We start from the raw sequence: 230,686 nt of genomic DNA, 5'->3' as shown, positions 1-230,686 counted from the left end.
TTGCCTGCGATGTTACCAACCCGCTTTGTGGGCCGACCGGCGCTTCTGCGGTCTATGGTCCGCAAAAAGGAGCAACCCCTGAGATGGTCACCCAACTCGACGCAGCCCTTGCCAATTATGCCCGCGTTATCGAGCGCGATCTTCATTGTGCGGTCGCTGATATCCCCGGCGCAGGCGCAGCAGGAGGACTAGGAGCCGGTCTTTTTGCATTTCTTCATGCAACCAGCCGCCCCGGCGCTGCGATTGTTCTTGAAGCCGTACAACTGGAACAGCAGGTCAGCACAGCTCATCTCCTGATTACCGCTGAAGGCCGTCTTGATGGACAAACAGCATATGGGAAAAGCGTCAGCGCCGTTGCCCGAGCAGCAAAAAAGTACCATATCCCTGTTTTTGTTGTAGCGGGAGGACTGGGGGAGGATTATCATACCCTCTACGCTCATGGCCTCGATGGGATCACCGTCTTGCCGACGGGACCCATGACACTGGAACAATCAATGCGAAATGCGGCCACGCTCGCAGCAGATGCCACAGCGCGAATGCTTCGTATTTTCGCAGCCGGACAACAACAGAGCAATCCATAACATTACATAGAACGCTTTCAATCCCACTACAGACGGGCTGATAGGTTGCTAGCGGCCCGTCCCCATATTTCCTGCTTTCATTTGAATTTCTCCCCGGCACTATCGTCATAACATATAGAAATATGATATACTCTGACACAAGAAAAAATTCGTTTGAAGCAACGAAATTTTTCTTCCCCCGATCGAAGTTATAGCAAATAGAACACAATGCTTCTTCCCTCATTCCTTCAGCTTGTATCGTCCGGGGGTTCTTATACGTAATACGTACAAGTGAAGCATCAAACTGGTACAGTCCCTGTAGGCCGTCTTCATTCACAAAGGGAGTCATCTTATGCCAGAGCGTCCTTTCATCGAAGAAAAAGATTACCAGCATCTTCTTTCGCTTGGTTTCACTGAAGTTGAGGCTTCACGGCTCATTCACATGAAGAACCATGTTGGAGAGCAAATAGAATATCGCGAAATGGTGCAGGAAAGCCGCCGTCTGAATTTCATTCGCTGGCTTATCGAGCACAATCGTTTAAGTCGCTAACCAAGGATACTCTCAGCACAGAAGCAATGTGTGCTGTTTCCCATAAAAAAGGCTGAAGAGACAGGCGAGATGCCTGCACCTCTTCAGCTTTTTCCTTTTGGCCGGAGTTGAGAGAAGCCATAAGCCGAATTCTGTGCCCGCACCGCCTCTCGACGACACGGGTGGCAATCATCTATCTGGGACGCCAGTTACCTGACGCCTCAAGCGACCAACCCAGGGGTTTACGAGCGAGCAACTCGCTAGCCGTAAACCGGCTATCCCCTTGCTCGGTCTTGCTCCGGGTGGGGTTTGCACGGCCAACCAGTCACCTGGTTGCCGGTGAGCTCTTACCTCACCATTTCACCCTTACCTGCACAGGCAGGCGGTATGTTTCTGTTGCACTTTCCTTAGGGTCACCCCCACTGGCCGTTAGCCAGCACCCTGCTCTATGGAGTTCGGACTTTCCTCGCGCCTCTTCGGCACGCGATTGCCTGGCTTCCTCAAATCCTCTTGCGTTAGAGTATCATATCTTCCGACACCCGTCCAGGGTTCATAGCTCATCAAGAGGAGGATAACAGAAACCTAAAAGGAAGTCTTCACTCCTCAAAACGATCCCAGAGAAGCATCTATTCCCGGGGTCTCCACTGGCTCTATAGACGGAAACATCCGAAGCTCATGTGCACTAATAGCATAACGCTCAAACTGCTCCTGAAATTGATGGCATATCTGTGCGTGCAGTTCCTCAACCGTCAAGGGTAGCAACCCTGCCGGAATCGCAACCGGAGCACCAAACCCGGTGAGGCAAAGTGACATCAGCGGCAAATTCAGCCAGTGCACGCCCTCAAGGAAAGCATCAACATCGCGCGGGAGCACGCAAAGCATATGCTCATCTCCCTGTCCGGCTCGCTCCACGTAGAGGGCCGCAATCTGCTCCCAGGGAAGCGCAAGGGTTGAGATGAAGGGGCTGAAAAAAGGCGGCATCCGGTAGGATATTCCCTGCTCATTCACCTGTACTATTGGTTTACGCACAATGAGAAAGATGACCCAGGGCAGTATCAACACCCCCCAGATTCCCAGAATCAGCCAGACAACCAACACCCCTATATTCCCGATTTTACTCCCGACACGGCTCCCGCGCTTCCATATCCCGAGAGCGCTTAATACCAGCGGCGGCACCACTGTACTCAACAAAAGGCGGCCCTGTCTCCCGAGCATGATTTTTCTGGCCTCTGGATAGACAGCGATACAGCGTCCCACATCCTGCATAGAATCCATCCTTTCCGCAACAAGAAACGACCTATGGTAGTAATACGCTTCCTGCCAGAAAAACGTTTTCTTTCACCCAAATTATACAAAAGATTCTATTTTTCTTCAGCATTAAAAAAAAGTACATTGCGATCCGCTCCAAAAAGAGTTACAATGTCAACTATACATCAGTACAGAGGAAAATTTTTTCAAGGGTATTCACATGAATACAGGTAAGCAAGTTCGCCTGACATCTCTGGCCAGTTGTGCTGGTTGAGCTTCTAAAATGGGCCCAGGGGCCCTGGCGCAAGTTTTGCGTCCACTCACACACATGTCAGCGCCGCCAGAGTTGCTAGTCGGACTTCATTCCATCGATGATGCAGCTGTCTATCGCGTAAATGAGCACCAGGCAGTCATCAGCACAGCCGACTTCTTTCCGCCGGTCGTTGATGATCCTTACGCGTTCGGCGCTATCGCTGCCGCCAATGCACTGAGCGATATCTATGCAATGGGCGGCCAGGTTCTTATGGCCTTAAACCTGGTGGCCTGGCCCGACAATCTTGATGCCGCGATATTGACCGAGATCCTGCGGGGTGGCTCTGATATCGTTGCACAGGCAGGAGCAGTCATCGCTGGTGGGCATACTGTTACTGATCGAGAGCCTAAATACGGCCTTTCCGTTACCGGCACGGTTCATCCAGATCACATCCTCACGAAAGGGGGAGCGCGATCGGGTGATCTGTTGATCCTGAGCAAACCGCTAGGAACAGGGCTGATCACAACCGCACATAAACGTGATCAAGTACAGGAAGCCGATTTGCATGCCGCGATCCAGTCAATGATGCAACTAAACCGACGAGCAAGCGAAGCGCTGGTTGCTGCTGGCAACGCGGTTCATGCCGTCACCGATATCACCGGTTTCGGCCTGCTTGGTCATGCCTGGGAAATGGCAGTCCAGAGCAAAGTAACGATGCGCTTTTCAGTTGACGCCCTGCCTCTGCTTCCCGGAGCGCTCCACTATGTGGAACTGGGATGTATTCCCGGCGGCGCTGGTCGCAATGAAGAGTATCTTGCACAGCGCGTTCGTTTCGCCGCAAACGTGTCTGAGGATCAGCGTATCCTGTTCTGGGATCCGCAAACGTCGGGGGGTCTTTTCGCCGCAATTGATCCCGAGGTATGGCCGAAACTCGCCGCAATCGCTCCGGATGTTACCTTCTGGCGAATCGGCGAAGTAGGAGAGCAGGTAGACAACGAGGCTCAAGTGTTGCTAGAGGTTAAATAATGCACGAGGAATTAGAAGCAATTTTAGGAGTCCATTTTCGTGATCCCTCCCTTTTAACAATGGCCCTGACACATCGATCCTATATCTACGAGGCCGCCGGGGCGGGAAAGTGTTCAAATGAGCGCCTGGAATTTCTGGGAGATTCCATTCTGGCCTTAATCAGTGCGGACTTTCTGTATCGCACCTTCCCTCAACTTGCCGAGGGAGAACTGACCGACGTTCGCGCCATTCTTGTTCGCACCGAGACCCTCGCCAAATTTGCCCGCGAAATCCAGCTCAACAACTATATGTTGATGGGCAAAGGCGAACAGAATAGTGGCGGTGGACAGCGCGTTATGGCCTCTGCGTTTGAAGCGATCCTCGGTGCGCTCTATCTTGATCAAGGCCTGGAAGCAACACAGCGCTTTTTACTACCACGCCTGGAACCGATCGCCCATGAGATCGTCAAGAAACGCGCCTTTAAGGACAACAAGTCGCTCTTTCAGGAACTGGCACAGGCTCGAGAGGGCATCACCCCTTCCTATCGACTCGTCAGTCAGGAGGGGCCATCGCATAATCGTGAGTTCACGGTTGAAGTCCTGCTAGGAGAGCGCGTCGCCGGGCGTGGTCAGGGCCGGAACAAGCAAACAGCCGAACAAGAGGCCGCTCATTCGGCATTAGTAAACTTTGGTTGGATTTAAGGGAAGTTGATAAGTGGGGAGTAGGGGGAGAGTATGCGCCTGGAACCAACGCCCAGACCAGAACAGGTAGTTCGCGTCAGTGCCAGATTAATTACGTCCAGCACGATTCTGCATCTGTCGTCTGACGAGCTGGAAAGAGCTGTTCATCAGGAACAAACAGATAATCCTGCTCTCGATGTCGTCGAGCAGAAGATCTGTTTATTTTGTGGCTCATCCCTCTACGGGCAGATATGCTCGAACTGTGGACATTTTGCTGCCTCTTCCCGCCTCACCGCCGAGCAGCTTGCCTCGCTCAGAAATCCAGCCGAACCATACTGGCTTGCTGAGCAGCAAACCCTGAGCGATATCGACAACTACGGCTTTATCACAACCGATAGTGACGACGAGTATGACCCGCTGGCTCATATCCCGACGATCGATTCGTTACAGGAAACACTTTACCGACAGCTTGAGGCGCTGGTCCCCCCGGCTGATACCCCCATCGCCGAACAACTGGTAGGAAACCTCAACGAACGTGGCTATCTTGAATGCAGCGTTGAGGAAATCGCGACGCTGCTGAATGTGCCTACAGAGCGCGTGATGTACGTGCTGAGCCAGCTTCAAAGCCTTGAGCCAATCGGCATTGGAGCCCGCGACCTCCGAGAATGCTTGATGCTTCAACTGAAAGTCCTCAGCGAGCTTCAGACCCCCCACCCCCTGGCCCATACGTTGATTGATCGCTTTCTGCCCCAAATTGGCAAAAACCAGTTTCAGGACATTGCCCGCAAGCTCAAAGTCAGTGAACAGGAGGTACGCGATGCTTGCGCCTTTATTCGCGGCTCGCTCTATCCCTATCCTGCCTATACCTATATGCCCGAGAGCGGCATCAATAGCGGCACCACCTATATCCGCCCTGATGTGATTATCCGCAAAGGCGAAAATGGCTTTGAGATTGAGCTAATCGAAGAGAAACGGTACCGCTTCTCGGTCAGCGCCTACTATACTGATCCCGAGCTGAAAGCCTACGATCAGGGAGAGTATCAGCGCTATATTCACCAGCACAGCGACCGTGCCCGCTTCTTTGTCGATTGTGTCCACCGCCGCTGGCGCACCCTGCGCCGGGTTATGGAGCTGGTTGTCAACTATCAACGCGATTTCTTTGAGAAAGGCATTCGCTATCTGCGCCCGCTGACCCGAGCCGAGGTTGCCACCCGGCTGAGTCTGGACGAGGGCACCGTGAGCCGGGCGACAGCGAACAAGTACGCGCTCCTCCCCAACGGGAAATTGATGCCGCTCTCAGACTTCTTTGACGTATCACTTGGCATTAAAGACGTGCTCCGCGAATTGATCGAGGCCGAAGACCCCCGTAAGCGCTTCAGCGATGAAGAGCTTGCCCGCCTGATGACAGCACGCGGGATTCCAATGGCCCGCCGTACCGTCACCAAGTATCGCGAAGAAATGGGCATTGGCTCTTCACGAGAACGCAGCTAACGATTGAGAAGCGCGGTGGCCTCCTCTGGAGATGCATAGAGCGTCCGTTCACGCTCGTAAATGACCATACCCGGGCCCCCCCCTTTCATATGGCGCACGTGACGCTGCAACGTATAGTCAACCGGCACGGTGGTACTACCACGAGCCTGACTGTAATACGCGGCCAGACTCGCCGCCTGATCGATAGCCCGGCGCGAGACCTCACGCCCCGCCGTCTTGATAATGACATGCGCCCCCGGCACACCACGCGCATGCAGCCAGATATCATTTCCGGTTGCCTGATGGAACGTAACCTCCTCGTTCTGGCGGCTATTCTTTCCAATCAGAATGATAAAGCCATCATCGCTCTGGACATGCATCGGCACACCACCACCGGGAAGCGTTCCCTTCTTTGTCTGCTTGCCACCTTTCCCTTTTTTCTGGGCTTTCTTCTCAGGCAATCGCTTGCCTTTCATGTACCCGGCCGCCTGAATCTCGGCTTTCACCAGTTCAATTTCTGCTGGCGTCTCCGCAAGCGCCAGGTCGGTTAGCAACTGCTCAATTGTCGCCAGTTCAGCGTTATTTTGCTCAATCTGCTCTGGCAACAATTCAAGCGCACGCTGCAACTTATGGTATTTGGTGAAGTAGCGATTCGCGTTGCCCACCGCGTCGAAGCGCGGATCAAGCGGGATCGTGACCACCGGAATGGTATCGCCGCTGCCCTCAAAGTAATTCTCAAGCTCTACTTGTTGCTGCCCCTGTTGGATTTCATGTTGATAGGCCAGCAACAATTGACCATACAGCCGATCGCGTTCCGCCTCTTCTGAGACCGACATCTCCCGTTGAAGCAGATCCGCCTTACGGATACAGCGATCACGCTGCGTTTGCAGGACCTTACGCATTGGCGCACGCAGGGCATCAATCGCATCACGCCATTCCGCCCGGGCGAAGTAATCATCCAGAATTCCATTGATCGAGGGCGACTCATGCACCTCAACATCCTGGCTCAGCGCATATTGTTCCAGGGCATAAGGCGCGAAGGCGAGCGGCTGTTCCTCCTCACCTGGCTTTGCTTTCCGAACGACAAGCTGTGGCTGCCAGCGCTTTGTTTCGGGCAAAGCGGCCAGGTCGCGCACATTCCAGGCCAATTCCTCCCAGATATTCTCGTCGGCCGCCTCTACTGGTGTATCCACCTGCTCCGTAGCCCGAAACACCGTCTCACGGGCTAACAGCGGACTCCATCCCTGCACATGGCGAGTCAGCAATTGTGCCAGTGTCGGCTTGCCCTGATCTTTCTTTCCCTTCTTCCCCTTTTTCCCACTCTCCTGCACGGGATCGGGTTCCTCCGAGGCACAGATTGCCAGTTGAGCCGCTGTCACGCTGGCAGGATCAAGCTTCGGCAGCGTTTGTCCGGCAAGCGTGCGCTGCTGTGGAGGCGGCGGCATATAGGCAACATTAGGAGCAATCACTCGATAGCGGTTGATCTCGGCGCCAACACGCTTGAGAGAGCCAAGAATCATCTCATTTTCATCACAAAGGATAATGTTGCTGACCCGGCCCATGACCTCAACGATCAGGCGAAAACGAGTTCTTGCCTCACCTTCCCCCTTATAGCCAGCGATAATCTCAATCGTGCGCTCCCAACGGGGCTGCTCAATGGACTCAATACGAGCCCCTTCCAGATGCTTGCGCAGCAGCATCACAAATGGTGGCGGCTCGCTGGTGATACGGGGCGGCTTCAATGCTGTAATATGCACACGAGAAAGCTGCGGATGGGCAGAGAGATAGATCCAGCGGTTCTTACCACCCCCTTCCTGGTATGCAGGAACATAGCATTGCATGGCTATCGCGTGCTCTGTCGGTTGAATAATAGTATCTATTCGGGCATTCTGAAGCAGCTTCTGCCATTCATTGGCGACTGCTGCCAGAGTTATCGCATCTACCTGCATAAAACCTTTCCAATCTAGACCGGGTCCGGTCAACTCAACACCGATCATCACCAGAGTGAACACGAATAAGCAGAACAATAACCTTTCCCGGAATGCCATTCGTGTTGTACAATGTACAATAATGATGCAGGTTGGCCCCGCATGGTTCACCATGCCGGGACCTCTTTTGTACTCCCGCGAACATAGCGGTGACGCACAACAGTATAACAAAGTGGCATCTATTCGTACATCATCCTTTGAACGGCTGGCCGTCCATGCTATGGGATGAAACAGCGAATCCTCATATTTAATGAACACCAGGAAGAATATATGCGACTCGAAACAGGCGATACACTGCTTCAGCCACGGGAGCATAGCTCCCTTGTGCCACCATTAAAACAGGGACTCCTTTTCGTCCTCTCCGCTCCCTCAGGAACAGGGAAAGACACTGTGATTAAGGCCCTGAAAGATCAGGGGATGGGCTTTCATGTTGTTGCCTCGGTAACGACACGGGCTCCACGCGTTGGCGAGAGCGAGGGTAATCCATACTACTTTGTCTCGAACGAAACATTTGAACGTATGGTGGAAAATGACGAATTGCTCGAATATGCCAACGTACACGGGAACTGGTATGGGCAGCCCATTCAGCCGATTAAAGAGAACTTACGCAATGGGCGCGATGTGCTCTTAAAGATTGATGTACAGGGTGCTGCCACGGTGCGTCGCAAAGTCCCTGGCGCTATCTTTATTTTCCTCGTTCCCGGTTCGCTCGAAGAGCTTGTGTACCGATTGACCAACCGACAAACAGAAACTGAGGAACAGGTACAAAGACGCCTGACGGACGCCAGGAAAGAACTGGCACAACAAATACACTATGATTATATTGTAGAGAATCGACAGGGGCACCTTGACAAAGCCGTCGAGAGGGTGCGTTCAATCATTATTGCAGAGCATTGTCGCACAAACCCCCATTATGTCGAGTTATAAATAAGGAGGAATAACCTTGGAAGAACGTTTTGCACCATCAGGAACGCGAGAGCGTAATCTAGCAATGGAGCTAGTACGGGTAACGGAGGCTGCCGCCCTGAGCGCCGGGCGCTGGATGGGTAAGGGAAATAAAGAGATGGTCGATCAGGCTGCCGTCGATGCCATGCGCAACGCTCTCGATGGCGTTGATATGAATGGTGTTGTTGTTATTGGTGAGGGAGAGAAAGACGAAGCCCCCATGCTCTATATCGGGGAGCAGGTAGGCAACGGAAACGGTCCCGAGGTTGACGTAGCCGTTGACCCCGTTGATGGCACACGCCTGCTCTCACTCGGTCTCCCGGGCTCACTGGCCGTTGTTGCTACCTCTGAGCGAGGCACCATGTATTCTGCGCCTCCGGGAGTCTACTACATGGAAAAAATTGCTGTCGGCCCGGCAGGGCGCAACGTCATTGACATCAATGCTCCGATCGCGGTCAACCTCGACCGTATCGCTCGTGCTCGCGATGCCCGCATTGACGATTTGACCGTTGTCATTCTGGATCGCCCACGCCACCAGGAAATCATTCGCCAGGTGCGTGAAGTGGGGGCACGTATCCGCCTGATCGGCGATGGAGACGTTGCCGCAGCCATTCAGGCCGCTATGGAAGATTATCGCGGTGTTGATATGCTGCTCGGTATCGGTGGTGCTCCTGAAGCAGTTCTGGCAGCCGCAGCCCTGAAATGTCTTGGCGGAGAGATCCAGTGTAAGATCTGGCCGCGCAACGAACAGGAGCGCGAGAAGCTCAAGGCTGATGGTGTTGATCTTGATCAGGTTTTCCGCACAGATGATCTGGTCAGCGGTGATGAAGTCTGTTTTGCAGCAACCGGTATTTCCAGCGGTGAGCTGCTTGATGGCGTACAGTATCATGGCTGGGGCGCTCGTACATCTTCGATCATGATGCGTTCCCGCTCTGGCACGGTCCGCTATATTCAGGCCCGTCACAGATGGCGCAAGCCCGGCTTCGACCAGCGTTAATAGAAAGACGACACAGATCTATGTCCAGGCATCACAAGAGGGGACGGCTCATCGAAGTCGTTCCCTCTTTCGATATTCCCTCTTCTTTTGTGTCGGGCAGAGAGAAACAACGGCAGTGCGTGCAAGCTAGAGCCGCCGAAGCCGCTCTATGACAGCATCCGCGACTTGCGAGGTGCCGACAGCGGTTGGATCATCAGGACGTGGCTTCAGATCATACGTCACATATTTACCCTCACCGATTACCTGCATCATGGCTTTTTCCAGCCGAAGCGCCGCCTCCTTTTCGCCCAGATGGCGCAACATCATCACACCCGAAAACATCATCGCCATTGGATTAACCTTGTTCTGACCCGCATACTTCGGTGCGCTGCCATGTACCGGTTCAAAAACGGCGTATTGACTGCCAATATTCGCACCAGGGGCCACACCGAGTCCGCCTATCAGACCTGCCGAGAGATCGGAAATAATATCGCCATAGAGGTTCGGTAATACCAGAACATCATATTGTTCCGGCTTCTGCACCAGTTGCATGCACATATTATCAACAATCCGATCCTCATGCTGGATATCAGGGTACTCCTTCGCGACCTCATGGGCAAGCGAGAGAAACAGGCCATCAGACATGCGCATGATATTGGCCTTATGCACAATCGTTACCTTGCGACGATCATGGGTGCGGGCATAATCGAAAGCGAACCGGACGATACGACGGGTGGCGGCAGCTGAGATATACTTGATGCTTAAAGCGGAGTCCTGGTCTAACTGGTGACCCGTGGTACGGGCAATCGTTTCAAGCAGGGCTTCATGTTCGTGGGTGCCTCTTTGAAATTCGATACCGGCATACAGATCCTCGGTGTTTTCTCGCACGATTACCAGATCGATATTTTCATAACGAGAACGCAAGCCGGGATAGGTCTTAGCGGGCCGGAGATTCGCATACAAATCAAGTCGTTTTCTCAAGGTCACATTGGCACTGCGTTGGCCTCGTCCCATCGGGGTCGTGATCGGTCCTTTCAAACCTACTTTCGTTCTTTTGATCGACTCAATAACCTCATCTGGCAGGACTGTACCTTGCTTCTCCAGCGTTACCGCTCCCGCCTGACACACTTCCCACCTGAACTGAACCCCGGTGGCTTCCAGCACGCGCCGCGTGGCCTCTGTGATCTCTGGACCCGTCCCATCACCGGGGATGAGCGTCACTGCGTGCGGTATGGACATGCATTATCCTCCAAAAAAACTGCCTCCTGATACTCATAGCCTTCCGTTGGTAAAGAGGAGGCTTCACCTTATCCGTGATTATATCACATAAGATGAGGCAACGGCATAACACGTTCTTCTCGTTGTCCATTGCCTGGGATCGCTCTGCTTCCTTCCTTGTGAAAGTGGGGACACTCCTGTTGTCCCTGTTCCCGTATTGTAGCAGCCAGAAGCAACAAAAATGGAGAGTATCCACTTAGCGAGCGGAATACTCTCCATTCACGAAAGTTTGTACAGCAACTATGATTTACTTTTTGCAGTCGTTGTTTTCTTACGAGTTGCCGTTCCGCTTTTCGCGGCACTCGCTTTTGTCCTCTTGGCCGTGCTGCTGGCCTTTGTAGTCGCTTTCTTGCGCGTCTTGCTGGCCTTTGATGCATCGCCATTTTCTTTCGCCGTCGCCTTCCTGCTGGTCGAGCGCCGCTTTTTGGTCGATGTTTCGCCTTCCTGCACGGGTGCTTCTTGCTCACCCTGCTGCGGGACAATCACTTCCTGATAGCAGACCGGTTTCTGCGCTCCCTTTGGCAGGACCATCAGGCCACCACAGTTCGGGCAGAGCTCTGGAACTGGCTTCTCCCAGATAGCGAAATCGCAGGCAGGATAGTTGTTACACCCATAGAAGATACGTTTCTTGGTACGCGTCTTCCGTTCGACCAGATCACCGCCACAGCGTGGGCAATGCGCACCAGTCTTATTTACAAACGAGCGGCCATACCGGCACTCCGGGAAGCCAGAGCAGGAGATAAAGCGACCAAAGCGTCCGGTTCTGATAACCAGATTGCGCCCGCACTCCGGGCACTTTTCGTCCAGTTCCTCGACCGGTTTCTGCACGCGATCCATCTCGGCTTCTGCTTTCTCCATTGTCACCTTAAAGCCTTCATAGAAATCACGCAGAAACTCGGTCCAGGCGCGGCGGCCCTCTTCGACCTCGTCAAGCTTGTGCTCCATCTCAGCCGTAAAGCCGGTATCAACGATATCCGGAAAGTGCTTATTCATCACCTCATTGACGGTAATACCGAGCCAGGTTGGCATAAAGCGTCGCTGTTCCTGCTCGACATAGCCGCGATCCTGAATGGTGGAGATGATCGGCACATAGGTACTTGGCCGACCAATACCACGCTCCTCCAGCTCTTTAATCAGGCTCGCCTCAGTATAGCGTGGAGGCGGCTGTGTAAAGTGCTGTTCGGGCTTCAGCTTATGCATATCCAGCGTCTCATTGACCGCCATTTTCGGCAGCAATTTTTCGTCCTCTTCACGAGGCCAGACCCGATAGAAACCCGGGAATTTCAGGTTTGAGCCATTGGCCCGGAAGACATATTGCTGCGCCTGAATATCAACCCGCACCGTATCAAAGACGGCGGGAGCCATAAAGCTTGCAACGAAGCGTTTCCAGATCAGATCATAGAGCTTGAACTGATCGTTTGTTAGATATGCTTTCACACTCTGGGGCGTCAGGGACACGTCCGTTGGGCGGATCGCTTCGTGCGCATCCTGTGTGGTCGCTTTTGCCTTACCAGTGCGCCCGGGTCCAACATACTCCTGACCAAACTCGTCGTGAATAAAGTCTTTGACCATCTTCTGAGCTTCTTCTGAGATGCGCGTTGAATCGGTACGCATATAGGTAATCAAGCCCTGATGGCCGCGTTCGCCGAGCTCAATACCCTCATAGAGCTGCTGCGCAACGCTCATAGTTTTCTTTGGTTTAAAGTAGAGCCGGACCGAGGCATCCTGCTGCATCGTACTGGTTGTATATGGCAGGTACGGCTGTCGGCGCTGCTCCCGCTCTTCATACTTGAGAACGGTATAGGTTGCGCCCTGCAACTCGGCAAGGACAGCATCCGCCTCCTCTTTTGAAGAGATCTTGATCCTGCCTTTCCGGGTTCCCTTTCCGGGAGTGGCATCACCCTCACCATCTTCCCCACTTTCATCGCCGGGGGTTCCCATGTCTTTAACACGCGAGATCAGGACAGCATCAAAGCGTTCCGCTTGCTGCTGTTTGCTCAGCGTCGCCGTGATGCTCCAGTATTCCTCAGGAACAAATGCCTGAATTTCAGCCTCACGATCACAGATCAGCCGGAGTGCCACAGATTGCACACGGCCCGCACTTGTCCCTGATTGGATCCGCCGCCACAACAACGGACTGATCTTATATCCGACCAGCCGATCCAGCACCCGCCGGGCCTGCTGAGCATTAAAGAGGTCTTCGTTAATCAGCCGGGGATGAGCAATCGCATCCTGCACAGCACGCTTCGTTATCTCGTGGAAGACTGCACGGTGGGGGTTATTCAAACCCAGAACGTTCTTCAAAGACCATGCGATAAATTCACCCTCACGGTCAGGGTCAGGAGCAAGATAGACTTCATCTGCCTTGCTAGAGGCCGCCTTCAATTCATTGATGAGTTTATCCTTATTCTCGATTACCTCGTACTTGGGCGCGAAATCTTTTCGAGTGTTAACACCTAAACCTTTCTTCGGCAAATCGACGATATGGCCCATAGAGGCTCGTACCTCAAAGCCTCGACCGAGAAATTTTTCGATTGTCTTCGCTTTCGCTGGCGATTCTACGATCACAAGTTTCTTTGCCATCGACCTAATTCCTGACCTTCGTTATTTACAAGTTCCGATACCATAGACCGTTCACACTATCTTCCTTCTTGCGAAACTCGCTTTTACATGGTGAATATTCCCAAAGCATAGAATAGCATAGTTTGACAAGTAGCTACTGTCCAGTACCGTGAGTTAAGGATAGAGTAGCACATATGACAAGTAGCTATTTTCTCCTATCCTGAAGCCGCGATTGCTGCTGTATTACCGCGAAGCACAGCTATTCTCTCTCCCTCTCTTGACCCCCATCGAGCTTGCATGCTATGCTGCATTCGATTGTACGTAATAGTAGAAAGTGCGCAGGCTCGGAGAAGCAACATGCGGAAATATCGTTCGTCTCGACGACATATAGAGCAGGAGCAAAAGCATCCTGAAGCTAGCACTGCTCCTTCCATTCGTCCAGTGAAGGAGAAAGTGAGACACTCACGACAGAAGCGAAAGCATAATCCCTTGAGGGCAGCTCTGGCTGTGACCGCGGGTCGTGCCTTTGGGGCAATCAGTCGACGCCTGCATCTGGGTGGGGGTACCAGCGTCCCCGGTGTGGTCGCACAACGTATGTATCCCGGGGTGGTCAGTTATCTGGCTGCGCAACTCGCATATGGCAGTCTGATGATCACCGGTACAAATGGGAAGACGACCACCAGCAATTTTGTTTCCTCTATCCTACGCGATGCGGGCCTGCGTGTCTGGAGAAACCGCGAGGGTTCAAATCTGATGCGCGGCATTGCCAGCTCTCTGGTCATCCGAGCACGCCCGACCGGCCGCTTACGCCGCTCAGGTCAGGCAATCTCCGTCTTTGAAGTTGATGAGGCCACCATTCCTCAAGCGCTCAATGAAATTTCGCCACGCATCATTGTGTTCAACAATCTCTTCCGGGATCAGCTCGACCGCTATGGTGAGGTTGATACAGTGCTCACCAACTGGCAGAAAGCGCTTGAACACCTCTCTCCCGAGACCATCCTTGTGCTCAATGCCGATGATCCCACTATTGCGCAGTTAGGCAACTCATTCAAGGGACAGATTGTTTATTTCGGTATCAATGATACGGCTCTCAATCTCCAATCTGAGCAGACAGGTGAACAGAATCATCAGGTAATCGATACGCGAACCTGCTCTCAATGCGGCCACGAGTATGAGTATGCAGTGCGCATTTACAGCCACCTCGGACACTATCGCTGTCCAAACTGCGGGCAGGAACGCGCGCAGCCACAGATCAGCGCAGTAGAGGTTCAAACAGAGGGCTTTGACCGCTATCGCATTCGTGTGCAGGCCCACGGTGAAGAACATACCCTGATCGTGCCGCTTCCCGGCCTCTATAACATTTATAATGCGCTGGCTGCTATCGCTGTCGCACGCACACTTGGTATTGACTGGGAGCCAATCGAAAATGGTATCGGGCAATCCAAGCCTGTCTTCGGGCGCGGCGAGCGTATTCAGGCTGATGGTAAAACCATTCGCCTCCTGCTTGCAAAAAACCCGACCGGCTTTAACGAGGTCCTTCGGACACTCTTCGCCGATCAAGAGAAACGCCATGTCCTCTTTGTGCTGAACGACAAAATCGCTGATGGGCAGGATGTCTCATGGATCTGGGATGTTGATTTTGAACGGGTGGTAGAGCATACCTCATCGCTGGTCCTGTCCGGCACCAGAGCACGCGATCTCGGGCTACGACTCAAGTACGCGGGCGTTCCAGAAGCCGAGATGGCGATTATCCCTTCGACGCCACTACGCCTGCAACGCGAAGAGAGAGGCAACAGCGCACGCCGCAAGAAGAAGACCGCCACGCCGATCACCATTGAGACCGCGACTCATCTCTATGGCCTGAAGCAGGCACTCGACCTGGCCCTTGAACAAACACCCACTGGTGAAACGCTGTTTATTGTTCCAACGTACACAGGTTTGCTAGAATTACATCATGAGTTAGAAGAGCGAGGCCTGACCTCTCGCTACTGGGAAGGAAGAGACGGATGACGCACGATTTCGTCAGACCTCTCACGTTAACATTGGGTCATCTCTACCCCGATCAGCTCAATCTCTATGGCGATCGCGGCAATATTATGACGCTTCAATATCGCTGCCAGATGCGCGGCATCCAGTTTCGTGCCGTTGGTCTGGGCATCGGTGACGCTCTCGCTCCTGATGAGTACGACATGCTCTTCATTGGTGGCGGGCAGGATAAGGAGCAGGCGCCGGTCGCTCAGGATCTCTATGAGCTTAAAGCCATTGGTCTATGGGCAGCCATTGAAGATGATATGCCCGTCCTGGCAGTCTGTGGGGGCTATCAGCTTCTTGCCCACTATTATCGTCCGGCGGAGGGTCCGGATATGCGAGGCCTGGGTGTCTTTGATGCCTGGACCATTCACAAGGGACCGCGTTCTCCACGCTGTATCGGCAATATCGCCCTGAGCTGGAATGGCTCAACGCTTGTAGGCTTTGAAAACCACGGCGGACGCACCTATCTGGGAACGGCCAAGCCTTTGGGAAAGGTACTCAAAGGCTCGGGCAACAATGCGGAAGATCGAACCGAGGGCGCGATCTATCGCAATGCCTATGGTACCTATCTGCACGGTTCCCTGCTACCAAAGAACCCTCACTTTGCCGATCATCTCATCTATCTGGCGCTCAAACGCAAATATGGGGAAGAGTACCTTTTAGCTATGGCAGGGCAAACAGAGCCGTCTGAAACCGCGGATCACGCAGCTCAAGGGCTACATCAGAATGGAACAGTCGCTCTGGCAGCCGAAAAGAAAACAGAAAATTCGCTAAAACCATCTGACATTCTTACACCTCTAGATGATAAACTAGAGTGGGAGGCACATGCGTATATACTTGAGCGTCTCGGATTACATAGTGCAGCCCTAACAGCTCTGAGTGCGTATAAAAAATAGCAAATGGGTTTCCCTGTAAGGATGGCGCTATGAGCACTGATCGGACTCAAGCCCGCTGCTCGTTCTGTGGCCGCCACACATCAGAGGTTCGTCGTATGGTGGCAGGCCCAGGAGCAGCTTACATCTGTGATGAATGCATCCATCTATGCACTGATATTCTGAATGATCCAACACCTTTTTCAACAAAGGCGCTGGAGCTGGCTTCACGTCCGCCAATTGTGGTAGCCGCTCCACGCCCACCAGATGAGGCACAAGCAGCGCATCCAACAATTGAAACTCCTCAACGCACACTTCTTCTGGAACAGGAACAGAAGCAACAGGGGATGACGCTGATCCTCCATCGCTTGCAGTTGTATCAGACATACTTTGAGCTCCACTTTCTCTGGATCAGGCCGCCCTTTAGCGCTGGCTTTTCCTTTGTTCCGCGTATTATCTTCTTCCTGCGCGATAATACCGGAGCGCAATGGCATGGCGACCGCGGCGGTATGATCCTTGCTCGGCCCGATCTTGCCAGCAGCCCTAGCAACGCGGTGTATCAGGGAAGTGCCCGCTTTCGTCCGCTGCCGAATCAGAATACCAGTACACTGACCATTCGTGCCGCTGAGCCACTGGGGCAGTTTGAGGACCCTCCTACCCGCCCGTGGCATTTTGAGATCACGCTGTAACCGTTAGATGAAAAACGGCACGAAAAAACTCCCCCGCGTGCCTGCGGGGGAGCTAAAAACGGATGATGTCCTCTTATACTTCTTCTAGCGCCGGGACAAGCAACCCGTATCCTTCATCATCGAGACGATACATAACATTCACACTATCGGTTTCCTGGTTATAAAACGGGAAGTAGGTGGCCCCTGTCCGTTCCATCTCAGCAATTACTTCCTGATCGTTCATCGGCCTTGTCGGCAAGCGGCGAATCTCTTTGATTCGCGACCAGATCTGTTCATTCTCCTGCTCGCCGACGCTTGTTTCCTCCCTTTCATTGCCCGCTTCAATCGCTGAAAGCTGTCCACTTCGTGAGAGTGCCAGCCGTTTCATTGGCGCACCTTTATGGCGCTTCGCCGTCTGACGCCCCTTCTGCTTCCCCAATTGCGCCTCAATTTTATCCAGCACAAGATCAAGCGCAGCACTGGTATTGAGAGCGCTGACCTTGCTACGAATGGCGTGGGAGCTGCCCGGCAGGCTAATCTGTACGGTATAGCGGTCCTTGCTGCTGCGAGTCTGTTCCTCACCTACAATCACTTCTACCCGGGCGTTATCGCCCACCAAACGGGCAAGGCGTCGGACCTTGCGTTCCACCTGTTGTCGGAGTTGCGGAGTTACAGGTAACTGTCGGCCTTCGATATTAATTTCCATATGCACTTCTCTTTCCATTCTTTTCATTCCTCAGTAGCCCTTCGTCGAGCCACTGCAACTGGCCGAAAAGGAAGTATGTTCTTTTATTATACCCTCTCAGGCGCGTGGATGTCTAACACAAGGAGGAACCCTACCCGTCCATGTTCCCGCGTCGTTCCCCTTTCGTCCAGACAATGCCCCTCATTATTTCCGCCCTTGTCTGTAACAAGCAGTAACAATGTTTCACATAGTTTGTGCATTGCAAAACAAAGCCGACACACTTTTTTCCATCGAAACCGCTCTCTTTCTCTTTTTCCTCCTATCTTCTCCATCATTTCTCAGATCTGAAAAAAGTGTAACCAATAGCTTTTCTAAGCTCTTCCAGATCTCACTTATTTCTAGAAGCCATTCTTCCAAAACCGCTCTTCTGGGCAAATGAATATTGATTCATATTAACATAGCACAACTTCATACAATATTCATTCATTAATGTTATGATACTAACAGTATCTCTAACATGCACTATCTTCTCAAGTTAGTGGAAGGGTTCAGTGGTTTATGCGTGAAATTCCAAGTGATCAGCATATTACATACCAGCTCCAATACAGAAAATGTGGTAAGTCATCTTGTAGTACCTGTAAGAATGGTCAGGGGCATGGACCGTACTGGTACGCATACTGGCGCGAGGGCTCTCGCCTGCGCTCAGGGTATATAGGAAAAGTGCATCCCGGTTTCCAGCAGACAGGCCTACAACAAACAGTCAGCAGAAGCCGATCCACCAAACTGGACCGCTTAAAACTCTCTTCTTCCGTAACCGTGTGATCCTATATCCTTCTCTCCTGTGCCTCCACTGCACCTGAGTGTGATAGAATATCCCTGTTAGTTCAGAAAACAGCATTGGAGGACATAGGGATGAAATGTCCTTACTGTGGAGGCACAGAGTCACGCGTCAAAGACTCACGTGACATTGGGGATGCAATTCATCGCAGACGTGAATGTGAACAGTGTAAGGGACGCTTCAGCACCTATGAGCGTGTGGAGAAGGTCCCGCTGATGGTGATCAAGCGCGATCAACGTCGGGAAACGTTTGACCGCCAGAAACTCGCAGCTGGTGTTCGCAAAGCCTGTGAGAAACGCCCCCTCCCCGCGGGGGATATTGAAAAAGCGATCGAAGAGATCGAACAGAAACTTGACCGCCTGGGCAAACAGGAGATCCCAAGCAGCGTTATTGGAGAGCTGGTCATGGAGCGCTTACGAGGTCTGGACAAAATCGCCTATATTCGTTTCGCCAGTGTCTATCGCTCTTTCGCCGATGTAGAAACGATGTTTGAGGAGATTCAAAAACTGCTACACCGAGATAAAGCGGAAAGCGAGCTTCAGACCCAGAAAGAAGAATAGAGCACCCTCCGGGCCGGGGGTGCTCTACCCGGTTCGACGCTTCTTACTTGTATAGTCAACAAAGGAATACAAGAGAAACGCTCTCTTTATGTGCTATGCACTCCAGACACAACATCCATAAAGAGGAGCGTACCAGGCTTCTAGTCGTGGCTACGAGACTCGGCCTTCCGCAGACGGCGGCTCAATACCGCGAGCATCTTCAGGGCAATATCGGGATGCGAGCGCAGAAAGTTGCGGAACTCCCAGACAGGTAGCAGGAATGCGGTCACATCCTCTTCCGCAGTCACAGAAGCAGAGCGAGGCAAATCATCAAGTAGAGCCATCTCGCCAAGCACGTCGCCAGGACCAGCAGTACCTAACGTTTCTTCCGCCCGATCTGGGTGAATTGCCTGCTCAATGCGCACTTTCCCGCTTTTAATGATATATAACCCCGAGCCTGCGTCCCCCTGCTTAAACAGGACTGAGCCCGCAGGGTATGTACGCTCCTGGCCGCTCTTCGCCAGATCCTTTAACTCTTTGGGACTGAGAGTGGAGAAGAGTTCTACGCGTGCAAGAATATCTTCATTCATGCCTCATGCTCCTTCATAACAAAGCTAGTGGTAAAATAAGAGGGAACGGGCCTACGCACTGTTCCTGATTTTGCACCGTATTTTACCACAAGAAAGCTACGGAAGATACCTGATTAGCAGGAGCTTTTTTGACTTTCTCCTATCGACGCACTACAATGAATTCAGTACTTCCGTGCTACAAAACAAATACCGACGCTCACCGTCTAGAGGATAGATTCTATGGCTATAGAAGACCAGGAAAAGCTCAAGAAAGATCGGCAACAGGCCGATAAGCGTATGCAAGATGGCTTCACAGCCTATAATGAAGGAAAAATAGACAAAGCAATTGAGGCTTTTGGGGACGCGGAAATCCGTTACCGCCTTGTCGGTGACTTCAAACGGGCCGGTGACAGCCGCTCGATGATTGCTGAAGCGCAGCGTGAAAACCACGCCCTGGAACAGGCTATCAATAGCTATCAGCGCGCGATCAAACACTATAAGCAGGCCAACCGCCCGCTAAATGAGGCCGCCTGTACCCTCTCTATCGGACATATCGAACGTCAACTCGCCCACCTGGATAAAGCCCAGGATGCATACATGTCCGCGCAGCACATGTATCGCACCCATCACAATGCTCAAGGACTCGGCAATACCTATCTCGCACTGGGGCATATCGAGTTTCAGCGCGGCAATCGCACCTACGCTACCGAGCACTATCAGGACGCGATCCGCTATTTTCATGAAGCCAATGACACAACCCACGAAGCAGATGCCAATCGCAGTCTTGCAGATATCCAGCGGCTTGAAGGTAACTACGATGCAGCATTGCACACCTATCAACAGGCTCTGGAAATCTATCAGCAGACAAAAGATCTGTTCGGCACCATTGACGCACAGCTCGGGCTGGCCCGCATCCATCTGGAACGCGAAGAACTCGACCAGGCCGCCGATCTCTATGCTGAAGCACTGAAAAATGCCTCTTCTCTGGAATACGAGCTCGGCACAGCAGATGCCAATCTGGGCCTTGCGGAAATTATGCTGAATCAGAATAATATTGATCAGGCGTTGATTGGCGCTCAATCCGCCCTGCAAGTCTACTCCGATCAGCAGAACGGCCTGGGCGCAGCGGAGGCCAGTAGCCTGCTTGGAGCAATCAACCTGCGTCGCGGTCAGCTTGGCTATGCGAACTCGCTGGTTGAGCGAGCGCTGCGGACCTTTAAGGCTGTAGCTTACCGCTTCGGGCTCGCGGATGCAACCGTGACGCTTGGCGAGATTCAACTCCGGCGAGGCTTCGCTGACCGCGCGCTGCAAACTTTCACCGACGGCGCAAATCAGGCGCACCAGCTCGGCAACACTCGCGCCGAGGTTCGAGCCTTGATCGGCGTCGCCTCAGTCTATCAGCATACAGGAAGAACGCCATCAGCCCGCAATGCCTATGCCGACGCTACCGAGCGCTGCGATACCATTTCCACTTCGGCAAATGCACACCTGAGGTCTCTGATCGAGATCGGTATGGCCCGACTTTCGATTTTTAGCGGTGATCTGCGCAGTGCCGAGAACCATTTACGCGGTGCCTTAGAGGCAGTGGGAGACAATGCACTCTCTGCTCATCTCAAACCTGCTATCGAGGTGCTGTATGGGCAGCTCTATCATACAGTTGGTGACTTTGCTCAGGCCTATCAGCATTTTACCACCGGCAAACAGCTTGCCGAACAATACCATGAGCCTCTTCAGGCTGCCCAGGCTGTGCTTGGCATCGGGCAAACATTGCTTGCACAGGATGAGCTGGACAAAGCCCTTGAAACACTGATGGATGCTGGTCGGCGCTTCCAACTGCTGGAAAGTGTTGACGGTGATGGCTATACTATGTTGGGTATTGCTCAGGTGAACATCGGCCAGAAGAACTGGGATGACGGCCTTGAGAATAGCGAAGCCGCGATCACGCGCTTTAAGCAAACAGCCGAGGCTCTCGGACTCGCGGACGCCTATCTGACTCGTGGCCTGGTGCGACGCGGTCAGAACGAGCTGGACGCCGCCTTGCAAGATTTCGAGCAGGCGCTTCATCTCTATCATCAGGCCCGACGCCCGCTCGGTGTGGTAGACACGCGCACCGCTCGCGCAGGTATCTACTTCTTGCGTGGTGATCTGGACAGAGCGCGCGACGAGCAGACGAAATCTATCACACAGGTAGAGAACGTCATGAACACCATCAGCAATCCTCAGCACTGGACACTGTTCCTTCGCCAGTATGCTGATCTCTATGCCCAGACCGCCATTACAGATATTCGACGCGGACAGGATGAACAGGCCAAAACCCTGCTTCAAAACTTCGCGCGCATCGCTGGCCCTCAGGAAATCATCCAGCGGATCCAACTCTACGAAGATGATATCCCGACCAGCGGCGAAGAGTTCACCGAAGAAGAGCTACAAGCGAATCAGGAACTCCTCAGGCGTATCGAAGCAATGAAGGCCGCGCTTCAGGGTTAGGAGAGTGCAGGGGATTGTAAACACCGGGTTGATCTGAGAGAATGTAGAGGCGCATTCTTGAGAAACTATTCCAGGATACACCTGTTCAAGGGAATGCAACAGGAGGTTTCAGCAGCGACACCACGCGCTTTCATGGAACGTGCAGTTCGGGGTCGCTCACACCCCTGTAGAGAGAGGAATGAGCCAGTACACCTCTCGCTCTCCTCTTGAGGATGAGTCTTGCAGTGGCCTCCGAGGCTGCTGAGGGCTAAAAAAAGAAAGACCGAACCAGGAAATAAAGACACAAACCAGGATTGGGATATACCAGGCACGCATCTTGTTCAAGATTGGCGTTGGCCTTGCAGCGGAGGAAATACAGCATTATGGCTATCCAGTTTTTGCGCGGAAATCCGCAAACACCAAAGGGGCATGCGATCCTTGTTGCTCGCAGCATGGGATTTGCCGGTGCAACCTATTGCACCTATTGTGTCGTACCGCCTATCCCTATGTCATCGATTGCGAAGTTCATTCCGCCTTTTCTGGCTGCACAGCTTCCAGCAGAGCAGCTTCAGGACACCGAGGTTTCGGCGGAAGGAATGCCCATTCCTCCTATTCTGGAGGAAGTCGATAATTTCGAGTATATTAAGGCGCTGGCAGAACATCGCGACGATGACCTGTGTGATATTGGCTCTATCAGTTCCAGGGATGACATGACCCGAATGCAGATGGCAATAGCGGGTAGCCAGGAATATACCAGCCTGTATATGGACTTTATTGCCCGAGTACAGCCTGAAAAAGCAGAGCCTGTCTCTGAACCGCTGACCCTCAATGAGATCGACCCGGAAGAGCTGTTCTTCCAGACTATGCCTGATCGTCAGAAGCTTGCCGAGCTTGGTAAACTCATAGGGACTGCCAGATATGCGATCGAGGGACACGATAGCGCCTTGCTTCAGGATACCAGGCGCAAAATGCAGCGCATAGTACACCTGCTTGCAGACAAATATCGCGGTTCAGATCTGGTTGCAGCCGCAATTGATCCCGACGAACGCGGGGCAAAACTGGCCGAACTCTATCTCAAACGAGCCTATAAGCTACTCGATGAGGAATATGCAGATATACCCGCTATCGAACGCTCTATTCGTGAGCTAAAAGAACAAGCCTGATCCTCAATTATCACGTATTTCTTAGGAGCTTATTTTATGGCACAAGTAGAAATGAGAGTGGACCTCTCACGACTTGTCAATGCACTTATTGCGAACAATCCTGATGAGATTATTGCTGCTTCACGGGAGCAGCTCCAAAATACGGATAACCCGGATACTCTACTCGGTCGTATTGGCATGATTGCCGTCCGGGGCGACCACGAAGGCCATCCATCGATTACCCTGGCCGCTGCCGCAATGCTGAGCCGTTGGGCCCGCTTTATGCCCGCACCGGTGGATTCAAATGTTCCGGCACGCGAACGGGTACTGCCTCTCTTCGTTCAGGCAGTCCGTCAAGCGGCAGCGGCTGTCCGTGCGGGTAACGATGTCCAGCCGCAGTATCCCGAGCCGTTCTTCCCGAGTGAGCTGCCCGAGGGTGAAACGGTCAATACAATGATGCACAAAGCCGTCCACAGTGACGATACTCAGCTTGCCGAGCGCTTGCTTTTCGGCCTCTATGGCTCCGGTGCTGACTATCGCACGATGGAGGTACGTGCCTATGAGGGTATCGCCGACACCTTCCAGAACAACGGCCATCAACAGCAGTTTGCTCTACGTGGCTTCCAGCTTCTCGATGCAGTTGAGTGGGGAGACCGTGCGCCAAACGTACTCCACTGGCTTGCTCCGCATTTGCCACTCAAGCCCCAGAACGACGAGCCAGAGTGGGCAAAGCAGGTTCGTGATTTCGCCAATAAACCAGAAAATAGCCTGGCAGCCGTCCGCACTCGGCTCGCACCCCCCAAAGAGGAGAGCGCCCTTGCCCTTCGCCAGACGCTCCGCAGCGACGTCGATACTATTCAAGTGTGCCGCGCCGTCAATGAGGCGATCATAAAGGGTGGCGCCAGTCCCCGTGCAACCGCTTCGGTGATCGCACTGGCCGCCGCGGATCTGCTGAACACAATTGGCGACGAGGACCGCGCTCTCTTCATCCGAGCCGCGCACGGTCTGCTCCTTGCCGCTGCCGTCCGCCAGATCTTTACCCGCGTCCAGGACGTTGAGGCGATGAAGCTGGTCTATCTCTCCGCGGCCTACATCAATGCACTGCACAAAGAGCTGGCACCGCAGGCACAACCCGCAGCACCCAAAGAGGCAGCCGCGAAAATCGTCGGTGGCGGCTTCATCGCGGGCTCACAGCTTGAAACTCTGCAAAAGCAGCTCGTCGAGGGAGATTACAGCGGAGCGCTGACTACCGCCCGCCGCTATCTTAAGATCGGGCATGATCCTCGCGCTCTCTTCGCCGCAGTTGGTATCGCCGCAGGCTACACCGATGCAAATGCCGATCAGGGCCATACTCTGCAAATCGTTCAGGCCGCCGCAGAAGAGTTCGTTGGCTGGCCGCGACAGCTTCAGGAAACTGACCGCGACAGCTTCATTCAGGCTGCGCTACGTGCCGCCGCATTTGGTCCTCGCGATTCCAGCCTCGCGGGCCTGTAAAGGCACATCTGCACACCTGTGATACCCGTCTGGCAAAGACAAGATGGAGAGGCACAAAATGCTAGTTGTGTCTCTCCTTTTGTTTTATAATGGTTGACCGGGAGGGCGTTTTCTCGCTCTCCTGAAGAGACCCTCTGGCTGTAAAGGAGATTGCCCTGATGCATGGAAAGAGGAAAACCTATCATACAGGCCCTCTTGTAGCGCTTTTTTGCCTGATCGGTCCTTTGCTTATGCTAAGCGCGTGCAGTCCCTGGGAGAGACTGGTCAAAGCGCCCGCCGATAAGCAGGTGCTGACACTTCCACAAACCGGGATTACAGATTTTGATACCCTTGATCCCGCACTGGCCCATGATGATGCCTCTATACGGGCCGTACAAATGCTCTACACCGGTTTAGTTCAATATAATGATAAAATGGAAATCGTGCCGCAACTCGCGCAATCCTGGAAGCAGGAAAGCGATGGCGTCACCTGGACCTTTCAATTGAAAAAAAATCTCACTTTTAGCAATGGGAAGCCTCTAACCTCCAAAGATGTCGCCTATAGTCTTGAACGCGCTTTAAAACCTGAAACCCAATCAACTGTTGCGCCACTCTACCTTGATCTTTTAAAAGACTCAGACAAACTTCTTGCCGGAACGATTGATACGCTTCTCGATGATAGTATTAAGACACCTGACGATGGAACCATTGTACTCATCGCAAAAGAGCCCGCAGCTTATTTCCTGGATCGCCTGACACTCCCCAGCGCCTCCGTTGTCAACAAAGAGTTGATTGACAAGTATGGCGCAAAATTTGTCGACCATCTGGCAGAGGGAGCGGGCGCAGGACCCTTCGTCGTCTCAAAATATGTTCGCGGTCAATCTATCACCTTTGTGCCTAACCAGCACTATTACAATACAAAACCACAACTGCAAAAAGTCGTCTTTTCCATCTATCACAGTCCAGAAGAAGCCTATAACGCGTACCTCAAAAAGTCCGTTGATATAGCACCTCTTCCCTTTTCGCGCTACACACAGGATAAGGGACGGGAAGACTTCCATCAGGTCAAGCAACTGTGGACGAACTATTATACGATGAACTATCTGGCCAAGCCCTTTCAAAACATCAGGATTCGGCAGGCCTTCGCTCTGGCGCTTGATAAAAAGGCCATTGCCGATCAGATCTGGCAGGGCAGCGTGATCCCAACAAACCATATTATCCCTGAAGGGATGCCCGGCTATAATCCAGACCTGCTTGGCCCGGATGGCACCCAGAATCTCAGCGGCAACGCCCAAAAAGCCAAAGAGCTCTTGCAGCAGGGCTTGAAGGAAGAACAGCTTTCCAGGCTGGAGCCGGTAACCCTCTCATATGCCACCGGGAACAAGCAGCTAGAGCAGGAAGCGCAGGAGATAGTCAAGCAATGGCAAAGCGTGCTTAATGTTACCGTGAAGGCTGAGGGACTCGACTATAACACGCTGCTGGATAGAATTACAGCCACGACTCACAATAGCCAGGGACTCCAGATCTGGGGCCTTTCATGGGTGGGAGAATATGCCTCCCCACAGAACTGGCTTACCTACCAGTTCGGAACAAAAGCGTTCAACAATAACATGAATTACGGCGTTACTCCGCAACAGAAAGAGCTACAACAGAAGCTGGCTCAGGCGGACAAAGAGAGCAACCCGGAGTCCCGCATGCAGACATATAAGCAGGCCGAACAACAACTGGTAAACGACGTTGCCTGGATTCCAATGGAACAATTCACCTCAACGTTCCTGCGCACACCTTATATCGTTGGCATGCCCGATACGCCCTCCGGGATCATTCCCCCTGATAGCTGGTCCAACATCTATCGCGTCGAGCCCGCCTAGACAGCACAGGGAGAGAGGCCTTTCAGTCCTTTCTCCCTTTTTCTTCTTTATCCTGATACTATTGCTTCTTTTACTTATATATCAATACGTTTATACTTTAGATTAACCTTCTATTTTTGCTATGTACCTGAATACTGAGAGATTCTATAAAGAGGAAACGTATATATATAAACATATTGAACATCTCTCTCACATCCCCGGACTCATGGAAGAGCATTGAGAGCGAGCTATCAGCTAGATCTGCTTCGGACGGAAGCGAAACAGAAAAGGGAGAGTATCGCATGCGAGAGAAGCACTATTCGGTTCGTTATACGCTACCCCTGCTATTGAGCGTTTGTGTGCTCTTGCTGGCTGCCTGCGGAGGCACAAATACCAACCAATCCACCGGCAATGAAAAAGCCCCTGATGACAAACAGATCTTCGTCTACCCCATCAATAATAAGGACATCTCGACGTTCGATCCTGCGGTTGCAGAAGATGCAGCAGCGACTTCAGCAGTAGCTATGGTTTTTACTGGACTGGTGCAGATTGACGAAGAGCAGAAGCTAAGCAAACAGCTTGCTGAGTCGTACAACGTCGATCCCGACGGGGTCACCTGGACATTCAAGCTGAAACCCAACCTGAAATTCAACAACGGCGATCCACTCACAGCAGAGGATGTCGCCTACAGTATTGATCGAGCGCTGGCCCCCGCCACAAAATCCGTTACCGCTCCTATTTATTTGGATCTGATTAAAGGAGCGAAGGAGCGCAACAGCGGGAAGCGCAACACCCTGCTCAACTACAGCCTTATCCCGGAGAAACCAGATACCCTGAAGATTGTCCTCGGGAAAAAGGCAGCCTACTTCCTCTATACGCTTTCCTACGTCTCTTCCTTTGTCGTCAACAAGAAGGTGATCGAAAAATATGGAGATCACTGGATGGACCATCTGGACGAGGGAGCCGGGGCAGGCCCATTCATCGTGACCAAATATATCAAGGGCCAATACATTGAGTTCGTGCCTAACCCCCACTTCTACGGTGAAAAGCCCAAAGTGAAAAAGGTAATATTTCCTTTCTATCAGAACATCGACACCATTTATAGAGCATATGAGACCAATCAGGTCAGTTGGGCGCGGGTGCCATCGATCAAAGTCAGTCAGGCAAAGCAGCTTCCAAATGGCCAGTTCCGGGCGGTGCCTCAGTCGACCGTCTGGTACTACACCATGAACTATCTGAGCAAGCCATTTGACAACCTCAAAATCAGGCAAGCGTTCGCTCTGGCGCTCGACAAAAAGAAATACGCCTCGGCAATCTGGAAAGATACCGTGCTCCCAGCTAACTATATTGTGCCAACCAAGATCCCTGGACACAATCCAGACCTGACCGGCCCAACCGGCGTGCAGAGCACGAGCGGAGATCCGGCAAAAGCCAAAACGCTGCTTGAGGAAGGCATGAAGGAGAGTGGCTATACTCGCGCCACCTTCCCTCAAATCACGCTGACCTACGCCTCCAATGTGCCTAAAGATGCACATGATATGATCATTGCCTCTCAGGAAGCCTGGAAAAGCGTGCTTGGTATTGATGTCAAACTGGAAACCGTTGAGCGCGTTAAGCTAGGCGATCTGGTAGACCAGACTTACAAGAACCCCAAAGGGCTACAGATGTGGTTCTACGGCTGGGGCTCTGATTATCCAGATCCGCAGAACTGGATCTCGTTGCTCTTCCATAAGGACTCAACCTACAACTCCTATAATTACGCCCAGAATGACAAGATGCCAAACTATCAAGACCAGCTTGAGACCGTCAAGCTCATGGAGAAAGCCGACGAAGACACCAATCAGCAGGAGCGCCTGAAACTCTATCAGCAGGCAGAACAACGTCTGGTCAATGACGTTGCCTGGATTCCCATGTATCAGACAACAGATCCGACCGTCGTCAAACCCTGCGTAAAAGGCTACTCCCCGACGGCTCAGGGCCTACCAGCCCCGGATCACTGGAGCAGAATCTACATCTCCAACGAATCGCCCTGTGTCGATGCAGCAAAATATCGCTAGACAAACATATCCTTCTCCACGGATCTGGGTTAGCCTTTTTGGGCTAACTCAGATCTTTTTTTGCTCCTCTTCCCTCCATTTTGGGAGAAAAAAGCCGATCAATAAAAAGCGTGGGAGCGTCTTCGTCAAAACAAGTGAGATACAGGTTGTAGTAAAAATGCTACAATAGGGTAGCATGAAAGAGAGCAACCAACCTCATAGTATTCACACATAGAGATTCACTATTTGTCACTTTTATTATAATAAATGTACTTATAAATAAAAGAGTGACTCCAGAAAAGAAGACCTGTGAGAGATTCACCAGACAGACCGACGTATAAATATATACCGACCAGGGAAACAGGAAAAAGCAATAGCCCATTTGCATTTCAGCTCATGTGCTACCGGCATAGAGAAAGAGAAAAGGAGAAACAAAGGCCGGATTCGCGAAAGGAGGTACCAGAAACAGGAAGCGAGGCACCCGAAAAGAGCCTGATAGAATGGCGAAAAAGAGGGAAAGATAAGAAAACAAGAAGCCAGAAAGAAACAATACGTTACCTTGACAGTTGCGCTTGCCTCACTTACAATAAACGGAAACTATCTTGAATGGATAGCAAGCGTTAATCGGTGATTGTCTATGGATGGGTGCCGTTATCCAGCGAGCTCACGATGAGCTACGAACAATCGAGCGAATTTCTATCTGACCCCTTGGGTCTTTTTCGTATTAAAAACCTTCAGAGGGAGTTTAAGGGGTACATTGCATGATCGGGTTCCTCGTCAAACACCTGATTCGCTTCAACGAGACACTTCTGGCGGTTACACTTCTCAACGTTCGCGTAGGGGATCGTGCCACCAAAGATGACATCAGGGTTGTGCTCGGGGCTGTGCTCGGACGTAGGTTTGAAATCACGCAAAACCAAAGCCAACACCAGGGACAACGCCTCTCCTATCAACTTCAGCATACCAGCAGGTATTCACACCTCGGGCATGCGCATTTCTGGAACAGGGAACATGCTGACGCCATCCAGAAGCCGCAGTTGAATGGAGTGGAGAACCCACATCTGTCCGCAAGGGACAGATGGAGAGGAATAACGATCATGAACGAGGTATCTCCAGGTATTTTGCTTGCCCTCAAGGCCATATACTGGATCGACAAAACGCGCCCGGGAACTCGATTGCAGGACAACACCTGTTCTGCAAGTGTCGCCGTCGTTCTGGCCGAGTACGTTCACGTCAGGCTTACAACAGGAGCCACAGGCACCCCCCATCCGGTTGCTCCCAGGGAAACACCCTGGCGGTTTACAAGGGAAGATATCCGGCTTACTCCGATCCCTATCGCGTTCGCAGCGAGCTCCTTCGCTATTGGTATACCGCAGCGCACCATCCAGCCAGTCAGCGACAAGCTGGACCGGACGCAACCGACCGATAGTGATCTACATATCACAGGTTTGCGTAAGCTTTATCGACCCGACAAGCACACACAACGCAAAGCCTTCATATTCAGACAGACCTGCTCTGGTCTGGCCCTTGGTATACTTATGATGATCTGCACGGCATTATTCCGGCAGCATCGCACCCTACCAGGGATCGGCAGCGTTGGTATCCAGACATCTCGCAATCCCGGCATCATTGCAGTGCCTTGCGCTATCGACCGTACATCGACTGGCCGCGATTGTCCAGCATGTACACCGAGCTATGTGTTCTCGGATATCTTCGACACTTCCTTTGTCGATCCACGAATTAACGCCGAGTAGGAGACAGACGAATGGATACAAAAGACAAAAACAGCGAGCACGCCTCCCCGGGCCTTGCCGCATCTGATTCGGCTACCATGCCAGTGGAGGGCGCGGGGGTTGCACAGCCCGCAGAGGGTAGCGCTATACCCGCAGATGGCAAGCAGCCAAAGAAATCGGGAACCCCATTTCAGGAATCATTGCGCCGCCTGCGTCGAGATGTCCGCGCAATGGTCAGTATTGGCTTCCTGCTCTTCTTCATTATCTTGCCAATAGTTGGACCACCGATTTACCGCAACATCGGCCCTGAAATGGTGACCAGCATGGGAGACCATGTCACCTCACAGGTATACCGTGATCCATTTCACCAGGAGCTCGATAACCAGGACCAGGGACCATCCGCATACTACTGGCTTGGTACAGATAGTATTGGTCGCGACCTGTTCTCGCGCCTGATGCAGGGTATGCTTATCTCGCTCGTTGTGGCAATCGTCGTAGAAATTGTCACCGTTTTCCTGGGTATTTTCTTCGGTGTTATGGCGGGATACTTTGGAGGCTGGATAGACCAGATATTAGCCAGGTTTACCGACATTATGTTCGCATTCCCTGGCCTGTTGTTCGCCATCCTGCTGACCGGTATCTTTGGTTCGTCCGCTGACACAACCTTCAGCAGTATACCGCTCATCGGTCAAAATGGTAACGCACGTCTGGTCCTTGTCTCTATCGCGCTTGCACTTGTCCAGTGGCCGTTCATTGCCCGTCTGGTTCGAGGTCAGGCCCTCCAGCTCCGTGAACAGCAGTTTGTTGAAGCGGCCCGCTCCACCGGTACAACCAACTTCCAGATCATCAAACGCCACATCATTCCCAACCTGATCGCAATCATTATCGTGCAGGTCTCGCTTGACCTCGGCGGTATCATCATTGGTGAAGCAGGCCTGAGCTTCCTGGGTCTTGGTGTGCAGCCTCCTGGTTCCAGCATCGGTCTGATGATCTCTGACGCACAGAATCTGGTCGATACCCATCCCTGGGAGGTTCTACTTCCCTCCATTGTCCTTACTATTATCGTGCTGGCGTTCTCCTTCCTGGGAGACGGCTTACGCGACGCATTTGACCCACGCTCAAAAGACTAGTTAGCGGAGATATCAAGAATGACAGGCAATCTGCTTGAAGTAAATAATTTAAAAACATACTTTTTCACACGAGGAGGCGTCGTCAAGTCGGTCGACGATGTCACCTTCTCCATGAAACCAAGCCAGACGTTGGGCGTTGTGGGTGAGAGTGGCTGCGGCAAAAGTGTCACAGCGCTCTCAATCATGCGTCTGGTTGCAACCCCTCCCGGTAAAATTGTCAGCGGGGAGATCCTCTTTAACGGTGAAAACATCCTGGATAAAAGCAAGGATGAGCTGACGGACCTGCGTGGTAGTAAGATTTCGATGATCTTCCAGGACCCGATGACATCGCTGAATCCCGTCTTCACCGTTGGCTATCAGATCGCGGAGACCGTGAAGCGCCACCGCAAAGATGTCACCAACGACCAGGCCTGGAAGCGTGCCATTGAAATGCTCGACCTTGTACGCATCCCCGATGCCAAGCGCCGCGCGAAAAACTATCCTCATGAGTTCAGTGGCGGTATGCGCCAGCGCGTGATGATCGCTATCGCGCTTGCCTGTAACCCACAGTTGCTGATCGCTGACGAGCCAACCACCGCGCTTGACGTGACCATTCAGGCGCAGGTGTTGGAGTTGATGAAAGGCCTCTCGCACGAGTTCGGCACCGCTGTGATGCTGATCACCCACGATCTCGGCGTTGTTGCTGGAACCTGCCAGCACGTGAACGTGATGTATGCCGGTAAAATCGTTGAATCGGCACCCGTCAAGCAAATCTTTGACACACCTGCTCACCCTTACACCATTGGTCTGCTTAATTCCGTGCCACGCCTTGACGGCACCCGTGGTGAGCGTCTGACCCCGATCAAAGGTCAGCCACCCGATCTTGTGAATCCTCCTGTTGGCTGCCGCTATGCGGACCGCTGCCCCAAAGTCCAGCCGCGCTGTCGTCAGGAAGAGCCCAAATTGCAACCGGTTGGCCGTGGCGAGCAAGTCGCAGCATGTTTCTATCCAGACTAAGAGGAAGTGTGAGTAATGGTACAACAAGTTGAAACACAGAAACAAAAAGCAGGAACCACCCTGGTCGAGGTCAAGGGGCTCAAGGTCCACTTCCCGATTAAAGGCGGTCTCCTGAATCGTACTGTCGCTTCGGTGAAGGCAGTCGACGGGGTTGATCTCTTTATCCGTCGTGGCGAGACCCTTGGTCTGGTGGGCGAAAGTGGCTGTGGTAAAAGCACCACCGGTCGCGCCATCCTACAGCTTATCAAGCCGAGCGCCGGGAGCGTCAAGCTTGATGGCGTTGAGCTGACCAAGCTGCCCCCCAGCCAGATCCGGCAGAAACGCTCCGAAATGCAGCTTATCTTCCAGGACCCCTTTGGCTCTCTCGACCCGCGCTACACCATCGGTCAGATCGTCTCCGAGCCGTTGGAGAACTTCAGACGAGGCAATAGCCGGGCAATCCGCGAAGAGGTCGCGCACCTGCTGGAAACTGTAGGTATTAACCCGCTCTACGTAAACCGCTATGCCCACGAGTTCAGTGGTGGTCAACGCCAGCGTATCGGTATCGCTCGTGCTCTGGCACTGCGCCCATCCTTTGTGGTGGCAGACGAGCCAGTTTCCGCACTCGACGTCTCGATTCAGGCCCAGGTGCTCAACCTGCTGCAAGATCTACAGGCACAGTTCGGCCTGACCTATCTGTTCGTCGCCCACAACCTCTCTGTGGTGAAACACATCAGCGACCGCGTTGCGGTTATGTACCTGGGACGCGTTGTTGAGCTGGCAAAGAGTGAAGCGCTGTATGAGGCACCACTGCATCCATACACGCAGGCCCTTCTCTCGGCAGTTCCCGTGCCGAATCCAGAGATTGAGAGCCGTCGCAAGCGTATCATTCTTGAAGGTGACGTTCCAAGCCCGGTAAACCCGCCCAGCGGCTGTAACTTCCATCCTCGCTGCTGGAAGGCTCAGGCAATCTGTCGCGAACAAATTCCGCCTCTCGAAGAGAAGCAACCAAACCACTACGCAGCCTGTCACTTCCCTGGCTAGCAAGCAAAAACGCAAAACGGCTATGTTCCTCCTCGGGCATGGCCGTTTTTCTTTTTGTTTTTCTGCCTACTTGCTTTCCCGCTCACAACTCTCTACAGGTCGTTTACTTATCCCTTCTGCTTCCACCTACTATTCTGTGCCTTTTCTGTCATCCCTTTGAAATATCTTCTCTATCCTTCAAGCAGCTTTCTTTTTTCATCACCAGTGATGAGAGATTTCGGGCTAACAGAACGTAATAAGATAGTGTTCCTTACAGTATCTCTTTCTACATTCTGGGGAGATATTTTTGCTGAGGTAAAGGCGAAGCCAGCCACACCTGATAATGTATGTACCCGTTAGAAAGGTGCCTGGTGCCGATTTCCTATCTTCATTACTCTTCGCCTGTTCGTATGTCTTCATTATGAAGGAGAAGAAGTGGTATGAAAGCTGGCAAGAAACTAACTCTGTTTCTGTCATCGCTCCTCTGCCTGGTAGCAATACTCGTGTCCGCCTGTGGGGGAGAGGGTGGAACGACTCCGGGAAATGGGTCAAAAGCCGGAGACGACAAGCAGATCTTGCGCTACTCGGTTGTAGGTGACCCCGATATCCATACCTTTGACCCTGCCTATGTTTCAGATACTGACTCAAACTTCCCGATTCAGGCAGTGTATACCGGATTGGTAACGCTGAACAAGAAACTGGAAGTAGTGCCGCAGCTTGCGAAGGATATCCAGGTCTCTGATGATGGCACGACCTACACCTTCAAGCTCAGAGACGGTCTGAAATTCAGCAACGGTGATCCACTCACCGCCGAGGATGTAGTCTACAGTATCAATCGTGCGATTGACAAGAAGACAGCATCTGATGTTGCTGGTTATCTACAGCTCGTCAAGGGGTTCGCCGATCTCCACGGGGGCAAAACAGATACCCTGATCGGCAAAAGCTTGATCGCGAAAGATCCACAGACAGTCGTTATCCAGATTGAATACCCCGCAGCCTATTTCTTGCAGTCCCTGACCTATCCGACCTCTTATGTCGTCAACAAAAAGCTGATTGAGAAGTATGGCGACAAGTGGACGGATCATGCGGAAGAAGGCGGCGGCGCGGGCCCGTTCAAGGTTGAGAAGTACACACACAACCAGGGCATCGATCTGGTCGTCAACGAGAATTACTACGGCAAAAAGCCGCAGTTGAAGAAGCTTCAGGTCCTCTTCTATAAGGATCAAGAGGCTATGTATCGTGCGTATCAGGCCAACCAGCTTGAGTTCTCACCGGTTCCCACCGCAAGTCTTGAGCAGGAACGCACCTCCCCGGGCTTCAAGGATACGCCAATCCTGACCGTACGTTATATCGCCATGAACTATCTGGTCAAGCCGTTTGATAACCTCAAGATCAGACAGGCCTTCGCGCTGGCAATCGACAAAGATCAGGTAGTGAAGAGCGCAATGAAGAACTCGTTCACGCCCACAAACCACATCGTCCCTAATGGTATGGTCGGTTACAACGAGAAGCTGACAGGACCACAAGGCGCCTCCACCAAAGGCGATCCCGAAAAGGCGAAACAACTGCTTGAGGAAGGAATGAAAGAGGCCGGTTATAACGGTGTCTCGAATCTGCCCCCCATCACGCTGACCTACTACCCACGAAACCAGAACTTCAGAGACGCCATTAACATCATTGTGCAGCGCTGGAAGAATGTGCTTGGTGTCAATGTACAGGTCTCTGTTGTTACGCGCCCGAAACTGCTCGACCTTACAACTGGCACAAAAGGTAACGGCAACCTGCAAATGTGGCAGGCCGGCTGGAACGCTGACTATCCTGACCCACAGGACTGGCTGACCCTCTTCTTCGGCAAAGGGCAGGACTATAACCAGTTCAACTATGGACTGGGGAACATCAAAGAGCTGAAGGAGATGAAGGACGTTCAGGATATGCTTGTCCAGGCTGACAAAGAGCCAGATAAGACCAAGCGTATGGCTCTGTACAACCAGATCGAACAGAAGGTCGTCGAGCATGTTGGCTGGCTCTCACTCTGGCAGGAGAAGGTTCAATACCTGGTCAAACCAAATGTCCACGGTCTTGAACTGAACAGTCAGCAGTTGATCCCGCCCGAAGACTGGAGTGACATCTACATCACGCAATAAAGGCATGTCCTGCACGTCTTCAGCACAAATTGAACACTACGCTCTCAAGGAGAGCCTTCCAGTCTCCGTCCGCAGTAGTCCTTACTGCGGACGGTTGCCCTATCAAATAACACAACCGCGACAAGACGAGCACGCTGAGAGAGCTTGATTGAGGCGCTTATCACTTCTCACACAACAAGAGCAAGGAGCGCAGCATGATTCAGTTTCTGATCAAGAGGATTCTGGGATTACTCTTTGTAATCTTTGGAGTCACCTTTATCACCTTTATTATGGGATACTTTGCCCCGGGCGATCCTATAACCGCCATGCTCGGTGAACGCGCAACCCCAGAGACTGTCGCGCAAATGAAGCACCTGTATGGCCTGGACCTGCCCTGGTATCAACAATATGGAAACTATCTGGTCAATCTGGCACGTTTCAACCTCGGCATGTCCTTCCGTCTGCAAGGACGGCCGGTCTGGGATATTCTGAAAGATGGGCTTCCCGTCTCTCTGGAGTTGGCCTTCTGGGGCTTGCTGCTGCAAATCTTTATCGGTATCCCGCTAGGGATCATCTCGGCGCTAAAAGCCAACACCTGGGTTGACACGCTCAATATGAGTATAGCCCTGGTTCTCTACGCCTTCCCGGTGTTTATTACCGGCGTTCTGCTTCAACTGCTTGTCATCTGGGTCAGCAAACAGACAGGTGTCTCCTGGCCTGTCACTCAATGGGGATATCCCTGGCGATATACCTGGACCGATATCCAATACAAGATACTTCCTATCCTGGTATATGCAACAGCCGGAATCGCCTACTATGCTCGTCTGGCCCGAACGAGTATGCTTGAAGTGCTCAAACAGGACTATGTCCGCACGGCCCGAGCGAAAGGGCTCCGCGAACAGAGCGTAGTCTATCGTCACGCCTTCCGCAACGCTCTGATCCCTCTGGTAACGGTCTTCGGTGTCTCGATTGGTTTTCTGGTAACCGGAGGATTCTTCACCGAGCGTATTTTCAATCTGCCCGGAATCGCGAACCTGACGCTCATCTCGATTGACTCCCTGGATTACCCTGTCCTTCAGGCAACGACGGCACTTCTCGCGCTGTGCATCGTCCTGGGGAACCTGATCTCGGATATTCTGTATTCGCTGGTCGATCCCCGCATCAAAGCTGAATAAGAGGTGCGTATCATGGAAACACGAGATCAAAACCCATCTATAGAACAGCCAGAAGCCCGGCCTCCTGAAGTGACTGAGAACCAGGTCCAAGCGGTGATTGAAGGAAAAGTTCAGAAGTCGCCGACACCATTTCAACAATCCCTCAGGCGCCTGATGCGTGATCGACGGGCACTGGTCAGTATGTGTGTGATCGCGTTTCTGGTGCTGATCTCCCTGATTGGTCCTCCAATCTATCAGCATATCGGGGGCACGATCGAAACAGCGGACGCGCAAAAGATCGGACCGACGCAGTACCATAGCCACAGTTTCCAGAATCTTGATCATCTTGACGAGGGTCCTAACGGGCTGAACTGGCTTGGAACCGATCGGGTTGGACGCGATATGCTGGCCCGTTTGATGCAAGGTATTCTGGTCTCTATTGTGGTCGCGGTGCTGGTGGAGATCATTGACATTCTGCTCGGGGTTGTGATCGGCGTCCTGGCGGGCTATTATGGGGGTTGGGTTGATACCCTGCTGGCACGGTTTACCGACCTGATGTTCGCCTTCCCCGGCCTGCTTTTCGTGATCCTGCTGACCGGCATTTTCGGGCCACAGGTCGATGTCATGTTCGCAAACACGCCACTGCTCAGTGGAGGCAATGCCCGCCTGCTCCTGGTTGTATTAGCCCTCTCTATTACCTCATGGCCGTTGATGGCCCGCTATGTCCGAGGACAAACAATGCAGCTCAAACAGCAACAATTTATTGAGGCGGCAAAAGCGGCGGGAACAACCGATCTAAAGATCATCACAAAGCACATCGTCCCGAACCTGTTCAGCATCGTCATCATTGCGGCAACCCTGAACATTTCCAACACGATTATTAATGAGGCAGGTATTAGTCTCCTGGGTCTGGGGGTTCAGGATCCGGGGTCCAGCATCGGCCTGATGATCTCGGCAGCACAAACGCTGCTCGCCATCCATCCCTGGGAAGCGTTGCTTCCAACTGGTATGCTCGCAGTTATCGTGCTGGCCTTCTCCTTTCTGGGCGATGGTCTACGGGACGCCTTTGATCCTCGCTCCAAAGACTAAGCCAGCACTTGAACACGCTGTATTGCAATACCGGCTTAGACACCGGCATGCTGCTCAAGCCGTTTGATACGAACAAGCAAGCGGATTCGCGCCTGTAAATGTCGAGCATCAAACGGCTTGACGACATAATCATCGGTTCCGGCTTCAAAGCCAGCCACTTTATCCTGAAGGGTAGAAAGGGATGTCAGAAACATAAATGGAAGACATTTAAAAGCAGCTTTGCCGCGCACATAACGGCAAAGCTCTAAGCCACTTTCCTCACCAACCCATACCTCACTGATCAAGACATCAGGCACCTTTATACTCAAGACCCGTTTGGCCTCTGCTATAGATACTACCCCCTGGACAACAAACCCCTCTCCCAGAGCTTGCTGTAACTTTTCATGGGCATTTTTATCACTATCTATAAACAGAATAGTTAACCTACGCAATGCCTTGTGACCCACATATTCTTTTACAGTTTTTCCGGTGGCAAAGAAAAGTGTCTCTTCTTCACCAGCAAGCAGATATTATTCGCGCTCAGACTGAGTGCGCACAAGATACTCGGTTCGGCTCTGGCGTTCATCGGGGGTCAAGCGCAACACACGTTCAATTGCTTCATTCAGCGCGGTTGGTTTAAACGGCTTGGTCAGGTACTCATCCGCACCTGACAGCAGTCCTGCCATCTGATCCTCTTCTCGTGTCATCGCGCTGAGAATAATCAGCGGGGTATCGGCGGTACGAGGATCGCCACGCAGACAACGAACTAACTGATAGCCCCCCATACGCGGCATTTTCACATCAATAATGACACAATCAGGTTGTTCGGCATAGACCCGCTCAAGCCCCTGCACCCCGTCATATGCAACGCTCACCTGATAGCTACCATGAAGACTGACCGCGTATTTTATCAGTTCGACGATGGTCGGGTTATCATCAATAACCAATACTTTTTTCACGGCGTTCCCGCTATCCATAGGGTTTGCCTCTTTCAAAGAGCTATATACTGTACTGGTTACGGGCTTTAGAAGGTGCATCACCCTCTTTTGCATTGTAACACAGTTCAGTTTCACTGCCAACTCATGATTCTCTTCGTACTACGAAATTGCTCAAGCTCTTCCATTCTCTGAACCGTTGTATCTCTTATCTGGAAATCAATTCCTATTCTATAGTAGCGCACCTGGCTGCAAGTTTCTATAGTTTCTTGAGAAGAGGACGAGTTCCTGTATATTCTTTCTTCCATCCAAAATACAGGAAACAACAAACACCTTATCTCATCGTTTCAACAAAAAACCCGTTCTTTCCTTAGTATATACCTGTCCAGATCGATTCTTCTCACACATGTTTTTTCCTGGATCACCAAAACCAAGCAGTCAGCCCCAAAAACAAAAAAGCTGCCCCATAGAGACTGGATCTCTACAAGACAGCTCTGAGTGGCTACCGAGAAGAGGGCCTCAAGATCTTATGGAAGATCGCAAACAGCAGAAAGGCAGGAGGCCATTGTCCTACGAAAATGGCCCAATCCTTCTTATTCATCAGAAACATCATGGCAGAAGCAACAATAGAACTTACCGCCGCCCAGTACCAGACCTGTGCAGGCACCGCATCGGTGACCTGAAAATACTGTTCCTGGGCATCTTCGGTGCGAAAAGGCATTTCGACTTTAGACGACATTCTGTACTCTATCCTTTCTATGAACGAAACAAGCAGTGAGTATCACTGCTTTCCATATCTCCTATTTGCATACTAGCCAGTCAATATAATAGAGAGATAGACATATGCCAATCCAGCGTCAGCAGAAAAGAAGGTAACGCCGTAGCCTTGTTTCAGAAGATATGCTAGAATATCAAAAGGCATGAAGGGAAACTCTCCAGGCAGAATAAAAGGGGAAAAGTATGCTCGATCGCTATTCACGACAGATATTGTTTCAGCCTATCGGTCAAGCCGGGCAGGAGCGTCTACGCGCCGCGACCGTAACCCTGATTGGCTGTGGCGCGCTTGGTACCGTGCTTGCGAACAATCTCTGTCGCGCAGGCATAGGCAAACTGATTATCGCAGATCGTGACTTTGTTGAACTGAACAACCTGCAACGACAGATTCTCTTTGATGAAGAAGACGTAAAGAAGCGCCTGCCAAAGGCCATTGCCGCAACAGAGAAATTGCGCCGCGTGAATAGCGATGTGCAGATTGAAGCCCTGGTCGAGGATATCAACGCTGATGGTATTGAAGATCTTGTACGCACATCTGATTTGCTTCTCGATGCCACAGATAATTTTGAGACGCGCTATCTCCTGAATGATGTCTGTATCAAGCTACAACGCCCCTGGATCTACAGCGGAGTGATTGCATCCTATGGCGTGACCATGAACATTCTGCCGGGTTCTACCCCCTGTCTTCGCTGTGTCTTTCCGGAAATGCCTCTTCCCGGAACCACGCCAACCTGTGACACAGCAGGGGTATTAAACGGTATCGTAGGAACAATCTGCGGCATCGCCTCTACCGAAGCCTTGAAAATCCTGTTAGGAAGCGAGAAGGTCAGTCATGCCCTCACCTGTATTGACCTGTGGGAAAATACATCTGAGCGGCTGGAACTTCCACGCCAGCCGGATTGTCCGGCCTGCGGTCAGCATCACTTTGAGTTCTTAGATACACTCAACAGTGGCAGCGCAACAACCCTCTGTGGGCGTAACGCCGTTCAGGTACGAGGCCATACCGGGCAGCGTGGAGGCGTAACGCTCAACTTCGCAGAGCTCGCGCAGCGGCTTCAACCGCTTGGCACTGTCAATTATAACAGCTACCTGCTCCGCTTTCAGGTGGATGGCTACGACCTGACCATTTTTCCTGATGCACGTGCGATCATCAAAGGAACAGCGGACGAGCATGTAGCCCGCACGCTCTATGCACGTTACATTGGTATGTGAAACTTGTACGGGGCGCTATCACTTGCTATAATACATCTATCAAACCTCGGACCTGTTTCTACTGTTGCTGGAGTATGCGCTAAAAGTCTGGTTCTATCCTGCACCACCTTCCCCACATGCCTCTAAAGCAAAAGATCATTTTAAGGGAGAAAAATCAACGCTCATGAACGAACACATTCTAGTCTGTGTCGCGTGGCCGTATGCCAAAAGTTCTACCCATGTAGGACAAATCGTCGGCGCATACCTCCCGGCTGACACGTTCGCACGCTACCACCGCATGGCTGGGAACCATGTCCTGATGGTCTCTGGCAGCGATGAACATGGCACCCCGATTCTCGTCGAGGCCGAAAAACGCGGTATCACGCCCCTTGAGTTTGTTGCTGATTACCATGCACAGATCTGTGAGGTCTGGGACCGTCTGGGCATGTCCTGGGACATCTTTACGGAGACCACGACGGAAAATCATTACCGCATCGTTCAGGACTTCTTTTTAACCCTGCAAAAAAACGGCTATATCTTCAAGGACACAATGGAGTCCCCCTACTGTCCGACCGATCGCCGCTTTCTGCCCGACCGCTACATTGAGGGCACCTGTCCTCACTGCGGCTATGATTCGGCCCGCGGCGACCAGTGCGATAACTGCGGCAAGACGCTTGATCCTATCGACCTGGTGAACCCGCATTGCCGCCTCTGTGGCAGCAAGACCAGCAAGCTGGAAATGCGCAAGACCGAGCACTTCTTCCTGGACCTCCCCAAGCTACAAGAGCCGCTTCAACAATGGCTTTCTCACGACAAAGAGCACTGGCGTCAGAATACTGTAGCCTTCGTCAATAACTGGTTGAAAGAGGGCCTGCGAGCACGCGCAATTACCCGCGACCTTGATTGGGGCGTTCCCATTCCTCTGGAAGGATACGAAGATAAGCGCATCTATGTCTGGTTTGACGCGGTGATTGGCTACTTCTCGGCGACTGTTGAATGGGCCCAGAAACACGGAACCCCCGATACCTGGGAAACATGGTGGGTGCCCGGCAAAACAGAGCCAGCGGTCAAATCCTACTACTTTATCGGCAAAGATAACATTCCGTTTCACGCTCTGATCTGGCCCGCCATGCTCATCGGCTACGGCAACCGGAACCTCCCCTACGATGTCCCGGCCAACGAGTTTATGACCATGAGCGGCGAAAAAGCCTCAACCAGTCGTGGTAACGTCATCTGGACCCGCGATGTACTGGATCAGTATAGCGCCGATACCCTGCGCTACTATCTCTCTGTCACGGCTCCCGAGAACCGCGATACTGATTTCACCTTCCAGGAAATGATTCGTCGCAACAATGATGAACTGGTCGCGGCCTATGGCAATGTGGCACATCGCACCTTGACCTTCTTGCAAAGCCGCTTTGGCGGCGTGGTTCCCGAACCGCTGCCGCTCCGAGAGGCCGATAAGGCTATTCTGGAAAAAGTTGAGCAGGGCTTCGCTCAGGTTGCCAGCGCGATTGAGCAGTGCCACTTCAAAGACGGTATTAACGCCGCGATGGCGGTTGCTCGCGAAGCTAACCGCTATCTCGACGAGCAGGCCCCCTGGAAACAGATCAAGGTCGATCGTGAGGCCGCTGGCACCACGATCTATGTGATGCTTCAAGTGCTCAGCGGACTGCATACGCTCTTCAGCCCGTACCTTCCGTTCTCTTCTCAGAAGCTTCATGAACTTCTCGGCTTCGAGGGAGAGGCCAGCAAAGAGCGTTGGGAACTGCGTCAGGTTCCCGCAGGGAGTACGCTGCCCAAACCGACACCGCTCTTCCCCAAGCTGGAAGAACCCGCACAATAAAGAATGGCAGAAAAAAGGAGCCTCTTTGCGAGGCTCCGATCTTTTTTGGCCGGTTTATTTGATACTGCCAACAACCACGCCCTTAATAAAGTGACGCTGGAAGAACAGGAAGAAGATAATCACTGGCACAAGCACCATCAGAGAGGCCGCCATCAACAGGTTATACTGGATATCGTGGGCCGACTGGAAGAACTGAAGTCCGATTGCCAGCGGGCGCAGTGAATCATCCTGAATGTAGATCAATGGTCCCATAAAGTCGTTCCAGACCCCGATACCGACCAGAATAGCCACCACCGCCAACGCAGGACGCGCCATCGGGAAAACTACTCTGAAAAGGATCTGGAGCTCGTTCGCTCCATCAATGCGAGCCGCTTCCATCATCTCCCGCGGGATCTGCAACAGGAACTGACGCAGCAGAAACACGTTAAATGAGCTGCCGAAGAAGGCCGGGACCACCAGCGGCAGATAGGTATTGACCCATCCCAATGAAGCAAACATATCAAACAACGGGATCAGGGTAATAGGCGTCGGCAAAAAGATAGTCGCCAGCACAACATAAAACACCTTATCGCGACCTGGCCAGTTGATACAGGCAAAGCCATACGCCACAAGCATACCAGAGATCAGCGCCCCGATAATATTCAGACTGGTGATAAGCACCGAGTTCATGAAATAGGTGCCATAGGGCATAATATCCAGCGCTTTACTGAAGTTTTCCCATGCCCAGACATGGGGTATCAGTGTCGGCGGATAGACCGCCAGTTCCTGATCTTGTTTCAGCGCCGTGACCACGGTCCAGTACAGTGGGATCAGGAACAGAATGGACATAACGATCAGGAGAATACGTACTCCGACGTTGTCCAGCACCTTCTTAAACGTTACACGCCGTTTGCTCGCTCCAACCCGGGGAGCCTCAGATAGCACAGCGCTCATCGTTGAGCCTCCTTCGCTTCCATATCAACTGCCTTCGCAGCAGCATTTCGTCTACTCATCTTTCCGGTTTCTTCCGTTTTCATCTCGCTCATGCTTAACTCACCAGATCATAGGTCACAAAGCGCTTTGAGACGACATACGTAATAAGAGCCATGATCAGACCGATAACAAACAGTACGATCGAGAGCGCGGAGGCATACCCGAACTGCGCATACGAGAAGGCATTTTTATAGAGATAGAGCATATAGAAAAGCGTCTCGTTGTTTGGTCCGCCATTGGTCATGATATACGCCTGTGTGAAGACCTGAAGGCCTGAGCTAATACCGGTGATTAAGTTAAACAGGACAATAGGTGAAATCAGCGGTAATGTAATATTGAAGAAACGACGCACCGGTCCCGCCCCATCAAGTCGGGCAGCCTCATAGAGCGTCTCAGGAATACCTTTCAAGCCAGCCAGGAAGATCAGGGCCGCGTTCCCTGCTCCAAGCTGCGCCATCGCCACAATCACGATTTTCGCACCCCAGGGATCGCTCAAATAGCTGGTCTTAGGCACACCAAAGAGCGAGAGCAACCAGCTTACAAGGCCATACTGCGGACTGATCAGGGCCATCACGATAAACGACATCGCGAAGGCAGGCAGGATCGACGGCAGATAGAAAATCGCGCGATACACCGCTATCTCACGAACGCTGCGATTCATGGCAAGCGCCATCACAATAGCGACAACCGCACCGATAGGCACCGCCAGTAAACAGTAAAAGAAGGTATTTCCAAGTGATTTCCAGAACAGATCATCGACAAGCAAGCGCTGATAGTTCTGTAACCCGAGCCAGACCGGGGCGCCTAGCCCGGAATACCGGGTAAAGCTCAGAATCAGAACATAGATCGAGGGCCAGAGGGTAAAGGCCAGAAAACCGATAACCCACGGGCTGATAAAGAGGATGCCCTTTATCAGATTCTTTCGATCCTGACGGGACAATGCAGGCCGCTTCGTTGCAGCACGTTTTGTACCGGTTACCTCATTCGCATCTTTCGCTGTAACCATTCCTCATCTCTCCTTCACATGCACGCATCTTGGTTTGCAGAATGCGAGCGATCGCCATGCTTACTTCAAGGGACAATACTGTTCGAGCTGCGGCTGTACACGCCGATAGACACTTTGCAGAGCCTCTTCAGGGGTACCGATGTTGTATTGCACCTTTTCCTGAGCCGAGGTCAGCTCATCCCACAGAGTGGCACTAACTGGCAGAGGCACGCGGCTATGAGAGTAATTGAGCAGTTCGCTGAAGAATGCACGCTTCCCACTGAAGAGCGTCTTGTCATTCATCAGAGACTTGAGTGTAGGCATGCTTCCAAAGCCCTGGGCGAAAATCTTCTGACCCTCAGGACCGGTAAAGTAGCGCATAAAACGATACGCGCCATCCGGGTTCTTTGCGTTTTTCGGGATGACCAGTGAGAACCCACCAGACCATGTAGCAGGAGCCTTTGACTTGTCAGGAACCGGCAGATAGGTCACACCATAATCCAGATTGGGCTTGTATTTGGCAATGCTGGCAAGAGCCCAGTCGCCGTCAATCTTGAAGCCAAGCTTCCCGTTCATAAAGGGGTCTTGAGCCGGGGTCATACTCGGGTTCGAGACATAGCTATCCACAAAAGTAGCCACTTTCGAGGGATTAAGTTCCTTCACCCAGTCGTAAACCATATTCATGGCATTCAGCATCGCGGGCTCAGTCGGAGTGATTTTACATGACCGATCATCAAAGAATTTCGCGCCATAGATCATCCCCCAGGTGGTATGGGAGGCCTCACCAATATACGGAACCATGCCCAAACGCTCATAGTTCCCATCCGGTCCCACCTTATTGATCTTCGTTGCCAGCGCCTTCAATTCATCAATCGTAATCGGGCCATTCTTGGGATCCAGAATCTCGGGATCAATGCCAGCATCACGCAACACCGACTTGTTATAGAAGAGAGCACGCGCATCAGCATTCAGCGGCAATGCATACGGATGCCCTTGCATCAGCACTTCATTCCATGCGAAGGGCTGGAACTGATCGGCAAGCTTCTCTTTCTCTTTGGAGACCCAGGGGTTCAGATCTTCCAGCAAACCAATCGACGCATATTGGTTCACAGTAAAGCGATCGAGGAAATACACATCCGGCCCGGTTCCACCACGAACCGCCGTGATCAGTGTGGTCACATTCGAGTTGGATATATTGGGGGGAACAGGAACCATTTTGACATGTAAGTCAGGGTTCTGTTTGTTAAAGCTATCAACTACGGCCTGTACCGCCTTACCTGAAACATCATCATTGAAAATATTCCAATACACGACTTCATGCGGATTAGCACCTCGATTACTACAGGCGGATAGCAGAAGCGGTAGTAACACAACCGCCATCAAAATTACTCTTGATGGCGTGAACAAGCGCCTTTGGCTATTCACGCAAACCTCCTCTTTGTGCAAAGAAAAAAGAATGGCTCATTTGCAGAATTGCTTCCGCAATAAGCCATGTCAGACAATAGAAGTTCTCTCTTCTATTTTTCACAATTAGTCTGACTAAATATAGTGTGAAGCCAACACTGTGAAGAAACCCACCAGGCTTTCACACTCTCTGAGAACCACGATTTTATATTAACATAAATCTATTTTGCATGCAAAACACCTGAGTTTTCTCTGATAGCTACCCTAATTACCTCTATAAAATCTTCATTCTCTTCTTTCAGCGCCACCGAGCGCGCGTTTTCCCCGACATTTTCCATCAAAGCCTTTGATTTTTCCTTTTTTTATAAAAAAATACTTTTTCTTGAATCCCCTCCAATAATATGATTACTCATGCTATTTCCCAGTCAGTAAATACGACTCATTACCCATATATTCTGTTCCCAAAAAAGCAAAGGCGATAACCACTCAGTGGTTATCGCTTTCTCTGATTTCCAGTATTACTCAGAAGGGGCAGAAATACGCATTCCCATAAAAAGAGCAATCTCATGTGCACAGGAGCCAGGTGGATAAAAGTGCTGATGCATCCCCCATATTTCCAGTCCATTCCGTAAATAGAACTGAATCGCTGGAAAATTGGTATTCTGAGTTTCCAGCACAACAGCCCAACAATCACGCTTCCGCGCCCAATCAGCGGCACAGCGGAGCAACAGGGACCCGATGCCATAGCGCCTGTATTGCCGTCCGACAATCAGTTCCACAATGCGAACAATCGAGCGTGTCTCTTCGACGTTCAGCAGCACGCCACCCGCGACTTTTCCATTGGCCAGGGCAACATAGCCACCCTCGATAGAGCGCAACTTCGCCACCGGATCGCCATATAAAAAACTGCGCTGGCTCAAGTCGCGATAAATCGGGGGATCAACCGGCGTTTCCAGCAGCTCAAAGGCAAAAGCAACGCCATTAGTCACACCGTTCTCATCGGCCTCGTGCTCAAGCCTGTTTTTTACCCGCAAGGTATAGACTCGATCCGTTTCATAATCGTAGTCTAGTTGATACAGGGCTGAAGCATCTTCGACACTTATAGACCTCACCTCAATGAGTGGAGTTCCTTCGTCCATAGGACTCGCCCCGCTTTCTTCTTTTCAGATACCGGACGCTTTCAGGGAATGGTATAGCCAGCAGCCTGGGCAGCCAGACAGGCCGCACCAACCACGCCGGAGAAATCTCCGAGCTTGGCCTTATGAATCGGCGTTTTACGTACCGGGCCCGGTAGAGCGGAGATATACGCACGTCGCACAGCCGTGTTATACAGCAGATCGATCGCTTCAATAACACCGCCTCCAAGCACAATGCACTCCGGGTTATAGAAGTTCATCACCCCGCCGAGCGCTATCCCCAGATACTCACCCGCCTCTTTGACAATCTCAATGGTCAGCTCATCCTTCTTCTGAATGGCATCCGCCAGAATACCTGAACGGATAATGGTATCACCCTGCTTGAGTTGTTTTTGAGCATCTTCAGCCAGCACAGAAGAGCGTCCATGATGAATTTCGGCCATGATAGCCCGGGTAATCGCGGTTCGCGAGGCATAGGCTTCCAGGCAGCCCCGAGCACCACAACCACAGATACGCCCGAAGGCATCTACCACCATATGACCAACCTCTCCGGCGGTCCCGGTGGCTCCAGTATACATTTTGCCCTCGCGCACAATGCCCGAGCCAATACCGGTCCCGATAAAGACGCACACAAAGTTGTCATAGCCTTTACCCGCGCCATAGAGATACTCACCAAGAGCCGCCACTTCGACATCATTGCCAACCGAAACCGGGACATTGAACTTCTTTGCCAGCACATTGCCAATCGCCAGATCACGCACACCTAGATTTGGTGCGTTGATGATCTTGCCAGCCTTGCGGTCAATAGTTCCGGCAGCGCCCACGCCGATCGCGACCAGCTTCTGCGAACTACCAATACCTGCCTCTTCCAGAGCCGCACCAGCCAGTTCCCCCACCCTCTGTACCACAAAATCGGCTCCGCGTTCAGCACGTGTACGCTTACGCGCCGAGGCAATCACATTGCCGGTCATCACATCGATGACTGCCGCCAGTGTTTTTGTCCCTCCCAGGTCAATACCCAGAGCAAATGCTTTCTGTTTCGCCATGATTGTTCTCACTTCTCAACAAAAGGTAGACTTAAACCGGGCACCACATCGATATCAAGCTGATGCCGCTCTCCCCGGCAAAGATGAAAATATGCCGCACTTGCAATCATTGCCGCGTTATCTGTACAGAACTCGATCGGCGGATAGCTCAGCGGAAGCTGAAGCGGCGCAAGCTCTTCGCTGAGTCTCTCTCGCAGACGCGTATTCGCGGCAACGCCTCCAGCCAGCACAACCTGCTTGACCTGGTACTCTTCAGCGGCCCAGCGCGTTTTGACCGCCAACACATCAACCACCGCCTCCTGAAAACCTGCTGCCAGGAGTCCCACGTCAGGAGCCCCCTGTTGTGCGGCCTGCGCTCCCATGCGCGCATAGCGGCTGATCTGCTTTGTGGTGACACTGGGTCGCGTCTCGGGCGGCGTATTAGTGACACCTTCCGCAAGATGCAACATGGCCGTTTTTAAGCCGCTAAAGCTGAAATCATAGGTGCCCCGAAGCCAGGCCCGCGGCATGCGATACGCCTTGCGAGCATCACGAATCGGTCTGTTCTGACGACGCATCTCCTCTTCAGCCTGTTCCGCCGCCTTCTGAATGGCGGGACCTCCAGGATATCCCAGGCCGAGGATGCGGGCTACCTTGTCAAAGGCTTCACCGGCAGCATCATCACGAGTCTGTCCAAGAAGCTCATAATGTCCATGCTCACGCACCAATACCAGCTCGCTATGTGCTCCCGAGATAATCAAGCAGAGGAGCGGGAAAACCGGATCACCGGGCTGATAGCGCCAATCCGCAACTGGCTGCGGCTCCTCTCCTTTGCGCAACCAGTTGGCATAAATGTGCGCTTCGAGGTGATTGACACCAAGAAAAGGAAGATCTTGAGCCAGCGCGAGGGTTTTTCCGACCGTCAGGCCAACAAGCAGCGAACCGGCCAGGCCCGGTCCATACGTCGCGGCAACTGCGCTAATATCTTTCCAGTCACACCCGGCCTGCTCCATTGCCGTCTCAATGACAGGAATAATCGACGTCAGTTGCTGACGCGAGGCCACCTCAGGCACGACGCCTCCGTAGCGGTTGTGGATCTCAATTTGAGAGGCAACCACATTGGAGCGTAAATACCGTCCATCCTGAATGATTGCGGCCCCGGTCTCATCACAAGAGCTTTCAATTCCAAGTACCAGCATACGCTTCTTTTCCACTGTCTTTATATCAGGCTTCCTGCTGCGCTCTTTTAGCCCTGAGCCTCCAGCTTTTGCATCAGCGCAGTCCTTAAAGCGGTATATTTCTGTTTATATTCAGGAGAATGAATTTCATCTGTCCACATAATCAGCGCATCTTCCTGATTATCGCTGTAGTAGCGATGCCGAACCCCGGCCTCGCGGAAACCATACTTGCGGTACAGACTCTGGGCAGGATAATTCGAGACCCGAACCTCCAATGTTACCCAGCGTGCGCCAATCTCATACGCAATATCGATCAGGCTCACAAGGAGGAGTTCGCCCAGGCCCCGCCGACGATAATCGGGATGCATGGCAATCGTGGTGACATGAGCCTCATCAACCATCAACCAGAGCCCGGCAAAACCAACAATTGAGGCAAGCTCTGGTGAGAGCTGTGAGACCGAGGGGCGACTTGTCAGGAGCGAAAGGGGAAAGAGACGGTTTTTACGCGGCTTTTCTTGCTCTTGCTGTTCCCCGGCAAGACGCATCTCAGTGAGAATCTGCGTATCACGCAGCACGATATAATGTGCCCATCGATTGTCCTGTAATTCCTTACGGTAGGCACTGGGCGGCCATGTTGACGGATAGGCCAGACGCTCTATCTCGATGACACGAGGTACATCCGGCATCGTCATGCGATCAATGACGTAACGCACCCTCTTCCCTTTCTGTTTGCTGAGTATCTCTCTGTTGCTGTTCGCTCTCTGCCACTTCTAACCCGCCAAGTAACGGGCGTTTGCGGGTACTCTTTGTAATAGACGGACGCCGCATATAAAAAGGTTCGAGCGTCAGAGGATCTTCAATCTTTCCCGCCAGCAATCGAGGCAACGCCAGAGCAGCCAGAGCCGAGGCATGCCGCGTCGTCCGCAGGGCGGGAAGAAAAACGGCTTTTGCCTGCAACTGAGCATACAGGCGCTGACGCGTTGCAGACTTGATCTCTCCACAGAACAACGCAGGAGCAAGCACCTCGTTCTCTGCAAGGAGTTCCTGGACCCGCTGTCCCAGTTCGTCGACAGGCAGAAGGAAATAATCGCTTATCCGCTCAAGCTGTGGAATGAGGTTTCCCTGTTTATCCTGCACCCATGCAGCGCGAAAACAGGCGCTATAGAGCTCGGTACGGCCTGCTTCCAGGACAGCACAAATGACCCCACGCCACTGTTGCTGCTGAAACGCAAGCAGATCAAGCGTGCCCACACCAATCAATGGCTTCTGTAATGAGAAGGCCAGCGCCTTTGCCGTTGCGACGGCAACCCGAGCGCCATTAAAGGAGCCCGGTCCGGTCGCAACCGCGATGCCATCCAGCTCCTGAAATGATCTGCCACATGCGGCAAGCAGCCGCTGCATGTTCTCTAATAACTCTACGCTGTGATTGCCCCCGGTGTTCCAGGTATACTCATAGAAAACAGTATCGTCGGAACAGAGAGCAATGCTGGATTGGCGTGTTGATGTATCAAAAGCGAGTAATAGCATAGATCAAATGCTTTTCTTGAATTGTTGAAGTAATTCGCGATAACGTTCGCCGATAGCAGTGAACGCTAGCTCGCGCTCCGTTTCACCTAATACACTTAGTCGAATATACAAACACTCTGTAGGCCAGTGTCCTTGCGCGTTCCCTGCCCACTCTACGACACAGACACCCGAGCCGTAAAAGTAGTCGTCAAAGCCAAGATCAAATATCTCTTCTGGATCGTCAAGGCGGTAGAGATCAAAGTGATAGAGGGCGGGACCTTTTTTTCCGCCAGAGGCTTCCCGCGGCTGACCGGGATACTCTTTGAGCAAGGTAAAGGTCGGGCTACTGATATTGGTTGTGATCCCTAACCCCCGGGCAATCCCCTGGGTAAACGTCGTCTTACCAGTCCCTAACGTTCCCTCAAACAGGATCAGTTCGCCCCCTTGCAACAACGTCCCCAACCGCTCGCCTGATCGCTGTGTCTCTTCAGCGCTCTTGCTGATGTATGTCAATGTTTCCTTCTGCAACTGTCCGGTCACCATTACAAACAGCCTCTTCGGCTTCCTTTCTTGCCTGTTTCTTCTGCTGCAAAGCGTGTTACTGTAAGCATATTACCACTTGCTGCATACTATCGACAATAAACGGATCGCCAAAAAAGGCCAGGCTCTACCTCCACAAGACGCGACGGTACTGACCATTATACCATTCACCAACAAGAGACGCTCGCACCTGTTTCAAATGAAAGAACGACAGAAACCACTGGCAGTGATTCCGTCGTCTTTCGTTCTCTTTCCGGGTGTCTTGATGTATCCGGTTGATACAACCACCTGGCTTCATCAGGGTTATCCTGTTCTTGAAAATACTGCCCCTCTTCCATCTCCTCTATATCAGGTGTTTTGCTTCTTTCGGCTTATACCTCTGCATTCTATTGGGCTTAAAGCATTTTCGCTGTTCTATTTGGCTGGCTTTAATTTTGCCTCGCGATAGGTAAAGATGTGGTGTATAGAGAAATTATAGAATGTGACAATAACCAGAGCAATCGCCTGTGCAACGATTGGTGTGATGTGTGCAAATGTGCTGAGTGAACTCTGGATGAGAAAGGTCAGGACACTCCCACTCAGAGAGGTTACATGGAAACGGACGCAGCGCTGCCACCACGCTCGTTCATGGCCCGGCAGATTACGGAATGTGACAAGATCGTTCGCGATAAAGTTCGCCATCAAAGAAATCTCGGTTGCCAGCGCCCAGGCCAGAACCATACGGACAAATTCCTGTGCAGGCCAACCGATTACATTAAACACAAGATAGTAGACAGCAAGATTGACCAGGGCTCCCAGACCACCAATGAAAAGAAATGTCGTCAGACGCTGAAGAAGACCTGCCTTCCCCCGAGTAATACCATCCACAATATCAAGAACACGATTGAGAAATTGCCACTTATATGGCTGATAACTGGGTTGACGAACAGGAGCAGCGATTGAGGCTTCTTCCTCTACAGCAAGTGACGCTACAGGGACTTCCTCCAATTGACTCAATGACATACTCTTCTCCAATTTTTTCTATAATTTTTGTTGCACAGGATGTTCTGTTCACGAATGCTAGACGGTCTATTATGGCTCAAGGTAACGCGGTACCTAAATGTCTTATTCTCGGGGTAGGACTATCCACAACTATTCCATCACAGCAAAAAAAAGCGGTGCGGAAAAGCTTCTCTTTTTTCCACACCATTCCATGTCATTGCGTTTCATATTCAGTCACATCGCCAGATTGTTCATAAAGGGAAACAGCCAGACCATAGCGATTCGATCCTGTCACCCAAAAGTCATAGAGAAAAGCCTCGGTTTTATGCTCGCATAACGGGCAATGCCAACAGCAATGGCGGGTCCGTTACCTGTGTTGCACGAAGGAACAATGAAATCCCCTGTACCAGCTCACCCGGCCTCACCGTAATCGGGCCAGCCATACCAACCAGCAACTGTTCACCCGGCAAGACAAAATACGCGGGATTGGCGGTCTCAGGCAAAGAGGCAGCCAGCACATAATAGGTTCCCGGCGGAATATCATCGATCAAAAAGGAGCCATAGGCATCGGCAACAGTACAACGAACCGGCCTTGCCTGGGGAATCGGTTTGGTAAATAAGCCGACGTGAGTGATACGCTTCTGAGTATCAGGAGCCAGAATGGTGCCATGCAGCCCGGGCAGCATGATACGCCTCCCCTCTTCGTCCGGGATCTCAGGCCGCGCAAATTTTTCGGCCTGCATGATCTTGCGTAAGTTCCCGGGTGAGACGCCAACTGCCTGCGTAAAGCGTGTAATAAATGAGCCAAGCCCAACATAACCAACCTCAAAGCAGATATCAGTCACAGAAAGATCTGTTGTCAGTAAGAGGCGTTTTGCCTGCTCCAGTCTCCAGGCTGCCAGGAACTCAATCGGGGGCACGCCGATATGCCGATGAAACAGCCGATTAAAATAGTATGGACTTAGACAGGCCATATCAGCCATTTCATCCAGCGAGAGCGGCTCATGTAAGCGATTCTTCATCGTGAGAATGACCTGTTCAATGGTGCTTCTGTGCAGCTCTTCAGCAATCTGTCTTCCTCGTCTCCTTTGAGGAATCTCTATCATATGTGCCATACAATTACAGCCCTCCACAAACTCCTATGCAGCCAGACCTATACAACGACTCTCACATAATGCCTGAGCCTCCGGCGCGGGCTCAAGCAGAGAAAAGATATTCCCGAACGGATCCACGAACACGGCTTCAACACCATAGAGCAAACGCACAGGCTCATGCAAAAACGCGACTCCCCGCTCGCGCAGGGTATCGTACATCCTGTGACAATCACCTGTTGCGAACACCCAGGGAACGCCTCTTCCTACCTGCTGCATCACCTGACGAACACGCTCTGAGCCATGTAATGTTACTTCCGGTCTTGCCAGCGCGATTTGAGGCCTCACATGCCCGCGTGATACCACCGTTAGCAAGCGCATACCCGGCGCGTACGTCACATCAAGACACTTCTCCAAACCTAACTTCTCGGTATAAAATCTTAGCGCTTCGTCCTGGTCGTTTACCAGGATTGCCACCATCGATAATCGTGTTGCCAGTTTCATAAGCCCATAACCCTGGATAGCTATGCGAACAAACTCCATGTTCTCCTGTCCTTCTATTCCAATTGCCCACCAGTTCTTCTATAGAACATATGTTCTAATTTTAAAAATTGGTGCCGCCGAGGTGTGTTATAATCACAGACGTATCCCCCTTAACAATGCAGAAGGATGCGTCTGCTCCTCACAGGAGAGTACGACATTTTACAATATTTGAGGCATATAGATCTATTTCGGGAGTAGAATGATGAGCATTAAAGGTGTCCTTTTCGACTTCGATGGGACTATTGCCAACACCATTCCGGTCTGTGTGCTGGCATTTCAAGATACATTTCGCGCGATGAACGCGCATGTCCCGACTGATGATGAGGTGGTGGCGATGTTTGGGCCAAGCGAAGAAGGCATTTTTCAGCGTGCTATGCCCGCTCACTGGGAAGAGGCTTTACAGATTTTTCTCAAAGCGTATCGAAAGCATCATGATGCCTGCCCGCAGCCGTTTGCCGGTATTCCTCAGGCGCTACAACTACTTCAGCAGCGCGGCATTCCGATGGCCCTGGTAACGGGCAAGGGCCCACATTCAGCAGCCTATTCACTCGATTATCTCGGGATCACCCACTACTTTGACGTGATTGAGGTTGGAAAGCCTGAGGGTGTCGTTAAAATGCGAGCGATTGAAGAGATCTTACAGAAATGGCAGCTCGCCCCGGAAGACGCTATCTATGTGGGTGATGCGGATTATGATATGCTTGAGGCCCAGGCGGCGGGTGTGCTTCCAGTTGGTGCTTGTTGGGCCACAACACATACAATCAAGCCTGAAAATGCCCAGACCAGCTTTACCAGTACCAGTGCTTTCCTGCGCTGGCTAGAAGCGAATACAGCCACTCAAGAAGGGGCAAAGCGATGAGAAAACGATCCAGCTGATGATGTACAATAATACAAACTCGCTTATTCTACACTCAAAACAAACTCTTCAGGTACTCAGTGGAAAGGTGGTTCTTTCTGCTTATGAAAGCAGCACTCTTTACTCAATACGGAGATCCCGATGTCCTTCACCTTGTGGAGGTACCCGATCCCGTTCCCGGCCCTGATGATGTCCTTGTAGAAGTGAAAGCAAGCACAGTCAACCGACTGGACCTCTTCCAGCGCGCGGGCAGCCGTCCGGTGCCTCAGCTTCCCTTCACTCCCGGTCTGGAAGCGGCGGGCATCGTGCTTCAGGACGCGAACGGCTTCCGTGCGGGCGAACGCGTCCTGACAACCCGCGCATCGCAGGCGAAAGGCGGTGGCGGCTATGCAAGCAAGCTTGCCGTACCGGCCACGGATCTGGTGCGCATTCCTGAGGGAGTCAGCTTTGAGCAGGCTGCAGCAGCCGGGCTGGCAGCCTCAACCGCCTGGGGAGCACTCTTTGATCTGGGTAAATTACAGCAAGGTGAACGTGTGCTGATCTGGGCAGGTTCCAGCGGCGTCGGTACAATCGCCATTCAGCTTGCCAAAAACGCGGGCGCCTGGGTCGCAACGACATCCAGTTCAGCCGAGCGAGCGGAGAAGATACAGCAACTCGGAGCCGATCTGGTAATCAACTATCATGAGCAGGACGTTGCCGCCACGCTGCAAAAAGCAGGGGGCGTCCATCTCGTGATAGAGCTTGTCTCGACAACGCTTCAGACCAGCCTGGACGCCTGTGCACTCGATGGGCGCGTCGTTCTTATCGGCAACCTGGGCGGCCAGCAATGCACCGTTGATACGCAATCCTGGCGACTCAAGCGGGTCACGGTCATCGGTGGCGGTCAGGTTCATACAGCCCCCGCGAATGAAGAACATGTGCTTCAGCTTATCGCCAGGAAAGCGATCAATCCCTGTATTGCCCGCACCTTCCCGATCGAGCAGGCAGCCGAGGCGCACCGTGTCCTGGCCTCGGGCAAGATACAGGGAAAGCTTGTCTTGCTTCACTCCTGAATCGTATTATTTGAGAGGGAAAGAGCACATTGCCTCTTCCCTTTCTCCTTTGTAAGGACATTCAGTTAAGGAGTTTCGATCTCAATGCAACCAACCGTCAGCGACCACATCCTATTTACTCGCGGCGTTCCTGCCACCGAGGCCCTGCCGACAGAACTCCTCAGCGAGTGTATGCAGGCCGTCCTGGAAAGCCCCGCGGGCAAAACTGTGCTGCAATATGGGCACAATGGCGGCTATCTTCCTCTGCGCCAGCTTCTCGGTGAGCAATACGGCGTTTCTCCAGATCAGGTCCTTATCGGTAATGGCTCGTTGCACCTACAGGATTTGATCTCAGCCCTGTTGATCCAACCCGGAGACATTGTTTTTACCGAGCAGCCGAGCTATGATCGCGCCATTAAAACCTTTCGTCGGCGCGGTGCAAAAGTCATCGGCATTCCACTTGAACTTGACGGCATCGACACCACGCAATTAGAGGAGGCCCTGACCCGCTACACACCCCGCTTTCTCTATCTGGTTCCCGATTTTCAGAACCCGGCAGGCGTGACTACTTCGGCGGAAAAACGGCAAAAGTTGGCCGAACTGGCACAGCGCTACGGCTTCTGGTTACTTGAGGATATTCCTTATCGCCAGCTCCGCTATTCGGGCTCGTCAGCGCCACTTCTGCGCGAACTCGTACCTGAACGAACGCTAACCATCAGTTCCTACAGCAAACTGATTAGCCCGGGTCTCCGCGTTGGATATGTAATCGGGCCCCTGGATTTTATCAAGCAGCTTACCGCTCTGGCCGAAGATACCATTCTGGCCCCGGTTTTGCCCTCACAGGCCGCCGTCTACGAGTTCCATAAACGCGGTCACTTTGAGACCAACCTTGAGTATCTCAAGCGGCTCTACGCCCCCCGTCTTGCCGCGATGATTGACGCACTCAAGGCTTCCTTCCCGAATGTGGCGTTCGCGGAACCAGAGGGCGGTTTCTTTGTCAGTGTCACGCTGCCAGAAAACAGCAACTATCACAACCTGCTCATACGTGCGAGAGAGCAAGGTCTGACACTCACCGACGGGAGTGCGTTCTTTGCCAGTCCACTCCACGAGGGCGCTGATTCGGCCAGCGAGCGCTTTGTCCGGCTTCCATTTTGCGCCTTAACACCTGAGCAGATCACAACCGGTATCAAGCGTCTGGCCGAGCTGGTACATTAAGAGCAAGAAACAGCATAGGGGAGGGTGAGCCCTTGCACTCTCCCCTTCATTCTCCTTTTACCACTTCTCCTGCAACAACAATCTGTCACCCCTCATAGAACTTTTAACGAAATTTTTATGTGGAAAGGGAACATTCCATGTTATAGTAATTCCACAGTTCTTTCACCCCTTCAAGAACACCTGCAAGCACATGGGGAAGATATCTGTATTTACACCGGCTGTATTGCCGAAGAAAGGTCTGTACATAACCATGAACGACATCTTTCCAGGACAGACTCAGCACGTTGCAATTCCCCGAATTCAGCGTGCCATCGTCACACAGCTACAACAGGTTGTGGATCATCTCTTCCACATTGATGATCTGCTACAGTGGGTAGCGCAGGCTTGCACACAAAACTTCGCAGAAGTTGCCGCGGTTCAATTCTGGTCAGCATACACATCCTCACCACAGCACCTCCGGCTTCAGCTCCGCGCGCTCTATACTAACATCCCCTCTATCCTTCCCGAGGCCCTGACCAATCAGGAAATACAGAAACAGGTTATGCAGGTCCTACATCAGCGCAAAGGGATTATGCCGCAATCCGCCTCGGACCTTTTTTCACCGTACGCCGCTTCGCTTTTAGAACAATATGGGCTGAGCCACTGGGCCTGTTATTTTCTCAGCAATAGCGCCCTCCTTCCTCCTCCCAGAAACGCAAGCACCCAGGATAAAGCCCCAATGCCGCTGGTCCTTGCTATCTCTCTCTATTTTCAGCAGTCACCACCACCACGCTTGATGCCCGCCATCAGCATTATTCTGGAGCAATCCATCATGATTGCAAAACGCTCCCAGTTAGTGCATACATCCTGAAGCTTCTCTCCTATCACAAACACAAAGGGACAGGAGTCGTTTCCTGTCCCTGCTTTTTCTAACGCGCTTCCCGGCGTTCCGGCTGCACCAGATCATTTCGCAGCAGAATCACCATATCAAATGAGCCATTAGTGCTCCCGATCGCCCGACGATCCCACCACCAGTACCAAATAGTGCAGGCGGCACGTATCAGATCAAACTGCGCCCCCGGCGGTGGATTGTCCCCATAACTCAACCAGAGCAGCGGGCCAACCCCGATATAGGGCTGTTCCTCACATGTCTTTCCCTGTTGCGGCACACAGCGTGGAGGCATATAGCCCTGATCCCATTGCCGGCGCATCGAGTAGCGGAACGCCTGATAGGTCCCCTTCCCCTTCGCCAGCACCCCACCAATACAGTGACCGCCAGCAATCATCACATCAGCATTCTCGCGAGGCAGCACACACATATGGACATCGCTATTCTGAAAGGCCACATTGCTATAGTTTCGCAGATACCAGGCAAACGGCCAGGTTGCATCGCGCGTCACCGCAATCGAGATCTCATGTTTCCCATGATAGTATTCTCGATCCAGCGCCTCAATCCGCTTCATTACAGCGTTGACATCAGTTGTTGTCTGGACATAAATCATCATCTCATGAGGCGCATCTTCAGCATGGACATAGTTCACCTGGAACATATTCTGTAGCGTCACGATGAGCGCCATACAGGCCAGGACAAGCCCCCCAAAAGCGCTAATATGCCGCCCACACGGCTTCTTCCTCTGGTGCAAGAGCCCGACCAGCGCACGCACCAGCGGAGCAATTGCCAGCGCAGCCAGCAACAACAGCGGCAAAACCATATGAATCATCAGCCAGGGCATCTTCTCGCCAGCCCAGGAATAGATACAGACGCTGCCAACAAACCAGTATGCCAGAAAGAGCCGGAAACGCGTTGGACGGCACAAGCAATAGATCAGCCCCACAAGGCCAAACACCACCCCAATCTGCTCATATAACGGGATCAGCAACAAATAGTAGTACCAGGGCTGTCCACCTCGTGCAACCTCCTGTTGCTTTAACCAGTAGTAAAGCCCCTGCCAGACCCCATCTCCGATCCCGGTACGCAGATTAGTAAACAGAACGGTAAATAACACCGCAAAGACAATCCAGGCTGCCAGAACAGCAACCGTCCAGTGACGCCACGGCAGCGTTGTCAGCATCCGTAAGAGGGGCTGTTTGATCGGGTCAAAGCGCGTCACTCGAGCTTGCTGGCTGTCCCCCTGACGCCTTTTAAACAGCATGAAGGCACAGAGCCCAATAAATCCCAGAAGCAGCAACACTGTCGTCCAGTCCTTCACGACAGCCAGAACGGCATCTGCCTGCGCGACATGCTCTACACTACTTAAAGAGCGAGCCAGCCCTTTGAGCCAGCCAAAAAAACAGAGTGCTACGCCGCCAAACACCAGCAAATACAGGAACAACGCCGGGAACGCCAGTGTTTCGGGCAGCCAGGCACCCTTCTTCCGAATCACCCTGCCCGAACCGAGCTCCCAAACAATCACTGCTCCCGCAAAGCTTCCAAGAAGCGCAATGGTAAAAAAGGTTGCCTCTTTTGTCGCATACGAGAGGGTTAGAGCGACCGCAGCCCAGATCAGCCAGCGCCTATCACGCGCCCGGATATAGCGTGCGATCGCCACGATCAAAAGCAGGGTAAAAAAGGCCATGTAGATATCTTCGCGGGTAAAGCGCGAGAAATAAACCATACCTGGTGAAATAGCCAGCAGGAAGCTTGCCAGCCAGGCCCCCCATATGCCCAGACGGTCACGTAAAAAATATGGGAGGCCAACGAGCGCGGTTCCAAGTAGGGCAGCGGGAATACGAGCCGTAACATTATTCGCCCCCTCGATCGGTATCCCGACAAGAGAGCACAGGCGATAGACCAATGCAATCACATGGAATTGAAAAGGCCCGTGTAGTAACGGGTCATAGCGATAACATGCCCCATTACTGCCCTGTGCCAGAAAGCAAAAGGGCCAGCTACCCAGAATATTATGCATAAAAATCCAGGAGAAATAGGCATGCTGCGCCTCATCATGATGCAGCGGCCTCTCACCCAGACCCCAGAAGCGGAGAAGTGCCGCCAGCAAGAGCACAACGCCAAAAGCGACCCGACACATTCCTCGCTGCTTCGATGGCCAGAGAAAACGCAGCCAGCCATACACCTTCCCTGCGCTGCTTCTATTGCGTATCTGAGCCATAATGCATCTCTCACAAAAACATCTACTGGAGACACATGGTACTCCAGTAGATGCACTCTTTTCTTCATGGTAGATCAGGGGGCAACAGAGATATCGTTCCGAATAAACAGACCCATATCATAAGAGCCATTGGTACTGCCTATCGGCTTTCGATACCACCACCATTGCCAGACGTTATTCACTGCCCGCCCCAGATCAAAGGTTGCTCCCGGTGGAGGATTGTCGCCATAACTCAGCCAGAGCAGCGGACCAACTCCACCCCAGGTTGGCTTTCCCTCACACTTCTCGGTCGCACTCGGGATACAGGGAGGTGGTTTATACCCTTCATCCCACCACGTCCGCAGATGATAGCGATGGAATTTATACTTACCCTGATACTGCATCTGCGCCGAATAGAGACAATCACCACCGACAATAATCACTGGCGCATCCGTGTTGATTTGCGGACACCCTTCCGAAGGATAGTATTTCAGGTCGGGGAAATCGCGCAAATACCAGGCGAACGGCCACATGGCATCATAAACCACAGCAACCGGGAGCTTGCGCTTGTTATTTTCCAGTTTGCCGGGATAGAGCTTCTGGTTGATCTGATCGAGCTTCTCCATCACGGTATTGATATCTTTATCGGTCTGGACATAGATCATCATCTCGTGAGGAGCGTCGGCGTAGTGAATATATGTCACCTGATACATGTTTTGTAGCGTCGGGATCAAAGTCAGGATCGCCAGTGCCACCACCCCAATGGAAAGGAGGCGCGGCATCTTACCAGCAGCGGCCAACGGAGGAGTCGCAACAGCAGTCGCCTCCTCCTGACTGCGCAGGAAGCCCCGAATCATGTGCACAACAGCCGAGACAGCAGGCTCCAACCCGATCGCGGCCAGTACCATCAACGGCATTGTCATATGAATCATCAGCCAGGGCATCTTTTCCGCCGCCCACGAGTAGATAAAGAAGCTCCCCAGGAACCAGTACACCAGAAAGAGGCGGAAGCGATTCGGGCGCAGCAGGCAGCGCACCAGGCCAACCAGCCCAAACACCACCCCGATCTGTTCATACAACGGGATCAGCAATATATAGTAGTACCAGGGCTGCTCACCACGCGCCACCTGCTGCTGTTGCAGCCAGTAGTAGAGTCCCTGCCAGATACCATCTCCGATCCCGCCCGCAATATTGGTAAATAATACCGTGAACAGGACCAGAAAGACCAGCCAGCCCGCCAGCAGCGCAAAGAACCAGTGCGTCCACGGGGCCGTCAGGATAGTGTCGAGCACGGGCTGCTTGCGCGGGTCAATACGCCTGGCCAGCCCCCACCGTCCACTGATGGGGATCTTGCCTTTTGTTTCCAGGACCAGGATAGTCAGCACCAGCACCCCAAGCGCAAAGCCAATGATGGGCACTGCCATCACCGTGCCACTCTTCAGATTTCTGACGAACGCGTCCGCTATCGGTTGTGTTTTCTTGTCAGTTGTATAGATTGCCAGCTCATGCAGAACCGAGAAGAAGACCTTTGCCAGCGGCGCGGCAATCACCACCAGCAGCGCGACCGCAAGTGGTCCCCAGGTCCCGGGCAAGAAGCGTGACGCCGAGGAGTCTGCATTCGCACGGACACGCAGGGGGAAACGCACCCCCAGCTCCCAGACTACCAGCAACGCGAAAAAGCTGCCGAAGATTGCGACGGTCAGGAAGGTCGCTTCCTTCGTCGCATAGGAGAGCGCAAACGCGACAGCGGCCAGAATCAGCCATTGCCCCTGACGGTCTCGCACATACCGCGCAAGCGAGACAATCAGCAGGAAGGTAAAGCAGGCCATGTAGATATCTTCACGAGCAAAGCGTGAGAAGTAGACCATGCTTGGAGAGACAGCCAGGAGAAACGACGCCAACAACGCGCCTGTTTTCCCAAGATAGTCACGCAGAAAGTACGGCAGTCCGATAATCACCGAACCGAGGACAGCCGCAGCGATTCTGACCGTAAACGTGTTCACCCCGTTATCCGGGGCCTGAAGCAACTGGCTGATCTTATACACCAGCGCGATCGCATGAAACTGGAACGGGCCATGCAACAACGGGTTATATTGATAACATCCTGCATGCGGATCTAAACAGGCAGCCCAGTTCTCCATATTATGCATGAGCTGCAACGAGTAGTAGGCATGCAGACTTTCATCATGATGGAGAGGCTTGTCACCCAGCCCCCAGAAACGCAGAATTGCGCCAAGCAAAATGAGGCCCCAGAATGGCAGCCAGTTCAGCAATTGTTCCCGCGTAGGGCGAAAGATACTTCCTCCCCGTGCGGGCCGAACAGGGATGTCAGCTTCCGGCACCGCAACCTGTTCTTCATCCTGTATCAGGCTTTCCTCTCCAATATCAGGTTCTCGGTTCTCCTCCACCCGATCTAGAGAGACCTCCTGTTCAGGAGTGTTTTCCTGCACTCCATCCCGGGAATGTGTATCATAACTCTTCAATAGTCCGTTCCTCCTTGCATCAACACGAGCAGCAAACCATCACTGCCGCACGCCTTTACCTGACCTTATAGATAGTGACGCCATTTGCGCTATAGACAACCTGCATAAACGAGGCAAAACGCTGTAAGTTATCTGTCGGGAACTTGCGCAGTTCCAGCGGACCCACATAGATGTATTGAGCCTGATAACGCTTCATGATATTCAGCACCGCCTCCTTGTCGGGATTCCGATAAATCTCGTCCATATCGGCGATGCGCTGGTTAAAATCAGCAGAACGTGCCGCCGTTCCCTGCCACTTGACCCGCCACTGAATCTCATGGCCGGGCCAGTTTATCGGCGTCGCAAGACCTGTGAACACCGAAACCCGCCCATATTCCGTGTACGAGTTGCCCAGGGCCTCGATAATGACGGCATCATCAGAAACATGCTCATTGAGCCAGCGAATCGCCTCATAGTCGCCCTGGTAGGTTGGGTCAACCTTGAGATATGCCATACCATCCAGACTGGATACACCCGCCAACTTTGGATTCGCCCCCAGAGGATCGCCTGTACCAAAACGCGCCGCCGGGGCAAAAACCGGGAAGAGCAGACCGGCAATCAACAGCACCAGCAAAGCCATATACCAGAAACCGTTACCAACTACCTGAAGCGGAAACAGGTCACCACCCCCCAGCCGCACCGGCTTGAATCCCTGAACAATGAAATACAATCCGGCTCCACAGGCAATTGATAGCAGCGCCCACGCCTGAAAGTAGAATTTGAAGACCGTATTCATGCGCGGCAAGCTATCTGCAAACACATCGCGCAAAAAGACGATCTCACAGACAGCGACAAGCGCAAACGCCAGCGCTCCAAGCAGCAGCACATACACATGCGCCCGGTTCCCCAGAACATAGAACGCGACACAGACAGCGGCAATGGCAAAGGTTCCCGCAATCACCAATGTGGCACTATTCCTGGCCAGTAGCAGTACAATCAGTATAGCAACCGCCAGAACTCCCAGCCCAACTATCCCAACCCGCTTCCAGTTCGTGCGCCAGAGGAAAGAGTTCTGACCCTCCGCTTCGGCCTCCCCTCGCATCCGCTGCCAGAACATAATCAAGGGATTCTTCATCAGCGTCGCAATCATCAGCGACACAAAGAGAAACGCAAAGGTGCCATAAATCAGGATTTCCTGACTGATTGCCGAGCGGTTCTGCGGGTCTACCAGGCCGATTCCCTGCGCCGGCGAAACAAAATCCAGGAAAAAGGGCAAATAGCAGAGAAACGAGAGAGCGATCAGTGCTACCGCAGCAACGACAATATCCAGCAACAGCGGCCAGCAAAAACGCAGACGATAGGCCAGCCATTGTTGTACCGCGATACAGACCACAGCCAGACCAACGTAGGTAGGGTAATCCCACCCGTTCATTACAAAGAGACCGCCAAGTACAATCGCCGTCACCACCAGCGTCACCACCATCTGGAAACCCTTGCCATAGACGTTCAGGCCGAGCCCATCTTTTTCCAGGAAGAGATTGAAGATCAAGCCTATTGCCAGAATCGTAAAGGCCAGCGCCAGCACATGCGCGTGGAAATCCGAAAGCAGGAAACTAAAAGCAGGAAACTCATTAATCGTCTTCTCAACCACGCGTGTTGAACCAAACCAGAAGTTGTACGCCGCCTCAAAAGAGGTTCCGATCGCGTTATGATTGGCCCACCAGATCTGAGTTGAAGCCAGATTGCCCAGAATAATGCAGAACAAAACCGTGAGCAGGCCAAATAGCACACCACCCAACAGCGGCGGATAGACAGTTGATGGATCTTCTTCAAGCAGGTCCGCGTCCTCGGCTTTTCTGGCACGTAGATAGCGCGCCCAACTCACAATATTGGATGAAACCCCAAACAGGTTAATCCCGGTCAGACCAAAGAGAATGCTAATACCCGCATTAAACGCAATGGAAGCCGGAACGCCCGCCAATTTCGCCAGCACAGCCACGCAATAGTGCGCGTAATAATAATAGTTAATTGGCTGACCGGCATACCACATATCGTGCGGGGGAAAATGCGAGCTTCGCATAATGGAGGACAGCAATCCCTCATCCATAAAGGTCTCAAACGAGCGAATACGCGGGTCCAGAGAGCGCAGCCAGCCAAGCAGGCAGACCAGAGCAAGGAAGAGAGCTTCTACCAGCACGATATACACAATATTCCGCCGTGCTGTCTTCGCAATCGTCTGGCGCACTCGGACTCGTAATAGTGCCCCCCCGTTTACTACCAGCAATAGCAGCACAATACTGACGGTAAAGACCCGGCTGAAAGGAAGGAAGCGCAGAACCATGAGTGGGAGCCAGACACAGAAGGCAAATAACACAACGCCCAGTGCCTTGCTAAAGGCCAGGCCCCGGTCTGGCAGATTATGAAATACCGTTACTGCTAGTGGCAGACAAATTATCCCCAGCACTTCCACCAGCGCCCACATCTGAAACAGTTCAATCATAGTGACTTCCCTCAAGATCTGGTTATTCGGAGATACATTTTCCTGGCAATCTCTGCCTGTATCAGGAAACATACACGGGCCGCTCTCGGTTCCCGCTTCCCGTATGGCAACCAGAGAAGCAAAAACGAGTTATGAATGCTGAAATGAAACGCCTTCTACAAGCTTCTGGTACAATTGCTCAGCAGTATAGGGGTATGGCTCGTCGCGCACAAAAATGCGCACACGCGGATGGTCGAACACAGAATAGCTTTCATCTGCATGACTATCATCAAGCGTAATTCCCAAAAGCTGAGGGCGCACCTCAAACCGGGCCGCCAGATGAAACCCGAGTTTTCCGCTAAAGAGCAAATCATAGTAGTGAATGGTCATCGGATATCGGTCAGGCAGACGCGGAATAGAGAGATCAAGCCGATCGGTGGCCATCGTCACCACCTGTACTGAGCTCAAAATAGTTGCCAGTTGCCGCGCTTTTTCTGGCGTGTCCTCTCCGTAAAGATCAAGCCCCTGCGCATAGTTGCCATCCTTTGTCTGATAGGTATATTGCACGAACTGAGACGGCGTTTGTCTCCCAAGCGCAACGGGAAGCGGATCATCCCACTGTTCATAGGTCAGCACACTACCCGGCTTGAGATGCTGATACATCCAGCGAGAGGCCTGAATACGCGTATTGGGTTGACTGTAAACACTTAGCAGAGCCAGCCCTTGAAAGACCACCCCCAGAAGCGCCACAACAACCAGCGTCCCATAGCCGATAGTCCCGGTGAGCTGAAGGCGCGAGCGCCACTTGAGCCGCGCTTTACCAAGCCAGTGGCCGATAGCGATCAGGGCAGTTGCTCCCATCAGGGCCAGGAAGGGGTATACCGGCAACATATAGCGCATAAATTTGACGTAGAAGCTGCCAGTTATCAGGCCATATACCAGCACCCAGACCAGCACGATCGTCCAGGTTCCTGTTTTGCGCTGGACCATACGCACACACAGCCAGAGCAGCGCCAGACAGGAAAGCACACCAACTGTCAGGCCCAAACCCCAGAGCACCATATTGGAAAGCTGATAGAGATAGGGGATCGTCCCGGCAAACTGACGCACATAGGGAAAATCAAGCGCTCCCCGAGCCATACTGCCCTGCTCCGATACCTGTGCGATAAAGTTCGCAGAATCGAGAAGCGCGTAGGGCTGTGCCACAATACAGGCAACCCCGGCCAGCGCAAAAATCAGCATGGCAAAGACGAGCGCCTCCGCCCAATCTCGCCTGCGATACCAGCGGAGCGCCAGCGCAACCAGAATGGGCACAGCCAGCGGTGCGGCGCTAAACTTGGTTGCCATCGCCAACCCGTAGCTCACCCCAAGCAGGATAGCCCAACCTTCCAGCCTCCGCGCCTCCACCAGGCCCACACAGGCAATAATGGTCAACAGGACCAGAAAGAGCAGCATTGTGTCTACTGTATAGAAGTGGGACAGTTGAAGCTGCAACGGCGTGAAGGCAACAAAGGCGGCTGCCAGTAATGCCACATCCCAGGCTGCCCCACGCCCTGGCACAATCTCCCGGGTCACGAGCAATGCCAGCCAGCCCGTTAAGATAACAGTCCCACTATCCAGCAACGCAGAAAGCACCCGGCCCACCAGCGCCAGATTTGAAAATGTACCCGCTCCAGGAGACAGATGATCCAGCACAAACCCAACCGAAGCCAGCACATAGAGCGGGAAAGAGCCATAGGCAAAAAAGTGCGGATTGAGCGGTGAACGCTGCACATCTAGAAACTCAGCGAAACTGGACGGCCAATGAAGCTCCATTACTCGAAAGAGAATCTGTCGCTCATCCGGGTGAAAGCCGTTGCCTTGATCCCAGTTGAGACCATAGATCCTTAAAAGAAAGGCAACAATTCCCAGAGTCACAAATACCAGTACACGCCAGTGACGCACTATTTTTGCCGTCATTTTTCTCTTGATCTTCCTCTACTGTTTCTCTTTTCGCCTGAAAAGTAATCCCTAAACAAGCAGGGAAACGTCAAAGCTTAGTATAGAGACTGCACGAAAACAGGTCAAGAGCGAACGGAATAACAAAGACTTTCTCTCTATAGGCTCTCTCTCTGCGCGCACTGCATTTCCAACAATTCCGCCTCAAGTTCCCGCCAGACAATCTGTTCAGCCTCTGTCACATTGACTTTATACTTCACCATTGCCTTTGTGACTCGGGCCCGAAAATCAACCAGATAGTCCTGTTGTATCTGTGGCAGCGGCATCCTCCCCAACTCAATCGCATCCAGTTCGTAGAATTCATCTTCTGCAAACGCGATTGACAGAAGTTCCGCATACCTCTGGACAATCCCCTGTCGAAAGCCCGCCTGAAAGAAGTCAGGCTGAGAACTGGAACAAAGCAAACAGCCCGCAACCCGAGCCGACTGCATGATGGGATAAGCAATAGCGCTCTCCTCACCCTCGACCCAGGTAGCCGGGAAGAAATGAGATGTATTCCTGTTCGGGATTGCCAGCGATCTTCCTGTATGAACCACATAGCCAGCCAGCGATTCAGATCCCAGAAAGGCTGTCCGTCGTCCAAGCCCGCGATCCCAGGGAGGAGTGCCCCGTGCCATGATCTCTCGCAGGCTCCGAACTTCCTTCTGGCCTTCAGGGGGCCGCATACATTGCATTATTGTTATCTCAATCCCCAGGCGGTGAGGATCAAGCTGTTCAACAGCATGACGAAGGATCACATCACATAATGTATTGAAATGAAGCGCTTTCGGCATATTGCAGTGAACATTAAGGATATGTTCATACACATTCGAGGGAATTTCCGCCTCCCCATGCTCCTCATCTACAACATCAGTAAAAAAACGACCGGTTGTTTTCTGCATGACATCTAAAAACTGTTTCCGATACTCAGGTATCGCATGCAGTAAATGCCGTACGTTCTGGCGACGTGGATTCGACTCACCGCTTACCCATCGCCCTAACGTTACAGTACTCACACCCAATGCATTTGCAATGCGTCTTTTCTCCTGCGGATCTTTAATAATACGCCCGAGGAGCTCACGCCAATTTTGCGCATCTTGCACAGCCACTTCTCCAACTACGAGTTGAAAACATCAATCCGGTACCTAGAGTTGTATAGTAGCATCAATATACAAAAAACGTCAACTCACGATTGATGTCTCATTATCCGCACTCAGCGATGCAAGGTTTCAACACCAGCGAAGCTTGCAAGCAGGCATTTAAGAGGCTATACTGTTCTTGTGGCAGAAACGCATATCGAGAATTGGGTGTTCTCAGTGGGAAAGGAGTGGAGTATGCATTTGCCGCGCCTTCGTTTTTCTGCATTCGTTTATGTGGCCCTGCTTCTGCAACTCATCACCACCTCATGCCAGACTGAAGAGGCCGTTACCCTCGACTCTCCTGAGGAGTTTGTGGAGGCATACACGACACTGACAACAGGAGTGAATGGACTGGCCAGTCTCTCCTGGCAACCCGCCACTCGCACTATTCATATCGCCATCTGGATTGGCGGTCTCCAGCGAAACAGCCGCTACACCATCAGCCTGTATCGTCAGCATTGTGCATCTGGTGGGAAACGGCTGTATTCTATCGGACGCCTGCTCAGTGATAGGCGGGGCAGGCTCTCGACTTCTATCGATGTGCCCGGCGGACGAAATGGCATACCGCGTGCCGGATGGTTCCTCGGGGTCTACCGCACAGGCATCAGCCAGCACCTCATCTGTAGTGAGGTCTCGGGGTCGAGCTTCAACGAGCAGCAGGATATCACAGTTCCCCTTCAGGAACAGAGGAACAGGAACGCACCTTCAGGTACTGCGTCGCTGCTCCTGCAACATAGACAACTCAGTGTGACACTCATTGTCGAACGGCTCAAACCAAACACCATCTATCAAGCCGCCCTTGAACGTGGGCACTGTTATGATAATAGAGTTCCACTCTACCCCCTGCGTGCGCTCCGAACCGACGTATACGGGAGGGCAACCGCTCAAACGATTATCCCGGCAGTGGAAGCACTACCATCGAGCGAATGGTCTATTGTGATACCTCTCTACAGTCAGAACGGCACAGCCAACCTATGCGGCACGCTCCTTTCCAACAGCAGCCCCTGAAACGATCAGCGAGCTTTCGGCGTGGGAGTGACATGTAATGCTTTCGATTCCGCACGCCATTTATCCACAGCCAGTTTGACAGTCAGGATATAAGCTGCCTCATCGTTGTTATCTTCCTTTGGGGCATAGACTGGAATAATCTGATCCACAGTGCGGAGTTGCCAGTCCTTCACATAGGTTTCCGCAATCAACTTATACCAGTCCTCAAAGCCTTCTTCCCAGGTCGCATACTTGCGATACCCCTTATATTCCGGCTCATTTGGGCGAGAACGAATATTGCCCAGGGATAGCGTTTCAACAGCCATACCCTGCGTGCCAAAATTGCTCTCATGAAAGAAAAAAGCCAGCGCATATGCGGGATCGACCCCGTACTGCACGCCATAGTCATAGAGCGCTTTCCCCTTCCCTTTCGCAGGCGAGTTATTCCGCTCCAACACCTTATTGATCATCTCGACTGAAATAGTCGGCGGCCCCATTACCTCATAGACCTTGTCTTTCGGTATCCCCTGAACAGTCTCTACATATGGCATATCCTGAACTATTGGCTCCTCCTGACGATGAAGCAGAGGAAGTCCCCAGGATACAAAGGCTATCCCGCCAATACAGGACAGCAACAAGCCAGCAACAAGCGTACCGAGTGCCAGAAACAGGCACGTTTTCCCGCTCGACTTTTTTCGCGGTGAAGGGAGAGGAGTTCCGGGAAGAAATGGATAGATCTTATCCCCGGTGAACTTTGGTGTTTGCATATTCATTCCTTGCATAACGCTCTTCTTCACATTTCAAATTCTTTTTATACGGTATCACACCTCTTACCATCTATAGCGCCACATCGCTCTGTTCTCCAGATTATACGAAAGAAAGGGAGGCAAGTTTAAGATTTCGGGAGAAATAGCCCTTCTCCCCCTATTTTTTCCTAAATACTTCTCTCCCGAAGCCAATTCCTCCCTACCACTCTCCACCAATTGGAGTATATAATAGCTGAAGGGCTACATATGCTCAACGAAGAGCATACTCTTCGATCAGGTTTATTACAAAAGGGGAATAGAGATTTCTATGACACTCATTACGTCTGAACGCCTGGCGCAAGTACCATCAGCCACCGACCTGTATAATATTGACCATATGCTTTCTGACGAGGAGCGTATGGTACGCGATACCGTGCGCAAATTTGTGCGCGAGCGCGTCCTTCCAGGCATCGATCAGCACTTTGAAGCGGGTACCTTTCCCCGTGAGTTGATCCCGGAAGTGGCCGAAATGGGGCTGCTTGGCATGCATCTTGATGGCTACGATTGCGCGGGCCTAAACGCCGTCTGTTACGGACTTGCCTGCCAGGAACTTGAGGCCGGCGATAGTGGCCTACGTTCCTTTGTTTCGGTGCAAGGCTCACTGGCAATGTTCCCCATCTATGCCTTTGGTTCTGAGGAGCAAAAGCAGCGCTGGCTTCCTCGTATGGCCCGGGGTGAAGTGATCGGCTGTTTTGGCCTGACTGAACCTGATTTCGGCAGCGAAGCCGCTGGTATGCGCACAACAGCGCGTCGAGATGGAAACCACTATATTTTAAATGGAACCAAGATGTGGATTACCAACGGCGGCATAGCTGATCTGGCAGTTGTCTGGGCCAGAACTGATGACGGCATTCGTGGGTTCCTGGTTGAACGTGGCACCCCAGGATTTACCACCAGCGACATCCACCAGAAGCTCTCACTCCGCGCCTCCGTGACCTCAGAGCTGCACTTTGAGGATTGCCGCATCCCTGTTGAAAACATGCTTCCCAATGTCAAGGGGATGCGTGGCCCACTCTCCTGTCTGAATGAAGCGCGATATGGAATCGCCTGGGGGGTTCTTGGAGCCGCCCGTACCTGTTTCGAGACAGCACTGGACTATGCAAAAACACGTATCCAGTTTAAGAAGCCTATCGCCAGTTTCCAGCTTGTCCAGCGCAAACTGGCGCTTATTGCGACCGAACTGGTCAAAGCCCAGTTATTGGCCCTTCAGCTTGGTCGCCTGAAAGATGAAGATCTGCTACACCCGGTTCAGATCTCAGTGGCGAAAAGCAACAATTGCCGCGAGGCCCTCAATATTGCCCGCGAGGCCCGCACCATTCTGGGAGCGAACGGCATCACGCTGGAATACCCGATTATCCGGCATATGAATAACCTGGAATCGGTCTTCACATACGAAGGAACCGACGATATTCACACCTTGATTATCGGGCAGGCCATCACGGGGCTTGATGCTTTCGCCTGAGCTACGCTGATGCCAGGCGGGTAAAAGCCACAAGGCGTTGATCGTAGCCATGTTCAGTCCAGGCTCCACTACAGGTAATCAGGTTCAAACGACGCTCTGTAGTGGGGCCAAACACCTGCCTCATTACCTCGGCATCAGTCGTTTCCGCCGGATAGCTTTCCAGCCGTTCTACCACAAAGCGTACAATGCTTGCATCCCCTAATTGCACTTGCAGCTCATCTCCCGGCTGTAACACTTTCAGATTCCAGAAAATTGCCGGATCGCCGCCTGTTTTATCCACATGACCGGCAATCACGGCGTTACCCTGTTGACCGGGAGAGACACCAAGCGTGTACCAGAAGACGCTGGTCCAGTAGGGAGAATTTATCGCCTGCGAGGTGGGCGCATCCATCTTGCCCGACGCAGTAGCGCCAACTCCCAGCACTGGTGCATCGATCTGTAAACGAGGGATCTGTAACCGGGCGGGTTGCCAGGGAGCAGGTTTACTACTATAGGCCTCGGGCGCAGCCTGACCACTCCCTTGCCTGACGTTATATGCCAGAATGCCCCCGACAACCAGCAACAGAAGCAGCCCGAAAAAAAGTGCCTTTTTCATAGCCTTCCCTTATGAAACATGGTACCGCTTTTTCTTGCAGTATAGCCTATATCATCCTTTTTCGACAACCTTCCGGACAAAAGAAAACCTCCCGCGATTGCCGGGAGGTTCTTATTTCGCTACTTTGTCGCGCAGGCTGGAGCGCTCTTCTTATCAGGGCCGAGCGTTCCATAATCAGAAATCTTCCAGTCCCCGGTATCCTGCTCTTGCTGCACCGTTAACACAAGCGTGTAGGGTTTCTCCATATGTTCCCGTTTGATTGTATAGCTATATTTCTGGATGTTCCCATTCTCCTCATAGACAGCAGATCCCTCTTGCTGCGAGTAGTCAATCACCTTCCCATAACAGGCATCGAGCTGTTTTGCCTGATTGGCAAACTGCTCCTGAGACTGCTGTAGAGTAATGCCTGCACCCAGATAGGTATACGCGTTCTGGTAGTCCTGTTTATCGAGAGCAACCAGAAATGAAGAGATAGTCTGAGAAGGCCCGGCACTTGCTTGAATACCTTTTACCAGATTAAATAACCCGTACCCGCCGGCCAGCGAGACAGCAGCGCACAGGACCAGAACCCCGAGTAAAATGAGCGCCCTCTTCCGTGACCTCTGGGGATTATTCTCCCGCTTTGGGCGTTCCACCTTCCGAGTCGCAGGAGGTTTAGAGACCCGAGTCATACCGGGAGGACGCTGCGGTATAGTTGGTTGCCGTCCTGACCCATTGACCGAGGCCGCCTTCCTCCCTAGAGGCGTTTCCCGAGACTCTCCCTCTCGTCCTTGTCGTCCTTGCATACAAAGCCCTCCTCATCAGTGTGCAATTGTGGTGTGTCGAATCAATTCATTGTCCCCTTCAACATTTCTACCCGTCCATCATAATAACACCTGCAATCCTTGCGTGGGCGCGAAGAAGTTGCTCTTGAGCCTGTTTTGCCTGAGCATACGAGGTCCGACCATTCTCAATAAGCAGGAACGTCTGATCGACAACAGCGCTCACAATTGATGCATTGACATTCATCAGAATCGGAGCACAGTTGAAGATAATAAGCCCCGGTTCCGCTGTTTTCCATGAGAGGTACGAGCGTAAACCAGCCACCAGAGAGGCACTATGCTTGAGCAAAAGGCGCTGCACATCCAGTTCCGTTAACTTCGTCATGCCGGCAGTGAGTAATGAGAGGCCGGAGACAAAGGTCTCATTGCACATTGTTGCCACCCTGTTTTCAATCGCTTCCTCCTCAGCCAGGAGATCGTTGAGACCATTCACGCTGTTTATCCCGAAATAAGTGTGCAATTTTGGTTCCTGCACATCTGCATCAACCAGCACTGTCGTGGTTCCATGAAGTGCCGCCGCAATCGCAAGATTCGCACAGGTATACACTCTTCCTTGAGAAGAAACGGGTGTAGCTACGAGAATAACATACTGTTTGAACTGTTCTACATCCCAACTCAAGCGAAGGTTGGTATAGAATGTATGGAAAGCGCGGCTATACGCTGAACTGCTATCAAAATCAGTAAGCAGCGCCAGTTTTTCCTTGTCAGACGTTCCCACGTACTCGCTCCTTACCATCCTGAACCATTTCTCAGTGTCATTGTACCGAATCGTCCAGGAGATATAAAGAAGCGGAGAGAGCTAGTATATCCTTCTCCGCCGTTCCACAAACTTTCTGTACTATAAAAGCCGCCACGTGCTCTGTCAACAAAAGTAAACCTCTGTCGGTTACCCTTTTCCCAAATGGGTGACTAGCGCTTCTCTTTCCCCGGTACCGGTATGCGCGGAAGCTCGGCGATCACTGGAAGCTGAAGCAGGCGCTCAACCTCTTCTTTGCTTCGTACGCGATCATCCAGATACTCCATCAAGAAGGCCAGAGCAACCCCGATGATCAAAGCGACCAGCACAAGTGCAACCAGCAAGAGTGGTTTATTGCCAGCGAAGCCCTCAACCTGCACAGGCTCAGTGGCGTCATTAACAATCTGGGCGGATGGCTGTGCATGCTTGTTCTTCGCATTAGCTGCATTATTGCCCCTGATTTCATAGTCGAGATAATCACCGATATGGTGTTGCATCACTTCTCCGACCGCACGCGCAATCGCCTGGGCTCCCGCGGGAGTGGACCAGTTCACAGTGACCGTGACAACGCTATGAAAGTTTGAGACAGTAATAGAACGCGCAATCGCGCCCACATCTGGCGGCCCTCCCACCGCTTTCTGTTGTCTGTCAGCTTCAAGTTGCTGCTTGATCTGCGAGGCAAAAACTGGTGATGTCATGACCGGACCTTTTGCCAGCTCATCAGCGAACGTTTCAGCCGCCGTGATCAGATCGCCATAGCTTGCCCCATTTTGCTGTGTCGAGGCCTGAATACCGATGCGAACCGTTATCTGGGATTGATAGGCTTTCAGCGCTCCAGGCGTCTGTATCAAGTGATAGAACTGAAAGCCAGCGTACAGGGCAGCCAGTCCAACCACCAGCAGAATAATCCAGAGCCGCCGCATAAGAATGGTTCCATATGCACGTAACTCCACGTCACTCCTCCCTTTCTGGACCTGTTCTGTTAGAGCACATCACTACTGGAGCGAGATGACTCCCCTGATTTCGCCGCCTGCATTTTTGCTTCAATGAATTGCTGCACGCGACGTTGAAAGCGAGGCGTGTCAAACTCAAGCGCATGGTTTCGGATCGCTTCTGGCTGGAATTGCCGCTCATCGAACTGTTCCAGGACTTCAACCAGACTCTCAACCGTCTGCTCACGGAAGAAGAGACCTGTCACGCCCTCAACAATTGAGGCCAGCGCCCCGCCGGCGCCATACGCGATCACCGGACGCCCCGCGGCCTGCGCCTCTAGTGGAGTAATGCCAAAATCCTCCTCACCCGGGAAGAGCAGCGCCCGACAATGCCTGAAGTAATGAATCACCTCGCTATCTGGCAAGCGCCCAAGAAAATGAATGGTGGGACCAGCCAGCCGGCGCAAACGCTCTTCATCACGTCCACCACCAATAATGATCAGGGGGAGGCGCAAGCGGTTACAGGCTTCAATCGCGAGATCGATCCGTTTATAGGGAGCCAGGCGGCTGACTACAAGAAAATACGACTCCGGTTGTGTCTGTGGATCAAAGGGAAAACGACTGGCCTCCACCGGAGGCGGAATCACCACCGACTCGCGCCGATAGTATTTCCGAATACGCTCCGCGATGGTCGGCGAGTTCGCAATAAAATGGTCAACGCGCATGGCACTGGTCTGATCCCACATTCGCAGACCTGTAATCAGGAAGGGCAGCACACCACGCGCCACCTTTCCCAACTGCTCGCGCTCGATATATTCATCATAATTCCAGCACCAGCGCATAGGCGTATGACAATAACAGATGTGCATGGTCTCCGGGCGCGTAATCACCCCCTTGCCGAACGCGCTAGAGCTGCTCAGAACAAGATCATAGCCGCGTAAATCCAGCTTCTCCATCGCGAATGGATACAGCGGCAAATAGGGCTGATGATGCTTCGTTACCCAGGGCAGCTTCTGCATAAACGAGGTACGAATATCCATCTTGCGGAAAGCAGGATCAACCCTATCGGGATCATAGATCGAGGTATAGAGCGGCGCGTCAGGAAAGATCTCATGTAACGCCAGCACCACACGCTCTGCTCCCCCCATCTGATTAAGGTAATCGTGAACCAGTGCTACTTTCATATACTATACGGCATGGCTCTCCTTTACAATTAAGAACTGCCGTGCCTCCTTTCACATATCGCTTTTTCAGACCATTTTGTTGCTACCAGATACCCTTTTTTAGTCGTCATATATGCAATAGCAAAACTTCGCCGTTCGCAGCAGGACTACCACAAACGGCGACCAGTGTTCTCTAGTAGGCTCCACGCCGCAATAAGACAGCCGGGATAGTGCTTAACAGAATCTGGAAGTAGAGCCGCATAGACCAGTTCTCGATGTAGTACAGATCCAGCAGCACTCCCTCATCAAAGCTCAGATTACTCCTGCCGCGCACCTGCCACAGACCCGTCATCCCGGGCTTGATCGCCAGCCGCCCTTTCTGCCATTCCTCATATTGAGCAACCTCACGTGGAAGCGGTGGACGCGGGCCCACCAGGCTCATTTCACCCTTCAATACATTGAATAACTGTGGCACCTCGTCCAGACTGGTCTGACGGAGTAACTTGCCAATCGGAGTGACACGCGGATCATCTTTCATTTTAAAGAGCGGTCCCTGAGCCTCGTTCCGGGCGAGCAACTGCGCCAGACGCTGATCAGCATCCTTATACATAGACCGGAATTTGTACATCTGAAAATGTTCTCCGTTCAGACCAACACGCGTCTGCTTATAGATGACCGGTCCCTCGGAGGTACACTTAATAATCAACGCCAGCGCTAGCCAGATTGGTGAACCTATCAGTAACGCCAGCGCCGCCCCGATAATATCAACCAGGCGCGTCACAATCCGCTGGAAGGTGTTGAGCGAAAGCGGTCGAATACCGATCAGCGGAATGCCCTCAATGGACTCCATGTCAATGCGTGACAGACTCATTCCATAGAGGTCAGGGATTAATTTAAAGGAGGTTCCGAGCCGTTCACACAGCTTGACCGTCTTAATCACATGTTGATGCATATCCGAGGGCAAGGCAATAATGACCTCGTCAATCTGCATCGTCCGAATCACCATTGCCATGTCATCGATCGTGCCAAGCATTTTGAAACGGCCAAAATCTCCGGTAGCATTATCGCTTAAGTCATGCAGGAAACCAACAATAGAGTAGCCAAGATTGGGATTGGCGGCAATATGCTGTAGCACCATTTTCCCAAGCCGTCCCGAGCCAACCACCAGTAACCGCGTCTCGCCCAGGCCCATACGATAGAGCAGGCTCATTCCCCCTGAGACGAGCAGACGCCCGAGACTGAGTACCAGAATTGAGACAATCCACACAAAGAGGAAGAGCAAGCGCGATGTGCCAAGCGGCTGAAAAGCGAAGTAATACGCGATCAGAAAACAGAGCCCTATCGTGGCTGAACTGGCAATAATTTTGACCTGCCGAAACCAGGTGCCTGTCAGACGCAAACTATACAGACCTCTAAACATAAAAATGAGCAGCAGGCCAACAACAATAGAGATCTCCAATAGCAAGAATGACTCAACCGGTGCCAGTCTATAGGAACCGGGGTCATTATCCAGGAGATTATTTCGAACATTTTTCAGAAGAGCACTCAGATAACTATTTTGTGAATCAAGAGCATCTCGCAGGATGTAGGCCATCTGGAAGGCCGTGTAGATGAGCCAGCCATCCAGGATCAGCATTGCAATACATTCAAAAATACGCCACTGCCTGCGATGTGTGCGGCGTCTGGTGACGACTTTTGTGATGGCTCCGGTTGTCCCACTCGGCCCTACACTCCCACCATCCGAACCGCCATACGTCGGGGGTACATTTTCAATATTCATATGTGCCATCTCTTGTGGTGTCTGTGGTGTGAGTTTACTGCTTTTCACGGTCGGTGCCATATTCTTTCTCTATTGTAAAGAAACACTATGCGAGCGTTGCACTGCTTTTTCATATACTGCAAGAGTCCGTTCTACCATTACCTGCGCCGAGAAACGCTGATATATCTGTGATGCCTGCTGGCGACATTTCGTGCGCAACTCCTGATCGGTTAATCCCTGCATAATCGCCCGGGAGAGCGCCTCAGTCTCCTGCGGGTCCACGCAGAGTGCCAGATCAGCCCCGGCCTCGGGTAAGCTGGAAACATTAGATGTTACGACCGGCGTGCCACAGGCCAGCGCCTCGGCGACAGGAATACCAAATCCTTCATATAAAGATGGAAAAACAAATACTGAGGCTGCCTGATACCAGTATACCTGTTGCTCATCCGCCACATAGCCCGGAAACAGGACATCCTCCTCCAGACCTAGTTCTCGTATTTTTGCAAATATAGCATCATACAGCCACCCTTTCCCCCCTGCCAGCACCAGTTTTTCTTTTCTGTGTTCCGTTTCACGCAAGCGTGCATATGCCTCGATCACCCGGGTGATATTCTTGCGTGGTTCCAGTGTTCCAAGATACAAAATATAGCCATCGTTCAGGCCATGTGCACGACGAAATTCCTGTATTTTCTCTTCGTTATACTCAGCAGTAAAGCGCTCATCAATGCATGGATATACCGTGTGACTCTTCTCAAGCGGAATACCGGCTAACTCATGCGCATCACGCCTTGTACTCTCTGAGACACAAATCAGTCTGGTCGCGCGACGCAGGCTCCGAAGCGTAAACGTTTGATGATAGATCCGCTTGGCCCGTGTCAGGACCTCCGGGAAACGCAGAAACGCCAGATCATGTAGTGTGACCACTCCCGCACAGGTCCGAGGCAAGCGCTCGGGTAATACATTAACGGGAGAGTGTAATACATCTATCTGTAACCGCTTCACCAGCGTGGGTAATGTCATCTGTTCCCATAGAATCCGTTGTATCGGTTTCTCTTCCGGCCACGGAGCACTCACAAAGGTTATTTGAGGATGTTGTATATTCAGACTCTTTAAATGATCAATTACCTGTTGTCCATTCACAAAGACTGTGTATGTATGTTCTCCTGGCTTCCTCGCAAGCTCAGTGAGCAGGAAACGGATATAGCGGCTCACGCCCCCATTCCGATACCCTTCCCCGAACGATAACAACTGAGCGTTGATCCCTACATGCATACTGACAGTTTCTCCTATGGCAATATAACGGCTTTATCTTCAGCGAAGTCACAACTCGTTCCATTTCTTGTCAGTATGTATCATCTTCCACATCACTATGTTCACCTGAAACACAGAGGGCACCACTCCCCCTGCACACAACATACTGAGTGCCGCCAGTCTTGTCGTCTGATAGAAAACGCTATGCGCACAGACCGCGGCTCTCTGCATACGAGCAACCTCGCTTTATATCACGGTTATCGGGCACGAATTAGCAGACCCGAGTATCTCTCCTACACTGTTCAGTATACTCTGAAGTCACCCAACTGTATAATCAATGGCCCGATTAGCCTGTTTTGTTGCGGTAAAAATCTCTCGGCGCGCGACAACCTCTTCTTGAAATGCTGGAAGCTATTCTCTCTTCTCTACCGGACTATCACAAGAAAAGAGAAGACAGGGCCCATCCAGCACGTTCACAGGCAACAGCCCGTACTCGCTTACAGGTTTCGTACCTGATTCATCGCTTTATACAAGAGACTCCATAAAATACACCAGTTGCCTCATTGCAGCCTGCATCTCTGCGCTGCTTACTTCACCCTCACCAATGCGTAACGCCGTACAGGCCAGCGGCAGCGTATGGAGAGCACAGAGCGTTGCTATCGGCTTACATTCTAACGCCAGAGGCAGCACGCAGGTTTCACGTGCATAGGCAAGGGTTGTCGCATGTCTCAAACGCTCAATCAGATGATGTGAGGGAGTCGTAAAGCAGGGCTGCACCTGGGCCAGCGGAGAAACTTCGACCTCGGCAAAGCCCTCAGTCTTAAAGTGTTGCTGAAGCGCCTCAAGGACCACCGCTGGCTTCTGTCCGGGCACAAGATGGAAGTCAAGCGTTGCCTCTGCCTGCGCGGGAATCGTCAGCGCCTGCCCATCGCCGCTGGAAATGCGATTAATGGTACAGGTTGGGGTCAACACATGCGCGTAGTTTGCTTGAAAGCCCTGGAGCCCTCCAAGCAGGCTTTCTACACCCCAATGACGCGAAAACCATACCGCGCGATCCGGCAAGCGCGCTACATCATCAACAAAGAGGTCTTCCAGCGTTTCATAGAAGCCATCAAGCTGAATATCCTCTCTTTCGTCTTTGAGCCTGTTCAGTGCCCAGAGCAGACGCCAGGCAGCATTTGGCGCAATCGCCCCATGCATACTTGGCAACGAACGCACACCTGTTTGCACGTGCAGTTCAACACAGAGCAGCCCTTTGAGGCCCGTTGCCAGCAGCGGCGCCTCGCCCGCCAGCCTGCCAATGCCAGCGGTATCGTCGGTCAGACAAATATCGGCCTTTATAAGCTGTGGCAGCTTCTCAAGCGCCTGAAGCAGATGAGTATCATCAGCGATAGTACTGCTATCAAGCAGCCATTTGACATTAACAGGAGACATGCGTCCAAGCTTTGTATAGAGAGAAAACACGCGCAGCCAGAGAAAGAGCGAGAGCAGTTGCCAGCGAGCAGGGGCAAATGCTGGAACATGGTTATAGAACAGCAGGGTACAGGGAGCGTTGGCCTGAAGCTCTGCATACACTATAGAGGATGCTTCAGGGACTAGAGGGAAGGTGAACCCACAACGTTTCAGCTCGGTCGTCAGCAGAGGGAGCCAGGAGTCCTGTGTGCATGCAGAAAAACGCGACCAAGCTTGCAGGTCGTCCTCAAAATGAGCGCTGATCTGTTGTATGAGCCTTGCAGTAAAGGAAGATACCATAAGTTCCATCCGCTCCATAAAACGTTTCTGCTAGTACCGCAAGCTCAATATCTTGCATGGGACGTAACGAAAGAGTATACTCAGGTGCAGTGAGCGGTACAGATTAGTAGGCAGAAGAGAGAAGCGCAATGTGCGCTATACCTTATAAGTTGCGTTTTTCTCTCCATCGGTGTATTATAGCCTAAAGTTCTGAGAACTGCCTAGAGGGCAAGGAATGTATACGCTTCTAAGCATCTGATTACACGGGAGAGATACACGTTGTCCAAACAACTCCGGCTTGATGTCGCGCAGCTAACAGATGTTGGCCGCAAGCGTCCCCATAACGAAGACAATATGGCCTACGTCATTCCCCGCGATCCCCAGATGATGGCGAAGAAAGGGGCACTCTTCATTGTGGCCGATGGCATGGGCGGTCATGCAGCTGGCGAAGTTGCCAGCGAAATTGCTGTCGACACAGTAAGCAAAGTGTACTATCAAGATGATAGGGATGACGTTGTTGAATCACTGATTCACGCAATTAAAAGGGCCAACACGTTAATCCATCAGCGTGCTGCTGAAAACATGCTACGCAGCGGCATGGGTACGACCTGTGTAGCCGCAGTGCTTCGCGGGAGTACCGCCTACATTGCGAATGTGGGCGATAGCCGCGCTTACATGTTCCGTAACGGGCAGGGAAAGCAGGTTTCTCAAGACCACTCCTGGGTAGAAGAGCAGGTACGAGCGGGGCTGCTGACACAGGATCAAGCGCGTTCCCATGCACAACGCAACGTCATCACCCGTTCGCTTGGTACCAGCCCCGACGTCGAGGTAGATGTTTTTACAGAACATCTTGAACCCGGTGACTCGTTTATCCTCTGTTCCGACGGCCTCTCGAACATGGTCGAGGACGAGGAAATCAGCGCCATCATCAGCCAGTTTATGCCACGCGAAGGCGTTTATCGGCTCGTTGAGCGGGCGAATGCCAATGGCGGAACCGACAATATCACGGCCATTGTCATTCGAATACAGGAAGTCGGTTGGGAACCCACAGGATCTCAGGTTGCAACGCTGAGTCCAAATGGAACACGCAATCTGGCAGACGAGAATACCGTTCCTTTTGGCCCTTATTCCGGGTCTACTCTGGTGATGCCCCATCCTAACGAGGGAACGCCTGCAACCAGTGTGAGCGCTCCCCTGCCTATGCCCGGCGCACCACCAAGCGGCCCTCTTGCATCTCCCGATCTTGCAACGATCCCACAGCCCACATTCCCTTCAGGGACACCACAAGCGCCCAAAAAGAACCGGCGCCTCCTTTTCCCTGCGCTTGCGCTCATTATTTTACTTGTTGTAACGCTTGCTGGCAGTGGTGCCTACTATCTATTTTTTATGAATCGGGCAAACCCTGATGTCGATAAGCAACTTACACAAGCCAGGAGCACGATTGACCAGACAAAGGCTCTTGTACAAAGCAATCCAGGGAAAGCGCTTCAGGATCTTGCCAACGTCCAGAAGACGCTGAAGCCGTTGCATTCGGCCTCTCTGAACGACGAGCAGCGCTCAAAACTGAGCGGTCTGGATACTGATCTGACGACCAATGTAAAAACAGCTATCCAGAACTACAATAAGAATAGCTCTATTCTCCCGCTCTGCTCGACAACACCCAATAAAGCTATTACCGGGAACCCGCAAATCACCGCGATTACCGCGGCACAGCAGGGCAACACCCGTTTCTTCTATGCACTTGGAAGTGATAAAGCCGTCTATCTCTTAAATGATAAGATGAGTCCCGCAACCAAGATTACCGCATTTGATGGCGATGTACTGGCAATCGAGGGGAACAACGGCTCACTCGCTGCGCTCTACAGCAAGGCAGGTCAGAACAATGCTCCCGCGACATATTCTATTGCGGTTGGCTTAATCACTGCGTCTGGTTCGCTTGAGCCACCTCAGATTGACGAAGATATTCTGAAAACACTACAGGTCAAGGATTTCAAGCCGACGCAACTGGCAGCAGCAGATGATACCTATTATGTGCTGCTGACATCGACAACCAATGCAAACACCAATCGGTTGCTGCGCTACGAAATGAAAAACAATACTCTGCAAGCGCCTGATAGCACAGAGTTTACGATCTCTTCCGGCGTTAAGGATATTGTAGCATTTCCCAAAAGCGACCAGATCTTCTTCTTGCTAAACAACGGCGAGATCCAGAGTGTCAACTTTACTCAGGATAAGGTATCACCGACAAGCGTCATCACACAGAAGCCTATTTACGCGCCACTGTCGCTGAGCGCAACGGAATTTACCACCTCAGCAACAGTTCCGACACCACCGGAAAGCAGCATGACCCAAACGCCGGCGACGCTCTCTATCCCTGATGCAACCGCACTGGCAACGGGAACGGTCAACAACACGCCGCATCTCTATATCGCGGATAACCATTTCCATCGTGTCCTTGACCTGACCGCAGTCAGCCAGTCCAATGGAACACCACCAACCAACGCAAATGGGGGAGCCGCAACCAATCAGGTAAAGGTGCAACTGGAGCGTCAGTTCGCTGCCGGGAACCAGCTTAGCAATGTGCTCGGAATTACCGCCGATCCCGGCGGAAAAGGCTTCCATCTTCTGGGGCAGAACGCCAGCAATAATGCGACAACGCTCTTCTCTGTCGACACCCAGAAACCGAATACATGTCCGGCCTAAGGCCCTCTCCTCCTCGCACAGCGACTATGAAAATATGATACATTTTCACTATGCGAGGAGTTTGTGAGGGCTCTTTTCTGCCTATTTTTCAGTCATTTCTATCTTCATCATGAGTTAAGGAGCATGTTAACGTGGCATTTGAGGTGCATTACCGCACAGCTACGTGTGGTGAACTAACAAGCAACAATGTTGACCGCCCGGTTACCCTTGCAGGCTGGGTCAACCGCCGCCGCGATCATGGCGGACTGATCTTTCTAGATGTGCGCGACCGCTATGGTATCACTCAGGTCGTCTGTGACCCTGAGCATTCCGCTGCTGCCCATAAAGCCGCCTCCGAAGTACGTTCAGAGTATGTCATTCAGATTCAGGGCACGGTCAAAAAACGTCTTCCCGGGACGGAAAATCCAAATCTCTCAACTGGCGCGATTGAGGTGCTGGCTGATCAAATCACAGTTCTCAATATCTCCCGCACACCGCCTTTTCCTATCAGCAACGAGGCAAGCCAGGTTGATGAGTCACTCCGCCTGAAATATCGCTATCTTGACCTGCGTCGTCCCCGCATGCGCGATAACATGATTCTGCGCCATCGCATCGTTAAAGCCATGCGCGACTATCTGGATGAGCGCGGCTTCCTGGAAATCGAGACACCTATCTTGATGAAGAGCACCCCGGAAGGGGCTCGCGACTATCTCGTCCCGAGCCGCCTCTATCCCGGCGAGTTCTACGCTCTACCGCAGTCACCGCAGCAGCTCAAGCAGTTGTTGATGGTTGCCGGACTTGATCGCTACTTCCAGGTTGCGCGCTGTTTCCGCGACGAGGACCAGCGCGCCGACCGCCAGCCCGAGTTTACACAGCTTGATCTGGAAATGTCCTTCGTCTCTGAGGACGATGTGATGCAGCTTATCGAAGGCCTGCTGATCTTCCTGGTCGAGAAAACCACCGGCAAGCGCATCAAACAGCGCCCGTTCCCGCGCCTCAGCTTTAAAGAGGTCATGGATCGCTACGGTACCGATCACCCTGATATCCGTTTTGACCTGCCGCTGGTCGAGATCTCTGATCTGGCCGGAAAAGGGACGTTCGGTGTCTTCAATAACGCGCTGGCGAAAAAAGGCATAGTGAAAGGCATCCGTGTTCCCGGGGCGGCAGGCTACAGCCGCAAAGAGGTTGATGAGCTGATGGAATTTGCCCGCACCTATGGCGCAAAAGGGCTTGTTTCACTGGCAATTCAGCCAAATGGCGACCTGAAGTCCCCCCTGACTAAGTTTATGGAGCCCGCAGACATACAGGCCATTATCGAGCGTCTTGAGGGCAAACCAGGGGATCTACTGCTCTTTGTTGCCGACAGCGAAAAAATCAGCAACGATGTGCTCTGGCGTCTGCGCGTACTGATGGCCGAACGCCTCAAGCTTATTGACCCCGAGGAACTGGCGTTCTGTTGGGTTGTCGACTTCCCACTGCTCCACTACAACGAGGAAGAGCAGCGCTACGAAGCCGAGCATAACCCCTTCTCTGGCATGGAAGAAAGCCACATTGAGCGGCTGGACAGCGACCCGCTGAACGTTCGCGCCAAACAGTACGATATCATCTGTAACGGCTATGAGATCGGTGGGGGAAGCGTGCGTATCAATGTTGCCGAACTTCAGCGCAAGGTCTTCTCGCTGATGAACATGAACAACGAGCAGATCCAGGAACAGTTCGGCCATATGCTGGAAGCGTTTGAATACGGCGCCCCCCCTCACGGCGGTATCGCTCTGGGTATCGATCGCCTGGTCATGATCTTCGCGGACGAAGACAGCATCCGCGAAGTGATCGCCTTCCCCAAGACGCAGAGCGCACAAGATCTGCTGATGGGAGCACCAGCACCAGTTGAAGAAAAGCAACTGGAAGATCTCCATCTTACAGTTCGCCCAACGGAAACAAAATAATTCGTCTCCCATGATGAGCGTAGCAGGCAGTCCAGGGAGGGCAACCTGCTACGCTCATTACATTTATATGAATAACTATTACAATTCGATGAAGCCTGTTCTGCGATCGAACCAGTCATGCTTGCGAGATAAAATGGCTTGACCAGCCATCACAAGCAAGACACATCTTTTGGGAGGGCGAAAAGGGCCTGCTCACCATCATGAAATTTTCTTCATTGCCAGGATGCTTGTTCTGCAAATCTTTTTCCTCCTCTTTTGCTAAAATACACATAGATAGACATGCATATACAAACACTCAATTATATTTCATGTAAAACGAGAAAGAGAACGAGGGTAAGCCGCTGAGAAAAGATATATAGCGGTACCTTTAGCAGCAATTTGGATAGAGTTCTATAATTATTATAGGTATCTAGTTATTATAGGTATAGGTACCGTATAAAAAAACCCCAGACTGAAACGTAGGTTTGACATCCGGTTGGGAGGATGGAAGGAGAGAAGTTTATGACATCTATGAATCAGGGTAATACCAATCGTTCTACAGCTACCAGCCCGAATAATGCATCCAATGTATTACATCGTAATACTTCACCGTTAAGCAGCACGACTGTTGGTATTGCGCCGAAGTTCGTTCCGACATTGAGTGAGGATGATGCGGTTGTCCAGGCGCGCTTGCTCAAAGCGTTGGCAGATCCAACGCGCTTGCGTATCCTGAGCCTACTCAGTCGCCATGAAGGCGAAGTGTGTGTGTTTGAAATTGTTGAAAGCTTCACCCTTGAGCAGCCTACAATTTCGCACCACCTGCGTATACTGCGAGATGCTGGATTGGTCGACTGCCGAAAGAAGGGTCTGTGGGCCTATTACTATGTTCGCCGCGAAGCACTGGCACGTGCACGCGACGTTATTGAGGCACTCGCTTAGCCCAACCGTCCCGGTACAGGGAGACCGAGCATTCCCTGTGCCGGGATCTCTACAGCGGCCAGAGTAGAACCGGCTCAAGGCGGGCAGTTCGCTCAGGCCGCGGCTCCGACAGAGAGCCCGTAGCGCGGCGAAAAAATTCGTGGGCACCACCCCTTGACAAGTTCAGCGAAACGCTGTATTATACTGTCCGTAGCAACGCAGGAGCGAAGCAAAATACGATCCCGTAGCTCAGTGGATAGAGCGTCAGATTGCGGATCTGAAGGTCGGAGGTTCGACCCCTCTCGGGATCGCCAGTTTCCCTTGTTGTTTCTACAGTACAATTGCATATCATGATCCCGTAGCTCAGTGGATAGAGCGTCAGATTGCGGATCTGAAGGTCGGAGGTTCGACCCCTCTCGGGATCGCTTAGAAGGCCGGTTACTTAGCCGGTCTTCTCTTTTTCTTTCTCCTCTGGTTTTTCCTGTACGCATTTGCTACAATTACAGCAATGAGCCTGGTCGCTCTACTACGCTTTTCAGCGCCAACCACAGGAGAAGGGGAACCATGAAAATTGCACTGACAGCCCTCCTGACCCGAGGTCTGCTTCTACGCTGCCCGATTTGCGGAAAGGGGGCACTCTTTCGACGTCCTTTTGTGATGTACGAACGCTGCCCACACTGTGACTTTCGCTATGATCGTGGCGAAGAAGGGTACTTCAGTAGCTCGATGGCGATTAATCTGATCATCAGCGAATTCATTGTGACCGCAATGACCATTCCGGTAGCCGTCGCCTCATCCGCTGCGGGAGAAGATATGATAGCAGCTCTGTTGCATATGCTGATCTGGTTTGTGCCAACCGCGATATTGCTTCCATTCATCTTTTTCCATCATAGTCGCAGTCTCTGGATAGCAATGGACCATTTCTTCCATCCAGTCACACGCGATGCCCTTGAGAAGCATACACGACTCTTCTAGCGTCATGGTATTCAGGAGTTGAGCCCTGTGACCGAGCAAGCACCACATTTTATTGGCATTGATATCGGCGGGACAAATACCCGTATAGGCAGCTTTCGCAGCCTGGATGTTCCCGCTTTTACGCCACTCGCTCGCTTTCCAACTCAGCAGGACTATAGTACTCAGAAAAAAGAGATCTTTGCGGCGCTACAGAAGAGCGCCCCCCTTGCTGGAATCGGTATCTCTTTTGCGGGACGAATCGCACTGGATGGCCGCTCTGTGATCAACGCGCCGAACCTGCCCGGCTACGTCAATCAGCCCCTGGTTGATGAGTTGGAGGCGCATTTTCGCTGTCCGGTCCGTCTGGCCCATGATCCGGTTTGCGGCTTGCTTGCTGAGAAACAATTTGGTACACTACAAAACAACGATCGCAGTGCTTATCTGACGCTCTCGACCGGAACCGGGGCCGCGTTTCAACTGTGTAAAGATGGTACAACCATGACGATATCAATTGAAATAGGGCACCAGCTACTTGACGGAAACACACTTCCCTGCCTGTGTGGGCAAATTGGTTGTCTGGAAACCTTCACCGGCGGACGCCAGATAGAATCACGAACAGGAGTCTCGCTGGCTCAAACGCACGATCCCGCTTTCTGGGAGACATTCTGTGATAAGCTCTCGCTTGGGCTGGTTAATCTGGCTTTGCTGACAAAAGTTGATGCGGTAGCAATAAGCGGCGCAATCGCGCTTAATCATTCTTTTCTTCTGCCGCGCCTGCAACAATTATTGGAGAAACGTCTAACCTGGTCCTATTTGACCCTGCATCGGGCCACCTTTGGAGAAGATGCACCACTTATCGGGGCAGCCTTACTCCTCACAACACCGGAAAATAGCATACTTCACTGAACCACTTCACCCGGTTCTTTCTCTTTCAGAGAGAGAAAAGAGCTTTCCCACACCATCCCTTGAGTGATCTTCTCTATTTTCTACAGAGCTCTTTTTCTCTCTCTAGAAATAAGAACCATAACCGATAATTACTCTTAGCACGACATCTAGTAACGTTCTCTGAAGGATTGATGAAAATATGGCACGCAATAGATATAAGAATTTCACTGAAGAAGCTCAAAAGGTCATAGCGAATGCCCGTCAGGAAGCCATCCGCTTGCGTCATCGCTCAGTTGGTACGGCACACCTGCTTCTGGGCCTGCTGAAGAAGCAAGATCCCTTGATAGAGGCTCTTTTTGCCTCCATTCATACCAGCTCATACCGGGTGGCACAAACCCTCGAATATGTTCTGGGCGTTGGGAATAAACCGCTTCTGAGCACCCCTGCCATCAATCCTTCTGCGCGAGCGACGCTTCAACGCGCCGAAGAAGAGGCCGCCGCAGATCAGGCGGAACTCGTATCCGTCCAGCATATACTGCTTGCTATTCTGACAGAGACGGATAGTGCAACTCAGGGCGTTCTGGAAAGCCTGGATATTAAAGCAGACGTAATACGACAGATGCTTTCTTCTCTGACAGCAAAAGGATACGATAACTTGCAAACAGCCATTCATTATCAAGGACTTTACGATCAGACGCCAACCATCAATCAATTTAGCCGTGATCTCACGCTGGCCGCTCTCTCAAACGAGCTCGACCCCTTAATTGGCCGTGAAGCCGAGCTAGAGCGTAGCATGCAGATCCTGTCTCGTCGCTCGAAAAACAATCCGGTCTTGATCGGACCTGCTGGCGTTGGCAAGACTGCGATAGCTGAAGGGCTGGCAATGCGCATTATTGAGAATCGCGTTCCTGAGAACCTTCGCGGCCTGCGTGTCGTTGCCCTGGATATTCCAGCACTCACCATTAATACGCATCTACGCGGTGAGTACGAAGAGCGCCTGAAAACCATTCTACAAGAATCAAGCGAGGCAGGGAATATTATCTTTGTTCTCGATGAGCTGCACACGTTGATGCGCTCAGGTTCAAGTCAGGGCTCAACGGATGCCGCGAATCTCTTCAAGCCCATGCTCGCTCGTGGCACATTCCGCTGTATTGGCTCCACAACGCTGGACGAATATCGCACCAGTATTGAAACCGATCCAGCCCTTGAGCGCCGCTTCCAGCCCGTCATGGTTGGTGAAACCAGCCACGAGGATACAGTGGAGATCCTGCGAGGTCTGCGCCCGCATTATGAGACCTTCCATCAGGTGACCATTACGGATGAAGCGATCGACGCGGCTTCGCGCCTTTCCGCTCGCTATATTCATGAACGCTTCCTGCCAGATAAGGCAATCGACCTGCTGGATGAAGCGGCTGCGCGTCTCAGCGTACAGCGGACCTCAGCACCAAACCAGATTCTTCAGTTGCGTGATAAAGCTGAGAGCCTGCGCCGCGAGAAAGAATATGCGATCGTGCATAAGAATTTCCCGCAAGCGCTCTCGCTGCTAAAACAGGAGCGTCAGGCACGCGAACAACTGCAACACGCTGAAGCTGCCTGGCATGAGAATAATCAGCAGGCCCCGGTTATCGGCAAACAGGATATTGCACAGGTTGTTTCGGCCATGACCGGTATCCCTCTCTCTCACATCTCGTCTGAAGAAGGTGAGCGCCTGTTACAGCTCGAAGAGAAGCTGCATCAGCGCGTGATTGGACAGCATGAGGCGGTTGAGACAGTGGCACGTGCGATTCGCCGCGCCCGTACCGATATCCGCAATCGCCGCCGCCCTATCGGGACGTTCCTGTTCGTTGGGCCAACTGGCGTCGGTAAAACAGAACTGGCACGTGCGATCGCCGAGACGCTCTTTGGCGATGAAAGTGCTCTGCTCCAATTTGATATGTCTGAATTTATGGAACATCATAACGTCTCACGCCTGGTTGGGGCACCTCCGGGCTATGTCGGTTACACCGAGGCGGGACAGTTAATCGAAGCAGTGCGCCGCAAGCCATACAGCGTTGTGCTCTTTGACGAGATTGAGAAGGCACACCCGAAAGTCTTCGACCTGCTCTTACAGGTTCTGGAAGACGGCCGCCTGACCAGCGGCGATGGTCAGACGGTCAACTTCGCCAATACAATTATCATTCTGACCTCCAATACCGGAACAGATAGACTGAAGAAGAGCAGTGCGGCTTTCTTTGGACGCAAACAGGAAGGTGCACAGCAGCGAGACATGAGCGCTCAGGTCAATGAGGCCTTAAAAGAGACCTTCCGCCCTGAATTCCTTAACCGCCTGGACGACATTATCGTCTTCCATCCGCTGACACAGGGGCAGATCCGCGAGATCGTAAACAACCAGATTCAGAAGATTGCCACCCGAATCGCGGAACAGGGCATCAAGCTGCAAGTTACCGACGAGGTACGAGAGCGGCTCGCTAAACAGGGCTACTCCGCCGAATATGGCGCACGCCAGTTGCGCCGTGTCGTCGAGAACCAGCTAACCGATATGCTGGCTGAGGCTCTGCTTCAGGGCAAGATCGCGGCAGGTCAAGAAGTGGTGGTTGAGGCAGGAGAGAAAGCACTGACACTGCGTCAGCCCGTTCCTGTCGGCAGCTCAAAGAATCAACACGCCGCCGCTTGATGAGCAATCTACCCCCCATTCTTCAGAGCCAGAGAGAGACGGATGTGCTCCCTCTGGCTCTTTCTTGTCTATTTGACCGATCCAGAGATGACATGCTATCATGAGAAGACGCTGAAACATCTGACTTCCACAATATAAATCTTGCTGGCGGTCTGTACTATAGAAAACCCTTTACCGAGAAGAAGCCGAAGAAGCCTATGAAACTGCAATCTTTCTGGAACACACTTCAACGTCCAATTGTGGCGCTTGCCCCAATGGATGGCGTCACCGATGCCCCATGCCGCACCATGCATGGTCTGTATGGCAAGCCCGATATTGTTCTGACCGAATTTACGAACGTCGAGGGACTCTGGCGCGGCAGTGACCGGATTTTCCGTGACTTCCTGTACACGCCAGCAGAACGCCCTGTCGTGGCTCAGATTTTTGGCTGTCGGCCCGAATACTTCTACAAAGCGGCCCACGTCGTCTGTGAACTGGGCTTCGATGGTGTTGACATCAATATGGGCTGCCCGGCCAAATCTGTCGCCAATAAAGGCGGTGGCGCCGCTCTGATTCGCATGCCAGACACGGCAAAGGCAATCATTCGGGCAACACAGGAAGGGGTTCGCGATTGGGCCAATGGTCAGACGCTCGAAGATCTGGAGATGGACCCGGAACGTATCAAGCGCATTCGTCAGATGAACGAGGAACGCGTGCACATCTGGGGCGATACCGCGCGTATTGAACGTCGCCTGATCCCGGTTTCAGTGAAGACGCGCCTTGGTTATGACTCCATTGTCATCAAAGACTGGATCAAAGAGCTGCTTGAAATGGATCTGGCAAATATCTCGCTGCATGGCCGTACGCTCGTTCAGCACTACAAGGGCTTTGCCAACTGGGACGCTATTGCCGAAGCAGCAGAGATCGTGCATGCCAGCAAGACAGGCACGCTCATTATGGGCAATGGCGATATCCACAACCTCTATGAGGCAGCGCGGCGCATCCGCGAAACCGGAGTCGATGGCGTCCTGATTGGTCGCGCCACCTTTGGCAATCCCTGGCTTTTTCAGACAAAAGAGCAGATGAAAGCCGTGCTCAACTCAGGACTTGAGCCAACACCAGAAAATATCCCGGAGGTCATGCCTACACGTGAGGAGCGCCTGTTGATGGCATTGGAGCATGCACGCGTGCATGCCAAAATCAAGGGCGAATCCCACTTCGTTGAGCTCCGTAAGCATATGGGCTGGTATCTCGGTCACTTTCCTGGAGCCAAGAAGGTACGCAACGAGCTGGTCTGTATCAACTGTCTGGCCGACGTGGAGCGCATTATTCTCCAGGCTCTTGAGCAGCCCGACGCAGCCGAGGAGGAGTCCTTTGTTGCCCCCACCCTTGAGGAAGAGGTGCATGATCCCGAACTGGATATGAGCTGTAGCCTCTAAAGGATAAAGCGAAGAGGATCAGGCCTTTACGGTCCTGATCCTCTTTTTTTTATGTGTTTTCAGCTATAATCCATCCCTGTAAAAAGGCTGGATTGCAGAAAAAAGACAAAAGAAACGATCAAACGTTATTTTTATACTTATAAACACAACCTAAATACTGAAGTCAGACAGACAAAGAAAAATTCCCTTGCGGGAACAAAAGAACCAGGAGAAAGAGTGGCGGTGGAGCACACTCCGCCCGTTTCCCGACTCCCCATATAGTAGAGTACCAGAGGACAGCCCTTTCAATACCACTTGAAAGAGAGACAAACTATCCCTTCAGGGCATCTCAGCGCCTCCCTTTGGCCTGAATAGACACTACAAGGAGAGACAGAGTATGCGGAAATAGAGTGTGCGCCTACACCAGCACTTCGGCTAAATCACCCATCAATTCCTGGATCTCGCGCAGCCGCCGTTCCGCGATTTCCACGTTTTCGAGCGCCTGAGCAAGAATACGAGCCTCTAGCGAGGGGTACGACTCAGCAATTTCCGGATCAATAGAACCGACCAGTTCTAAAGCGCGGCTAAGCTTGTCGTCCAGTGTTGCCGTTGACATAGCTATTACCTCACCTCATCGTAAAATATGCAATGGTACGAATAAAAAGACCATCTATAAAACAATGGTTCATCACCATGAACTAGCAGGCTCACAAGCGATAGTTTTATACTCTACTACGAGTCTAGTACGTAGTCGTAGTAGACTAAGTTTCAGCTTTGAAAGCAAAACCCCTTGTATCTATGTCTATATTACACTAGACGCAATAAACCCCAAAATAAAATAGCCAACATTCCTATTGCAGAGGCCTATTAGCCGCCGTCTGCACGCTTTATCTCTACCGTTTTGCTTCAAGCATACCACCGGGTACCACAAAAACATATAGGGATTTCTCTTGATATTTTCCCGGGAAAACACCTGATTTTCTCGGGCCATCCCCGCTGTTTTCCGCATTCGCTGCGTCAGCACCGCTATTTATCGCTTCTCGGAGTAATACTACAATCCATTCCAGTAGAGAACCGAATAAAAATCTACTCAAGAATACAATAGTTGTGCTCTATTTATTGATCCTCTTCTCTCTATCGTGATAGAATCACTGGATAGACAGAAGAACCATGAAACGATCATTTAACAAGCACACGTGAGATCCTGAGAGTGACTTATCCTCGAAAGGAGGAAGACAGATGGCTACACCATTTACGCAGCATCACGTCTCAGTTGTAGTAAACGCTCCTGTGCATGAGGTTTATTCCCTGTTCGCCCACTTTCGTGAATACCCGGGTTTTTTGAAAGTGATGAGCTTCATCAAAGAAGTCACCTATTACGACGATCAAAGAAGTCACTGGGTTGCAGAACTATTCGGACGTCATGAATGGGATGCCATTCGAGAAAATTGGGTCGAAGGTCAGCAAATCGGTTGGCGCTCCACGAAAGGCCTGGAAAACTTCGGGAAAATCACATTTAAGCCCACAAGTATGCGTCAGACGCTGATCGAGATTACCATCCACTACAAGCCGCCCGCCGGAGCCCTGGGCGACCTGGGCGAGAAACTGGGTGCCGGCTCACGCCTGGAACACGTACTGCACAAAGATCTCACAGATTTCGCCCGTATGGTCGATCAGGCTCCACCAGGTGCACTTGATCCCGCTTCTCCACACTTTCTTTTCCCAAACAAGAGCACCGGGCAAACCAGTTATCGGCGCGATGAGCATGAGGGCAGCTCGAATCGCATCGCGGAACATCTCCATCAGCAGCAGGAGAAGGCGGTATGGCCTTATCAACGCGAGGATACATCGTTCTAGCGCTCCTCATCAGCGCTCATACGCATTTCTTGAACAATGCAATGAAGCTCAAGTATAGCAGAACCATAAATACTCAACTATAATGTTTACGGTTGAACTTTCTATATATGTATGTCATTTTATAAAAACAAACGGAAACACATACTATGAGTCTTGACATTCCATACTGAATATGTTATATTCAAATTGTTCCCCCCAGGGGACCTACCAGAGAAATCACAGAGACTCTGGCATTCGGGCCAATGGCCTAGATCCGAAGGAGGGCTTATGAGAATCATGAAGAAACCAATTCGGATACTGGGGATGGTGTATCAAATTGACTAGGAGTGCCCGTAGAGGCGGGCTTCCAACCATCCTGAGTCTCTAAACCGTCTGATGTTCCAGCATCTCATAGAGAAATGAGTATGCTAAGCCTTGATCGACGACTTTCGTCGAGAAGACGGTAAGAGATATTCAGGATCTGCAATAACCCGGTTGTTGGGTAGTGTAAGTAATTGGCCTACGCGGATTAGGACTGGGTTGAAAGAAAGAAAGAAAAACTGGGTTAAACAGTTTCGCAGAAGAAAAAAGAGTCGGGTTGAGATTTCTGTTCTCCCCGGCTCTTTCTTTGTCTTTCCCCTTCTTCTTTTTCCCTCGCTGGACTCCCTACCACACAGATGGTATACTCCCAGAGAATATTATTCGCCATAAGCAGGGTACTGGAGACGAGGAAAACGTATGCGAACACAACACCCCTTTCTGGAACGATTGCAGCGAGGCCCAATTTTATGTGATGGCGGCATGGGCACACAAATCTATGCTCGCGGCATCTCCTTTGAGCGTTGTTTCGATCAACTCAATCTGACCGATCCAGAACTGATTAAAGCCATTCATCTTGATTATGTCGCCGCCGGTGCCGAGATTATCGAGACCAATACCTTCGGCGCAAACCGCTATCGTCTGCAAGAACATGGCCTGGAACACAAGGTACACGATATCAATCGAGCGGGCGCGAAATTAGCCCGCGAGGTCCGCGACATGAGCGAGCAGCCAATCTTTCTGGCGGGGAACATCGGTCCTCTGGGAGTTCGCCTGACTCCACTGGGAACCGTCAAGCAGCAGGAAGCCCGCGACGCCTTCCGTGAACAGGCTGAAGCGCTGCTTGAATCAGGAGTTGATCTGCTTATCCTTGAAACGATTTCGGATCTCGGCGAAATGCGTGAAGCCTTACAGGCCATTCGTCCCATCACTGACGTTCCCATCGCTGCCCTGATGACTTTTGGCGAAGATAACACTGTCACCAGCGGAGAAGATCCGCATACCGTTGCCCGCGTAATGAGCGAGCTCGGCGCTGATCTTGTTGGCGTGAACTGTGCTCTGGGTCCTGCCGGCACACTGAGCGTTATTGAGCGCATGCAAGACGAACAGCATGCGTTTCATCTGGCCGCACAGCCTAATGCGGGCCTGCCGCGCCGCGTGGGGAATCGCTTCATCTATATCTCTTCCCCCGATTATTTTGCCGAGTATACCCGCCATTTTCTGCAAGCAGGTGTGCAACTTGTCGGCGGGTGTTGTGGCACTACCCCCCAGCATATCGCCGCGATGAGCAAAGTTCTGCGTGAGTTTGCTCCTGAGCTACAGCAGCGTCCCAAACCTGTCAAAGAACAAGCAAAAATCGAGCTGGTCTATGATAAACGGGTGCAGCAACAGCCCCCCCGAGGCACAAAGGCTCCCTCAACCCGTCTTGCCCAGTTGCTTGCCGCGGGCCGCTTCGCCGTGAGTGCTGAAATGCGACCGCCACGCAGCATCAAGTTTACCCGCTTCCTGCAAAATGCTGAATATCTCCGCGATGCCGGAGTCGATGTGATCAATATCCCTGATAATGCGATGGCCCGAGTACGCATGAGCAATGTCGCAGCCGCACGCCTGATTCAGCAGTTTGTTGGCACCGAGACAATCATTCACTTTACACCTCGTGACCGCAACCTGATGGCTATGCAAAGCGACCTGATCGGAGCACATGCAACCGGCATTCGCAATGTTCTGGCAGTGACAGGCGATCCCCCGACACATGGCGATTTTCCCGGAGCTACTGGCATCTGGGACGTGGATAGTATCGGCCTGATCACAATCCTCAATAATCTCAATCGTGCGATCGATGGAACCGGGCGCAAACTCGCCTCGGCAGCATCCTTCTTCATTGGCTGTGCCGCGACTCCTTCAGCCACAGATCTGGATCTGGAAATTGAACGCCTGCAACGCAAGGTCGAGGCTGGAGCAAACTTTATCATGACCCAGCCGGTCTATGATCCTGAAACTTTACTGCACTTCTTCGACCTCTACAAACAGCGCTACGGGGCGTTGCAGATCCCGATTTTGGTCGGGCTTCAGCCACTCCATTCGTATCAACAGGCCGAGAAATTTCATAATGAGGTTCCCGGTATCGTGATCCCTGATACGGTACGCAAACGCCTGAAAGAGGCAGGCGAACGCGGCATTGAAGCAGGATTAGAGATCATAAAAGAGCTTCTGAGCGCGATCTATCCTCATATTCACGGCGTATATATCATGCCCCTTGATCGCTATGACCTTGTCAGAGAGCTCCTGCCATACATTCGCTCCCTCACCGAGCCAACCTCGGATAGCCAGCACTCTTGAACACGATCAGGGCAGGGCGTTCCCCTGCCCTCGCTCTTGACTCGTCTCCTCGATAGTGCTATTTTGTACTTATCTTTTGAAAGCACCTAGCCTTTGATTATGTGCTTCTTATTTTTGTGCTTTCATTGTACATATCCCAAACAAGAGAACTCATTTGGAGGAACACATTGACCATTCACATCGTAGGTTTTACAGGTAGTATTCGCAAAGGTTCATTCAATCGCGCCACTCTTGAGACAGCAAGAGAGCTGTTGCCCTCCGATGTCGAACTTGAGATTATCTCTATAGGTGACCTGCCCCTTTTCAACCAGGATCTTGAGACAAATCTTCCCGAACCGGTTGTTCAGTTCCGCGAAAAGATCCGCAATGCAGACGGCCTTCTCATTTCCTCGCCGGAACACAACCACTCAATGCCCGCCGCTCTGAAGAACGCGCTTGACTGGTCCTCGCGCCCGGTTAATGATCCTATCATGCGCGGCAAACCCACAGCCGTTATGGCCGGTGGCGCCAATACTGGGGCCGTTCGTGCTATGGAGCATGTGCGTCAGGTTCTCCTGCATCTTGAAGTCAATCTGGTTAATAAGCCAGAGGTGCTGTTCTTCAATATCTGGAATCTTGTCAACGAAGAAGGCAAGATTACCGATCCAACCACCCTACAGTTCATGAATACCATGCTTCAGAATCTGGTCGCCCTGATCCGCCAGACAAAGGCTGATCTAGCGCTGGCCCACTAAAGGGAACCTTTCCCGGGACAAAAAACCCCTCGTGTCCAGATTGGGGCACGAGGGGTTCTCTTTGGGGTCTACTTACTGCTGCTCCCATCGCCGAGCGATAGAACTGCCATAAACGCTTCTTGTGGGATCTCCACACTTCCCACCATCTTCATGCGCTTCTTACCTTCTTTCTGCTTTTCCAGCAGCTTGCGTTTACGCGTGATATCACCACCATAACACTTGGCAAGCACGTCTTTTCGCATGGCCTTCACGGTCTCACGGGCAATCACGCGTGAGCCAATCGCCGCCTGAATAGGCACCTCAAACAACTGACGTGGGATCAGCCCGCGTAGCTTCTCAACCAGTGCCCGCCCCTGATAGTAGGCCTTATCACGGTGAACAATCAGGGATAACGCATCGACCGCCACGCCATTGACCAGAATATCCAGCTTGATCAGATCGGACGCCTCGTAGCCAGCGAAGTTATAGTCCAGCGAAGCATAACCCTGTGTGCGTGACTTCAACTGGTCGTAGAAATCAACAATCAGTTCAGCCAGCGGCATCTTATAGGTCAGCAGCACACGCTCGGACTCGATGTATTTGAGATCGACATAGATTCCTCTGCGCGTCGTCACCAGATCCATAATCGTTCCAATATAGCGCGAAGGAGTAAAGATGGAGATATCCATAAAGGGCTCTTCAATCTTCTCGACCTCGCCCGCAGAGGGCATTTCCGAGGGGTTATCGACCTCAATTACCTCACCATCAGTCTTGGTAACCAGATAGGCCACGCTAGGTGCCGTAGCAAGGATATCCAGATTATACTCGCGTTCCAGACGCTCCTGAATGATCTCCATATGCAGCAGACCCAGGAAGCCACAGCGAAAGCCAAAGCCGAGCGCCTGCGACGTTTCAGGCTCATAATAGAGCGCGGCATCATTGAGTTTCAAGCGTTCCAGCGCATCACGAAGTTCCGGGTAATCCTCACTTGCGACCGGATAGAGACCAGCAAACACCATCGACTTGGCAGGCTGATAACCCGGCAATGGTTGCGCCTTGCCGAGCGCACCAGGAACCGTGACTGTATCACCCACACGGCAATCTTTCACATTTTTAAAGCCGGTCGCGATATAGCCCACTTCTCCGGTTGTCAACTCGCCAGAAGAGACCAGCCGAGGATGGAAGAAGCCAGCTTCCAGCACCTCAGTTGCGCTTCCGGTCGCCATCATGACAACCTTCTCTTCAGCATGAAGCACACCGTCGACAACGCGCACATAGGCAATCACGCCCTTATACGCGTCATAGTGCGAATCAAAGACCAGCGCGCGCAACGGTCCTGCTGGATCTCCGGCAGGAGGGGGAATCTGCTTGACAACGGCCTCCAGAATATCAACCGTCCCGATTCCCTCTTTCGCAGAGGCAAGGATACATTCCTCTTTTGGCAAGCCAATGACGTCTTCAACCTCTTGTTTCACCTTCTCAGGATCGGCGCTCGGCAGATCAATCTTGTTAATCACAGGGATGATCGTCAGATCAGCTTCCAGAGCAAGATACAGGTTTGCCAGCGTTTGCGCCTCCACCCCCTGGGTCGCATCGATCACCAGCAGCGCCCCTTCGCAGGCGGCCAGACTTCGCGAGACCTCATAAGCGAAGTCCACATGTCCGGGCGTGTCGATCAGGTTGAGCTCGTATTCCTGCCCATCCTGCGCGGTATATTTCATACGCACGGCCTGCGCTTTAATGGTGATGCCCTTTTCTCGCTCTAGCTCCATCTGGTCAAGCGTCTGTTCCAGCAACTCGCGTTTAGAGACGGTGCCAGTAAATTCCAGCAGGCGATCTGCAAGGGTAGACTTGCCGTGGTCAATATGAGCAATAATACAAAAATTACGAATATGAGCTTGATCTGTCATTCGATGATACCTCCACCCAATACCTCTTCGCCATCCTCACCGCCATAGAGCACAGCGGCCTGCCCCGGAGTGATAGCGCGTTGTGGGTGCCTGAGTTGTACCAGTGCCCGCTGTTCGGGGAGCGGCGTAATCAAAGCGGGTTGCTCAGGGGCTTTGTAGCGCACGCGTACCAGCGCTTCAAAGGGGGCTCCCGGGATATCGCCGCTGACATAGTGCATATTCTTGACAGTAAACTCTGTCTTTTCCAGAGCCGCCGCCGGTCCAACAATCAGCGCATTGCGTTCGGCATCAATGCGCAGAACATGCAAAGGCTCTTTCGCGGTAATACCCAGGCCTTTACGCTGGCCCACAGTGTAATATGCCAGCCCTCGATGACGCCCCATGACATTGCCCTGCACATCATAAATCGGGCCGGGACGCGGTATGGTGATCAGGCTAGTGGAGTTCCCTTCTTCCACTCGGGCGGCAGCATACCGATCAATAAAGCCCCTGTAATCATTTTTCGCGACGAAACAAATTTCCTGACTCTCGGCCTTTGAGGCGACGCGCATTCCTCGCTCCGCCGCCATCGCGCGCACCTGAGGCTTGGTATAGCCACCCAGAGGGAAGCAAGCATGTTCAAGCTGATACTGATTTAAGACATGCAGAACGTAGGACTGGTCCTTCTCTGGATCAAGGCCGCGCCGCAAGCGCCGCTTCCCTGTGACAGGGTGATTATCCACACGCACATAATGGCCGGTCGCCAGATAATCGGCATCCAGAGCCAGCGCCTTATTGAGCATCACCGTAAAACGAATGTGCCGGTTACAGGTCAGACACGGGTTTGGTGTGCGCCCTGCGACATATTCATCATAAAATGAGTCAACGATTTTATCTTTAAATTCCTGCTCAACATTGACAAGATAAAAGGGAATGTCCAGCATGCGGGCAACACGACGAGCATCATCAACCGACTCAAGCGAACAACACTTGTTCTGGACGACGCGCTCAACTCCGTCATCTTCTTCCTCTATCACCCCCGGCTCAGACCAGAGGCGCAGCATAATTCCAATGACTTCATGCCCTTGTTCTTTGAGAAGCGCGGCGGCAACCGAGCTGTCCACGCCGCCGCTCATTGCGACGACAATGCGAGCCATACAGAAATTACCTATCTTTTGCAATGAGCGCCTGCAAAGACGCAGAGACAATATACCAGAATGAATACTTGCTGAAATGGAGGTCCCGGCAAGCTATACAGGAGAGAGCTTTTTACAGATCTATTTTCGGAAGAGACGTAGAAAAAAGGACTAGCCAGGAGCTAGCCTCTTTACTGCTCTTTCTGCATATTCTTGATGCTAATTTGACCTGATTTGCCACACTTAGGTTAGCATAGGAATGCCGACTTGTCAAACACCGAGCTCTCGGGCAACAGGGCGCAAAAAGAACGGGCAAGCCGATCCGCTCACCCGTTCTGTCAGTTCACTACTTACTGTAGGCCGAGGTGTTCGCGCAGGGCGTATCGTTTGAAATGTAGATTTTGCCCCAGTCCTCAGGCATAATCATGGTGAGGGCGTTATCCACCACGCCGACAACACAGGGCTTGCGTACCATATTGGTCACTCCCTGATAGATCGGCAACGCAGCTACGTCATCGATAACCTGTTGCTCGGCCTGATAATACATCGGCAGGCGCTCAGACTCTTTCATAGTCGTATCGGCCTTGCGAATCAGTTCCTGCGTCTTCTTTTGCAGCTCATTGGTTGCCGAGGCGTTGTGGGCATAGTTGATCACATTCGAGTCACCAGAATCGTCAAGGAAGAGGTCAAGCCAGTCCTGCGGATCAGGATAGTCAACCACCCAACTTGTCGCCCAGATCATGGGCCCCTTCGGGTTCTTTCTGGCTGTCTGTATGTAGTCGCGAAGCTGGTTCCCGTCCATATCGTTGATTGTGACTTCAACGCCTAACACATCCTTCCACATTGCCTGGACCGCCTGCGCCTCATTCTTCATATCAGGAGAGCCACCTGTTGATACGGTAAACACAATGCGCGGCAGGCTTTTCCGTGTCAGATTGAGCTCCTTGAGACCCTCTTCAAAGAGTTGACGCGCCTTTGCAGGATCACCCTTTGTACTGGCCACGCCAGCTGGTCCAACCAACTTCTCGTTGTAGCCAAGCTGTCCCTTCGGCACAAAATGATTGGTAGGAACAATCTTATCCTTATACACGTTATGAGCAATCTTATCCTTATCAATTGCCAGCGCGAACGCCTGCCTGACCTTGATATTGTTAAAAGGAACCGCAAGATAATTCATCTGGTAGTAAAAGGTTGTTAGTTGCTCCGCCCGATGCAACTGATTCTTCAGAGAGCGAGCCCGCGCCAGATCGGCTGTCTGCACTTCGGCCTCGCTGACCTGTCCCGCCTCGTAAGCCTTGAAGACAGACTTGCTATCAGGATAGAAAGGAATAACGACCTTTTTCAGCAGCGGCTTCGTGCCATAGTAGTTCGCGTTCGGGACCAGAACAATTTCTTTGCCATGCACATAGCGCTCAACCGTAAAAGGACCGGCACCACCGCCCTCATTGATATGATCGGTCCAGCGCTGATTTCCATATTTCTCGACCAGTTTCTTATTGACAACCCAGGAACAAGCAAACGTCAACGCCTGCAAGAAATAGGGAGCCCGTTCACGAGTCACAATTTTGACGGTGTGATCATCGGGAGCGAAAAGGCTATAGTTTATCAAGCTCTTGAGCGAGCCATCAGCACGCTTTTCCGTTCCTTTGATGATGCCTAAATAGAAGGGAGCCGACGCATTCTTTAACGAAGGATCAAAAGCACGATCAATGCTATAGACCACGTCGGCAGCGGTCAGAGGAGAACCATCACTGAATTTCAGATCGGGTTTCAAAGAGAACGTCCAGGTCAGACCATCGTCAGAAACCTCCCAGGAACGCGCCATTTGCCCATATACCTGCGCGTTATCGTTGAGCCCAACGAGGCCTGTAAAAGTCATTGTAATTGCCTTTGCAGCCGCAGCATCGCCCATAATTGCCGGGTCAAAGGTCGCCATGTCCGAGACCCCACTGACAGGAGTTATAAATACCTGCTTTTCGTCCGGTGCCTTCCCCTGCGCTACCGGAGTAGCCGTATTACTACCCCCTCCGCCACAGGCAGAAAGCAGCACAGCAAAGAAGCACAGCAGTGGTATCAAGACCCTCTGCCTATGCCGTTTGCCAGATTCCATCTTTTTTTCTTCTCCTCAATCATGGAACTCGCCCCCAGAGCGTTTACACACCCTGAGCACCTCTACATAGGTCAGCCAATCACACGCAACCATCAGAATGGATCAGCTTTCCCACTTGCAGATTCTATTTTCACATATATCAATCAATATGCCAAATCGGAAGGGCATATCCCACATTCTCAACGCATTATCGCATGCTGGCGTCACAATTCACCTTTCCACAGGTCAGAGGATGGAAATCGACAACGCTTTGCTCATCTGGTTCCCTTTCTTCAGGAGAGCTCCCTTCTTCCCTGTAAAACAGCCTCAACAAGCCGACTTCTCCTCTTTTCGAGTAAGAAACGTGCCAAACCTGATAGTTTGTAGTATAATAGCGGCAACGTACCAGGGCCATATTTTTTAGCGGCTGGAACGGGGTGTAGCAGTAGTGTAGTTGCATCCGAAACAGTCGATATACAACAGAGAAGAGCAACCCTGCTTGCTTTTCAAAGCCTGTCATTATCAGTTTTCGCTCATTCATCCGCAACCACAATAGGTACACAGAAAGGCAGTGAATCACTATGCCAAAACGGTCGACGACGGCACGCATTGGAGCACAACGAAAAGCGCGCGCGCAACGCAACGTTGAGGTGAGCGCTCCTGAGGTGCTACAACCAGAACAGCCTGTAAAAAAGCCTAAATCCAGCACAGCAACAGTTACTGAGGAGTCTACTCATGGAGAGGCTCCGGCGCAAGAGGCTACCCTGCCGAAGAGCGGCGCTCGCGCCAAGCTGGCTAATCGTCGTGCAGCGACACAGAAAAATCAGCGCGTTGCGTCGTCTATCGTCACGCCAGAGCACTTTGCATACGTCAAAAAAGATTTACTTACAATCGGCATCCTGACTGTCGTGATGCTGGCTGTTATGCTGGCGCTCTACTTTACCATTGGCTCACAGCTCTAAACCCCGAGATTTTGCTAACATCTTAATGTACAAGCTCTACAACAAGGAGAAGAGCGAGGTGGAACATCCTCGCTCTTTTTTTATGCTCAAAGGTCAAGAAAAGAGGCACTGATTTCTGAAGAAGATATCATCAGTGCCTCGAATTGCTTCGTTATAAACTGAAAGTATGCAAAATTAGTGTACAAGCGGCTGTGTGCCCAGACCAGAAGTAATGCCATGTCTGTACGCAGCGGGAATGGTCACTCCAAGAACTCGTTGCATTGCCATCGTATGGCAGCAATCGCCCCAGTCATGGAAGAAACGGCAGGTGCAATGCCACTCTCCATTATCAAAGGAAGTCGTGTGAACATCATTTTCACCCCGGAAGGTGGCTTCAAAACAAGTAAACTGAATGCGCTCCGGCTCTTCCGCGTAGCGTTTCGCTTTCGCAATCTTATTAATCATGCTAGAGTTCATGGTTGCACTCTCCTTAAAAGTCTAATAGCCACTCCGTTTCCACATGCCGTTTTATCTCGAAGCCTACTCCGCACTGGTACATGTTGTACGCAGTTACGGATGTGTAAGCATGCCAGCAATAACGCCTGACGATCTACAAACTCTCGCCAAGATCCTCCTTTCGCCGTCAAAAGGCTTTCACTCAAACAAACGACCTCTCATACGGTTTGCAGAGCTGAAACTTGTATCGTTCATCAGCGAACCAGGAACAAATTCTCGGTATAAATAAAAAACACCAGGGCACGCTTTACCCCAGTGTGTTTTTATCTCTTCTTGGCGACGGCGACGCTCGACGAGACGCGATCATGCAGAGCTACAAACTGCACTTTCTCTGTTGACGCGGTTTCAGCTAAAGCCATGCTCATCGAACGACCCTTCATAAGCAAGAACGCTGTCGAAACCCGACCGCTTGGAATATCGGCCTTGCTTCACAGCATGGACATCGGTTGAAGAATGCATCGCTTTCTGTTTGAATTGATTATACCATAGAGATAGGAGAAAGTCCAGCCTTGCATTCTGTAATATTACAAATATTGACAATTACCAATACAAATGTTAGAGAAACAGTCGTGTTTGCGTCCGCCGATGCGATCCGTCCACGCATCGCATCTCATGCACAAACCGATTTTATGCCTTGTTACCAAACAGCATCTGCAAGGCTCTGAATCCTCTACTGACCTGGCAGACAGAATGAATTTCACATCTCCCTTCCACTATTATAACAACACGAAGCGAGTACAAATCCAGTATAAACCTAACAACTGGATCACAAATAACGGATACACTCCGAGAGGCCTTCCCGACTCCGGGCGCGACCTCTCACCATGCCAGTCGCTATTGCGCAACCAGATATTCTGTGCGGGCAAGCAGGTCCTCATAGAGCATTTGCACCCGCTGCGCGACCCTGTACCAGCTAAACTGCATAACCGAAGGACGGGTTGCGGCTTTCAGCCGAGCAAGGAGCGCCGGATCACGCAGGGTAGCATCCAGCCGTTCCGCAAAGAAGCCAGGACAACGCGGCACCAGAAAGCCCGTCTCGCCATGCTGTACCACCGTTATTAAGCCACCTGCACGCGTAGCAACAACAGGTGTGCCACAGGCCAGCGACTCAACCGCGACCAACCCAAACGTCTCATGATAGGAGGGAACAACCGTGACATCAGCGGCACTATAGAGAAGCGGTAACCGCTGTTGCGGCTGCGCTTCCAGAAAACGGACGCGCTTCTGCACCCCGAGTTGCTGTGCCAGCTCCTGCAATTCCTGTACCTCACGATCATGCTGCGCCTTCCCCCCCACAATCAGGACTAGAGGCTCCTCTTCCATCAACGCTGCCGCCCGCACCACCACGTCGGGTCCCTTAAAAGAATCCAGACGACCGGCAAAAAGCACTACCGGTTGATCGACAGGCAAATGAAGCTGTTTTCTGGCATTGGGTTGCTCGATCGGCGTAAACAGCTCAAGATCAACGCCACAGGGGATCACCGAAACCTGTTGTGGTGCGGCACCACAGTACCGGATCAACAGTGAGCGCTCCTCAGGGGTTGCTGCGATAATATGACTGACCTTATGCACTAAGCGCTGTTCCATGTCCAGTCGCAGGGCAGGCTCCTCTGCCGCCGGATTTGCCATCATCTTCAACCGGGCAAGTGTATGAAACATGATCAGGTGGGGCACATCCCAGAGTTCCGCCAGGGGCATTGCAGCTACACCAGACAGCCAGTAGTGGCTGTGCACGATATCGTACTTTTTTTGTTCTTGCTTTCGGTAACTTTCAATATGCTGCGCGAATTCAGGAAGATAGCGGAAAAGCTCGTTTTTCTGCACGGGAGCCACAGGGCCAGCCTCAATATGAATCACCCGTACATTCGGGCTGAGCTGGACAACAGAGGGGAGTTCTGTACTGGTTCGGCGTGTAAAGATATCGATGTTCAGATCTCGTTGCGACAGTGCCTGGGCCAGAGCGCGAATGTAGACATTCATGCCCCCGGCATCTTTGCTACTGCCAGGCTTATCCAGAGGGGACGTATGAACACTGAGCATGGCTATTGATACAGCAGACATTGCAAAAAAGCTCCTCTTCTTTCTTTCTTCATTTGTCGGTTATACATTGCAGATGCGAGGCCAACGTCCTTCGCCAATGAACAGACGCTCCAGAGCAAACACCTTGCATTCCTCCTTTCGCAGATTCTTCTATTCATTAGAACAATATCGGCTGATTCCCTTATTTCAATTCATGATGATTAACCGTACAAAAATCGTCCCCATGCCTGTTTCAGATCATGGGGAAGAACATGGGTCTGAGGATTCATTCGTTTTCACTGCTCTTGCAATAAGCGGAACTCTTCTACCGCCTCGAACATATCCTGCGGGCCAACATTCAAATCCTGCGCGAGCTCTTCCAACCATGCAGTACGCCGTTCCAGCATGGTCTGAAACTGTTTCGCAGGTACCCCAATCCATTCCGCTACCCGTTCCAGCACCGCCGGTTCAGCATGAATAAAGGTATCATCAACCGTATTCCAGCTCGACAATGACACGGGTACAATCGCCTCCGGATCACTGACATCAGTGATCGGTTGTAAGAAATGCATGGTCAGCCAGCGGCGACGCGGCGGATATCCCCGGCCAACCAGACCAATATTAATCACCAGACCCAATCGACGCACATCTTCAGGCGTCAGGCGCAAAGTCCGATGGTACATCTGTATCACGTCATGAATTGTATCAGCATGGACACTTGTTGCAATATGGAAGCCCTTCGCGGGAAGCGTCAAATACCGCCGGGCTGCGCGTCCCCACATATAGATAGGCAGATGATCGCTCACCTCATTACACAGCGCATAGGTGGTTGCAGGATCAACTTCAGGTAAGCGGGTAAAAGCGAACGTCTCGTACATACCGGCCATATAGGCGAGTGCGGTTCCTTCAGGTAAGAACTGAAGCAATGCATTCAGGGTCGTTGTTTTGCCAACTCCTGGCTGTGGATCCGTTGGTCCAGCAACAGTCAGAGACGAACCATGTTCCAGTAAGACCCAGGCCAGAGCCGCAGTCCATGCATCAACACTGCCCAGAGCAATAATCTGAGCAATTGAAAGTGGTCGTCTGGACTCATAATGCCAGTAGTACCGCTCGTAGGGATCACGTGGATCAAACATTATAGCTTCCCTTCCAGTCTGGGCAAGGAATACCTTACGACTTTTGCTCTCCCACTTCTTCCGCCTCCTCCTGTACCCCTTCCGCCGGACGCGGCGCAGGGGAGGTCAGCCAGCCAGGGTTCGGGCTCCAACTTATCGCCACAACCTGAGGCCGCTTCTCCTTTTCCAGCTCAATCAAACTCACTGAAGCATTATCGATAAAGAGAGATGGGGCCCTTTCGACCGGGATTCCCATATAATAGGCAAGCAGCAGTTTCACCACATCCGCGTGAGCCACAAAAACGGGATACGCTCCAATATCTTCCCGCTGAAGCCAGCGCTCCACCGCCGCTACCGCACGCTGCTGCACTTGCGGAAACGTCTCAACCCCTTCAGGAGCAACGGTCGGATTCTGGACATACGCACGCCATGCGGGGTCCGATTTCGTCAGCTCACTGATCTTCTGTCCGGCCCACGGTCCGACATCGGTATCAGCAAGATCGGGCTCAATATGCACGGGAATGGTACGCCCTTCAGCCAGAAAGGCCGCAGTATCGCGGGCTCGCTCTAACGGGCTTGAGATAATAGCGCTCAGAGGGAGAACGGACAGCGCTTCACCCAGGCGGGCCGCCTGTTGCCGTCCGGTATCGGTCAAGGCGACACCTGGCAACTGCCCGGGAAGTCTATGTTCCACATTCCAGCCTGTCTGTCCGTGGCGAACAAGTAGCAAGGTTCGTTTCATGCTTCCCTGTATACTTTCCAGCATTAACTGTTTATGCCGCCAGATGCGCAACCTCCATTGAAGGAAGCGTATCCGGACGACAAGATACGTCCATCCAATATGCAGCCATGATTTCCGCCACCAGCAAGAGAGTGCGAACGGCAGCATACTACCATCCATTTGAAGAAAATGACGTGACCAGGACGTCTAACGCTACACGTTTGCTTTTGATTATTTCCATTGTACCAGCGAAGAAGAGCCAGTTGCAAACGGGATCGCAGCAAGGCGGCTCAAAAGGGGAGGGAAACAGGCAAGAGGGCGCACAGAAGAAGCGTCCAGGCTATGAGCGCTTCTTCTGCGGTTCAGGCGGATCTATTCCTCGCGCCGGGTCGGGATATTCACAGGAGCAAGCGCCAGTTGAGACTGGTTGGCAGCGTTCGAGGTGCTTGCATAGAGCGACTGCTGAAGCTGCGGCATCGGGTCCTGCTTACACACGTTCTCAGGTTGATTATTGGTTGCCTTACAAATAGCAGCGGTGATGTAGTTTGCCGCTCCGATCACGCTCTTGCTCAACTCGGAGTTTCGGTCGTTGACAATTGTTCGGGCAATATCTATATGGCTCTGCGTACCCAACAAATCAGGAGAATAGAATGAACCGGAGGCAGCAGCGACATTGCCTATCACCATGAATGGAATACTGCCATGCCCATAGGTGTTGACAAGCTGGGTCTGCTCGGCGGTTGGCTGTCTGTTCGACTTTCCGTTCTCGTTATCGATAGCCACAAAATCAATATATTTGCTGGTGTAGGTGCTATTATAGAACGAGAACGTCGAGTGGTTCCCTTCCTGCGAGATAATTGGATCAACATGCTCAAACGTGCCAAAGCGGCTCAACGATGCAAGCAATGACCAGCGCTGAGCGGCACAGAACGGACAATAGTCGGCGCCAACATAAAGCACCTGGGGTTTGCCATCTGCTCCGGTCAATTTGGGCGCATCTGCTTTCAGAGGTTCCATGCGCTTATTGTTCTGATCGATGCTCACACCTTCATAGACTTCAGGCTTCAGTGATGTAATCATCTTCTCGGCTTCCTGAGCATCACCAGATACCTGCTGATTCGATGTCGCATTGAGCCGCAGGAACACAAATAAACCAACAATCACGACAATGAGCGCAACGATACCGATAATCCAGTAGAGGGAACTTCGATCTTTCTTCGCTGTCGCTCTACGCTTCTTTGAACGAGGTCCCTGGCCCATATTGCCACGCTGCTCTCGTTGTCTTTTCGCCTCCTGACGGCGCTGAGCAGCCGATTTCGTATTCTTTCCCATAAGAAAACAAACCTCTCACAAACTGGTTAACCGTAGATCGTTGTGTATTGTAGCATATCGCGCTCCCTCTGTATATCGATACCCGTATCAAGTAAACAAGCTGAATACAACCAGCACTGCAAACACGCTCCCGCCCCTAAACAGACATGTAGAAATGCTTGACAAATCAGGCAGCGTAAGGTACAATCCCCATGTCAGTGATGATGTTAAGCCTCGTTAGTCTAGCGGCCTAGGACGCCACCCTTTCAAGGTGGAGATCACGGGTTCGAATCCCGTACGAGGTGCCACAAAGCTCGCGCGTTCCGCCGGGCTTTTTTCTTTTCCCCTCAAGCTGGCTTCTTGCGGTACAATAAGAGAGAGATTTTCTTCAGTGGAATGCAATGCCTTCCCATTCCCCATTACTGACCTATGAAAGGGAATCCATCATGCTCAGCGTAGAAGAGGCACTCAAGCGAATTCTGGCCGCTATCACCCCTTTGGAGAGCGTCCGCCTTCCCCTACAAGATGCATTCGATCATATCCTTGCTCAGGAGATCATCGCCCACGACGACAATCCGCCCTTCGCGAACTCCGCAATGGATGGCTTTGCCCTGCAAAGTCAGGACACCCAGAACACACCGGTCCGCCTGAAAGTCATTGGTGATATCGCCGCCGGCCATGTGAGCGGACAGACCGTCACTCCTGGGACCGCTATGCGTATCATGACCGGCGCTCCCGTTCCTCCGGGCGCTGATGCCGTGATCCAGATTGAGCTGACAACCCCCTCGGATGAGTGGGTTGAGGTGCTTCAGCCAGTTCTGCCAGGAAATAACATTCGTCCCGCAGGGGAGGATATTCAGAAGGGACAGAAGCTTCTCTCTCCCGGCGATCTGATTGGCCCCTGGGAAACAGGGATACTGGCAACACTTGGTTATGATCATGTAGAGGTAATCCGCAAGCCCCGGGTCGCAATTCTGGGGACCGGTGACGAGGTGGTCGAGATTTCAGCAGAACTGCAACCCGGACAGATTCGCAACAGTAATAGTTATCTGCTTGAAGCCGCTGTCCGTAAAGCTGGAGGCATCCCGACGCGCCTCGGCATCGCTCGCGATACCGTTGAGAGCCTGCGCGAGAAGCTCAACGAGGCAATCACCTATGATCTGATTCTGACCTCGGGTGGGGTATCAGTTGGTGATTTCGATCTCGTCAAGGACATCATGCAGGAACAGGGTGAGATGAACTTCTGGCGCATCAACATGCGCCCCGGAAAGCCGGTTGCCTTCGGCCATATTCACGGGGTACCGCTGCTCGGACTACCCGGAAACCCGGTTTCCAGCGCTGTCACCTTCGAGCTTTTTGGCCGCCCCGTAGTGCGGAAACTACAGGGGCATACCCGGCTCTACAGGCCACAGATCGAAGTCATCGTTGCTGATGGCGTGCAGGAAAAGGCACAGCGCCGTCATTATGTGCGAGCACACGTCAGCCTGGAACAGGGACGCTTTGTCGCTCACACCACAGGGAAACAGGGCTCAAACCTGCTGACCTCGCTTCTCAACGCGAACGCGCTGGTCATCGTCCCTGAGGGTGGTACACAAATTCTTCCCGGCCAGCCAGCCAGAGCCCTGATGCTCGACTGGCCTGAGGTCGAGACACTTGAATAATTCTGCTAACAAAGGAGGAGAGAAGAGATCCGCATACTCTTCCCTCCTCCTTTCACACAGACACAACAACACACCTGCACTTGATAACTATTACTTCTGACTGCAAGGTGACAGCTCTGGCGGCTGTTCGCGCAGTTGCAAGGTCGGATCTTGACAACTATTGATCCCGCTTCCGCGGAGGCAGCCGATACCGCAATTGATCCCGCGAGATCCCGAGCAAAGCAGCCGCCCGCACCTGATTGCCGTTACACGCTTCCAGAGCTTCATGGATAAACTTTTGCTCTATCGAGCTCAGAAAAGCCCGCAAGTCCAGTCCCTCTGGCGGCAGATGCAACTGTTCTTTGAGCTCATCCAGACGCTGACCGACGTTTCGGCCTGCGAGGCGCACACTCTCTGGTAAGTCCTTTGGACGAATGATATTTTCATCACAGAGAATCTGGCCGCGCTGAATCACGCTCCGCAGCTCACGCACATTGCCGGGCCAGTGATACTGTTGCAGCAGTTCCAGAGCATCATCACTGATCTGTAATGGCTCTTCACTTCCGTTACTGTGAAGCTGTAAGAAGTGCTCAACCAGAGGCACAATATCTTCGGGCCGCTCCCGCAAAGGCGGAAGATAGATTGTTATTACCTTCAGACGATAAAACAGGTCGTCGCGAAAAGTCCTATGCGCAACAGCAGATTGAAGATCAACATTAGTGGCAGAGATCACCCGCAAATCAACATGGATCTCTTTCGTACTGCCTACACGACGAAAGCTCCGGGTTTCGAGGAAACGGAGTAACTTGGCTTGAAGAACAAGAGGCATCGAGCCGATCTCATCGAGGAAAAGCGTTCCACCATCAGCCCGTAGCAGGTACCCCTCGCGTGAAACCTTTGCATCGGTGAAAGCGCCCGCTTCAACACCAAAGAGCTCGGTTTCCAGCAAGGTATCAGGAATTGCGGCGCAGTTAATGTCAACAAACTGGTAGGTTGCCCGGCTGCTTAACTCATGAATAGCGCGTGCGACCACATCTTTGCCGGTGCCGCTCTCGCCCTGCAATAGTACCGTTGTCGAAGGATACTGAGCAACCTGCCAGATCAGCTTGACCACATTTTGCATGGCTGGGCTATGCGCCACAAGCATCTCGGCAAGCTTCGCATCCTGCGCTGTATTGTCAGTCGATGTACGGCAAAACGGCATCACACGACCCTTCACACGTACCCCCTTCAACAGAAAGACGACAAAACCACCTTACAAACCACAAACGCTATAACACTACCGACCCACCGCACAAAGATTGCGACTATTGATGGTTAGCATACAACCCTGACTGCAAGGCAATCGGACCGCTCGGCTGTGCCGACTGAGGTCGAGTCACCCAACCACGCCCGGGAACAAAGGTCGCGCCATTGCCACCATTTCCCCATTGTGACTCAGTCTCAAAAGGAAACGCAGAGGAAAACGGAGTTGTGGACGGCTCTGAAACCGGCGCAGGTGTCCAGGGAGAGACCGTGGTTGCAGCAGATCCAGGCGCAACGTAACCACTATTCAACAATGGGTTACGCAAGTCCGCAGCCGGTGACAACTCATTGGTGTTCGCAGCAGAAGCAGGCGCGACATGGATCAAACCCATCGCAACCAGCTCACCGGCGACCAGACAGAGCTGATCGGGAAGCATTGCCAGCTCCTGACAGGCAGTCTGTAAAGTTGTGTTGCCATCAACGCGCGTCAGGACACGCCATTGCTCCGGCGTCAACTGATACTGCGGATTCTGGTCACGCAGTGCCGAAAGATCAGCCGGAATCAATACCATATCAGGACGCATAAACGACGTATCAATACGCTGAGGAACTACAGGATTGTGCACAGGCTCAAAGTAGGGCGAGGTCTTGGGCGCATTGATTCCCGCAAGCGACGGCGTATCAACCGCGTGCATCGAGTTGTTATAGTTATTATTAAATACCGGCGAGATGGACTCGGTTGCCGGAAGCGAGTTGCTCGCTGGAATGGCATCAAATAAGAGCTGCGAGGCACTGACCGTTCCGGGCTGTACTGGCTCTTCTGCCGGGGCAGCGGGTGCCTGAACTGGCTTCTGTTGCTGCACAGGCGACATCTGAGGATACTGTTGTACAGGTGACATCTGTGGCGGCTGCACAGGCGACATCTGCGTCTGCATCGCAGCCATAGGCGACATCTGTTGAGGCTGCAACGGTGACATCTGTGTTGGAGGAATACCCTGTTGTGAAGCGGGGGACGCAGGGTACGACTGAGAAGACGGCTGAGGAGCAGACTGCGCGGAGAACGCAGCGGACAAAAGTGTTGAAATCGTTAAAGCAACCAGCAGGCGTTCAGGTGGAGGAGCAGCATTTTCTTCAAAATAGAGCTCTCCGCTATTCCAGCGCACAAGTACCTGAAGTACTTTCAGGGCATTCTGATACGCCCATGTACGCAGATCATCCTGCCTCACATGTCCCCGATCAATCAGAGCCAGTGCCGTCCGCGTCTCACTCTGGGCATCCGCCCCTAGCGCGAACTGAACATCTTGCGCGGCCTGCATCGAGATCACACCTTCTTGCACAAGGCGCTCGCCAAGCGTGGCGTTGGTGCGCAACGGACCTATACAGATCAAGCGGCCATCGCGACAATAGAACTCAATCCACTGTCCGCCACGTTTCACGACCAACAAGCCGGTCTTAGCATATGCCTCTAAACGTTGCAAAATCTGAGACAAAGGAAACTGTTCTAATGTACCAATAAAAGACACTCTACTTCACCGTCCGTCCAAAATACACTAAGCGTCGTGTGTATAGCACATCCCCCTTACTCTATACACATCACGCCAGGAGAGACTATCACCAATAGTTGCAAGGTGGAGATGTATTCCTGTAGAAAGGATTGCATCCCTGACCTGACAAAGCACGCATGCTTGCATGCTTTCAAGGCGCAGCCTGGGCATGTGTGCCGGACTGACTGTAATAAAAGGCCTTCTTTCATAGCGCGTCTGGGAAATCGACAACAAGAAAGAAGACCTCTAACCCTGAAGCGGAAGGAGAGGGATTCGAACCCCCGGGGCTCATCACCCAGCTGTTTTCAAGACAGCCGCAATAGACCACTCTGCCATCCTTCCGGGATTTACTATACCACATCTTTCTTAAATATGGAAGAGGGTTTCACGGAATTTTTGCCAAAAAGGTTGAAATTGGTGGATTTTCTCTTCCCCCTTGAGGGTCAACGCGCCTCTATAGCCCACCCTTAGCGAGCTGTCAGCACGGCAGTCCCGACATAAGGGCGTAGTACTTTTGGAACAATCACTGTTCCGTCCGCCTGCTGGTAGATTTCCAGAATTGCCGCCATTGTCCGCCCGACTGCCAAGCCAGAGCCATTGAGCGTATGGACATACTCGGCTCGCGCTCCTTTTTCCGGGCGATACTTGATATTCGCTCGCTGTGCCTGAAACGACTCACAATTGCTAATCGATGAAACCTCAACGTACTGTTCCAGGCTGGGCATCCAGACCTCAACATCGTAGGCTTTTGCCGCGTTAAATGGGAGCTTTCCACCACATAACTCGGCCACACGATAAGGAAGCTCCAACAACTGAAGGATACGCTCCACATGAGTCAGCATCTCGCCCAGCACTGTATACGATCTGCCCGGCTCCGTGATCTGAAATAACTCAACCTTGTTAAACTGATGCTGACGCAACAACCCTCGTGTTGCCCGAGCTGCTGAGCCAGCTTCACGCCGAAACGCGGTCGTCCACGCTGCATAGCGAATCGGCAACTCATCACCGGAGAGGATAGAGTCTGCGTGCAGCCCGACCAGCGGCACTTCAGCGGTAGGATTCAAAAAGAGCTCATCAGCTGTACAGGCATATGCCTGCTCTTCAAATTTGGGTAGTTGTCCCGCACCCTGCATGACCGAGCGCTTGACCATAAAAGGCGGCATCACCTCGGTATAGCTATGTTCCCGGGTATGGACATCCAGCATAAACGAAATCAAAGCACGCTCAAGCCGCGCTCCCAGACCCTTTAAAGTGACGAAGCGACTACCAGCGACACGCACTCCGCTTTCCGCATCAATAATTCCCAGGCGCGTTCCCAGTTCCCAGTGGGGCAAAGGCTCAAAATGGAACGACAGAGGCTCACCCCAGAGGTGTACTTCACGATTGTTGATTGAATGTTTTCCCTCAGGAACGCCAGCATGCGGGATATTGGGCAAATACAGTAGCAGCCTCTGCAAGCGGGTCTCGATATCCGAGATACGTAGCTCAAGAAGCTGGATATCATGCATAATAGCCTTCATCTGCTTGTTCAGCGGCGGCCGCTGCTCTGGAAGAGCGGTTCGCAGGCTCTCTTTGACCTCTTTCAGCGTGCTATAGAGCCCATCACGCCGCGTAATCAGGCCGCGTCGCTGCTCTGCATGCCGCAAAATTTCATCTATATTCTGCGCATTATGCCGTTTGCGTAGAGCCTCACGCACGACATCGGGATGCTGGCAAACAAAATCAAGATTCATCATGGCTGCTATAGTATAACATATCTCCACATACAGAAACCGAATATATCCAACGGCTTCACCAAACGCTATCATATGAAGCACACCGTGTAAAACAAGAAGCCATTCTGTAACGTACAATAAAAAGAAACGCAAACTCGCTATCGAAGTAAAAAGGGGTCCACTCCGGGTGGCGTGCCCTTTTGAGCAGCACGGCTCGCCCCACTGCTCTATGAAGGGAGGAATTGTCATTGCAATTCTCGGTCCCCATAGGTTAGACTATCTATGAAGGGCTGCTCTGTTATTTCAAGAGGATATTCTATGTATACCGTCATAAAATGTGATCCCAAAGGGGAGGAGAAGATCCGGTATCAGGGAGAGCTACATGCGCAGCTTTCCAATGGTATCGTCATTCAGGCTTACTGGACCTTTCCGACCAAAGAACTGGGTTACACTCGTTTCGAGCCTGGTGACTCTTTCCTTGAATACTACTATACTGATCGCTGGTTTAATATTTTTGATATTGCAGGTGCAGAGGGAGAGCGGAAGGGATGGTACTGCAATATTGTTGAACCAGCTATGATCAAGGGAAATTGTGTGAGGCAGGCAGATCTCTATCTGGATGTCTGGGTCACACCCGATGGCGAGTATCTCGTGCTTGATGAAGACGAGTTCACCGCTGATACCACACTCAGTGCAACGCAACGCAAGGGAGCCCGGCAGGGATTACAGGAACTTCTGCACCTGATCACCAACAAGCAGGATATATTTACTGCTATCTCGCGCTAAGGCTCCATATCGCATTGTCTCGTATGTTCGTTCAGAAGAGGGTTTTCCCACCTTCATAGATACAGAAACCCGCCCGAGTAAATGGAGGCTGTAGAGGCGCCTTCACTCATTTCCGTGGAACCGGCAGCTCTTCTAGCAACCATCCATGAAAGAGCATGAAGCCCGCGGCGCATTATCTCACCTCCACAGGCTTACAGCAGTTTGCGAAACCTGCTAAGGATCACAACAGACGAACAAACATTAGTATGAATTTGGTGAGGAACTATGATTAAGCTCGAAATTCCAGAAAGAAATAGCCTTGAACTGCATCACGCCGTTTTTGATATTAACGGGACATTGGCCGTCGATGGAGTAGCCATCAGTGGAGTGGCCGAGCGGCTACAAAAGCTCTCCGAGCATCTAACCATTCACCTGCTTTCCGCCGGCACACACGACAATATTTCGGGACTGGAACAAACGCTTGGCTATAAGATCCATATCACCCACCGAGGAGAAGAGAAGCTCCGTTATGTCCGCGAACTGGGCCCCTCGAAAGTGGTCACCATTGGCAATGGGGCAAACGATAGCGGGATGTTGCGCCTGGCAGCACTTGGCATTGCCGTTGTCAATCTGGAAGGAGGATCAATCAAGGCCCTGGTCGCGGCTGATGTCGTGGTAGCCAGCCCTATTCATGCGATTGACCTGCTCTTAAAGCCCAAACGCCTGATCGCAACTCTGCGCGGATAGCAGCAAAAAGTGCCGAAGGAAAGAGATGCCTCTTTCACTTCGGCTCAAAAAGCGCAAACAAAACACGCCACGGGAACAGCTCCCGGGCGACATATCTTCTTCTTTCTACCGACTGCTGGATATCTACACGCCAGAATGGTTCAAAAAATAACTGGATTGCTTCCACAGAGAACAGCTTAGAGCTGCGAAATAATGCTTTTACTGATAGCGCGTAGAGTTGCAAAAACGCCTTTCCCTGCGGAGGCAACAGCCTCGAATGAGGGAACGCGACGCCGATTTAAATAGCGATCCAGCACAGGCACAGGAAGAGCATTCGGTAAGTCGCGCTTATTCCATTGCAAGATAAAAGGGAAATGGCCCAGATCCTTACCGAGACGGCGCATATTCATTTCCAGCTCGGCAATGCTCTGGACATTTTCCTCAAACTTCTCGGCCTGTGAGTCAACAACAAACACGATTCCATCTGCACCATTTAAAACAGCCAGGCGCGTGCGTTCATACAGCACCTGGCCCGGTACAGTATAAAGATGGAAACGCGTGCGAAACCCGTGTACTGTTCCGAGATCCAGGGGAAGGAAATCAAAGAACAGAGTACGCTCGGTCTCAGTCGCAATAGAGAGCATCTCTCCCCGGGCATTGGGATTGATGCTTCTATAGACATGCTGCAAGTTTGTTGTCTTGCCACAATAGCCTATGCCGTAATACACGATCTTGCAATGAATCTCGTGAGTTGCAACATTGATAAGTGCCATAGGTGCCAGGTTCCTCTAATCCCGGAAGAGCAGATCAATGGTATCCTCAACGGACGAGCGAAACTGAAGGTTAATCACGGAAGACTTGGTACGCGATGTATCGTTTCGCACACGCTCTAGAATACGTCCCAGTTCATCAGACGCCTTTTTCGAGAGCACTTTCACCAGGCCAATATGAGTGAGTTTATCAAAGATAATCACCAGCAACCACTGTTCTTCCACCATAGCAGTGTAGATGTTCTCCTGAACACCTTGCTGGAAGATACTGCGGAAGTCCTTCTCATTGAGGAGACGAGCAACCTCACGAGAAGAGGAGAAAACACCCGCCAGCAACGCGCCGAGATTGGTTGCTTTGCTACGGGATTCCGCACCCTGAACAGCTACCACCTGACCACTTTTGTCGAGCAGCATTGTTGAAGTGGCATTGGTATCATTCATTAATTTAGCCAATAATGCTGAAATAGTCATCAACTCGCGGTCAGAGATAACCAGATTTGTTAACTGTTCCATGGACGCGCCGCCCTCCGTATACACGCCAGACATTTCTGTAGTTCCTTCAACATCATTAACTAAACCTTAAACTATACTATATCAAGAGCTTCTAATATCTCGCTTCGACTTGCTTTCACCATATGACGTACGCGACCAATCACCGAGGCATTATCCAGCAAGGTGACGAGCAGGGCGAAATCCCCCAATGGATCAATGCTGACAATGCCATGTTCATACTCCATCAGTACACCAACAACGCTCCCCCTGGCAATCTCCCTTCCTAAAGCTTCAGCCGCGCTCAACCCTGAGGTTGTAATGGCACCTACAGCTTCCATATCCTCTTTTCCCTCCCGCGTCAGCCCCTCGATCAAGAGCCCATCACGCCCCACCAGGATCGCCTGACGCACTCCAGGTACAGAGAGAAAGCGGCTCAGTGTCTGTTTTAGATCAACCATTGCTGTCCTCCGCGCACCGGCACTGGTAGACTTCGTTTATAAGATATAAGTCCGAATAGAGTGACCCTTCGCTCATTCTAGCGTATAGTTCAATAAGGGCGCAATGGCATGGGACCTCTTGGCTAATAGGATATCCGTAATTTACGTACTTCTTTACTCCCGATAGGTTTTACGCTCATGCACTTTCTATACGGTTATCGTCAAAAGGCTTCAACCCGGCCCGGCTTTCTATTCTAGCACACCTTGATCGTCTTTACAGCCCTTTTGAAAGCAAAGAAGCAGGTTACAGAGAGTTTTGCTATGTCGATAGATGCTACTGATGAGCCAGGCGTCCTCTGGATGCCCTCTCCGAACTACTTTTCCGGACGAAACGGACATCGCCCGCGCTGGATTATCGTGCATGGCTGGCTTTGAAAGCGCCGAAGCCGTCGGTCACTTCTTCCAGACCGCCGATGTCGCTACACATTATACCATCGGGCGCGATGGCGTGATTGTGCAATCGGTACGTGAGTGCCACGCCGCCTGGGGCAATGGTGGTGTGACTGAAGGCCATGCTCCCTGGTGGAACAGGGCCCTCAACCCGAACTATGTGACTATCTCGATAGAGCATGTCAAACCCAGCCGCGACAACTCAGACGAATTGACCGAGATCCAAAAGCAGGTCAGCTTTCGCCTGATTCGCAGCATCTGCGCGCGACACGACATCCCGATGCAACTGGCAACAGCCGCGGGAGGCATTACCGGCCACTTCTCGATGGACCCGGTTCATCGCCACTTCTGCCCCGGTCCCTATCCCTGGGATGAGCTGATTGCCTTTCTACAACAAAAAAAGGAAGCAGGCCGTTAAAACCTGCTTCCTGCTCAAACATGTGTCTTTTAGTGGCGCTTGGTGCCGTAGTTTGGCGCTTCTTTGGTAATCATCACATCATGCGGGTGGCTCTCACGCAGTCCAGCGCCGGTGATCCGGGTGAAGCGTGTGCGCTCCTGCATATCTTTGATAGTCGCCGAGCCTGTATATCCCATTGCTTGCCGCAGACCACCAACGAGCTGATAGACCAACGGCCCGAGCATCCCTTTATAAGGGACACGCGCCTCAATACCTTCCGCGATCAACTGGCCTTCGCTCTGGCCTTCCTGGAAGTAGCGATCCTTACTGTAACTGCGCTGCTTCATCGCGGCAATCGAACCCATACCACGATAATCTTTGAAGCGCTCACCATGTGAGATAATCAGTTCACCGGGGCTCTCATCTACGCCAGCAAGTAAGCTACCAAGCATCACAGTATCAGCGCCGGCAGCGATCGCTTTCGCAATGTCACCAGAATACTGAATACCGCCGTCAGCAATAACAGGAACACCATATTGATGCGCGACCTTTGCACAATCGTACACCGCTGTAATCTGAGGCATACCAACACCGGCAATCACACGCGTCGTGCAGATTGAACCCGGGCCAACACCGACCTTGATTGCATCAGCTCCGGCCTGAATCAGTGCCTCGGTTGCTTCCGCCGTAACCAGATTACCGGCAATCACATCAACTTGCTTGCCAAAGCGCTCTTTAATTCGCGCAACAGTATCGATAACCATCCGCGAATGCGCGTGCGAGGTATCGACGACAAGCGCATCAACGCCCTCTTCAACCAGCGCTTCGCAGCGTGCATCCGCATCAGCGACACCTACAGCAGCGGCAACGCGCAGGCGCCCATACTCATCCTTTGCTGCGTTGGGGAAGCGGGTCTTCTTCTGAATATCTTTCATGGTGATCAGACCCTTTAACATGCCATGCTCATCCACAACGGGCAGCTTCTCAACCTTGTAGCGATGCAGGCTCTCGCGAGCCTGTTCCAGTGTGGTTCCTACAGGGACGGTTACGAGGTTCTCACTGGTCATCAATTCAGAAACGCGCCGCTCCAGGTTGGTTTCAAAGCGGATGTCACGGTTCGTCAGGATACCGACCAGCTTTCCATTCTCGGTAATGGGAATACCGGAGATATGGAAACGTGCCATCACAGCCAGGGCTTCACTCAAAGCAGCATCCGGTCCCAGTGTAATCGGATCGGTAATCATACCGAATTCCGAGCGCTTGACCTTATCAACTTCTTGCGCCTGATGCTCAATAGAGAGGTTGCGATGAATCACACCAATGCCGCCCTCTCGGGCCAGAGCAATAGCCAAACGGGCCTCAGTTACCGTATCCATAGCGGCGCTGACAATAGGAATGTTGATCTCGATATTGCGCGAAAACAGCGTCCGGGTAGAGACATCACGAGGCAGAACATCAGAGGCAGCCGGGATCAGCAGAACATCGTCAAAAGTCAGCCCCTCTTTCGCAAATTTCTCCTCGAATCCGCCCACGTAGTGCGAAGACATAGTTAACAGCTTCCTCCTATAAAAAATGCCAGCACACGTGCACACGCATGCTGGACTCCCCCACGGGATACAGGTTCATCTTTCTTCACATACACGCTCCACTGCATGTATGACATTTCCATAACAAAGATCTCAGGGAGTCGATACACAACAAATGAATTACTCTTGATTGAATGCCGGTACGTTTTTGGTGTACCCTTCCCAGAAGGCAAATCGTGCAAAAGAAAACACTACCACCGTTCTATCATTCCTCCGGTATTTTCCCTGCACGTATATTTCCAGATAGTGTAGCACCAGACACTATCAGACGTCAAATTTTTCTCACCATAATTTCGGCATATTACCTCAAGCTTATAGCTCTGGTGGTTCTCTTCGGTATTGTACTTATTACTGTCGGCACAGGTGGAGAAAAATAGAGGGCGTCGAGGCGCTCCCTTTGGCCTATTTCTTTCAATAGAAAGAAACCTTGTCAGTCAGGACGAACTGCTGTAAGGTATACAAAGAACAGATAAACCCGCTACTCTCTCTGTACAAAACAGAGAATCTTATCAGTCACGATACCAGTTTCAGCCTGCTCACGGTATTTCAAGCGAGCGTAACAGCGTATCTGGTATGGCATAGCATTTGGATATGTACGCAGGTATCGTGCAAGGAGTGATATCGTATGTCTGCTTATCCGCAGACAACGGTAATGGACACCTCTTCGAGAGAGAGCTATCAGGATGCCATTACCGTTGAACAGTTCAAAAAAAGCTACGGTCCGCATACGGTCGTTGATGGCCTCAGCTTCCGTGTCCATCGGGGCGAGGTCTTTGCGCTTCTCGGCCCTAATGGCGCGGGAAAAACCACAACAGTGGAGACACTTGAGGGATATCGCAAAGCGGATGCCGGAACTATTCGCGTCCTCGGTCTCGATCCGATTCGAGACGCGCAGACCTTAAAGCCCCTGATCGGTGTCGTTCTGCAACAGGATGGGCTCTATCCAGCCTTAACCGCTCGTGAGGTACTGCATCTCTTCGCTGGCTATTTTGCGCATCCCCAGAACCCGGATGAGCTGCTTGAGCGAGTCGGGCTGACCTCGGCGGCAAAAACACGGTGTCGCAGACTCTCAGGTGGGCAGAAACGCCGTCTGGCACTGGCAGTTGCACTCGTTGGCAATCCACAACTGGTCTTTCTCGACGAGCCCACAGCCGGCATGGACCCGCAAGCCCGCCTGGCAACCTGGGAGATCGTTCAGGAGCTCAAACAAAAAGGGGTCACGGTCCTGCTGACCACCCACCTGATGGATGAAGCTGAACGCCTGGCCGACCGAGTCGCTATTATCGATCATGGTCGCCTGATCGCGCTGGACACACCTGAAAATATGATGGGAACGCGCAACGCCCGTAGCCTTCGTTTTGTGGCAGCTTCTGGCCTGGATTGCAACCGCCTGGCAGCGGCTCTGCCTTCCGCCACAGCCGCCCGCGAGCTCCGCGCAGGCAGCTATATTGTGGAGACGGACGCCCCCGAAAACATCCCGGCGCTGATCGCAGAACTGGCAAGCTGGCTCCGTGACCAGCAGATCACCCTCTCTGAATTACGCGTCGGTCATGGCTCACTGGAAGATTTATTCCTCCGTTTGACTGGCTCGGAGGTACGAGAATAGATGGCAAGCACACTCACAACAACCGACAACAGGGCGGCTTCTTTCCTCCAGCAAGTGCTCATCCAGACAAAATATGAGCTTCTGCTGACCGCAAGACGGGGCGAGAACATTCTTGTAACGCTCATTATCCCCGCGCTTCTCCTGATCTTCGCCACCTCGTTGAATATTGTTCCCGGCCTGAAAGGGAATCCCGTTGATTTCCTCCTGCCGGGCATCATCGCTATTGCTATTATTGCGGCTGGAATGGTGAATCTTGGCATTGCGACCGCCTACGAGCGCTACTATGGCGTCCTTAAGCGTCTGGGTAGTTCGCCCATCTCCCGTGGCGGCTTAATTCTGGCAAAAATTATCTCTATTCTGGTCCTGGAGCTTGTTCAGGTCGCGCTTCTGGTTGGTATTGCAGTCCTGTTCTATCACTGGCAACCTCAGGGATCGCTGCTCCTGACACTGCTTTTTGTTGCGTTGGGGACAACTGCATTCGCCGCGCTTGGCCTTGCGATGGCGGGAGCGCTCCGCGCCGAACTCACACTGGCAGGTGCAAATGCGCTCTTTCTGGTCTTCCTGCTGATCGGCGGCGGTATTGTCCCGCTTGATCGACTTCCGGCGCCGCTGGCAGCCATTTCAGGCATTCTCCCTTCAACCGCACTGACGCAAGCGCTTCAGGCAGCGATGAGCCCGAGCGCCGCCTTTCCGCTCAGTCAGTTGCTGGTACTGATCGTCTGGGTTCTGGTGATCCTCTTTGTCGCAATCAAGACATTCAAATGGGAATAGAAAAAAGGGAAGCGGCATCGCCAAACGCTGATGACCGCTCCCCTTGTCTTGTTTCTGCTTCTATTTATGTGCTGAAGAAAGGGAAGGTGTATCTTCCTCCTCAAGCTCATACTCCTCATCTGCATCGGTTCGCGTAAAGAGGATCACGTTCAGGAGCAGCATTGCCAGAATAATCACATGGACAGCTGTACACCAGGCGCAGATGGCGTTCAACACCACAATTTCCAGATAGACCAGATAGAGGACGGACAAAATACCGCAAATAGCCCATGCTAACTGTGTGATAAGCAGCCCGCGCTTCTGCGGCCAGATCTTCCAGGCCAGAAAAGCGATCACCCCACTGACCACAAACCAGACCACGCCCATATATGCTATAGGAATTCGTGTACCGGGAACAAAGGCTCGTGAGCTCGTCAGTACGCTTTCACAATTTACATATCCTGAGTTTGAACAGACCAGCGCCTTGCTATCAAAGTGCACATACACCAGATAAGCTGAAATGGCGAGCCCCGCAATCGAAAGCACGAAAAGTAATAATTGTCCGATTGAACGCTTCATGTGTATCGGTTCCCTTATCACAAAGAATCTCTGTATCTTACAAGAAAAGCAGTCTGTTTCATCACTGCTCAACTGTGTAAAGTATAGCTAACTTACTAAGGAAAAGCAAGCACACGAAAGGATAGTGATCGCTGCTTGCCCCTTTCTGACCTGCATCGCTTCTCTCTCTCCTACACAGAGGCCAGAGCATTATAGATCCCCAGATAGATCCCCAGGCCTACAGCAAGCGCCAACAACACCCCACCACTCACCAGACAGACAAGATGACGCTGCTGCAGTTCACGCTCGCATAACATCAGTACGGTAAAAAGTCCCATCACAAGCAACTGTTGCATTCCTGTGGCAAAAAGCAGCAGCATCAGCGGCCAGCAGGACGCAACACAGACATAGCCATAGCTCAGACCAGCACGTAGTGAGTGGCCCTGTAATTCTTGAAAGCGACAACAGCCAGAGAGGAAACGCCTTTTCCATGTACTGAGCTGATAGAGCCCCGCAAGCAACAGCAAACTAACCAGTATCAGCCAGGAATGAGTATATAACCACCACCAGCGCTCAACCAGTTGATGCACCCCAAAATCACCCACCAGAGCAATACAGGCAAAGAGCGTCCAGCTCGCGCTATAACCAACAAGAAAGCCTGCCTGCCTCTTCCAGAGCATACGCAAACATAATGTATCTGGGAAGCTATTACCCAGAATCGGCAAAATAACAGGAAACATCATAGCGCCAAGCATTATCAGCCAGGCGACCAGAAAAACAGGCAGTACAAGGTACCAGGACAGCCCGCTCTCTTTGAGCAGATAGTCATGATCCAGCCAGACAAGCTGCCCCGTCAGAGAGGCGCCAAGTAGCAGCCCCCAGGCAAGCACAAGGAGAAGCCACGGTAGGAGAATGGCACGCAGGGGAAATATGCTTCGCCCTGCACTTATAGAAGGATGGGAGTTTGCCAATTTCAAAAATACCCCTCAAAATACTCACACAAAACGCCGTCAGCACATACATCTGTTACAAATAGTACCATAGAGTAGCCTGGTAATCCATTTATATTCACCTATCCATATTGCATATCAACGCTACAGAAGCCGCTTACTTGCCCTTATAAAAAAAGCGGGAACCTGCATCTTGCAGTATTCCCGCATATCTATGTGCGCAGAAAATTTCGGCGCTATTTCACCACAAATTTGAACGAAGCCCGCACGTCGTCAACACCAGGACGCATAATGATCAGCGTCGCCTGCCAGTCACCAGACATGCTGATAACGTTATCGGTTGCCCGATACAGGCCCGGTGTCTCCGCGACAGGTTCCAGCTTCACATCAAGTATACCCATATCCATATCAAGCATGGTAAAGCGGGCAATAACATTTTCTGCCTTCTCTACAGGCTTGCCACTGGCATCCTTCAGATACAGACCAAAGGTATTGCTCCCAACCATGCCAGGAGTAATCACCATCTTATAGCTGATATCGCCAGCCGTCCCTGTACGCTCAATTGAGCCGCTACCACTTCCTCCCTGCGGCGGAGGGCTCAGGCTGGTCAGGATGCCAACCACACCAAGCAAGGCCACAGCAAACAGCAGTTCACCCCGCAAAGAGCGACGGAATGCCCGCTGTATCCTCCCTGCAACCAGGGAGGACGCTCCCTGCTCCTCATCATTACTCTGTGCAAAGCGCTTCATCAGCGGACTGATGCGCAAGAGATGGAACGCTGCCAGCACCAGAATGCCAACAAACACAGCCAGCTTGATTGTCAGTGTCACACCGTATGCGTTGTTCAGAAATGCAGCAAACGAACCAAGCAGAAAATAGGCCTGCACCGAACCGGTGATCACCAGCACGGCCACACAGATACCGGCAATGACAGAGAAACGCGGAATCAAAATGGCAAGGAAGCGCGTTCGATCGCCAGCACCCGGCTTGAGCACCCGCCAGGCAACAAGGATCGTCAGCAGCAGAGCCAGCAGGCCACCGATCCAGAAGCTGGTAGCGCCAAAGTGCAGCATATCCGAGGGCAGCGATAGCCACGGCATCGCGGTCCCCGATGAATGGGAGTTCAGCGAGGTCGTAATCACGATACCCAGACCGGCAAGCAGTAAGATCCAGGAAAGCAGAGAATCGCTGATCTTCCGCCCGGTATAGCGCAGCGACAGCCCCAGAAAGAGAGCCAGTACAATCAGACCAAGCCGCAACAGCCAGATACTTCCAAAGCGGCTGCTGAGGAGAAGACTGCGCCACGATCCACTGCTTAACTGCTGAAAGAAATCACCACCACCGACGACATAGGTCTGATAGAACAGGAACATCAGCCAGCCAAGAATCAGCACGCCAAGACTTCCCAGGATGACGCGATAGACATATTTCTCAATACCCGCGCCAATATCGTTGAGCCCGGAACTGATCGCTTCTCTTGCAAACAACCGTGCAGCAACCGGTCGCCAGACCAGCAACAAGAACGCCAACGAGCCCACCAGGCCAGCCACCCCCAGATAATTGAGCCAGCGAATAGAGATACTCCAGCCATTAAAGTTCTCAACTGGCTGAAGCTTGCTAATCAGCGCACTGGTATCGGTCGGCAGCGTCCCTTTCCCAACCAGAAAGCTAAAACTGCCAACATTGGAGTGTCCATCTTCTCGTGAAACATTGCGAAAAACGACAGTATAAGGACCATCGGGCAGGTCAGGAGGCAAAGAGATTTGCATTGATTTCTGGTCACCATACGTCACATGGCTATCCTTCAGGTCAATCTGCTGACGCTGCTGATTATAGACTTCCAGTTTGCTGAAATCCGGTTCCACCTCTTCGGAAAACCAGACCTGAACAGAAGCCGGAGCTTTTCCACTCTGTAATGTTGCATCTTTGGGCGGATTGCTACGCACATACTGAGCATGAGCCGAGGCCCGTTGAGGCAGAAAGAACGTCAACAGCACAGCCAGACTCACCACCCAGAACACCTTCTGCAAGCGTCCCAGAGCTCCACTATTCCGGTAATGCATAATGCCTTTCTCAATCACTCAAAAATAGACTTCTCAATAAAATATACAGAAGAAACGAGGATAAGGGTAGATCATCGGGCGATCTACCCTCATAAAAACGGAGGAAGCCACAGAATATCCTGTCGAAATCTCTTAGCCACGCAGGCTATCAATAGTCTCTTTTTGAGCCGGTGCGCCCCCCTTCGACGATTTCCGTGCAAGTGCCAGGCCAGCGGCAGCAAGCCCAACCACACCGGCAACAATGCCGATAATGCCAATAGTGGTCGCGGTGTTCGCCCTGTTGGTCGCGTCGTTTACCTGAGTGCGCAGCGCGTCTACATCGGTGGAAGCGCTCTGTTGGGGCTGCCCTGCTGTCGTCTGAGGATAGTGGGCAATTTCTTCAACTTCGCTAAAATGATCGATACCGCTGGTAAACTTCTCGTCAACCTTCTGTCCGTTGATTGCCCCGAAAATATGGAAAGTATATGCGCCCGCCTTTGATGGGATAAAGTAGGCGGCATATTTGCCAGGGTTCATATATCTGGGTTCAAGCGTCAGCGCCAGTGGAGCCGATCCCCCCATAGACACTTCAGCCTTCAGCGATTTCTCAAGCCCCTCGACCGGATTAGAGATCACCCGGGAACCCTCTTTCATGGTATATTTACACTCGCCATCGCAGATCGTCAGATCGAGTCCGTTTTTGAGTCCAGCATATGCAGGCTCATCCAGGAAGCCAACAGTAAAATAATACTTCCCTACTTCACGGCCACCGTGCGCGGAAGCAGGCCGAGAAGCGAACGTCATAAGCGTCACAGCCAGAAGCGCGGCCACAATGCCGAAAAACAACTTCCGTTTCATTCTTTACAGTTCTCCTTCAAACAACCAACCTGAAAAATGCCTTTCTATCATCCTGATAATGACTCAGAGGAAGTTGCGCTTATCCACCATGCAAATGGAACATGCACGTCTCCTGTTAGCGCTCAACGCTTTCCTCTGACAATATCATTGTCAGTAGCATAAACGAGAGTGCAGAATCTTGCCATTAGGACATCTACCTAATTTCTGTGTCAGAACTCACTAAGGTAGTCACCTCAGACGAAAAAACAGGCACTCCACCCTTCCACATGGGGAGAGTGGAGCCCTGTTCTCTGCGCACGTTTAGGCTGGAATAAACGTGCGTCGGCTAACAATCACGCAGTTCAGGAGTCTGGTTTAAGATCTGACTGCGCGGTGTAATAAATTCCTCGTAGTCCTTCCCGAGTTGATCCTTGCGGAAAAGGGCAACACGATGGCAATTCTGGAAGGCCAATTTTACCCCGAAATGCTGCTCAATGGCGTTCCGCATAGAATCACTTGCCAGCATTCTGAGCAATTGCCCGCGCTCCTTCTCGCTTGGGGGAGGAACCTGATTATCAACAAAAGTATCTGTGCTGGTCTGAAGGCGGGTAGCAAGCCCTTCAACAAGATTCCAGGCATACGGCAAGGACTCTTTAATACACTGCAAGAAGTCGCTTAGCCGAACCTCGCCCTTCTCTGCCTGCTCGATTAATGCTGGCGGTACGTTCAGAGACATCCTGTACTCCTTTCATTCGGGGCATAATACCCCGTAAATAGGCCAGAAGGCCACACCAAACGGTTCATCTATGTATTCTGTAGCAAGCTCATCCACACATGCGTATGGACGATCTTGAGACAGGAATACATCATGCATGAGTTGCCATTCCACCGGATATATGCTCGGCCAGTGAGAATTCAGGGTCAATCTGAGCAAGCAAATCTTCACCAACCGCAGCATTCGCCCAGGAGAGAGCATTTAAACGATGAAACTCAAGAGCCTGACGATAGAGTTTCTCCCAATCCTTCTGACAGCCATCAACCATACGCTTCATCTCCCCTAGAGCCTGCATATGCACAACTTCAAGCTGCTCAAGAGGGAGCGTGCGTCCCTTTTCAAGCGCTCGCACAAAGGCAGAACGCTCGAACCAGGTCAGCAGGTCAGCACCGACATGCTCCCGTAAAAAGGCCAGATCCTCTTCACCCTCAACTTTGTTCCCGACCACGCATAGCCTGACATCGTAGTCACGGCAATACCCTTTATACTGCTCATACACGCCAAGCGAGCGCATAGTGGGCTCAACAACCAGAAATGTGAGGTCAAATTTTGTAAACATCCCGGAAGCGAATGAGTCAGCGCCAGCGGTCATATCCACCACCAGATACTCGTTTTTCCCATCCAGCAGATGATTCAAGAGCAGCTCAACCGCTCCTACTTTGGAATGATAGCAGCGCTGTCCCAGATCTTCCTGACCGAAGGGTCCAGTTACCATCAGGCGCACTCCATTGATCTCGCGCTCAAAATAACGGTATATCGGGTTTTCCTCGACGAGGCGCAACAGGCGCGATCCATGCCCCGGTGGCGTTGTTTTGATCATCGCATGCTCTGAAGAGATGCGCGGATTGGTTCCACGCAGAAACTCCTTCACACGCTCAATCTCTAATCCTAAAGGCGGAATCGCTGCCGCTTCGCCCGCTGATAAGCCCAGGGCAACGCCCAGATGTTGGTTAATATCAGCATCTATCGCCACTACAGGCACCCGCTGCAATGCCAGATAGCGACTAAATAATGACGAAAATGTTGTCTTGCCACTTCCACCTTTTCCCACAAAAGCAACTCTCACGTACAACTCACCTCCACACACGTTTTCGCTTTTCGAATCTCTCTATCTAACATATACAATGTTAAGCGCAATTTCAAGTATGACACGTCCAACCCCAAAAATCAAGACTACTGAGACAAAATATCAAGAATTAATGATACATTATCTCATTGACATTCCCCTGAACCTGTACTATACTAAGTAAAACAGATACGCAGTATCATTAATTATAAGTAAGGGGAAATGGAATGACCTCTCTTAAAAAAGTGGTGGGTGCACTCACACTGACATTTATTTTCGCGCTTTTAGTAAGCGCATGTAGTGGGGAAAATACGACAGGTTCAAATACCATAAATGTTGTTGCGACTACCAATTTTTATGGAAATATAGCGGAACAAATTGGCGGCAAACATGTGACTGTCACCAGTATTATTACTGATCCCGAAGTCGACCCACATGAATATGAGTCAAATGTCACAACCGGTAAACTGGTCGCTCAAGCACAGCTCGTTCTCAAAAATGGTGGCGGCTATGACGAGTGGATGGATAAGTTGCTCTCGGCTTCTCCCAACGAAAACCGCACTGTGGTGACAGCTTATGATGTCGCTCCCACCAAATTGGAAGAGAACGAACACGTCTGGTATAGCCCCGCTAATATGAAGGCCGTGGCAAACTCTATTGCCGAGGCCTTGAAAAAGCTCGACAGCACCAATGCCAGCGCCTATGACGCTAACCTCAAGGCTGTCAACACAGCGCTTGGACAGATCGAGCAAAAGATGAACTCGATTAAGGCGACCTACGCGGGAACACCTATAGGCCAGACGGAAAGCATCTTCTCCTACCAGAGCAACCCTATGAATTTGAAGGTGATCACCCCTGAACAGTTTCAGGAAGCGGTCGCAGAGGGCAATGATCCTCCTGCAAGCGTTGTGGCAACCACCAACAAGCAGGTGACAAATAAAGAGATCAAGGTACTGGTCTATAACGAGCAAACTGTGACCCCGCTCACAACAAAACTGCAAAACGAGGCAAAAGCCAATGCTATTCCGCTCGTCTCAGTCACAGAGACGATGCCTAAAGATAAAGACTATCAGAACTGGATGCTTGACCAACTCAACGCGCTGGAAAGTGCCTTAAAGACAGCGACTGGCAAGTAATACACACCTCTCTTTTCTGATTGGGGTAGAGCGCACGTCTCTACCCTTTTTTCTTTCCTGGTAAGTCTCTTTTTTGAAAAACCGCCCTCTTTCACGTCATTACAACTAGAGAGCTGTCATTTCAATCTCGCTCCTGCATTCCATCTCTTTGGAGGCACTACAACAATGGATCAGCCCTGGTTGGCAATACTGGTATCTATCTCCGCACTTCTCATCACTTTAGTGGGCTTTATCATTCCACCCACACTCACCTCAAGAAAGCACGAAAAAGTGCTCAACAACCTGACGCAGGAGAGAAACGATCTCAACGTCAAGATACAGAACAAAATTGGCCAGAAAGAACAGCTTCTGGAAACCTTACAGGAGCAGGTACTGAACGACAAAAATGACATCGATCAGCTCAAGCAGCGCATCAATGACATCTATGCAATGGTGCTGGAAAAGGACAAAGAAAATGTGCTCACCCGCATTCAGCTCCAGCTCAATCAGATTGAGATCTATTACACGATCAATAGAGGACAGGCAACCAGCAGCTTCACTTTCTGCGTGATCTCGGTTAGCGTCGGCTTTCTGGTACTCATCGCGGGCATCGGTATACTCTACTTCAATCTGGCTCAGAACCTGACCATCACCATTCTGACCAGCGTTGCCGGTATCCTGCTTCAATTTGTTGGCGGATCACAGTTCCTGCTCTATCGCAACAGCATCAAAGAGATGAGCCGCTACTTCAATCAACTGACCCGGATGCAAGATACCTTGCTGGCAATCGAGATAGCCCAGAGTCTGAGCACTCCCGAGAAACAGGAAGAGCAGAAAACGAAAATTATTGCAGCGCTCCTTGAACGCAGTATTGAGAGCGATGAGCAGCAGACATCTCCATCGTAGTTTCAGTATTCCTGGAATACTGCATCCATCATGGACAGAGACATCACCATTCTTCTGATTGACCTGGGACCGGCTCTTGTAGAACCCTTTCCTGCTTGCCAGCCTTTATGGTATAATGTCTCAATAACTATTATTGAACAGATTGGTCCATCTATGTTTCACTGAACAACACCAGAGATACACCAATGCATAAGCCATCTTTTTTTCACATACGCTGAAGTGAGGCTATCCCCGCTTTCTGCAACGAGTATTCGTCTATGACACACGCGACTTCCGGTGCCGAAAAGCCTATACTCCTGTATTCGCTGGACGTTTCTGCCGTCCTTCTATAGAATATGCATGCAAGACTACCATCATTAGAAAGAGAGTAAAACCGTGGCAGAGGTCAAATCACTTGCGGAAAAGATCCGAGCCGCATTTGACGAAGTCAGTCAGCGTCATACCCGTCCCCGGCGGCTTATTGAGCAACGCCTGGTAGAACTTGCTGCCAGCGAAACCGATTTCACGATTGACGATCTCTGGCAGGAAATGCGCCAGGAAGAACCAAAACTGGGACGCGCAACAGTGTATCGCTCAATTGAAAAACTGGTCAATCTAGGGCTACTGGATCGAGTTGAATTCGCAGATGGCACACACCATTATCGAGTCTGTGGCGACTCCCATCACCACCATCTAACCTGCACCCAATGCCGACGAGTTGTTGAAGTAGATATCTGCTTGCCTGAAGAGCAGTTCGCTGCCATCAGAGATCAGACCAACTTTAAGATTGAAGGACACACGCTCTCACTCTTTGGTCGCTGCAAAGACTGCCAGACAACCAATGACGGCAAGCAGTAAACCACGCTCGGCCCTCCAACCTCAGGCCGCCTTGCACCCATAACGCGGCCTTTTTGGTCTGCCTGTAAAGGTATTCCTGACACAGGATTTCTCTTTTTCCTCTTTCCAGGACCAGCCACATAATAAGCAAACAGACACCATATAAGTACAGCGACTTGCCTTTTTCTAGCATACCCCCAAAAAAAAGAAGTACTGATTTGCTTGAGTAATCAGCACTTCGTTCTTTTTATCCCCCCTTTTTGGGGATAGTCATCCGCAAAGGATGTACATCGAATTTTCTCTATCTATAAGCTATGCCTTAGTAAGAACAAGAGCATTGATACAGAAGAAACTTTTAAGGATAAACAACCGAGAGCATAGTGAAAACTATTCCAGGAGAAACTATACACCAGGTTTTTGAGGAGATGCGCCCAGGTTATGTCCAATTTTGGAAAAGTCCAAAAAAAAAGAAAAGTGGCTTTTAGAGCCACTTCCCATATTGAGTGTTCCCGACAGGAATCGAACCTGCGCACGTGGTTCCGGAGACCACTGCTCTATCCACTGAGCTACGGGAACTTACACCCAACAATATACCATAAACAGCCACATCTCTCAAGCCGTTTTCGGGACTTTTTTTAGAGATTCCGAGAAATCATTTTTCCTGCCGAAAGGAGACCGCTTTCTCTTCCTTTTTTGGACAATCATACTTCCGGATTGAATTTCTTTTCCTCCTTTTTATAAAAACATCTTTTTACACAAGAAAATTGTTTTCGGAGAAATAAATAGAAGTACTTCACATTTATCTATTGACATATATAGCACTCTATGCTAGAGTTCCATCATTAAATAAATGGGGAGGCTGGTTGTATGGATCATTCTTCAAACCAGGACCACGACATCCGTCCGATCTTTATTGATGACATACCCACATTTCGCCATCATGCAATCTCAGCTTCTACATCCATCGATGATGAGGACAAACCAATCCACGACATCGATGAAATCGAGGCTGAACCTGAACCATCAAAAAGCCCCAAACCTCAGTACGGTACCTTGATTGTGGCATTGGTACTGAGCAGCCTGCTTGGCGTAGCGCTCTATTTCGCCTGGACTGCTCCCTTACCGTCGTCAACACATCAGGTAGTAGTGACGCCATCGGTCAAAGCAACAATGCCTGCTCGGAGCGAGGAACCCGACCCGCCAAAAACAACGGCTAAAATTGAGGCTTATATTATCGGTGCAGTCCAACATCCGGGCATCTATTCGCTGGACGCTGGCTCACGCGTCTATCACCTGCTCAAAGCCGCCGGCGGTCCCCTACCAGATGCCAACCTTGTTGCCCTGAATCTTGCTGCCAAGCTGAAGGATGGGCAGGAGGTCTACGTCACCAAACTGGGAGAAGTTCCCCCAACATATGTGGGTGGCGTTCCGGGCATCAAGGATGATACCCAATCGGACAGCAACACAGAGCAGGTCAACATCAATCAGGCAACCGTCGATGAGCTACGAGAGATCTTGCATGTGAGCAGCAAGACGGCTCAGGCAATCGTCGATTACCGCACTCGTAATGGCCCTTATACCGCCGTTGAAGATCTGTTGCAGGTTATCAGCCAGAGCATTTATGACCGAATCAAAAAGCAGGTTACGGTCTAGCGAGTGAAAACCATGATCAATCAGCAGCGGCTTCTTGAACACCTGCGCGGCCTAACACTGGTTCTTCTGGCGGGAGCATGGCATATCGGCCTTTTCGCCGCATCTTTTGTTGGCTTGCCTGCTCCCCTGTTTCTTCTTGCCTTGGGGGTTTTGTTCGCCAGCATCGTCCTCTGCTGGCGCTTCCCCCTGTATTGGCTCTTATTCGCCTGTTGTTTCTGCCTGTTTCTGGGTATGTGGCGCTATACAACAGCGATACAGCACGATAATCCCTATGTGCTCACCAACTATCTGAAACAGTCGGTCAGCCTTCGGGGCATCGTCGTAGATGAACCGAGGCTTCATGAACGAAGTCGCACCCTGATTGTGATTGTGAACCAGCTCAGTGAAGACGATGGACAGACGTGGCACGAAACCCGGGGAAAGATCATTATTCAGCTTCGGGCAATTGCCCTGAATGATCCCTACATAGCCAGCTATGGCGACAGCCTTGAGCTTCGGGGCAAACTTCAATTACCGTTCACCCATTCACCTGACATTCAAGCGAGCATGTCATTTCCGCGTATCATGGTGCGGGATGAGGAAAGCAATATACTGCTCAAAACGCTCTATCAGTGGCGAATGCACCTTGTCCATATACTGTTACAAACACTCCCGCAGCCAGAGGCATCGCTTCTCGTTGCTCTTCTGCTCAATGTGCGCCTACCCGAGCTTCAACCTCTTGAAGAAGCACTTCGTCTGACCAATACCACGCACCTGATTTCCCCCTCGGGCTTTCAGATTACCCTGCTTACCGGATTACTGACTAGAGGCTTTCGCTATCTTCAGCCCAGAAAGGGAAAGTCACCACTGCCAGCGCAGCGGCTCCGTGATTGGCGACAATGGCTTACCGGTCTCCTCAGTTTGAGCTGCATAGCCCTCTATAGTATACTCTGTGGAGCTGGTCCTGCCGTATTGCGGGCGGCACTGATGGGTGCCCTGGTTGTGCTGGCATCGCGCATGGGTCGCATCTACAACGTATACACTGCACTGGCCTTTGCGGCGCTACTCCTTACTCTCTTTGATCCCTTTCTACTCTGGGATATCGGGTTTCTGCTCTCTTTTGCGGGAACACTGGGGCTGGTCGTGCTTACCCCGGTGCTGCTCTGGCTCTTGCGACCACTTCGCAAGCTTCCACTCTGTACCCTGTTGCAAGAACCACTGGCAACCACATTCGCCGCTCAACTTGCAACGCTTCCAATTCAGGTGATTCCGTTTCATCAATTTTCCCTGATCTCGCCTCTCGCGAACGTCCTGGCAGGGCCGCCAATGGGGACCTTGATGTTGCTCGGCCTGCTAATCAGCGGTCTGGGTCTTGTGTTCCTGCCATTCGCACAGATCTGTGCCTGGCTGGCCTGGCCTCTCCTCTGGTATACAGATACCGTTATTCGCTGGTGCGCTCAGCTCCCCTATGCCAGCCTTACACTCGGAGAGCTTCCCGCCGGGCTCGCGATCCCCTATTATATGCTACTTCTGGCTGGTATTATCGCGCTACGCCCACTTACCACTACAGCAGAACAACCACAGCAGCGCATGCATCAACCGCTCTGGAAGCTCCTGCGTCTTGTCCTTGTCGCGGGAATGCTCCCCTGTATCGGCTTGCTGGCAGCATTTCCTCCGGCCCGCGGCGAACTCACCGTAACGTTTCTCCCCGTCACTGAGACCACACATCAAGGGCAAGCAATCTTGATTCAGACGCAAGACAACAAACTTGCGCTGATTGATGGGGGAGCTGACCCGGTTCTCCTTTCCCGCGAACTAGATAGCCGCCTTCCCTTCTGGCGACATACACTCGATATGTTACTGCTCACTACTCCGCGACGAGAGCACATTGCAGGTTTACAAACTATTGTGGAGAGATACCATATCAATACAGTAATAGACGCAGGAATGCTTCATCCTGATGCAACCTACGCTTTATGGAGACGTACTATAGACGAGAGAAATCTGCACTATCAACCTGTGAGCAGGGGAACAATTCTTCCCCTGGGAAGCTTATGCGAACTACACATACTCTGGCCCTTGCAGGAATTACACCAGGGGAGCAACGAGGTTCGAGATAACAGCCTGATATTCAGACTGGTCACGCCGCAGTTCAGTATGCTCTTTCTAGGTGCAACTGCCATGAGTAGTTATGCATTGAACCAGATTGAAGAAATCAGAGATTCATTACAGGCGGATATCGTACAAATCGTGGGAAGCGCAACGAAAGCCTTCCCATCAGCTCTTCAGAGCGTGCTACAGATAGCCCATCCATCCTATCTGATCATCACTCCGGCAGCCCAAAGCGCCAGAGAAAAGGACGTCCCGCTTATTCAGCACCCACCGGCGGGACCGTGGTATACTTTACAAACTATCCAGAGTGGAACAGTAGAAATCCATAGCAGTGCTCAGGGTTGGAGTTGCAATCCAGGATAAGATTTCTCCATTGAGGAACAAAAACAGTACATCAAACGTGTAGCAAAAGGACAAAGGCCCACCATGCAGTGTACGTATTGCGGAAGGCACCTATCAGAACACGCCGCTATTTGTCCGTCCTGTGGCAAACCAACGGCCGTCGCAACAGGGTATACTCACTATCAGCAAGCCAGCATGAGAAACGACACAATAGAACAACATTATCAGGGGCCACAGGGTGACACAACCTACAACGAGAGCACTTATTACACTGCATCTCACACAGCAGCGTATATCCCACCAGTTTCCACCACTGCTCCCAGAGGGGTTAATCCTCTCATCCTCGAATTAGTTCTATCGTTTCTTGGTATCTTTGGTATTGGCTGGCTCCTTGCCAGAAGACCCCTTCCCGGCATCCTTTTATTGCTTGGTAGCATTTTCCTGTACTGGCCGATCATGATCTTAGGGACTATTTTTACCTTTGGTATCGGGCTGATCTGCCTGGGACCACTGGCAATGGCGGCTATTCTACTCAATGCGCTGCTCCTCAGCAGGGTGCTGCGCAAGCGCTACTATCAGCGCTATCCCCGGTTTCCCATGTAGCAGAGAGTGCAGGACAATAAAAAACGCCCTGCACTCTGCTTACCTCCTATTTCGGGAATGCCAGACGGCGGTATTTCTCGCGAGACTCAAGCCATGCTTCCTCTGATAACCCCAGTTTCTCACGGAGCGCTTCGGGAGGAACACCGGCTCGCAATTGTTCCACCGCAAAGGTATCACGCAGCAACTGAAGCGTGACGCGTTTTTGAATACCTGCGTCCTTCACTGCTCGCGCCAGAATATAGTTGAGATTTCGATCAGTGCACTTAAAAACATCTTCGACAATATGGTATTCTTCCCGATAACGATGGAAAATGCGAGTAAATTCGGCGGGAAGGACCAGGCGACGTTCTCGATGTTGTTTACCACTGGATGAAGGGAACTGGATCGTGATCAAGGGGTGAAGCGGGTCAGTCAGATCAACGTGGTTGACTTTTAAGCGCATTACCTCTTCTTTCTTCAGCCCGGCGTAGAGCGTCAGGTACACCAGGCAGTGACACCGGGCATCTTCTGAAGCAGCCTGAAGTAAACGTCTCAATTCGTCGGCATAGAGCAACTCCGGCAAAGGAGGAAGGGGACGCTCTAAAACCAGACTCGCCGAAGGATCTTCTTTCAGCACTCCTTCACGTGCTAACCAGGAGAAAAAATTCTTGAGAAAGGTAACGCGCCGTGCCATTGTCTTCGGGGCTGGGACATGACCGGGAGAACCGAACTTGAGCTTCATCAGCCAATCCGTCAAATCTTCCTTCACAATCCGTCCTACAGGAGTATCCGGGCCCATATGTTCACTGAACATCTTCAAGTCGGAAAGGAAGCATGTCACAGTATAATGCGACTTTCCCCGCACTAGTAACTCCTGACGATAAGGAAGGGCACATGCGGCCAGGCTCGTTTGATCTGTTAGCTGGCTTGAATGGTGTGGAGAGGGAGAAGCTGTCTCCTCCGCATCCGGGGACTCTGAGATGACAAGGGAGCCTCCAAAGAGGCCAGATTGCAAGGCTGCATTGTCTTCAGAAGAGTATGAGTCATACTGCTTTTCCTGCTGCGAGTCCTTCTGCATGTATCACTCCTTGACTATAATTGCTCTAAACGGCGACTATATTTCATTATAGCATACCACCATGAAAAGAGAGCCAGGGAGCAGACATGCAGGCTACAGGCGGCAGAGCAAAGCTCTACCGTCAACCCGCACGGGCGCCCGCTTAGAACGAGCCGTCATATTGATCCTGAAATCCTTTCGTTCCATACTTATCGCGGTCACGCCCAACATTACTGCGCTGACCGGGTTTTGCAAGAGGCTCATCAAGGCCATAGGGCTCTTCACCGGTCGGCGTACGTGTGGGATCTTCGCCGCGGGGATCGGTTGAAGGCTCCTCCTCCTCCGCAAGCGTATCTTCTTGATCGAGGTTTGAGTATGGGTCCTGGTTGTCTACATCACCAAACTGATCTTGTGGACCATACTGGTCCGGTGCTTTCTCTTCAGCGTACTCGCCATGCGGTCCACGGAAACTATAATCAGCGGCATCTTCACTCGCCCCAAACAGATGAGGGTCATTCTGCGGTGTCACCTCATCCAGACGGTTCATCTTCTTCCGTTCCTGCTCATACTCTTCCTGATCTTCTCGCTCGGTATCATACTGTTTATATGGTTCTCGTTCCTGATTCTTCATCTTGTTGATTCCTCCTTCAAACGGTATCAGCCATGATTAAGACACGAACCAACACCTGTGGAGGTACACACCGATAGGGGGTTGAAGCAGAGGGAAAGTCGGAGAAGAGAGGACATATTGTCCCCTCTACAAGCCATTCTCGCGCTCGAGAACACCTGCAAAGGGGGAATATGGTATCTATTGTGAGAGGATATCGGGCAATCAGGCCCTGTATTCTTGCTCTGAGAGCTCTATATCCTCTTCCTCGTCGGGCAAAAGATCATCATAGCTTAAATCCGTCGGTTCCAGCTCATCTTCTTCCTCATCCAGATAGGATAATCCAGAATAGCGAGTGGAATACGCATCTTTCCGAATACGGATTGTTGGATGAACCGACGGGAAAGGCTTTAGTCCACCAGGATACATCGAGCCATCCACAGGAGCTTCAAGAGCTGGCATGCTTTCACGTACCAGAACTTCATCTCCCATAGCCATAGCCTCGAAACCCAAGCGACGCAGATCCATGACCATACCAGGCCATATGTCCTCTGGATCGATAGCCCACCATTCACGGCCCATATAACGAACCGGGCGTACGCGCAAAGGTCGGTTGAGATCGCCAAGTATAGCCATCAACGAGGTACGTTTGCGTTTGGCTTTTTCCACGATGATAAACCGTCCCTTCCGTTCTAGTCAAACAACATTGCAAAGGCTTCGTTCCGCTTGGGTTGCCAGATCAGTTGAAAGAGGAGACCTTTGTTATCTGTTCTTTCTTTGTCCTGACAAAACGGAATCAGCTATGTGTATCATTACCATATCACATACACCCTACACTCTGCCAACAGCAGCCAGCAAAGAATAGACAGCTCCCGTACAACGTCCCTTCTATTGTAGCAAAAAAGCCGTCTGTTGACACGGCCTTTGAAAAGTTGCATACTTCTCATAGCACTACTTTATACAACAGCATATGTATAGACTTTGCATGCAAAAAGAGAACATATGAGTTTTATGAAAACCTTTCGCAAACTGCTGAAAGCCTTTCCTGGAAGCACCGGGCGTCGTCTGCGCACCACTCCAGGCTATTTCTTCCTTGTCTGGCGTTGGAGCATGTGGCTCTACGCGCTCATCCTGCTTGTTGGCTCTCACGCCAACCCTGTCTACACCCAGAGAACCGGCTATAAAGTCAGCCTGGTCTTGCTAGGCGTCACCTTCATTCAAACGTTGATCGTGACCCTGTACGCCCCTATTATTCAGCCCCTCCTGCCAGCGCTACGCCTGCCGCGCTTCCTGCAAGGACGTAAGCTTGTTGATGAGGACGAGGACGAAAACATCTTTACGCCACTCGGAAACTTTGATAGCCCCACCTGGCGTGTTGGTGTTCACGTTCTGGACCTTGTCATCTGTGGCATGGCAACGTATTTAAGTGGGCCCTTCTCCCCGGCTCCCAACTTTGGTACGGCCTCGCCCTTCTATCGCTATGGCATCTCAACCGCGTTTGCAGCGGCTCTCTCCTATCGCTATCGTGGAGGCATTGCAACCGCGCTCGGCTATGATCTCTTTATCATACTTGGCATCTTCTTCCCGCCATACGACAACACCTATCATGCCAATGTTATCGATATCACCGGATCTTTAATCGATGCTCCTGTTGCAGCGACGCTGGCAGCCTTTGTTGTGTCACTGCTCTCAAGCTACACACAGAACCTGCGTAACCTTCAGGCCAGCTTCCGTATCCAGCGGGCCCAGCTCCGGATTGGCGAGATTCTTCTGCAAGAGGCTCACGATAAAAAACGCCTGATTCAGCAAAGCATACAGCTTATTCGCCTGGGCGGGCACTTCCACCGCGTACTGATTGCGCTGATCCACACACCCGAGCAGGGATCTGCTCAAGCCATCGCCGAGGTCTATGAGAACTCTGATGGCACACACCACCTTCCTCCGGTCAATGAGGAGCTTCTTGAACATGTCTTGCGGCACAAACGCATCCTGAATACGTTCACCACACAGACGTCAGCGCTCAATGGCAGCTACAAAATCTCGCGTCTGTATATCCCTATCACGAAAGAAGGTTCATTACAGCTTATTCTGGGTGCCGAGAGCCGACGACGAACACCGCTTGCCTATCGCTACATCGATTATCTCAAAATTACTGGCAACCAGCTTCTCACCGCCCTGGAAAATATCCGCCTGACAGAACAGACGGTGCAGCTTGCCGCCATCGCCGAGCGACGCAGGATTGCTCGCGAGATTCACGATGGTGTAGCACAGCATATCTATATTCTCAGTATCCATGCTGAAACCTGTGTCGCTCAGGCCCAGAACATTATGGAGACCTCGGCAAGTCAGGCGGAAATGCTCTCTCCACTTGTGGCACGTCTGAAGCACCTTGTCACCATCTCAAAACAGGCCCTCTGGGAAACGCGAACCTATATGTTCTCGCTCAAACCACTGCTCAGTGGCACAACGACCCTGACACAGATGATTTCCAACCAGCTCAGCGAGTTTGAGACCATCAGCGGGCTCCGGACACAGCTCACAATTGAAAACGAGGAACAGGAGGCACACCTGCGAGAGCGAGACAGGCATGCCTGGGAACAGACCAGTACCGCGACGTTCCGTATCGTTCAAGAGGCACTGACCAACGCCTATAAACATGCTGAGGCCTCGACAATTTCTGTCTCGCTGTGTTACGATCCGGACACGATTGAGGTCACTATCAGCGATAACGGGAAGGGCATGAAGCCAGATGACGATAGCGCTGACAGGAACGGGACACCGATCTATTCCGGTCATGGATTGAACAGTATGCGTGAACGCGCCGAAGAAGTCGGCGGCACCCTGACCATGCGTTCCAGCCCAAATGGAGGCGTCCAGATATGGCTCTGCTTACCCGTTTCACCCGAGAGGCGTCTTAGCACCAACCTCACAATACAACCAGAGGAGAACATCCATGTCACATCCTAAGATCCGCCTGATGCTCGTCGATGATCATGAAGTCGTTCGCCTGGGCATGCGTGCCGCCTTTGAGCTGGAAACCGATATTACCATCGTAGGTGAAGCCAGCAATGGTGCTGAAGCAGTCGCGAAAGCAGGTCTGCTCTCCCCGGATGTCATCCTGCTTGATGTTCGGATGGAGAAGATGGACGGCATCAAGGCCTGCCGCGAGATCAAAAGCCAGTTCCCGCATATCCGTATCCTGATGATTACCTCGTATACCGATGATAAAGCGGTGCTGGCCTCCGTTATGGCGGGCGCGAGCGGCTATCTTTTGAAGAATGTTAGCCGCAATGAGCTACTCAAGGCTATCCGTGCCATCGCTGCCGGACAAAGCTTGCTCGATCCACGGAAAGCGCAACAAATTATCAAGCAGGCTCCCGGCAACGAATTGACCGAACGAGAGCGCGAGGTACTGACGCTTGTTGCGCGTGGCCTCACCAACAAGCAGATCGCCGAGCAGCTTTCCGTCAGCGAAAAAACGGCTCGTAACCATGTCAGCCATATTCTAGAGAAGCTCGGGCTCTCGCGCCGCAGCGAGGCTGCCGCCTATGCAGTAGAACATAACCTGATTCAGCCACGGGATTACATGAATTAAACTGTTTTATCAGGAAAAGAATAAATTTTTCCTACTTGACAGGCGAGTTTGTTGAGCTTCTTTCCAGAAGATGGTAAGCTTTCTCTAAAGAAATATACAAAATTGCCAGTGGGGCTGGATGAAAGGAGGCGCGACCCTTTCCCCATCGATACGAAGGGTCGCAACGCAAGAAGCGATGACAGCAATTGCGGATCAAAAGTACCTGCTCACCAAGCAGTATTGTAATGGAAGCAAGCTCAACGCCCGTATTCAGCTACACACCCGCTTCAGTCAGAACAAATACAATTTCCATCGCTGGATCTTTGACCACCTCAAGCTTGAGCCGGAAAGCGCTATTCTCGAACTGGGCTGTGGTACCGGGCAACTCTGGACAAATAACCTCGATCGGCTCAATCCGAGCTGGCACATCACTCTCTCGGACTTCTCCGTAGGCATGCTCCAGGAAACACAGCAAAACCTTCAGGGCAAAGAACGGCTCTTCACGTTCCGTATCATCGACGCACAATCAATTCCGTTTGCAGATCAAAGCCTGGACGTCGTCATTGCAAACCATATGCTCTACCATGTGCCCAATCGAGCCCGCGCCCTGCATGAGATTTGCCGTGTCCTCAAACCAAACGGCACGCTCTATGCAGCGACAAGTGGTAAAGGATACCTGCTGGAAATCAGACAGTTGCTTCAGCTGGTCGGGGCCACTGATACAGACCTGTTTGGCAATGAGAGCGGTGACGGCTTCACGCTGGAATCTGGCTACAAGGAGTTAGCACACTACTTCCACGAGGTCACCGGTGACGGCTATCGCGATCAACTGGTTGTGACAGAGACAGAACCATTGCTCAACTACATCCTCTCGGGCGCAACAGGAGAAACGCTGACACCCGAGCAGAAAACAAAGCTTCAACAGATCATTGCAAAGGAAATCGCACAAAAAGGGGCGCTTCGGATTCAGAAACCCACCGGTCTGCTGATAGCGCACTCACCCAAACGCTAGATATAGTTGCAGGACGGCGATGAGAGACAAGAAGCCTTGCACCACCGCTTGCTGTCTCTCTCATCACCGCCCACACACTACCTGCCCCGCTCGGTATAGACGCGCAAGTTGCGATAAATCACGTCTGCATCCACACCTACTTGATCCGAACGAGCATACAATGCAATCGTACCCTCTGACAATGCATCATGTTGAATCGTTTCTAGAAAGATATCATTGACATATAATGACAGTTTATTCTGCTCAGCGATAATTTGCAGGGTATTCTTTCCCCCCTGCTTAAAATCCTGCGTGATAGATCCCTTGCTCAAGACCTGCGATTTCATTGAAAAATTCTCAGAATACAGCAGTTGATAAGCTCCCTGCACATCGACCAGAAAAAGGTAGCCAGCGAAGTTCCCGAAACCATCCTTCTGGGCGCGCACAAAGATGCCCCCCTTCTCTCCCTGAGCAATCGTCATATCAACCATAATTGTCGCATCATGAAACTGGTATGCGTTCTCCATACAGCCCTTAAAGGACAGATTTACCAGCTCTCTGCCCGTTGTCACATGGTAGCCGTCATGCTTGAACGTACAATTATTATTATGATCCCATTGCCACTCTGTATCCGAATCATTCAGTTTATCCGAGAAGGCGGGCTTCCCGCTTGTGATTTCCTTGAGCTTGTCTGCATCCGTTGGCGGACGGCCAGTAGTAGGCGGCGGTGACTGCGTGCCTGTAGTTGGAGATTGCTGCATACTGGTCAGCACCACTGCAATCAACAGGCCAAGTATCAGGAGCACAGACAGAAAGGAGGCAAGCAGAATATACAGACGTCTGTGAGATGAGGTGGCACGCAGCGGGGCCCCAACGTGCATGGGCTGAACTGCTGAAGAAGCGACAGGCGGAGGAGCAGGCAAGACAAGCCGCTGCCCGTTTATTTCCTGAATACCTGAAGCGGCCACCATAGCAGGGCGAGGCTGTAGTGATTGTTCAAACGCTTCCACCAGTGCTTGAGCCGAGGGATAACGATGTTCCGGCTTCTTTTCCAGCCCTTTCAGTATGACCTGTTCGGTTTGTGGCGGGAGGTCAGGCACGTACGTTCGCGGAGAAGGAGGTTCCTTCGACATGTGCATTGTCACCAGCACAAGCTGATTCTCGGACTCAAAGGGAAGACGTCCAGTTACCATCTCAAAGAGCAAGACCGCAAGGGAATAGAGATCGCTCAGGGCATCGGCTTTACGCCCGTCATCAAACAGCTCTGGAGCGATATAATCCGCCGTCCCCAGAACAAAGCCAGTTGAGGTTAACTGAGTCGCATCAGTGGCACGGCGCGCAATGCCAAAGTCTGCCAGATAGCAGTGGCCCTGCTCATCAAGCAGCACATTCGAGGCCTTGATATCCCGATGGATAATTCCCTGCTGATGCATATAATCAAGCGCGGAAGCAATTGAGCGCAAATACTGGCGCACCTCCATCGGTGATAATGGACCTTTGCGTAGCCGGGTACGCAGCGTTCCGCCCTGCATCAAAGGCATCACGATATAGTGACGAAGAGCACCATTGAGGGTTGTTTTACCAGCATCATAAATGGGAATAAGATGAGGATGACGCAGCGCCGCCATGACGCGTGCTTCCCGAATAAAGCGGTTAAGCATCTCTTCATCATTGCGTATAAAGATCTTAATGGCAACCTTCCGCTCAAAGCGCGGATCATAGCCCTCATAGACTTCAGCCATCCCCCCTTTTCCAATCACACGCCGTAACTCGTAACGGTCAAGCGTCATTCCCTCCAGATCTGCCATACAATCTCTCCAATTCATGCCAGGAGTCAAGCAATTCAGTCTCTCTTCGTTATTCGAGCATAGTATTCATACATTTCGATAAGAAAAAGGACCGTGATAACAGAAGGCAGTCAGTAAAGCATGCTCATCTGTAAAACCAACTATATCATGAAGAACGGCTTCCACTCAATGTGCTAGAGCGGTAATCCTTCACACTTTAGCAAAAGAATGATCGCTTGCTTGAAAGAGATATTCAGAAGGCAGAGGGCGGATCAGGAGGGCTCCTGAAGCAGGGGAAGAAGCTTCTCTATATCGTACTCGCATTCCCAGAGCAGAGGGAAACGATCATGCTCTATCGCCAGCATCAGGCTATGAGCCTCACGCCAGGCAAGCTCGTACTCCGTCGAGGTGATCTTACCACTATAAAGCGCCTCATCCAACTCATCAACATCCAGCAATGTTATCTTTCCTGAGGGCAGAATATCCAGATCAAGATAGAGATCCTCATAGCAGAGGCGGCCCTGCTCATTGCGATAATGACGCGCACAGATATCAATATACCAGCCAAGCACTTCACGCGAGGAATTAAAGAAGGTGGTTATCACATAACGGGAGCCGTGAGGGAAATGTTGCATCCAGTAATAGCCATTATCGGCACGACAGACGCGTTCACCATCCATCACGAAGTAGAGCGGCTCTACCACTTCATCGATCCGAAACAACGTAACCGTTCCATGAAAAACGGGTGTATGCAGTTCGGTCTCGGCATAGCATCTCTTTACCACGCGCTTCCAGTCTGTTCGATCGGGATACTTTATTTTCATGACCACACCTTTCGTTTTCCGGATAAACTCTTGCATTACAAGACGTCCAGGACAGGCAGAAAGTAACAAAAAAGGGGTATGTACCAGAAGCAGCACATACCCCGAAATCATCGTGTTTTTAGCCTTGAGAGAGGGCCGAAGAACACGCCTGTGACATCTTCTTCAACGCGTCTTCCGGTGAAGCTTGACCGGTCAGAGCGCTGGTGTAGTTGGTCGTGATTTCGGTACGACAGTCATCCCAGGCAGGCATGACCGAAGGCACAAAGCCATACGCCATTGAATCGGGGCCAGCTTTGCGATCAGGGTTCTGCTCGAAGTATTTCTTCAGCTCCGGGCTTTCGGCAGCCGACTTGCGCACAGGCATATAGCCGGTCTGCTGGACAAAGTAGGAGTTTGAAGCAGAGCTGACCAGGAATTTCATATAATCCCAGGCGGCATTTCTAGTGTCGTTATCCACTCCGGAGAACATTGCCAGATTGGTACCGAACAGCGAGGTAAAGTGTCCAGAAGGTCCGGAAGGCATCACAGCCTGATTCACTTTGAACTTTCCATCCACGGCCTTCTTCACAAACGGATAGCTTGCGACAGTACTAATCGCAAAGGCCGCTTTCCCGGAAGCGAAGTCGTTCTGCCAGTTGTACTGCTTGGTTACATGAACGGCGCCACTCTTGACGAGCGGAGCAAAGTTTTTCAGCGCCTGCAAAGAGGCCTTCGCGTTGGGCTCATCACCGAACACCGCTTTTGTGCCATCAGACGAGGTGAAGTCACCGCCACCAAACGCCTTATACAGAATGCTCCAATCGTCAACGCTCGGTGTCAGCGAAAGACCCCAGCGGGAGCCATCGGACTTCGTCAGCTTCTGGATCGCAGCATTCAGTTCGTCAAACGTCTGAGGAACAGCGATACCCTCTTTCTTGAGCATATCTTCGTTGTAGTACAGTACAATCACGCTCTTGTTGAAGGGCAGCATGTACTGTTCACCCTCAAGTTCGCCATCCTTGAGCAGCACAGGATAGAAGTCGTTCAATTCGTCCTTTGAAAAGCCGTTCTTTCCTTCGATGTAGGGCTTCAAAGATGCCAGAGCATCGGACTGCTTATATTTCATCGCCCAGCTCTCGTAGACCTGCGCCATAGCAGGAGGCTTGCCATCAGAAATCGCGCCATTCAGCTTGGTGCGCAAGGTATCATACGAGTCAAAGGCCTGAAGTTTGATGGTGACGTTCGGATTCTTCTCCATATACTGCTTTGTCAGCGTCTCAAGAGCAGTCTTGTTTGTGCTGGTAGCGAAAGCTTCCCAGAACTCAACAGTGTACTTCTTATCCTTATCAAGAACGCCAGGGGTGTCGCCCGCACTGTTATCAGCAGTGGAGGAGCCACCACCACAAGCGCTTAAAATAAGCAATGAGAGCAACGCAAAAACGGTAATCCGTAACCAGTTACGACGCATTGTCACGCGTGTCCTTTCCCAAAGAAAGAAAATAAAAATGTCTATTTTCACCGGCCACTCCGAGGAGTGACGGGTTACTCACCCTTTCACACTACCGGCAGAGATCCCCTCAATAAACTGCTTCTGCGCAATCAGGAAAATAACCAGAATAGGCAGAGTCGTAAAAGAGGCAGCGGCAGCAAGACCAGTAGGATCGGTTCCCTCAGCCGTGATAAACGAGCGCAAACCGACTTCTACAGGCCGGAACAGATCCGAGTTCGTGACCAGATACGGCCACAGAAACGAATTCCAGCTCGCAATAAAAACCTGAAGCGCGATGACGACCAGTGCCGGGCGTGCCAGAGGAGCCGCGACCCGCCAGAGGAAGCCGAAGCGCGTACAGCCATCAATCTGGGCAGCCTCCCAGAGTGAAGGCGGTAAAGATAAAAAGAACTGACGTAACAGAAAGATTCCTGAAATGCTGACGCCAAAGGGAACAAACTGCGCCTGATAAGTATCCATCCAGTTCAAAGCGGAAACAATCAGATAGTTCGGAATCAGCATAGCCTCGCTCGGAATCATGATCAGGGCCAGAATCAGCATAAAGAGAACTTTTCGCCCCTTAAACTTCATGGTCCCGAAGGCATATCCTGCCAGCAAGGTCGTCGTTAAGGTCAGCAAAATACTGCAAATGACGACAATGATACTGTTTAAAAAGTATCGTCCCCACGGTGCTTGCGTCCAGGCACGCACATAGTTCATCCATTCCCAGTCGGGCAAGATATGCGGCACAACATCAAAAGCGCTGCGGTTCGTCAAAAGCGATGTGACAAAAATATAGTACAGCGGAAAGACAGAGCAAAGCGCAGCGATCAGCACAACAGCATAAGACAATATCAAACGTATTGTAGAAGCTTTTATGCGCCTTTCTGGCTTGGCTCGGGTAAGAGAGGCAGACATCACGGACTCCTGAATTAATCCACGGCATCCCGGCGATTCAGCGCGAACTGGGCCACCGAAATAGTAAAGACCAACAAGAAAATCACCACAGAGATCGCAGAGCCCATACCAGCCTGAGCTGTTGTACCAAAGGCTTTCGAGAAGAGATACAGGCCAAGCGTGCGCCCGGCATTGCCAGCCCCACCATTTGGGCCAACGAGCAGGAACACGGGCTGAAACATCTTAAACGCCTCTATCGTACTCAGAAGCAGGACAACCACTGTTACAGGCTTCAACATCGGCCAGGTGATATGGCGAAAAACCTGCCAGATGTTTGCCCCGTCCACTTTTGCTGCCTCTGAAAGTTCGGCGGACACATTCGTTAACCCGGCCATGAAAAGTACGACATTAAAGCCCAGTGATTTCCAGGTGGTATACAAAATAATCGAGGGCAAAATCCAATGAGGATCGCCTAACCAGTCGATTGGTTGCAGGTGGAACCATTTCAAGACTCCGTTGAAGAGGCCGTGATAATTATCAAACATCCAGAGCCAGATAGTCGTTGTGGCAACCATTGGCATAATATACGGCGCGAAGATTGCCAGCCGCCAGAAGGCTTTTGCCCGAATTCCTGACATCAGCATAATAGCCAGGAAAAGCGAGAGAAAAAGCTGGATCGGCACCGAAAATACAACATACAGAACCGTCACCTGTAAGGATTGCCAGAAATTAGGATCGCGAAAAAGCACTTCATAATTTCCTAATCCGGCAAAGGGCTGTGCAGTATGACGCAGGAAGTTCCATTTGAAGAGGCTAATTACAAATACGAAGATAGTAGGAGTATACGAGAACACTCCGAGGATCACAAAAGCGGGCAGTAAATAGAGATATGCTTGACCACTTGTGATCCACCGTTTCAGTCGAGACTTCCAGGGAAGGGGTTTCTGCTCCTGACCGGAAACAGAAACGGTAAGCTCGCCGTCCATTAAGCTCTCCATAGACACAATCAAATAACCAAAGACCATGATAATGATAGCACGTTAACTCTGGGTAATCAATTTGCAAAAAGTTTGTTAACAGTAGCGTGCCAGAACTAGTATTATTGTAACAACCGCCAGTAAATCCGAAGAGCAAGCCAGTGAGCCAATTCGATAGCCAGTCCGACGCAGACACAAAAAAAGCGAGAGGAGACCTTGATCTCCTCTCGAACTGATACCCTTTTTTCCTAAGTCGTCTGCTTAACCTCTTGCGCCTGTCCAGCAGCATGGAAAGCACGCAACACCCGTTCTGGCGTTAGCGGAAGTTGTACCAATGGGGTGCCCATTGCATCCGCGAGCGCGTTTGCAATGGCCGGAGCCATTCCATGAAAACCAATGCCATTGATATTTTTGGCTCCCGACAATCCATTTGTTGCATAGGACTCCACAAGATGCACCTCCAGCGGAAAGACATCCAGCGCGGTTGGCAAGTGATACTGTCCAGATTGGGTCAGGCGAGGCTGCCCCTTCTGATCGTAAGACAGTTCCTCTGACAGGGTCCAGTGAATCGCCTGGAGCGCATCGCCCTGAATCTGGGCCTCAGCGAGCAACGGATTGATAACTCGTCCGATATCAACCGCCGAAACGGCCTGAAGTAAACGAACAGCGCCTGTTTCTGTATCCACTTCCAGCTCAACCCCTTGAGCCACGAAGGAGACCGGAATCTGTCCCATTTTCCATGAGGCGCTGGTCATGAGCTGGCGATTCTCCACATAGAGAGCGTAACCCGCGATCTGTTCAACCGTCAGAGTCCGTCCGGTGGGAGCCGAGATGACACCGGAGGCCAATTTGAGCGACTCCGGCATAACACCAAGCATCCGGCCCGCCATTGTCAGAATCTGCCGCCGCATCTGCTCTGCGGCCCGCTTGACCGCACCACCACCCAGATAGAAGGCCGAGGCCGCACTTTCTCCCAGAGAAGCGGGTGTGGTTGCAGTATCCGCCGTGTGGATCAATACATGATCCATTGGCACGCCAATCGTTTCAGCAATGACCTGCATCAGGGCCGTTTCGGTATGAACATCACCGCTACCGATGCCCACAAAGACATCAAAGGAGCCATCTTCGTTCAATTTGACCATCGCTCCAGCAGCGCCAGGCAACAGGTGCGACGCCCCGAGCATGGAAAGCGCGATGCCAACTCCCCGGCGTGTGCGCCCATTGCTGAAGACGCCGCGCTTTGTGTGCCATTGCAGCTTCTCCAGAACCAGTTGCACGCATTCAGGCAACGCCTCACCTTCCACCTGGAACGTAAGCGGATCTTTGCCTCGCACCGAGGTTCGAGCAAGCGGATACTCTTCACCCGCCTGTATCCAGTTTCGCCGCCGCAATTCAACAGGATCAAGGCGCAAACGGCGGGCAATCTCATCCATATGGCATTCAAGAGCAAAGATTTCCTGAGGGACGCCATAGCCCTGCAACGGGGCAGCAGGCGGCAAATTGGTGTATAACACCTGCGCGACATACCGCATATTGGGGCAGGGATAAAGCGCCAGCGTCTCAGAAGGCACATTCTGTTGAGCGGCCAGCGGATGAGAGGCATAGGCCCCGGTCGAGGTTAATAAGATCATCTGATTGGCAAGCAAGGTGCCATCCTGCTTAACACCCGACTTCAGCCGCACAATATACTGTTGCCGCACAGAAGAGCTCTGGAACGCGCTCGCACGAGGATATGAAAGCATCACAGGCCGCTGCGTTGCCAACGCCAGCAGACCGCTCAATCCCTCCAGGCCGAGCGCCTGTCTGACACCATACCCCCCACCGACCGACTGACCGATCACGCGAATACGGCGTACGGGCAGGCCCAATGTACGGGAAAGCATTCGCCGCACATGATGAGGAGATTCGGTATTAGAACGCACAACCAGCATGCCATCTTCATCAAGATAAGCCAGCGAGTGCAGCATATCCAGCGGGGCCGTGTGTACCAGAGGCACGACATATTCGCCCTCAACGATCAGATCGGCTTCCGCAAATCCCTGCTCGACATTGCCAGCATCGGCACGAACCTGTGCCGCCACATTGCGAGAGGCATCTGCAATTCCCTTTGCATCGGACTCGGCATGAATACGGGGAGCATTTTCCTGAAGTGCCTGCCGGGTATCGAGGATCGCGGGCAGCACCTCATAGTCCACCTCTATCAGCTTGAGCGCCTGTTCTGCAAGTTCTGGCGTCTCGGCCACCACGACAGCCACCTTGTCACCGACATAGCGTACCACCTCATCAAGCAAAAATTGATCCAGCGGCCCCGGATCAAGCAGCGGGCGCTCAGCCACCGAGTAGGGGACACGGGGCACATCCTTATAGGTCAAAACCGCGTACACACCTGAGAGCGCTCTTGCCTCGGAAGTATCAATTGCTCTGATGCGGGCATGAGCATGCGGACTGGTCAAAACACGCGCGTAGAGCATCCCCGGAATATGAGTATCCGCTACAAAAGCGGCTTTCCCGGCAACGAAGCGGGTTGCGGTCCGTGTGGGCATGGATTTTCCGACGATCTCGGGCGGCTTCTCTCGCATAGCCGAGGCAGTTAAAACCGGCATCTTGGTGGTATTGCCGGTCTCGATACCCTGGACCACTCCATGCTGTAACGCATCGGGCACATCATCCCCGCGCAAAAGAGCGGCCGCGCGCAACACCGCCTGCACGATCTTATCATAACTGACGCAACGGCACAAATTACCCGAAAGCGCCTCACGGACGTCTGCTTCTTCAGGTGAGGGGTTCTTCTGTAAGAGCGCAGACGCTGAGAGCAACATTCCAGAGGTACAGAAACCACAACGGATCGCGCCAACATCAAGGAAAGCCTGCTGCAAAGGGTGCAGGCCAGTGCTGGCAGGAGTCGGGGCAGATAACTCCTCAATGGTCGAGATTGTACACCCGCCCGCCTGGGCAGCCAGCATCGTACAGGCAGGACGCGGTACCCCATCAATCAGGACAGTGCAGGCTCCACACGCGCCGGTCTCGCAACCACGCCGCACGCTGTAATAGCCCTCACGACGCAACATGTCCAGCAGCGTTTCATTGGTCGCCACATCGACACTGATGACAACCCCATTGATACGTAGTTCAAGTTCCATCTTCGCTTACAATCCCTTATTTATCGGTACCGGATGCAACAATGCTTCGCCAATGGGCGACATTAAAAGCCTCTTCAAGGGCGCGTTGACCCAGGCTCATCGCGACAACACGGCGATATCCATTGCTGGCCCGAAAATCGGAAGGAGGCCGGAAGAATGAGAGACAATGCCGTACAACAGCCTGTATACGCTCACTATCCGGCGGTTGGGCAGCAACCTGGCCTTCAAACATCTGCTCCAGCGCGCGAATGCGCACCGGCTCCATATTCACGCCCCCAAACACCAACCGCACGCGCTTATAGCGTCCCTCCTCAATCTCAACCAGGGCAGAAGCATTTAACAGGGCAACATCTGTAGGCGTACTGCTGATACGCTGAAAAGAAGTACCGCACCCTATCACGGGACGCGGCATCACCACTTCAATAATCAATTCGTTGGGACGTCGTTCTAGCTCAAAGGTAGCAGCCGCAAGCCGCCGCTCCTGCTTTCCCTTGAAAACCACGCCTGAAAGCGGAAGCCCGGAACGCTGAAACGAGCCACCGGTCAGATTTAACTCCGTTTTTGAGCCCGAGCGCACCACAGCCTCGGCATCGAAGGCAACCAGGACAGGGAGCAAATCAGCCTGAGCTGCCAGACCAGCTCCGAGCGTTCCCCCGACCGTCGCACTGTTGCGAATCAAGTGGGAGGGTGCGGAAGCCTGGGCCGCCGCAGCAAGCACTTCCATACCACGCTGTTTCATGACAGGAGACTCTAACAGCGCCTGTAGAGTAGTCATTGCGCCCAGATGCACCGTACGCTCTTTTTCCTGGATATAGGACAGACCCAAATCGCGCAAATCGACAACAGCTTGAATACTATCATCATCCTGATTCAGTAAATAGGTGCCTCCGGCCAGAGGCACTGTTTTCACATCCAACCGCCCGAGAAGCAAAAGCGCGTCATCGAGATGCTCTGCCCAATGATATTCAACTAGCCTCAATAGCATGGACGTTACCTTTGTAGCGGGAGCACCGAAAATGTTTCAACATCGATCAAGCCTTGATCCGTCAGCTTGAGTGAGGGGATGACCGAGAGAGAAAGGAAGCTCAGTGTCATACAGGGATGTTCCGGCACACAGCCATACGCCGCCGCCACTTCATCCAGCGCTCGCAGTTGTGCCACAAGCTTACTTGCAGGCAGCGGAGAAACCAGCCCACCGAGCGGTAGCGGCACAGCAGCACGAATCTCTCCATCCACTACGAAAACAAAGCCACCTCCCATCGCTTCAAGTGCCTTCGCCGCCGCGAGCATATCACGATCATTGGTGCCAGCAATCACCAGATTATGAGCATCGTGGGCTACACTGGAACCAAGCGCACCCTGTTTCAACCCGAAGCCTTGTACCAGCCCCAGACCCACGCGACCCGTCGCATGATGACGCTCGATCACCGCGAGTTTGAGTAGATCGCGCTCTGGATCAGCCACAATCAGCCCATCCCGCAGCGGCGCATCCAGCTTTATATGCTGTGTCACAATCTGATCTGGCTCAATACCAATCACCGCAACCTCTCCCGGCTTTCCGGGAAGCTGGAACGAGGACTCCTCCAGCGCTCCAATCCTGATCGTGTTCACCTCATCGAGAGGCGTATCAAGCGGCGTCAGTTCCTGAACCAGACGGCCCTGTTGCGCGACAAGCTCACCGGCTTTATAGACAGATTCTACCTCGAAGCGCTGTAGATCATCCAGTACCACCAGATCAGCAATAAATCCCGGAGCAATCGCACCCCGATCATACAACCGGAAGTACTGCGCAGTATTATACGTTGCCAGACGAATCGCTTCCACCGGCTCGAGCCCGAGCTCAATGGCTCGACGCACCATAGAATCGATATGTCCCCGCGTCATCAAATCCAGCGGGTCACGATCATCCGTCACAAAAAAGACACGAGGAGGATGCAGTTCCTTGACCAGCGGCAGGAGGGCATCAAGGTTCCGGGCAGCCGAGCCCTCGCGAATCATCAACCACATTCCCAGACGAATACGCTCACGAGCCTCTTCAACAGTTGTACACTCATGATCTGACATCACACCAGCCGTCGCATAAGCACAGAGGTCACGCCCCCGCAATCCCGGAGCATGTCCATCCACCACCAAACCCTTCTCACATATCATAGCGATCTTCTCTAAGACCTGCTCATCGCACTGCAACACCCCCGGCATATTCATCATCTCAGCCAGACCAAGCACATTCTTCTCCTGCAATAGGGGCTGCAAGTCCTGCGCAGATAACGGATGATAAGGACTCTCAAAAGCAGATGCAGGAACACACGATGAAAGCAGCACATAGCAGCTAAGAGGCAGATCACGCCCGGAAGTCAGGACATAGCGAATCCCCTCAATACCAAGCACATTCGCGTATTCGTGTGGATCAAGCATGACCGTTGTCACCCCACGCGGGACCACTATCCGTGCAAACTCCGGCAGGGTCAGCATGGTGCTTTCAATATGCATATGCCCGTCCATTAGCCCGGGAACTAACCAGCGTCCCTCAAGATCCCGCACCACATTTCCCTGATAACCGGAGCCCGGCTGGCCTACCCCTACAACATACCCATCAGCAAGCGCGACATCGGCAAGGTATATCTCCCCGCTACACACGTTTACCACATTTGCATTGCGCAAGACAATGTCCGCGGGAAGCTCACCCCGTGCGATCCGAATGCGTCGCCCTAACATATCATCCATCGCGCTCCTCATTCTCTCCCTCTCATAATTACACCAGATTTCCTATGATGAAAGCTTTTAGCAGATTGTAGCACATATGTCAGAGTATATATAATTCTCATCAATATAATCACCCTTCTTGGTACCCCTGGCAAATCAACCTTGACAGAAAGCGCTTTACGCACGGAAACGCATAAATCCTCTGCACTCTCCTGAAACAGAAAATATCCTGCTTCAGCTTACACGCCGGATCTTCCCTTTTACCAGCACGAAAACCAAACCGAGCCCTTCGCCTTTACGTATTATTGATAGAGAGGGAGTATAACATTTCTCCTCACCGGTAAAAGAGGGAGGCAACAGCAGAAGACGCCCGAAAGGGATTAGCGCTCTCATTGCGCTCTATAGAAAGGATCTCTTCATGAGTAACTCAGCAACAGCGGCGCTCAAAGTTGCGGCATTACTGGGAGGTGCCGCACTGGGGGCATTTCTTGCCCGCTGGTTCGATCATTTTCTGACCACCCAGGTTGAAAAGAGCGTTGAGTATCAACCTCAAAGCTATGAACTCGGGCTTGCCCCACTGGAGCCCACCCAACCAACTGAAAACGATCAATCACAATAACAACAGGGAGGGAACCGTCATGGGAGAACACATGACACCTCGTGAACGGGTCAGTGCAGCGTTGAAGGGAGAACCTGTCGATCGGGTGCCTCTCTGCTTCTGGCATCATTTCAACCCTGAAGGGTCGGGCGAACGGCTCGCCGAGCAGACACTGCATTTCTTTCACGACACCTTTCACCTGGATATCATCAAAATTATGCCCGATATTCCCTATCCAGGACCGGAGCAGCCATTTCTAGAAGCGCGGCAAATACGCTTCTTGCCGCGGCTCGACGTCGACACAACTCCCGAGTTTCAGCAGCAGCTTCTCTGCATTCGGAAGATCCGGGCCGAGGTCGGCCCGGACTACCCCATCATCCTGACCCTTTTCAGTCCGCTTACCTATCTGATGTTCTTCTTCGGCCCACCCCATGCCCGTACGATCAACATTGCACGCAGTGATCCACAGGTCTTTGAGGAAGGTCTTGGCACGCTGGCGGCAAATCTCCGTAAGCTGATGGAGGCCGCTATTGATGCGGGGGCGGATGGCATTTTCTATTCCTGCATGGGCGCAACCACCGCTGACTTTACACTCGACGAGTATAAAGAGCTCGGCTGGCGCTATGACCTGCAAGCTCTGCGAGGAGCAGAGAAAGGCTGGCTGAACATTGCCCATATACACGCCGATCCCCAACAAAGCAGCGATCAAATCTACTTTGAGTTCTTTGACCGCTATCCAGTACAGGCCCTGAGTTGGAGCGATCGTCTAACCGGACCAAGCCTGAGCGAGGCGCTGACACTGACCGATAAATGTCTGATGGGTGGGCTCTTTGAGCGCGGACCGATCACGCAAGGAGGCGAAACTGAGATCACAAACGAGATCATGGCCGCGATCACTCAAACCAAAGGGCGACGCCTGATCCTTGCAAACGGATGCTCTGTTCCCGATGACACGCCAGAGCGCTGGCTACAATTCGCACGCTCCCAGGTTGATTCCCTTCAGCATTAATCCACTGCGACCACAAAAGCAAGCAGGCACCGGAAGCAGATATTCCGGTGCCACTTTTTTTCTGGTATACGATCAAATTGTTTAGCCCGCCACAGCCACATCTTTTACCGCGACAAGCGCATCAGTGTTTCGCTCACCGGCGCGTGCCACACGCAATGAACGCAGGGTATCATCAAGCCTATCAAGCACCGTATCAATCTCATCACGGGTAATCACCAGCGGAGGCTCAACACGAATTACCCGCGCGTTATTCATCGTGCCGGAAATGAGGACGCCACGCTTAAAGAGGCCCGCTGAAATGGCGTAGCCAATCTCATCATCCTTAAAATGCATGCCCAGAAGCAGCCCCTTGCCAGTAATATCTTCAAAGAAATCACTGTATTGTGTGGCGAGCTTACGGAGCTGTGCGAGCAGGTATTCGCCTTTTGTCGCAGCCTGTTCCGCGACCCGTTCTCGCAGCGAAACATGGATAGCGGCAATAGCGGCCGCACAGGCCAGCGGATTTCCTCCGGTTGTAGTGGTATGAATAAACGGATTCTCGTTGAGCACCTGCCAGATTTCCGGCTTTGCCATAAAGGCACCTACGGGCATGACACCGCCACCCAGAGCCTTCGCAGAGGTCATGATATCAGGAACCACGTTCCAGTGTTCTACCCCCCACATCTTCCCGGTACGCCCCATGCCGGTCTGTACCTCATCAGCGATCAGCAAGACCTGATAGGCATCACAGATCTGACGCAAGCGGGGCCAGAAGTCATCCGGTGGCACAATCGCGCCCGCCTCGCCTTGAATCGGCTCCATCACCACCGCCGCAATGTCATTCCCGACTTCCCGGGCAATGCGCAATTGCATCTCAACAGCCTCGGCATCTCCATACGGCACATGATAGATGTCAGGATGAAGCGGAAGCGGCGGTCGGCGATATAACGCCTTTCCAGTCAGCGCCAGTGAACCAGTTGTTTTCCCATGAAAGCCCCGAACTGCCGCAATAAAGCCGCTCTTTCCGGTATAGAGCTTGGCAAGCTTCATTGCGCCCTCCACAGCCTCCGTCCCACTGCTTACAAAGAAGCTATACTGAATATCCCCCGGGGTAATCTCGGCCAGCAAATGGGCCAGCATGCCGCGAAGTGGGTCGAGCAATTCCTGCGAGGGGAGCGGACTCTTCGCCGCCTGTGTTTGAACGGCCCTTACGACTTCAGGATGAGCCCAACCCAGATTGAAGAGCCCATAGCCACCAAGACAATCGATAAAGGTACGTCCGAGCGCGTCTTTAAAAGTAGCACCGCGTCCGGTCCACTCCACAGCAGCATAATCGCCCGCCTCGGTTACCGATTTACGATAGTCGATAAAGCCACTGTTAAAGTAGTTCGTAAAGTTATCAACCGTCTTTTCAATCAGCCATTGGGCCTCAGTCGGGCTCAATTGCGGTTTTAAGACAACATCCAGGTACCGCTGCGAATCGTGAAGGGCCTGTGGTAAACCATCACCACGCATAAAAATCCTTTCTGTTCGTGCGAGTATCCGCAAGCCATTCCACCCCGTCCCGCACCACCGGTACAATGACCGCACATGGCATCACATCGTGCTGGATGCACCCATGTTCAAAAAAGGGTCACTTGTGGATATGGCATGATGTTCGGCATAGAGATCAACAGATTCTACTGCCGAAATAGTCGTCCATGCATCTAAAAAGATGATATTTGAAGATGGCGGAAACAGCGTACAGGCGCCTTCCCGTTCTTCAGGATGCATAGAAACGATAAAGAGAAGAGGCATTCCGTGAGCACGGAAACCCACAAAGAGGTCAGGGATAACAGGTGGACAGATGGAAGCCGCAGAAATCGTGGAATCTTGCTATGTAGCGACCTTTTCGTTTAGAGGAAAAATCTTTCTTGCGCATAACACACCGTTTCTTTAAGCGAAACTTCTCGCGTTTGCTCCTATATTTTCAGTATAGCCTATCTCCAAAAAGAAAGCAAGGGAAGAAGCGGGATAGCAGGCAGGCTCACAACAAACAGGCGGTGCTTTTTCAACGCCACAAAAAAAACCGGGGAAGAACATGTCTCAGCTCTTCCCCGGCGCATACCCCGCTCATCCCTCTATGGGAGGAGTCACACTCTCATCTCTCTCACTCTAGCGCAACGGCTTTGTCTAATCCGAGCAGCTTCCAATCAGTGGAAGAACGAAAGATGGAAAGTGCTATAGCACGGCTATCTATTTGATAGGTTCCCGCTTCAACCTGCGCCTTTATCTCAGCTACACGTTCCAGACGCTGCTGCTCATCCCTTTGCGTACGCAAACGCATCTCAACGGCTGCAATTCGCTCACCTTTTGAGCTGAACGGCTCTTTCCTCCTCGACGTCGAATAGCCTCTTTCAGGCTGATTCTCCTGTTGGTTGCGCAGTACGTTCGGTTCCATACGTCTTGCTTTTCTTCTGACAGGTGATACCAGCACAAACCTGTCAGTTCCTTTCTATTTAAGATGAGAGCTAACCCTTACTGGCAAAAGCGATCAGGGGTAGCACCTCAATCATATCCACTTCCAGTACTCCCAGATCTCACAAGTCAACTGCTTTCCCCTTCGCATCCATATACGTTGTTCTCTGATACCCCTGATCTTTTAAACAGTATACGAGCAGAGTCATACCACTTACAGTGCAAATTGTCCCTGATTTGCTACCGGGAAGTCCAGGGCCAAAGGTCCTGAGTCTGCTCTACCTCTACCGCTCATACTTTTCCCGCCAGAGAGGCTCGCCGCTGCAACAGACGCACCATCCCTTTATCTTGTTTGACATAGCGCTTCAAACGGAACCAGAGGAGCAAGAACAGCACAATTGCTTCAATAGTCGACGAAAGCGCATAAGCAAGCGGTATTGATATAATAACATACTCTCCTGGCAGGAAACGCAGTAGTAGAATCATCATAGAAATACGTGCAATCAGGTTAATGGTGTTTGTCAACAGCGGCGTGTGCGCATCCTTCAAGGCAAAAAAACCACGCGAAAGCATATCACCCGCCGTCGTCCCTGGAATACCAACCAGATAGCCAAGCAAAGCGAGATAAGTCAGGTGGCTTGAGTGCACCGTAAATTCACCATGCTGAAAGAGAAGCCGAATCAATGGAAGCCCGATCACGCCAAGCCCAATCGCAGCCGGAACTGTCAGCAGAATTGAGATCCCCATGACCTTCGCCGCCATCTGCCGCATCCGGACAAAGCGGCCTGCCGTCGCATGAACGGTCAGATGGGGCAACAACGCCTGCCCGATTGTCTGTGAGATCAGGGCAAAAGGCACCGCTTGCAACATATCAGCATTGTGAATTGCCGAGAGACTGGCGGCATCTGGCAAATAGAGCGATGTAAAACGTGTCTCGACAATCAGAGCGATATAGACGACACCGATTGAGAGCGAATTGGGCCCAAGCAATCGAATGACCTGCCAGAGCCCCGGGTGACGCAGATTCCAGGCAAAGGTATAGCGTCCTCCCTGCTTGAGCAGCGCGGGAATCTGGACAATTACCTGAAGTGCCGAGGCCACCAGAACGCCATAGGTCGGCCCATAAATACCCAGCTCCGGCACCACCTTTGTAGCAAGCAATCCACCAATAATACCTATGTTATAGATAGCAATAGAGAGCGCGGGCAAAAGGAATTGCCTCTTGCTATTTAAGACGGCGGTCACAATAGTGCCCAGTGCCAGAATCAACGGCTGAAACAGCATAATGCGCGTCAATGAGGTTGTCAGTTCACGCTCCGACGCGGCATATCCCGGAATTAAGATATGATCAACAAACGCGGGTGTCAGAAACTCTGCCACAATCACAACTACTGTGAGGGCAACCAGCATCACATTAAAGACCAGACTGGAGAGTCTCCAGGCCTCCTGTGCGCCTTTCTCCCGATCATATGCCAGAAAGACCGGAATAAAAGCATGCACTAACGCTCCCCCGGAAATCAGGTTGAACAGTGTTTCAGGCAAACGGTTGGCGGCATAAAATGCATTGGCCTCGGGTCCTGTGCCGAAAAAGGCATTAAAAATGCTCTGGCGCACCACCCCTAACCCTTTTGAGGCAATGATAGCGAGGATCAGCAGCACAGAGGCTTCAAGAATACTGAAACGCCGAACAGAAAATCCTTCAGAAAACCGAAATTTATGCAGATTAAAGCGGAAGATACGACCACCCCAGATCTTCGGCTGCCACACCTTGCGTTCAGGTTGATCAGGAGAAGGAGCAGGTTGAGCGTTCGCGCTTCCATCCTGGCATTCAACTTCCTTTGATGATTGCGTATGCTTGATAGTCATGATCTCCTCAGGTAAGAGAAACAAATACGCCTACTTCAGCATTTGAAAATTTTCAGAAGCCTGTTTTTTAGAGAAGAAGAACATTTTTCCAGTAATAGAATCAGCACAGACAGTCGTATTGTAAAGAGAGCAAGGGTGATATGGACTGCAAGACACTCCACTCACACCCCTTCAACTCTCTTGCGATTTATGTACAATCCATCCAACTATTCAATTGCTGTGGTTATGTTGTATCAGTTTAGTATATCGAAAAGGCACTGTCAATCAATCTGACTCATTTGCCATCCTCATTTTCTCCCATCCCGGGCGGTCCTTCTTTTCCGCCACTCCCTCACCCAAAATTCCTTATTCGAGCTATTGAACCGAGAAAGACTGACATTTTTCGTATACTGAAAGGAAAGAGTGGAAATTATGGTAGTGTGGAGGCATTCGTATGCTCTCATCTTCAGATGATGATTTCTCACGAAGGATAGAGTCACACCCATTCAGCCCGCGAATCGCCCTGCCAGCGAAATCGGTACCTCTACCCTTCCGGTATCTCAGGCTCCAGCGGAGAGAGCAGCAGATCACGATCCCCCCGGAGCAAACACATCCGCAGAGAAGCACCAGCCAGCGTTCTATGAGACTGCTTCCACTTTTCTGTCTCCTGTTCATTCTGCTCCTGTCGCTGGTCTTTCCGTTCCAGCTCGCATCAGAGCAGAACGGGACCTCAGTTGCTCCATCAACATCTATCAATATTTCCCATACCACGCAGCATCCCGCAACCGTCTATCTAAAACCCACGATCACGCCTGCTATGGTCACAAAACAGGGAGCCTGCAATATGCCTGTACTTGGTCTATGGGGTGTCTGTGCGACACAAGTTCCGGCTGGAGGCGTGAAGGGCACCGGTACCCTTATCAACCCGCTCCCGGGTTCCCGGATCACGCAGCTCTATGGGCTCCCGGAATTCCAGCATTGGTGTTACTGTATCAGCCCCCACACAGGCCTTGACCTCGCAGCCCCCCCGCATACACCCGTGCTGGCGGCTGATAGTGGTCAGGTGCTTTGGAGTGGCTGGGATTGGTCGGGGCTTGGTTGGGCCGTCAAAATAGATCACGGTAATTATGTTGCAACTGTCTATGGTCATATGGAGCGGGTGATTGTCCAGGCAGGACAGAACGTGCAGCAAGGAGAGGTGATCGGTTATGAGGGAAGTACCGGAGATTCGACCGGGCCCCATCTGCATTTTATGGTGGTGCTCAACAATACCTGGCAGGATCCTTTACCCTACATCAGTCAGTTCTGACAACAAGAGAAGAGGCCGCGCGTACTGGCACGACCTCTTCTCGTTTTTTGCATGTTGTTACGCTTATGCTTGTGCCTGAGTGTTACTATACTTTGAGCGGCGACGACTGATTGATCCACCCTTACGCCCTGCCGCCTGTGCCTCTTCACTCGTCCATTTATGAGCAGTTCCCAGTGCATGGGCTGCCCTGCCGCCCTTGCTGGCAATCTCGCGTTTCTTTTCAGGACTCATTGAAGCAAAACCGCGACCGCGACCTTTCTGAGGTGTCTGCATTGATCCTTCTCCTCTTCGATTCTAGCGACTTCTGACCTAACGAGAGCACTTCAGTTGTTAGAGTCGAAAAGTATATTCCACTCCGACCCTTCTCCAGATGATCTCTTCCTGCATATCAAGATAGGGGGAAGAGACAAACGGTTGTGTATCTCGTATATAGGTATCACGGCCTATATTCAAAATCGGATACAGTAGAGATGCTTCCCTACAATCTCATACTGTTTATCCATTCACCCCTGCATTTCATTTCTTCTCGAAAAAAATGCTGTAGGAGTGCAAAGCAAGACTCAGGTTCAAGATATACCTGATAGCAGATACGCAAGAAGTATTGCCATCTTCCAGCCCTGCTAGCAAACAAACATGCTTTTCTTTTTCAAGTACAGAATCCATCATCTGGATAAAAGAGTGTGCTCACTCTTCTAACAGAATAACAGCATAGATCAGAGATGGACAAGATATGCCAGAAAAGTTTCAGCATTCTCTAAGGTAGACTCATCCATTTCTAAGCAATAGTTCGGTTTATAGAACAAAGCTCAACTCTTATTACATCTTCTACGCGTTTCTTTCTGTAATGCAAACACTCTTTCACATAGATTTTTCTAAGGAAACTATCAGCTTGGCACGGCACAAAAGTCCTATGCTCCGGATGCTGCCCGACTTCTCTAGCGCCGGGATCGAAGCGACGCCATATCAAAAATAGATCTTTTGTCCGAGAAATAGTGCATTTTCAAACGACTTGCTCCCGAAAAACTTCTTCCTATGCATACAGTTTTCCCTCAGGGAGGCGGCGACAAGGTGATTCTCCTATTTCCAGAGAAAAGCTGTATCCCTGAGCGCATACTATCCGTTTCAGTGTTAAGGGTGAGGAATAGAATGAATGTCAGAGAGTTGCTCTTCTTGACGACTCCCCTCAGAGAAAAGCGAACATGCGGCACCAAAACAATAGCCGTCGTACCGTTTATTATCCAGAGGGGACGCAATGATGAGCAATCAGCAACATAAGCACCACCAGCCGCTTCTCTACTGACCTTCAGATCGAGATGCATCGCGCCATATGCGCTGCATTCAGCAAGTCAGTAATGCTTGCAAATATCGCTATTTTAATAAAAACTGATGTTGAAATGCTGTAATTGATTACACTCTGCACAAGGTTTTATATGCTGTATTGACAAAAGAGTCACACTTTCGATACAGTAGAGACACTGGTTTTCTGTCTGGTAAAGAACTTCTGTGCAGGCTAGGGAGGGACGACTTGTCCATGGGGATGTGTTTGGATTTAGAGGGCTGTGGTTTTGAAAATAGAGAGAAAGCGCGTTTCTGTTCTCGTTGTGGTATCCCACTACGCGGTACATCCCTGAAAGGGCGCTATGAGATCGTCAGCCTGACGGGCAAAGAGCGCAAAACGGTCACGTTTCGGGCCATTGATCGACGCAATGGAGAACGGCTTACTGTTCGTGCACTCCATCCCCGTCAGGCAAAGAGCCGTGAACGCGAAGAATTTCTTCAGGAAGCCGAGTATGCAGCCTCACTTTCTGCCCGTGTTCACGATCCGGGAAGTATCCGTGTAATTGACTATGGTCAGGATGGTCCGGTTACCTTTTTAGTTAAATCCGAGATAGCCACGGGAGAGTTCAGCAATTCCGCACAGTCCCCGCGAAACGCACGGCAGGTGCGACAGACGGTGGAACCGGAACGTGATATAGATGAGGAAACGCTGCTGCGTATCGAGGTTCCGTTCAAGAAACCACGAGCCGCAGATCCTCTGACCGAGGCGAATGTTGCCTATGAACAGGGAAATTACGAGCTTGCATTAAGCGCCTATGACAAGGCAATCGCGCAGAACGCGACCCAGGTCGATGCATGGAGTGGTAAGGCCGCGACCCTGCTCTGTCTGGGACGGCTTGAAGAGGCCTTACAGACCTATGACTATGCACTGACCATGCGTCCAGAAGATCCAGACCTCTGGACCGCGCGCGGTACCGTTCTCCGCGAGCTTCGCCGTCTGGACGAAGAGCTTTACAGCTATGAACAGGCACTCAGCTATGATGAGAACTATGCCTATGCGTGGAGCGCCAAAGGCATGGCCCTTGCGGAGCTAAATCGCCCGGAAGAGGCGATTATGGCTTTTGATAAGGCGCTGGTCCTTAAACCCGAACAGCGCGTTGTCTGGCAGGCAATGAGCAATACACTCTACAACCTGCGTCGCTATAAGGAAGCGCTCATCGCGATTGAGCGGGCGCTTTCGATTGATAACAGTCAGGCTTCAACCTGGGATATCAAGGGCAATATCCTGCGCCGTAAGGGTGAGCCAGAAGAGGCGCTTCAGGCACACGAGCAGGCGCTGACCCTCGATCCCCAGAATGCGACTCTCTGGTTTGATAAAGGGAATGATCTGCGCGACCTCAAACGCTTCGATGAAGCCCTTGTTGCATACGATCACGCTCTTTCCCTTGATCCATCACTGGCAGGAGCATGGTATAATCGAGGCAACGTGCTTGCTGCACTACATCTGTACGAAGAGGCACTTGCTTCCTATGACCGGGCACTTCAGTACGATGACGGATTAACTTCTGCTTGGTACAATAAAGGAAGCCTGCTTCATGAATTGCAGCGCTACGATGAGGCTCTTGCTGCGTTTGATCGAGCTCTAGCAGGCGATGTCCACTATATCGCAGCCTGGAACAATAAGGGGCTTTCGCTCTTTGCCCTGGGACGATTGGAGGAAGCGCTAGCGGCACTGGATCAAGCGACCTCGTTTGCGCCAGAAGAGCCTGACGCCTGGTATAACAAGGCTGTTGTATTACAAAAACTGGGAAGAACGCAAGAGGCCCTTTCCTGCCAGGAATGGGCTCGCACCATTGAGGCGCGATCCCGTGGCAGCGAGGCTTCGTGAGTTCCCCCCATGTATTTTTTCACCTGGAGGAGGGAATGCGACGCTGCGCAGATCAGGTAGACTGCGGTTATGATAATCGGGACAGCGACTTATTTTGTCGTGCCTGCGCACTGCCTTTAATTCATACGATGCTGGCGGGACGCTACCGCGTGGATGCCTTAATCAGCAAAGGCGGTTACGCGGCGGTCTTTCGTGGTGTAGATCGCCACCTCTCCCGCTACATCGGAATTAAGGTTCTGCTACCCAGCAAGACAACGCATACCGAGCACGAGCATTTTTTGCGTGAAGCACGTATCGCTGCGACTCTAGATCACCCGAATATTGCTCCTGTCCTTGATTATGGCCGCGATGGTCCCAGTGTTTTTCTGGTTATGCCACTCTATACGGCTGGCTCCCTGCGTACCCGGCTGGCTCAGGCCAATGGCCCCCTGCCATTTCAGGAAGCGGTGAGCAACTTTCATCAGCTTGCCAGCGCTTTACATTACGCACATACACGGCCACGTCCCGTCATCCATCGCGATATCAAGCCTGAGAATATCCTGGTCCATCAGGATGATCATCGCCTGGTTATCACCGATTTCGGGATCGCTCGCCTGCTGGAACCAGGAGCCCGCTTCGGCAAAACCGTTACCGTACGAGGCACGGTTGGCTATATGGCACCCGAGCAAACAAGCGGCGTGGTCGACCCACGCAGCGATCAATATGGATGCGCCATCGTGCTTTATGAGATGTTGACAGGCTATCACCCGCTCGATCCAGTCAGCGGCTCTGTGCCTCCTGCTTCTTCGCTCAATCCAGAGCTCCCGTCAGCCCTGGATCACGTCATTATGCGTGCATTGGCGACGAATCCCGAGCACCGCTATGCCGATATGGTCGAATTTATTCAGGCTTTCGACCAGGCATGTCAGCCCGGCAATCATACGCCCGTGATGACACCACCGCTCTCCTCGGACTCGTATCCAATCATGCCCAGAAGCACAAACTCGACAAACCCGTCTCTCCCTTCGGTGTCTTCCTCCACCGGCAAGCAGGGCATTGTGCAGGATGTCCAAACATCGCGGGTCAAAATCAGGAGCACCGGAGCTGCACGTGATAAGTGTCGCGAGGGTGACCATTATCTGAAGCAACACCAGTATTCGCAGGCGCTCCATGCCTATGAGGAAGCTCTGGAAATGGACCCCCGCAACTTTCACGCATGGAACGGCAAAGGTACCGCCCATTATAATCAGGGAAACTACCGCAAAGCGCTTGACGCTTACCTTCAGGCCACCGAAATCGAACCTGATAATGTGGTCGTCTGGGTCAGCGCGGGTCTGGCACTCCTGCGATTACAGCGCTATCAACAGGCGCTGGTTCACTTTGAACGCGCTCTGGCAATTGATCCCTGCTATGTGGCAGCCTGGAACGGCAAAGCGGATGCACAGCTTGATATGAATATGCCTGAAGAAGCTGTTGCATCCTATGAGCAGGCGCTGCACTGTGATGCTCGCAGTTTTCAGGCCTGGAACGGGCTGGGAAATGCCCGTGCCTGTCTGTTTGATTACAGTGGAGCTGTCGATGCATATACACAGGCGCTTCTGATTAACTCTCGCAGCGCTGTTGCCTGGTGTAACAAAGCAGAAGCGCTGCTCAGGCTCGGCCATAATAAAGCGGCACTGGATGCGCTCAACGAGGCAACCGAAATGGACAAGGGCTATACTCGCGCCTGGGAGCTCAAAGCCAACGTATATGAAGCCCTGGGTAATGTGCACGAGGCCCAGAAATCCCGCAAACGGGCACGTCCCTGGAATCTCAAGCCATAAACGCTCAACAAAAGATCCTTTTTGCTTGATCGCCTGCTTATGGCTGCGATTCCTGCTGCCCATTTTATTCTTTCCAAAAGGAACATATGCTCAAATGGTGACCCTTTCTCTACCCGACAAAGAGCAAATCGAGGCTTTTTTGCGCAAAAACATTTACCTTCATCTATATGAACTCGGCGACATGGATGATTTTTTCTGGCCCTATACCCGCTGGTATACCCTGGAAGAAGACCAGACGATTAAGCAGGTTATCATGCTCTATACAGCCTTTGATCCCCCTGTTATGCTGGCCCTGACCGATGATATCCCCGGTATGCAAGCATTGCTTCGCTCATCTCAGTTACCGAACCAGATTTTCGCTCATCTGAGCCTCGGTCTGCGCGAAACCCTGGAAGAGACCTATACTGCAACATCCTACGGCACACACTATAAGATGGCCTGGACCAATCCTTCAGCCTGCAACACGATCGATACCACAGATGTCGCCCATCTCTCACAAAGCGATCTTCCCGCACTGGAGGCGCTGTACGCTCAGGGCTATCCCGATAACGCCTTTGATCCGCGCATCCTCGAAACCGGGCAGTGCTACGGGATCTACCATCCGACCCACCCGGGAAAACTGATCTGCGCGGCAAGCGTCCATGTCTATTCGGAATACTATCAGGTGGCCTCGCTTGGCAACGTTGTGACGCACCCGGAATGGAGAGGAAAAGGTCTGGCAACCCGAACCTGTGCGCGGCTCTGCCGTTCGCTACAGCAACATATCCGACATATTGGCCTCAATGTCAAAGCCAATAACGCAAGCGCAATCCGCTGTTATCAGCGACTCGGTTTCCAGACAGTAGCAGAATTTGAAGAGGTGCTCTTAACCCATAAGTAGCCAAAGGGGAGAGAGACCAGAAGCGCCCTTTCAACAGTGCCTTTACCATGAAGCGTGGATTTCTTCTCCGGCCTCTCTCCCTCTAGCGGGCATGCCCGAGCAGAAGCATCGTCAGCAACATACCAATCGTCAGGAGGAGCAAGAAAACCAGACCAATCACGATCGCGCCAAAAATCGTTGATTGCTGTAGCAGATAAAGAGGAATCGTTTTAAACTGCATACTCGCAGCCACCAGCGTCGAGAACGAGGTGCGACTTTGCATCTGGATCTTTTTGCGCGGCTGCGTCTTCTCCTCGCTCGGTTCTTCCAGGGCAGGATGGACCGTTGCCGCCGCAAGGGAAGGCAGAGAGCCACCATGCTTTGCAGTTCCCACTACCTTTTCTATCGGTGATACCGGCAATGTGGTATCCTCCCGCTGGAGGAAACGCTTCCCCCCTTCGCGCGACTTCGCCTGACCACGAAACTCTTTTTTCTCCGCGTTTTTTTTCTTGCGATTTTCCCGTAATACCTCGTCATAGGCTTGTGCAAATGCCATAATGTTAGGGTAACGTTGCTCGGGCTTTTTCGCCAGTGCCCGCAGAAAGACTGCATCGAGTTCCTGGGGGAGTGAAGGATTGTAAACACTTGGCGGTGTCGGCGGCGTATGATGATGGTGATGCAGAAGCTGAGAGGCCGTCCCCTCAAATACCGCCCTCCCTGTCATCAACTGATAGATCATAACAGCCAGCGCATACTGATCCGCCGATGGGCCCACATGCACCGAGGTTGCCAGTGATGGATCATCAAACTGCTCCGGAGCCATATACAGCGGTGTCCCCACCGAACGATGCATCGACCGCCCATGTCGATAGAATGCCGCAAGGCCAAAATCCGCTAATAGCAGTTTTGGTCTGCCATGCGGAAAGATATGTGCCAGATGGGCATATTCGTCATTTTTGGGCACATTCTTTTCGACACGAATCAGAAAATTTGTGGGCTTGATATCGCGATGAATAATCCCGTGATCATGAGCATATTGAAGGGCCGTAGCCGCCTGCACCAGATAATATCCCGCCTCTTCAGCCGAGATAGGCCAGCTAAAGCCATACTGCTGCGTGCGCCGCTGGAGCCAGCTCCATAGTGAGCCATCCGATAGATACGGCATCACCAGATAGGTAATAGTCGGGCCGTCCGGCTCAAGCACTTCATCCCCGAAATGATAGAGAGGTAAAATATTCTCATGATCAAGCTCGGCAACGGCGCGGGCTTCACGCTCAAAGCGCACAGCCGCCTGTTTTCCTTCGGGAGTATTGGGAACCGCGCGTAGGTCTCCACACACAACCTTGATCGCGACTTTCCTACCAATCCGTGCATGTTGCGCCAGATAGATATCTCCCATACCGCCACTCTCGACGAGACGTATCAACCGGTATCCGCCAAGATTTTTCCCCACCAGCATATTCATCCGCAACTTCCCTCAAGACAAAAATAGAAGAGCATGTTCTGCATACTCTCTTCAGAACTTTTTCTACACACAGTATACATTCGCCTTAAGATGATCTCGAAAAACTGAGAAAAAGGTGCTACATATAACGCAAAAATTTACAACGCCATATATATAGAATAGATGAATCGAGGTTTGAGGCATTGAGATATTTAATTGATGCCCATATGCGGCTACACAGGAAAACGGCGAGCAACGGGCAGGGCAAGCCCATACTGTTTCAGGATTGAAGCCGGCTGCGAAGCGAGCTGATCCGTTCTCTCCTTCAATAAGCTGGAATCAGGAATACCCATCTCTTCGCTCTGCCTCATTCAACTAAGAGAGGAGAAGAGCGCGAAGGCGTGGAGTAAGAGAGGTGCCCGCATTCAGGTTTCATTCAACTAAAGCTTCAATCGGGGACGCAGCCCAGCCGAACAATACCGCCCGCTTGTTGGACTTCTTCCTATACTGACTGGTATGGAAGTTTCTATCTGTGGCAGTCAGGAGGTGTTAAACGATGCTCAATCATCGTCGTTTCGCGGGCATCGTCTATTCGGTGCAGGCTTTGCTGAATTGCTCAGATACCAGCTTGATACTGGCATGTCACGATGCCACGCTGCGTCATCCTCTCTTACAACGGCTTCCTTTCTATCTCCATCAGGAGCTCTCTTTTTTCAGTGTAACGCATACCGAATACCTGCTGTATGATAGTCGTATTCAGTCTCTATGCGATATTGTCCTTCAGACTGGGCATATCTGGTACTACAGGCACGCTCAGAGAGACGTAATGCTTGCCGCTCCGCTTGAGCGCCCACAAGGGCTCCTCGGACTCCTGCTCTGCTCTCGAAAAGAGCCTTTCACACCCGGAGATTTTCGGCTGCTACAGCAGACGCTTCCCCGGTTCAGTCAGGATGTGGAACGAAGCCTTGAGGAACTCAGCTCGTCGCTCTTCCTATCTGAACAATCCTCGATGCAGGATCAGTATGAGTTTCTTTCGCTTGTCTGCCATGAGTTGCGACGCCCATTGACTACGATCAAGGGCTATACAGGACTGTTACAGAGCTGTGATGATGCGATCGAAAGCGCCCGGCGTCAGCGCTACCTTCAGGCTATTCTCACCGCTATTCAGCATCTCGAAGCAGCCATGAATGATCTGTTCGATATCTCCTGTCTCACAAGTGGGCGGTTCACACTGCACTGCCAATGGATCGATCTTGTATCCCTATGCACCGAACTGATCGAGCAGGAGCAGGAGCGAATCGAGGAGGCACGTCCCGGCTGCTATACACTCCGTCTGCATGTCGAGACGCCTCTACCGCCCATCTGGGCTGACCCGCATCGCGTGCGCCAGATTCTCGCCAATATTCTGGATAACGCGATTAAATATTCGCCACAAGGTGGGCTCATTGAGATGTTGCTTCAACAGCAGGCAATCCCAAAGCAGCCACCGCGCATCAATATCACTGTGCGCGATCATGGGATCGGCATTACGCCCCGCCAGCAACGAACGCTCTTTCAACCCTTCTCCCGGCTCCACCATCCCGCGACCAGTCAGGTGAGCGGGCTTGGCCTCGGGCTCTACCTCTCACGCAAGCTCGCCGAAGCCATGCAGGGACAACTTGTGCTTCAGAGTGTCGAAGGGAAGGGAACTAACGTCACCCTACAGCTTCCAATCGCCCCGACGGCAAGACAAAACGACCTGCCATCCTCAACTACTTGCGAAATAAGGCACAGTTTGTTATAGTGTCGACAGAGCATATTTTCTAGCATTGATATCCACCTATTTCGGTAAGGAGCAAAACGGATTACAGGAAAGATTCCTTTCCTTTACAGCCGGAACTGCTTCAACAGAACAAACAACACAAGAAAAAAGAGCAAAAGAAGGGGAGCGCTATGCACGTAGGGTTGCTGGAGGACGATCTTGCAATACAAGAGATGGTCATGCTTGTTTTGCAGGACGAAGGTTACACTGTCACCGTTTTCGCCGAGGCTGAGCAATGTCTGGAGGCGTTGGGTGTCACCACGCCACAGCCGCAAGTCTCTCCTGTGGATGTTATGATCATTGACTGGCGCTTGAATGGGTCTATGTCTGGTATCGAAGTGATCCGCCGGATTAGAAGCTGTCCACACCTGCAATCCCTCCCGATTATTTTGACAACAGCGGCAACATTCACCGATACCGAAGAGCTACAGAACCTGAACGTCTCCCTGCTCGAAAAACCGTTTTCTGTGGATGAAATTATCATGCTCATCAAACAGAAAACCGGGACGCTCCCATCTTCATGACCACCCACGTCAGGCGACATCAGCGGCTCTCGATCGTGCTGTTTTTCCCTCCCGAAACTAAAGTGCAATAAACGGCAGGACAGTCAGATAGTAAAACGAACGCTACTACGGTTGTCTTCATTTCCCGGCGCTGTAGTATAATAAACCTGAGAAACGACAATGAGTATAAGGGTTGACTTTTATGAAACCACGTCTTATTGCATTGAGCCATAGACGGTCACCCTTCCCCAAATACACTCCATCAAAGGATAGGTCTTATGACTGCATACAATGACGTATTTGGCGCACGCACCCGGTTGGATGGTGCATTCGGAACTGTGCATTACTACCGGCTGGATAGCGTTTTAAAACGGGGTGTCGATACACTTGAACGACTCCCCTTTACTGTGCGCATCATACTGGAAAATCTGCTTCGCAATGCAGATGGCGAGCTGATCCGCGAAGATGATATCCTCTCCCTTGCCCGCTGGCGACCGGGGCAAGCCGCAAGCAGCAATGCAGAATATCCCTTCCTGCCCGGACGTGTTCTGATGCAGGACTTTACCGGCGTCCCGGCAGTAGCCGATCTGGCCGCCATGCGTTCTGCTGTTGCTCGCATGGGAGGAGATCCCAAAAAGATCAACCCGCTGGTTCCCGCAGATCTGGTCATTGACCATTCAGTGCAAGTCGATGTCTTTGGAACTACCAATGCATTTCAATTTAACGTTGAACGCGAATACGAGCGTAACAAAGAGCGCTATGCACTGCTTCGCTGGGCTCAGCAGGCGTTCAGCAATTTCCGTGTCGTCCCTCCTGGAACCGGTATCGTCCATCAGGTCAACCTGGAATATCTGGCCTCTGTTGTCATGACCAAAGAAGAGAACGGAGAGAAAGTCGCCTTCCCTGATACGCTGGTTGGAACTGACTCGCACACGACGATGGTCAATGGTCTGGGTGTTCTTGGTTGGGGCGTTGGTGGCATCGAGGCCGAGGCGGTTCTGCTTGGTCAGCCGCTCTATCTCCTCACCCCTGAGGTTATCGGTATGCGCCTCACCGGCTCCTTGCCCGAAGGCACGACCGCGACCGACCTTGTGCTGACCGTTACCCAGATGCTTCGCAAGCGCGGTGTGGTCGGTAAATTCGTGGAGTTCACAGGTCCGGGCCTCAGCCAGCTAGCCCTTGCAGACCGTGCAACCATCTCCAATATGTCGCCAGAGTTTGGTGCAACCGCAACCCTCTTCCCGGTCGATGCCGAAACCCTGCGCTATCTGCGTGCAACCGGTCGCTCCCCCGAACTGGTAGAGCTGATCGAGCGCTACACAAAGGAACAGGGTCTCTTCCGCACCGACGATATGGTCGAGCCAGAGTTTGATGATCTGCTTGAACTCGATCTCAGCACGATTGTTCCCAGTCTGGCTGGTCCGCGGCGTCCGCAGGATCGCGTGCTGATGAGCGAACTGGGCAAGACCTTCCGTACCGCCTATGCCGATCGCTTCTCGGGTTCCACCCCATCCACTGAGACAGCACAAGGCCAGACCGCAACGGCAACCGCGCAGAAGGGCGCCGCCGTTCTGGTAAAGGAAGAGAACAGGCCCGAAAGCGTTGAGATTGAGGTAGACGGTCAGAAAGTCACCCTGCGACATGGCTCCGTGGCTATTGCGGCCATTACAAGCTGTACCAACACCTCGAACCCCTCTGTCATGGTTGCCGCGGGCCTGGTGGCAAAAAAGGCAGTGGAAAAAGGGCTCAAAGTCAATCCCGCGGTCAAGACCAGCCTCGCACCGGGCTCTCGCGCCGTGATTGACTACCTGAAGAATGCAAACCTGCTGCCCTATCTGGAACAGCTCCGCTTTAATCTTGTGGGCTATGGCTGCACAACCTGTATCGGTAATAGTGGCCCACTGCCTGAGCCCGTTGCACAGGCCATTCAGGACAATGACCTCGTCGTCGCCTCGGTGCTCAGCGGGAACCGCAACTTTGAGGGCCGCATTCATCCGCAGGTCCGAGCCAGCTTCCTTGCATCGCCCCCCCTGGTCGTTGCCTATGCCCTGGCTGGAACTGTCGATATCGACCTGACAAAAGAGCCACTGGGAGTCAACGACAAAGGCGAAGAGGTCTACCTGCGCGATATCTGGCCAACACAGCAGGAGATTCAGAGTATCGTCACAAAAACGGTGACACCGGAAGTCTTTGCAGAGAACTATGCACACGTCTTTGAGGGTGACGAACACTGGCAGGCGCTCAGTAATTCAACCGGCACGCTCTTCGAGTGGGACCCCGAATCCACCTATGTGCGCGAACCGCCTTTCTTCCAGGGGATGGCAAACGAGCCCGCTCCGGTCAAAAATATCAGGGGGGCTCGTGTTCTGGCGATGCTCGACGATTCGATCACGACCGACCATATCTCACCTGCGGGTAGCTTTGCTGCCAACAGCCCGGCTGGTCAATATCTGATCGAGCATGGCGTCCAGCGCCGCGACTTCAACACCTACGGTGCACGCCGTGGTAACCATGAAGTGATGGTGCGCGGCACCTTCGGCAATATTCGTCTGCGCAACCGTCTGGTCCCGGGCAAAGAGGGCTACTACACCGTCCATCTGCCGTCTGGCGAAGAGACCACGATCTACGACGCCTCGATGCGCTATCAGCAAGAGGGTACGCCGCTGATCGTTGTGGCAGGCAAGGAATACGGTTCCGGTAGCTCCCGTGACTGGGCCGCGAAAGGTCCCTTGCTGCTCGGTATTCATGCCGTGATCGCAGAGAGCTTTGAGCGCATTCACCGCAGCAATCTGGTCGGTATGGGCATCCTTCCCCTTCAATTCCGCCCGGGTGACAGCAAAGAATCGCTCGGCCTGACCGGACACGAAACTTTCGACATTATGGGCATCGAGGAGGGACTGAAGCCTCGCCAGGAGGTGACCGTCAGAGCAACCCGCGAGGATGGCACGTCCTTCGAGTTCACAACTATCGCACGCCTCGATAGCCCAATCGATGTGACGTACTATAAGAATGGTGGCATCCTGCTTACTGTTCTGCGCCGCCTGATGCAGGAGGCATAGTCACTTAACATCCTGATAACAAACAGGCAGTGAAACCGGATTGGCTGACCATCTGTTAAAGATAGGTTAACAGTCCGGTTTTACCTTTTCTACAGTACCAATTACCCGCACTTCTCCTATCCCTCTGACACAGTGACTCTATTTCTTTACTGAAAGCAGAAAGGCCTCTATTTCCTGTCCTTCCCTACCCTCTCCTATCCCATTAGACTACAGGAAAAATTTAAACGATCCTTAAAGCTATGTCTACTTTCCTTTAATACTACAGTAGTATGATACAGAACAGAAAACGATTGAAGCATCAGAGCTATAGTGAAAAACAGGCGGTTTTACCTTGAGAACAAGTGCGCTTCTTGAAGTGAAAGGGCTCTCAAAAGTCTATCCAAACGGGTATGAGGCTCTCAACGACATCAGCTTCTCCGTTCGAGGAGGCGAGTTTATTTGCATTATCGGGCGCAGTGGAGCAGGCAAATCGACGCTGCTACGCTGTATTAACGGGCTCATCCCAATTTCTGGCGGAAGTATCCGTATAGACGGAACCGATATTTCCGCGTTAAACGAGAACGAAAAGCTGCTCTTACGCCGTCGGATCGGCTTTATTTTCCAGGAATTCAACCTGATCGAACGCGTCAGCGTTCTGCACAACGTTTTGACAGGACGACTTGGCTACATCAATGATTTCTGCGCGGCGATCGGCTATTTCAACCGCTCCCATCGTGAAAAGGCGCTCTGGTGTCTGCAACGCGTTAATATGGTTCAGCGGGCCAGATACCGCGCGGATCGGCTCTCAGGTGGAGAGAAACAACGTGTCGCAATCGCCCGGGCCCTGGCTCAGGAGCCCCTGATCCTGCTGGCAGATGAGCCGGTGGCAAACCTGGATATTGAGTTGACCTGGGGCATTATGGAAGACCTTCGTGCCGTCGCCCGAGAAGAGAACGTGCCCATTCTGGTGAATATCCATGATCTCGAAACAGCTAAACAATGCGCCGATCGCATCATCGGTATCGCACGCGGGCGTATTGTGTATGATGGCGCTCCCACCGGTCTGACTTCAGGCATCTTACAGGAGATCTACCAGAGCGATAGCGCGCCCGTCCGCTACACAACAACAACAAGCAGCGAGTCACTCCTTCCCGCAACATCCGGGGTGCTCGGAGGATAAGAAACAGTGGCAATAGAACGCAATCTCAAGAGTGGGCAGGCAACCGATCCACGCCTGCAAAAGCGATACGATTTTTTCCAGCGGTTCCAGCACAGCCCGGATCGGACCCTGATTCATCCCTTACAGACACCGAAGTGGTCCCTGACGCTCCCGGCGCTTCTCTGCGCCCTGGGGATCGTTCTGCTGGCGCAACATCTCATCTCTCTGGGAACATATACGGTGAACTGGACCATCGCGTTCGATCTGAACAGCGCCGTCGCGATCCTGATTCTGGTCACTGGCGCAGTCAGTATGGCCCTCAAGGCGCGCCACAACCTGAAGGAGCTCCGCAGCACACAATCGATTATCTCCCTTGTGGTGTTGCTTGCGCTGGCAGGCTTCTTCTTCGCACGAGTTCTGAATGTCGGTACCTTCACCTACACACTCCAAACGCTGGATAGCAATTTCCTTGTGAGTCTCCTCCTGGCCTGTGGTCTGGTGTTTCTGGCCTTCCGTGGGAGCAAATTCGCCAGCGGCATTCTCTTCGGGCTCTTTATCTGGTGGGGCTTCAACATTAAGGACTTTGACTGGCTGAACGCGCTTCAGGGGCTCTTCAGTAGCTCAGCCGGTGCGAAACTGGTCAAAGAGCTGCTCCCACCCGACTGGACCTATTTCGGTAATATCCTTGATGCGCTGGCTATCACCATACAGACCGCCATTGTCGCGACCATCCTGGGTGTGATTGGGGCGCTTCCACTCAGCATTCTGGCGGCCCGCAATACCAGTCCGCACCCGATTATTTACAACACCATTCGTCTGCTGATGAACGCCACCCGTGCCATTCCATCGCTTGTGATGGCGCTGCTGTTTGTCCCCTTCCTGGGATTGGGACCGGGAGCGGGCATCATGGGCCTGGGCATCCATACGATTTCCAGTCTGACTAAGCTCTATGCAGAGGCAATCGAGGCCGTAAAACCCCAACCAATTGAGGCGTTGACCTCTGTGGGCGCGAACGGCTTCAAGCGCTTCCGCTGGGGGGTGTTGCCTCAGGCCTTTCCTCTGCTTGCCAGCTATACCATCTATGCCTGGGAATCCAACGGGCGCGACTCAACCGTTGTTGCCTTTGTCGGCGGCGGCGGACTTGGCTTTCTGTTACAGGCAAATCTCAGCCTGTTTGAGTATGCAAATGTCTCGGTTATTATCATCGTCCTGGTAATCACCGTGATGCTGCTTGATAGATTGAGCGATTTTGTTCGCTCGAAAATTATTTAATTCCTTCTATTTCAGGAGATGTAAGCAATATGTCTTATAGCTCGCATAAGCCGCTCCTTTCACGGCTCGGTCTCTTTTCACTGCTCCTTGTGCTGCTCACGCTTTTCGCAGCCTGCGGAGGCGAGGCAACCGCAAGCAATCAGGATAATTCGGGCAAACCGAAGCTCAGCCTGAAAGAGCTTCGCCTGGGTCTGATCCCTTCCGAGAACGCAACTAAAATGATTCAGGACACCACCCCGTTCGCGAAAGAGCTTGAAAAGCAACTGGGGGTTCCGGTCAAGCTCAGCGTTGCTCCGAACTATACCGCAACCATTACGGCAATGAGCGCCGGACAGCTAGATGTGGCCTGGTTTGGTCCCTTCAGCTACACACTTGCTGCCGACAAATACAATGCTGAAGCGTTTGTACAGCAGCTTCAGCCCAACGGCGACGATCACTACTATAGCTACATTGTCACCACCAAGAAGACCGGTATCAAGACAATCGCTGATCTTAAGGGGCATTCCTTCACCTATGTTGATCCCGCCTCGACCAGTGGCAACCTGGTACCGCGCTATACGATGAAGAAGAACGGGCTCGATCCCGATAAAGATGTCAAAGGCACCTTCGCAGGCGGTCATGATGCCTCGCTGCTCGCGGTGCTTGGCGGCAAAGCCGATGCAGGCGCGGTTGCCAGCGATGTCTATGCCAAACTGCTCAAAGCGGGCAAGTTCACCGAAGATGAGGTGGTTATTGTCGCCAAAAGCGATCCCATTCCCGGAAGTCCTGTTGCCTATCGCAAAGAGCTAAGTCAGAGCGACAAGCAGCTCATTCAGCAGGCCTTCCTGAACGTGAAGGACACAAAAGCTCTGGATGCGATTGCGACCAAAGGCTTCACAGCTGCAACAGACAGTAAGTTCGATCTGCTGCGCAGCATCGCCAAAGAACTTCATCTCGACGTCTCGAAACTGAAATAGTCCCGAGAGGGGAGCATTGTCCTGCTCCCCCCTCTCGCCCACGAGGAAGATATGAACTATTACGCGATTCTGGCAAATAGTCCGGAAGAAAAGGTCAATCAACTGGCAGAGCACGTACTGAAAACCTATCCGCAGAGCCATATCAAGCTTCTAAGCAGCCCCCGTCAGGGGCTGGTGATGCTCCGCGTGCGCGAAACCGTCGCCAATAGCCGCTTTAACGCCGGAGAGTTGCTTGTTACTGAGGTTCGTCTGGAACTGGACAAGCAGTTCGGCTTCGGGATGGTACTTGGTGAGAGCGCTCGTAAAGCGATGGGTATCGCGCTGATCGATGCCGCTATACGTAAAGGCGGTGCCCTGGCTGAGCAGCTCAAACAGCAGATCACAGAGCTCGACCAGCAATTGCATCATGAACGCCGCCGCCTGCAAGCCCTGGTGGCAAAGACAAAAGTCAACTTTGAGAGGATGTAACAGCATGATTGGCACCCGGCAGGATGAGCATGTACACTACAGTGCCTCGGTCTTCCGCCATATCCTTGATAGCCTGGCCCGTCCGGGCAAACTGACACAACTTCCCTATCCCCATCATCTCGGGGAACCGCCACGTACGCCGAGCAGTACAATAGCCAATTTCTATGCTCTGGGAGCGCTGCTGACGCTCCTCGATCGGGAGGTCAGCTTTGCTGTGGCTGAGCACGGTGTCTGGCAATCCCGCGATACAGAGATCGTCCAATGGCTTGCCCTACGCAGCGGAGCCAGCCTTGCAGAACCTTCAGACGCACACTTTGTTCTGTTTTGCGATGGAAGCAGCGATAGTCAGCTTCTCCAACTGAATGAGGGAACACTGCTGGAGCCAGAAGAAAGCGCCACAGCGATCTATTGCGTGACCGCACTTGACACAGAGATTCCCGGCCCGATTATGCTTGAGCTTTCGGGACCGGGCATTGAAACCACACACACGGTCTCTATCACTGGCTTAGATCGGCTGGAAATCGCGCACATAGTTGCGACACGCCAGCGCTACCCTCTGGGAGTCGATATCTACCTGATTGATGAAAACGGACGCTGCCTCGGCCTACCCCGCACGACACGTCTTCGTCTGCTAGAGAGCGCCCGGCAGAAGGAGCACACACGATGAGTTATGTTGCAGTTAAAGGCGGAACCGAAGCCGTTCTGAATGCAGAAAAGCTTGTGGAATATTTCCGCTGTCGCGGTGAAAGCGAGCCTATCACCACACAGCAAATTCAGGATCAGTTGCGCATGGCCGTAGATCGAGCAATGGGAGAAGGCGCTATCTACGCTCCTGAGCTGGCCGCGCTGGCCCTCAAGCAGAGCGAGGGTGACTCGCTGGAAGCCAGCTTTCTGCTCCGCGCGTTCTGCTCAACCGTTCCCCGTATTGATTACAGTCTGCCGGTAGAAGGGGTACGAATGCGCGTTATTCGCCGTGTTTCGGCCTCGTTCAAGGACATTCCCGGCGGCCAGATTCTCGGCCCCACTCGCGATTATAACCTGCGCCTGCTGAATACACTCCTGCGCACCGAAACCCGCGAGTCCATTCGGCACCTGCTGGAAGAGATTGAGGCTGAGATCAACGAAGATGAACTGCCCGAGAATGAGGGAATCTTTCCACGCGTGATTGATGATATGCGTGCCCGCGGTATTCTGGCCGAGCCACCACAGGCCGAACTGGACGAGGCTACCGCCGAGCCCTATGATATCACCCGCAAATCGCTGATTTTCCCGATCCCGCGAAGCGCACGCCTGCAAGGCCTGGCCCGTAGCGATATGGGAAGCCTGCTGACTCTGGCTTATAGCAGCGTTCGCGGCTATGGCGATATTCACCCGGTGCTGGGCGAACTGCGCAGTGGCTACCTCCCGGTTGAGGTCGCGCACCCGCTCACAGGCGAACCGGTCGAGATCGGTGAGATTCTGGCGACCGAGTGTGAAATGGTTTCGTACGTACTGGAGAGCGAAGATGAAAATGAGCAGCAGCCCGACGTTATCGAGGCCGGGAAACCGCACTTCGGGCTTGGCTATGGCTTTGTCTTCGGTCAGTGTGAGGTCAAGGCTATGAGTATGGCGATGCTTGACCGCGCAATCACTGTAGGCAAGGAACAGAAAGCTCAGGGCCAGCTCGCCCCTGCCGCGAACGAAGAATTTGTCCTGCTGCACTCAGATGGCATCGAGGCCAGCGGCTTTACCGCGCACTTCAAGCTTCCGCACTACGTCACCTTCCAATCAGACCTCAAGGTGCTTGAGCGGGCACAGGATTTTCAGGCGGCAAAATATGCCGAGACACAGGCACAACGAACGCAAGCGACCGAGACGTTGCGTGCACAGAACGAATCACAAGCATAGAAACAGGGCCAAACGAATGCAACAAACATCTATCGACATCATGCCACGACCTGCTGAACGCGAGACCCTTTACAACTTCGGCTTTATTGATGAAGATTCCAAGCGTGAGGTGCGCCGCAAGCTCCTGAAAGCGGTTGCTACGCCCGGCCACCTGATCCCTTTCGCCAGCCGTGACCTGCCAATCGCTCGGGGTTGGGGGACAGGTGGCCTGCAAATCACGCTCGCACTGGTGGAGCCAACCGATACCGTCAAGGTTATCGATCAGGGCGATGATGATAGCGTGAACGCGGTCAATCTGCGCCGCCTGATCCAGAAAACAACTGGCATCGAGTTTACCACTGATACGCTTCAGGCATCGATTATTCAGACGCGTCACCGGGTGCCCGAAGAGCCGCTTCGTGACGATCAGATCCTTGTCCTTCAGGTGCCGATGGCCGACCCTCTGCGTTGGGTCGAGCCGGTGCTTGAGCGCTCAATGGAGATGCATGCAGAGGCCGACTATGGCCATATGTGGGTCTACATGTATGAAAGCATAGTACGTCAGGGCGATGTCAACATTGCGACTCAGTATCCCGTGCTCGTCGAGGATCGCTATATCATGGATACCTCACCCATTCCGCGCTATGACGTGCCCCGCATGCATATGGCTGAAACCCTCTACCTCTTCGGAGCAGGCCGTGAGAAGCGTGTCTATGCGATTCCACCCTTTACAAAGGTCGTCCCGCTTCAGTTCGAGGACTACCCCTTCACGACCGAGCATGACCCGTCACAGCACTGTGCACTTTGTGGCTCAAACGATACCTTTCTGACCAGCCAATTTGATGCCGAGCAGGGACGCTGGCTCTACTACTGCTCTGATACCAGCTTCTGTCAGAAGCGCGTACAGGCCCGGGAGGCATAGAGAAATGAAAAACTGGATCTTTAAAGCAAACAACCTGATAAAACGCTTCGGTCCCGGCTGCGCCTTCTGCAAAGATCTGACAGGAGCAGAGCGCCAGAGTAACCGCTGTCCGGTCTGCGGCACGGTCGTTGCCTGCGCCAATGCCAGTTTCGTGCTGGAACAGGGCGAAGTTCTGGGCATTGTGGGCGAGAGTGGAAGCGGCAAAAGCACGCTGCTCCAGATGGTCAATCTGAGCCTTGTCCCCGATAGCGGAGAACTGCTGTACCGCGAGGTGGACTCCAAAGGGAATCCCATCGGTGAGGGTCTCAACCTGCTAACACTGGACAAGCACGCCCGCCGCACCTTCCGCAATGAACGGCTTGGCATCGTGCATCAACGACCCGAGCTTGGCCTGAACATGCATTTCACGGTGGGCGGCAACGTCGCCGAAAAGCTGCTGCTTGCGGGCTGGCGCAACGTCGGGACGATCCGCAAGCGCACAACTGAATTGATGCATCTGACCGAGCTCCCACCTGAGCGCATCGATGACGAGCCACGCAAGTTCAGCGGTGGTATGCTGCAACGAGTGCAGATCTCAAAAGCGCTCTCCAGCAACCCCGCAATCCTGCTTCTCGATGAGGTGACGACCGGTTTGGATCTCTCGGTGCAGGCCCGCGTGCTGGACTTGATCCGCCAAATTCAGTGGGAACTGAAGATGACCATGCTGCTTGTTTCGCACGATCTAGGAGTTATCAAGCAACTTGCAAGTAAAACAATGGTTATGAAGAACGGCACCATCGTTGAGAGCGGCCTGACAGATCAAATTCTGGAAGATCCTCAACACCCATACACCCAGTTGCTGGTTTCTTCAGCGCTCTAATGTCTACAGGAAAGAGAAGCTATGGACGCAACACACCCATTACTTGAGGTTCGTAACCTGACCAAAGAATTTCATCTGCATCTCGTCGATGGACGCACCATTACCCCTTTTGCAGGGCTCTCGTTCTCGGTGCCCGAAGGCTCACTGTGCATGCTTGCAGGCAGAAGTGGCGCGGGCAAAACCACAATTCTCCGCTGTATTTATCGCACCTATTTAACCACTGCTGGCGAGATCTGGTACGACTCACAGAAGTTCGGGCGCATCGACCTTGCCACAGCCAGCGAAGAGGAGATCCTCCAACTGCGTGAACGCGAAATTGGCTTTTGCTCTCAGTTTCTCAAAGTGTTGCCACGCGTACCGGCACTGGATGTAACCGCTGAACCACTATTGAAATGTGGCTGGTCTCGCGCCGAAGCCCTGACAGAAGCAAGCCGCTGGCTCAAGCGCCTGGGTATCGAGGAAAGCCGCTGGCAGGCAAGTCCGATCACCTTCAGTGGCGGAGAGCAGCAGCGCATCAATATCGCGCGAGCCTTTATTGCCGCGCCGCGCCTGCTATTGCTCGACGAGCCAACCGCCAGTCTTGACGCCTATTCCAAATCCATCGTTCTGGATATGATCAGCGAGGCTCGCGCCGCCGGGGTGACTATCGTCGCCGTCTCGCACGATATGGCGGCTCTGCGCCCCCTTGCTGACACCATTTTCAACGTGCCAGAACATGCATCTCTGGCCGCCGTACAGGAGTCATAAGGTATGCAGCAAACGATCCTTTATAACGCCACGCTGGTACTTCCCGATCGGGTCCTTCATGACGGCTGGCTTTTGCTGGAAGATACCATTATCGCCGATCTGGGGACAGGACAGCCCCCTATCGGACAGAATGGCTATCAGTATATCGACATCCAGGGAGATCTGGTCATGCCGGGACTGATCGACCTGCATTGCGATGCAATCGAGAAGCTAGTGGAGCCACGCCCACGCGTACTCTTTGATATCCCAACCGCATTGCATGAGGCAGACTACCGCCTTGCATGCAGCGGCATCACTACCGAGTTTCATGCTATTTCGCTGGACGATCAAGAATTCGGTGTGCGCTCTGACAGCTTTGCCCGAGATTTCGCGCGTATCCTGCAAGAGACCCGTGAGCATACACTGATTCGCCATAAGCTCCACGCACGCATTGAGCTGAGCAGCGCCCAGGCAAGCACTATTGTCGAGCAGATGCTGAACGATCAACTTGTTGATCTTGTCTCACTGATGGATCACAGCCCGGGACAGGGCCAATATCGGACAGAGGAAGAGTTCCGCTTCTATATTGCACGTACCTCGCATCGCTCACCCACGGAGATTGATGAGCTGATCGTCCATAAACGTGAACAGGCAAAGCTCATTCCGCAACGCATTGAGCAGATCACCGCGCTTGCACGTCATGCTAAAGTGAGCCTGGCAACCCACGATGACGATACGGCCACTCGGGTTGAGGCATGGCCTGCCCTCGGTGTCAGCATCAGCGAGTTCCCTACCACCGAAGAGGCAGCTCGCCGGGCGCAAGAACTGGGATTGACGGTCTGTATGGGAGCACCAAATGTAGTGCGTGGCAAGTCAAGCGGCGGCAATCTCAGCGCGACCGAGGCAACCCGGAAAGGCTATGTTGATGCCCTGTGCGCCGACTATCATCCCGCTTCAATGCTTGGCGCGGTCTTTACGCTGGCCCAGAAAGAGATACTCTCGCTTCCCGAGGCCGTAAACATGGTAACACGCAACCCGGCCCGAGCTATCGGCCAGACTCGTCTGGGCACGCTCGAACAGGGGAACATTGCTGACCTCATCCAGGTGCGACACTCTCCCTATGGCGTCCCCCGCGTTCAGCGTGTCTTTATAGATGGCAAGCTACGTATTCAGTCTACTCTGTAGCTGCTCGCTCTCGCTGTACAACCTGGAACCCGTCGCGCTGGCGGGTTCTTTTTTTCTATCGCTCGGCCTGTAGAGCTATGGTACAATAGAGGCATGAGCAAAAGAACACATCATTTTTCACAGCACACGCTTCAGCAGCTCCGACGCATGCAACGCCTGATTGATCGCCTTGACCCGGCAGGACCGCCCGCTGTCGTGTCGCTTCCCGGTTCCCCGGAACCAGAAGGCGATATCATTATCTTTTCGGGCTCATTTAATCCGCCCACTCAGGCCCACATCGCTATGCTGAAGCAGGCCCGGCTGCTATCGAGCAAGCGCCCGCTACACATCTATGCAGCCATGAACAAACAAACAACTGACAAGGAAACGGTTGACCGCCCGATCTTGCTGGATCGCTTAATGCTACTTCGAACAGTGTTACGACGGCGTTTGCCACATGCAGGTATGTTGCTCTTTAACCGGGGGCTTTATGTGGAACAGGCCGAAGCTGTACGCCAACATTTCCACAAGGTCAGACGGCTCTTTTTCCTTATGGGCTTTGACAAAATCGTACAGATCTTCGACCCGCGCTATTATCATGATCGAGATGTCGCCTTACGGGATCTCTTTCGGCTCGCAGAACTGGTTGTGGCTCCGCGTGGTGAGGCCAACAGCAATGATCTTTCGCAACTCATCCATAAGCCGGAAAACGAGCCCTTCGCTCGTTACATTCACGCGTTGCCTTTAAGCTCTCTCTATCGCGATATCTCATCAACGCAGATCCGCCAGGGAGACAGGGAGGCACTTCAGCATGTGCCCCAGGAGGTCCGCCATTTTATCGCCACTACCCGGGTGTATGCCCCTCCACTGCGCTTACGCGATGGCACCGAGCTTGATTCCTATGCTCAACGGATACGTCTGCTTCAGCGGGAGCTTCAGCAGCGCCTGTAGGTTTACTCAGGCCTGAAACAGGCGGAACACAAAGTTGCTTCCGCCAATCTGGACCACATCGCCATCACGCAAGACATGACGGTCAATCGGCCTTCCATTGACGAAGGTGCCGGTCGCCGACTGATTGTCGATCAGCTCATACTCACCGCCTGGCAATTCATGAAGGGTCGCATGATGGCGGCTCACCGCCAGATCCTCCAGAAAAATGTGGCACTCGCGGCTCCGCCCGATCGTCATTTCGGGCAGCACCTCAACGCTGTTCAAGGCTCCACTGGCGCGCCCATTTGACAGTTGCAAGCGGGCCGCGACCTGAAGCGCCTGTTTATTTGCACGAGACTCTCGACCCCGTGAGATAGGCAGCTTAAAGGGGCGCGTCCCCTCATTGGTATAAAAAGTCATATCGGTATTGCCAAACGAAAGCCGATCACCATGCTGTAGCATCTGCTCCCGAACTGAATTGCCGTTCACCAGACTATCGCCACTTCCATTATCATCACGTAAGATATAGCTTCCATTCGGCGTGCGCAGAATGCTTGCTTGCTTTCGATGAACAGTTAAATCCTCAAGGAAGATGTCACAATTTCGACTTCGCCCGATTGTCGTGCACTCTTTCCAGAGCTCAACGCGTTTGCCTGACAGCGATCCATGCTGTATGACAAGGTAGGCAACCGATGCATTATCCTGATCCATAACGCCCCACTCAAATCTCTATTAGTTTCGCCATTCTGCGACGACAACAGCAGAATATCGCACTCGTGGATTGAGTATAACGAATTGCATCGAAGAGTGTCAAGTTTCACCAAAGTGGTCGGAGAGGCTTTGAAATAGCAAGAAACGGTAAAAGGGACAACACCGGGTCTGTTGGACTTCCAATTACATTATACTCACCGTCCAAGTTACAACATACAATGGAAGAGGTAATACATGCCGTATCACTGAAAAACCCTTCATTTCTGGTCGGACCATTTTGAGATGTTGTAAGATAAAGTTAATCACAGGGAAAAACGCACAAACGTTCAGTACCCTCAAAGGAGCACATATGACCCAACAGATAGCTCATCAAGTCACTGTTGATTTTGACGTTCCCGCAAAGATGCGTGATGGCACAATCCTGCGCGCCAACGTCTATCGCCCGGTCGGAGAGGGCAAATGGCCGGTTCTGCTTACCCGCCTGCCATATGGAAAAGATCTCTCTCGCAGCATAACATCACTGGACCCCTTACAGACAGCCCGCCGGGGCTATGTTGTGATTGTGCAGGATACACGCGGGCGCTTTACCTCTGGCGGCGAATGGGAACCTATGCGCCATGAAGACACCGACGGCTATGATACCATTGCCTGGGCCGCCAACCTGCACTATAGCAACGGACAGATCGGCCTCTTTGGCGGCTCCTATCTCGGCTTTACGCAATGGGCTGCCCTGACCCAGAAGCCAACCACCGTCAAGGCCGCCATCCCTGAAATGACATGGAACGATCCCTTCAATGGCGTGATGTTTCGTGGCGGCGCTCAAGAACTGGGATTGATCGGTTACTGGTACATGGGTCTTGGCACCGATGTACTGATGCGCCAATACCAGAATGAACCCGATCCACGCAAGTTCGCGGCGGCGCTCCATCAATACATTACCGATCTCGACGCGCTTGGACCACAGGGCTACTGGTCGCTCCCCCTCAAAGAGTTCACCCCCTTCAAACGCAACGCTATCGCCCCCATGTTCTTTGAGCTCTACGAGCACTATATGGACCGTTCCTTCACGGAGTCAGCGACGATTCGTGGCAAACATGGGCAGGTCACAGTCCCCACACTCAATATCGCTGGCTGGTATGATATCTTCCTTCAAGATACAATTGAGAACTTCCGCATTCTCCATACCGAGGGCAGCACTCCCGAGGCCCGACAGAGCAAGCTCTTGATTGGTCCCTGGACGCATGGCGGCTACTTCAACCCTATCGGCGAGATCAATTACGGCACAGCCGCTTCAGCCATGCTCATCAATATGCAATATGATCTGGCAACTATCCAGCAACGCTGGTTTGACTACTATCTCAAAGGCATCGATAACGGCGTTGCCAGCGAGGCCCCGGTCAAGCTCTTTGTGATGGGAGCGAATGTCTGGCGCGACGAACAGGAATGGCCGCTCGCTCGGGCCGTCGAGACACGCTACTATTTGCATAGCGACGGACATGCCAACACGCTCAAGGGTGATGGACTCCTGACGACAGAGACTCCGGCAGATGAACAGCCCGATCACTATGACTATGACCCGGCAAACCCTGTGCCCACTCGCGGCGGCGCACTCCTGATGCCTCCCGAGTTCCGTCCGGGGCCGTGGGATCAGCGCCCGATCGAGAGTCGTGAAGATGTTCTGGTGTACAGTACGCCTGTGCTGGAACAGGATGTTGAAGTCACTGGCCCGATTACCGTGCATCTCTGGGCGATTTCCAGCGCTCCCGATACCGACTTTGTAGCCCGGCTGATCGACGTTCACCCTGACGGCTACGCGCAGAATCTGACCGATGGCATCATCCGCGCACGCTATCGCCATGCAACACACGGAGGAACACCTTCACTGCTTGAGCCTGGCAAGGCATATGAGTATGATATAGATCTCTGGGCCACCAGTAATCTCTTCAAGAAAGGGCATCGCATCCGCCTGGATATCACAAGCAGTTGCTTTCCGCGTTGGGATCGCAACCTGAATACGGGCCACGATATCGGCACAGATAGCGAAATGGCGGTCGCACACCAAACAATTTTACACGACGCCGACCATCCCTCCTATATTGTCCTGCCCATTGTGCCTCAAGCCTGAAGCGATAGGGAGAGAGGAGAAAGCCTTTCCTATCCTCTCTCCTCTTCCAGGCGCGGGAAGATGACCGCTCCCGGCTGGACCTGTGTCAGGCTTCGAGCACTCCATGTACCCTCTGTCTCCCAGGCTCCCCGCTCAAGCGCGGGCAGTCCCAGTTGCTCTCGAATACGCTGGCAGGCAGTAGGAATGTAGGGACTCAGGAACACTGAGAGCAGTCGCAGAGACTCGGCAGCGGTAAACAGGACGGTATCGAGCCGCGTTGTCTGATCGACTTGACGCGCCAGCTTCCACGGTTCGTTCTGCTCGATATACTGGTTGATGCGCCGCACAAAACCCCAGGCGGCCTGAAGCGCACGCCCGATCTCCCAGACCTCAAGCTCCTGTTCGGCCTTCTGCCGCACGGCCTGCGCCTGCGCCTGTATCTCCTGCTCAAGCGGCCCCTCCATCCCAGGATTGGGAATAGCACCGTTGCGGTAGCGCTGAATCATCGAGACCACACGATTGAGCAGGTTACCGAGATCGTTCGCCAGCTCGCTATTATATGCCTGCAACAGCCCGGCACGCGAGAAGATGCTATCAGAAGCGAAGGAGAGATTCCGCAACAGGTAGTAGCGCACTGCATCAACACCTACTGTGTCAACCAGTTCAACCGGATCAACCACGTTACCAGCGGTCTTTGAGAACGCCTCACCCCCCTCGGGATTGAGGAATCCATGCACAGCCACCTGACGCGGCAAGGGCAGTTGTGCCGAGAGCAGCATTGCGGGCCAGTACAGACAGTGAAACCGCGTGATATCTTTGCCAATAACGTGGGCATTAGCAGGCCAGTAGTGCGTGAACTGCTGCTGATCCTCCGGGAAGCCAATCACGGTCAGATAGTTGGTCAGCGCATCAAACCAGACATAGAGCACCTGCGCCGGATCATCGGGAACCGGAATTCCCCAGTTCTCAAAGCCGGGACGCACCTGCCGTGATATAGAGAAATCACGCAGGCCCTGTTTCAGCATCCCAAGCACTTCAGCTCGTCGTGAGGCCGGGACAATAAACTCGGGATGAGTTTCGATATGTTCGCGCAACGCATCGCTGTATCTGGAGAGGGCAAAAAAGTAGTTCTCTTCATCGAGCCATTCAGGCATGATCGAGGGATGCAACGGACAGTGCCCATCAGTCAATTCTTCAGCCGTGTAGAAGGTGTTACAGTTCGGGCAATACCAGCCAGAATACGTGGACTTGTAGATGTCTCCATTGGCCCGAGCTCGGCGAAACATCTCCACTGATGCATGGACATGCACCTCTTCCGTAGTACGTATCCAGCGGTCATAAGAGATGTCCAGCTTTGACCACGCCAGGCGAAATGCCCGGTTAATCTCATCGATCCACTGATGCGGCTCTACCTGCGCTTTCTGAGCAGCACGAAGCACATGCAGGCTATTCTCGTCAACGCCACCACTGAACAATGTATCATCACCACGCAAGCGATGATAGCGGGCCAGCACATCCGCCGCCAGTTTCTCTAATGCATGACCGATATGGGGCTTCCCATTCGAGTAATCAATGGCTGTCGTAATATAGTATGTACTACAGCCCTCGTCCTTCTGTTGAGCTGCCATAAAATGACCCCTCCTTTTTCAAATGCGCAAACAAAAAAGGAGCTCAGGACGTGTCGCCCGAACTCCTCATGTCTTTTGCTAATAGACGCTTAGCGTTTCTGTCTTCTTCCCATAGAGAAGGACGGCGACACCTCATCAGATGCCATCATCATCGGCATCTGACCCATAGAGCGCATCATCATAGACATGGAAACCACGTTCAATGTCACCGGTCTTCTTCTCCAGTTGAACAAAAACAAGAGCCTTTTTCCTTTCTCACCAGTCTAGCGCTCTCTGCGTCAAATGTCAAGCAAGCAAAGAGCACGCAAGCAGCGTGCTCTTCACAGTATAGCTACAATAGAAACAACCCATCTATTGCTACGGGTATAGAAGCAAGAGCCTATACCAGGCTCTCCTCTGTTATTCTTTCCAGAAAAGGAGCTTTTCTTATGGCAGTTGTCCGCATGTCGAAAGTCGAAACCAATGACCAGGGGGCCTATGCATTCCTCTTTCAGCCCGATGACGATCAGCAGCATCCCGGCATTGTTCTGATTCAGGAATGGTGGGGCATTGAGGCGCATATCATCGATCTGGGGCAAAAGCTTGCCAGCGAGGGTTTTCTTGTGGCGGTCCCCGACCTGTATCATGGACGTGTAGCAACCGAGCCGGACGACGCGACAAAAATGGTGATGCTGGTACGCCAGAACCTGGATCGCGCCCTCGGCGAAATCGCCGCGACGCTGGACATGGTCAAACAGCAGCTGGCCATTACCCCAAAGAAACCGGGGATCATTGGCTTTTGTCTTGGCGGCCTGCTCACGTTCCTGACCGCTGAACGCTATCCTGACCTGGGCTGTGCTGTCCCCTTCTATGCCGGACACTATGACCCGACTCCAGAAGAGGTAGCGCGGGTACGCTGCCCGATTCTCGCCATCTACGGGAAGCAGGATAAAGGCATTCCCCAGAGCCAGATACAGAAAATCGAGAAGCTCTACCATGATGCCGGGAAGGATTTGACAGTCAAAGTCTATGACGCAGGACATGCCTTCCTCAACCCGAGCCATGACGCCTATAATGCGCAGGCAGCCGCCGATGCCTGGCCTCGCGCCGTCCAATTTCTCAAGCAGCACCTGCGTTAGCTCAACAAAGCAGAACTTTTCTCAGGGGAGATAGAACATTTCTCAGTATTCACCTGCACTTTCCTCTTGACGAAGAGAGGGTTGAGCTTGTATGCTTAACAACAAGATGAAAGAGGCAAGTGCAAGATGAACTACTGTTAAACAGGCAGGGGCGCGATGCTCCTGCACATCTCTCACACCACTTTTATCAACAAAGCTCAATTTTTGGATGCAACCTCCGATAAAATATAGTACATTCTCGTTTAAAGAATTTGAGATAGGCAGGGAGGTTGCAAGAGGGAAGGAAGCAATAAGAAGGATCTCATTTGCAGATTTGCATCCACTGAGCTAGAAAAGAAGAAAGCAAGGAACGGAAAACTATGGGTCAAAGTGAAGTTGCTCGGCTTCGTCGCCAGATTGAAGACGAATATCAGGCCATGAAACTTGGACTGTCAGGCTTCTCATGGGGCACAGCAAAACATGACTTTATTCAGGCTCGTATGAGGCGTGTCGACCTCTATCATGAGCAGCTAGCCAGACAGGTAGGAGAGAAAGAAGCGACTTCCACTATTTATGATCTATACACGCAAATCATCGGCTAGCATCCACAGGGTGGACACATGGAGTGTCCACTTTTTTGTTTCCCCGCTCCAGCCTCCCAGGGCCACGCCTTGCCCGGTAGAAGTTGCCGTGAACAAGGCAAACTGCTCAAAAATATAATACAATAAAGCCAATAAAGCCAATCGAGCCAATACACCCACAACAGAAAAACTCGTCCATGTTAAGGAGTTTCTACATGACCTTTCCCGCGTATCCTAAGACAGAGGAACAAAAGAAGTTACTCGCTCTAGCAGGAGAACTCGCCGATACATTTGCCAAACGAGCCGCCGAGAAAGATTGGGCCGGTATTTTCCCCTACGAGAACTATGACGATTTGCGAGCCTCTGGCTACCTCACCATGACCGTACCGAAAGAGTATGGCGGCATGGGTGCCAGCTTGCTTGATGTCTCACTGGCGCAGCAGCGCCTTGCTCAGGGAGATGCATCAACGGCCCTCGCAGCCAGCATGCACCTCTCCAATATCGCGAAGATGGCAGAAAACGCAGCCGGAACCGGACATAATGCATTCTTTGCCCGTGTCTGTCAGGCCGTGATCGAAGAAGGCGCACTGCTCAATGCAGCCCTCAGCGAGCCTGCGACTGGCAGCCCAAGCCGGGGAGGTCTTCCCACGACAAAGGCCGTCCGTCAGCCCGATGGCTCATGGGTCGTTACCGGGCGCAAAACCTTCACCACTGGCAGCCCTGCACTCTACTTCTTCCTGACCAGTTGCGCCATCGAAGATACAACCGATCTGCCATCGCTCAACGCCGAACGTGGTAGCTTTCTGATTCCTCGCAGCGCGAAAGGCGTGAGCATCAAGGAAACCTGGAACTCGGTCGGTATGCGTGGAAGTGGCAGCCACGATCTGATTCTTGAAGAGGTCCACCTTGAGCCAGAGGCCTATATGGAGAACCAGCTTCCTTCCAACCCTGCCGCCAAACATCGCCTGAGCGCCTGGTCCTTCCCGACCGCCGCTGTCTATCTTGGCATTGCTGAGGCAGCACGCAATGAGGCGGTCAAATTCGCGCAAAAACGCCGCCCGAACTCGCTCAAGCAACCAATCACCACCCTCCCTCATATTCAGGAGAAAATGGCGAAAATTGAGCTGGCTCTGTTGCAAAGCAAGGCGGTTTTCTTTGGCGTCGCCGAGCAATTCACCATCGACGATACCAGTGTGCCAGCAAGCCAGTTCGCTGCCGCGAAATATCTGGTCACCAACCATGCTGTTGAGATCGTTGATCTGGCGATGCGCCTCGTCGGCGGGGCAAGCCTCTCCCTTAGCTTCCCACTTCAGCGCTACTATCGCGACGTTCGCGCCGGGTTGCATCATCCACCTATGGATGACGTGACCATTACGATGCTTGCGAACGATGCCTTCGCGACACCTGAGGAATAAAGCTGAACGGCCCACAGAGCACGTGGGCCGTCTTCTTTTTCAGTCGATGAAATCCGAGGGCAGACATTGTTCAACCAGAACGCGGCGAAAGATTTCCCAACGATCAGCACCCTGAAGATGTGGCTTGAGGAGCCGCTTACCATAATAATACGTAAAAATATAGGTCTCGAAATAGGGCTGACTCAGGAATTCCAGCATCTTTTCAGCATTTGCCTCAGAGGACAGCGCATAGCGAGCCAGATAGCGCTTCATCTCCTCTTTTGAGCATCCCTCACGCAGCATAAAAGCCACGTTCCCGCGCACCCCCTCAAGCGTCTCATATGCCGCTTCCAGACGCCGCACATCGACCGGATCAGGCTCCATCCCGAGCAACGGATAGATCTTCTCGGCAAGCCACTGCTCAATTTCACCGGGAGCGAATATCATCTCGGCAGCCATTGTCGCAATACCCTCGCTGATCACGCACTGCGGACTGACCAACAGCACAATCGCCTGATCGAGCTCTCCCCGCTCGTTATACAGAATCTTCTCTTTCAGCACTGCCTCGGTATGGTGTCCGGGGTAGACCTCATGGCACAACAGATCGGGGAGGCGCTTGACCGAGGTCGGCAAATCCGTGTTAACATCGATCTTCGAGCGATACTGCCCGAGATACCAGCATTGAGCTCCAAACGGTTTCTGCTTTACCAGCTCAATTTCAACGCTCTCTTCCTCTGGCAAGGCCACAAAGGTGCTGGTACGCGCCCGAACCTCCGCTTTCACCATGTCCATCAACCTCGGCAACAGCTCCATCTTTTCCTGTGGCACATTGTATCGATGACGATAAGCCAGGCGCCGCTCATAGAGACTGCCGTGACCCGGAAGCAACTCCTCAAGGATCGCGTGCGCCTGCTCAAATTCGCTCTCTGGTATCCAGACCGGGTGAATATCCAGGCAGCGCTCGGCCTCTTCTTCCAGCGTAAACTGTTCACCGCTCAGCCGCCGCGCAATGGTTTCCATCGATACAATCTGTTTCTGAAGATACAGCGCGTGTCTGGGCTCAAACTGTTGTACCGGGAGCGCATTCGCCAGTGCCATCGCTGCTCGCACCATATCACTTGCTGATACGTCGCACTTTGTCAATGCCTCCTCTTTCCACTCAGGCGGCCCATAATACGAGTCCACATAGGAGGTCTCGGTCACCTTGTGAATAGCGGCATCCAGTTGAAACGCCAGCGTGACATAGTTCTTAAACCACTGTTCACTCATGTTTTTCCTGACTTTCCTTGCGAATAGCGGCAAGCAACCCGGTCTTACGGGCAATCGCGAGGCGCTTCCACTCAACACGCAACTGAGCGGCATCAATCATCTGATCGTCAATCACGATCGCGCCTCGGCCCTCCTGCACATCCGCTTTTTCATAGGCCTCGATGATATGCAGCGCCTTTACCACCTCCTCTTTTGTGGGCGTAAATGCCTCATGAATCACATCCACTTGTGCTGGATGAATTGCCCACTTACCATCAAAGCCCATCCGGGCCGCCATCCGCGCATCACGGCGACAGGCCTCAAGATCGCGTACAGCGAGCGTTACGCCATCAACCACCGTCAGTCCAGCAGCTCGTGCAGCGGTAATACACTTGGCCTTTGCATAGTTGTAATAGAAGAACTGCTCTGCTCCCAGTTCCTGCGCCCCGATATCTCCTGCAAAATCGACCAGCCCGAAAATCAGCCCGCCCAGACGCGGCGTTGCTTTGGCAATCTGCTCGGCATGGAGTACTGCATTCGCGGACTCTATCAGCGCCTCTAGCTTAATGCGTCCGATCTCAAAGCCCATGTTCTCTTCGATCTGGGATAGCAGGCGATCCACAAAGAGAACATCTTCCGGCCCCTCACATTTCGGAATGACCACAACATCAATGAAAGGTCCTGCCGCCTCAACAACATCGATCAGATCGCGATAGAAAAACCGGGTACGAATGTTGTTCGGGCGAAAGGCGCGGAGCTTCCCCTTGAAATCAAGCGTCTTGAGCGCCTCAATAACCGTTTTCCGCGCCTCCACTTTCTGCGAGACCGCACAGGCATCTTCCAGATCAAACATGACCTGATCGGCGCTTGATGCCGCTGCCTTTGTCATCATCTTCATGCTATGGCCGGGCACAGTCAGTTCAGAACGTCGTACCACAAAATCACGAGCGACCACCATCTGACCCGTCGGCATAAGCGGATTCTCCTGCATGGGTTTCCCCCTTCTAGTGTTCCTGATGCCATCCTCACAGTTCGGGAGCGAGCGCCTGTTTATCAGCTAAGAGCTGCTCAGGCAATTCGGTCTGTTGCAGCATGAAGGCTTTAAAAGCTCTGGCTGTCGCTGAAAGGTTCTTTTCCTTCAAATGCAAAAGACGCCATTGTCGGATAATCGGAAAGCCCTCTACATCGAGGATGACCAAACGATTTGTCTCTAATTCCATATCAAGCGCGACCCGCGAAATAAGCGCGATGCCTAATCCTGCCTGCACCCCCTGCTTGATCGCGCTGTTATTTCCCACCTGCATACTGACCTGCAAAGGGAGTCCCGCTTCCTGAAAAGCACCCTCAAGGGCGGCCCGCGTGCCCGAACCGACCTCACGTAACAGAAAATGTTCGCGTGCCAGCTCAGCAAACGGAATACGCTGACAATGGGCCAGCCGATGCGTTGGCGGAGCAACGATCACCAGTTCATTCAGGGCAAACGGAGCAACGAAGAATGGCACTTCCTGCGGCACCCGCCCCATAATCGCCATATCGATACGATTGTTGATCAGCGCCTCTACCAGATAATTATGATTGACCACTTCCAGCGTGATTTCAACCTCGGGATACATCTGCCGGAACTTTCCCAGCACGCGGGGAATCACATATGTTCCCACAGTGGTATCAGCCCCCACGCTGAGCTTGCCATAGTGCGGGCTGCGCAGCGCCTCCATCGTATCGAGCGTTTCATCAATGAGCGAAAATATTTTCCGACTATAGAAATACAGTTCTTCCCCTGCCTGAGTCAGGTGTGTCCTGCGCCCTATCTTATCGAAGAGCTTAACGCCCAGTGACTCCTCAAGCTGTCGAATCTGTGCCGAGACCGCGGGCTGGCTGAAATGCAGCTCTTCCGCCGCCCGCACATAGCTACAGTGTTTCGCCACTACCTGAAAAGTCGCCAGTTGATGTAAGTTAATGGTACGCACTCATCCCTCCGAATCAGGACAGCCTTTTTAACGCCCTACTATACTTATAAATGAGTGTAACACAAGTTTGTCCTTCTTTCAGCGAACTGGGGGCGCTTTCACAGCTTGCGGTTTGCCTCTCTACGTTGTAGGATATTCTATAGCGTCGAGATAAAACACAATGACATATAATAAAACACAGCATGACGATCAATGACAGTACGTGAGTTAAAGGATTAATGGTATGCAACTCCTCTTTTTTCGCCAACGCAAACGACCGCCCAGAAACAGAGTAGCGGAACCGATGTCCCCTACCGCGGTTCCTCAGAACTTGCTGGCCGCCGATATCCCCCCAGTGGGAACAACCGTTATTACGGTCACGCGCAAATTCGCGAGCGGAGGGTCTGAAATCGCCAGGCTGGTCGCCGAACGCCTCGGCTTTGCCTGTGTGGACAACGATATTATCAGCAAAGTGGCGCGGCGGCTGAATCAGGACGAGCAGAGCGTTGCCAAACACGACGAACAAACAACGGGGATTACGGGACATCTTCTGACCGCCTTACAAACAACCAATCCACTGACCATCAACTATGGCACAGTCTTCAATAAAAATGAGGCCATCATCTCACAATCGCACGAGCAGGCCCTTTTCCAGTTAACGCAACAGATCTTACTTGAGGCTGCAACCCAGGGAAACGTGCTTCTGGTCGGTCGCGGCTCACAACTGCTGCTGCAACAAGCACCGCGCACGCTGCATATTGCTATATTCGCACCGATGCAACTCCGTATTCAGAACGTGATGAGGCAGATGCAGCTTTCCGCTGAAGAAGCTGCACATCTGATCGCAGAACGAGACTATGAGCAAAGGCGCTATCTGCTCTATAACTATGGCAACGACGGACAGCAGATCGAGCTCTATCACCTGCTCATCAACACAGGCCTCTTCACCTATGAGCAGGCAGCAGATCTGATCTGTCAGGCGCTCGCTACAGCTCAACAGTCTTTCTAAAGGGTTAGCGGCGCTCACCTCCATACCCGTTCAACCGATGCCCGATACCGCGTACTGTTTCCAGAAAACGTGGAGAGCGCGAACGATCACCAATACAATGACGCGTCCGCTCTACCAGCGCATCCAGTCGGGCATCATCGCGTAAGGGATCGTACTCCTCACCATAGACCGCTTTGGTTGTTTCGGCCCGCGAACAAATCTCGCCCGCATGCTGTGCCAGATACGTTAACAGCGTGAACTCCTTCACCGTCAGGCGAACAGGATGTAGCTTGCCATCAATCCAGACTTGCCGCCGTATCATATCAAGCTGTAACCCATGCGTCTGCGTTGAGAGCTGCAAGAGCACGAACGCGACAAAGAGCGGTGCGAAACAGCGATACACCTTGCTCCGATTTGTCTCTATCAGGATGCCCTTGAGCAGCAAGGAATTCAGGGCATCGTTCACCTGCCGTACCGGGAAGAGCTCAACCAGCGCATTGCGGGAAAGCAGGCCTTTCTGCATCTGGAATAGCATGTGTTGCTCGATATCGCTTAAACTGTTCCAGAGCTGTTCACAGGCGCTCAAGACACCACTGTCCCGGATCAACTTTTCTGCGCATACTGTGATAGAGTCACGCTCATGTAAGCGCACTGTTCTCTCTGCCTGCGTGGCAAGTGCCATGCGCAACAGATTATGATAACCGCCGGTGACCTCAATCAGCAGTTGCTCGATCTCGGGAGAACAGAAGAAATGATACTCTTGCTGTACGTCCCGGAGCAAGAGCTGAATGTCAGTATGCTCTAAGCCCTTCAGTCCGCGCACATGCCCATTGAAGAGTTCCAGAAAGCTTTCTTTGACAACCTTACCCTCCGGGGTCTGACAGATCAACGCGGGCAGATTGCTACAGGAAACGACATAGCACACGCGTCGCTGCGCCTCCTCGCGTAAGGCCCGCAACACCCGCAAGAAATGCGGCTTTACTTCCACAAAAGCCGCATCAAATGCATCGATCAGAAAGACAATGGTCAGATCCGGCTTCGCCTGTAAGATTGCCTCTACGCGCTCAAAAAGGAGATGTCGCGCAATCGTCTCGTTTTCCAGCAAGAGCACATTTCCTTCAGGCAATGAGGGCCCAAGCTGACGATAGGAAGGCTCAAGCAGCAGAGCCATTCGCTGATAATAAGCCAGAGCAGATGATTGCTCAAGCTCATACGTGTTCAGAAACAGAAAAAGAAAAGCTTCCTGCTGATCTGCTAGAAACTGCTCCTGCACTTCCTGCGAGAGCAGGCGGCGCAGAAACGACGTTTTCCCGGCCCCATCAGCGCCAATCAGTGCACAGGACTTCTTCAGTTTCAGCGCATGCATCACATATCTGATATCCTGATGCCGAAACAGAATTCTTCTATCACTGTGAATACTCATGCCTGTCGTCCTTTTACAAACCAGAATGCCATCTTCCAAAAGCAGGCAAACCGTTTTTACAGTTTTACCCTTCAGAATATTTGACGCAGAAACGGGGCAAAAAAAAAGCGCTCATCTTGTCTCTGACATACACCGTGAAATACAATAGTGCAAAGAAAAAGCAGGAGGAACAATGTATGAGCATACAATCCATTAACCCTGCGACAGAAGAGCTCATCGAAGAGTTCCAGCCCTTCAGCGCCGCAGAGATCGATGCTGCCCTTGACGACGCCCGCAAGGCCTTCCTTCAATGGCGCGAAAGCTCCTTTGCTGACCGGAGCACCCTCTTTCATCGAATCGCTGGCTATCTTCGCGCCCATAAATCCGAGCTGGCCCGCCTTGCGACACTGGAAATGGGTAAACCTATCATCGAATCCGAGGCTGAGGTTGAGAAATGCGCCTGGAACTGCGATTATTACGCCGAAAACGCGGCCCACTTTCTGGCAGATGAACCAATTCAAACCGACGCATCGGAGAGCTATGTTGCCTTTCAACCGCTTGGCGTGATTCTTGCGCTGATGCCCTGGAATTTCCCGTACTGGCAGGTGTTCCGGTTCGCGGCACCGGCCTTGATGGCTGGCAATGCCGCCGTCCTGAAACATGCCTCAAACGTGTCACGCGTGGCGCTGGAAATTGAGCGTATCTTCAAGGAGTGTGGCGCGCCGCACGGCCTCTTCCGCACCGTGCTGGTTCCCGGCTCAAAGACCGATACTCTGATTGCCGATAAACGCATCGCCGCTGTGACGCTGACTGGAAGCGACAGTGTCGGGGCTCAGGTGGCCGCCGCCAGTGGCAGAGCACTGAAAAAGAACGTGCTTGAACTGGGAGGCTCCGATGCCTTTATTGTGCTGGAAGACGCCGACATAGATGGCGCCGCCGCCACAGCCGCCCGCGCTCGCTACCAGAATACCGGGCAGAGCTGTATCGCGGCGAAACGCTTTATTGTCGTTGAGGCTGTCGCACAGGAATTTGAAGAGAAGTTTGCCGCCGCCGCCTCACAACTACGCGTAGGCGATCCACTCGATTCGACAACCCGGATTGGGCCGCTGGCTCGCGCCGATCTTCGAGACACGCTTGAACGACAGGTACAAGAAACGCTCGCGATGGGCGGGAAGCTCCTGCTTGGCGGGAATCGGCTTCCGCGCAAGGGCTACTTTTACGAGACGACTATTATCGGCAATGTAACGCCTGCCATGCCGATCTTTCGTGAAGAGACCTTTGGTCCGGTCGCCGCGGTCATTCGTGCCCGAGACGCCAACCACGCCATCGAACTGGCAAACGATTCCGATTTCGGGCTAGGCGGCAACCTCTGGACCCGCAACGTAGAGCGTGGCCAGCAACTTGCCCGCCGCATTGAGTCCGGCTCGGTCTTTATCAATGGAATGACTGCCAGTGACCCCCGACTCCCGTTCGGTGGGATCAAGCGAAGCGGCTACGGACGAGAGCTCTCCAGCTTTGGCATACGCGAGTTCACAAACATCAAAACCATCTGGGTCGGCCCCAAAAAAGAGGTATAAAAAAAAGGAAAAAACGAAGCGGAGAACCGGTCAGAGGCCGGTTCTCTGTCCAGCAGGGATACCCCCTATTCCGACAACAGAGAATCAATCTTTCTGAAGAGGTCTTGCAGGTTAAAGGGCTTCCGCAATCCTACAATCCCTCGTTCTCGTATCTCTTTTGAAGGTAATGCCGCGCTAATCATCAGTACAGGGATATGCTGCAAATCACGCCGCAGGCGCAGACGCTCGTACAGTTCGATCCCATTCATTGCAGGCAGGCGATAATCCAGAATAAAGAGATTAGGCCGAAAATACTCGGTAAACTTGAGTGTTGTTGGCCCATCAGATGCATGGAAAACGCGATAAGGACGCCTTTGAGCAATTGCCTGGACTAACAATTTGGCATGCTGCGCATCGTCCTCTACCAGGAGAATGACACCTTTTGTCTTCTCAGCAGCACCACGCACATTCCTCATCTCTGCAATCCTGATAATGCTACAAAAACAATAGAACTCGCCTCTCATTATATCATGCATCATCACAGGGAAGCGACTTTCTCCTACCTGAAAGACCCAGGCAGGAGAACGATTCCCGGGGCGACTTTATGGCTCTATCTTTTCTTCATCAATCCACTTGAGGATATCGGTCCGAGGCGTAAAGTTAGCAATGCTCTCCAGCAAGGCAGCAGGGTGCTCATGAACCAGCAGGAATGAGCGATATTCCTCCTTGACAAAGCCTTCTTGAATGGCATGATCAACCATCGCCAGCAGCGGTTGAAAGTAGCCAGCAACATTCAACAATCCGACTGGCTTCTGATGGATGCCCAGTTGCGCCCAGGTGATAATCTCAAAGAGCTCATCGAAAGTGCCAAAGCCACCGGGCAGCGCGATAAAGCCATCTGAGAGATCGGCCATAAGCTGTTTGCGCTCATGCATACTGCCCACCTCATGCAGTTGCGTCAGCCCTTTATGCATCAGCTCAATACCGAACAGGGCGCGTGGTAAGACCCCGATCGCCTCACCTCCCGCCGCCAGTACGCTATCAGCAACCGTTCCCATCAAGCCAACAGAGGCACCACCATAGACCAGACCTAGTTTTCGTTCAGCCAGCTCACGCCCAAGTGCCTCAGCCGCCTCCCGATACTCCTTCCGAAAACCAGAGCTAGAGCCACAATAGACACAAATCCTTCGCAACATAACGCCTTCCTTTCATTCCTTACAGAACAGAAGAGATCCGCACACCACCCATAAACCACAACCTCTACATCATAGCACGGCAGAGAAAAACCTTGCATCCGTGCAAAAGGGCGGCTATCATACAGGAGAAAGGAGACGACGCGACATGCCACGGCGTACATTCTTGCGCTTCACACGCGCTCAGCAGATCGATCAGCACGAACAGCAACACTATCTACGCTGCTACTCACCCGAAGCGCTCTTTCACAACTGGCAACAGTTCCCGCCTCTGACTTCAGCCGCACTCTTTGAGAATGAGCAGCCCTTAGAACTCGAAATAGGTTGCGGTAGCGGCGAATTGCTCCTCTTCCTGGCCCGTGAGCGTCCACACACAAACTTTGTAGGCGTGGACATCTCCCGGAAAATGCTGGATAAAGCGGTAGAGCAGGCTGTGAGGTATCGTCTACCTAATCTCAAGTTCATCAATGCTGACTTCCGGCAGATGTATCCGCTGCTGATGCCCGATACGCTGAAAAGCGTCTATCTTCACTTTCCCGATCCGCATCTGCGTCCGAGACACCAGAAGCGTCGCCTACTGAACGCCGAGTTCCTTGAACAGATGCATCGAGCCCTGAAGCCGGAAGGCACACTCAGCGTGATGACCGATGTATGCGATTTCTTTTTCGACATGCTCGCAATCATTGAACAGGATACCCGTTTTCAGAAATGCCATAGTGAGCGCTATCTGACAGGTTCTGACCTGCCTGTTCGCTCCCACTTTCAGCGCGTCTGGGAAGGCTATGGCGAGCAGGTTTATCGATGTCTTATCCAGAAAAAGGCTTAGTCGCCTCGTCCAGCAGCCGGGTATACATGCTCGCAAGCCACTCATCCTGGCCAGCAACAAGGCGCGGACGCGGCACGAGGGGGGTCCAGAAGAGCCGAAAGAGGAGCATTTGCTCCTGAAAGCCACCCTTTGGCTGCCAGTCCCAGGTATCCGGTGTCGCATCCAGCATTGGCACATGGAAAAAGCTGCGCTCCAGACGCGAGGCCAGAAACCGGGCCGGAATCCATCCCTCAAGGCTCGCCCGCACCAGCGATGGTTGAACGGAGAGATCATATTCCTCATACAGAACGCGAGCCCAGGAATCGGTACGCTCCAGTACTCGGACCGCCCATCCTCTACCGAGTTCCGCGCGCAAAATATCGGTCTCGGGCACAACTGCTGCTGCTTCCATCGGTTCGGTTCGCAACAATACCGAGCGCAGCAGAACACCTCGTTCCTCGCTCAAGCAGGAAACTTGTGTTCCCAGGTGCTTGATACCTCCGGTTGCATGCAGTCCTGTCTCTTCAAACAACTCACGGACAAGCGCTTCCTCCAGCGTTTCGCCTGTTTCAACGGTTCCGGCAGGCACCTGTACACCCGCTGTGGGATGGTGAAATACGAGCAGCTCTGAGCCATTCTTGCGCGTTGCAAAGGCTGTAACTTTATAGAGAGTGAGAGGCGCATCAATCATGTCTATTCTCTGCTTCATCTGGAAATACAACAAGCGAGAAAGGGAAGATAGCATCACGCTGATGGCCGAAGCCAGAGCCGAAAAAAGGTGGTCTCGTTGGCAGAGACCACCCCTCCCAGGTGCTTAGATCAGCTCGAAATAGCGACGACGCTCCCAGTCAGTGACAGCGCGTTCAAACTCCTGCACCTCCCAGCGGCGCGTAGCAACAAAGTGATCCACAAAGTAGGAACCCAGATACTCCCGGGCCATCTCGCTCTGTTCAAATCTATCGGTCGCCTCGGTCAGGTTACGTGCAAGCGGCTGAATCGCGCCCTCCTGCATTGCCTTCTGAAGCGCAGCACGGCTATATGCATTACCCTCAAGGCGGCCTGGCAGCTCAAGCTTATGCTCAATCCCATAGAGGCCGCTTGCCAGCATAGCTGCCAGCACCAGATAGAAGTTCGCATCACAGCCCGGTACCCGGTTCTCAATACGAATAGCGCGCTTACCGCTGTTGATGACACGCACAGCGCAGGTACGGTTATCCATGCCCCATGAGGTATTCAGCGGAGCCCAGGATCCTTCAATATAGCGTTTGTAGGAGTTAATCACGGGCGCGTACAGGACCTGCAACTCCGGCATTTTCGCCAGTACACCCGCCACAAAGTGCCGCATGGTTTCGGACATGTGGCCCTCGGCGTCTGTATCCCAGAAGACATTACGCTCACGGTTGCGATCCCACAAGCTGAGATGGGTATGGCCGCTACTGCCGTCCTCTTTGTCGTTCCACTTTGCCATAAAGGTCGCGACATAGCCAAGCTGGTGACTCAGCTCCTTCACACCGTTCTTAAATAGCATGGTGCGGTCAGCAGCCGACAGGATATCGGTATAGCGCATATTCATCTCGTACATGCCAGGGCCGTGTTCTCGTGTGTAGCCCTCAATCTCGATGCCATAATCGCGCATCATTCGCGCAATATGCCCGATCAACGGTTCGTCCGTGGTGGCATGGCTGATTACATAGCAATTTGTCCCTGGATTGAGCGGAACCAGATTGGTGCTGAAATCTTTCTCGCGTAAAGAGATCTGTGTCTCACGGAAATAGCGCACTTCGAGCTCAGCCGCTGCCATTGCCTCAAACCCCATCTCACGCCCACGCTCGATCACCTTCTGTAATACATAGCGCGGCGCAACGAGAATGGGATCACCATGTTCTGTCCACATATCACAGATGCAGGAAGCAACCCGCTGCTCCCAGGGGACAAGCGCAAAGGTCGAGAGATCAGGCTTCATCACAAAATCGGTGAAGCCGCGTTCCCAGTTGCTAATATCCAGGTTTGGTAGAACGTTCTCAGCAATATCCCAACCGAAAATAACGTCTGACTGTGCAAATCCCTCCTCCAGGGAGTCCAGAAAAAATTGTGCTGCTACCCTCTTCCCCCGAAAGACTCCTTCAATGTCGGGAGTACCGAGCTTGATAAATTCGATCTCCCCTTCCTCGATAAGCCTTTTGATCTCGGCAAGCTCCATCTGGTATGCATTCCTTTCTTCAGAGAATATCTGTAGCTGCTTTGCCGCGCCGCCATTTAAATACTTAAAATCGGCAATACAAGCACCAGGGCAAAAACGCTTGCCTGTTGTGTTATCCTTCTCTATACGCGCTTTTGCCCTGGCTCTATTTCCGAACATGATAACCTGAATGCATCAGCAATGCAACAGGTGGTACAATTCGGGGCGGCGATGTGAAACGGAAGGAACGGTTGAGCGCACCTGAGCGAGCCGCTGGCTATCGATCTCAGCATATAGCATACTTTCCACTTCGGGGCCCTCGGCCAGCGCAACCCCCATCGGATCAACAATCAACGAGCGGCCCAGAAACTGATGACCCACCTGATTGCAGGCAACAACATAGGTTGTATTCTCAATCGCGCGCGCTGTCACCAGGTTCCGCCAGTGCACCTCCTTCATCGAGCCGTTGACCCATCCGGCTGGAACGACGATCAAATCAGCTCCCTGAGCGGCCTGAGCCCGGGCGACCTCCGGGAAACGCAACTCATAGCAGACGAACAGCCCCATCCGCCCAAATGGCGTTTCGATTGGCTGGAAAAGCTGCTCTCCACGAGCAAACACGTTCGATTCAAGATAGCCAAAAGCATCAAACAGGTGTGTCTTGCGATAACAGGTGACAAGGTTTCCGCTATTATCAATAACGACGGTCGTATTATATGACTTGTCAACCGTTCCCTCTGCCGTCTCCAATGTGCCACACACCACCCAGATATTCGCCTCCCGAGCAGCCTGACGTAACCCGGTCACAAAGGGCCCATCAAGGGGCTGCGCAAGTTGTCGCGCTGTAGCAGCATTAAAGTTCTCGTGCGAGAGCCATGCCATAAAGATCTCTGGTAACACCACCAGTTGAGCGCCACGAGAGGCCGCTTTGTTGATTGCTGCAACAGCTTTCGGCAGGTTCTCTTCGGGTTGAACATGTGACTGTAGTTGCGCAACCGCAATGAGTGTGCTCATAGTATTTTCACCTCGCCAGACAGCATTGATAGTATCGTCCTTTTAGCTCCATTATGCCACATTCTGCTCTCCCTTACTCACCGATCACCACCTGATCCCCATTCTGAAGCCCGGAAAGTACCTCAACATACTTTCCCGTATTCAACCCGACATCAATGACTAGCGGTTCCAGCACACCATCACGCCACTGAAGGACAATATGCCGCTTTCTCCCCTGTTGCACCAGCGGCAACAGCGAGGCAACACGACTCTGTTCGACCTTTCCGGCCTGAAGCGCCTTCTCCGCGAATTCCAGGGCCGAGGTGGGAATCAAGAGCGCTCCTATCCGCTGATCGGTAGTGATCGTTACCTGTGTCGACATCCCTGAATAGAGCTGTGCATCCTTGATACTCTGCTGATCCACCTGTAAATGCACCGTATACATCACCTTTTTGTTGATCGTTTCGCCAACCGTCTCTACTGTGGAGACCGTGGCACGAAACGTCTGTCCTGGATAGGGCTGTACTGTAAACAGCGCTGGCTGTCCGCGTCGGACACGTCCGATATCAGTTTCATTGACCTGTGCCGCAATGGTGTACGAATCGGTGTCAGCAAGCACGATAAATGGCTGCTCGGTGTGCTGTTCTCCCGAGATAATCTGACCCACAGTACCATGAATCGCGGCAACTGTTGCGTTGACTGGAGCTGTTAATAGCGCTCCGGTGAGCACCTCGTCCAGCTTCTTTTGCGCTTCGGCCAGTTGGACCTGAGCGATCTGCAACGTTCCCTGTGCGCTCTCCACCTGAGCGTTCGCGGCATTAAGCTGATTCTGCGCTGCTGTGTTATCGACGTTAAGCTGATTCTGGACACGGGTAAAGGTATTTCGGGCCTGCTTCCTGCACACCTCAGTGGTACAGACAGCTAGCTGCTGTTGGAGCTCCTGCTGTGCGCTTGCCAGCGTCGCGGCATTCGTGGACTGAATATAATTGAGGTGTTGCTGAGCCGCATTCAGATTGGTTCGAGCGGTATCTACAGCCGCCTGCGCCGCATCGACCGCCTCCTGCTGTTTGCTAACGTCAGCCCGTAATAATGTATCGTCGACTGTCAGCTTTGCCAGTACCTGCCCCTGTCTGACCCTCTGCCCAACATAGACACTGATCTCACTTACCTGTCCCGTCTCACGGAACTGCATGTTGTAGAGAGCTCGCGCTTTTAACACGCCCGGAGCCGACAGCTTCACGGCGATATTGCCCGCAACAGTGCTTGCCAGGGCATAGGGAGGCCGCACAGCCAGCGAAATCAGCCAGGGAGAGACAATGAGTATCAGTGCCAGAAAAAGCGATCCTATCAATATCGACCGGGGAAACCGTTTCCAGAAAGGCCGACGCGGCGCCAGACCAAAATGCGCCTCAATATCTTCTATCTCCGGTTCTATAGCGGTCTTCTCCACCATAACATTTCCTCCAAGCAGGTTTCTCCGCTATTTCTCTTGCAGCACACTCAGCGCCATCATTTCATGCTGAACATCGGCCATCACCAGTAGAGAAAGTATGTTGCCCTCACGCAAGCTGACAACAGAGCCCTCGTTCAGCGCAAACAGACCGGTTTTGTTCGTGAGCGCCACCTTGAACTCAGATGGAACTCCGCTTTGATCCAGTGCCCTCACAAGCAGCATATCACGCGTGCGCTTACTCACCGTGCCGCGAAGCTCCTGCTCTTGTGTCCGGGCGAAGGGACAGAGTTGCTGTAGCCGTATCGGTACTGGATCAAGCCTGGTATTCAACACAAAAACGGTCTGAGCGGTATAGATATCATCGGAGGCAGTGGAGACAGTATCTTTACGCGAAACCACTACCTCAACCGGTACGCCCTCCCGCAGGCCAGAGGCGCGCAGCGGCGCTCGTTCAAGAAAGCGAGTATCTTCGTTATAGGCGATGTCCAGCACCCGCCCCGATCCGGTCTGTAGCTTCAGTACTGCGGCCTGTAGCGCCACCAATGTGCCCTCTTCCTGATGAATCTGGAGCCGGGTACAGGCAACCTCAGTCGCCTGTACAGGTGAAAATTGTGCTTGCTCTCGCTGTTGCGCTATCAGAAGCAAGGGGACCGATAGGACAGTCGAGAGACAAAAGAGACAGATGAGCATGAAAACAGCCGGCGACAGACGACGGGGAGCAAACAAAGAGAGAGGAAAATGAACCTTCCTCTTCCCGGATATAGCCTGAAAGTCCCTGGGATACTCCTTCTTAGACAACATAGAAAATATCCTTCCGAACACACACCTCATTTCCGCCGCTATATCTATACTACTGACCCATTCCAAGCGAAATAGAGCGCCGCAGAGCAGGGATTCATTGCAACCAAAAACCCCCTAAACCCCGTCTATATAGACAGGAAAGGGTTGAAAGAGCGATAAGAACCGGGTAATATAAGCATTGCTGCGTAACTCTGCAAAAGAACGATCTTAAAAGAATGTAATACCCTGTTACATTATCGTGACTATATTCATACCTTTAGAAATGGCAAACAAGCCCTTTAAGGAGAAACCGGAGCATGGCTACACAGCCACCGCACGAAGAAGACTATTCATTAGCAACAGAGACCTCCCAGGAAACAGCCAGACCCAGGAAGTGGCGTAATGTCATGGATACTTCGGCCTATAGTCCTCCGGCTCAAAGACGCACAACACGCAGAGGAAGCCGGGCAACGGAATACATGGATGAGGATGAGCCTACACTGGAGGATATGACCAGTCCAACCGATAAACTGTCGCCAAGCACGGAGATCCTCCGGCCTCATTCTCGTATGCCCAGACGCTCACGCGCACGGCTTGCCCCTCCTACCCCGCAGGAACGTGCAACCAGGGTATTACGCGAGTCAGATGCAGAGGCAGACGAGGACATGGCCGCACTGACGCCGCTCAACACGCCGTCAAAAGTATCTCTGAAACCGCGTACCCGCAAAGCGGTCTATCAGCCATACTCGGCCACCAACCGACGTTGGAGCACCAAAAAGCAGCAACCACGTTCCTTTCTGGCTTACCTGCAAACAATGCCGCGGCAGCGCTCTCTGACAGTGCTCATTACGGCTATCGTGGCGCTGTTGCTCATTACGCCGCTGGCGGTTAGCGCGATTCGTCCACAGCCTCAGCAGATCATCACGCCGCTACAAAGCACAACGGAGCATACGACGGCCACACCAAAGACTGAACCAACAGAAGACCCGCATCAACTGGTAATTCATCCACCCAGTACCGACCATCCCTCACCCCCGGTCTTCGCTCAGGCTGCCTACCTGCTGGATGCGGATACCGGCGAAACACTATATGCGCATAATCCCTTTACCCGGCTCCCGATCCTCAGTACTACCAAACTGATGACGGCCCTCCTTGCCGTTGAGCATGGGAAGCTGGATCAAAAGATCAAAATCGAGGGGCAAATCTGGAAGGATATCAGTGAGCTTTCGGAAGACAGTTCGGTTATGGGGATCAAAAAGGGTGAAACCTATACGCTGAAAGATCTGCTCTATGGCCTGATGCTGGTCTCGGGCAACGATGCAGCGGTTGCGATCGCCGATAGTGTTAGCGGCAATCTCAACACATTTGTCTCTCTGATGAACCAGCGAGCGCAACAACTGGGTCTGCGGGATACACATTTTATGAATCCTCATGGCTTGCTGGAAAAAGAGCATTATTCCAGCTCTCATGATCTGGCAATTCTAGGGAAGGAGAGCCTGAGCAACAAGCTGGTAAAAGCGATCTCCTCCACGAAAGAATATGATATCCCGAAGACAAAAGAGCATCCCGAGTTCACTCTGATCAACGGCAATCAGTTTCTCTGGTGGTATCCGGGCGTCGACGGAGGAAAACCGGGATGGGATGGCGAGAAGAATTTTGTGCAGGTCGTTTCCTGTACACGCAATGGCAAGCATCTGATCGGCGTCGCGATCCACACAAAGGACTGGTGGACTGATATGCGCAGCCTGATGAACTGGGGCTTCAACTCTTATACATGGATCTCTCCTGCTGAAGTAGATAAAGAGCACCCCATTCCATACGATGCCGACTGGAATTTCTTTGAGAAAGACCAGAAGGAACTTACGATTCCGACAGCCGATAAAGGCCGCTACTATGTCTATACCGGATATAGTATTTCTGGACCGATTATGAATTACTTTGACAAAAATGGCGGTCTGAACACCTTCGGTTTCCCGAAGAGTCAGCCAAAAGCTGGAAACGGCTCGTTCATTACACAACAATTCGATCGTAGTTCAATTCAATGCGACCTTTCTCGCAAAGCATGCAAGAAGGTATAGCAGAGGGAAGATCACCCTTTCAGGGTGGTCTCCCTCTCAGCAAGAAACAGGTTGTCTCTTTCCACATCATCTAAAAAGAAAGTATGCAAATACAACACTGACATTGTGACTAGCAAGCTTGCCCCATTCTCGCGCGGTCTGTTATACTGCAAACAACCTATAGAAATAACCTGATCTTCTCTGAATTGATTCATTTTTCAGGACGAAAGTAAAAGAGCATATGCAGACAAAGGATGTAAAAAGCGAACATAAAGAACAAGCCAGGCCACAGCCGACACTTCCGGCTGCAGAATCACCAAGCGGCATTGACCGTGCTCGCCTTGCGCTGGCTATCTCTGCTGGAAAACTCGCCAGTGCCTCCGGTCGACTTCTTCGCATAGGAGGTGGCACCAGCCTTCCGGGAATGATTGCCCGCAGAATTGATCCTAATGTTTTAAAGTCCGTCGTTGGTGCAAGCAAAGCCAGAAAGATCGTTATCACTGGCAGTAACGGCAAGACCACTACCGCGCGTATGACCGCAGCGATCGCTGACGCGAACCGCTTCCGGGTCTCACAGAACCGAACCGGTTCCAACCTGCTTCAGGGCGTAACTTCCGTCGCGGTCAACGCCGCCAGCATCTTTGGCAACCTTGACTGTGATGTGCTGCTCTTCGAGATCGACGAAGGCACGATCCCGCATGCCGTGCCGGAGATTCAGCCGGATGTGGTGGTTATCACCAATATCTTCCGCGATCAGCTTGACCGCTATGGTGAGCTCTATTCCGTGGCAAAGGCCCTTGATAAGATGCTGGAAAGCCTGCCAGAGACGGCCACCATCGTGCTTAACGGCAATGATCCTCAGGTTGCAAACTTCGGTCAGAACGCCCGAGCCCGCCGTGTTTACTTTGGCCTTGAAACAATGGAGGTCGGGACACCGGTTCCTGAGCAGTCAGCAGATATCATTCGCTGTATTCATTGTAATCATGACCTTGAATACAAAGTTGCATACCTCTCGCATCTCGGCCTGTATAGCTGCCCCAACTGTGGCTACACGCTGCCCAAGCTGGATTTCGCGGCCACCTCGGTACAGCTTGCCTCCGATGGTGAGGGCCCGACGCACACCACGATCCGTACCCCACAGGGAGATATCGAACTGACAATTCCCTTGCCCGGATTGCATAACGTCTACAACGCCGCGGCAGCAATCGCTGCATCGATGGCTGCTGACTTCGACATCACAAAATCGGACGCCGCGCTCAGCCACATTCGCCCGGCCTTCGGACGCCTGGAGAAGATTCAGGCTGGTGACAAAACCATCTACCTGTCATTCGTCAAGAATCCAACCTCATTTAACTTGATAATGCGCTTGATCGCACAGCATCAAGGGAAAAAGCATCTGTTGCTCGCGATGAGTAACACGGTCGTTGATGGCGAAGATTTTGCCTGGCTCTGGGATGCCGATATTGAGGAGATTGTGCCAGATATCCTTGACGCCATCTGTTGTGGCAACAAGGCCGAGGAACTGGCAATGCGTCTGAAATATGCCGAAGTCTCTACAGACAAAATCAAGATGATTCATGATCGTGAAGCCGCACTTGATGCCGCTCTGCGCAATGTAGAACCCGGTGGCACGCTCTATATTCTCAGCGGCTATACACCAACACAGGAACTGCGCAAGATTATGCAGAAGCGCGGTTGGGTCAAACACTACTGGGAGGAATAACATGAGCCAGCAAGAGAACGGCGGGCGCTTAGTGCTGAAAATTGCCCACCTTTACCCGACGTTGATGTGTGTGGCAGCCGATAGAGGAAACCTCTTCTCTATCGAGAAGCGCTGTAAATGGCGCGGAATCGCAACCGAGGTTGATCCCATTTATGTCAAGCAGACGCCGGATTTTACTCAATATGACCTGATCCTTTTCCACGGTGGCGCTGACCGCGAGATGGAGATCGCTTCGCAAGATATTCAGGCGAAAGCGCCCTCACTGCGTGAAGCGGCAGAGGCCGGAACCGTCTTCCTGAGCGTATGCGCGGGCTATCAGCTTCTCGGCCATTCCTACAAACCCTTCGAGGGTCCAGAGCTTAAAGGCGTAGGCCTGCTCGACATGCATACAGAGGGCAGTTCTGAGCGCTTTATGACGCATATGGCGCTCGAATGTGACTTCGGCTCAGGCAAACAGATTCTGGTTGGCTATGAGAATCATAGTGGACGTACCTATCTCGGCCCAAAAGCAAAGCCGCTCGGGCGCGTCCTCTCCGGTTGGGGCAATAATGGCAAGGATGGCGGCGAAGGCGCAGTATACAAGAATGTCTTCGGCACCTACCTGCATGGTCCATTGCTGCCAAAAAATCCCTGGTTTACTGATTTCCTGATCCAGCGTGCCCTTGAGCGCCGCTACGGCAAGGTTGAACTCACGCCTCTGGACGACACCATCGAGAGCGCCGCCCACAACGCCGCACTTAAACTTGCGGAAGCCTACAAAGGAACGGTCTCTGCGATTGAGGCAACACACTGGAAGAGATAGCAAGGACAGAAAACGAATTCTCATGCATCAAAAACGCACACCTTTTCTGTTGTTGCTACTTTTGCTCAGCATTATCTTGTCTTCGTGTTCATTGCCCGGCTTGAGCATCGGTACGGACAATTCGGGGAATCAAGCGAACGGCCAGATACTCAATAAATGGCTCCCTTCCTCCTCGGGAATAGAGGTACGCTATGAGCGTTGGAAGGGTGCAGGCAACAATGAGGATCTTATCACTATTGTGCGCATGAAGCCCCAGAGTATCAAGCTCAGTGTCGCATATCAGCCCACTGAGCCGCTGACCGTCAAGGAGTGGATGCAGAAAACAGGAGCCCGGGCGATCATCAATGGTGGCTACTTTGATGCACAGAACAGGCCAACCGCATTGCTGGTAAGCAACGGCCAACCGTTCGGGAACTCCTATGAAGGCTTCGGTGGAATGCTCTCCGTCGATGCACAGGGGACGATCGGCCTGCGCTCACTTAACCAGCAGCCATACGATCCATCCAGCGAAAGCGTGCAGCAAGCGACACAATCAGCACCGATGCTGGTCATCGATGGGAAACGTGCTGAGTTCAATGCAAATGCCGATGTACAACGCCGCACTGTGGTTGCGCTTGATAAAGAAGGGAATCTTCTGTTCATTGTCAGCTCTATGCTGGCCTTTACGCTCGACGAAATGGCAGATCTACTTGTCGCATCTGACCTTTCCATTCAGACGGCTTTAAATCTGGATGGCGGTTCATCTACCGGATTGTATGTTCACGGAGAACAGCAAAAGGTCGAAATCGATGCTAATGTCGCACTGCCAATTGTCATTGTCGTCAAATAAAGCAGCCGAAAAGCCGTACTTCTCATGTGGGAGGTACGGCTTTTCGGATTGAGAAATCGTTCTATTCCAATGCATGAATGGACCTGAGCCATGTACGCGCCATCAACGCATGTCCGGCCTCGGTTGGATGCACCCCATCATATGCCCAGAACTGCGGTTCACGGCGCTGCACAGCCTGAGCAAATACCTCATCAAAGGGAACCAGCACAGCATCATATTCCCGCGCCAGCTTCCGTACAACCTCAATCTTCGGGTTCAGATCTTCGCGCCACTGCTCCCGATCAGAGGGCGTATGCAGCACAAAGGGCTCGCACAGGATCAGCCGTGTCCCCATCTGGCGTAGCGGGTCCAGCAGCGTTCGATAGTTCTGTTCATAGGTTTCGACTGTCGTCAGACGGCTCTCGGTATAGCGTCGCCAGACATCATTGATCCCGACTAAAATAGAAACCCAGTCTGGACGCAACGCCAGACAATCACGGTCCCAACGACGCGTCAAATCAACGCTGAGATCTCCGCCAATGCCCCGATTCAAAAAAGTAACGCGCTTCTCTGGATAGCACATCTGAAACCAGGCTGCCGCCATCATAGCATAACCTGCTCCCAGATTGAACTTATCTTCTCGGATGCGGCCCGCATCGGTAATACTGTCTCCCTGAAATAAGACGGTTGCCCCATCCTGAATAAGCGTCTGCATTATTGCTTCCTCCTCAATGCATCTTTAATACATGCGCCCGCCAACAGGCACATCCTGTGTTGGTTGCAGCAACACAACTCCACCTTCACCATCAGGAACCCCAAGTGTTAGCACCTCGGAAATAAAGGGCCCGATCCTTTTAGGCGGGAAATTCACGACCGCAAGCACCTCTCGGCCCAGTAACGCCTCTTTCGTATAATGCTTTGTAATCTGTGCCGATGATTTCTTGACACCTATTTCCGCGCCAAAATCAATCAGCAGTTTGTAAGCTGGTTTTCTGGCTTCAGGAAAATCATCCACCTGAACGATTCTACCAACACGAATATCTACTTTCTCAAAATCGGTGTAGGAGATCACACTATTACCTCTTTTCCATTCAATGCCATACTATTATGCTGCATCATACAACGAAGCTGTGAGCTATTCAACAGCAGAGCCTCCTTAAAATATGCTATAAAGAGAAGTAGCCGAACCAATCACATAGGAGAGAGCCGCTCTCTCGTTCTAGCCATTTTTGTCGGTCTGATAATAGAGTAGACCATTATTTAGCGGATTTTACGGAGAAAGACGTTACACAGGCCATTTTCTAGACAAATAAGTAATCATCTAGCTATAATCAGCCTGGTATGATCTATTTTTATTGGTACTAAGAGGAGAAACACAGTGTCTCAAGCGACTTGTCCGCAATGTCATGCACCTTATACCCCCGGCCAACGCTTTTGTCCGAATTGCGGAAAACAGATCTCAAGTACGGGAGAGGGCGTTATACCAACGGTAGCAGCTAGCAATTCCAGCCTCCCCCCAACGATGGCCGCAAATAGCAATGAGGGTCTGCCACCTACGATGGCCGCTGGCAGTAACCCGAATCTCCCCCCGGTTGGGAATAGCAATCCCAATCTGCCGCCGACGATGGCTGCCGAGGATCCTGCCAACCACCAGCAGCCATACAGTCAGTATGCATCGGGAGCGTATACCCCCCCGCCTCCACCTTCCTATAACGGCTATCCCGGCGGGACTCCGACACCGAATGATCCCTACGCCCCGCCACCGCCACCGGGACCGGGTATGTATTCAATGCCACCGATCCCGCCCAAGAAGAAAAACTCGCTTCCCTGGATCATCGGGGCAGTCGTGGTTGTGCTTGTGCTGGCTGTCTGTGGCGGCTCTCTGTACGGCATCACTCAGCTCTTCCCCAAGAAGAGTACCGATAACAAGACACAGACAACGACGGACAATAACAACAATGGTGACAACAGTAATGATACTGCCACAAAATCGGTTACACTGACCAATCTGGCGATCAGCTATGCAACGGATCAGATTACCTTCACTTCTATCGAGCAGGCAGACCAGTTTCCAGATGACACATATACCAAGACGTATTCTTATGAGAAGAAGAGCAACTTTGTCCGCATCCATATGAAAGAGAAGCAGGAGGGAGGGAGATCTGCTTACTTCTCCTATAGCTCGGCATTCAGCTTGATCCTCCCTGATAAGACCACGATCAAAGCACTGAACGCGAGCGAATTCAGCGGCCCTAAGGAGGGAGAACAGCGCGAGAACTGGGTTGACTTTGAGACCAAGAAGCCCGTCGATCTCAACAGCCTTGTCCTGCGTCTCGGGACTGCGGAAGAGGCACAGATGGAGTTCCCGCTGAAGAGCAACGCGGATCTCAGTGAGTATCTCCCCAAGCAGGCCGATCTGAACAAGGCCTTCAACTATGGTCCGATGAAATGGACGCTGAACACGGCGATCCAGCGCTACGACGCGCCCGGCTCTCAGGCCAAGAAAGGCAAAGTGTTTGTCATTGTCTCATTGACAGCCAGCAACCCTTCTAGCTCGGACTTCTGGGGCTACGACTACATCCGCCTGAAATCAGGCGACACAACCGCTGCCCCCGAATATACCTCAGACGATGATGACCTGAACGACCTCAGCGCAGGCGCGAGCAATGTCAAGGGCACCCTGATCTTCCAGGTTCCGCCTTCCGACACCTACACGCTGGTGTTTGCCTCTGGTAAGAACCTTTCTGGCACAAACGTCACATTCTCAATCAAGTAAAGCCAGATACAAAAAAGATGAGTCATCCTGTAATGGGATGACTCATTCTTTCTTTATGAAGCGCTTTAGTATGCGCGGGCAAAGACTGCCTCACAGGTCGCAGGCTTACCGGTGTAGATACATTTGCCCTTGACGCCTCCCTCAGGCTGATCGAAGGGGATCACCCGCAACGTTGCCTTTGTCTCTTCCTTGATTGCTTTCTCAGCCTCGCTATCCTCGGCCCACTTCACACGGACAAAGCCACGCTTCTCGGCGATGATTTGCTTGAACTCCTCATAGTCCTCGGTATAGTAGGTGTTTTTCTCTCGGAACTCAAGCGCACGCTGATACATTGCCTGCTGTACCTCTTCCAGCAGTTCAGGCAACCGAGTTTCCAGTGCATCGATCGAGACAATCTCTTTAGCACGATTATCGCGACGGACAAGCACCACACTGTTATTCTGAACATCGCGAGGGCCAATCTCGATACGTACAGGAACCCCACGCATCTCCCACTCGTTAAACTTCCAGCCCGGCGTGTTCTCGCTGACATCGGTCTTGAAGCGCACTTTTCCTTTCAGGATCTTCTCAAGGCGCTCAAGCGCACCCATGACAACCTCTTTGTCCTTGTCCTTCCGCCAGATAGGCACAATCACGGCCTGATAGGGAGCAATACGCGGAGGCAGCATCAGACCAGATTTGTCACCGTGGACCATAATTAACGCGCCAATCATACGCGTGCTCATGCCCCAACTGGTCGTAGCACAATACTTCCGCTGGCCGTCTGAGTCAAGGAACTGAATGTCAAAGCCTTTTGCGAAGTTATGAGCCAGGTTATGGCTTGTACCGGCTTGAAGCGCCTTACCGTCGCCCATCAACGCTTCAATCGAGTAGGTGCGCAGCGCTCCGGCGAACTTCTCGTTCTCGCTCTTTCGGCCCGCGATCACCGGAATAGCAGCATCTTCCTCGGCAAAGGAGCGATAGACTTCCAGCATCATCCGTGTGCGCTCTTCTGCCTCTTCCAGCGTGCGGTGAGCGGTATGGCCCTCCTGCCAGAGGAACTCAGAGGTGCGCAAGAAGAGTGCGGTACGTTTTTCCCAACGCACCACGTTATTCCACTGGTTAATCAGCAGCGGCAGGTCACGATAGCTCTGCACCCACTTCGCATAGCTATGACCAATAATCGTTTCGCTGGTCGGGCGCACAGCAAGCGGCTCTTCCAGCTCTTCACCACCGCCACGCGTCACCCAGGCGACCTCAGGCGCAAAGCCCTCGACGTGCTCCGCCTCTTTCTCCAGGAAGCTACGAGGAATAAACAACGGGAAGTAGGCATTTACAACGCCCGTCTCTTTGAAGCGCCGGTCCAACAACCCCTGAATGTTTTCCCAGATGGCGTAGCCGTAGGGACGAATAATCATACAGCCACGAACAGGCGCATAGTCTGCAAGCTCGGCCTTTCGGACGACCTGATTGTACCATTTTGAATAATCGTCTTCGAGATCTACCAGCTCTTCTACATACTTTTCCTTTTCGTCCATAATTCCCTCTTTCTTCGAGCAAAGATCAGATAAAAACACAAATAAAAAACTCGCCCTCAACAAAGGACGAGATCTACCCGTGGTACCACCTTCCTTGAATGATGCAGTCACCACATCATTCCACTCATAACGGTCTCAGTGAACCGTTCCTTCCAGATAACGGTGAAGGGCTCCGGTCAACTTCTCGCTGACACTCCCAGGTGGGTTCGATCCGAGCCTTTCAACCGGCTTCCACTATCCCGGCTCGCTGTTTGATGGTGTTCCAATCTACTGATCCTGGTCGACGTGTTCTCTTCTGTTGCTTGATTTCAAGTACACCCAGAATACACGATGCATTGGGCAATGTCAAGCCAGCATTAAGAGCGCAAAAGATGATCAACTTCACATTGTAAGACTGGACTATCCTCGATATTGCAGATACAATAGGTTCGATACCTCAATGTCTTTCAAAATGTAAAATGTGTTTCAATACATTCCAATACTTTTCAGTCTGCTATTATCACTCTTGATCAAACACATCAAAGGAGACCCTCTTATGAAAGATGAGAACCTGGCAGGGATGACCATATCAGACCGTTATCACCTGCATCAGCTTCTCGGGAAAGGAGGCAGTGCACATGTATATCTGGCAACAGATACACGGCTGCAACGATCCGTCGCTGTCAAGGTCTTTCAACCTGAAGGAAGCGAGAAACAGGTATTTCTCAGCCACTTTAATCGGGAAGCTCGCGTTCTCGCTCAACTTGACCACCGACATATTCTCCCGGTCTATGATTACGGCGAACACGATGATCAGGCGTATCTGGTCATGCCCTATATGGCAGGCGGCTCCCTGCGAGACTATCTACACAAACATGCCCCTCTGGCCCCCGAACACGCGCTTTCACTGATAAGCCAGGTTCTCGATGCCCTTGCATATGCCCATGATCGGGGCCTGATCCATCGCGACATGAAGCCAGGCAATATTCTTTTTAAAGGTGACGGCACGTTGATGCTAGCGGACTTCGGGCTTGCCAAGCTGCTGCCCGAAGCAGATGGAATCTCCCTCCCGACCGATATTACCGTTACCCATTCGGTCGCGCTCAAAGGAACCCCTGATTATATGGCCCCGGAACAGATTCAAGGGAAGCCCGGCCCTGCTTCCGATCTCTATGCCGTTGGTATTATTCTCTATGAGATGCTGACCGGCGAGCGACCATTTAAGGCGCAAGATGTCATGGGCATGCTGGTTCAACATCTTCAAACCGAACCGGTTTCTCCTCGGAGCCTGCAACCTACTATTCCACCAGAACTTGAGTCGGTCGTACTGCGTGCTCTTGCCAAGCATCCTGAAGCTCGTTTCAAGCATCCCAATGAGATGCTTGAGGCGCTACACGCCTGTAATCTGGCTCAGTCATCGCCTCCCCGCCCTCACGAAAAGGGCGGTCCTCTTCCCATACCACATGAGGAAAACACCCTTGCTATCGTGACACCACCAACGGAAGAGCCTGCTTCAGCACCGACACAGATCAGCGAGCAGACTGTTCTTGCACAGCAAACGGGTCCCGAGCACCAGGTGGTTACACCTCCCCCTATCAGTAATCCAGGCCCCTGGCCCAGTACTCCCTATAACATCGTGCCACAACAGCCCTCACGACTGGAACGCAATGCCAAGATACTGGTCATTGTGGCTGTTGTTCTGCTCCTCGCAACCATCGCAACCAGTGCCTTTACGATCTATCAAGCCAGACAGCCACTCACAACTACGCCCCAAACCATCCAGTCAACAAAGCAGGCTCAAAGTACCGCTACAAGCAATAGCACACCGACCAGTCAGCCGACCCTGCTTCCACAAGTTGTCCGGGGAACCATGAACTGCCCGGCCTCAGGGCAGGCGAACGCGGCGACCTATCCTTCTCTCTCAGTGGGTTCACATCAGCGGCTGATCTATGCCGTAAATGAAGGGACTCCGGGCAATCCCAGTGCTGCCGTCATCAAGCGCCGTGACGCCAATGATACCGTAAAGGCGGACATCATCTTCAATACACCTGGCGCGTATATCAACGAGATACAGGTATCGCAGGACGGGCTCTGGATCCTCTTTGTCCTCAAACTCGATAACCAGAAACAGCTTCGCCTGCTACGAGTCGATGGGCAGATACAGCAGACCCTCTATTGCACTACTGGCCCTGAAGACCTTTTTGGCGTCCAGTGGACATACGATCAGCAGCGCATTACCTTTATGACAGGTAGCACGCTTAAGCTGCTTGAGCCCGGGTCTGGCAGTATTCACACTCTGCTCACACTCCAATCAGGTACACGCTATATTCCAGCTACCTGGCAGGATAACAACCATCTGCTCTTGAAAGTCCCGAAGGGCGGGAGCGCGCCGCTTGATCTCTACTCGCTTGATGTCAGGAAGGGGGAGAACCAACAAGAAAGCAGCCTCAAGCGGATTGCATCGTCTATCTGTAGCTTTGACCCGACCTTTGATTCAAAACGGCTGCTCATCAGTGAATGCAATACTAATTCCGGTATGCTGGCCGGACCAAGTCGTATCACCGTGCGCAATCTCGATGGGAGCGCTGCAACCACGCTAACGTCAGTTCCTGTAGCAGTAACAATGGTACGCGCCATCACCGCACAAACACTTCTGCTTCTGGTCAAGGACGCGGCCACCCCTGATCAGAATGGCGTATGGCGTGTCAATATCGATGGCTCAAATCTCTTGCGTCTCAGTACCGATTTGACAGGAGGCCAGACCCTCTGTGAGTTCACACAGTATACCTGGTCGAACCTCTCGCGGGATGGGACATTCTACGCTATACAGGAACATGATCCAAACAGTACAAACTATAAGATGTACTTCGGCAGGCTGGACGGCACAGACCTTGACTACTTCGCCGATATCAGTGATGGTACCGAACTAAAAATGGGCGGTTGGATTGTCTTCTAGCCTCAGACGAAGAGTCATTTCTTTTCTCATGGCTCTTCGTCCTGCCACCACTCATAAGGAGGTTCAGCAAGGCCCCAGTTGATACATTCTCCCTTGATAAATGCCCCACCATTTCCGCTCCGCTACACTGTTTGGATGTCAGAAAAGGCTACACCTCACACCATTTTGAGTATGATGGGGATGCGATAAGGTATTGCTCATTACTGCCCCATCGTTTCATATGTTGGGTGGAAATTTCTGACATAGACGCTATAATAGGTTCGTGAGTTCTTCTCTAACGCTGAACAAAAACAGCAAGGTAGGCACTGCTGTTGATTAGCACTATATGGAGATCAATTTCGATACTATGAAGAAAAAATTCATCGCTGTTTTGCTGTGCCTGAGTGCGCTTTCCCTCCTGATCGTTGCCTGTGGCAGTAACACCAGCGCGAGCAGCAAACCCAACCAACCCACTGAGCCAAATACCGTCCATATGAGCGATCTGCAATTCTCGCCCACCACTATCACCATCAAAAAAGGCGAAAGCATCAAACTGGTGAATGATGTGGTTGTGACGCATATCATCTCAAACGGGACGTGGGATAACGGAACTGCAAAACCCAAACAGGAAGCTGGCGCCCCAAAAATCAATATCAACGTGGGCGCGAATGATACCCAGACCATTGGCCCGTTCAATACGGCAGGTACATTCCAGCTCTACTGTCCAATCCATGTGAACATGAATCTCACGGTCATCGTAAAGTAGAAACAGGTAGCAGCCAGGCGGTCCGCAAGGGCCGCCAGTTTTTTTTCTCCCTGCATCATTTATGCAACTTCTCCTTCCTTGCTTCGTATTTCTTTCAGAAGCGTATTTCTCTTTCATTGTGTTCAAGGATTCTCGAATAACAGGCAAAGGGCATATGCAACGCCAGTACCAGGAAAAGATTGCTGAGTCTAACGAGACCTATGCTATGCTTCAGGATCTGCTCGATGAGGAAGAATCCGTCCTCTGGTCTGGACGCCCCGGACAGCATAGCAGCCAGTACTCCCCGAATACACCCGGCCTTTTGATCATGGCAGGCTCATTCGGGATTGTCGCCTTGCTCATGCTGGCCCTGGGATTTGCTCTTCTCATCACCCTCCCTATGGAAGCCCTTATTCCCTTCTATGCCCTGGGGGTCACCTTCGCCTTTTTAGCCATCCTTTTTGGCATTCTGGGCGCGGTCATAAAAGTTGTTCCCAGGGCGGTGCACTACGCCATCACCAGCAAGCGAGTGCTTATCATCAACAGAGGGAGAACGCTGACGGTGCACTCATATAGCTGGCGTGATATCGGTCCGGTAACATTTATTGAACGACCGGATGGTTCTGGTGACCTGATCTTTGCCAGGACTCCATATGGCTATACAGCGAGCAATGGCAATAGCAACCTGACTCGGGGCCGTTTCAGTGGGATCCCTAATGTACGAGAGGCCGAACGTGTACTCAGGCACTTACTGGATCGTGCACCTACTGGATAAGGAACCACAGAGCGAGGAGAGAAGGCAGCTCCTCTCTTCTTTGTCTCTGTTTCTTCGTGCAGAACGTATAACTTCTATAGAAGAGTTTTGTGTGTGTGAAGGCGCTATGCAAGCAAGGGCGCTTGCTATTTCGTCCAATCTCGGCATATAGTGTTACGTAACGACCAAACTGAGAGGATGTACAGTTCAATGGCTACAATTGCCTTTCGAGAGATTACGAAGCAATACCGCGGTGCCAGTGCCCCTGCTGTCGACTCAATCTCCTTCGAGGTTCCAGAGGGCAGCATCTGTATGCTTGTCGGTACTTCGGGCTCGGGCAAAACGACATTATTGCGTATGGTGAATCGGTTAATAGAACCGAGCTCCGGCGCAATTCTTATCGACGGGAAAAATGTGATAGACGAGGACCCGATTCAACTTCGACGACACATCGGCTACGTCATTCAGCAGGTTGGGCTCTTCCCACATATGACGGTTGCCGAAAACATTCAGGTCACCGCGGAGATCGCGGGCGGCTGGAATAAGCGTCAACTGGCGAATCGAGTCGATGAACTGCTTGAGTTGGTCGGTCTTCCTCCGGCAGAATATCGCAAGCGCTACCCACGTCAGCTTTCGGGAGGACAACAGCAACGTGTGGGTATGGCCCGCGCCCTGGCAAACGATCCTGCCATTCTGCTGATGGATGAGCCTTTCGGCGCATTAGACGCAATCACCCGCGCACGCATGCAGGATGAGCTCAAGCGCATTCAGCGCGATGTTCATAAAACTATTCTCTTCGTTTCCCATGATATCGATGAGGCCTTTAAACTGGGCGATCAGATCGCGGTTCTTTCAGAAGGGCAACTAGTCCAGATTGGAACCCCGGTTGACTTGCTCACACGGCCTGCAAACGATTTTGTCAGACAACTGGTTGGCTCAGATAACATTCTTCGTCAATTGCAGTATGTTCCTGTCTCAGCCGCGTTGACGGAACAGGCCACTAATACCCCTGATGGCAAGAAGATTTCATCCGATACACCACTGCTGGAAGCAATGCTTAAACTCTTTGAAAGCAATGCGCCAGCGCTCTCGGTGCAGGATAAAGAAAATCATAGTCACCTGGGGACCGTTACATTGGACAGCATCAATCGGGAGCTTGTACAGGCCCGTCGCAACAATGCAGAGAACATCGATCTCGCTGAAAAGAATGCGCTGTAACCAGATTTATTGCACAAGCAGAACCACCTTCACGGTTATACCCTACCTCGGATAACGTGAAAGGAGTCAGATGAAATACTTACTCAACCCATATAACTACGATCTCTCCGACCCCGGCAGCATTCCCAACCTTCTCTGGCAACACGCCTTTCTGGTTGGTGTCAGCATGCTTATCTCATTATGCATAGCAATTCCGGTTGGAATCATCGTAGCACGTCGGCGTAAGCTCTATCTGCCGGTCATCACACTTGCAGATGTGTTATATACTATTCCTGGCATCGCCTTACTCGGCATTCTGATTACAATCACGGGGTTAAGTTTCGCAACTGCAATTATTCCCTTGATCCTCTATACTCAGTTAGTGTTGATCCGTAACACAGCTGCTGCGATCACGAGTATCGATCCCTTATTGATCGAGACAGCAAAAGCAATGGGGATGAATGCCGGACAGCTCCTTTTCCGGGTAACATTGCCGCTTGCGCTTCCGATCATTATCGCGGGCGTGCGTGTTGCGACTGTGACCACTATCGGAATTGCGGCCCTGGCCTCTCTGGTGGGAGAAGGCGGGCTTGGCGATCTGATCTTTAAAAACATTACCAGTCACGATACTGAAGCGGTTATTGCAGGGGCGATCCTTCTCAGCCTGTTCGCAATCGTTTCCGATCTGATTCTACTGGGCATTCAAGCGCTATTGAATCGAGGGCGCGGTGGCTTCTCGGTAGCCTAGAAAAAGGAGGGAAACGATGGATATTCTTCAGTTTATTCTGGCACCGGAGAATCGTTTCTGGCACCAGACGATAGCATACTTGCAACTCTGCGGCTTCTCTATCTTGATCTCGGTTGCCCTGGGCGTTGTGCTCGGAATAGCCGTTTCGCGAAATGCATTTCTCGGCTTTATCGCCATTAACCTCAGCGGCCTGATGCGTGCCATCCCGGTGATTGCCTTCCTGATCGCGGTTCTTCCCTATCTGGGTCTGGGCTTTTTGCCCGCCGCGATTGCCCTGATTATTCTGGGCATCCCCCCCGTTCTCTTGAACACCTATACAGGACTCAGAGGCATTGATCCCGCTATTATTGACGCTGCAAAGGGAATGGGCATGACAACTTTGCAGATCATCAGTCGTATTCAAGCGCCGCTGGTCATGCCAGTTCTTGCTGCGGGCGTCCGCACCGCAGCCATTCAAATTGTTGCGACCGCAACACTGGCCGCCTTTATTGGTGCCGATGGCTATGGTATCTATATTGTCGATGGACTGTATAAATTAAATAATACAGAGATCCTTGCCGGGGCTATTCCTGTAGCAATTCTGGCACTGCTCATCGAGGTCCTGATGGGCTGGCTGCAAACAGCATTGACACCTGCCGGTCTGCGCACTTCCCGGACGGTAGAAAGCGTCATTCAGGAACAATAACAGCAGGCTCTCTGATGCCCATACGACAGAAGAGTAAAAAGGAGTTTTACATGTTTTCAATCCGTTCTCTGAAAGTCAAAGCAGGGATGGTATTTCTTCTGGTTCCGCTGCTCATTCTTGCCGCCTGTGGCGCCAACGGGAATAGCGGAGGGGAGGGAAATAAAGGCAAGTTGATCGTTGCCAGTAAGCTCGATGTTGAGGCACAATTGATGGCCTCAATGTATACGCAGCTCTTGCAAAAGGCAGGCTATACGGTTGAAGAGAAACCGGCTCTAGGCAACAGCGCGATCATCTTCGAGGCGATCACCAGCAACAAGATCGATATCTACCCGGAATTTACCGCCACTGGATTGAACAAACTCAATATTCCATCCAGCTATGATCCCAAAAAGGATTATGAGACAGTAAAGAAGGGCTTCAAGGATCAGTACAAGCTCGATTGGCTTGAGGCTGCACCGCTGAACGATGGCTATGCACTCTGCATGGGGAAAGACACCGCTGCGAAACTCGGCATCAGTACACTTTCGGATCTGGCCGGAAAAACAAAGGATCTGATTCTGACCGCGCCATCGGATAGCATCGAGTTTATTGATAGTCTGGCAAAAACCTATAAGACGCTGTCCACCAAAGACTTTAAAGAGCTGAAGACGGTTGACTACGCGATCGGTTTCCAGTCTGTTGAGAGCAACAAGTCTCAGGTAACGGTCTGCTATGGTACCGATGCGACCGTGCAGAAGAGTGGCATGATCTTCCTGAAAGACGACAAGAATGGCTTCCCGGCCTTTAATCCGGGTCCGGTCGTTCGCGAGGATATCCTGAAAAAGTACTCTGATATCCCCTCGATCCTGAACCCGATGGCTCAGCACCTCACCACCGAAGCCAGCATTGACCTGCAAACAAAGGTTGATGCCAAGTCGAAAGAAGGCATGTCAAAGAGTCAGGCTATCCGCACAGTAGCTCGCGAGTTCCTTCAGAGCAAGGGACTCCTCTAAAGCCATAGCGTGCGACGATCCGGCTTTTCAGGGAAAGGCCGGATCTTTTTTTGCCCTTGTGCGCCCCTGCTTCTCTCACTATAATTCTGTACGCTATACTAAAAAAGAGCGCTTTTGCAGACGCTCCTATCCTGTTTTTCAGCGAGAAGTGAGAGACACATGAACCAGAAAGTCCAGTTCAGAGAAGCGGAGCTCCGCTTTCTTTATAAACAGCGCGTGGCCCGTCTGGCAACCGTCACCCCGGAAGGGAACCCGCATCTTGTTCCTGTCTGTTATGCATTTGATGGGCACTATATTTATACTCCACTGGATGAGAAACCGAAACGGGTCTCACCTATCCACTTGCAGCGCGTTCGCAATATTCTGGCGCACCCGACCGTAGCCTTTCTGCTTGACCACTATGAGGAAAACTGGGCCCATCTCGGGTATCTGATGATCCGGGGTCAAGCCCAACTGATAACACCCAATGAAGAGGTACATCCCCACGCGCTTCGTCTGCTGCGCATGCGCTACATTCAGTACCGCACAATGGCACTGGAAGAGCAGCCGGTGATTATGCTGATACCGGAACGGGTCACATCCTGGGGGCCTGTCTTGCAATAAGCGGTTCAATTTCTTCAAGAACGGGGTATTGCTTCAAATACGCACTGTCTTCCTTGCCGTTTCTTCCATTCTCTTATATACTCTTTTCGATTCACCTGACAGCATGCTATGATAGGTGCTACAGATTGACCGACCAACGAAAGGCAAAAAGCATATGGCAAAAACAAAGAAAGCGAATCAACCCACCAAAGGACCAGTGCAACAACAACCCAGACGCCCGGTCCAGCAGGGAAAGAACCGCCGTCGTGCGCAGAAACGGCCTCCCTGGGCATTGATCACAATTATAGGCATTCTAGTTGTTGTTGTCGCTGTCGTCGGTATTTTTGTTGCCATCTCCCGCAATGCAAGCGGAAGCGCCAGCACGCCAACAGAGCCAGAAGTGCTTGACAAGATCTCACATGTCAGCCCGGAGATGTTTAAGGAGATTGGCGATGGTGGGGTCTCAATGGGATTCTTCACGCCGCGAGATAATCCCCCCTTGCTCAAAGGCCCGAACGGCAAGCCAGAGTTCTTTTTCTACAGTGCCGAATTTTGCCCGATCTGTGCCGCCCAACGCTGGGCAACAGTGGTTGCTTTAAGCCGGTTTGGCACCTTTACCCAGCTCCATGACATCGTCTCGGATGAAGGCAAGTACGCAACCCTGTCATTCTATCAGCATAAGTACAGCAGCCAGTACATTGACTTTGTCTCGCTTGAGGAAGTGGGAAATAACGCCATCTCCCGGCCCCCGCTGGAAAAGGCAACACCGGAACAGCAGAAACTGCTGGATACCTATAATGCGCCACCATATGTTGATGCGCCCGGCTATCCTTTGACCAGCATTGGCAACCGCTACTTTCTGTCCGGCTCAAATTATAGCTCAACGGTGCTTGGCACACTGAACCAGAAAGAAATTGCACAACATCTTTCTGACCCTCATTCAGACGTGGCGAAGGGCATTATCGGTTCAGCCAACTATCTGACCGCCGCTATCTGTACCCTGACCGATAACCAACCCGCCAATGTTTGTAAGGCGGACCCCATCCCGGCTCTTCAGGCCAAGTTGCCCGCAACCGTCGCGTTGCAAAGCCCTGAGGCTCCGGCCCAACATCTGGGCATCGCCTCTATGCCATATCTCACCACCACCCGCCGCGACGACGTGGCATAATAAAAGCGCATATCCATAGCAGGCCAACTCGCTTGCTATGGATGCCCCCCGGGCCAGCGCCGTGCTTGCAGCAATGCTGTAAGCAACTGCTGGAACCCCAGGCGCTCACTCAACGCCCGAACCTGACGAAACCCTTCACCATAGATAGGGTCGGGATTCCGCTCCATGCGCACTATCTGTAGACGAGCCTCAGCCGTAGCCTGATGATGATACAAGCGATAGGCCAGCAATTCACAAAATCCCTCTTCTTCCCGGGGTGAAGGCGTCGCGATCGCGTGTACAGCCAACCAGACATGACCGAGTTCATGCGCAACTACCCCTTGAAAGACCGCCGCGGGGAGTCCTTCCAGTATCGCCACGCCATCAATCGTGCGGCGGATAACCTGTCCATTCTGTGTATATGTGGTACTGCGTGTCACTCCCAGTGAGTCGGCCTCACGCCCTCCCTTTGCGGTTACCCGGTGAGCCATATAGGAAGCCAGTTTCTCCCGACTACAGAGTTCCAGACTCAGCGGCAAATTGTAGTACCGCAGCCCTTCCTGACCGATCCACTGAACCACTTGCCGGTAAAAGGGCTTTGCATCTTCGGCGGTCTCGATCGCCGTTGCCCGGCAGGCAGAGCAACGGTACAAGCCAGTTCCTCGCTCCTGCTCCTCAGGAGAGATCAGGCTACCACAGAACTGACAGGGAGTACATTGTTCCGCATCTTCTCTACAGAGCTTCCGCCCACGCGGATCAACTACATATTCCCCGACCAGCGGCTTGCCACAGTATGCACAGCGCGGTAGCACCGTCTGCATATAGCATTCTGTATGATAGGGAGCATCCTGATACTCATTAAAAGAAGCCTCAGTAATCGGGCGACCACACGCGGCACAGAGAAAGTGTTCTGGATGCCAGGGCGCACCAAGTGCCCAGAGCACACGAGCCTGCACCGGCTGCCCGCATCCTTTGCATATGAGTCGCCCGTTCATGCTGTTATCTTCCCTTCACTGCTTTCCCATAATAGTCATAGTGAGCTGTCTCGCGGAAACCACATGAGCGATAGAGATTCAAAGCCCGGCTATTCTCCGGGATCACTTCCAGTGCAATCGCACGATATCCACTGTTCCAGAGGTGCTGGACTACCCGGGAAAGAATATACCGTCCGTAGCCCTTCCCGCGATATTCCCGGGCGACAACAAAGCCATAAATCATCGCCGATGTATCCTGCAAGTTGATATCAATCTTGCCAACAATGGTCTGCCCCCGCTCCGCAACATAGACCGGGCGAGAAGGGTCTGCTTTCCCTTCGCCGTACCAGTTAACTTCATATGGGACTTCAAATCCCTCCTGAGTCAGCTTATTCAAAATCGGCCCATCTTCGTCACGGGCGGCTCTGATAGAAAGCTCGCTTGACTCAGCCGATATCAATACAGGCGTTGCCAGATCCATTTTATACTCGGAGTGATGTAGCTCGGCTCCGATCTTCTGGACGAATTGTTGTCCGGCTTGAGAGGCACGCTCAACAATAAAGAGCATCTGAGAGACGCCGCGCCGCTGACATTCGGCCTCGGCCTCCTGAGATAAACGGGTAAAGATGCCCCGCCTCCGAAATTCGGGATGCACCATGCCACTGATCTCCGCCTCAACATTGTTAAAACAGAAGAGCGCTAGATAGCCTATCAGACTACCATGTTCATAATAGAGAAAATCATTTATCTCATCAACAGGTCTGCGGCGCAAGACTTGCAGGTTCAACCGCATGTTCAGCCCTTCATGCTGATTACAGAGTTCAGCCAGAGCTGCGATCTCGTCAACCTCTTCCAGCGTTAACCCCTGCCTTGCAATCAAACCATGTTTCATATCGTCGGTCATGGAATATCCTTCATCATCTTCAAAAGTATGGTAGCCCGAAGGCTTGTGTTATCCGTACAAAGTATAACGCTGAAAAGCAGATTATGCTATCCTTCTTCCCCATATTCGCAACAAGAAAACTGGAAATTCACCGGCTTGAAACTGATAAGCAGACGCAAACCGTAATACAGGTAAGCATAACAATGGCATTTATAAGTACAGGAATATAGATGACCAAATGGAGGGTTGACATTATGACTTCGTTTATGGTTTTTGCCAGTGATGTCACCATCAAAGTGGGTGGCAACGTGTGGACTATAGGGCTTGATCTTATCATCTATCTGGTAGTAGCCGCCGTTCTCGGGCTGATTGCTGAGTATATTGTAGGCTGGCGTGTGCCCTTCGGTATTATTGGCGCCATTGTGGCCGCGTTAGTTGGTATGTGGCTGTTGACAAAGGTTATCGTTATCGGCGGGATCGGAGATTACTATATCCAGAATATCCCCGTCTTTCGGGCGTTAATCGGCGCGATTCTGTTTGTCGGCCTCTGGCATCTGATAACGTATGGTTTCTATCGTCGTCGTTATCATACCCGACATCACACGCCGATCACTGAATAGCACATGGAAGGGGTGAAAAGCACTTATGGCAAAAGAGAAGAAACAGCCAAAAGAGCATGTAAAGGGCGTAGGCCCAAAGGAACAGCGCGAGTACGAACACATTAAAGAGTCAGCCGAAAAGAGCGGGCGCTATGGAGATCGTGCGGAAGAGGTGGCAGCACGCACCGTTCTGAAGCATCACAAAGAGAGTCATCACAAAAAAGGCGAGTAAGCAAACGCAAAGGCCGGGGCGGTTTTTCCACCCCGGTTCTTTTGTACAAAGTATTGTCTATTTCAGATCGCGACATCATTGACTGCCCTCTGTCTCACAGGCTCCTTCCGTTCCCAGATCTTCTTCAACAGAAGTTTCTTGAGATCGAGATGCTTCAACTGAGAAAGCAGCACTCCGCCCAATGTCAGCACCGCACCAAGCCATTGAAGCGATGAGAGCGTCTCTCGCAGCAGGAGCGCTGCCAGCAGCACCCCGAAAATGGAGGGAAGGTAACTATAAATTGTGAGCCGCACCACTCCTACTTTTGTTAACCCATAATTCCAGAGCAGATTTGTCAGCACTGTTGCCCCCACAGCAGTAAAGAAAAGGGAGCCCCAGACTCCCCAGGGAAGCCCTGTCCAGTGTACGTTCTGCACATCAGCAGCCCCCAACGGGAACAGTGAAAACGCTCCCGCAAAGATCGTCCAGGTCGTCACGCGCAGCGCCGAATAGCGCTCAAGCGTGCGCTTATTCAACATCGGCAACAGGCCATTAAGGATGCCAGCAATAAACAGCAGCAGGATGCCGAGCCCGCTCCCGGCTGTCAGCGCTACCATTGCCCCCTTACCCAACACCACCATCACCATGCCCGCACAGGCAATCAGAATCCCTCCGAGCATAATACCGGTCAGCTTTTCACGCATCAGTAGCGAGGCAACAATAGTCATCACCGCTGTAGTAAAAGCAGTGATCAGCGCTCCCATCGTGGCGTCAACCAGCGCAGAACCGTAGAGAAAGAAGACCTGCTGTAGCCCAAACCCCACGATCCCCGCGAGTAGAACCCGTAGTAGCAGCGTCCGCGAAAGCTTGATAGTTCCTTCTACACGTTTCAGAATAAAGAGAATAAACAGACCAGCCAGCAGAAAACGCAGCGTTCCTGCGATCATCGGTGGCACATAATTCAAGACAATTTTGACCGTACAATAATTCAGGCCCCACAACAGACTGGCACCAAATACCGCCAGTTCAGCCTTATACGCCTTCACTTCTTCGCCCCTTTAATTCATTTCCATTCCCAATAAGCAAACAAACCAGATATCTCATCTAGAAGACCGCTCGCCCGTCATAGCCGCGCAGGCAAGCGAATCTTGCAGGTCCCATGTACTAGCGACGAACTGCCAGGCCGAGCAGCCACGGAAAAAAGGAGAATCTCACATCCTGCCAGAAAAACCTCAACCTTTGTGAACAAATAGCCGAGCGCTATGGGCAAAATGTACATATCAGAGCGATAGATCAAGGAATATCAGGATGCATACAGGAGAAAAAAGGATACTCTCTCTGGCACATGAAGAGCTACGTTCAGAAAAAATACCTAGATGAAGTACACAAGCAACTTGATGATGTTATAATGCACCCATACAAAACGTACCCAGTATTCGCATATATAGCTGAGCTTCTATCAGTATCATTGCTCATTATTCGTGTTATGATTCAAAGACAGAGTACATTTCAAGAAAAGGCAGAATGCATGCTTAATCTCTGCCCTATAGAGGGAGCACGACTAAGATGTTAAACGTGGCTTCTCTGAAGACAGTCAACCGGGCAAAGTTCTCACAACGTTTTGTCCGGCCGTGTTACGATTCGTACTGCTTCGCCAACCTCCCCTCGACAATTAC

Annotated in this window: 194 protein-coding genes, 5 tRNA genes, 1 other RNA gene and 1 other annotated feature (2 of these 201 only partly in view); of the genes, 105 read left to right on the top strand and 95 right to left on the bottom strand. The window is 52.2% G+C overall.

Annotated elements, in window-relative coordinates:
* Positions 1-581, top strand: the 3' portion of a protein-coding gene (locus KTH_RS29070) for a glycerate kinase (protein WP_497622358.1). Its footprint begins 568 nt before the window's first position; the window shows 581 of its 1,149 coding nt (coding positions 569-1,149); the start codon falls outside the window, past its left edge; its stop codon occupies positions 579-581.
* Positions 582-912: 331 nt separating this feature from the next.
* Complete coding sequence (locus KTH_RS29065) at positions 913-1,110, top strand: hypothetical protein (RefSeq protein ID WP_111320670.1); 198 nt, start codon at positions 913-915, stop codon at positions 1,108-1,110.
* Positions 1,111-1,214: 104 nt separating this feature from the next.
* Here KTH_RS29065 and rnpB read toward each other — a convergent pair.
* An RNA gene (gene rnpB, locus KTH_RS29060) (RNase P RNA component class A) lies at positions 1,215-1,592 on the bottom strand.
* A 100-nt stretch (positions 1,593-1,692) separates the two neighbouring features.
* Positions 1,693-2,355: a hypothetical protein gene (locus KTH_RS29055; protein ID WP_497622356.1), complete on the bottom strand. Its 663-nt coding sequence runs from the start codon at positions 2,353-2,355 to the stop codon at positions 1,693-1,695.
* 202 nt (positions 2,356-2,557) lie between these two features.
* On the opposite strand from KTH_RS29055, the gene selD reads away from it, so the two are divergent.
* The 3 genes from selD to rpoN are packed head-to-tail and all read left to right on the top strand — an operon-like array spanning position 2,558 to position 5,766.
* Entirely contained in the window at positions 2,558-3,616 is a 1,059-nt protein-coding gene (gene selD / locus KTH_RS29050; protein ID WP_111320666.1) for a selenide, water dikinase SelD, read from the top strand.
* A complete protein-coding gene (gene rnc / locus KTH_RS29045; protein WP_111320664.1) occupies positions 3,616-4,296 on the top strand; it encodes a ribonuclease III in 681 nt (226 codons plus the stop codon). The genes selD and rnc overlap by 1 nt, the downstream gene beginning before the upstream one ends.
* A gap of 33 nt (positions 4,297-4,329) precedes the next feature.
* The gene (gene rpoN, locus KTH_RS29040; protein ID WP_111320662.1) at positions 4,330-5,766 is read left to right on the top strand and encodes an RNA polymerase factor sigma-54; all 1,437 of its coding nucleotides are present in this window, start codon (positions 4,330-4,332) and stop codon (positions 5,764-5,766) included.
* Here rpoN and KTH_RS29035 read toward each other — a convergent pair.
* Positions 5,763-7,847, bottom strand: coding sequence for an Rqc2 family fibronectin-binding protein (locus KTH_RS29035; protein ID WP_170142450.1), 2,085 nt, complete (start codon positions 7,845-7,847; stop codon positions 5,763-5,765). The genes rpoN and KTH_RS29035 overlap by 4 nt on opposite strands.
* A gap of 156 nt (positions 7,848-8,003) precedes the next feature.
* On the opposite strand from KTH_RS29035, the gene gmk reads away from it, so the two are divergent.
* Both gmk and glpX read left to right on the top strand, forming a co-directional pair.
* Positions 8,004-8,660 carry a guanylate kinase gene (gene gmk / locus KTH_RS29030; RefSeq protein ID WP_111320707.1) on the top strand — a complete coding sequence of 219 codons (657 nt, stop codon included), beginning with the start codon at positions 8,004-8,006 and terminating at the stop codon, positions 8,658-8,660.
* Positions 8,661-8,676: 16 nt separating this feature from the next.
* A complete protein-coding gene (gene glpX, locus KTH_RS29025; RefSeq protein ID WP_281278970.1) occupies positions 8,677-9,675 on the top strand; it encodes a class II fructose-bisphosphatase in 999 nt (332 codons plus the stop codon).
* A gap of 126 nt (positions 9,676-9,801) precedes the next feature.
* Here glpX and KTH_RS29020 read toward each other — a convergent pair whose 3' ends face one another.
* Complete coding sequence (locus KTH_RS29020) at positions 9,802-10,887, bottom strand: isocitrate/isopropylmalate family dehydrogenase (RefSeq protein WP_174843931.1); 1,086 nt, start codon at positions 10,885-10,887, stop codon at positions 9,802-9,804.
* Between the two features lie 285 nt (positions 10,888-11,172).
* On the bottom strand, positions 11,173-13,515 hold the full coding sequence (gene topA, locus KTH_RS29015; RefSeq protein ID WP_111320656.1) for a type I DNA topoisomerase: 2,343 nt from the start codon (positions 13,513-13,515) through the stop codon (positions 11,173-11,175).
* A gap of 486 nt (positions 13,516-14,001) precedes the next feature.
* Between topA and KTH_RS29010 the strand changes: the two genes are divergently transcribed.
* From KTH_RS29010 to KTH_RS29000, 3 genes are read left to right on the top strand one after another with little or no spacing between them, the layout of a single operon-like run.
* Positions 14,002-15,504 carry a Mur ligase family protein gene (locus tag KTH_RS29010; protein ID WP_211326073.1) on the top strand — a complete coding sequence of 501 codons (1,503 nt, stop codon included), beginning with the start codon at positions 14,002-14,004 and terminating at the stop codon, positions 15,502-15,504.
* A complete protein-coding gene (locus KTH_RS29005; protein ID WP_111320654.1) occupies positions 15,501-16,421 on the top strand; it encodes a type 1 glutamine amidotransferase in 921 nt (306 codons plus the stop codon). Before KTH_RS29010 ends, KTH_RS29005 begins: the two co-directional genes overlap by 4 nt.
* Positions 16,422-16,450: 29 nt before the next feature.
* Positions 16,451-17,086 carry a ClpX C4-type zinc finger protein gene (locus tag KTH_RS29000; RefSeq protein WP_497622351.1) on the top strand — a complete coding sequence of 212 codons (636 nt, stop codon included), beginning with the start codon at positions 16,451-16,453 and terminating at the stop codon, positions 17,084-17,086.
* A 73-nt stretch (positions 17,087-17,159) separates the two neighbouring features.
* Here KTH_RS29000 and hpf read toward each other — a convergent pair whose 3' ends face one another.
* On the bottom strand, positions 17,160-17,771 hold the full coding sequence (gene hpf, locus KTH_RS28995) for a ribosome hibernation-promoting factor, HPF/YfiA family (protein ID WP_497622349.1): 612 nt from the start codon (positions 17,769-17,771) through the stop codon (positions 17,160-17,162).
* 537 nt (positions 17,772-18,308) lie between these two features.
* Between hpf and KTH_RS28990 the strand changes: the two genes are divergently transcribed.
* Positions 18,309-18,572: a DUF6788 family protein gene (locus KTH_RS28990; protein WP_371859985.1), complete on the top strand. Its 264-nt coding sequence runs from the start codon at positions 18,309-18,311 to the stop codon at positions 18,570-18,572.
* Between the two features lie 90 nt (positions 18,573-18,662).
* A complete protein-coding gene (gene nrdR, locus KTH_RS28985) occupies positions 18,663-19,148 on the top strand; it encodes a transcriptional regulator NrdR (protein WP_111320648.1) in 486 nt (161 codons plus the stop codon).
* 140 nt (positions 19,149-19,288) lie between these two features.
* Here nrdR and KTH_RS28980 read toward each other — a convergent pair whose 3' ends face one another.
* Positions 19,289-19,717 carry a Crp/Fnr family transcriptional regulator gene (locus KTH_RS28980; protein ID WP_111320646.1) on the bottom strand — a complete coding sequence of 143 codons (429 nt, stop codon included), beginning with the start codon at positions 19,715-19,717 and terminating at the stop codon, positions 19,289-19,291.
* Between the two features lie 219 nt (positions 19,718-19,936).
* Here KTH_RS28980 and KTH_RS28975 point away from each other — a divergent pair, with 219 nt between their 5' ends.
* The 12 genes from KTH_RS28975 to KTH_RS28920 all read left to right on the top strand — a co-directional run bounded on the left by KTH_RS28975 (position 19,937) and on the right by KTH_RS28920 (position 37,890).
* A complete protein-coding gene (locus tag KTH_RS28975; protein ID WP_111320644.1) occupies positions 19,937-22,183 on the top strand; it encodes a tetratricopeptide repeat protein in 2,247 nt (748 codons plus the stop codon).
* Positions 22,184-22,545: 362 nt separating this feature from the next.
* Positions 22,546-23,325, top strand: coding sequence for a hypothetical protein (locus KTH_RS28970; protein WP_111320642.1), 780 nt, complete (start codon positions 22,546-22,548; stop codon positions 23,323-23,325).
* A 36-nt stretch (positions 23,326-23,361) separates the two neighbouring features.
* Positions 23,362-24,798, top strand: a complete 1,437-nt coding sequence (locus KTH_RS28965) for a hypothetical protein (RefSeq protein ID WP_111320640.1) — start codon at positions 23,362-23,364, stop codon at positions 24,796-24,798.
* Between the two features lie 158 nt (positions 24,799-24,956).
* Complete coding sequence (locus KTH_RS28960) at positions 24,957-26,648, top strand: peptide ABC transporter substrate-binding protein (RefSeq protein WP_111320638.1); 1,692 nt, start codon at positions 24,957-24,959, stop codon at positions 26,646-26,648.
* A 281-nt stretch (positions 26,649-26,929) separates the two neighbouring features.
* Complete coding sequence (locus tag KTH_RS28955; protein ID WP_497622346.1) at positions 26,930-28,684, top strand: peptide ABC transporter substrate-binding protein; 1,755 nt, start codon at positions 26,930-26,932, stop codon at positions 28,682-28,684.
* Positions 28,685-29,424: 740 nt separating this feature from the next.
* Positions 29,425-30,417 carry a hypothetical protein gene (locus KTH_RS28950; protein ID WP_497622344.1) on the top strand — a complete coding sequence of 331 codons (993 nt, stop codon included), beginning with the start codon at positions 29,425-29,427 and terminating at the stop codon, positions 30,415-30,417.
* A gap of 11 nt (positions 30,418-30,428) precedes the next feature.
* Positions 30,429-31,526 (top strand): ABC transporter permease, encoded by a 1,098-nt coding sequence (locus tag KTH_RS28945; protein ID WP_111320632.1) that lies wholly within the window; start codon positions 30,429-30,431, stop codon positions 31,524-31,526.
* Between the two features lie 18 nt (positions 31,527-31,544).
* Complete coding sequence (locus KTH_RS28940) at positions 31,545-32,522, top strand: ABC transporter ATP-binding protein (protein WP_111320630.1); 978 nt, start codon at positions 31,545-31,547, stop codon at positions 32,520-32,522.
* 15 nt (positions 32,523-32,537) lie between these two features.
* Positions 32,538-33,545, top strand: a complete 1,008-nt coding sequence (locus tag KTH_RS28935) for an ABC transporter ATP-binding protein (protein ID WP_111320628.1) — start codon at positions 32,538-32,540, stop codon at positions 33,543-33,545.
* 419 nt (positions 33,546-33,964) lie between these two features.
* Entirely contained in the window at positions 33,965-35,668 is a 1,704-nt protein-coding gene (locus KTH_RS28930) for a peptide ABC transporter substrate-binding protein (protein ID WP_111320626.1), read from the top strand.
* Positions 35,669-35,862: 194 nt separating this feature from the next.
* Positions 35,863-36,822 (top strand): ABC transporter permease, encoded by a 960-nt coding sequence (locus KTH_RS28925; protein WP_111320624.1) that lies wholly within the window; start codon positions 35,863-35,865, stop codon positions 36,820-36,822.
* Positions 36,823-36,834: 12 nt separating this feature from the next.
* Positions 36,835-37,890 (top strand): ABC transporter permease, encoded by a 1,056-nt coding sequence (locus tag KTH_RS28920; protein ID WP_111320622.1) that lies wholly within the window; start codon positions 36,835-36,837, stop codon positions 37,888-37,890.
* Between the two features lie 35 nt (positions 37,891-37,925).
* Here the strand turns inward: KTH_RS28920 and KTH_RS28915 are convergent, their stop codons facing one another.
* From KTH_RS28915 to KTH_RS28905, 3 genes are all read right to left on the bottom strand, one after another.
* Entirely contained in the window at positions 37,926-38,336 is a 411-nt protein-coding gene (locus KTH_RS28915; RefSeq protein ID WP_246046361.1) for a response regulator transcription factor, read from the bottom strand.
* A 63-nt stretch (positions 38,337-38,399) separates the two neighbouring features.
* On the bottom strand, positions 38,400-38,846 hold the full coding sequence (locus tag KTH_RS28910) for a response regulator transcription factor (protein ID WP_170142446.1): 447 nt from the start codon (positions 38,844-38,846) through the stop codon (positions 38,400-38,402).
* A 460-nt stretch (positions 38,847-39,306) separates the two neighbouring features.
* Positions 39,307-39,543, bottom strand: coding sequence for a hypothetical protein (locus KTH_RS28905; RefSeq protein WP_137686206.1), 237 nt, complete (start codon positions 39,541-39,543; stop codon positions 39,307-39,309).
* Positions 39,544-39,764: 221 nt separating this feature from the next.
* Between KTH_RS28905 and KTH_RS28900 the strand changes: the two genes are divergently transcribed.
* Both KTH_RS28900 and metG (KTH_RS28895) read left to right on the top strand, forming a co-directional pair.
* Positions 39,765-40,790 (top strand): ThiF family adenylyltransferase, encoded by a 1,026-nt coding sequence (locus tag KTH_RS28900; protein WP_111320614.1) that lies wholly within the window; start codon positions 39,765-39,767, stop codon positions 40,788-40,790.
* A gap of 64 nt (positions 40,791-40,854) precedes the next feature.
* Positions 40,855-42,615, top strand: a complete 1,761-nt coding sequence (gene metG / locus KTH_RS28895) for a methionine--tRNA ligase (protein WP_281278967.1) — start codon at positions 40,855-40,857, stop codon at positions 42,613-42,615.
* Between the two features lie 54 nt (positions 42,616-42,669).
* Here metG (KTH_RS28895) and KTH_RS28890 read toward each other — a convergent pair whose 3' ends face one another.
* The 12 genes from KTH_RS28890 to KTH_RS28835 form a co-directional block, all read right to left on the bottom strand.
* A complete protein-coding gene (locus tag KTH_RS28890) occupies positions 42,670-43,548 on the bottom strand; it encodes a carbohydrate ABC transporter permease (RefSeq protein WP_111320610.1) in 879 nt (292 codons plus the stop codon).
* 94 nt (positions 43,549-43,642) lie between these two features.
* Positions 43,643-44,593 (bottom strand): carbohydrate ABC transporter permease, encoded by a 951-nt coding sequence (locus tag KTH_RS28885; RefSeq protein ID WP_497622339.1) that lies wholly within the window; start codon positions 44,591-44,593, stop codon positions 43,643-43,645.
* A gap of 60 nt (positions 44,594-44,653) precedes the next feature.
* A complete protein-coding gene (locus KTH_RS28880) occupies positions 44,654-45,952 on the bottom strand; it encodes an ABC transporter substrate-binding protein (protein ID WP_497622337.1) in 1,299 nt (432 codons plus the stop codon).
* 542 nt (positions 45,953-46,494) lie between these two features.
* On the bottom strand, positions 46,495-47,115 hold the full coding sequence (locus KTH_RS28875) for a GNAT family N-acetyltransferase (RefSeq protein WP_497622335.1): 621 nt from the start codon (positions 47,113-47,115) through the stop codon (positions 46,495-46,497).
* 41 nt (positions 47,116-47,156) lie between these two features.
* A complete protein-coding gene (locus tag KTH_RS28870; protein ID WP_111320600.1) occupies positions 47,157-48,158 on the bottom strand; it encodes an ROK family protein in 1,002 nt (333 codons plus the stop codon).
* A gap of 8 nt (positions 48,159-48,166) precedes the next feature.
* On the bottom strand, positions 48,167-49,336 hold the full coding sequence (gene tsaD, locus KTH_RS28865; RefSeq protein ID WP_497623296.1) for a tRNA (adenosine(37)-N6)-threonylcarbamoyltransferase complex transferase subunit TsaD: 1,170 nt from the start codon (positions 49,334-49,336) through the stop codon (positions 48,167-48,169).
* A 47-nt stretch (positions 49,337-49,383) separates the two neighbouring features.
* Complete coding sequence (gene rimI, locus KTH_RS28860) at positions 49,384-50,028, bottom strand: ribosomal protein S18-alanine N-acetyltransferase (RefSeq protein ID WP_211326072.1); 645 nt, start codon at positions 50,026-50,028, stop codon at positions 49,384-49,386.
* Positions 50,012-50,842 carry a tRNA (adenosine(37)-N6)-threonylcarbamoyltransferase complex dimerization subunit type 1 TsaB gene (tsaB, locus tag KTH_RS28855; RefSeq protein ID WP_497622333.1) on the bottom strand — a complete coding sequence of 277 codons (831 nt, stop codon included), beginning with the start codon at positions 50,840-50,842 and terminating at the stop codon, positions 50,012-50,014. Before tsaB ends, rimI begins: the two co-directional genes overlap by 17 nt.
* A gap of 3 nt (positions 50,843-50,845) precedes the next feature.
* Positions 50,846-51,364 carry a tRNA (adenosine(37)-N6)-threonylcarbamoyltransferase complex ATPase subunit type 1 TsaE gene (gene tsaE / locus KTH_RS28850; RefSeq protein WP_111320592.1) on the bottom strand — a complete coding sequence of 173 codons (519 nt, stop codon included), beginning with the start codon at positions 51,362-51,364 and terminating at the stop codon, positions 50,846-50,848.
* A 411-nt stretch (positions 51,365-51,775) separates the two neighbouring features.
* Complete coding sequence (locus tag KTH_RS28845; protein WP_111320590.1) at positions 51,776-52,363, bottom strand: GtrA family protein; 588 nt, start codon at positions 52,361-52,363, stop codon at positions 51,776-51,778.
* A gap of 302 nt (positions 52,364-52,665) precedes the next feature.
* The gene (locus KTH_RS28840; protein WP_497622330.1) at positions 52,666-53,457 is read right to left on the bottom strand and encodes a helix-turn-helix domain-containing protein; all 792 of its coding nucleotides are present in this window, start codon (positions 53,455-53,457) and stop codon (positions 52,666-52,668) included.
* Positions 53,458-53,481: 24 nt separating this feature from the next.
* Complete coding sequence (locus KTH_RS28835) at positions 53,482-53,976, bottom strand: VOC family protein (RefSeq protein ID WP_111320586.1); 495 nt, start codon at positions 53,974-53,976, stop codon at positions 53,482-53,484.
* 199 nt (positions 53,977-54,175) lie between these two features.
* Here KTH_RS28835 and KTH_RS28830 point away from each other — a divergent pair, with 199 nt between their 5' ends.
* The 4 genes from KTH_RS28830 (at position 54,176) to KTH_RS28815 (ending at position 57,928) form a co-directional block, all read left to right on the top strand.
* Positions 54,176-54,835, top strand: a complete 660-nt coding sequence (locus KTH_RS28830) for an HAD family hydrolase (RefSeq protein ID WP_497622328.1) — start codon at positions 54,176-54,178, stop codon at positions 54,833-54,835.
* 101 nt (positions 54,836-54,936) lie between these two features.
* Entirely contained in the window at positions 54,937-55,884 is a 948-nt protein-coding gene (locus KTH_RS28825) for a quinone oxidoreductase family protein (RefSeq protein ID WP_497622326.1), read from the top strand.
* Between the two features lie 84 nt (positions 55,885-55,968).
* Positions 55,969-57,078 carry an aminotransferase-like domain-containing protein gene (locus KTH_RS28820; protein ID WP_497622324.1) on the top strand — a complete coding sequence of 370 codons (1,110 nt, stop codon included), beginning with the start codon at positions 55,969-55,971 and terminating at the stop codon, positions 57,076-57,078.
* Between the two features lie 250 nt (positions 57,079-57,328).
* On the top strand, positions 57,329-57,928 hold the full coding sequence (locus KTH_RS28815) for a hypothetical protein (protein WP_497622322.1): 600 nt from the start codon (positions 57,329-57,331) through the stop codon (positions 57,926-57,928).
* A 58-nt stretch (positions 57,929-57,986) separates the two neighbouring features.
* Here KTH_RS28815 and KTH_RS28810 read toward each other — a convergent pair whose 3' ends face one another.
* The 5 genes from KTH_RS28810 to KTH_RS28790 form a co-directional block, all read right to left on the bottom strand.
* Positions 57,987-60,167, bottom strand: a complete 2,181-nt coding sequence (locus KTH_RS28810) for a flippase activity-associated protein Agl23 (RefSeq protein ID WP_497622320.1) — start codon at positions 60,165-60,167, stop codon at positions 57,987-57,989.
* A 74-nt stretch (positions 60,168-60,241) separates the two neighbouring features.
* Positions 60,242-62,629 (bottom strand): flippase activity-associated protein Agl23, encoded by a 2,388-nt coding sequence (locus KTH_RS28805; RefSeq protein WP_497622318.1) that lies wholly within the window; start codon positions 62,627-62,629, stop codon positions 60,242-60,244.
* A 55-nt stretch (positions 62,630-62,684) separates the two neighbouring features.
* Positions 62,685-65,108, bottom strand: a complete 2,424-nt coding sequence (locus tag KTH_RS28800; RefSeq protein ID WP_497622316.1) for a DUF2298 domain-containing protein — start codon at positions 65,106-65,108, stop codon at positions 62,685-62,687.
* A gap of 129 nt (positions 65,109-65,237) precedes the next feature.
* The gene (locus KTH_RS28795; protein ID WP_497622314.1) at positions 65,238-67,046 is read right to left on the bottom strand and encodes a glycosyltransferase family 39 protein; all 1,809 of its coding nucleotides are present in this window, start codon (positions 67,044-67,046) and stop codon (positions 65,238-65,240) included.
* A gap of 137 nt (positions 67,047-67,183) precedes the next feature.
* Positions 67,184-68,167, bottom strand: a complete 984-nt coding sequence (locus tag KTH_RS28790) for a GAF domain-containing protein (RefSeq protein WP_111320569.1) — start codon at positions 68,165-68,167, stop codon at positions 67,184-67,186.
* 231 nt (positions 68,168-68,398) lie between these two features.
* On the opposite strand from KTH_RS28790, the gene KTH_RS28785 reads away from it, so the two are divergent.
* Positions 68,399-69,211, top strand: coding sequence for a hypothetical protein (locus KTH_RS28785; protein WP_497622312.1), 813 nt, complete (start codon positions 68,399-68,401; stop codon positions 69,209-69,211).
* Between the two features lie 5 nt (positions 69,212-69,216).
* Here the strand turns inward: KTH_RS28785 and KTH_RS28780 are convergent, their stop codons facing one another.
* Positions 69,217-69,957, bottom strand: coding sequence for a glucosaminidase domain-containing protein (locus KTH_RS28780; RefSeq protein WP_497622310.1), 741 nt, complete (start codon positions 69,955-69,957; stop codon positions 69,217-69,219).
* Between the two features lie 307 nt (positions 69,958-70,264).
* Here KTH_RS28780 and KTH_RS28775 point away from each other — a divergent pair, with 307 nt between their 5' ends.
* Entirely contained in the window at positions 70,265-71,458 is a 1,194-nt protein-coding gene (locus KTH_RS28775; RefSeq protein WP_111320563.1) for an acyl-CoA dehydrogenase family protein, read from the top strand.
* Between the two features lies 1 nt (position 71,459).
* On the opposite strand, the gene KTH_RS28770 is transcribed toward KTH_RS28775, so the two are convergent.
* From KTH_RS28770 to KTH_RS28735, 8 genes are all read right to left on the bottom strand, one after another.
* Positions 71,460-72,053, bottom strand: a complete 594-nt coding sequence (locus KTH_RS28770) for a class F sortase (protein WP_497622308.1) — start codon at positions 72,051-72,053, stop codon at positions 71,460-71,462.
* Positions 72,054-72,172: 119 nt separating this feature from the next.
* On the bottom strand, positions 72,173-72,838 hold the full coding sequence (locus tag KTH_RS28765) for a hypothetical protein (RefSeq protein WP_497622306.1): 666 nt from the start codon (positions 72,836-72,838) through the stop codon (positions 72,173-72,175).
* 67 nt (positions 72,839-72,905) lie between these two features.
* A complete protein-coding gene (locus tag KTH_RS28760; protein ID WP_497622304.1) occupies positions 72,906-73,592 on the bottom strand; it encodes a CpsD/CapB family tyrosine-protein kinase in 687 nt (228 codons plus the stop codon).
* 191 nt (positions 73,593-73,783) lie between these two features.
* Positions 73,784-74,563: a YveK family protein gene (locus KTH_RS28755; protein WP_497622302.1), complete on the bottom strand. Its 780-nt coding sequence runs from the start codon at positions 74,561-74,563 to the stop codon at positions 73,784-73,786.
* A gap of 29 nt (positions 74,564-74,592) precedes the next feature.
* The gene (locus KTH_RS28750) at positions 74,593-75,726 is read right to left on the bottom strand and encodes a glycosyltransferase (RefSeq protein ID WP_497622300.1); all 1,134 of its coding nucleotides are present in this window, start codon (positions 75,724-75,726) and stop codon (positions 74,593-74,595) included.
* A gap of 172 nt (positions 75,727-75,898) precedes the next feature.
* Positions 75,899-77,545, bottom strand: coding sequence for a sugar transferase (locus KTH_RS28745; RefSeq protein WP_111320551.1), 1,647 nt, complete (start codon positions 77,543-77,545; stop codon positions 75,899-75,901).
* Positions 77,546-77,554: 9 nt separating this feature from the next.
* Complete coding sequence (locus tag KTH_RS28740; protein WP_111320549.1) at positions 77,555-78,736, bottom strand: glycosyltransferase family 4 protein; 1,182 nt, start codon at positions 78,734-78,736, stop codon at positions 77,555-77,557.
* Between the two features lie 504 nt (positions 78,737-79,240).
* Entirely contained in the window at positions 79,241-80,476 is a 1,236-nt protein-coding gene (locus KTH_RS28735) for a peptidase dimerization domain-containing protein (protein ID WP_211326071.1), read from the bottom strand.
* A gap of 249 nt (positions 80,477-80,725) precedes the next feature.
* Between KTH_RS28735 and KTH_RS28730 the strand changes: the two genes are divergently transcribed.
* The 9 genes from KTH_RS28730 to KTH_RS28690 all read left to right on the top strand — a co-directional run bounded on the left by KTH_RS28730 (position 80,726) and on the right by KTH_RS28690 (position 91,902).
* Complete coding sequence (locus KTH_RS28730) at positions 80,726-83,149, top strand: Stp1/IreP family PP2C-type Ser/Thr phosphatase (protein ID WP_111320545.1); 2,424 nt, start codon at positions 80,726-80,728, stop codon at positions 83,147-83,149.
* A 131-nt stretch (positions 83,150-83,280) separates the two neighbouring features.
* Positions 83,281-85,074, top strand: a complete 1,794-nt coding sequence (aspS, locus tag KTH_RS28725) for an aspartate--tRNA ligase (protein ID WP_111320543.1) — start codon at positions 83,281-83,283, stop codon at positions 85,072-85,074.
* A 501-nt stretch (positions 85,075-85,575) separates the two neighbouring features.
* Positions 85,576-85,992, top strand: coding sequence for an ArsR/SmtB family transcription factor (locus tag KTH_RS28720; protein WP_211326070.1), 417 nt, complete (start codon positions 85,576-85,578; stop codon positions 85,990-85,992).
* Positions 85,993-86,209: 217 nt separating this feature from the next.
* A tRNA-Arg gene (locus KTH_RS28715) sits at positions 86,210-86,285 on the top strand.
* A 38-nt stretch (positions 86,286-86,323) separates the two neighbouring features.
* A tRNA-Arg gene (locus KTH_RS28710) sits at positions 86,324-86,396 on the top strand.
* A gap of 139 nt (positions 86,397-86,535) precedes the next feature.
* Positions 86,536-86,946, top strand: a complete 411-nt coding sequence (locus KTH_RS28705) for a DUF983 domain-containing protein (RefSeq protein ID WP_111320541.1) — start codon at positions 86,536-86,538, stop codon at positions 86,944-86,946.
* Between the two features lie 27 nt (positions 86,947-86,973).
* Positions 86,974-87,831, top strand: coding sequence for an ROK family protein (locus KTH_RS28700; RefSeq protein WP_170142440.1), 858 nt, complete (start codon positions 86,974-86,976; stop codon positions 87,829-87,831).
* A 178-nt stretch (positions 87,832-88,009) separates the two neighbouring features.
* Positions 88,010-90,484: an ATP-dependent Clp protease ATP-binding subunit gene (locus tag KTH_RS28695; protein WP_111320537.1), complete on the top strand. Its 2,475-nt coding sequence runs from the start codon at positions 88,010-88,012 to the stop codon at positions 90,482-90,484.
* A 197-nt stretch (positions 90,485-90,681) separates the two neighbouring features.
* Positions 90,682-91,902 carry a tRNA dihydrouridine synthase gene (locus tag KTH_RS28690; RefSeq protein ID WP_111320535.1) on the top strand — a complete coding sequence of 407 codons (1,221 nt, stop codon included), beginning with the start codon at positions 90,682-90,684 and terminating at the stop codon, positions 91,900-91,902.
* Positions 91,903-92,299: 397 nt separating this feature from the next.
* Here the strand turns inward: KTH_RS28690 and KTH_RS28685 are convergent, their stop codons facing one another.
* The gene (locus tag KTH_RS28685) at positions 92,300-92,497 is read right to left on the bottom strand and encodes a hypothetical protein (RefSeq protein ID WP_111320533.1); all 198 of its coding nucleotides are present in this window, start codon (positions 92,495-92,497) and stop codon (positions 92,300-92,302) included.
* Positions 92,498-93,120: 623 nt separating this feature from the next.
* Between KTH_RS28685 and KTH_RS28680 the strand changes: the two genes are divergently transcribed.
* The 3 genes from KTH_RS28680 to KTH_RS28670 all read left to right on the top strand — a co-directional run bounded on the left by KTH_RS28680 (position 93,121) and on the right by KTH_RS28670 (position 97,109).
* Positions 93,121-93,738 (top strand): SRPBCC family protein, encoded by a 618-nt coding sequence (locus KTH_RS28680; RefSeq protein ID WP_111320531.1) that lies wholly within the window; start codon positions 93,121-93,123, stop codon positions 93,736-93,738.
* Between the two features lie 717 nt (positions 93,739-94,455).
* The gene (locus tag KTH_RS28675) at positions 94,456-96,375 is read left to right on the top strand and encodes a bifunctional homocysteine S-methyltransferase/methylenetetrahydrofolate reductase (protein WP_111320529.1); all 1,920 of its coding nucleotides are present in this window, start codon (positions 94,456-94,458) and stop codon (positions 96,373-96,375) included.
* 167 nt (positions 96,376-96,542) lie between these two features.
* Positions 96,543-97,109 carry an NADPH-dependent FMN reductase gene (locus tag KTH_RS28670; RefSeq protein ID WP_497622293.1) on the top strand — a complete coding sequence of 189 codons (567 nt, stop codon included), beginning with the start codon at positions 96,543-96,545 and terminating at the stop codon, positions 97,107-97,109.
* Between the two features lie 68 nt (positions 97,110-97,177).
* Here KTH_RS28670 and lepA read toward each other — a convergent pair whose 3' ends face one another.
* The 3 genes from lepA to KTH_RS28655 form a co-directional block, all read right to left on the bottom strand.
* Positions 97,178-98,998, bottom strand: a complete 1,821-nt coding sequence (lepA, locus tag KTH_RS28665) for a translation elongation factor 4 (RefSeq protein WP_111320525.1) — start codon at positions 98,996-98,998, stop codon at positions 97,178-97,180.
* Positions 98,995-100,134 (bottom strand): tRNA 2-thiouridine(34) synthase MnmA, encoded by a 1,140-nt coding sequence (mnmA, locus tag KTH_RS28660; RefSeq protein WP_111320523.1) that lies wholly within the window; start codon positions 100,132-100,134, stop codon positions 98,995-98,997. Before mnmA ends, lepA begins: the two co-directional genes overlap by 4 nt.
* 325 nt (positions 100,135-100,459) lie before the next feature.
* The gene (locus tag KTH_RS28655; RefSeq protein ID WP_497622290.1) at positions 100,460-102,190 is read right to left on the bottom strand and encodes a peptide ABC transporter substrate-binding protein; all 1,731 of its coding nucleotides are present in this window, start codon (positions 102,188-102,190) and stop codon (positions 100,460-100,462) included.
* 593 nt (positions 102,191-102,783) lie between these two features.
* On the opposite strand from KTH_RS28655, the gene KTH_RS28650 reads away from it, so the two are divergent.
* Positions 102,784-103,164, top strand: a complete 381-nt coding sequence (locus KTH_RS28650; RefSeq protein WP_111320517.1) for a hypothetical protein — start codon at positions 102,784-102,786, stop codon at positions 103,162-103,164.
* A gap of 174 nt (positions 103,165-103,338) precedes the next feature.
* Here KTH_RS28650 and KTH_RS28645 read toward each other — a convergent pair whose 3' ends face one another.
* The 5 genes from KTH_RS28645 to KTH_RS28625 form a co-directional block, all read right to left on the bottom strand.
* The gene (locus KTH_RS28645) at positions 103,339-103,620 is read right to left on the bottom strand and encodes a hypothetical protein (RefSeq protein ID WP_497622288.1); all 282 of its coding nucleotides are present in this window, start codon (positions 103,618-103,620) and stop codon (positions 103,339-103,341) included.
* Positions 103,621-104,493: 873 nt separating this feature from the next.
* Positions 104,494-105,720: a glycosyltransferase gene (locus tag KTH_RS28640; protein ID WP_497622286.1), complete on the bottom strand. Its 1,227-nt coding sequence runs from the start codon at positions 105,718-105,720 to the stop codon at positions 104,494-104,496.
* A gap of 254 nt (positions 105,721-105,974) precedes the next feature.
* A complete protein-coding gene (locus KTH_RS28635) occupies positions 105,975-106,814 on the bottom strand; it encodes a hypothetical protein (protein ID WP_497622284.1) in 840 nt (279 codons plus the stop codon).
* A 34-nt stretch (positions 106,815-106,848) separates the two neighbouring features.
* The gene (locus KTH_RS28630; RefSeq protein WP_497622282.1) at positions 106,849-107,682 is read right to left on the bottom strand and encodes a histidine phosphatase family protein; all 834 of its coding nucleotides are present in this window, start codon (positions 107,680-107,682) and stop codon (positions 106,849-106,851) included.
* Between the two features lie 204 nt (positions 107,683-107,886).
* Positions 107,887-108,846 (bottom strand): DUF929 family protein, encoded by a 960-nt coding sequence (locus tag KTH_RS28625; protein WP_111320507.1) that lies wholly within the window; start codon positions 108,844-108,846, stop codon positions 107,887-107,889.
* A gap of 210 nt (positions 108,847-109,056) precedes the next feature.
* On the opposite strand from KTH_RS28625, the gene KTH_RS28620 reads away from it, so the two are divergent.
* Both KTH_RS28620 and KTH_RS28615 read left to right on the top strand, forming a co-directional pair.
* Positions 109,057-109,133 (top strand) — tRNA-Glu (locus KTH_RS28620).
* A gap of 93 nt (positions 109,134-109,226) precedes the next feature.
* Entirely contained in the window at positions 109,227-110,486 is a 1,260-nt protein-coding gene (locus KTH_RS28615; RefSeq protein ID WP_497622280.1) for a molybdopterin molybdotransferase MoeA, read from the top strand.
* Between the two features lie 157 nt (positions 110,487-110,643).
* On the opposite strand, the gene KTH_RS28610 is transcribed toward KTH_RS28615, so the two are convergent.
* From KTH_RS28610 to serS, 4 genes are all read right to left on the bottom strand, one after another.
* A complete protein-coding gene (locus KTH_RS28610) occupies positions 110,644-111,684 on the bottom strand; it encodes a sigma-54 interaction domain-containing protein (RefSeq protein ID WP_497622278.1) in 1,041 nt (346 codons plus the stop codon).
* A gap of 88 nt (positions 111,685-111,772) precedes the next feature.
* Positions 111,773-113,233 carry a DUF4388 domain-containing protein gene (locus KTH_RS28605; protein WP_497622276.1) on the bottom strand — a complete coding sequence of 487 codons (1,461 nt, stop codon included), beginning with the start codon at positions 113,231-113,233 and terminating at the stop codon, positions 111,773-111,775.
* A 279-nt stretch (positions 113,234-113,512) separates the two neighbouring features.
* Positions 113,513-113,596 (bottom strand) — tRNA-Ser (locus KTH_RS28600).
* A gap of 125 nt (positions 113,597-113,721) precedes the next feature.
* Entirely contained in the window at positions 113,722-114,990 is a 1,269-nt protein-coding gene (gene serS / locus KTH_RS28595) for a serine--tRNA ligase (protein WP_497623294.1), read from the bottom strand.
* A gap of 297 nt (positions 114,991-115,287) precedes the next feature.
* Between serS and KTH_RS28590 the strand changes: the two genes are divergently transcribed.
* Together KTH_RS28590 and KTH_RS28585 are read left to right on the top strand one after the other, a co-directional pair.
* The gene (locus KTH_RS28590; protein ID WP_170142435.1) at positions 115,288-115,755 is read left to right on the top strand and encodes a ribonuclease FAU-1 family protein; all 468 of its coding nucleotides are present in this window, start codon (positions 115,288-115,290) and stop codon (positions 115,753-115,755) included.
* A gap of 264 nt (positions 115,756-116,019) precedes the next feature.
* Positions 116,020-116,481, top strand: coding sequence for an HAD hydrolase family protein (locus KTH_RS28585; protein ID WP_111320495.1), 462 nt, complete (start codon positions 116,020-116,022; stop codon positions 116,479-116,481).
* Positions 116,482-116,657: 176 nt separating this feature from the next.
* On the opposite strand, the gene KTH_RS28580 is transcribed toward KTH_RS28585, so the two are convergent.
* The 3 genes from KTH_RS28580 to KTH_RS28570 all read right to left on the bottom strand — a co-directional run bounded on the left by KTH_RS28580 (position 116,658) and on the right by KTH_RS28570 (position 118,180).
* The gene (locus tag KTH_RS28580; RefSeq protein WP_111320493.1) at positions 116,658-117,233 is read right to left on the bottom strand and encodes a GTP-binding protein; all 576 of its coding nucleotides are present in this window, start codon (positions 117,231-117,233) and stop codon (positions 116,658-116,660) included.
* Between the two features lie 15 nt (positions 117,234-117,248).
* Positions 117,249-117,743 (bottom strand): roadblock/LC7 domain-containing protein, encoded by a 495-nt coding sequence (locus KTH_RS28575; RefSeq protein ID WP_111320701.1) that lies wholly within the window; start codon positions 117,741-117,743, stop codon positions 117,249-117,251.
* A 71-nt stretch (positions 117,744-117,814) separates the two neighbouring features.
* Positions 117,815-118,180 carry a roadblock/LC7 domain-containing protein gene (locus tag KTH_RS28570; RefSeq protein WP_111320491.1) on the bottom strand — a complete coding sequence of 122 codons (366 nt, stop codon included), beginning with the start codon at positions 118,178-118,180 and terminating at the stop codon, positions 117,815-117,817.
* 400 nt (positions 118,181-118,580) lie between these two features.
* Between KTH_RS28570 and KTH_RS28565 the strand changes: the two genes are divergently transcribed.
* Positions 118,581-119,027, top strand: a complete 447-nt coding sequence (locus KTH_RS28565) for an N-acetylmuramoyl-L-alanine amidase (RefSeq protein ID WP_170142434.1) — start codon at positions 118,581-118,583, stop codon at positions 119,025-119,027.
* A gap of 29 nt (positions 119,028-119,056) precedes the next feature.
* Here KTH_RS28565 and guaB read toward each other — a convergent pair whose 3' ends face one another.
* Positions 119,057-120,553 carry an IMP dehydrogenase gene (guaB, locus tag KTH_RS28560; RefSeq protein ID WP_111320487.1) on the bottom strand — a complete coding sequence of 499 codons (1,497 nt, stop codon included), beginning with the start codon at positions 120,551-120,553 and terminating at the stop codon, positions 119,057-119,059.
* A gap of 664 nt (positions 120,554-121,217) precedes the next feature.
* Here guaB and KTH_RS28555 point away from each other — a divergent pair.
* Positions 121,218-122,198, top strand: a complete 981-nt coding sequence (locus tag KTH_RS28555) for an ABC transporter ATP-binding protein (protein ID WP_497622273.1) — start codon at positions 121,218-121,220, stop codon at positions 122,196-122,198.
* On the top strand, positions 122,199-122,969 hold the full coding sequence (locus KTH_RS28550) for an ABC transporter permease (RefSeq protein WP_497622271.1): 771 nt from the start codon (positions 122,199-122,201) through the stop codon (positions 122,967-122,969).
* A gap of 60 nt (positions 122,970-123,029) precedes the next feature.
* Here the strand turns inward: KTH_RS28550 and KTH_RS28545 are convergent, their stop codons facing one another.
* The 6 genes from KTH_RS28545 to KTH_RS28520 all read right to left on the bottom strand — a co-directional run bounded on the left by KTH_RS28545 (position 123,030) and on the right by KTH_RS28520 (position 129,176).
* Positions 123,030-123,527: a vitamin K epoxide reductase family protein gene (locus KTH_RS28545; protein ID WP_111320481.1), complete on the bottom strand. Its 498-nt coding sequence runs from the start codon at positions 123,525-123,527 to the stop codon at positions 123,030-123,032.
* Positions 123,528-123,697: 170 nt separating this feature from the next.
* Positions 123,698-124,483 carry a DUF2182 domain-containing protein gene (locus KTH_RS28540; RefSeq protein ID WP_497622269.1) on the bottom strand — a complete coding sequence of 262 codons (786 nt, stop codon included), beginning with the start codon at positions 124,481-124,483 and terminating at the stop codon, positions 123,698-123,700.
* A 209-nt stretch (positions 124,484-124,692) separates the two neighbouring features.
* Positions 124,693-126,519 (bottom strand): copper resistance CopC/CopD family protein, encoded by a 1,827-nt coding sequence (locus KTH_RS28535; protein ID WP_497622267.1) that lies wholly within the window; start codon positions 126,517-126,519, stop codon positions 124,693-124,695.
* Positions 126,520-126,651: 132 nt separating this feature from the next.
* Positions 126,652-127,356, bottom strand: coding sequence for a hypothetical protein (locus KTH_RS28530; RefSeq protein ID WP_497622265.1), 705 nt, complete (start codon positions 127,354-127,356; stop codon positions 126,652-126,654).
* Between the two features lie 325 nt (positions 127,357-127,681).
* Positions 127,682-128,071 (bottom strand): SCO5389 family protein, encoded by a 390-nt coding sequence (locus KTH_RS28525; protein WP_111320473.1) that lies wholly within the window; start codon positions 128,069-128,071, stop codon positions 127,682-127,684.
* Positions 128,072-128,201: 130 nt separating this feature from the next.
* Positions 128,202-129,176: an ATP-binding protein gene (locus KTH_RS28520; RefSeq protein WP_497622264.1), complete on the bottom strand. Its 975-nt coding sequence runs from the start codon at positions 129,174-129,176 to the stop codon at positions 128,202-128,204.
* Between the two features lie 227 nt (positions 129,177-129,403).
* Here KTH_RS28520 and KTH_RS28515 point away from each other — a divergent pair, with 227 nt between their 5' ends.
* The 3 genes from KTH_RS28515 to KTH_RS28505 all read left to right on the top strand — a co-directional run bounded on the left by KTH_RS28515 (position 129,404) and on the right by KTH_RS28505 (position 132,034).
* Entirely contained in the window at positions 129,404-130,312 is a 909-nt protein-coding gene (locus tag KTH_RS28515) for a metal ABC transporter solute-binding protein, Zn/Mn family (protein WP_497622262.1), read from the top strand.
* A gap of 165 nt (positions 130,313-130,477) precedes the next feature.
* Positions 130,478-131,197 (top strand): TRADD-N-associated membrane domain-containing protein, encoded by a 720-nt coding sequence (locus KTH_RS28510; RefSeq protein WP_497622261.1) that lies wholly within the window; start codon positions 130,478-130,480, stop codon positions 131,195-131,197.
* A gap of 375 nt (positions 131,198-131,572) precedes the next feature.
* Positions 131,573-132,034 (top strand): Fur family transcriptional regulator, encoded by a 462-nt coding sequence (locus tag KTH_RS28505; protein WP_497622260.1) that lies wholly within the window; start codon positions 131,573-131,575, stop codon positions 132,032-132,034.
* A 483-nt stretch (positions 132,035-132,517) separates the two neighbouring features.
* Here the strand turns inward: KTH_RS28505 and KTH_RS28500 are convergent.
* A tRNA-Arg gene (locus tag KTH_RS28500) sits at positions 132,518-132,589 on the bottom strand.
* Positions 132,590-132,880: 291 nt separating this feature from the next.
* Here KTH_RS28500 and KTH_RS28495 point away from each other — a divergent pair.
* From KTH_RS28495 to KTH_RS28485, 3 genes are all read left to right on the top strand, one after another.
* Complete coding sequence (locus KTH_RS28495) at positions 132,881-133,666, top strand: ComEA family DNA-binding protein (protein ID WP_111320463.1); 786 nt, start codon at positions 132,881-132,883, stop codon at positions 133,664-133,666.
* A gap of 12 nt (positions 133,667-133,678) precedes the next feature.
* Positions 133,679-136,120 carry a ComEC/Rec2 family competence protein gene (locus KTH_RS28490; RefSeq protein WP_497622256.1) on the top strand — a complete coding sequence of 814 codons (2,442 nt, stop codon included), beginning with the start codon at positions 133,679-133,681 and terminating at the stop codon, positions 136,118-136,120.
* 174 nt (positions 136,121-136,294) lie between these two features.
* Positions 136,295-136,702, top strand: a complete 408-nt coding sequence (locus KTH_RS28485) for a hypothetical protein (RefSeq protein WP_111320459.1) — start codon at positions 136,295-136,297, stop codon at positions 136,700-136,702.
* Positions 136,703-136,748: 46 nt separating this feature from the next.
* On the opposite strand, the gene KTH_RS28480 is transcribed toward KTH_RS28485, so the two are convergent.
* The 3 genes from KTH_RS28480 to KTH_RS28470 all read right to left on the bottom strand — a co-directional run bounded on the left by KTH_RS28480 (position 136,749) and on the right by KTH_RS28470 (position 139,014).
* Positions 136,749-137,759, bottom strand: a complete 1,011-nt coding sequence (locus KTH_RS28480) for a tyrosine-type recombinase/integrase (protein ID WP_111320457.1) — start codon at positions 137,757-137,759, stop codon at positions 136,749-136,751.
* A 142-nt stretch (positions 137,760-137,901) separates the two neighbouring features.
* Entirely contained in the window at positions 137,902-138,369 is a 468-nt protein-coding gene (locus KTH_RS28475; RefSeq protein WP_111320455.1) for a hypothetical protein, read from the bottom strand.
* 201 nt (positions 138,370-138,570) lie between these two features.
* Positions 138,571-139,014, bottom strand: coding sequence for a hypothetical protein (locus tag KTH_RS28470; RefSeq protein ID WP_111320453.1), 444 nt, complete (start codon positions 139,012-139,014; stop codon positions 138,571-138,573).
* Positions 139,015-139,347: 333 nt separating this feature from the next.
* On the opposite strand from KTH_RS28470, the gene KTH_RS28465 reads away from it, so the two are divergent.
* From KTH_RS28465 to KTH_RS28455, 3 genes are all read left to right on the top strand, one after another.
* Entirely contained in the window at positions 139,348-141,312 is a 1,965-nt protein-coding gene (locus tag KTH_RS28465) for a GAF domain-containing sensor histidine kinase (protein WP_111320451.1), read from the top strand.
* On the top strand, positions 141,299-141,940 hold the full coding sequence (locus KTH_RS28460) for a response regulator (RefSeq protein WP_111320449.1): 642 nt from the start codon (positions 141,299-141,301) through the stop codon (positions 141,938-141,940). The genes KTH_RS28465 and KTH_RS28460 overlap by 14 nt, the downstream gene beginning before the upstream one ends.
* 175 nt (positions 141,941-142,115) lie before the next feature.
* The gene (locus tag KTH_RS28455; protein WP_170142433.1) at positions 142,116-142,931 is read left to right on the top strand and encodes a class I SAM-dependent methyltransferase; all 816 of its coding nucleotides are present in this window, start codon (positions 142,116-142,118) and stop codon (positions 142,929-142,931) included.
* A gap of 77 nt (positions 142,932-143,008) precedes the next feature.
* On the opposite strand, the gene KTH_RS28450 is transcribed toward KTH_RS28455, so the two are convergent.
* From KTH_RS28450 to ade, 8 genes are all read right to left on the bottom strand, one after another.
* Positions 143,009-144,718, bottom strand: a complete 1,710-nt coding sequence (locus KTH_RS28450) for a serine/threonine protein kinase (protein ID WP_170142432.1) — start codon at positions 144,716-144,718, stop codon at positions 143,009-143,011.
* Positions 144,719-144,969: 251 nt separating this feature from the next.
* Positions 144,970-145,521, bottom strand: coding sequence for a ribonuclease FAU-1 family protein (locus tag KTH_RS28445; RefSeq protein WP_170142431.1), 552 nt, complete (start codon positions 145,519-145,521; stop codon positions 144,970-144,972).
* 118 nt (positions 145,522-145,639) lie between these two features.
* Entirely contained in the window at positions 145,640-146,968 is a 1,329-nt protein-coding gene (locus KTH_RS28440; RefSeq protein WP_111320441.1) for an ABC transporter substrate-binding protein, read from the bottom strand.
* Positions 146,969-147,046: 78 nt separating this feature from the next.
* Complete coding sequence (locus tag KTH_RS28435; protein WP_246046357.1) at positions 147,047-147,847, bottom strand: carbohydrate ABC transporter permease; 801 nt, start codon at positions 147,845-147,847, stop codon at positions 147,047-147,049.
* Between the two features lie 74 nt (positions 147,848-147,921).
* The gene (locus KTH_RS28430; RefSeq protein WP_170142430.1) at positions 147,922-148,872 is read right to left on the bottom strand and encodes a carbohydrate ABC transporter permease; all 951 of its coding nucleotides are present in this window, start codon (positions 148,870-148,872) and stop codon (positions 147,922-147,924) included.
* Positions 148,873-149,111: 239 nt separating this feature from the next.
* On the bottom strand, positions 149,112-152,003 hold the full coding sequence (locus KTH_RS28425; protein ID WP_497622251.1) for a molybdopterin-dependent oxidoreductase: 2,892 nt from the start codon (positions 152,001-152,003) through the stop codon (positions 149,112-149,114).
* A gap of 16 nt (positions 152,004-152,019) precedes the next feature.
* Complete coding sequence (locus KTH_RS28420; RefSeq protein ID WP_111320433.1) at positions 152,020-152,988, bottom strand: FAD binding domain-containing protein; 969 nt, start codon at positions 152,986-152,988, stop codon at positions 152,020-152,022.
* Positions 152,989-152,993: 5 nt separating this feature from the next.
* On the bottom strand, positions 152,994-154,727 hold the full coding sequence (ade, locus tag KTH_RS28415; RefSeq protein ID WP_497622249.1) for an adenine deaminase: 1,734 nt from the start codon (positions 154,725-154,727) through the stop codon (positions 152,994-152,996).
* A gap of 397 nt (positions 154,728-155,124) precedes the next feature.
* Here ade and KTH_RS28410 point away from each other — a divergent pair, with 397 nt between their 5' ends.
* Positions 155,125-155,325: a hypothetical protein gene (locus KTH_RS28410; protein WP_497622247.1), complete on the top strand. Its 201-nt coding sequence runs from the start codon at positions 155,125-155,127 to the stop codon at positions 155,323-155,325.
* 19 nt (positions 155,326-155,344) lie between these two features.
* Complete coding sequence (locus tag KTH_RS28405) at positions 155,345-156,313, top strand: uroporphyrinogen decarboxylase family protein (protein WP_497622245.1); 969 nt, start codon at positions 155,345-155,347, stop codon at positions 156,311-156,313.
* Between the two features lie 81 nt (positions 156,314-156,394).
* On the opposite strand, the gene KTH_RS28400 is transcribed toward KTH_RS28405, so the two are convergent.
* From KTH_RS28400 to murJ, 3 genes are all read right to left on the bottom strand, one after another.
* Positions 156,395-157,807, bottom strand: a complete 1,413-nt coding sequence (locus tag KTH_RS28400) for a putrescine aminotransferase (protein WP_111320425.1) — start codon at positions 157,805-157,807, stop codon at positions 156,395-156,397.
* Between the two features lie 634 nt (positions 157,808-158,441).
* On the bottom strand, positions 158,442-158,732 hold the full coding sequence (locus tag KTH_RS28395) for a flagellar biosynthesis anti-sigma factor FlgM (RefSeq protein WP_111320423.1): 291 nt from the start codon (positions 158,730-158,732) through the stop codon (positions 158,442-158,444).
* A 308-nt stretch (positions 158,733-159,040) separates the two neighbouring features.
* Entirely contained in the window at positions 159,041-160,615 is a 1,575-nt protein-coding gene (murJ, locus tag KTH_RS28390) for a murein biosynthesis integral membrane protein MurJ (RefSeq protein WP_497622243.1), read from the bottom strand.
* 619 nt (positions 160,616-161,234) lie between these two features.
* Here murJ and KTH_RS28385 point away from each other — a divergent pair.
* Positions 161,235-161,903: a M23 family metallopeptidase gene (locus tag KTH_RS28385; protein WP_211326068.1), complete on the top strand. Its 669-nt coding sequence runs from the start codon at positions 161,235-161,237 to the stop codon at positions 161,901-161,903.
* A 63-nt stretch (positions 161,904-161,966) separates the two neighbouring features.
* On the opposite strand, the gene KTH_RS28380 is transcribed toward KTH_RS28385, so the two are convergent.
* The gene (locus KTH_RS28380) at positions 161,967-162,176 is read right to left on the bottom strand and encodes a KGG domain-containing protein (protein ID WP_111320417.1); all 210 of its coding nucleotides are present in this window, start codon (positions 162,174-162,176) and stop codon (positions 161,967-161,969) included.
* A 1,258-nt stretch (positions 162,177-163,434) separates the two neighbouring features.
* On the opposite strand from KTH_RS28380, the gene KTH_RS28375 reads away from it, so the two are divergent.
* The 3 genes from KTH_RS28375 to KTH_RS28365 all read left to right on the top strand — a co-directional run bounded on the left by KTH_RS28375 (position 163,435) and on the right by KTH_RS28365 (position 167,751).
* Positions 163,435-165,069 (top strand): tetratricopeptide repeat protein, encoded by a 1,635-nt coding sequence (locus KTH_RS28375; protein ID WP_497622241.1) that lies wholly within the window; start codon positions 163,435-163,437, stop codon positions 165,067-165,069.
* A gap of 35 nt (positions 165,070-165,104) precedes the next feature.
* Complete coding sequence (locus tag KTH_RS28370) at positions 165,105-166,871, top strand: protein kinase domain-containing protein (RefSeq protein WP_497622239.1); 1,767 nt, start codon at positions 165,105-165,107, stop codon at positions 166,869-166,871.
* A 94-nt stretch (positions 166,872-166,965) separates the two neighbouring features.
* Positions 166,966-167,751 (top strand): GNAT family N-acetyltransferase, encoded by a 786-nt coding sequence (locus KTH_RS28365; RefSeq protein ID WP_497622237.1) that lies wholly within the window; start codon positions 166,966-166,968, stop codon positions 167,749-167,751.
* Positions 167,752-167,833: 82 nt separating this feature from the next.
* On the opposite strand, the gene KTH_RS28360 is transcribed toward KTH_RS28365, so the two are convergent.
* Positions 167,834-169,195: a serine/threonine protein kinase gene (locus KTH_RS28360; RefSeq protein WP_497622235.1), complete on the bottom strand. Its 1,362-nt coding sequence runs from the start codon at positions 169,193-169,195 to the stop codon at positions 167,834-167,836.
* A 535-nt stretch (positions 169,196-169,730) separates the two neighbouring features.
* Here KTH_RS28360 and KTH_RS28355 point away from each other — a divergent pair.
* The 14 genes from KTH_RS28355 (at position 169,731) to KTH_RS28290 (ending at position 184,859) form a co-directional block, all read left to right on the top strand.
* Positions 169,731-170,957: a sensor histidine kinase gene (locus tag KTH_RS28355; RefSeq protein WP_497622233.1), complete on the top strand. Its 1,227-nt coding sequence runs from the start codon at positions 169,731-169,733 to the stop codon at positions 170,955-170,957.
* A gap of 149 nt (positions 170,958-171,106) precedes the next feature.
* A complete protein-coding gene (locus tag KTH_RS28350) occupies positions 171,107-171,499 on the top strand; it encodes a response regulator (RefSeq protein ID WP_111320405.1) in 393 nt (130 codons plus the stop codon).
* A gap of 257 nt (positions 171,500-171,756) precedes the next feature.
* Positions 171,757-174,537: an aconitate hydratase AcnA gene (gene acnA / locus KTH_RS28345; RefSeq protein WP_497622231.1), complete on the top strand. Its 2,781-nt coding sequence runs from the start codon at positions 171,757-171,759 to the stop codon at positions 174,535-174,537.
* A gap of 331 nt (positions 174,538-174,868) precedes the next feature.
* Positions 174,869-175,696, top strand: coding sequence for a phosphonate ABC transporter ATP-binding protein (gene phnC, locus KTH_RS28340; RefSeq protein WP_497622229.1), 828 nt, complete (start codon positions 174,869-174,871; stop codon positions 175,694-175,696).
* Positions 175,697-175,702: 6 nt separating this feature from the next.
* Complete coding sequence (phnE, locus tag KTH_RS28335) at positions 175,703-176,947, top strand: phosphonate ABC transporter, permease protein PhnE (RefSeq protein ID WP_497622227.1); 1,245 nt, start codon at positions 175,703-175,705, stop codon at positions 176,945-176,947.
* 29 nt (positions 176,948-176,976) lie between these two features.
* A complete protein-coding gene (locus KTH_RS28330; protein ID WP_497622225.1) occupies positions 176,977-177,903 on the top strand; it encodes a phosphate/phosphite/phosphonate ABC transporter substrate-binding protein in 927 nt (308 codons plus the stop codon).
* A gap of 51 nt (positions 177,904-177,954) precedes the next feature.
* Complete coding sequence (gene phnG, locus KTH_RS28325; protein ID WP_497622223.1) at positions 177,955-178,371, top strand: phosphonate C-P lyase system protein PhnG; 417 nt, start codon at positions 177,955-177,957, stop codon at positions 178,369-178,371.
* A gap of 4 nt (positions 178,372-178,375) precedes the next feature.
* Complete coding sequence (gene phnH / locus KTH_RS28320; RefSeq protein ID WP_170142429.1) at positions 178,376-179,038, top strand: phosphonate C-P lyase system protein PhnH; 663 nt, start codon at positions 178,376-178,378, stop codon at positions 179,036-179,038.
* Positions 179,035-180,258 (top strand): carbon-phosphorus lyase complex subunit PhnI, encoded by a 1,224-nt coding sequence (locus KTH_RS28315; protein WP_497622221.1) that lies wholly within the window; start codon positions 179,035-179,037, stop codon positions 180,256-180,258. Before phnH ends, KTH_RS28315 begins: the two co-directional genes overlap by 4 nt.
* Positions 180,259-180,274: 16 nt before the next feature.
* A complete protein-coding gene (locus KTH_RS28310; RefSeq protein ID WP_497622219.1) occupies positions 180,275-181,159 on the top strand; it encodes an alpha-D-ribose 1-methylphosphonate 5-phosphate C-P-lyase PhnJ in 885 nt (294 codons plus the stop codon).
* Between the two features lie 4 nt (positions 181,160-181,163).
* Entirely contained in the window at positions 181,164-182,018 is an 855-nt protein-coding gene (locus KTH_RS28305) for an ATP-binding cassette domain-containing protein (protein ID WP_497622217.1), read from the top strand.
* Positions 182,019-182,039: 21 nt separating this feature from the next.
* The gene (locus KTH_RS28300; RefSeq protein WP_111320385.1) at positions 182,040-182,765 is read left to right on the top strand and encodes a phosphonate C-P lyase system protein PhnL; all 726 of its coding nucleotides are present in this window, start codon (positions 182,040-182,042) and stop codon (positions 182,763-182,765) included.
* 3 nt (positions 182,766-182,768) lie between these two features.
* Positions 182,769-183,929: a phosphonate metabolism protein PhnM gene (gene phnM, locus KTH_RS28295; RefSeq protein WP_497622215.1), complete on the top strand. Its 1,161-nt coding sequence runs from the start codon at positions 182,769-182,771 to the stop codon at positions 183,927-183,929.
* Positions 183,930-184,022: 93 nt separating this feature from the next.
* Positions 184,023-184,859, top strand: a complete 837-nt coding sequence (locus KTH_RS28290; RefSeq protein ID WP_497622213.1) for a nucleotidyl transferase family protein — start codon at positions 184,023-184,025, stop codon at positions 184,857-184,859.
* A gap of 6 nt (positions 184,860-184,865) precedes the next feature.
* Here KTH_RS28290 and KTH_RS28285 read toward each other — a convergent pair whose 3' ends face one another.
* Positions 184,866-185,549, bottom strand: coding sequence for an FHA domain-containing protein (locus KTH_RS28285; RefSeq protein ID WP_111320379.1), 684 nt, complete (start codon positions 185,547-185,549; stop codon positions 184,866-184,868).
* 349 nt (positions 185,550-185,898) lie between these two features.
* On the opposite strand from KTH_RS28285, the gene KTH_RS28280 reads away from it, so the two are divergent.
* On the top strand, positions 185,899-187,674 hold the full coding sequence (locus KTH_RS28280; protein WP_497622210.1) for a CocE/NonD family hydrolase: 1,776 nt from the start codon (positions 185,899-185,901) through the stop codon (positions 187,672-187,674).
* 29 nt (positions 187,675-187,703) lie between these two features.
* On the opposite strand, the gene metG (KTH_RS28275) is transcribed toward KTH_RS28280, so the two are convergent.
* On the bottom strand, positions 187,704-189,281 hold the full coding sequence (gene metG / locus KTH_RS28275) for a methionine--tRNA ligase (protein ID WP_497622209.1): 1,578 nt from the start codon (positions 189,279-189,281) through the stop codon (positions 187,704-187,706).
* A gap of 428 nt (positions 189,282-189,709) precedes the next feature.
* Between metG (KTH_RS28275) and KTH_RS28270 the strand changes: the two genes are divergently transcribed.
* The 3 genes from KTH_RS28270 to KTH_RS28260 all read left to right on the top strand — a co-directional run bounded on the left by KTH_RS28270 (position 189,710) and on the right by KTH_RS28260 (position 192,374).
* Positions 189,710-190,399 (top strand): dienelactone hydrolase family protein, encoded by a 690-nt coding sequence (locus tag KTH_RS28270; protein ID WP_497622207.1) that lies wholly within the window; start codon positions 189,710-189,712, stop codon positions 190,397-190,399.
* 359 nt (positions 190,400-190,758) lie between these two features.
* Positions 190,759-190,980, top strand: coding sequence for a hypothetical protein (locus KTH_RS28265; protein ID WP_111320371.1), 222 nt, complete (start codon positions 190,759-190,761; stop codon positions 190,978-190,980).
* A gap of 194 nt (positions 190,981-191,174) precedes the next feature.
* Entirely contained in the window at positions 191,175-192,374 is a 1,200-nt protein-coding gene (locus KTH_RS28260; RefSeq protein ID WP_170142427.1) for an acyl-CoA dehydrogenase family protein, read from the top strand.
* A gap of 39 nt (positions 192,375-192,413) precedes the next feature.
* Here the strand turns inward: KTH_RS28260 and KTH_RS28255 are convergent, their stop codons facing one another.
* Genes KTH_RS28255 through KTH_RS28245 form a run of 3 tightly spaced genes read right to left on the bottom strand, consistent with a single transcriptional unit; the run spans position 192,414 to position 195,568 of the window.
* Positions 192,414-193,622, bottom strand: a complete 1,209-nt coding sequence (locus KTH_RS28255) for a hypothetical protein (protein ID WP_111320367.1) — start codon at positions 193,620-193,622, stop codon at positions 192,414-192,416.
* Positions 193,615-194,574: an HpcH/HpaI aldolase/citrate lyase family protein gene (locus tag KTH_RS28250; protein WP_170142426.1), complete on the bottom strand. Its 960-nt coding sequence runs from the start codon at positions 194,572-194,574 to the stop codon at positions 193,615-193,617. Before KTH_RS28250 ends, KTH_RS28255 begins: the two co-directional genes overlap by 8 nt.
* Before the next feature lie 52 nt (positions 194,575-194,626).
* Entirely contained in the window at positions 194,627-195,568 is a 942-nt protein-coding gene (locus tag KTH_RS28245; protein ID WP_111320363.1) for a LysR substrate-binding domain-containing protein, read from the bottom strand.
* 223 nt (positions 195,569-195,791) lie between these two features.
* On the opposite strand from KTH_RS28245, the gene KTH_RS28240 reads away from it, so the two are divergent.
* Positions 195,792-196,556, top strand: coding sequence for a cytidylate kinase-like family protein (locus KTH_RS28240; RefSeq protein ID WP_111320350.1), 765 nt, complete (start codon positions 195,792-195,794; stop codon positions 196,554-196,556).
* A 4-nt stretch (positions 196,557-196,560) separates the two neighbouring features.
* Here the strand turns inward: KTH_RS28240 and KTH_RS28235 are convergent, their stop codons facing one another.
* Entirely contained in the window at positions 196,561-197,958 is a 1,398-nt protein-coding gene (locus KTH_RS28235) for a winged helix-turn-helix domain-containing protein (RefSeq protein WP_497622203.1), read from the bottom strand.
* A 176-nt stretch (positions 197,959-198,134) separates the two neighbouring features.
* Here KTH_RS28235 and KTH_RS28230 point away from each other — a divergent pair, with 176 nt between their 5' ends.
* Positions 198,135-199,514, top strand: a complete 1,380-nt coding sequence (locus KTH_RS28230; RefSeq protein ID WP_111320346.1) for an NAD-dependent succinate-semialdehyde dehydrogenase — start codon at positions 198,135-198,137, stop codon at positions 199,512-199,514.
* A 65-nt stretch (positions 199,515-199,579) separates the two neighbouring features.
* Here KTH_RS28230 and KTH_RS28225 read toward each other — a convergent pair whose 3' ends face one another.
* Both KTH_RS28225 and KTH_RS28220 read right to left on the bottom strand, forming a co-directional pair.
* The gene (locus tag KTH_RS28225; protein WP_497622201.1) at positions 199,580-199,969 is read right to left on the bottom strand and encodes a response regulator; all 390 of its coding nucleotides are present in this window, start codon (positions 199,967-199,969) and stop codon (positions 199,580-199,582) included.
* Positions 199,970-200,095: 126 nt separating this feature from the next.
* On the bottom strand, positions 200,096-200,686 hold the full coding sequence (locus KTH_RS28220; protein ID WP_111320699.1) for a TIGR00730 family Rossman fold protein: 591 nt from the start codon (positions 200,684-200,686) through the stop codon (positions 200,096-200,098).
* 148 nt (positions 200,687-200,834) lie between these two features.
* Here KTH_RS28220 and trmB point away from each other — a divergent pair, with 148 nt between their 5' ends.
* A complete protein-coding gene (gene trmB, locus KTH_RS28215; RefSeq protein ID WP_111320342.1) occupies positions 200,835-201,512 on the top strand; it encodes a tRNA (guanosine(46)-N7)-methyltransferase TrmB in 678 nt (225 codons plus the stop codon).
* Here the strand turns inward: trmB and KTH_RS28210 are convergent.
* The 5 genes from KTH_RS28210 to KTH_RS28190 form a co-directional block, all read right to left on the bottom strand.
* Positions 201,493-202,182: an NUDIX domain-containing protein gene (locus tag KTH_RS28210; protein ID WP_111320340.1), complete on the bottom strand. Its 690-nt coding sequence runs from the start codon at positions 202,180-202,182 to the stop codon at positions 201,493-201,495. The genes trmB and KTH_RS28210 overlap by 20 nt on opposite strands.
* A gap of 123 nt (positions 202,183-202,305) precedes the next feature.
* Positions 202,306-203,691 (bottom strand): glutamine synthetase family protein, encoded by a 1,386-nt coding sequence (locus KTH_RS28205; RefSeq protein ID WP_170142424.1) that lies wholly within the window; start codon positions 203,689-203,691, stop codon positions 202,306-202,308.
* Between the two features lie 174 nt (positions 203,692-203,865).
* Positions 203,866-204,684, bottom strand: coding sequence for a carbon-nitrogen hydrolase family protein (locus KTH_RS28200; protein ID WP_111320336.1), 819 nt, complete (start codon positions 204,682-204,684; stop codon positions 203,866-203,868).
* A gap of 73 nt (positions 204,685-204,757) precedes the next feature.
* Positions 204,758-206,116, bottom strand: a complete 1,359-nt coding sequence (locus KTH_RS28195; RefSeq protein ID WP_111320334.1) for an efflux RND transporter periplasmic adaptor subunit — start codon at positions 206,114-206,116, stop codon at positions 204,758-204,760.
* Positions 206,117-206,143: 27 nt separating this feature from the next.
* Entirely contained in the window at positions 206,144-206,842 is a 699-nt protein-coding gene (locus KTH_RS28190; RefSeq protein WP_211326066.1) for a hypothetical protein, read from the bottom strand.
* A 371-nt stretch (positions 206,843-207,213) separates the two neighbouring features.
* Here KTH_RS28190 and KTH_RS28185 point away from each other — a divergent pair, with 371 nt between their 5' ends.
* From KTH_RS28185 to KTH_RS28170, 4 genes are all read left to right on the top strand, one after another.
* Positions 207,214-208,974, top strand: coding sequence for a D-alanyl-D-alanine carboxypeptidase family protein (locus KTH_RS28185; RefSeq protein WP_111320330.1), 1,761 nt, complete (start codon positions 207,214-207,216; stop codon positions 208,972-208,974).
* A gap of 220 nt (positions 208,975-209,194) precedes the next feature.
* Complete coding sequence (locus tag KTH_RS28180) at positions 209,195-210,676, top strand: MurT ligase domain-containing protein (protein ID WP_111320328.1); 1,482 nt, start codon at positions 209,195-209,197, stop codon at positions 210,674-210,676.
* Position 210,677: 1 nt separating this feature from the next.
* Positions 210,678-211,478 (top strand): type 1 glutamine amidotransferase, encoded by an 801-nt coding sequence (locus KTH_RS28175; protein ID WP_111320326.1) that lies wholly within the window; start codon positions 210,678-210,680, stop codon positions 211,476-211,478.
* Positions 211,479-211,500: 22 nt separating this feature from the next.
* Positions 211,501-212,307, top strand: a complete 807-nt coding sequence (locus KTH_RS28170; RefSeq protein ID WP_111320324.1) for a phosphodiester glycosidase family protein — start codon at positions 211,501-211,503, stop codon at positions 212,305-212,307.
* A gap of 61 nt (positions 212,308-212,368) precedes the next feature.
* On the opposite strand, the gene KTH_RS28165 is transcribed toward KTH_RS28170, so the two are convergent.
* Both KTH_RS28165 and KTH_RS28160 read right to left on the bottom strand, forming a co-directional pair.
* The gene (locus KTH_RS28165) at positions 212,369-213,001 is read right to left on the bottom strand and encodes an SGNH/GDSL hydrolase family protein (protein WP_497622196.1); all 633 of its coding nucleotides are present in this window, start codon (positions 212,999-213,001) and stop codon (positions 212,369-212,371) included.
* A gap of 24 nt (positions 213,002-213,025) precedes the next feature.
* On the bottom strand, positions 213,026-213,358 hold the full coding sequence (locus KTH_RS28160) for a tRNA-binding protein (protein ID WP_111320320.1): 333 nt from the start codon (positions 213,356-213,358) through the stop codon (positions 213,026-213,028).
* A 306-nt stretch (positions 213,359-213,664) separates the two neighbouring features.
* On the opposite strand from KTH_RS28160, the gene KTH_RS28155 reads away from it, so the two are divergent.
* A complete protein-coding gene (locus KTH_RS28155; protein ID WP_497622194.1) occupies positions 213,665-215,062 on the top strand; it encodes a zinc ribbon domain-containing protein in 1,398 nt (465 codons plus the stop codon).
* 65 nt (positions 215,063-215,127) lie between these two features.
* Here KTH_RS28155 and proS read toward each other — a convergent pair whose 3' ends face one another.
* Positions 215,128-216,579 (bottom strand): proline--tRNA ligase, encoded by a 1,452-nt coding sequence (gene proS / locus KTH_RS28150; RefSeq protein WP_497622192.1) that lies wholly within the window; start codon positions 216,577-216,579, stop codon positions 215,128-215,130.
* Between the two features lie 59 nt (positions 216,580-216,638).
* Positions 216,639-216,872 (bottom strand) — a binding site (T-box leader).
* A 242-nt stretch (positions 216,873-217,114) separates the two neighbouring features.
* Here proS and KTH_RS28145 point away from each other — a divergent pair.
* The 9 genes from KTH_RS28145 (at position 217,115) to KTH_RS28105 (ending at position 226,364) form a co-directional block, all read left to right on the top strand.
* Positions 217,115-219,514 carry a serine/threonine protein kinase gene (locus KTH_RS28145; RefSeq protein ID WP_497622190.1) on the top strand — a complete coding sequence of 800 codons (2,400 nt, stop codon included), beginning with the start codon at positions 217,115-217,117 and terminating at the stop codon, positions 219,512-219,514.
* Between the two features lie 325 nt (positions 219,515-219,839).
* Complete coding sequence (locus tag KTH_RS28140) at positions 219,840-220,259, top strand: cupredoxin domain-containing protein (protein WP_249033450.1); 420 nt, start codon at positions 219,840-219,842, stop codon at positions 220,257-220,259.
* Positions 220,260-220,413: 154 nt separating this feature from the next.
* On the top strand, positions 220,414-221,013 hold the full coding sequence (locus KTH_RS28135; RefSeq protein WP_111320311.1) for a phage holin family protein: 600 nt from the start codon (positions 220,414-220,416) through the stop codon (positions 221,011-221,013).
* Between the two features lie 189 nt (positions 221,014-221,202).
* Positions 221,203-222,210 carry an ABC transporter ATP-binding protein gene (locus tag KTH_RS28130; RefSeq protein WP_111320307.1) on the top strand — a complete coding sequence of 336 codons (1,008 nt, stop codon included), beginning with the start codon at positions 221,203-221,205 and terminating at the stop codon, positions 222,208-222,210.
* Positions 222,211-222,280: 70 nt separating this feature from the next.
* Positions 222,281-222,937 (top strand): ABC transporter permease, encoded by a 657-nt coding sequence (locus tag KTH_RS28125; RefSeq protein WP_111320305.1) that lies wholly within the window; start codon positions 222,281-222,283, stop codon positions 222,935-222,937.
* A gap of 16 nt (positions 222,938-222,953) precedes the next feature.
* Positions 222,954-223,622, top strand: a complete 669-nt coding sequence (locus tag KTH_RS28120) for an ABC transporter permease (RefSeq protein ID WP_111320303.1) — start codon at positions 222,954-222,956, stop codon at positions 223,620-223,622.
* 50 nt (positions 223,623-223,672) lie between these two features.
* On the top strand, positions 223,673-224,614 hold the full coding sequence (locus KTH_RS28115; protein WP_111320301.1) for a glycine betaine ABC transporter substrate-binding protein: 942 nt from the start codon (positions 223,673-223,675) through the stop codon (positions 224,612-224,614).
* A 159-nt stretch (positions 224,615-224,773) separates the two neighbouring features.
* The gene (locus tag KTH_RS28110; RefSeq protein WP_111320299.1) at positions 224,774-225,217 is read left to right on the top strand and encodes a TIGR03668 family PPOX class F420-dependent oxidoreductase; all 444 of its coding nucleotides are present in this window, start codon (positions 224,774-224,776) and stop codon (positions 225,215-225,217) included.
* A 154-nt stretch (positions 225,218-225,371) separates the two neighbouring features.
* Positions 225,372-226,364, top strand: coding sequence for a DUF929 family protein (locus tag KTH_RS28105; protein WP_111320297.1), 993 nt, complete (start codon positions 225,372-225,374; stop codon positions 226,362-226,364).
* A 35-nt stretch (positions 226,365-226,399) separates the two neighbouring features.
* On the opposite strand, the gene KTH_RS28100 is transcribed toward KTH_RS28105, so the two are convergent.
* Both KTH_RS28100 and KTH_RS28095 read right to left on the bottom strand, forming a co-directional pair.
* Entirely contained in the window at positions 226,400-227,338 is a 939-nt protein-coding gene (locus KTH_RS28100) for a protein DA1 (protein WP_111320295.1), read from the bottom strand.
* Positions 227,339-227,342: 4 nt separating this feature from the next.
* Positions 227,343-228,221: a GNAT family N-acetyltransferase gene (locus tag KTH_RS28095; RefSeq protein ID WP_111320293.1), complete on the bottom strand. Its 879-nt coding sequence runs from the start codon at positions 228,219-228,221 to the stop codon at positions 227,343-227,345.
* A 233-nt stretch (positions 228,222-228,454) separates the two neighbouring features.
* Between KTH_RS28095 and KTH_RS28090 the strand changes: the two genes are divergently transcribed.
* Both KTH_RS28090 and KTH_RS28085 read left to right on the top strand, forming a co-directional pair.
* Positions 228,455-228,820, top strand: a complete 366-nt coding sequence (locus KTH_RS28090; RefSeq protein WP_111320291.1) for a GlsB/YeaQ/YmgE family stress response membrane protein — start codon at positions 228,455-228,457, stop codon at positions 228,818-228,820.
* A gap of 25 nt (positions 228,821-228,845) precedes the next feature.
* Positions 228,846-229,031, top strand: a complete 186-nt coding sequence (locus KTH_RS28085; RefSeq protein ID WP_111320289.1) for a hypothetical protein — start codon at positions 228,846-228,848, stop codon at positions 229,029-229,031.
* Between the two features lie 62 nt (positions 229,032-229,093).
* On the opposite strand, the gene KTH_RS28080 is transcribed toward KTH_RS28085, so the two are convergent.
* Positions 229,094-230,056, bottom strand: a complete 963-nt coding sequence (locus KTH_RS28080) for a DMT family transporter (protein ID WP_111320287.1) — start codon at positions 230,054-230,056, stop codon at positions 229,094-229,096.
* 520 nt (positions 230,057-230,576) lie between these two features.
* Between KTH_RS28080 and KTH_RS28075 the strand changes: the two genes are divergently transcribed.
* Positions 230,577-230,686, top strand: the beginning of a protein-coding gene (locus tag KTH_RS28075) for an alkaline phosphatase family protein (RefSeq protein WP_111320283.1). The gene runs 1,171 nt beyond the window's last position; only the first 110 of its 1,281 coding nucleotides appear in the window; the start codon lies at positions 230,577-230,579; its stop codon lies off the right edge, out of view.

The organism is Thermosporothrix sp. COM3 (assembly GCF_059696735.1).
Note: the sequence above shows the minus strand (reverse complement) of the source record. Positions and strands in the feature narration are given on the sequence as shown.

What these genes read in the sequence shown, in the direction of transcription:
- KTH_RS29065 (WP_111320670.1), top strand. Translation starts at nt 913, where the DNA reads ATGCCAGAGCGTCCTTTCATCGAAGAAAAAGATTACCAGCATCTTCTT.
- KTH_RS29055 (WP_497622356.1), bottom strand. Translation starts at nt 2,355, where the DNA reads ATGCAGGATGTGGGACGCTGTATCGCTGTCTATCCAGAGGCCAGAAAA.
- rnc (WP_111320664.1), top strand. Translation starts at nt 3,616, where the DNA reads ATGCACGAGGAATTAGAAGCAATTTTAGGAGTCCATTTTCGTGATCCC.
- rpoN (WP_111320662.1), top strand. Translation starts at nt 4,330, where the DNA reads ATGCGCCTGGAACCAACGCCCAGACCAGAACAGGTAGTTCGCGTCAGT.
- KTH_RS29035 (WP_170142450.1), bottom strand. Translation starts at nt 7,847, where the DNA reads ATGGTGAACCATGCGGGGCCAACCTGCATCATTATTGTACATTGTACA.
- gmk (WP_111320707.1), top strand. Translation starts at nt 8,004, where the DNA reads ATGCGACTCGAAACAGGCGATACACTGCTTCAGCCACGGGAGCATAGC.
- topA (WP_111320656.1), bottom strand. Translation starts at nt 13,515, where the DNA reads ATGGCAAAGAAACTTGTGATCGTAGAATCGCCAGCGAAAGCGAAGACA.
- KTH_RS29005 (WP_111320654.1), top strand. Translation starts at nt 15,501, where the DNA reads ATGACGCACGATTTCGTCAGACCTCTCACGTTAACATTGGGTCATCTC.
- KTH_RS29000 (WP_497622351.1), top strand. Translation starts at nt 16,451, where the DNA reads ATGAGCACTGATCGGACTCAAGCCCGCTGCTCGTTCTGTGGCCGCCAC.
- hpf (WP_497622349.1), bottom strand. Translation starts at nt 17,771, where the DNA reads ATGGAAATTAATATCGAAGGCCGACAGTTACCTGTAACTCCGCAACTC.
- KTH_RS28990 (WP_371859985.1), top strand. Translation starts at nt 18,309, where the DNA reads ATGCGTGAAATTCCAAGTGATCAGCATATTACATACCAGCTCCAATAC.
- nrdR (WP_111320648.1), top strand. Translation starts at nt 18,663, where the DNA reads ATGAAATGTCCTTACTGTGGAGGCACAGAGTCACGCGTCAAAGACTCA.
- KTH_RS28980 (WP_111320646.1), bottom strand. Translation starts at nt 19,717, where the DNA reads ATGAATGAAGATATTCTTGCACGCGTAGAACTCTTCTCCACTCTCAGT.
- KTH_RS28975 (WP_111320644.1), top strand. Translation starts at nt 19,937, where the DNA reads ATGGCTATAGAAGACCAGGAAAAGCTCAAGAAAGATCGGCAACAGGCC.
- KTH_RS28970 (WP_111320642.1), top strand. Translation starts at nt 22,546, where the DNA reads ATGGCTATCCAGTTTTTGCGCGGAAATCCGCAAACACCAAAGGGGCAT.
- KTH_RS28965 (WP_111320640.1), top strand. Translation starts at nt 23,362, where the DNA reads ATGGCACAAGTAGAAATGAGAGTGGACCTCTCACGACTTGTCAATGCA.
- KTH_RS28960 (WP_111320638.1), top strand. Translation starts at nt 24,957, where the DNA reads ATGCATGGAAAGAGGAAAACCTATCATACAGGCCCTCTTGTAGCGCTT.
- KTH_RS28955 (WP_497622346.1), top strand. Translation starts at nt 26,930, where the DNA reads ATGCGAGAGAAGCACTATTCGGTTCGTTATACGCTACCCCTGCTATTG.
- KTH_RS28950 (WP_497622344.1), top strand. Translation starts at nt 29,425, where the DNA reads ATGATCGGGTTCCTCGTCAAACACCTGATTCGCTTCAACGAGACACTT.
- KTH_RS28945 (WP_111320632.1), top strand. Translation starts at nt 30,429, where the DNA reads ATGGATACAAAAGACAAAAACAGCGAGCACGCCTCCCCGGGCCTTGCC.
- KTH_RS28940 (WP_111320630.1), top strand. Translation starts at nt 31,545, where the DNA reads ATGACAGGCAATCTGCTTGAAGTAAATAATTTAAAAACATACTTTTTC.
- KTH_RS28935 (WP_111320628.1), top strand. Translation starts at nt 32,538, where the DNA reads ATGGTACAACAAGTTGAAACACAGAAACAAAAAGCAGGAACCACCCTG.
- KTH_RS28930 (WP_111320626.1), top strand. Translation starts at nt 33,965, where the DNA reads ATGAAAGCTGGCAAGAAACTAACTCTGTTTCTGTCATCGCTCCTCTGC.
- KTH_RS28925 (WP_111320624.1), top strand. Translation starts at nt 35,863, where the DNA reads ATGATTCAGTTTCTGATCAAGAGGATTCTGGGATTACTCTTTGTAATC.
- KTH_RS28920 (WP_111320622.1), top strand. Translation starts at nt 36,835, where the DNA reads ATGGAAACACGAGATCAAAACCCATCTATAGAACAGCCAGAAGCCCGG.
- KTH_RS28910 (WP_170142446.1), bottom strand. Translation starts at nt 38,846, where the DNA reads ATGGATAGCGGGAACGCCGTGAAAAAAGTATTGGTTATTGATGATAAC.
- KTH_RS28905 (WP_137686206.1), bottom strand. Translation starts at nt 39,543, where the DNA reads ATGTCGTCTAAAGTCGAAATGCCTTTTCGCACCGAAGATGCCCAGGAA.
- KTH_RS28900 (WP_111320614.1), top strand. Translation starts at nt 39,765, where the DNA reads ATGCTCGATCGCTATTCACGACAGATATTGTTTCAGCCTATCGGTCAA.
- KTH_RS28890 (WP_111320610.1), bottom strand. Translation starts at nt 43,548, where the DNA reads ATGAGCGCTGTGCTATCTGAGGCTCCCCGGGTTGGAGCGAGCAAACGG.
- KTH_RS28885 (WP_497622339.1), bottom strand. Translation starts at nt 44,593, where the DNA reads ATGGTTACAGCGAAAGATGCGAATGAGGTAACCGGTACAAAACGTGCT.
- KTH_RS28880 (WP_497622337.1), bottom strand. Translation starts at nt 45,952, where the DNA reads ATGGCGGTTGTGTTACTACCGCTTCTGCTATCCGCCTGTAGTAATCGA.
- KTH_RS28875 (WP_497622335.1), bottom strand. Translation starts at nt 47,115, where the DNA reads ATGGACGAAGGAACTCCACTCATTGAGGTGAGGTCTATAAGTGTCGAA.
- KTH_RS28870 (WP_111320600.1), bottom strand. Translation starts at nt 48,158, where the DNA reads ATGGCGAAACAGAAAGCATTTGCTCTGGGTATTGACCTGGGAGGGACA.
- tsaD (WP_497623296.1), bottom strand. Translation starts at nt 49,336, where the DNA reads ATGCTGGTACTTGGAATTGAAAGCTCTTGTGATGAGACCGGGGCCGCA.
- tsaB (WP_497622333.1), bottom strand. Translation starts at nt 50,842, where the DNA reads ATGCTATTACTCGCTTTTGATACATCAACACGCCAATCCAGCATTGCT.
- tsaE (WP_111320592.1), bottom strand. Translation starts at nt 51,364, where the DNA reads ATGGTGACCGGACAGTTGCAGAAGGAAACATTGACATACATCAGCAAG.
- KTH_RS28845 (WP_111320590.1), bottom strand. Translation starts at nt 52,363, where the DNA reads ATGTCATTGAGTCAATTGGAGGAAGTCCCTGTAGCGTCACTTGCTGTA.
- KTH_RS28840 (WP_497622330.1), bottom strand. Translation starts at nt 53,457, where the DNA reads ATGGCACATATGATAGAGATTCCTCAAAGGAGACGAGGAAGACAGATT.
- KTH_RS28835 (WP_111320586.1), bottom strand. Translation starts at nt 53,976, where the DNA reads ATGGAGTTTGTTCGCATAGCTATCCAGGGTTATGGGCTTATGAAACTG.
- KTH_RS28830 (WP_497622328.1), top strand. Translation starts at nt 54,176, where the DNA reads ATGATGAGCATTAAAGGTGTCCTTTTCGACTTCGATGGGACTATTGCC.
- KTH_RS28825 (WP_497622326.1), top strand. Translation starts at nt 54,937, where the DNA reads ATGAAAGCAGCACTCTTTACTCAATACGGAGATCCCGATGTCCTTCAC.
- KTH_RS28820 (WP_497622324.1), top strand. Translation starts at nt 55,969, where the DNA reads ATGCAACCAACCGTCAGCGACCACATCCTATTTACTCGCGGCGTTCCT.
- KTH_RS28815 (WP_497622322.1), top strand. Translation starts at nt 57,329, where the DNA reads ATGAACGACATCTTTCCAGGACAGACTCAGCACGTTGCAATTCCCCGA.
- KTH_RS28810 (WP_497622320.1), bottom strand. Translation starts at nt 60,167, where the DNA reads ATGGCTCAGATACGCAATAGAAGCAGCGCAGGGAAGGTGTATGGCTGG.
- KTH_RS28800 (WP_497622316.1), bottom strand. Translation starts at nt 65,108, where the DNA reads ATGATTGAACTGTTTCAGATGTGGGCGCTGGTGGAAGTGCTGGGGATA.
- KTH_RS28795 (WP_497622314.1), bottom strand. Translation starts at nt 67,046, where the DNA reads ATGACGGCAAAAATAGTGCGTCACTGGCGTGTACTGGTATTTGTGACT.
- KTH_RS28785 (WP_497622312.1), top strand. Translation starts at nt 68,399, where the DNA reads ATGCATTTGCCGCGCCTTCGTTTTTCTGCATTCGTTTATGTGGCCCTG.
- KTH_RS28780 (WP_497622310.1), bottom strand. Translation starts at nt 69,957, where the DNA reads ATGCAAACACCAAAGTTCACCGGGGATAAGATCTATCCATTTCTTCCC.
- KTH_RS28775 (WP_111320563.1), top strand. Translation starts at nt 70,265, where the DNA reads ATGACACTCATTACGTCTGAACGCCTGGCGCAAGTACCATCAGCCACC.
- KTH_RS28770 (WP_497622308.1), bottom strand. Translation starts at nt 72,053, where the DNA reads ATGAAAAAGGCACTTTTTTTCGGGCTGCTTCTGTTGCTGGTTGTCGGG.
- KTH_RS28765 (WP_497622306.1), bottom strand. Translation starts at nt 72,838, where the DNA reads ATGCAAGGACGACAAGGACGAGAGGGAGAGTCTCGGGAAACGCCTCTA.
- KTH_RS28750 (WP_497622300.1), bottom strand. Translation starts at nt 75,726, where the DNA reads ATGAAAGTAGCACTGGTTCACGATTACCTTAATCAGATGGGGGGAGCA.
- KTH_RS28745 (WP_111320551.1), bottom strand. Translation starts at nt 77,545, where the DNA reads ATGGCACCGACCGTGAAAAGCAGTAAACTCACACCACAGACACCACAA.
- KTH_RS28740 (WP_111320549.1), bottom strand. Translation starts at nt 78,736, where the DNA reads ATGCATGTAGGGATCAACGCTCAGTTGTTATCGTTCGGGGAAGGGTAT.
- KTH_RS28735 (WP_211326071.1), bottom strand. Translation starts at nt 80,476, where the DNA reads ATGGAACTTATGGTATCTTCCTTTACTGCAAGGCTCATACAACAGATC.
- KTH_RS28720 (WP_211326070.1), top strand. Translation starts at nt 85,576, where the DNA reads ATGACATCTATGAATCAGGGTAATACCAATCGTTCTACAGCTACCAGC.
- KTH_RS28705 (WP_111320541.1), top strand. Translation starts at nt 86,536, where the DNA reads ATGAAAATTGCACTGACAGCCCTCCTGACCCGAGGTCTGCTTCTACGC.
- KTH_RS28695 (WP_111320537.1), top strand. Translation starts at nt 88,010, where the DNA reads ATGGCACGCAATAGATATAAGAATTTCACTGAAGAAGCTCAAAAGGTC.
- KTH_RS28690 (WP_111320535.1), top strand. Translation starts at nt 90,682, where the DNA reads ATGAAACTGCAATCTTTCTGGAACACACTTCAACGTCCAATTGTGGCG.
- KTH_RS28685 (WP_111320533.1), bottom strand. Translation starts at nt 92,497, where the DNA reads ATGTCAACGGCAACACTGGACGACAAGCTTAGCCGCGCTTTAGAACTG.
- KTH_RS28680 (WP_111320531.1), top strand. Translation starts at nt 93,121, where the DNA reads ATGGCTACACCATTTACGCAGCATCACGTCTCAGTTGTAGTAAACGCT.
- KTH_RS28675 (WP_111320529.1), top strand. Translation starts at nt 94,456, where the DNA reads ATGCGAACACAACACCCCTTTCTGGAACGATTGCAGCGAGGCCCAATT.
- lepA (WP_111320525.1), bottom strand. Translation starts at nt 98,998, where the DNA reads ATGACAGATCAAGCTCATATTCGTAATTTTTGTATTATTGCTCATATT.
- mnmA (WP_111320523.1), bottom strand. Translation starts at nt 100,134, where the DNA reads ATGGCTCGCATTGTCGTCGCAATGAGCGGCGGCGTGGACAGCTCGGTT.
- KTH_RS28650 (WP_111320517.1), top strand. Translation starts at nt 102,784, where the DNA reads ATGCCAAAACGGTCGACGACGGCACGCATTGGAGCACAACGAAAAGCG.
- KTH_RS28645 (WP_497622288.1), bottom strand. Translation starts at nt 103,620, where the DNA reads ATGAACTCTAGCATGATTAATAAGATTGCGAAAGCGAAACGCTACGCG.
- KTH_RS28640 (WP_497622286.1), bottom strand. Translation starts at nt 105,720, where the DNA reads ATGTCTGCTGTATCAATAGCCATGCTCAGTGTTCATACGTCCCCTCTG.
- KTH_RS28635 (WP_497622284.1), bottom strand. Translation starts at nt 106,814, where the DNA reads ATGTTTGATCCACGTGATCCCTACGAGCGGTACTACTGGCATTATGAG.
- KTH_RS28630 (WP_497622282.1), bottom strand. Translation starts at nt 107,682, where the DNA reads ATGCTGCCGTTCGCACTCTCTTGCTGGTGGCGGAAATCATGGCTGCAT.
- KTH_RS28625 (WP_111320507.1), bottom strand. Translation starts at nt 108,846, where the DNA reads ATGGGAAAGAATACGAAATCGGCTGCTCAGCGCCGTCAGGAGGCGAAA.
- KTH_RS28615 (WP_497622280.1), top strand. Translation starts at nt 109,227, where the DNA reads ATGCCTTCCCATTCCCCATTACTGACCTATGAAAGGGAATCCATCATG.
- serS (WP_497623294.1), bottom strand. Translation starts at nt 114,990, where the DNA reads ATGATGAATCTTGATTTTGTTTGCCAGCATCCCGATGTCGTGCGTGAG.
- KTH_RS28590 (WP_170142435.1), top strand. Translation starts at nt 115,288, where the DNA reads ATGTATACCGTCATAAAATGTGATCCCAAAGGGGAGGAGAAGATCCGG.
- KTH_RS28585 (WP_111320495.1), top strand. Translation starts at nt 116,020, where the DNA reads ATGATTAAGCTCGAAATTCCAGAAAGAAATAGCCTTGAACTGCATCAC.
- KTH_RS28580 (WP_111320493.1), bottom strand. Translation starts at nt 117,233, where the DNA reads ATGGCACTTATCAATGTTGCAACTCACGAGATTCATTGCAAGATCGTG.
- KTH_RS28575 (WP_111320701.1), bottom strand. Translation starts at nt 117,743, where the DNA reads ATGGAACAGTTAACAAATCTGGTTATCTCTGACCGCGAGTTGATGACT.
- KTH_RS28570 (WP_111320491.1), bottom strand. Translation starts at nt 118,180, where the DNA reads ATGGTTGATCTAAAACAGACACTGAGCCGCTTTCTCTCTGTACCTGGA.
- KTH_RS28565 (WP_170142434.1), top strand. Translation starts at nt 118,581, where the DNA reads ATGGCTGGCTTTGAAAGCGCCGAAGCCGTCGGTCACTTCTTCCAGACC.
- guaB (WP_111320487.1), bottom strand. Translation starts at nt 120,553, where the DNA reads ATGTCTTCGCACTACGTGGGCGGATTCGAGGAGAAATTTGCGAAAGAG.
- KTH_RS28555 (WP_497622273.1), top strand. Translation starts at nt 121,218, where the DNA reads ATGTCTGCTTATCCGCAGACAACGGTAATGGACACCTCTTCGAGAGAG.
- KTH_RS28550 (WP_497622271.1), top strand. Translation starts at nt 122,199, where the DNA reads ATGGCAAGCACACTCACAACAACCGACAACAGGGCGGCTTCTTTCCTC.
- KTH_RS28545 (WP_111320481.1), bottom strand. Translation starts at nt 123,527, where the DNA reads ATGAAGCGTTCAATCGGACAATTATTACTTTTCGTGCTTTCGATTGCG.
- KTH_RS28535 (WP_497622267.1), bottom strand. Translation starts at nt 126,519, where the DNA reads ATGCATTACCGGAATAGTGGAGCTCTGGGACGCTTGCAGAAGGTGTTC.
- KTH_RS28530 (WP_497622265.1), bottom strand. Translation starts at nt 127,356, where the DNA reads ATGAAACGGAAGTTGTTTTTCGGCATTGTGGCCGCGCTTCTGGCTGTG.
- KTH_RS28525 (WP_111320473.1), bottom strand. Translation starts at nt 128,071, where the DNA reads ATGTCTCTGAACGTACCGCCAGCATTAATCGAGCAGGCAGAGAAGGGC.
- KTH_RS28515 (WP_497622262.1), top strand. Translation starts at nt 129,404, where the DNA reads ATGACCTCTCTTAAAAAAGTGGTGGGTGCACTCACACTGACATTTATT.
- KTH_RS28510 (WP_497622261.1), top strand. Translation starts at nt 130,478, where the DNA reads ATGGATCAGCCCTGGTTGGCAATACTGGTATCTATCTCCGCACTTCTC.
- KTH_RS28495 (WP_111320463.1), top strand. Translation starts at nt 132,881, where the DNA reads ATGGATCATTCTTCAAACCAGGACCACGACATCCGTCCGATCTTTATT.
- KTH_RS28490 (WP_497622256.1), top strand. Translation starts at nt 133,679, where the DNA reads ATGATCAATCAGCAGCGGCTTCTTGAACACCTGCGCGGCCTAACACTG.
- KTH_RS28485 (WP_111320459.1), top strand. Translation starts at nt 136,295, where the DNA reads ATGAGAAACGACACAATAGAACAACATTATCAGGGGCCACAGGGTGAC.
- KTH_RS28480 (WP_111320457.1), bottom strand. Translation starts at nt 137,759, where the DNA reads ATGCAGAAGGACTCGCAGCAGGAAAAGCAGTATGACTCATACTCTTCT.
- KTH_RS28475 (WP_111320455.1), bottom strand. Translation starts at nt 138,369, where the DNA reads ATGAAGAATCAGGAACGAGAACCATATAAACAGTATGATACCGAGCGA.
- KTH_RS28465 (WP_111320451.1), top strand. Translation starts at nt 139,348, where the DNA reads ATGAGTTTTATGAAAACCTTTCGCAAACTGCTGAAAGCCTTTCCTGGA.
- KTH_RS28460 (WP_111320449.1), top strand. Translation starts at nt 141,299, where the DNA reads ATGTCACATCCTAAGATCCGCCTGATGCTCGTCGATGATCATGAAGTC.
- KTH_RS28455 (WP_170142433.1), top strand. Translation starts at nt 142,116, where the DNA reads ATGACAGCAATTGCGGATCAAAAGTACCTGCTCACCAAGCAGTATTGT.
- KTH_RS28450 (WP_170142432.1), bottom strand. Translation starts at nt 144,718, where the DNA reads ATGGCAGATCTGGAGGGAATGACGCTTGACCGTTACGAGTTACGGCGT.
- KTH_RS28445 (WP_170142431.1), bottom strand. Translation starts at nt 145,521, where the DNA reads ATGAAAATAAAGTATCCCGATCGAACAGACTGGAAGCGCGTGGTAAAG.
- KTH_RS28440 (WP_111320441.1), bottom strand. Translation starts at nt 146,968, where the DNA reads ATGCGTCGTAACTGGTTACGGATTACCGTTTTTGCGTTGCTCTCATTG.
- KTH_RS28430 (WP_170142430.1), bottom strand. Translation starts at nt 148,872, where the DNA reads ATGGACGGCGAGCTTACCGTTTCTGTTTCCGGTCAGGAGCAGAAACCC.
- KTH_RS28425 (WP_497622251.1), bottom strand. Translation starts at nt 152,003, where the DNA reads ATGGAACTTGAACTACGTATCAATGGGGTTGTCATCAGTGTCGATGTG.
- KTH_RS28420 (WP_111320433.1), bottom strand. Translation starts at nt 152,988, where the DNA reads ATGCTATTGAGGCTAGTTGAATATCATTGGGCAGAGCATCTCGATGAC.
- ade (WP_497622249.1), bottom strand. Translation starts at nt 154,727, where the DNA reads ATGGATGATATGTTAGGGCGACGCATTCGGATCGCACGGGGTGAGCTT.
- KTH_RS28410 (WP_497622247.1), top strand. Translation starts at nt 155,125, where the DNA reads ATGAGTAACTCAGCAACAGCGGCGCTCAAAGTTGCGGCATTACTGGGA.
- KTH_RS28405 (WP_497622245.1), top strand. Translation starts at nt 155,345, where the DNA reads ATGGGAGAACACATGACACCTCGTGAACGGGTCAGTGCAGCGTTGAAG.
- KTH_RS28400 (WP_111320425.1), bottom strand. Translation starts at nt 157,807, where the DNA reads ATGCGTGGTGATGGTTTACCACAGGCCCTTCACGATTCGCAGCGGTAC.
- KTH_RS28395 (WP_111320423.1), bottom strand. Translation starts at nt 158,732, where the DNA reads ATGGAACCGAACGTACTGCGCAACCAACAGGAGAATCAGCCTGAAAGA.
- murJ (WP_497622243.1), bottom strand. Translation starts at nt 160,615, where the DNA reads ATGACTATCAAGCATACGCAATCATCAAAGGAAGTTGAATGCCAGGAT.
- KTH_RS28385 (WP_211326068.1), top strand. Translation starts at nt 161,235, where the DNA reads ATGAGACTGCTTCCACTTTTCTGTCTCCTGTTCATTCTGCTCCTGTCG.
- KTH_RS28380 (WP_111320417.1), bottom strand. Translation starts at nt 162,176, where the DNA reads ATGCAGACACCTCAGAAAGGTCGCGGTCGCGGTTTTGCTTCAATGAGT.
- KTH_RS28375 (WP_497622241.1), top strand. Translation starts at nt 163,435, where the DNA reads ATGGGGATGTGTTTGGATTTAGAGGGCTGTGGTTTTGAAAATAGAGAG.
- KTH_RS28370 (WP_497622239.1), top strand. Translation starts at nt 165,105, where the DNA reads ATGCGACGCTGCGCAGATCAGGTAGACTGCGGTTATGATAATCGGGAC.
- KTH_RS28365 (WP_497622237.1), top strand. Translation starts at nt 166,966, where the DNA reads ATGGTGACCCTTTCTCTACCCGACAAAGAGCAAATCGAGGCTTTTTTG.
- KTH_RS28360 (WP_497622235.1), bottom strand. Translation starts at nt 169,195, where the DNA reads ATGAATATGCTGGTGGGGAAAAATCTTGGCGGATACCGGTTGATACGT.
- KTH_RS28355 (WP_497622233.1), top strand. Translation starts at nt 169,731, where the DNA reads ATGCTCAATCATCGTCGTTTCGCGGGCATCGTCTATTCGGTGCAGGCT.
- KTH_RS28350 (WP_111320405.1), top strand. Translation starts at nt 171,107, where the DNA reads ATGCACGTAGGGTTGCTGGAGGACGATCTTGCAATACAAGAGATGGTC.
- acnA (WP_497622231.1), top strand. Translation starts at nt 171,757, where the DNA reads ATGACTGCATACAATGACGTATTTGGCGCACGCACCCGGTTGGATGGT.
- KTH_RS28330 (WP_497622225.1), top strand. Translation starts at nt 176,977, where the DNA reads ATGTCTTATAGCTCGCATAAGCCGCTCCTTTCACGGCTCGGTCTCTTT.
- phnG (WP_497622223.1), top strand. Translation starts at nt 177,955, where the DNA reads ATGAACTATTACGCGATTCTGGCAAATAGTCCGGAAGAAAAGGTCAAT.
- phnH (WP_170142429.1), top strand. Translation starts at nt 178,376, where the DNA reads ATGATTGGCACCCGGCAGGATGAGCATGTACACTACAGTGCCTCGGTC.
- KTH_RS28315 (WP_497622221.1), top strand. Translation starts at nt 179,035, where the DNA reads ATGAGTTATGTTGCAGTTAAAGGCGGAACCGAAGCCGTTCTGAATGCA.
- KTH_RS28310 (WP_497622219.1), top strand. Translation starts at nt 180,275, where the DNA reads ATGCAACAAACATCTATCGACATCATGCCACGACCTGCTGAACGCGAG.
- KTH_RS28305 (WP_497622217.1), top strand. Translation starts at nt 181,164, where the DNA reads ATGAAAAACTGGATCTTTAAAGCAAACAACCTGATAAAACGCTTCGGT.
- KTH_RS28300 (WP_111320385.1), top strand. Translation starts at nt 182,040, where the DNA reads ATGGACGCAACACACCCATTACTTGAGGTTCGTAACCTGACCAAAGAA.
- phnM (WP_497622215.1), top strand. Translation starts at nt 182,769, where the DNA reads ATGCAGCAAACGATCCTTTATAACGCCACGCTGGTACTTCCCGATCGG.
- KTH_RS28290 (WP_497622213.1), top strand. Translation starts at nt 184,023, where the DNA reads ATGAGCAAAAGAACACATCATTTTTCACAGCACACGCTTCAGCAGCTC.
- KTH_RS28285 (WP_111320379.1), bottom strand. Translation starts at nt 185,549, where the DNA reads ATGGATCAGGATAATGCATCGGTTGCCTACCTTGTCATACAGCATGGA.
- KTH_RS28280 (WP_497622210.1), top strand. Translation starts at nt 185,899, where the DNA reads ATGACCCAACAGATAGCTCATCAAGTCACTGTTGATTTTGACGTTCCC.
- metG (WP_497622209.1), bottom strand. Translation starts at nt 189,281, where the DNA reads ATGGCAGCTCAACAGAAGGACGAGGGCTGTAGTACATACTATATTACG.
- KTH_RS28270 (WP_497622207.1), top strand. Translation starts at nt 189,710, where the DNA reads ATGGCAGTTGTCCGCATGTCGAAAGTCGAAACCAATGACCAGGGGGCC.
- KTH_RS28265 (WP_111320371.1), top strand. Translation starts at nt 190,759, where the DNA reads ATGGGTCAAAGTGAAGTTGCTCGGCTTCGTCGCCAGATTGAAGACGAA.
- KTH_RS28260 (WP_170142427.1), top strand. Translation starts at nt 191,175, where the DNA reads ATGACCTTTCCCGCGTATCCTAAGACAGAGGAACAAAAGAAGTTACTC.
- KTH_RS28255 (WP_111320367.1), bottom strand. Translation starts at nt 193,622, where the DNA reads ATGAGTGAACAGTGGTTTAAGAACTATGTCACGCTGGCGTTTCAACTG.
- KTH_RS28250 (WP_170142426.1), bottom strand. Translation starts at nt 194,574, where the DNA reads ATGCCGACGGGTCAGATGGTGGTCGCTCGTGATTTTGTGGTACGACGT.
- KTH_RS28240 (WP_111320350.1), top strand. Translation starts at nt 195,792, where the DNA reads ATGCAACTCCTCTTTTTTCGCCAACGCAAACGACCGCCCAGAAACAGA.
- KTH_RS28235 (WP_497622203.1), bottom strand. Translation starts at nt 197,958, where the DNA reads ATGAGTATTCACAGTGATAGAAGAATTCTGTTTCGGCATCAGGATATC.
- KTH_RS28230 (WP_111320346.1), top strand. Translation starts at nt 198,135, where the DNA reads ATGAGCATACAATCCATTAACCCTGCGACAGAAGAGCTCATCGAAGAG.
- KTH_RS28225 (WP_497622201.1), bottom strand. Translation starts at nt 199,969, where the DNA reads ATGAGGAATGTGCGTGGTGCTGCTGAGAAGACAAAAGGTGTCATTCTC.
- trmB (WP_111320342.1), top strand. Translation starts at nt 200,835, where the DNA reads ATGCCACGGCGTACATTCTTGCGCTTCACACGCGCTCAGCAGATCGAT.
- KTH_RS28210 (WP_111320340.1), bottom strand. Translation starts at nt 202,182, where the DNA reads ATGATTGATGCGCCTCTCACTCTCTATAAAGTTACAGCCTTTGCAACG.
- KTH_RS28205 (WP_170142424.1), bottom strand. Translation starts at nt 203,691, where the DNA reads ATGGAGCTTGCCGAGATCAAAAGGCTTATCGAGGAAGGGGAGATCGAA.
- KTH_RS28200 (WP_111320336.1), bottom strand. Translation starts at nt 204,684, where the DNA reads ATGAGCACACTCATTGCGGTTGCGCAACTACAGTCACATGTTCAACCC.
- KTH_RS28195 (WP_111320334.1), bottom strand. Translation starts at nt 206,116, where the DNA reads ATGGTGGAGAAGACCGCTATAGAACCGGAGATAGAAGATATTGAGGCG.
- KTH_RS28185 (WP_111320330.1), top strand. Translation starts at nt 207,214, where the DNA reads ATGGCTACACAGCCACCGCACGAAGAAGACTATTCATTAGCAACAGAG.
- KTH_RS28180 (WP_111320328.1), top strand. Translation starts at nt 209,195, where the DNA reads ATGCAGACAAAGGATGTAAAAAGCGAACATAAAGAACAAGCCAGGCCA.
- KTH_RS28175 (WP_111320326.1), top strand. Translation starts at nt 210,678, where the DNA reads ATGAGCCAGCAAGAGAACGGCGGGCGCTTAGTGCTGAAAATTGCCCAC.
- KTH_RS28170 (WP_111320324.1), top strand. Translation starts at nt 211,501, where the DNA reads ATGCATCAAAAACGCACACCTTTTCTGTTGTTGCTACTTTTGCTCAGC.
- KTH_RS28165 (WP_497622196.1), bottom strand. Translation starts at nt 213,001, where the DNA reads ATGCAGACGCTTATTCAGGATGGGGCAACCGTCTTATTTCAGGGAGAC.
- proS (WP_497622192.1), bottom strand. Translation starts at nt 216,579, where the DNA reads ATGGACGAAAAGGAAAAGTATGTAGAAGAGCTGGTAGATCTCGAAGAC.
- KTH_RS28145 (WP_497622190.1), top strand. Translation starts at nt 217,115, where the DNA reads ATGAAAGATGAGAACCTGGCAGGGATGACCATATCAGACCGTTATCAC.
- KTH_RS28140 (WP_249033450.1), top strand. Translation starts at nt 219,840, where the DNA reads ATGGAGATCAATTTCGATACTATGAAGAAAAAATTCATCGCTGTTTTG.
- KTH_RS28135 (WP_111320311.1), top strand. Translation starts at nt 220,414, where the DNA reads ATGCAACGCCAGTACCAGGAAAAGATTGCTGAGTCTAACGAGACCTAT.
- KTH_RS28130 (WP_111320307.1), top strand. Translation starts at nt 221,203, where the DNA reads ATGGCTACAATTGCCTTTCGAGAGATTACGAAGCAATACCGCGGTGCC.
- KTH_RS28125 (WP_111320305.1), top strand. Translation starts at nt 222,281, where the DNA reads ATGAAATACTTACTCAACCCATATAACTACGATCTCTCCGACCCCGGC.
- KTH_RS28120 (WP_111320303.1), top strand. Translation starts at nt 222,954, where the DNA reads ATGGATATTCTTCAGTTTATTCTGGCACCGGAGAATCGTTTCTGGCAC.
- KTH_RS28115 (WP_111320301.1), top strand. Translation starts at nt 223,673, where the DNA reads ATGTTTTCAATCCGTTCTCTGAAAGTCAAAGCAGGGATGGTATTTCTT.
- KTH_RS28110 (WP_111320299.1), top strand. Translation starts at nt 224,774, where the DNA reads ATGAACCAGAAAGTCCAGTTCAGAGAAGCGGAGCTCCGCTTTCTTTAT.
- KTH_RS28105 (WP_111320297.1), top strand. Translation starts at nt 225,372, where the DNA reads ATGGCAAAAACAAAGAAAGCGAATCAACCCACCAAAGGACCAGTGCAA.
- KTH_RS28100 (WP_111320295.1), bottom strand. Translation starts at nt 227,338, where the DNA reads ATGAACGGGCGACTCATATGCAAAGGATGCGGGCAGCCGGTGCAGGCT.
- KTH_RS28095 (WP_111320293.1), bottom strand. Translation starts at nt 228,221, where the DNA reads ATGACCGACGATATGAAACATGGTTTGATTGCAAGGCAGGGGTTAACG.
- KTH_RS28090 (WP_111320291.1), top strand. Translation starts at nt 228,455, where the DNA reads ATGACTTCGTTTATGGTTTTTGCCAGTGATGTCACCATCAAAGTGGGT.
- KTH_RS28085 (WP_111320289.1), top strand. Translation starts at nt 228,846, where the DNA reads ATGGCAAAAGAGAAGAAACAGCCAAAAGAGCATGTAAAGGGCGTAGGC.